Here is a 230,686-nt window from a genome sequence, read left to right on the forward strand (position 1 = left end):
CCTGCACGACCCACCAATGTAAAAAAGCGCCCTAAAGGCGCTTTTTTGCTATCTGCGCATGCTAAAGATTCGACAAAATTGTCGGGAACAATTTTGAACAACGCGAAGCGTCGGCCCGGAGGGAGAGTCTCAGGATGAGACGAATGTACCTGCAGCAGGTTCGGATCGAAAGGCGAGTGAAGCGAACCATCGTGTTACCTTTTTGCATAAAAAATGACGCTGGCGGTGCTTTTTGCTCTCAGCTCTGCCTTCAGAACGACAGGCGCAACGGCAAACGAGTCTTCCTCCCCGTACAACGCGCTGACCACTACCCACACCTACAAAAATTTCCCACGACAATTTTTATGCAATCGGCTATCTTGTTTAGTATATGAAACGTTGTCGGCGTAATACTGCCATTCTTAACCGTTGTTATGGTTATTAAGTTAAGCAAGCAAAACGAGTAAGCATGATGAGCGTAATGTTCGATCCCGAAACCGCAATATATCCCTTTCCGCCAAAACCCGCGCCGCTACGTCAGGATGAGAAGCAGTTCTACCGCGAGAAAATCAAAAGCTTACTGAAAGCGCGTAATGCCGTGATGGTGGCCCATTACTATACCGATCCGGAAATTCAGCAACTGGCAGAAGAGACCGGTGGATGTATTTCCGATTCACTGGAGATGGCGCGCTTCGGTGCGAGACATGCCGCTTCAACGCTGCTGGTCGCCGGTGTGCGTTTTATGGGGGAAACTGCCAAAATCCTCAGCCCGGAAAAAACCATCCTGATGCCCACGCTGAATGCCGAGTGCTCACTGGATCTGGGTTGTCCGATCGATGAGTTTAACGCCTTCTGCGATGCGCACCCCGATCGTACTGTTGTGGTTTATGCCAATACCTCCGCAGCCGTGAAGGCACGTGCCGACTGGGTGGTGACTTCCAGCATTGCCGTTGAGTTAATTGAGCACCTCGACAGCCAGGGCGAAAAAATTATCTGGGCGCCGGACCGCCATCTCGGCAGCTACGTGCAAAAACAAACCGGTGCCGATGTTTTATGCTGGCAAGGTGCATGTATCGTACATGACGAGTTTAAAACTCAGGCGTTGATGCGGTTGAAAGCGTTGTACCCCGACGCGGCAATACTCGTACATCCCGAGTCTCCACAGTCGGTGGTTAATCTGGCCGATGCGGTAGGCTCGACCAGCCAATTGATCAACGCGGCGAAAAGCCTGCCGCATAAGCAACTTATTGTCGCTACCGATCGCGGTATCTTCTATAAAATGCAGCAGGCGGTGCCGGAAAAAGAGTTACTCGAAGCGCCAACCGCCGGCGAAGGGGCCACGTGCCGCAGCTGCGCGCACTGCCCGTGGATGGCAATGAATGGCCTGCAAGCCATTGCCGAAGCGCTGGAAAACGGCGGAGCGGCCCACGAAATCCACGTCGATGCTGCACTGCGCGAGGGTGCATTACTTCCGCTTAACCGCATGCTCGATTTTGCAGCTACACTACGTGCTTAATTTATTACTGCGTAGTATTACGCTCTGGGGGAAGAATGGATTTTTTTAGTACACAGAACATTCTGGTGCACATTCCGATTGGTGCCGGCGGGTACGATCTTTCATGGATTGAAGCCACGGGCACACTGGCGGGTTTGCTTTGTATCTGGCTGGCGAGTCTGGAAAAGATCAGCAACTATGCTTTTGGATTGGTGAACGTCACCCTGTTCGCTATCATCTTCTTTCAGATTCAGCTCTACGCCAGTCTGCTGCTGCAACTGTTTTTCTTTGCCGCCAATGTGTACGGCTGGTATGCCTGGTCGCGGCAAACTTCACAAAATGAAGCGGTCCTACAAATTCGCTGGCTATCGTTGCCAAAAGCATTAACCCTGCTGGCAACTTGCGTGGTCGCGATTGGTTTGATGACCTTCTTTATCGATCCGGTATTTGCATTCCTGACACGGGTGGCCGTCGCGGTGATGCAAACGCTGGGTATGCATGTGGCGATGCCGGATCTGCAACCCGATGCGTTCCCGTTCTGGGACGCCTGCATGATGGTGTTGTCGATTGTGGCGATGATCCTGATGACCCGCAAATATGTCGAAAACTGGCTGTTGTGGGTGGTTATTAATATCATCAGCGTGGTGATTTTTGCCTTGCAGGGCGTCTGGGCAATGTCGCTTGAATACATGCTGCTGACTTTCATCGCACTTAACGGCAGCCGCATGTGGATGAATAGCGCGCGTGAGCGAGGTTCTCACGCGCTTTCAGCTCAATGATGGTGTGAAGGATGAGGGTCAGGCTGCGCCTCGCTGAGATGGCAGTCTGGCCCGCTACAGGGCTGATACTCCATCTGTATCGTCGCATGTTCAATATCGTAATGATGAACAAGAAAATGCTGGATGTCGCCGAGCAGCTTGTCATGATCGCGCGGCGGTACCACCTGCACATGCAGCGTCATCAACGGTTTCTCACCGACCAGCCAGACATGTACATGATGTACGTCGCGGACTTCCGGAATAGCCCGTCGCAAGTGGCGTTGTAGCGCGCCAATATCCAGCGAGCCAGGCGCGCCTTCCAACAACTCATTCACGCTCTCTTTCAGAAGTCGCCACGCGCTGCGCAGCACCAGCACAGAAACCAGCACCGACAAGATAGGGTCAACTGGCGTCCAGTTGGTATAAATAATAATTAGCGCGGCGACAATCGCTCCCACCGATCCCAGCAGGTCGCCCAGTACATGCAGGGCAGCCGCGCGCACGTTGAGGTTCTTTTCCTCGCTCCCCCGGTGCAACAACCAGAACGCCAGCACATTAGCCAGCAGCCCGGCGATGGCGATGACCATCATGGTTGCTCCGGCCACGGGGTGCGGATGGTAAAAACGCTGGAAAGCTTCCCAGACAATCAAGAGAGTAATAAGCACTAACGCGAGCGCATTCACAAAGGCTGCCAGCGTGGTCAGCCGCAGCCAGCCAAACGTCCGCCGGGCGCTGGGCGGTTGACGGGCGAAATGAACCGCCAACAAGGCAAACAGCAGGGCGGCGGCATCGGTAAGCATATGGCCCGCATCTGCCAGCAGCGCCAGCGAACCAGAGAGGAGGCCGCCCACCACCTCAATCAACATAAAGACAGCGGTAACACTAAATGCCAGCAATAGTCGGCGAGCGTTAGCGTCAGCAGGGGCGTGTGAATGTGAATGCGCCATTGTCGGGATCGTGCCTCTTCATAATTATGAGCGACTTACATCATTGCAGATTTTTAGCGGATGGTGAGAAAAAAGTAAGGAGAGCCGTAGCTCTCCCTCTTGTTAAGGCTTTATACCTTACTGGGTGGTACCGTCGGTTTTGGTGTTCACATGTGTGTTATTACCATTACCTGTTTCCACTTTTTTGTTCTCGTCAGGGCAGCGACCATCTTTACACATTGAATTTTTGTGGACTTCATCTTTGGTCATATGTTGCGACGACTTATGGCTATTCGTGGCCGGATCGCCAGTGTTGATTTTGCTGTTATCAACGTTATTCGGCTCCAGATTCTGTTTCGCATCCGGGGCAACCTGGCCGGCAGACGCCGCAGCGTTTGCATCGCCGTTGCTGCTATCGGACGTGGAGGACGTTGCGGCGAAAGCACCGCCGGCGAAAGTCAGGGAAGTGGTCAGTAAAAGCGTCGCTAATTTATTCATTTTCATCATGATGCTCCTGTTCTGGTCGTTTTTACCGTGCAGAAAGCCGATAAAAGCAGCGCGAACGAATTATCACGCTCAGTGGTTAAACATGCCATTATCAACCGCTTCGGCAGCATGGAATATTAACAAAGTGCAAAATAAAAGTTATTACAGTTAAAAAGTGTAGTCGTGTTCTCTCTGTTCGCTACTTTCTGGCGGCGTTCCGCCTCATTCCAGGAATTATCCGTGCGAAGTGTAAAATCACGTTTACACTTCCTGGCTGACGAGATAGATTGGAAGGATTGCATTCATTACAAAAAGTACAGCGACACTGGAAAGATCATGAATTATCAGAATGACGATTTACGTATTAAAGAGATCAATGAGTTATTACCCCCTGTAGCGCTCCTTGAAAAATTTCCTGCCACTGAAACGGCTGCCAACACGGTTTCTCATGCCCGCAAAGCGATTCACAACATCCTGCGCGGTAATGACGATCGTCTGCTGGTGGTGATTGGCCCGTGCTCTATTCATGATCCTGCTGCGGCGAAGGAATACGCCTCGCGCCTGCTGTCGCTACGAGAAGAGTTAAAAGGCGAGCTGGAAGTGGTGATGCGCGTCTATTTTGAAAAGCCGCGTACCACTGTTGGCTGGAAAGGGCTGATTAACGATCCACACATGGATAATAGCTTCCAGATCAACGACGGCCTGCGTATTGCGCGTAAGCTGCTGCTGGAGATCAATGATTCGGGCCTGCCGGCAGCAGGTGAGTTTCTGGATATGATCACCCCACAATATCTGGCGGATTTGATGAGTTGGGGAGCCATTGGTGCTCGCACCACCGAGTCGCAGGTACACCGTGAACTGGCTTCCGGTCTCTCATGCCCGGTGGGGTTTAAAAATGGTACCGATGGCACTATCAAAGTGGCGATTGACGCCATTAACGCTGCCAGTGCACCTCACTGCTTCCTGTCGGTGACGAAATGGGGCCACTCGGCAATCGTAAATACTGCCGGTAATACGGACTGCCACATCATTCTGCGCGGCGGCAAAGAGCCGAACTACAGCGCGCGGCATGTCGCTGACGTTAAAACGGGGCTCAACAAAGCAGGCCTGCAAGCGCAGGTAATGATTGATTTCAGCCACGCAAATTCCAGCAAGCAGTTCAAAAAGCAAATGGAAGTCGGGTCTGACGTTTGCCAGCAAATTGCCAGCGGCGAAAACGCCATCATCGGCGTGATGATTGAAAGTCATCTGGTGGAGGGCAATCAGAGTCTGGAAAGCGGTGAACCGCTGGTTTACGGTAAGAGTATTACTGATGCCTGCATCGGCTGGGAAGATACCGATGCCATTCTGCGTCAGCTAGCCAATGCGGTGAAAGCGCGTCGCGGTTAAATTCTGGCAGGGAGTGCAGTTGTCTGTGACGAAAGCCCACATGCGCTGCGCTAACGGGCCAGAAACAAAAAGCCGGGCATTTTATGCCCGGCTTTTTTATTACTTCGCTTTACCCTGGTTAGCGACAGCAGCCGCTTTTGCGGCGATCTCATCCGCGTTGCCCAGATAATAATGTTTCAGCGGTTTGAAGTTTTCGTCGAACTCATACACCAGCGGTACGCCGGTCGGGATGTTCAGTTCAAGGATTTCTTCTTCGCTCATGTTGTCGAGGTACTTCACCAGCGCACGCAGGGAGTTACCGTGAGCGGCAATGATCACGCGCTCACCACTTTTCAAACGCGGCAGAATAGTGTCGTTCCAGTAAGGGATTACGCGATCGATGGTCAGCGCCAGGCTTTCGGTCTGCGGCAACTCGGCTTCGGTCAGTTTCGCATAACGCGGATCGTGACCCGGAAAACGCTCATCATCTTTGGTCAGTGCCGGCGGCGTAACAGCAAAGCCGCGACGCCACTGCTTAACCTGCTCATCACCGTATTTTTCTGCGGTTTCGGCTTTGTTCAGCCCCTGCAGCGCACCGTAATGACGTTCGTTCAGTTTCCAGCTTTTTTCAACCGGTAACCATGCCTGATCCAGCTCATCCAGAACGTTCCACAGCGTGTGGATGGCACGCTTCAGCACAGAGGTGTAAGCAAAATCGAAGGAGTAGCCTTCCTCTTTCAGCAGTTTGCCTGCTGCTTTTGCTTCGCCTACGCCTTTTTCGGACAGATCAACATCGTACCAACCGGTAAAACGGTTTTCGTTGTTCCACTGGCTTTCGCCGTGACGAACCAGAACCAGCTTAGTAACAGCCATACTCTTACTCCTGTAAGCCTGATTGAATGATAACAATTCTCATTATATTGCCGGGCAGAGACCTGCGGCAACGATTACCCTTAACCATAGCGAAAATAGTGGCGCAGTGTAAGGTGCTTGTGAACCAGGGGTTATGATTTTGTCTGTAACTGACGGTTATTTCAGCAAGATGATGAAAAAAAGCCCTCCGGAAGGAGGGCGGGGGATCAGTGCGGAATAAAGTGATATTCCGTCAGGCTGACATAGACGTCGCCGGGGAGTAAAACGCAGTCCGGCTGCGGGAAGTCCGGGCGGTTGGGGCTGTCCGGCAGGAATTCACTCTCCAGCGCCAGACCCTGCCAGGCACTGTAGGTCACACCGCCGCGGGCGGGCGTACCATCAAGATAGTTCCCCGAATAAAACTGCAGTGCTGGTGCACTGGTATACACTGCCATTTCCAGTTGCTTATCTGCCGACCAAAGGTGCGCTGCAGGCTGGCTGACGTCACCGCGGGCTTGCAACAGGAAGGCGTGATCATAGCCTTTTACTGCCTGCTGATCGGCATCGGCCAGAAAATCCTGCGCCACTGTTTTTGGCGTGCGGAAATCAAAACTGGTTCGGGCTACTGCTTTCAACCCGTCGGTGGGCAAGCCCATACTGTCCACCGGCAAATAGGCATCAGCCAGCAATTGCAAGGTATGGTTACGCACATCCGACTGTTCGCCATCCAGATTAAAGTAAGCATGGTTGGTCAGGTTAACCGGGCAGGGCTTGTCGGTTGTGGCGCGGTATTCAATGGCCAGGCGGTTATCATCACCGAGGCGGAAATGCGCTCTTGCATGCACATTACCGGGAAACCCCTGGTCGCCGTCCGGTGAGTTCAGCACGAATACCACTTCGTTATCGTTTTGCCGTTCAATCAACCAGCGGCGTTTGTCAAAACCTTCCGGGCCGCCGTGTAACTGGTTTTCGCCCTGGCTTGGCAGCAGGATGTACGTCTGCCCGGCCAGTTCAAAACGGCTGGCGGCGATACGGTTGGCATAACGGCCAATCGAGGCGCCAAGAAACGCGGTTTGACGCAGATAGTGTTCCGGCGTTGCGCAGCCGAGTAAGGCTTCACGCACGGACCCATCCTGTAACGGGATACGCGCCGATAACAGCGTGGCACCCCAGTCCATTAACGTCACCACCATTCCTGCGCGGTTGCGCAGCGTGATGAGACGAAAAGGCAGCCCGTCCGGGGCTATGGCAGACGATTCGTTTAACACTGTCCTGCTCCCTGTGAAGGTTTGCACACATAGAAGGTTTCTTTGATGCCGGTTTTTGCTTCGTACTGACGTGCGACAGCCTCTTTAACTGCAGGCACCATCGCTTCGGGTACGAGGGCAACCACACAACCACCGAAACCGCCGCCGGTCATGCGCACGCCGCCCTGGTCGCCGATAGTGGCTTTAACAATCTCTACCAGCGTATCGATTTGCGGTACGGTGATTTCAAAATCATCCCGCATGGAAGTATGGGACTCGGCCATGAGTACACCCATACGCTGCAGATCGCCTTTCTCCAGCGCGCTTGCCGCTTCGACGGTACGGGCATTTTCGCTCAGCACATGACGAACGCGTTTCGCCACCAGCGGATCCAGCTCATGGGCAACGGCATTAAACTGATCGATGCTGACATCCCGCAGCGCTTTTTGCTGGAAGAAGCGCGCGCCCGTTTCACACTGCTGGCGGCGGGTGTTGTATTCGCTGCCGACCAGCGTGCGTTTGAAGTTACTGTTGATGATCACAATGGCCACGCCTGCCGGCATCGAAACCGCTTTGGTCCCGAGCGAGCGGCAGTCAATGAGCAGCGCGCTCCCTTTTTTGCCGAGCGCAGAGATCAGCTGATCCATAATGCCGCAGTTACAGCCAACAAACTGGTTTTCCGCCTCCTGGCCGTTCAGCGCGATTTGCGCGCCATCCAGCGGCAGATGGTACAACTGCTGGAAAACGGTGCCGACCGCCACTTCCAGCGAGGCGGAAGAGCTTAAGCCCGCGCCCTGCGGCACATTTCCGCTGATGACGAGATCCGCGCCGCCAACGTTAGCGTCACGTTTTTGCAGGTGTTTTACAACGCCGCGCACATAATTTGACCATTGCTGGCTGTCGTGGGTGACGATCGGCGCATCAAGAGAGAATTCATCGATTTGGTTATCGTAATCGGCGGCAATGACCCGCACGAGGCGATCGGTACGCGGCGCACAGCTGATCACGGTCTGGTAGTCAATGGCGCAGGGCAGCACGAAACCGTCGTTATAGTCGGTATGCTCGCCGATCAAGTTGACGCGGCCTGGTGCCTGAATGGTATGGGTGGCAGGGTAGCCAAATTTCTCAGCAAACAGGGCCTGGGTGTTCTCTTTCAGACTCATTATTATTCTCCGGATTCGCGAAAATGGATATCACTCACGGCGCGCAGGCGTTCGGCAGCTTGCTCAGCCGTCAAATCGCGCTGGGTTTCGGCCAACATTTCGTAGCCAACCATAAATTTGCGCACGGTAGCAGAACGCAACAACGGCGGGTAAAAGTGCGCATGCAACTGCCAGTGTTGATTCTCTTCGCCATTAAACGGTGCCCCGTGCCAACCCATTGAGTAAGGGAAAGAGCACTGGAACAGATTGTCATAGCGACTGGTCAGTTTTTTCAGCGCCAGCGCCAGATCGCGACGCTGTTCAGCGTTTAAATCGGTCATACGCAGCAGGTGGGTTTTTGGCAACAGCAAGGTTTCAAACGGCCAGGCGGCCCAGTATGGGACCACTGCCAGCCAGTGCTCTGTCTCAACCACTGTACGGCTGCCGTCTTGCTGTTCACGCTGCGCGTAGTCGACCAGCATGGGAGAGTGGTACTGGTCCAGGTAGGCTTTTTGCAGGCGATCTTCGCGTTCCGCTTCGTTAGGCAGGAAGCTGTTTGCCCAGATCTGGCCGTGTGGATGCGGGTTCGAGCAGCCCATCGCCGCGCCTTTGTTTTCAAAAACCTGCACCCAGGGATAGGTTTGGCCCAGTTCTGCTGTCTGCTGTTGCCAGGTTGATACCACATCTTCCAGCGCGCTGATGCTCAGTTCTGGCAGTGTTTTACTGTGGTCTGGCGAAAAACAGATAACCCGGCTGGTGCCGCGCGCACTCTGGCTGCGCATCAACGGATCGCTGCTTTCCGGCGCGTCTGGCGTGTCGGTCATTAGCGCCGCAAAGTCATTCGTAAATACGTAAGTGCTGGCGTAATCCGGGTTTTTATCACCGGTTACTCGCGTATTCCCCGGGCAGAGAAAACAGTCCGGATCATGGGCGGGTAGCGTTTGCTTCGCCGGTGTTTCCTGCGCCCCCTGCCAGGGGCGCTTAGCGCGATGCGGTGAAACGAGGATCCACTGTCCCGTCAACGGGTTGTAACGGCGATGAGGATGATCCACCGGGTTAAATTGCGTCATTACGGTTCCTTTAATCAGGATAGCCCTGCGGATGGCGGGACTGCCAGCGCCAGGTATCTTCTGCCATTTCGTCGAGCGTGCGGGTGACACGCCAGTTCAGCTCTTTATCTGCTTTGGTGGCATCTGCCCAGTAAGCGGGTAAATCACCGTCGCGGCGTGGCGCAAAATGCCAGGCAATAGGTTTGCCACAGGCTTTGCTGAACGCGTTAACCACATCCAGCACGCTGCTGCCCACGCCCGCGCCAAGGTTATAAATATGCACGCCTTGTTTGCCTGCCAGTTCTTGCATGGCGGCAACGTGACCATCAGCCAGATCCATCACATGGATATAATCGCGCACGCCGGTGCCGTCAGGTGTTGGGTAGTCATTACCAAAAATAGCCAGCGAATCACGGCGACCAACGGCCACCTGCGCAATGTACGGCATCAGGTTGTTAGGAATGCCTTGCGGATCTTCGCCCATATCGCCTGATGGATGTGCGCCAACCGGGTTAAAGTAGCGCAGCAGCGCAATGCTCCAGTCCGGCTGTGCTTTCTGCAGGTCAGTCAGGATCTGCTCAACCATCAGCTTACTTTTGCCATACGGGCTTTGCGGCGTGCCTGTCGGGAAGCTTTCAACATACGGGATCTGGGGTTGATCGCCATAAACTGTGGCGGAGGAACTGAAAATGAAGTTCTTAACATTGGCGGCGCGCATGGCGCTGATCAGACGCAACGTACCGTTAACGTTGTTATCGTAGTATTCCAGCGGTTTGGCCACGGATTCGCCAACGGCCTTCAATCCGGCAAAATGAATCACCGCTTCGATAGCGTGATCGTGCAGGATCTCTGCCAGCAGCGCTTCGTCACGAATATCGCCTTCGACGAACAGCGCAGCTTTACCGCCAAAACGTTCGATTTCATGCAATACGCTGCGTTTACTGTTGCAGAGGTTGTCGAGGATGACGACGTCATGACCATTTTGCAGCAATTGGACGCAGGTATGACTTCCAATGTAACCGCTACCACCTGTAACCAGAACTCGCATGTTTAACTCCATTAGGCATATGGTATGAATAAACCTTAGCATAACAGAGAGGTGAAAACTGTGACATGGGATAAAATAGTGGAATCGTTTACACTGATTTCTCTGCTAGCCGGTTTCTCGCGTAACCGCTGGAAAAAACAAGGATTATCCTGGCATTTCCAGCGAATAGTATTAGTCCGAAAACGTCTTCACTGCTGTACAGTGAAGCAGACATTATCAGCGTAAGCCGGATAACGCCTCGTGCAGGTTATAAGTCATCAGCGACAGCCAGGCAATCAGCCCAAAGTACAAAAGCGAATATTCCAGACGTTTGCCAGGGGTCAGCGTACTGAGATTGGGCGTTTCATTGCGCCGCGCCACCATCTGCGAAACCGCAAGAAAGCAGACGATAAGCAACAGCGGGCTCGGGTGGAGATAAAAAAAGCACAACAACACCGGAACCCCGAGATACCAAATCTTACGCGAGATGGCGACCGTAATGCGTCCGCCATCCAGCGGCGGCACCGGGATTAAATTGAACAGATTAAGCAGGAAACCGGCATAGGCCACGGCCATCAGTAGCGAACTGTTCAGGTATTCCGCCAGATAATAGCAGGCAAGGGCAGCCAGCGCTCCTGACAGCGGGCCAGCAATGCCGACCCACGCTTCTGTTTCCGCATCCGGGAGTGCATCTTTCAGTGCGATCCACGCCCCGACAAACGGGATAAACATCGGTAATCCGGTATTTAATGAACGCTGCCGTGCGGCAAAGTAGTGCCCCAGTTCATGGAAAAACAGCATGGCGACGATACCTGTGGCGTAAGGCCAGCCAAACAGCGGCGCATACGTGGCGACCGACAACAGCATCGTCCCCCCGGAGAGTATAAACTTTCCGAGGGTTGCACCTTTAAACAGCAGAAGCAGCAGGCTCATCGCTATTCAACGTGGTTTTCGGTTTCGGTTGCCGATTTTTTGCGAAACAGTACTTTTTTCACGCCGACACCGGCAGCCGCGATAGCAATCAGCGCAAGCTTCCAGAACTTCAGCAGAGTGACACCGATAATCGCCAGCAGGCCGAGTTTTTTCGCCGCCAGCCCACCGATTAACGCAGCAAGGCCATAGCTGGCAATGTGGTCGGTCGAGGCATTAAAGTCGCTGTATTTTTTACCGTCGTTAAAGGTCGTGGCATTGAGCAGGGTTTTAGCCAGCGGTTTTTCCTGCTCGACAGTGCCGCGATCCGTGACCAGATTCAGCGACAGGTAACCGTGGCGGCCCAGCAGATAAGTGTTGTAGTTAACGCCCTGATCTTTTTCCGGCACATTACTGCCAATGTCGCGGATCGCGGCAGACCAGATAAGACGGTGGTTTGCCGCATCGTAGGTTGGTTTTTCAACCCAGCCGATGACCTCAATCGGCGCGATGCCTTTTTCAGCGCGATCTTTATTGCCTTCTTTGGTTCCTTCCTGCAAATTACTGAGCAGTTCCTTCGCGTCCCAGTCCTTTGCATCATCATCTTTGATATAACCGGCGTCGTCATATTCAATAGAAACAAACCCGGAAATATCATTGCTAAATACCAGCCCGTAAAAAGCATCATCATTAACAGAATTACCCAATTCACGCATGAAGACGGCCGCTTCTTTAGGCGGTATCCAGGCGAAACCCGCCGGTAAATTCAGCGTTGCCTGATCGCCTAATGTAATTTTGTGCGGGCCGTGAACACTGGCGCGTTGCATATTTTGCACCGCCTGACGCATTTGATTATCTTGTTCGCTATTCGCAGAGGAGGCACTCTCCTCAGCAAGTGCGTAGGTACTCAGGCCAAGGAAGAGCGCCGCCACCAGCGACAGGGTGCGGGTCATAGAGAGGAGTGAGGTCATAATAGTCCTGTCATTTTTCTCCCGGCGTCCATCGTCGGGATTGATACTTGCCATAATAAAAAAAGGCCACTGACAATATGGGTTGCCAGCTGGCCAGATAAAAATCGTATTTTGGATGCTAATTAAGCCTGCGTATTACAGCATATTTGCTTAATATCAGGCATCCCCAATTATTGTGGTTCCAGCACGTAGCGATAGCCGTCATCCTGCGGCACAAACGCCAGACGATGCGTAATACACGATGGCGCGTCTGCCGCATGGTGGGAAACAAATAATAGCTGCGTCTTCCCTTCATTAATCAATACATCGACAAAGCGGCGAATTAACTGCCGGTTAAGCGGATCCAGTCCCTGTAATGGCTCATCAAGGATCAGTAAGGTTGGGTGTTTAACCAGAGCCCGAACAATCAGCGCCAGCCGTTGTTGCCCCCAGGAGAGGCTGTGGAAGGGGGCGTCTGCCGTGCGGGCATCAAAGCCCAGAATATCCAGCCATTGCTGCGCCAGTTTGTGCTGCTTATCCGATACCGCCTGATAAATGCCGATTGAATCAAAATAACCGGACAGAATGACGTTACGTACGTTGGTGCTGACGCGATAGTCCAGGTGCAGGCTACTGCTGACATAGCCGATGTGCTTTTTGATATCCCAGATGGTTTCGCCGCTGCCGCGACGGCGGCCAAACAACGTCAAATCGTTACTGTAGCCTTGAGGATGATCGCCGGTGATCAAACTGAGCAACGTGGACTTGCCCGCGCCATTTGGCCCGACGATTTGCCAGTGCTCGCCGGGGGCCACGGTCCACGAAAGCTGGTTAATAATAGGACGATCGTTATAAGACACCACACCGTTATTGAGCACGATCAGCGGCGCACCCGGGGTCAGCGTTTCCCGCGCGGGGGGCGCGTCGGGATCGGGCAGGGCAATACCAGCGAGTTTCTCACTGTGCGCCAGTTGGGCAATCAGCGCCTGTTGCAACAGGGCGGATTTCTCCCCGGTATCGGTCAGGGCACAATCGACCAATACCCCGGCATTGCGTACAAAGGCGGGGATCTCATCGAAGCGGTTCAGCACCAACACCACGGTATAACCGTCGGCATTCAGTTGTGCCAGCAGCGCTGCCAGTTGTTGACGAGAGTTAACATCAAGGCCGTCGAAGGGCTCATCAAGGATCAACAAATCCGGCTCGGCCATCAGCGCCTGGCAAAGCAATGTCTTACGGGTTTCACCTGTTGAAAGGTATTTGAAACGACGATCAAGAAGAGATGTGATGCCAAACTGCGCCGCCAGCCGGGTGCAGCGGTCGGCGTCTTTAATCTCATCCTGGATAATTTCCGCCGTTGTGCGCCCGGTATCTTCCTCGCCGGGGCTGAGCATATCGGTGTTATTTCGTTGCCACTCGTCGCTCACCAGTTTTTGCAGTTGCTCGAAGGAGAGACGGGTCAGGCGGGTAAACGTCGACTCCCGGGTGCCTTTCAGCAGGGTCAGTTCACCGGCCAGTGCGCGAGCCAGCGCGGATTTTCCACTGCCGTTTGCCCCGACAAACGCCCAGCTTTCACCGGCGCGCAGGGTTAAATTTTCAAGATGCAGTGTGCGGGTATCGCTAAGACGGAACGTGCCTTGCGAAATATGCAATGATGACATGATGTATCCCATTTTTTGCAGCATTGAAGTTCAGGGATACGTGCATTACCTCAGTTTGTCAACGCAATTAGCATAACGTAGCGATAATCACGCGATCGGCATTAAAATAGGCCGTCACTTCATGCTGTTCCTGCAACTTCTCCACCTCTGCAGACGGCACGGTAGCGCAGAGCTGCTGGCCGTCCGGTAGCGTCATCAGCACTTCGCTCTGCTGCTCGCCACGCTCAATGTGACTAATACACCCGGTTAGCTGGTTATCAGCTTTTGCCGCCAGCGCGGTATCCTGGGTAATGTTGACCCACGGCGCTTTTAACAACACCAGCACCTCTTTGCCTTCGTCGAGGCCAAGCCTTTCTCCGCTTTGCGCTGTGATCGCGACTTTTAAACGTGTGGTGCCGTCTGCCAGCAGAACGTCCACATGTTGCTGAACCTGTTGGTGATCGCGGGCGGTAATAGTGCCAAACCACTGGTTGCGGGCGCTGGTTTGCAAAGAGAAGCGCGAAATGGCCGCCAGCAGGCTGTTTAAAGGCAGGGCATCGTCGTCGCTCAGCACATCAAAGGCCTTTTGCTGGATTTGTCCAAGCAGATCATAAAGTTGAATAAGGCGCTGACCGTAACGGGTTACCACTGCGCCGCCGCCGCCTTTGCCGCCTGTGGCGCGATCGACGAGCGTGTGGTCGCTCAGTTGATTCATCTCATTGATCGCATCCCAGGCGCTTTTATAGCTGATGTTAGCGTTCTTCGCACCCTGGCTAATAGAGCCTGTCTCTGCAATTTGTTTCAGCAGCGAGATACGGCGCGGATCGGCAAAAAGACGCTGCTGGAGTTTAAGAGTGAGGAGAATTTCAGCCTGCATTACACAATGTCCTGGCAAAAAGTCTATTGTGAAGGAAAACGACCTGTAAACCTAGCCTGAGGCTTGATATTGATGGCAAAGCTGCGGTTCCAATCGCACAAAAGGCGAGTGTTTTCCCGCCGGTTCAGGCTAGAATGCGTCATCCACAATATCTGGAGTCGACCATGTTAGAGTTACTGAAAAGTCTGCTGTTTGCCATCATCATGGTCCCCGTGGTGATGGCCATCATCCTGGGATTAATTTATGGTCTTGGCGAAGTGTTTAACGTTTTCTCCGGCGTTGGGCGCCGCGACCGCACCAGCCAGCACCGCTAAGCCATTTGCTAAAACGCCCACTTTCGTGGGCGTTTTACGCTCAAGATCGTTCCCTCCCTGCCGATAGTTTTCTCATATGCCCCTCATTCTTGATGGGTATTATCTTCTGAGCGGTAAACTCTGGTACTATCGTTATGTTTTTTTATATATAACGACACTCAGAGGAGTTAGCAATGGCACGTACATGGTTGCGCTTTTTTGCCGGAGCGACATTAACGCTTTCCGTTGCCGGGCATGCCCTGGCGGAAGAAAGCAAGATCACCGTTTTTGCAGCGGCATCGCTGACCAATGCGATGCAGGATATCGCGGCGGCCTATAAAAAAGAGAAAAACGTCGAGGTGGTTTCCTCGTTCGCATCCTCTTCTACGCTGGCGCGCCAGATTGAGGCGGGGGCACCGGCCGATCTGTTTATCTCTGCCGATCAGAAATGGATGGATTACGCCGTCGGGAAAAAAACGATCGACACCGCAACACGGGAAACGCTGCTTGGCAATAGCCTGGTGGTGGTCGCGTCGAAAAGCAGCAAACAGAGCGACATTACCGTGAATACAAAAACTGACTGGAACAGCTTGCTGAAAGGCGGCCGCCTGGCCGTTGGCGATCCGGATCACGTCCCGGCCGGTATTTATGCCAAAGAAGCACTGACCAGACTGGGCGCATGGGATACCCTGTCGCCGAAACTGGCGCCAGCAGAAGATGTACGTGGCGCACTGGCGCTGGTGGAACGCAGCGAAGCGCCGCTCGGTATTGTCTATGGTTCCGATGCGGTTGCCAGTAAAGGGGTGAAAGTAGTTGGCACATTCCCTGAAGATTCACACCAGAAAGTGGAGTACCCGCTGGCGATAATTGAGGGGCATAAAAACGCGACAGTGACCGCGTTTTATGATTACCTGAAAGGCCCGCAGGCTGCTGAAATATTCAAACGTTACGGATTTACGACGCACTAATGATATTGACGGATCCCGAATGGCAGGCGGTACTGCTGAGCCTTAAAGTCTCTTCCCTTGCGGTTATCTTCAGTTTGCCTTTTGGGATCTTCTTCGCCTGGTTGCTGGTGCGCTGCTCGTTTCCGGGTAAAGCGCTGCTGGACAGTTTTCTCCATCTTCCTTTAGTGTTGCCGCCTGTCGTGGTCGGTTATTTATTGCTGATTGCCTTGGGGCGACACGGTTTTATCGGCCAGTGGCTCTACGACTGGCTGGGTATCACCTTTGCGTTTAGCTGGCGTGGCGCGGTTCTGGCGGCGGCGGTGATGTCGTTCCCACTGATGGTGCGGGCGATCCGTCTGGCGCTGGAAGGTGTTGATACCAAACTGGAGCAGGCGGCCCGCACGTTGGGTGCCGGACGCTGGCGCGTGTTTCTCACCATCACCTTACCGCTGACCCTGCCGGGTATCATTGTTGGTACGGTGCTGGCATTTGCCCGCTCGCTGGGCGAATTTGGCGCGACCATTACGTTTGTCTCCAACATTCCGGGCGAAACGCGCACTATCCCTTCAGCCATGTACACATTGATTCAGATGCCGGGAGGCGAAACGGCGGCGGCGCGGCTGTGCGTGATTTCGATTGTGCTGGCGCTGGTTTCGTTACTCATTTCGGAGTGGCTGGCGCGTATTAGCCGCGAACGGACAGGGAGATAAGCCATGCTGGAGCTCAATTTCACCCAAACGCTGGGTACCCATACTTTGCGCGTGGCCGAGACGTTGCCCGCCAGCGGTATTACCGCCATCTTCGGTGTCTCTGGTGCGGGCAAAACGTCGCTGATCAATGCGATTGGTGGCCTGACGCACCCCCAACAGGGACGCATTGCGCTAAATAACCGCGTGTTGTTCGACACCAATAGCAAAATTTGCCTCCCCCCGGAAAAACGCCGTGTGGGCTATGTTTTCCAGGACGCACGTCTCTTCCCGCACTACAAAGTGTTGGGGAATTTGCGTTACGGCATGGCGAAGTCAATGAGCGGGCAGTTTGATAAGCTGGTAGCGTTATTGGGCATTGAGTCACTGCTGGATCGTCTGCCCGGCGGCCTTTCCGGTGGTGAAAAGCAGCGAGTGGCGATAGGGCGTGCGTTGTTAACCGCACCGGAATTAATGCTGCTGGACGAACCGCTTGCGTCGCTTGATATTCCCCGCAAGCGCGAGTTATTGCCTTATTTGCAGCGCCTGGCACGGGAGATCAATATTCCGATGTTGTACGTCAGTCATTCACTGGAAGAGATCCTGCACCTTGCGGATAAGGTAATGGTGTTGGAAGCCGGTGAGGTGAAAGCGTTCGGTAACCTGGAGGATATCTGGGGCAGCAGTGTCATGAACCCGTGGTTGCCGCAGGAGCAGCAAAGCAGCATTTTGAAAGTCAGCGTGCTTGAGCATCATCCTCACTACGCAATGACGGCGCTGGCGTTAGGTGATCAACACCTTTGGGTGAGTAAAGTTGATCGTCCGCTGCAAACGCCACTGCGCATTCGCATTCATGCTACAGATGTGTCGCTGGTGCTGCAGCCGCCGGGGAGCACCAGTATTCGTAACCTACTGCGCGCGAAAGTGGCTGAATGTTTTGATATTGACGGGCAGGTCGAAGTGCAACTGGACGTTGCAGGGCGCACCTTGTGGGCGCGGATCAGCCCCTGGGCCAGAGACGAATTAAGCATCAAACCCGGCCAGTGGCTGTATGCACAGATCAAAAGTGTATCGATAACCGCCTGATTACAGTAATGCTTTATAAATAAACCCGGCGATGCTATCGACGGTATTGTCGCCAATAACCACATTTGCATGGGCTTTGACCTCATCGTCGGCATTGCCCATCGCGACACCGATGCCTGCGGCCTGCAGCATACTGATGTCATTATAATTATCGCCAAACGCCACCACATCCTGCATCGACAACCCCTGCGACGTCACCCATTCGGTCAGACGTTTGCCTTTGCTATTGCCGCTGCGGGCGATGTCGACCTGATCGTGCCATGACCACTCACACGCCAGCCCCAGCGTCTGTTCAACATGCCGGCCAAATTTTTTCAGTTTTTGCGTGTCTTCGTCGGTGAGAGCGAATTTCCAGATGGCGTCAACCTCTTGCGCCGTTGCCGCCAGTGAGTCCACCTGCTGGAATACCGGGCGTTGCTCCGGCGGCAATGCCTGCGCCCAGTTGGTAGTACGCAGTACATGCCCGGTCGGTTTCTCGTAGACCATTGCATTGTCGACATACATCAGGCCGTGAATGGCGTGCGCTTCAAGCAGGGAAATAAGCTGTTGTGCCTGCGAAACAGGCATCGGGTCGGCGGCGAGCACTTTTTTAGCATGATAATCATACAAATAGGTGCCATTACAGCAAATTGCAGGTGTATCGAGCGCCAGTGCCTGATAAAAAGGATGGATGGCAACATGATGCCGACCGGTGACGATAATGATCTTATGGCCAGCGGCCTTAGCGCGAGCCAGTGCTTCGAGGGATGAGGGCAGAAGCGTTTTTTTCGGGGTAAGTAATGTACCGTCTAAATCGAGTGCAATAACGCGCGAAGTCATATCGTATTCCGTGGTCGATGTTGAAATTTTCATGTCCGGGGATGGTACACCGGGCGGGCAGATGCGCAAAATTTGCCGCCGAATTTCCGCATTCACGTGCAAACGACTATCCTGGTTATATAACGCAGAAAAAGAGAGGAAAGGAGTATTCATGAAACAAACCGTTTATACCGCAAGTCCGGAAAGTCAGCAGATCCACGTCTGGCGTTTGGCTCCTGAAGGCACCCTGACGCTTGTCCAGGTGGTCGATGTTCCCGGCCAGGTTCAGCCGATGGTCGTCAGCCCGGACAAGCGTTACCTCTATGTGGGCGTACGCCCGGAATTCCGCGTTCTGGCTTACCGTATCGCCCCGGATGACGGCGCGCTGACCTTTACTGCCGAAGCGCCATTACCGGGCAGCCCGACGCATATCTCAACCGATCACAGCGGGCGTTTCCTGTTCAGCGGCTCTTATAATGCTGGCTGCGTCAGCGTAACCCGCCTCGACGATGGCATTCCGACCGACACCGTGCAGGTGGTCGAAGGGCTGGAAGGCTGCCATTCGGCCAATATCTCTCCGGATAATCGCACGTTGTGGGTGCCTGCTTTAAAACAGGATCGCATTTGCCTGTTCACGCTGGCCGATGATGGTCAACTGACCGCGCAGGAACCGGCAGAAGTGGCGACCGTGGAAGGCGCTGGCCCGCGTCATATGGCTTTCCATCCGAACAAACGTTTTGCTTATTGCGTTAATGAGCTGAACAGTTCCGTCGATGTCTGGCAACTGAATGATGCGCACGGCCAGATTGAGTGTGTGCAGACGCTGGATATGATGCCCGCCGATTTTTCCGATATTCGCTGGGCGGCAGATATTCACATCACGCCGGATGGCCGCCATTTGTATGCCTGCGATCGTACCTCCAGCCTGCTGACCATTTTCAGCGTTTCTGAAGATGGTAGCGTGCTGGCGGTGGAAGGGTTCCAGCCAACGGAAACCCAGCCGCGCGGCTTTAATGTGGATCACAGTGGGAAGTTTGTTATCGCCGCCGGGCAGAAGTCGCACCATATTGCGCTGTATGAAATTACGGGCGCACAGGGACTGCTGACGGAAAAGGGTCGCTACGCGGTAGGACAGGGGCCGATGTGGGTGGTGGTAAACGCCCACTAAGTCGACTGACGGGCATTAGCCGCGTCGAAAAGGCCACCCGCAGGGCGGCAAAAAGCGTAAAAAAAAGCCGTAACGGATGTTACGGCTTTTTTAACAGCATCACGGGCTGGCGTTGTGCCCCCGTCGCGTGTTACTGCTTCGGTACCGCAACCACTTTGCTGCCCACGCCGCGGTTGTTAAACTCCCACATGCGGTTAAACTGCGGGTTGTTCAGCTCGCGCTGGACGTTACCTTTATCATCAACTGTGCCTGTGTTACCGGCATAGGCGCGACCAGAAACGCTGGCGTCCGCCCAGGGGTTCGCCACATTAAAGCCTTCGTTGATCACGCTATCGCGGATCACCACCTGACCGTTGGTATTGCCATCGACATCCAGTGAACGGCCAAGCTGCGCTACGCCATTTCCGGCAGCGTTAAAGCGGCTGTTTACGGCGAGGAAACCATAATAAAGGTTAGACAGTGTGGCCGGTGCAAACACATAGCCTGCCTGCTGCGTACGGGAGTTAACCACGCGGAAGTCGGTATTATCAAAGACCACTGCACCGCGACCTGCCACAATGTCCACATCGCCTTCAAGGTAGCTGTTGGTCACCAGCGTGCGGGTCTGACGATCGGTACGCAGGGTGTTGTCCACATTGCTGTTGGTCACGAAGAAGGTGTTCTGACGGCCCAGAATATTGACATTGTTGATCTGCACTTTGTCGCCATCGCTGCGCAGTGCCACGGCCTGGTGGTTACCTGCATCAACGGTATCGCCCAACGTGTTCTGAATGGTCAGGTTCTGCAGCTGCAGACCATTGTTCTGCGACCAGAATACTGCAGAACACATCACGCCCACAGTGGCGCTGCGTTTGCTCTGGCAGTTATCGAACATATACCACGCCGGTTTACCCGGCATATATTTGCCTGATGGGTTAACCAGACGACGCCAGCTGTTCGGATCCATTTCGGAGTCGATCGCCTGGCCGATTTTCACATCCTGCGCCTTCTCACCCGTACCGTAGAGGGTCACGCTACCGGAGGCTGCCGGCACATACACCGTACCGGTATATTCGCCAGGCATCACGGCAATGTACTGACGTTCGCTGGAGTGCTTGTTGATCGCCGCATCGACCGCAGCCTGGATAGTGGTATGAGTCACACCGGCTGTTCCCGCCGGGCCAACCACAAAATCGGCTTTCTCCGGCAGGCGGATGGCGAACGGTTTCCATGCCGCGCTGTCTGGCGTCATGGCGGTAAAGTAACGCTCAGCCACGAAGTTTTTCGCTTCGCCCGCGCTAAGAATAGGACGCGCCGGGGTGCCAGGCGCAGTTTGTTCAGACGGGCGTTCAGCTGGCGGGGTTGAGCTACAGGCGGTCAGTGTCACGCCAAAAGCGAGCGCCAGCGCCAGACGGGAAACCGATGATGTGTTCAAGGGGTGCTCCAGACTATGCAAAGTTGAAAAGGTTACGTCAAAGCCTGCTTTTGTATACTAAGTTGAGCGAAACAGGAAGCCAAAACAGAAAAAAGTCGTCAGTAAAAGGGTGAAAATTGCCACGGTGTTCTTAACACGGATATTCCCGCCGCACAGTGCCGGCGGCGGGGAGGATTTTCAGGGGTGCAGGGTAAGGCCTTTGATGACCTTATCCACGGCTTTTTTCGGCCCGCGCAGGGCAATGCCGACCAGATTTAGCGCGTCTGCATCCTCTTGCAGGAAAACGGCCCGATTAGCATCATCATTGCCTGTGGCGAACATCGCTTCCACATACGGGACGAGGGTCACATCGCGCTCCAGCCCTTTGCGGTGGGTACGCTGTAGATCGTCGAGCGACCCGGCAAAAATCAGCATGGGCTGACCGGCAATGCGCGGGTAATGTCGCCCGGCGGCATCGACATAGGGTTCGCCCAGCACCTCGGGCGCGGCAGACACCACCCCGGTTGCAAGAAACGCCACCACATTTAACCGTTGCCAGCTCTCCAGATCGTCTCTCACCACAAGGGCAACTTTGGTATCAAACATGCGTTTTCTTCTCCATCTGTCATAAAAAAAACCATCATCGGAGAAGTGTGTTCAGCGCGATAGAACGTTTGTGCACTGCCGCTGGAAGGCGGCAGGGGAGAGGCGATAAGCGCGCTGAAACCAGCGGCCAAGGTGGCTTTGATCGGCAAAACCGACCTGTATCGCCACCTGGGCAGGCTCGATACCGTGGCTCAGCAGCGCACGGGCAGTGCGCAGACGCAGGCGCACCAGCCAGGCGTGCGGCGTTTGGCCAAAGGCTTTCTGAAATTGCCTGCTCAGGCGAAAACGGTCAATGCCGCACTGCGCAGAAATGTCGTCCAACCCGATATCGTCGGCCATGCGGTCGTGCAGCATCTCCCTGACCTTCTGCATACGCAGCGCCGTTTCATCCGCAGGCTGAACCGCTTTGCCATCAATATGCCGGGTTAATAGCTTCAACAGATGATCGAGGCTCTGATCGCGCGCGAGTCGACCTTCCTGGTGGTGGATAGCGAAAAAGGCCTGCTGAATAGCGTGGATCAGCAGATCATCGTCGGTGAGCGTATGGCGAAAGGCCGCTTCGATTTGCGACACATCGTGCTGCCCACGTTGCTGCAACATGGTGGTGACCCACTGTTGAGGCAGGTAAAGCATGGCGTAGGTGAAGCCGGATTTATCGGGCGCATGCCCGTCATGTACCGCGCCCGGCTCGATCAAAATAGCGCGGCCGGGGCGGCTGGTGTGCAACTCACGGTGGCAATTAAAACGCTGCACGCCTTGTTGGGTTACACCGACCAGCACCTCATCATGATCGTGCGGATCATAAGCATGGCCGGTAAAATGGGCGCTGACGCTTTCAATGCCGGTTTCCTGCTCGCGACGAAAGTCCACCCAATCACCGGAGTGCATGCGCTGAGCAGCCATTTAGCTAAAGAGCGCGGTCAGGCTGGCGCTGGCCAGTTTATGGAAATGGACATTAAACCCGACCATTGCACCGCTGGCGTCTTCATCCACGTCCAGCTTGTCCACATCGAGAGCATAGACAGTAAAGATGTAGCGGTGAGTTTCGCCTTTCGGTGGCGCGGCACCACCGTAGCCCGCCTTACCAAAATCGGTGCGGGTCTGTACCGCGCCGTCTGGCAGGGGGGAAATGCCCGATCCGGCCCCCTGCGGCAACACCCGTGTATCGGCTGGCAGGTTGGCGACGATCCAGTGCCACCAGCCCGAACCGGTGGGGGCATCCGGATCGTAACAGGTGACAACAAAGCTTTTGGTACCGGCGGGAACATCATCCCATGTTAAATGCGGCGAAAGGTTATCGCCGTCATAGCCCATGCCGTTAAACACATGGCGATGCGGGAGTTTTTCTCCGTCGCGTAAATCATGGCTGAGTAACTTCATTGGTGCTCCTTGATTAGCGATGCAGTCGTTTCAATAATTCTTGTGCCGTCGCAGCGGAAGAGGCCGGGTTCTGCCCGGTGATCAAATGACCATCGGTCACTACATGCACGCCCCAATCTTCAGTGCGCTCAAATTGGCCGCCCGCTTGTTTTAACGCATCTTCCACTAAAAAAGGAACCACTTGCGTTAACCCGACCGCCTCTTCTTCGCTGTTGGTAAATCCGGTGACCCGTTTACCTTCTACCAGCGGCGAGCCGTCTGGCTTATGGGTATGGCGCAATACGCCTGGTGCGTGGCACACCGCGGCCACAGGTTTGCCTTCAGCCCAATATTTCTCAATCAATGCGATAGAGAGCGGGTGCCCGGCCAGATCCCACAGGGGGCCATGTCCGCCAGGATAGAAGACGGCTTCATACTCTTCCGTTGAAATCGCGTCGAGCCTCAGGGTGTTAGCAAGTGCGTGTTGCGCTTTGCTATCGCGACGAAAGCGTTCTGTGTCCTGAGTTTGTGCATCAGGTTCGTCGCTTTTAGGATCGAGCGGTGGTTGCCCGCCAGCGGGTGAAGCCAGCGCGACTTCAATGCCCGCGTCCTGAAATATGTACCAGGGGGCGGCGAATTCTTCCAGCCAGAAGCCGGTTTTTTTACCGGTATCGCCAAGGGTGTCGTGTGAGGTCAGTACCATTAAGATTGCCATCTTTTCCTCCGGATGCATCGCTAAAGTCACCCCGGAAGTGTAGTGCATCCGGGGTATCTGTGAGTGCGATCAGGCAGAGAACAGGTCGTGACGCTGCACGGCAGCATTGACCGCGCGGGTCAGGCATGAGAGTTGTTCGGCGGTAATAACGTAGGGTGGCATGAGGTAGATCAGGCGCCCAAACGGACGGATCCATACGCCTTGTTCGACAAAGAAGCGCTGGAGCGCGGCCATATTTACCGGCGAATGCGTTTCTACCACACCGATGGCGCCCAGCACACGCACATCCGCCACCGTGGCAGCCTCGCGCGCGGGGGCCAGTTCTGCGTTTAACTGTGCTTCAATCGCGGCGACCTGTGCCTGCCATGCACCGCTCTCCAGCAGCGCCAGGCTGGCGGATGCCGCCGCGCAGGCCAGTGGGTTGCCCATAAATGTTGGGCCATGCATAAAGCAGCCCGCCTCGCCATTGCTGATGGTTTCTGCCACCTTGCGGGTGGTCAGTGTTGCCGAAAGCGTCATCGCCCCGCCGGTCAGCGCTTTGCCAAGGCAGAGGATATCCGGCGTGATATCCGCATGCTCGCAGGCAAACAGTTTACCCGTGCGGCCAAAGCCGGTGGCGATTTCATCGGCAATCAACAAAATGCCTTCCCTGTCGCACATCGCCCGGATGCGTTTTAGCCACTGCGGGTGATACATGCGCATGCCGCCAGCCCCCTGAACCACCGGTTCGAGGATCACCGCTGCAATCTCATGGCGATGTGCGGCCATCAGGCGGGCGAATGCCACCATATCGTGCTCGTCCCAGTGGCCGTCAAAGCGGCTTTGTGGTGCGGGGGCAAACAGGTTTTCCGGCAGGTAGCCTTTCCACAGGCTGTGCATGGAGTTGTCCGGATCGCAGACCGACATCGCCCCGAAGGTGTCGCCGTGATAGCCGTTGCGGAAGGTCAGGAAACGTTGCCGTGCTTCGCCTTTCGCCTGCCAGTATTGCAGCGCCATTTTCATTGCCACTTCCACCGCGACGGAGCCGGAGTCCGCCAGAAAGACGCACTCCAGCGCCGCCGGGGTCATGGCTACCAGTTTGCGGCACAACGCGACCGCAGGCTCGTGGGTAATTCCCCCGAACATCACATGGGACATGGCATCAATTTGCGTTTTCATTGCGGCATTAATGGCAGGGTGCCCGTAGCCGTGGATCGCTGCCCACCAGGAGGACATGCCATCCACCAGTCGCTCGCCGCCCGCCAGTTGCAGTTCGCATCCCTGTGCCGATTGCACCGGGTAAACGGGCAGGGGCGCGGTCATGGAAGTGTAAGGGTGCCAGATATGGCGCTGGTCAAAGGCTAAATCGTCCGGGGTCATAATCGACTTGTAAACCAAATTAAAAAGTTTTAGGTTTACAAGTCTACACCGAATAATGAATTAACAACACCTTTTGGAGACGCCCGATGGCTCACCACGCACGCTGGACAATGTCGCAGGTTACCGCTTTGTTCGAAAAACCGTTACTGGAGCTGCTGTTTGAAGCGCAGCAGATCCACCGCCAACATTTCGATCCACGCCAGGTCCAGGTCAGCACACTGCTGTCGATTAAAACCGGTGCCTGCCCGGAAGATTGCAAATACTGCCCGCAGAGCGCGCGCTACAAAACCGGTCTGGAAACGGAACGGCTAATGGAAGTGGAACAGGTGCTGGAATCGGCCCGCCAGGCAAAACAAGCCGGCTCCACCCGTTTCTGCATGGGCGCGGCCTGGAAAAACCCGCAGGACAGGGATATGCCCTACCTCGAAAAGATGGTCGAAGGGGTCAAAGCCATGGGGCTGGAAGCCTGCATGACTCTCGGTACGCTGAATGAAAGTCAGGCGCAGCGTCTGGCGCACGCCGGGCTGGATTATTACAACCATAATCTCGACACCTCCCCGGAATTTTACGGCAACATCATTACCACCCGCACTTACCAGGAACGTCTCGATACGCTGGAGAAAGTGCGTGGCGCCGGGATCAAAGTCTGCTCGGGTGGCATTGTCGGACTGGGCGAAACGGTCACCGATCGTGCGGGCCTGTTGCTGCAACTGGCTAATCTGCCGACGCCGCCGGAAAGTGTGCCGATCAATATGTTGGTGAAGGTGAAGGGCACGCCACTGGCGGAGAATGAGGATGTCGATGCATTCGACTTTATTCGCACCATTGCTGTGGCCCGTATCATGATGCCTTCCTCTTACGTTCGTCTCTCTGCTGGTCGCGAGCAGATGAATGAACAAACCCAGGCGATGTGCTTTATGGCCGGGGCCAACTCGATTTTTTACGGCTGCAAACTGCTCACCACCCCCAACCCGGAAGAAGATAACGATCTGCAGTTGTTCCGCAAGCTGGGGCTGAATCCACAACAGACTGCGGTTCTCAGCGGCGATAATGAGCAACAACAGCAGATAGAAGCCCAACTGTTGCATGCCGATACTGACCAGTATTACAACGCGGCTGCCCTGTGAACTGGCAACAACGCATCGACAACGCGCTGAGCGAACGCCGCGCGGCAGAGGCTCTGCGCACCCGGCATGTCGTGTGCCAGGGGGCCGGACGCTGGCTGACGATAGGCGATCGCCGCTATTGCAATTTTTCCAGTAATGATTACCTGGGGTTAAGCCAGCACCCGTTCGTTGTTCGCGCCTGGCAACAAGGTGCCGAACAATTCGGTGTCGGCAGTGGCGGTTCTGGCCATGTCTCCGGCCACACGGTGGCGCATCAGGCATTAGAAAATGAACTGGCGGACTGGCTGGGGTACCCGCGTGCGCTGCTTTTTATCTCGGGGTTTTCGGCTAACCAGGCGGTGATTGCGGCGTTAACGGCGAAAGAGGATCGTATTGTGGCCGACAAGCTCAGTCACGCCTCGCTGCTGGAAGCGGCCAGCCACAGCCCGGCACAGCTGCGGCGTTTTGCCCATAACGACGTCCGGCAACTGGCCTCGTTGCTGGCAAAACCGCTCTCTGGTCAGCAACTGGTGGTCACTGAAGGCATTTTCAGTATGGATGGCGATAGCGCCCCTCTGTGTGCAATCAGTGAGACTGTGCAGCAAACGCAGGCGTGGTTGATGGTGGATGATGCGCATGGCATTGGTGTGGTGGGAGAGCAGGGACGCGGAAGTTGCCATCAACAGGGCATCAAGCCCGATGTGCTGATTGTTACCTTTGGCAAAGGCGTTGGTGTGAGTGGCGCGGCGGTACTGTGCAGCGACACGGTAGCCAACTATTTGCTGCAATTCGCCCGCCATCTGATTTACAGCACTTCAATGCCGCCTGCACAGGCGCTGGCGTTGCGCGCCGCCTTGCAGGTGATCCGAAGCCCTGAAGGTGACGACCGGCGTCAACGTCTGGCGGCGCGAATCGCGCAATTCCGCCGGGGCGCTGCGCAGTTACCGTTGGCGGTAACGGGTTCGCAGAGTGCCATTCAGCCGTTGATCGTCGGTGAGAATGCGCGTGCGTTGCGCCTTGCCGAACGCCTGCGGCAGCAGAACTGTTGGGTGACGGCGATCCGCCCGCCTACCGTACCGCCCGGCACAGCACGCCTGCGTTTAACCTTGACGGCGGAACATCAGGCTCAGGATATCGATCGTTTACTGGAGGTGCTGCATGGCGGTGAATAAACAGGCCGTGGCCGCCGCCTTCGGCCGGGCTGCACAGAGTTATGCCCGCCACGATGCGTTACAACGCCTGAGCGCCGATCTTCTGCTGTCGAAACTTGGCGACTACACAGCAGATAACGTGCTGGATGCCGGTTGTGGACCGGGGACAATGAGCCGTTACTGGCGCGGGCAGGGCAGTGATGTCACGGCCCTGGATCTCTCTGCCAGCATGCTGGATGAGGCGCGTCGCCAGTACAGCGCGCAGCAGTATGTGACGGGCGATATCGAAGCACTGCCCTTTGCCGATACCGCGTTTTCACTGGTATGGAGCAATCTTGCGGTGCAGTGGTGTAACGATTTGCATCAGGCGATCGCTGAATTACACCGCGTGACGCGCCCCGGCGGTCGGGTGGCGTTTACCACGCTGGTGGACGATTCTCTGCCGGAGCTGAATCAGGCATGGCAGGCTATCGATAGTGCTCCGCACGCGAACCGCTTTTTAAGTCTTGCTGCGATCCAACAGGCGTTACAGGGCTGGCGTTTCGATGCCGGGACGGAGCGAATCACACTCTGGTTTGACGATGCCGCCAGCGCGCTGCGTTCGCTAAAAGGTATTGGCGCAACACATTTACATGCGGGCAGGCAACAGGGACTGACGCGCGGCAAATTGCAGCGTTTACATCTTGCCTGGCCGCAACAGCAGGGTAAATGCCCGCTGAGTTACCATCTTTTTTGGGGAGTATTAACACGTGACTGAGCGTTATTTTGTCACCGGGACGGACACTGAAGTCGGTAAAACCGTGGCAAGTTGTACCTTGCTACAAGCGGCGAATTTACGTGGATTACGCAGCGTCGGTTATAAACCGGTAGCCTCCGGCAGCGAGATGACGGCGCAAGGGCTGCGCAATAGCGATGCGCTGGCGCTGCAGTACTACAGCAGCCTGTCACTGGCCTATGATGCCATTAACCCGTACACCTTTGCGGAGCCGACCTCACCGCATATTGTCAGTGCGGATCTCGGGCAACCCATTGAGGCATCGGTGATGTCTGCCGGGCTGCGGCGGCTGGAAATAGACGCCGAATGGCTACTGGTGGAAGGTGCCGGGGGATGGTTCACGCCGTTGTCTGAAACCCTGACCTTTGCCGACTGGGTCGCGGCGGAACAGTTGCCCGTGATCCTCGTGGTGGGGGTCAAGCTGGGCTGTATCAATCACGCCTTGCTGACGGCGCAGGCGGTGCAGCAGGCGGGATTAACGCTGGCCGGCTGGATAGCCAACGATGTGGTCGAGCCGGGCAGGCGCCATGCGGAGTATATGGCAACGCTTCGGCGGATGATCCCGGCACCGTTGATTGGCGAAATCCCGTGGTTTGCCCATGCAGCGGAAAGGGAAAACACAGGCCACTTTCTTGATCTCAGTGTCCTGCGCCCGGCGTCATCCAGTGCGAAAGCATCTGGTCATCCAACTGTTTGATATCCCCCCCGGCGACACTGCGCCCGCGGTGCAGCAGGCAGAAGCGATCGGCGACACGGCGAATAAACGAAAGCTGCTGCTCCGCCAGTAAGACGGTCATGCCGAAGTCCTGGTTGAGGCGCACAATCAGGTTGCCCAGTTTATGCACAAATGCCTGGCCGAGCCCACGCGTCGGTTCGTCCAGGATCAGCAGGCGCGGGTGGGTCACCAGCGCCCGCGCCAGTGCCAGTTGATGCTGGTTATCTTCTGATAATGCCGCGCCGCGCTCTTTTCGTAGCGCATAGAGCTCCGGGAACAGATCGTAAATATCCTGGCTTACGGCGCTGCGTGGCTCACCGCCCGCCAGCATCGCAATGTGCAGATTCTCTTCGATGGTCAACTGTGAAAATATCCGTTTGTCTTGCGGCACATACCCCATGCCGATGGCGCACCGGTGTTCCGCCTGCAGGCTAAGCAGATTACAGGGCGGCGCGCCAGCTTCCTGCCAGATCATGCTGCCACTCTCCACGGGGAGATAACCGGTGATGCAGTTGATGAGGGTGGTTTTGCCCATACCTGGCAACCCAATCACCGAGGTGCAGACGCCTGGGGTTAAATCGAGGTCGATGTTCCACAATGTATGCTGGTTACCGTAATACTGGTTAATTGCACGTAAGCTCAACATGGCCTGTTCCTTATCTCGGTCGGGTGACACTCAAACTCTGCAAAAGGCTTGCCAGAACGGTATAAAGACTTTTTTTTCGGATATGGCCGATCTCGCTGGCATTTAAAACGTGATGAGGAACAATCCCAGCAAAAAATGCTGCACTTTACCGGTGCTTGTAGTGATGAGTTGTGGTGCAGAAAAACCGCAAATTGTGAGGAGGATCGTCCGGGGATCTGGCGCTTCGTTAGCTGAAAATCAGCAAAAAGAAGTGATAAAAATTTTTTAGCGACCCTGATTTGGGACGACATGGGAATTTGGCGGAAGGCGGGGTATACGGCCTGGCGGCAGTTATCCACTATTCCTGTGGATAACCTTGTGTATTAGAGTTAGAAAACGCGTGGCAAGCGAGAAGGGACGCGGCTTGCGCCTGAATTGGTGCGAAACGCGGCTTTTTGCAATTATACTTATATTTCAATGCGTTAAATAAAATCAATGCCTGTAAGAAAAGTGTCATTGGCTGCCACAAAACTTTCACTGGCTGGCTTGACAATTGTTAAAAGAGAAAATCTTCTGGGGATAACCTGCAAGACCTGGTGTTTTATCTTATCCGCGTTGAAATTTTAGCGAGGAACATACCCCAGGCGCATGCGTAGAGCACATAAAGGATTTTGCTACTGTTTTTACATACAGTATTATTTATTGGCAAATCTGCGGAGGGTGAGTAAAATGTGTTACCTGCCCGCTCATTCCTTCATCAGGTAGCCGTTCATGAGTAAACCGTTCAAACTGAATTCCGCTTTTCGCCCGTCCGGCGATCAGCCAGAAGCTATCCGTCGTCTCAAGGAAGGTCTGGAAGACGGTCTCGCCCACCAGACGCTACTTGGCGTAACCGGTTCAGGGAAGACGTTCACCATTGCGAACGTGATTGCCGATCTGCAGCGTCCCACGATGGTGCTGGCACCGAATAAAACGCTGGCCGCCCAGCTGTACGGCGAAATGAAGGAGTTTTTCCCGGATAACGCCGTCGAGTATTTTGTCTCCTACTACGACTACTATCAGCCAGAAGCCTACGTGCCCAGCTCCGACACGTTTATCGAAAAAGACGCCTCGGTAAATGAACATATCGAGCAGATGCGTCTGTCGGCAACCAAAGCCTTGCTGGAGCGGCGCGATGTAGTGGTGGTGGCATCCGTTTCTGCCATTTACGGCCTTGGCGATCCGGATCTGTACCTGAAGATGATGTTGCATTTAACCATCGGCATGATCATCGACCAGCGTTCGATTCTGCGCCGGCTGGCTGAGCTGCAATATACCCGTAACGACCAGGCTTTTCAGCGCGGCACTTTCCGCGTACGTGGCGAAGTAATCGATATTTTCCCGGCAGAATCGGACGATCTGGCGCTGCGTGTGGAGCTGTTCGACGAAGAGGTGGAACGCCTGTCGCTGTTTGATCCGCTGACCGGCCATGTGGAAGCTACCATACAGCGTTTCACGGTCTACCCCAAAACACACTATGTGACGCCGCGTGAGCGGATAGTACAGGCGATGGAGGAGATCAAAGACGAGCTTGCCGATCGCCGTAAATCGCTGCTGGCGAATAATAAACTGCTTGAAGAACAGCGCCTTAGTCAGCGTACTCAGTTTGACCTGGAAATGATGAACGAGCTGGGTTACTGCTCCGGTATTGAAAACTACTCCCGTTATCTCTCCGGGCGTGGGCCGGGCGAACCGCCGCCGACGCTGTTTGATTATCTGCCTGCGGATGGTTTGCTGGTAATCGATGAATCGCACGTGACCATCCCGCAAATTGGCGGCATGTACCGTGGCGACCGGGCGCGCAAAGAAACGCTGGTGGAGTATGGCTTCCGTCTGCCCTCCGCGCTGGACAACCGCCCGTTGAAATTTGAGGAGTTTGAAGCGCTGGCGCCGCAATCCATCTACGTCTCGGCGACGCCGGGGAATTACGAGTTGGAAAAATCTGGCGATGATGTTGTTGATCAGGTGGTGCGTCCGACCGGACTGCTCGATCCGGTGATTGAAGTACGCCCGGTGGCAACACAGGTCGATGATCTGCTCTCGGAAATCCGTAAGCGTGTGCAAATTAACGAACGCGTACTGGTCACCACGCTGACCAAGCGTATGGCAGAAGATTTAACCGAATACCTTGAAGAGCACGGCGAGCGCGTTCGCTACCTGCACTCCGATATCGACACTGTCGAACGTATGGAAATTATCCGCGATCTGCGTCTGGGCGAGTTTGATGTGCTGGTGGGCATCAACTTACTGCGCGAAGGGCTGGATATGCCGGAAGTTTCGCTGGTGGCGATTCTGGATGCCGACAAAGAAGGGTTCCTGCGTTCTGAACGCTCGCTTATTCAGACCATTGGCCGCGCGGCGCGTAATATCAACGGTAAGGCGATCCTCTACGGCGATAAAATCACGCCATCAATGGCGAAAGCGATAGGTGAAACTGAACGTCGTCGCGAGAAACAACAGCGCTATAACGAAGAGCACGGCATTACACCGCAAGGCCTGAATAAAAAAGTAGTGGATATTCTGGCACTGGGCGAAGGGCTGGCGAAAACGCGTGCGAAAGGGCGTGGTAAATCGCGCACGCCGGCTCAGGTAGAAGCGGCTGAACTGGCGCTGACGCCGAAAGCGCTACAACAGAAAATCCACGAGCTGGAAGGGCAAATGATGCAGCATGCGCAGAATCTTGAGTTCGAAGAGGCCGCAAAAGTTCGCGATCAGTTGCATCAACTGCGCGATCTGTTCATTGCCGCTTCATAACTTGCTCTCTGTCACACTTTACGCTGATTCCGCCGGGCCAGCTTAATGTTGGCTTAATACAACACTGACAAACTGGCCTCCGGTTTACTGGAGGGCAGTGTGATGCAACAAATGCGTGTTCGTGAGTTTTTCGCTGTCGCCTTTGTCCTGGCGTTGGTGATCGGCTTCAGTCATATGTGGGTGTTAAGCTACTAAATGCGCTTAGCGGGTGACAGGGTGGAATTTAACCCATGCCCGCACGCCTGACTGCGTTTTTCGGTTGTGCAAAAAGAATTGCGCGTCGTGTAATTGCGCAATGCGTGAAACAATACTTAATCCCAGCCCAATTCCCCCGTACCCACTATCCATCCGTACAAACGCTTTGCTCAGCTCGCCGCTGCGGCTCTCATCGATCCCCGGCCCTTCGTCTTCCACGGCCAGCACGGGCGAGGCAGCTCCTTCTATACGCACGCTGATGGTGGTCCCCGCCGGGCTGTAGCGATGGGCATTTTCCACCAGGTTTCTTAACAGCACCCGCAGCAGGGTCACATCGCCGGAAACCGGGATTGCTTGTGCATCGAGTGGGATCACCAACTGCTGTTGCCGCCCGGCGAGGATCCGTTCCAGTTCGCCCTGAATCGGCATCACCACATCTTCCAGCAGCATCACCTGCTGGTAACTCCCTGCTGAGAAGGACTGCCCCACACGGGCCAGTTGCAGCAACTGGGCGATGTTTTCCGTCATCTGGTCAAGGCGCTGTACTAGCGGATCAACATTCAGGCCATTGGCTTTGGCCATTAACTCCAGGTGCAGGCGTAAACCGGCCAGCGGTGTACGCAATTCATGCGCCACATCGGCGGTAAACAGCCGCTCCCGATCCAGTGTTTGCGTCAGGCGCGAAACCAGTTCGTTGATCGCCGAAGTGACGGCCTCAACTTCACTGACGCTGTTGTTCAGGGTAATCGGCTGCAGGTTATCCGGGGTGCGCTTATCCAGTTCCTGTTGCAACTCAGAAAGCGGACTGGTGATGTTTTTGACCGCCTGCATACAAATCAGCAACGCCAGACCCACAATAAGCAGACTCGGTACCAGCAGGCTGGCGACCGCTTCACGGACTTCATGCTCGATCTGCTTGTGATTGTTGTGATTGTGCATGGCACTTTGCACCAGCAGCTGGATTTGTTCCTCGCTTTCATGCCATAGCCAGAACACGCTAATTACCTGACAAAACACCAAAATACCGCCAATGGTGAGCAGCAAGCGGCGGCGCATGCTCCAGTGCCTGAAGTCGAAAATAGCCATTACTCCGTCCGGTTCTCGTGATGCACCAGCATGTAGCCAAAACCGCGCACGGTGCGGATCCGGGATTTGCCGATTTTGTCGCGCAGATTATGAATATGCACTTCCAGCGTGTTGGTCGACGGCTCGTTATCCCAGTTGTAGATATCGTTGTAGAGGATTTCCCGGTGCACCGGGCTGTCGGCTTTTAGCATCAGGCGCGACAGCAGTGCGTATTCCTTCGGCGTTAAATCCAGTAACTGGCCGTCCAGCCAGGCCTGGCGGCGGGTAACATTCAGCGTCAGATTGCCGTGGGTGATTTCGTTATCGCCCTGATTGTTATGTCGACGCAGCAGCGCGCGAATGCGGGCGTTAAGTTCATCCAACGCAAAGGGCTTGACCAAATAGTCGTCTGCGCCGGTATCTAACCCGGCAACCCTGTCTTCCAGCGTGTCGCGTGCGGTCAGGATCAGTACCGGTAGGGTAAATTTCTCGCGACGCAGGCGGGTAAGCAGATGCAAGCCGTCTTCGTCCGGCAACCCGAGGTCCAGAACAATCAGGCTGTAATGGCCGTTCGCCAGGCACAGCGTGGCCTCATGCGCGGTGGATACACCATCGCAGGCATAGCCTTCGCTTTGCATTGCCAGAATTAACCCCTGCAACAGCAGAGCGTCGTCTTCAATTACCAGAATTTTCATTTAGCCTGCTCCCGGCATGACGTTAAGAGATCGTCCTGGGCACGGTACTCTTTCGTGCTGACACCCAGTATACCCAACATGGTAGGGAAGAGGTTGTCCTGCGAGACGTCCTGCTCCCGGGCATTTTTCTGCAAACACTGGCTGTTAATGCCGTAACGCTGCTGATAATCCTCCGACAACCACAGCAGCATCGGCACATGTTTTTGTGTTTCCGGCGCAATGGACCAGGGCAGGCCGTGCAAATAGACGCCGTTTTCACCAAGCGATTCCCCATGATCGGAGAGGTAGACCAGGCTGGTGGTAAATTTGTCCTGCTTCGATTGCAGCAGTTTAATTGCTTTATCAACAATATAGTCAACATACAGGATCGTATTATCATACGTGTTGACCAGTTGCTGCTGCGAGCAGGTCTGGATCTCATTGGTATCGCAGGTCGGTGTAAACTTGCGGAACTGCGGTGGATAACGGTTGTAGTACGTTGGCCCATGGCTGCCAATGGTATGCAGAACTATTACCCCATCGCCCTGTAATTTATCAATATAGCTGGCGAGATCGTGGAACAGGATCTCGTCCTGACACTCGCCTTCAATGCAAAGATCCGGCAAATTTAACGCGGTCATATCCTGCGTCGGCACGCGGCTACACGCCCCTTTACAGCCGCCGTCGTTCTCATTCCACAAAACGTTTATTCCCGCGCGCTGAATAATATCCAGCAACCCTTCCTGGTGCGCCGCCAGCTGATCATCGTAATGCGCGCGCGTCATTCCCGAGAACATGCATGGCACAGAAATGGCGGTGGCGGTACCGCAAGAGGCAGTATGCGGGTAATAGAACACATTATCGTGTTTTAACAACGGGTTCGTTTCGCGCGTATAACCGCCCAGCGAGAAGTTTTCTGCACGGGAGGTTTCGCCCAGTACCAGGATCGTCAGGTTTTTACGCGGCCCGTTTTGCATTTCCGGGCGCTGGCGCGCATCTTCGCCGAGTCTCATTAACGGCAAATTCGCCATGCTGTGGTGGGAATACCATGACAGTGAAGCGGCAATTGAATTAGAAGGACTGAGATCTTTCACCAGCTCTTTATTATTACGAAACAGCGAGGCGTAATCTTTATAAAACAGCAGCGCGACCAGCACGATAAGCAGCGCGGAAAGTACCACGCTGATAAGACGATAAATCACGCTGCGCAGTACCGAACGGGCGGGCTTAATCTTGATCCACCAGGCGATAGCCACAGCCAGCACGGCGGTAAACAGTAACGTCAGCACCATTTTTGTCGACAGCAGGGCAAAACTCTCCGCCGGCGTGGTGTCGAGAATATTGGTGATCATTGAACGATCGATAATGATGCCAAACGTCGAAATAAAGTATTGTGCCGCCGCGCTGACCAATACAAACAGGGTAATGAGCAACCGATCGAGGAAAATAAACGACGCCAGGGTGACGACAATATTAATGACCGCGAATGCCACCAGCGGCATGGAAAGAAATACCAGCCAGTTACGCAGTGAATCCACCGGCAGAAGCATAAACGCATGGTGATAGAAGACGCTGTTCAGTGGTAACGCGATATAGACCGCAAACAGAAAAATAAACAGCAGACGGCTTAAGGCGGGCCGACGAAAGTGAAACATAGCGAATCCGTGTCCGGCAATGAGTGTGACGGAAGGATGACAACGTTTTTTTAAGACAACCTTAAGAAATTAAGAAAGCGTCAGCGGGCGTTAAGATTACCCGCCCGTGGCTCAGCCGAGTTGCTGTACCGCTTTCTCCAGCGCTGCACGCAGCAGGTGGCGATCGTGACGATAGGGGATATCGCTGGCTTCCAGCACTTCCTGAATAATCAGCCGATCGCTCACGCCACTCGTGTCTACTTTTGGCCCAACGATGGCGGCATCGACAATTTTTCTCCCGACGTACTGCTCCATAATTGCCAGCTTATCGCCCAGTTTCAGGCTGGCGGCGGCCGGGCTTAGCTCTTTACCAAGATTGGCAATATAAACCACCGGTGCGGGCGTTCTTCGCAGCGCCTGTGCCAGCTCATCAAGCAGGAGGAGGGGCAGCAGGCTAGTGTAAAAACTGCCAGGGCCAATAATAATTAAATCCGCTTCGGCAATGGTTTGCACCGCTTCGCGGGTGGCGTGCACTTTGGGGAACAGCATGAGCTCCTGAATTGGGGCATGCAGTTGATCAATATTCACTTCGCCGTAAACCTGATGGCCTTCACTGTCGGTGGCCATTAAATCGACCGGTTGCTCTGACATCGGAATTAAAAAAGCATCCACCTTTAATAAATTACGAATTAAATTGATGGCTTCCAGCGGCCGCACACTCAGGTGATCCAACGCCTTTAACATTAAATTTCCAAGGTTATGCCCGGAAAGTTCGCCATTTCCGCTAAAACGATACTCAAACATGGCGGAAGCGACGCTGGGTTCGGTAATTAACTGATTGAGGCAGTTACGCATATCTCCCCAGGCGATACCGCCTTCGGAGCGGCGAATACGCCCGGTGGAACCACCGTTATCGGTGGTCGTCACAATCCCTGTTAGCCGTGAACCCAGTGAGGAAAGCGAAGACATTACACGCCCAAGGCCGTGCCCGCCGCCGAGAGCGACCACACGATCCAGGTCTGCAAGTGTGCGATTACGCATAATGATTCCTTATGAAGAATGACTCCGCTACGTTAGCGTAAATACCACCAAAAGACGATGCTGCGCGGAGGGTAAAATGACACATATCAAGGCAAAAACGGCATTTTCACGTACTCTGTGGCGAAAGTGCACGATCATATCGCTATATATTGTTTTATATAACGTTGATCGTGATGGCGGAACCCCCGCGATCGCGCTACTATCGCCCTAAGCAATGTTAGCGTTACATACAATATATACACTCAAGCCTTTGCGCCTACGTCGAAAGATACGGTGTTCTGGCCGTAGCAGAAGCTGCTACCAGGGTGCAGGAAGAAATGACTGCATCTCCCGTACTTGGAAAGGTGTACATGGCCTCACAACTTACCGATGCGTTCGCGCGTAAGTTTTACTACTTGCGTTTGTCGATCACCGATGTGTGCAACTTTCGTTGCACCTACTGTTTGCCGGACGGTTACAAGCCGGGCGGCGTCAACAATAAAGGCTTTCTCAGCGTCGATGAAATTCGCCGCGTAACGCGTGCCTTCAGTGCCATGGGTACGGAAAAGGTGCGCCTGACGGGTGGTGAGCCGTCGCTGCGCCGCGATTTTACCGACATCATCGCCACCGTGCGTGAAAACAGCGCTATCCGCCAGATTGCCGTCACCACCAATGGCTATCGTCTGGCCCGTGATGTTGTGCAATGGCGCGATGCCGGCCTGACCGCCATTAACGTCAGCCTCGACAGTCTGGATGCCCGCCAGTTTCATGCCATTACCGGGCAGGATAAATTCCGCCAGGTAATGGACGGTATCGATGCCGCCTTCGCCGCAGGCTTTGCTAAGGTCAAAGTCAACACGGTGCTGATGCGCGACGTCAACCACCACCAACTCGACACCTTTCTGGCGTGGATCAAATCGCGCCCTGTCCAGCTACGCTTTATCGAATTGATGGAAACGGGCGAGGGCAGTGAACTGTTCCGCAATCATCATATTTCGGGCATGGTGCTGCGCGATCAACTGCTCCAACGCGGTTGGATCCACCAGTTGCGCCAGCGCAGCGACGGCCCGGCACAGGTTTTTTGCCATCCGGATTATGCCGGAGAGATTGGCCTGATCATGCCTTATGAAAAAGATTTCTGCGCCAGCTGTAACCGTCTGCGCGTCTCCTCCGTCGGCAAACTCCACTTGTGTCTGTTTGGCGATGGCGGTGTAGATCTGCGCGACCTGCTACAGCATGATGCACAGCAAGCAATGCTGGAACAGCGTATTGCCGCGGCGTTAACGCATAAAAAGCAGACCCACTTCCTGCACCAGGGCAATACAGGTATTACGCAAAACCTTTCATACATCGGCGGGTGATCGCCGCAAGGAGAGTAAGATGAGTCAGGTCAGCGCTGAGTTTATTCCGGTGAAATTGGCGATTTTGACAGTGTCAAACCGCCGTGGTGAAGAGGACGACACCTCGGGCCATTTGCTGCGTGATGAGGCACATGACGCCGGTCACCAGGTAGTGGATAAGGCGATTGTTAAAGAGAACCGTTATGCCATTCGCGCGCAGGTTTCCGCGTGGATTGCCCGTGATGATGTGCAGGTCGTGCTCATCACCGGCGGTACCGGCTTTACCGAGGGTGATCAGGTACCCGAAGCGTTGCTGCCGCTGTTCGACCGTGAAATCCAGGGATTTGGTGAGCTGTTCCGTATGCTCTCTTTTGAAGAGATTGGTACATCCACTCTGCAATCTCGCGCCGTGGCGGGCATGGCCAATAACACGCTGATTTTCGCCATGCCTGGTTCGACTAAAGCCTGCCGTACCGCATGGGAAAACATTATTGCCCCGCAGCTGGATGCGCGCACGCGCCCGTGTAATTTCCATCCCCATCTTAAGAAATAAGTTATGTCACAACTGACCCATATTAATGCCAATGGCGAAGCCCACATGGTGGATGTTTCCGCCAAAGCAGAAACCGTTCGTGAAGCACGCGCCGAAGCCTTTGTCACCATGTTGCCGCAAACCTTGGCCATGATTGTCGACGGCAGCCACCACAAAGGCGACGTGTTCGCCACTGCACGTATTGCCGGGATCCAGGCAGCAAAACGCACCTGGGAACTGATCCCTCTTTGTCACCCGTTGCTGCTGAGCAAAGTCGAAGTGCTGTTGCAGGCCGAGCCGGAGCGTAACCGGGTGCGCATTGAGGCGCTTTGCCGCCTGACGGGCAAAACCGGCGTGGAAATGGAAGCGTTAACGGCGGCCTCGGTGGCGGCGTTGACCATTTACGACATGTGCAAAGCAGTGCAGAAAGATATGGTAATTGGGCCGGTGCGTTTGCTGGCAAAAAGTGGCGGTAAGTCGGGTGATTTCAGGGTTGAGAGTGATGATTAAAGTCCTGTTTTTCGCGCAGGTGCGTGAACTGGTCGGTTGCGACAGCATCGCCACTGACACCGTATTCCCCTCTGTAGAAGCGCTGCGTCAGCATCTGGCGGCGCAGGGTGACCGTTGGGCACTGGCGCTGGAAGAGGGCAAGTTGCTGGCGGCGGTGAATCAGACGCTGGTCAGTTTTGACCATCCTCTGACCCGTGGCGACGAGGTGGCGTTTTTCCCACCGGTAACCGGGGGCTGAGATGAGCGAAACCCGAATTTGTGTTGATCCCGCCGCGTTCAGTGTCGGTGACGAGTACACCTGGCTAGCCGCGCGGGACGAAGATGGCGCGGTCGTGACTTTTACCGGCAAAGTGCGTAACCATAACCTTGGCGACAGCGTCAGCGCGTTAACGCTGGAACATTATCCGGGAATGACCGAAAAATCGCTGGCAGAAATCGTCGCAGAGGCGCGCAACCGTTGGCCGCTGGGGCGGGTCACGGTCTATCACCGCGTGGGCGAACTGTGGCCTGGGGATGAGATTGTCTTTGTTGGCGTCGCCAGCGCGCACCGCAGCAGCGCCTTCGAAGCCGGTCAGTTTATTATGGATTATCTGAAGACGCGCGCACCGTTCTGGAAGCGCGAGGCCACGCCGGAAGGGGAACGCTGGGTGGAAGCACGCGACAGCGATAAACAGGCCGCGCAGCGTTGGTAATGCGTTGAGTGCGGATGTGTTACGCTTATAGGGCATTAACCTACTATTCAGGAGTGACTATGGACCGTTATCCTCGTTCTGATTCTATCGTCCAGCAGAGCCGCACCGGGCTACAAACTTATATGGCGCAGGTCTACGGCTGGATGACATGTGGCCTGCTGCTCACCGCCTTTGTGGCATGGTACGCTGCCGGAAATGAGAAAGTGATGGCGCTGGTATTCTCCAGCCAAATCACTTTTTTCGGTCTGATTATCGCCCAGCTGGCGCTGGTGTTTGTCCTTTCGGGGCTGATTCATAAGCTGAGCGCCGGTGTCGCAACTTCGCTGTTTATGCTCTATTCAGCGCTCACCGGCCTGACGTTATCCAGCATTTTGTATATCTACACTGCCGAATCCATCGCCGCGACTTTTGTGGTCACCGCCGGTATGTTTGGTGCCATGAGCTTGTACGGTTACACCACCAAACGCGACTTAAGCGGCTTTGGCAATATGCTGTTTATGGGGCTGATTGGCATTGTGCTCGCGTCGCTGGTTAACTTCTGGTTGAAGAGTGAAGCGCTGATGTGGGCCGTGACGTACATCGGCGTCGTGATCTTTGTCGGACTGACGGCTTATGACACGCAAAAGCTGAAAAACATTGGTCAACAAATTGATCTCCGCGATCATTCTCAACTGCGTAAAACCGCCATTCTTGGCGCTTTGACGCTGTACCTCGACTTTATCAACCTGTTCCTGATGCTGCTGCGTATTTTCGGCAACCGTCGTTAACAGACCGCTTTGCGATCCCGGCAAATGCCGGGATTTTTTTGCGTTTTTTTCAGTAGCCTTTCAGGGAGGATCAGGGTGAAACTGTTTGGCTGGCTACGGCCTGCGCAGGTTGCGCCGGCACAACTCATGACCGGTGTCTGCCTGTGGCTGGCGGCGGCGATGCTCTTGAGCGCGGCAGTAGCATGGTGGGTGCTGGACGTGATGGCGATTAACGCGTTTCGCACTCCCGGGCCGGCCATCGCGGTGATGATTATCCTCTGGTTCGCCACTGGCGGCCTGCTCAGTCTGTTGTTCCCCCGGGGTAAAAGCGTGGCGGCGTTGTGCGGGCTCACCGCTGTGAGCCTGATGACCGGGCTGCTCTTTGCCAGTCTGTTTTCACTGCCAGTGCTGCTGCTCCTGTTCGCGGTAACGGGCGGTATGTTTGCCGTCAGTGCTGTGGTGGCCCGTCTGGGCATTCGTGGCGGGGGGTATTTTTTTCTGATGTTGCTCACCGGCATGGGGCTGGCGGGGTTAGCGAATAGCCTGCAAGGCAGTAGCGGCTGGCTGTGGACCGGCTCCGTTATGATGGTGCTAATGTTCAGCCTGGTCAGCGTTAACAGAAGCCGGTCGATTGCCGATTCGGCACGCGGGTTGTATGCACGGGACTACACCAGCGTGCAGTGTTGCGCGCTACGTGGCGCGCTGGCCATTTATCTTGGGGTGATCACCGCGTTTTTTGAGCTGGCGCGTTTGCTGGTCGACCTGCTGGCGCTGGTGGGATCGGGCAGCAACACGTCGCGTTAAGGTTGCCGATTCAGCTCATGGCTCTTTCATTCTTCTCGCGCAGTTTTTTCGCCCGGCTCTCAAGCAACAGATAACAAATTAGCGCCAGCAGCAAGGGCAGAAAATAGTAAAGCACACGATAGGCGAGCAGAGCGGCGATGATGATGCCCTGCGAAACATGCTCCCCTGCCAGCAGAGCAAGAAATACAGCTTCCAGCACGCCAATCCCGGCCGGAATATGCACAATGACACCGGCAATACTGCTGACCAGTAATACACCCAGCACGAAGAAAAAGTCCGCTTTCATGCCCATTAACAACCAGATGATGGCTCCCATTACAATCCAGTTCGCGCTGGAAACGACCAGCTGCACAATAGCAAATCGCCATGACGGGAGTACAAGTTTATGCCCCTTCACCGTTACATGGCGGCGTTTAGCAAAGGCGCAACCCCACATATAGAGGGCAATCAGCAGCAATAAAATGATGCCGACAATGCGTAATGTGCGCTCATCGATATACCAGTGCGCCGGGAGTTGCACCACGCCGAAGGTAAAAATCAGCCCACCGAGTAAAATATACCCGAGCCAGTTAGTAGTAATACTCAGTGAAAAGATACGCGTGATAGTGCTGCCCGGCAGCCCCAACCGGGAATAAAGCCGATAGCGCATGCCGATCCCGCCGACCCATGTGCTGAGCGTTAAATTGAAGGCATAACAGATAAATGACACCAGCATCACCTGGCGTTTCGCCAGTTTATGCCCGCAGTAAGCACGCCCCATCAGGTCGTAGCAGCCATAAATCAGATAGCTGATGATCACCAGCGCCACGGCGCTCAGTAAGGCCGTGCGGTTATAGTCGCTGATCACCGTCCAGACATCACCCCAGTCGACTTTGCGGGCGTACAGCACCAATAGCACGACAACGGCGATAAAGAACAACACTGTCAGGACTTTTTTAGCGAGCCGCCAGCGCGGGTGGGATTTGGACATCAGGACTTCACCTCCGAATTTTCTACCCGATCCTGCGTTTCCAGCTCCGGCTGCACAGGCGGCTCGACTAACGCCAGCTGCGGCGTATGCGCAGGCAGCCAGCCAACCATCGCCGGGAAATGACGTAAAAAGTGGAACACAACCACGCTTTTGCCGAGGTTCCACCAGGTGCGTTTGGGTGCCATTGACTCATCTACGCGCTTGCAGTCACGGTCGATAATGCCCTGTAAGTTCTCGCGCAGCGTATGGTTGAACTGGCGATCGTGAATGATCAGATTCGCTTCCAGGTTGAGCGACAGGCTTAGCGGGTCGAGATTGCTGGAGCCGACGGTTGCCCAGTGATCGTCCATTAACGCCACTTTGCCATGCAACGGACGCCGCCGATATTCATACACCTGCACCCCGCCTTTCAGCAGGTAGTTATAGAGCAGTTCCGCACCGACTTTGACAATCGGCATATCCGGCTCGCCCTGGACAATCAGTTTAACCGTCACGCCACGGCGGGCGGCGCTGCGCATAGCATGGAGCAGCCGGTAGCCAGGGAAGAAATAGGCATTGGCGATAATCACTTCGCGGCGTGCATTGGCCAGCATTTTCAGGTAATGACGCTCAATATCATCCCGGTGCTCGTCATTATCACGCCAGATAAACAACGCCTGCGCTTCGCCCGGTTTGCGGTTCTCTTCCGGGCGATGGCGACGCCGCCGCCACCAGCGTTTTGCCGGGGCGTTGTCGGGCAGGTTTTCCAGTTCAAATTGCAGAATATCTTCCACAACCGGGCCCTCAACCCGCACGGCATAATCCTGTTTTGCTTCCGGGCCGTAATCGGTCATATGCTCTGCTGAGTAATTGATCCCGCCGACAAAGGCCACGGTGTTGTCGATTACCACGATTTTGCGGTGCATGCGACGAAAGAGATTGGTGCGCATACCTAACAAGCGCGGGCGCGGATCGTAGTAACGAAACAGCACGCCTGCGGAGGTCAGTTCACTGACAAAGGATTCACTCAGATCGGGCGAACCATAGCCGTCAAGCAACACTTCAATGTTGATGCCGCGTTTCGCCGCTTTTAGCAGCTCGCGCTGTAATTCACAGCCGACTTTATCTTCAAACCAGATAAAGGTTTCCAGAATGACGCGTTGCTGCGCCTGGCTGATCGCCTTGTACAGCGCCGGGTAGTAGTTATCGCCATTTTCCAGTAACTGAATGCGGTTCCCTTCTCGCCAGCTACTTTTCATAGGTGGATCTCCGCACTTAATGGCGCATGATCGGACAGATGGCGCCAGTTACGCAGCGGCAACGCGGTAGGCGCGCTGGCGCTGGCATTTTTCACATAGATTCGGTCAAGACGCAGCAACGGGAAACTGACCGGGAACGTCCGGGCAGGGCGGCCATGTGCGCGGGTGAAGATCTCCTCCAGCCCGGCCTGGATTTTTAACGGATGATTGGCCCGCTGCCACCAGTCATTGAAGTCGCCCGCCACCACTACCGGTTCATGCTCTGGCAGTGTGTTGACCCAGTCCGCCAGCATGGTTAATTGTGCCTGACGGTGAGCTTCCCGCAGTCCAAGGTGCACACATACCACATGCACAGGGCTACCGAGATCCGGCGGCACAATCCGGCAATAAAGCAGGCCGCGCTTTTCGCTGCCGTCGACGGAAACATCGCGATTTTCATAATATTCAATCGGAAAGCGAGACAGCACCGCGTTACCGTGATGCCCTTCGGGGTAGACAGCATTACGCCCGTAGGCGTAATCGCTCCACATGGTGTCGGCAAGAAATTCGTAGTGGGTCGTGTCCGGCCAGTTTTCGACATGTAACGGGTGCACTTCATGGGCACCCATCACTTCCTGCAGGCAGACGATATCCGCGCTGACGGTGCGTACCGCGTCACGCAGCTCAGGCAAAATAAAGCGTCGGTTAAACGCGGTAAAGCCTTTATGGGTGTTAATGGTGAGCACTTTCAATGAAAATTGTCGCGATTGTTGGGTCATAATTCTCCTGCCAGCGTCACTCTCCTGATGAAAATAAATTGTAGTCCCTGTCACAAAAAACGGCGGGGTTACGGAATTTTCCGTAAATGCGAGTACTCTTCAATCAGACTAAAATCCTCCAGGAGAGTGGCCATGAAGTGGCAACAACGCGTTCGCGTCGCGACAGGTCTGAGTTGTTGGCAGATAATGTTGCATATGCTGATTGTGGCGGTGCTGGTGATGGGCTGGACCAGCGGCATGCTGGTGCACGTCGGCTTAGGGCTGTGCGTGGTCTATGGCGTGAGCGTGCTGTTAATGCTGTTTTTACAGCGTCACCATGATGAGCGCTGGCGTGAGGTTGGCGACGTGCTGGAAGAGTTAACTACCACCTGGTATTTTGGCGCATCGTTAATTGTTATCTGGCTGCTGTCACGCGTGTTGCAAAGCAACCTTCTGTTGGCGTTGGCCGGGCTTGCCATTCTTGCCGGCCCGGCGGTGATCTCACTGTTGACCAAAGAGCGCAAACTCCCTGCAAAACCGTTTGGTTTGCATCAAGGCCGTAACCCGGCAAATCCCCACGAACATCGGTAACGGCTCAGGCGATATTACGGCGAAATAAGGCATATGCCGCTGACCCGGTGGTCGCGGCAATCACCAGTAGCGGCCAGACACTTTGCCAGACAATCGGGAAACTGGCGTCTTTCAAATAAATTTGCTTGGTAATATCAGTAAAGTGGCGAATCGGGTTTACCCACGTAATATCCTGCAACCAGATCGGCATATTCTCCACCGGCGAAACATAACCGGAGAGCAATATCGCTGGCATCATAAAGACAAATACGCCAATAAACGCCTGCTGCTGGTTAGAACAGAGTGACGAAATCAGCAGACCAAAGCCCACCAGCGACAAACCATAAATTAGCATGGTGAAGTAGAACAGCAGCAGCGAGCCTGCAAAGGGGATTTTGTAGGCCAGAATCCCCACCACCAGCACAATGGTGGCCTGAAAGGTGGCGACAATCAGTGCCGGGACCGCTTTACCAACAAATATTTGCCAGGTCGCCAGCGGCGACACCAACAACTGATCGAGCGTGCCCTGTTCGCGTTCACGGGCGACCGAGAGCGAAGTGACAATCATCACGCCGATGGTGGTGATCATGGCAATCAGCGAAGGCACCACGAACCATTTGTAATCCAGATTGGGGTTATACCAGTTACGAATTACCAGCTCGCTGTTATTGGGTTTGACCTGCCCGCTCATCAATTCCTGCTGATAATCTTTGACCATTTGTTGCAGGTAATTAGCCGCGATTTGCGCACTGTTGGAATTTCGCCCGTCGAGGATCAACTGCATAGGCGCCGGGGTGCCTGTATCCAGATTGCGGGAAAAATCCGCCGGAAAACGCACCAGCAGCAGGGCGCGTTGCGTATCAATTGTCGGGCGGATCTCTTGCGGGCTTTTCAGCAGCAAAACGTGAGGAAAAGCTTTGGCACGGGCAAAGCGTTGCGTTAATTCCACGGCATGTTTGCCGTTATCTTCGTTGTAGATGGCGATAGTGGCGTTGGTGACTTCAAGGGTGGCGGCGAAGGGAAACAGCAATACCTGCAGCAGCACCGGTAACACCAGAATGGCACGGGTTTGCGGCTCGCGCAGCAACGACTGCAACTCTTTGCGGATAAGCGTCAATAAACGATGAAACATGACTTTTCCTTACTCCAGCCTGCGTTTTGTTTTTAGCCACGTCAGCCCAATGAACATCACCGCCGAGGCAACCAGAAACAGCACATTGACCAGCAGTACCACTGGAATATTGCCCGCCAGAAACAGGCTTTGCAGGGTACTTACAAAGTAACGCGCCGGAATGATATAGGTTACCGCGCGGATCACCGCTGGCATGCTATCGATTTGAAAAATAAAGCCAGACAACATAATGGAAGGCAGAAATGCGGCATTCAGCGCCACCTGGGCGGCATTAAACTGATTACGGGTGACGGTAGAGATCAGCAGCCCCATGCCCAGCGTACTGAGCAGAAACAGACTGGTGATCAAAAACAGCAGCAGTAACGAGCCCCGGTAAGGCACGCCGAGAATAAATACCGACACCAGCATGCACAGCAACATCGCCAGCATGCCAAGAAAGTAATAGGGGATAAGTTTACACAGCAGCAGTTCCACCCGCGTTACTTCGGTGGACAGCAGAGCTTCCATCGTACCGCGCTCCCATTCGCGGGCGACCACCAGCGAGGTGAGGATGGCACCAATCACCGTCATGATGATGGTCACTGCACCAGGAATAATAAAATGCTGGCTAATGGCGGCTGGGTTAAACCAGTAGCGGGTCTGAATATCAATCAAGGTATCAAACGACTGGCCGCGATCTTCCGCCCGTTGCTGCTGCCAGAGTTGCCAGATGCCCTGAATATAACCCTGTACAAAGTTCGCAGTATTCGGTTCGCTGCCGTCAGTGATCACCTGAATCGGCGCGTTATCGCCCGCCCGCGCCATCTGCGCGGCAAAATTGACCGGAACCACCACCAACCCGCGAATGCGTCCGGCCTGCATCATCTGGATCAACTGCTGGCGGTTGTCGCTGATGGTCGCATCAATAAACGGTGAACCCGTCAGCGTGTGGGTGAAATCCAGCGCCTCTTCACTGTGCTGCTCCAGCAACACCCCGACACGCAGTTTGCTGGAGTCGAGGTTAATGCCGTAGCCGAAAATAAACAGCAACAGCAGCGGGATCACCACCGCAATGAGCCAGCTACTGGGGTCGCGCACAATTTGCCGCGTCTCTTTTACACACAGCGCGCGCACGCGCCGCCAGCACAGCGCTTTACGCATCATGGTGCTCCTTATCCCAGTTTTGAATCAGCGTAATAAACGCATGCTCCATGGTGGGATCGGCGTGATCCGCATCGGCCGTCTGCGCTTTCAGCGCGTCAGGCGTTCCGCTGGCGATCAGTTTGCCACGGTACACCAGGCCGATGCGGTCGCAATACTCCGCCTCATCCATAAAGTGCGTGGTGACCATCACCGTGACCCCTTTTTCCACCATGCTGTTGATATGCAACCAGAACTCACGGCGCGTGAGCGGATCGACGCCCGAGGTCGGCTCATCCAGAAACAGAATATCGGGTTCATGCATCAGCGAGCAGGCGAGCGCCAGTCGCTGTTTAAAACCGAGCGGTAGCGCGTCGGTGGCGTGGCTGGCTATCTCCTGTAAACCGAATGCGTCACACATGCGGGCAATTTTCTCGCGCTGTGCCTGGCCGCGCAGGCCATAGACGCCGGAAAAAAAGCGCAGATTCTGTTCAACGGTCAGGTTGCCATACAGGGAAAACTTCTGCGCCATATAGCCAAGGTGCTGGCGGGCTTTGCCGGAGCTGACTTTAAGATCCATGTTGAGCACCAGCGCCTGGCCTTCCGTGGGCACCAGCAAACCACACATCATTTTAAAGGTGGTGGACTTCCCGGCACCGTTGGGGCCGAGCAGACCAAAAATTTCCCCGCGTTTAACGGCAAAATTCACGTGATCGGTGGCAGCAAAATCACCAAATTTTTTGGTCAGCGATTTGGCTTCAATCACCGTTTCCTGCGCGTTGCCCTCTACGGTGTGCAGAATTGCGCCGAGCGGTGATTCGGCGGTTGCCGCACCGCCCAGCAAATCAATAAATGCATCCTCAAAACGCGGTGCCGTTTCCGTCATCTGCAACGGGGGCATATTATCTGCCGCCTGTACCTGTGCAGCCTGCGCCTCTTTGCGCAGGATCATACGCACCGAACGTCCCTGGATCATCGCATCACTGACTTGTGGGTGTTTCAGCAGTCTGCGCAGAAGTCGGCGGTTGTTCTCCTGCGGGCTGGAGACTAAAAAGCTGCGCCCGGCCATGGTTTGCGTCAACGCTTTAGGCGCGCCCTGATAAAGCAATTCTCCCTCATTCATAAGCAGCACATCACGGCACTGTTCAGCCTCGTCCAGATAGGAGGTGCTCCAGAGGATCAACATGCCTTCACCCGCCAGTTCATGCACCATTTGCCACAGTTCGCGGCGGGAAATGGGATCGACGCCGACGCCCGGCTCATCCAGTAACAGCACTTTAGGTTCGCCGACCAGCGTACAGGCCAGCCCAAGCTTTTGTTTCATACCGCCGGAGAGTTTCCCGGCCAGGCGGCTGGTGAACGGGGCAAGCGAGGTAAATTCCAGCAGCCGGGCAAACGTCTGCTGTCGTTTTTCCCCGGTAACGCTGCGCAGATCGGCATACAGCCTGAGGTTTTCCATCACCGTCAGATCTTCATACAAGCCGAATTTTTGCGGCATGTATCCCAGCATGGCATGCAGTTCAGCGTCCTGGCGAATGGGATCCAGCCCCATCACGCGCACCTCGCCCTGATCGGCTTTCATTAACCCGGCCAGCATGCGCATCAGCGTGGTTTTCCCCGCACCATCCGGCCCCACCAGCCCGGTGACATACCCTGCGTTAATCGTACAGTCCAGGTGTGCGACGGCGGGTTTATCCATGCCGGGAAAGCGTTTTACCAGACTGCGTAAATTAATCGTCGCTTCATTCATGGCCTGCCTCATCGCTAAAACGCAGCGTGACCGGCATACCCTGGCGCAGCGTGTCGTCAGCATCGGTGACAATAATGCGCAGACGGTAGACGAGATCGGTGCGTAAATCCGGGGTTTCGACTGTTTTCGGCGTAAATTCAGCGGTGGGGGAGACAAAACCGATTTTCCCGTGAAACGGTTGATTCGGGCGGCCGTCGGTATAAAGCAACACCGCCTGACCGGCTTTTGCGCGATGCAGGTTTGGCTCGTCAATATAAGCACGTACCCACACCGGGCGGGTTAATGACAATGTCAGCACGGTGCTGCCTGCGCTGAGCATGCTACCTGGCTCAACGGCACGCGTTAGCAGTGTGCCATCCGACGGAGCGACCAGCGTGGTGTCATGCAGGTCGAGTTGCGCCTGTGCCAGCGCCGCCTCGGCTTGTTCCAGGCTGGCTTTGGCCTGGGCGATTTCCTGCGGGCGGTTACCGGCCCGGTACTGACTCAGTTTGTCCTGGGCCGATTTCAGCGTAGCCTGCGCCTGGTCGCGTGCCGAGCGGGCATTTTCCAGATCGTTTGCCGAAATGGCCCGGCTTTTCAGCAGCCCTTGCTGGCGCTGATAGTAATTCTGTGCGTAATCGTAGGCGGCGCGTGCCTGATTGACCGCGGCGGCGGCCTGAGCAATTTCCTCATCCCGGTAGCCTGCGGTGGCCAGCGAATATTTCGCTTGCGCGGTAGCAACATTGGCCTGGGCCTGCAACAGCGCATTTTCATACGGGGCTTTGTCGATTTCACCCAGCGGCTGGCCGCGTTTGATTGCATCGCCTTCGTCCACTGCCAGCGAGGCGAGACGCCCGCCGACGCGGAAACTGAGGTTAACAGTACGGATATCGACGTTACCGTACAGGGTGAATGTGCTCTGCTGTTTACTCTGATACCACATCCAGCCACCGCCCAGCGCGGCGAGAACAACAACGACCAGCAACACGACGACGACAGGTTTTTTCATTACTCCAGGCTCCTGAGGGTTAATCCTTGCAAAATCAGATCGATATGACAGGTGATTACCTGAAAAATCAGTGCTGATTTTTGCTCATCAAACTCGGTCCAGCCTGCACGCAGCAGGAATGTTTCACGCCCCAGACGAAACGCGAGAATTTCGCCCAGTAGCGCATGGGTATGAATAATGGTTTGCGTATCTTCAGCGTCTCGCCCGGTATAGGCGGCAAGCAGGCGCGTAAGATGGCAATGCAGGGGGGCGATAACCTGATCATGTACCAGCTGGTAAGCACGGGTAGGGGAGAGCTGCTCGCGTGAAATAAACTTACTGAGGTTCAGCGTTTCGTCGTGCGTCAGCAGGGTGATCATATTTTTACAGGCGCGATGAATAAGCCCCCGGATTTCCTCTTTTTCAACGTTGGGTTGGGCCAGTAACGTTTCGGCAGCCTGAGCGTGCGGGCGGAAATTCTCATTAATAAAGTCGGCAATCCATTGCGCACAGGCGAGGTACAAATCTTCTTTGGACCCAAAGTAGTAAGTAATGGCGGCGATGTTTTGCCCGGCCTGCGCGGCAATATCTCGCGTTGTGGCATGCAGCCCGTATTCGCCAAATTGTGCAAGTGCGGCGGCAATTAACTGGCTTTTGGCATGTTCGCCTTTGCTGGTGGTTGGGATTGTATTCATGGTGGTGATGAAAATTAATCAATCGATTGATTAAATTTAGGCTGGGAGGACAAGGTTGTCCAGTATGAAAGGGGCAAATTATGCTCAGGCCGTACTTTGGGGGATAATTTATGCGTGTGATCACAAAAGCTGATACACTCCGCCCCTTCATGACATTGTGGTTTTTGTCATCAGTCAAATTATTATCTCCCTGAAAACTACACCTGTAACAGGTCGGGGCGGTGCGGAGTTGTTATGTCATTTGATGCCCTTGGCCTGAATTCGGATATCCTGCGTGCTGTTGCTGAGCAGGGCTATGTTCAGCCGACCCCTATTCAACAGCAAGCTATCCCGGCGGTGTTGCAAGGCCGCGACCTGATGGCCAGCGCCCAGACCGGTACAGGTAAAACGGCAGGCTTTACGCTGCCCTTGTTGCAGCGCCTGATTCAGAACGAACCGCATGCGAAGGGCCGCCGCCCGGTACGTGCGCTGATCTTAACCCCAACCCGTGAACTGGCGGCGCAGATTGGCGAAAACGTTGCAGCCTATAGCAAATACCTGAACATTCGCTCGCTGGTTGTTTTCGGCGGTGTCAGCATTAACCCACAAATGATGAAATTGCGCGGTGGCGTCGATGTGCTGGTGGCAACACCGGGGCGTTTGCTGGATCTGGAACATCAAAATGCACTGAAACTGGATAGCGTTGAGATCCTGGTGCTGGATGAAGCCGACCGCATGCTGGATATGGGCTTTATTCATGATATTCGCCGTGTGCTGGCGAAGCTGCCGGCGAAACGTCAGAACTTGCTGTTTTCCGCCACGTTCTCTGATGAGATCAAACAGCTGGCGGAAAAACTGCTGCGTAACCCGCTGGAAATCGAAGTCGCCCGTCGCAACACTGCTTCCGAGCAGGTGACACAGCATGTGCACTTTGTCGATAAAAAGCGTAAACGGGAACTGCTGTCGCAGATGATTGGCGAAGGAAACTGGCAGCAGGTGCTGGTATTTACCCGTACCAAGCACGGCGCGAACCATCTGGCGGAGCAACTGAATAAAGACGGGATCACTAGCGCGGCTATTCACGGGAATAAAAGCCAGGGCGCACGTACCCGCGCACTGGCGGATTTTAAATCCGGTGATATTCGCGTACTGGTTGCTACCGATATTGCGGCCCGTGGTCTGGACATCGAAGAGTTGCCGCACGTTGTTAACTACGAGCTGCCGAATGTGCCGGAAGATTACGTTCACCGTATCGGCCGTACGGGCCGCGCTGCAGCGACCGGTGAGGCATTGTCGCTGGTGTGTGTAGATGAGCACAAACTGCTGCGCGATATTGAACGGTTGCTGAAAAAAGAGATCCCGCGCATTGCCTTGGCAGGCTACGAGCCGGATCCGTCAATCAAAGCGGAACCGATCCAGAATGGTCGTGGTCAGGGTGGTGGCCGCCAGGGCAGTGGTCGCGGGCAGGGGGCCGGTGGCCGCAGTCAGTCTGCGCCGCGTCGTAACGAAGGCGAGGCGCAAAAAGCGCGCGCGCCGCGCCGCAGCGAAGGTGGCTCCCGTCGCCTTGATGGTAACCCGGCAAATGCCCAGACCCCGCGTGATAACCAGGGCAAACCGGCAGGAAATTCAGCTCGCCGTCGCCGTCCACGTAAGCCTTCTGCAGGTCAGTAATGCAGGATTAACCGGAGGCGCGATGCGCCAGCCGGTGAAGAACGCCGCCGTCGGGCTAATGCCTGCCGGCGGCGTTGTCTTATCAGGGTGTTGTGATGGGTTACCCGGCAAAACGTGCCAGCCAGCTCTGGCGGGCTTCCCGCGCACGCTGCGCCACGCTTGCCTGTGGGTCAGAATTAAAGCCGTGCCAGGCCCCCGGCCAGACATTCAGCTCCACGCTCACACCTGCGCGAATCAACCGTTGCGCATAGGTCACATCTTCATCCAGAAACAGATCCAGCGTGCCAACGCCAATCCAGGTGGGGGGTAATCCCGTCACCTCCGTAGCCCGCGCCGGGGCGGCATACGGCGAAACCCCTTCGCTGCCCGGTTCACAGCCCAGAAGCGCCCCCCAGGCAAAACGGTTATTTTCTCGCGTCCAGATAAACTCCCCGGTGACCGGATTGACATCAGTTGCGGTCGCGGTACGGTCGTCGAGCATCGGGAACATCAGGTTCTGAAACGCCAGTTGTGGCCCCTGGTGATCGCGCGCCCAGAGCGCCAGCCCGGCGGCAATGCCCGCGCCAGCGCTGTCACCCATCAAGCCAATATTACTGGCGTTGATACCCAGCATGTCGGCGTTTTCCACCATCCATACCAGTGCGGCATAGCAATCGTTCAGCGAGCCGGGAAAGCGTGTTTCCGGTGACAGGCGGTAATCGACCGAGACCACCACGCAATCGTGGCGGGCTGCTGTTGGCCGGGTCAGTGACAGCGATTGTTCCGGGCTGCCGAACAGATGGCCACCACCGTGAATATGTAAAACCCCCATTCGCCCGGCACGCGGTTGTTGCGGGGCGATGACGCGCACTCTTACCGGGGGGGTACCTATCATGTGCTCCGACATCGTCAGCGCCAGTCCATCGTGCTGGTGCATATTCTCCAGCGCGGCTAGCTGGCGTTGTTGGCGGATGGCGGGAAAGTCGGCGGCGTCAAGGGAGGAAGGTGTCCAGGATTGAATAGCGGGGCGAAGCTCAGGATCAACCAAATGCCATGTGCTCATGCGAAAACCTTTATCGTCTGCGGGTCAACGTAAAGGAAGCGCCGTAGCGCTTCCTGAATGCAACCTTACAGCACTTCGCCGTTGCTGGCGATAACCTGCTGATACCAGTCAAAACTTTTCTTCTTGCTGCGTTTCAGTGTGCCCTTGCCTTCGTTGTCTTTGTCGACATAGATAAAGCCATAGCGTTTTTTCATCTCCCCGGTTCCGGCACTGACAATATCAATCGGCCCCCACCACGTATAACCCATGATGTTGCACCCATCTTCAATGGCTTCCGCCATCGCCTGAATATGACGACGCCCATAATCGATACGCGCCTGATCGTTGATTTGCCCGCTGGCATCCGGCTCATCCACTCCGCCATAACCATTCTCGACAATAAACAGTGGCTTACGGTAACGATCCGCCAGTTCGTTGCACACAATGCGGAAGCCCTGCGGATCGATAGGCCAGCCCCATTCGGTTTTTTCAAGGAAGGGGTTATCCAGCCCGGCGGTACCGCCGGTGTCAATGCGGAACTGGCCGCCCGCCTGATGCAGTACGCTGCGGTAATAGCTAAAGCCGAGATAATCCGAAGGGTAATCTGCCAGCAGTTGCAGGTCGCCGTCGGCAATTTCCAGCTCGACGCCAGATTCGCGGAACAGACGCGGCGCGTAGGCCGGATAGTGGCCGAACATCATTACATCGGAAAAGAATAGCGAGCGTCGGCGTAATTGCATCGTAGAGAAAATATCATCCGGATTACAGGTGGCCGGGTAGACGGTACTTAGTGATAACATGCAGCCAATTTGCGCGGTGGGGATAATCGCATGACATAGCTTGTTCGCCAGCGCGTTCGCCACAAACTGGTGATGGTTGGCCTGCCAGATATCTTGCGCGCTGGCGTCGGCATCCACTGCACCGGTGGCGAATGGCATGCGGTTCATGTTATTCAGCTCGTTAAAGGTCATCCAGTATTTGACTTTTCCCTGGTAGCGCCGGAACACCGTCTCGCAGTAGCGTGCGAAAAAATCAATAAGTTGTCTGTTTTTCCAGCCGCCATATTCCTGGTAGAGCGCCAGCGGCGTTTCGTAGTGGGAAAGGGTGATCACCGGCTCAATACCGTATTTGAGCAACTCATCAAACAGCCTGTCGTAAAATGCCAGCCCTGCTTCGTTGGGCGTGGTTTCATCGCCACGCGGGAAAATGCGCGTCCAGGCAATTGACGTGCGGAAACATTTGAACCCCATTTCGGCAAAGAGCGCCACGTCTTCTTTGTAATGATGGTAAAAGTCCACCGCCTGGTGGCTGGCGTAATAGCGGCCTGGGTCGACGACTGCATCATGTTGACCGGAGGCGATGCCGCCCCGTACCACGTCGGCGATAGACGGCCCTTTACCGTCTTCATTCCACGCCCCTTCCGCCTGGTTGGCGGCAATTGCGCCGCCCCATAAGAAATCTTTCGGGAATACAGCCATTTCCGCTCCTTAATCCGTTAAATCTGCGCCGTTAGAGGCGATCAGTTTTTTATACCAGTGGTAGCTTTTCTTCAGCGATCGGGCCTGTGTGCCGTTGCCCATATCGTCCTGGTCCACATAAATAAACCCATAGCGCTTAGAGATTTGCGCCGTACCTGCGCTGACCACGTCAATTGGCCCCCACCAGGTATAACCAAACAGATCGACACCATCGCCAATGGCTTCCTGCATCTGCGCGACGTGCTGGCGCAGGTAATCGATACGGTAATCGTCATCAATCGAACCATCCGGGTTAACGGTATCCACCGCACCCAAGCCATTTTCGGCAATAAACAGTGGTTTCTGGTAACGGTCATACAGTTGATTGAGCGCCAGGCGCAGCCCTTTCGGATCGATCTGCCAGCCCCACTGGCTGGTGGGCAAGTGCGGGTTACGAATGCCGCCAGTGATCATATTGCCTTCAGCCCCTTCCAGTTTTCCCGGGTGCGCGCTGACGGTACTCGACATGTAGTAACTGAAGGAGACAAAATCCACCGGGTGCTGGCGCAGGATCTCATCATCACCGACCACTTTTTGCAGCGTAACGCCTTTCTCCGCCAGCATGCGGTCGGTGTACGCCGGGTAGTAGCCGTGCGCCTGCACGTCGCTAAAGAACAGCGACACTCGCTGCATCTCTTCGCAGGCCTGCAAATCATCCGGATGGCAGGTATGCGGATAGAGCATCTGGTAGCTGATCATGCAGCCGACCTGCGAGCCAGGAATGATCGCGTGGCAGGCTTTGGTCGCCAGGGCGCTTGCCACAAACTGGTGGTGCGCGCCCTGGTATTTGTCCTGCTCAAGATGTGGGTTGTCTTCTTCGATCACCCCCACGCTGACATAAGGATGATGTTTGACGCAGTTGATCTCGTTAAAGGTCATCCAGTACTTCACTTTTTTGCGATAGCGGGTGAACACCGTCGTCGCAAAGCGCACGTAAAACTCCACCAACTGGCGATTTGGCCAGCCGCCGTAATCGGTGACCAGCGCCAGTGGCATCTCATAGTGCGACAGCGACACAATGGGTTCGATGCCGTGCGCCAGTAACGTGTCGAAGACCTCATCGTAAAATTTCAGCCCGGCTTCGTTCGGGGTCGTCTCATCGCCGCGTGGAAAGATGCGTGTCCAGGCTATCGACATGCGAAAGCATCTAAAGCCCATTCCGGCAAACAGCGCGATATCCTCTTTAAAGTGGTGGTAGAAGTCGTTGCCTTTGCGTTTGGGGTAATATTTTTTACTGTTGGGATCCTGCGCTTCACGGACCTGCGCGTGGGTCATGCCCAGCCACTGATCGAGCCAGCGTTCACGGGGCAGTTCGCTATCAAAGGTGTAGACATCCGAGACGGACAACCCTTTGCCGTCCACGTTCCATGCGCCTTCCAGCTGGTTTGCGGCAGTGGCGCCCCCCCATAAAAACCCTTCCGGAAATGCTTTCGAAAATGCCATCTTTCTGCTCCTTATGCCGCTGTTGCGGTCAGTGTGAGAAATTCATCCCGGCTGGCGACATCGCCATTGGCTTTAACCGGGCTGATGTCGCCGTACTGTTCGCTGTTCGTCACCACCACGATCACGCTGGGATCGATGCCTTCGGCTTTCAGCGCCGCAAGGTCAAAGCTCACCAGTAAATCGCCCACTTCCACCACCTGCCCGACGGTGATATGGCGGGTAAAGTGCCGCCCGCCAAGCTTCACCGTATCGATACCAATATGAATCAGGATCTCTGCACCGGTATCGCTTTGCAGTGCCAGTGCGTGGTGAGTGTCGAACAGCGATTCCACTTTGCCGTTGACCGGCGAACGCAGCTCGCCACTGGTAGGGTAAATCGCCAGGCCTTTACCAAAAATTTCATCGGCAAAGACCGGATCGCTGAGCGTGTTCAGGGCTTTCAGTTCGCCGCTGACCGGAGCAAACAGTTTTTCTGCGCTGCGCGCCATCGGCATCGGACTCATGCCAGCGACCACCGTTTCTTCAAAGCCGAGCACCACTGTAACCACCGCAGCACACACGAAGGAGATGGCAATACTGACCAACGCCCATAAAAATGTCGGGCCAACCAGCGCCGGAAGACCGGGCAAGCCGCTAAGCGCAAAAGCATAGGTTTTGACACCCATCGCCATGGCGAAGCCGCCGCCGCAGGCACCGCCAATCAGCGCCGCAGCAAACGGGCGTTTATAACGAATATTGATGCCGTACATCGCCGGTTCGGTAATGCCCAATGCGGCACTGAAGCTGGTCGTGAGCGCCAGGGACTTTAGCTTTTTATCTTTGGCACGCAGGAACACGCCAAAAGCTGCTCCTGCCTGGCCCAGGTTGGCAACGTAGAAGAGGATTTTGAACGGGTCAAAACCCATCTGACTGATGTTGTTGATCATGATAGGCACCAGCACATAATGCATGCCGGTAATGATGATCATCGACAACGTACCGCCGACCACCACCCCCGCCACGATCCCCATGTTTTCCACCAGCCAGATAATGCCGCCAGAAAGCGCGTTGCCAGCGAAAATGCCCAACGGACCAATGGCAATCAGCGTGATGGGGGTGACAATCACCAGGCTCAGCAGCGGCACAAACATGGTTTTCAACGCGCCAGGCATGAGGCGGTCAATGCCTTTTTCTACCCGGCTGAGCAACCACACCGCCAACAAAATGGGGATCACTGTCGAGGCATAATTCACTGTGGGCACCGGCAGACTCATAAAGCTCACTGGTGCGCCGGACTTGAACAGTGTCTGGATGGCGGGGTGGAACAGGGCGGCGGCAAGCGCAACCGCAACGTAGGGGTTTGCGCCAAATTTATTGGCCGCGCTGAAGGCCAGCGCCAGCGGCATAAAGTAGAAAACGCCGTCGCTGATTGCCAACAAGATTTGATAGGTCTGGTTGCTGGTTTCCAGCCAGTGCATGGCGACCAGCAGCGCCAGTACACCTTTGAGGATACCGGCCCCGGCAATCGCCGGAATGATCGGTGAAAAAATACTGGATAAGCCTTCCAGTACAACTGACACCGGATTGCGGCGTTTGCCATGCTGCACCGCCCCACCTGCCGAAACGCCCGGCAGTAACGCCTGCAGCGCCTCGCACAGCGGTGCGACGTCGTTGCCAATAATCAACTGATATTGATCGCCGGAGATATTCACGCCAATGACGCCATCCAGTGCTTCCAGCGCCGCACGGTCGGCCTTGTCGTTCTCTTTGAGTAAAAATCGCAGACGGGTAATACAGTGAAAGAGCGAGAGAATATTGTCCTTGCCGCCGATCCGGGTAATGATCTGCTGCGCGGTATTCTGATAGTTCATGGTCATTCCTCCAGACTGCCACCTGCATTGCAGGTGTCATAACAATTACCGGTAATTGACCGGCGCGTTGTTCTTCTGGGGTTTGCCTGATTTAACAGTAACAAGCCTGGAAAGAATAGGTTTACGACTCTGCCCGTTGCACCACGTTTTCTATATGCACGGTCAGATAGAGCTTTTCCGAGTTGCTCATGGTGTGGTGATAGTTTTTGCCGACAAACTCATTAATTGCATCAACACATTTCAGGGTTGTCTGATAACGACGTTGCACCATGGCAAATAACTCTTCGTCGTCATTATTTAACACCACACCATCAATCACCCGTTGGGCAAAGAACTTCAAATGGGTAATAAATCGCTGATAGTTCAGACTGTGCTCATCGAGCGGCAGGCTAAAAAAATATTTAACAATATTCTGCAGCTGGTAAATAAGGCGCGTAATTTGCGCGGTTTTACCCATGGTGTCATTCAGCCCGGCGTTAACAATGTGCAGGGCGATGCTACAGGCCTCGCTGTCGGGTAATAACGTGCCTGTGCGTGCCACTATCATCCCCAGAGCCTGGCGGCCAATGCCATATTCTGCGGTATAAAAATGACGAACTTCCCACTCCAGCGGATTGGGCAGCACATCGTTATTTTGGCTACGTTGCAGGGCAAAATGCAGGTGATCGGCCAGCGTGACGTACAGCCCTTCGCTTAATTTGTGTGGCAGTGCATTCCGCGCCAGCGCGACAATATCGTCGGTCAGTTGCAGTATTTCTACCGGCACTTCGCTGACCAGATCTTTAAAGCGAGCGGAGATTTGCGAATCCTGCAGACGAAATATTTTTTCGATGGCTTGCTCGTCGACGACGGCGCCGCAGTGGGTATTAAAACCCAGCCCGCACCCGGTGAGAATAACCTCAAGGCCACGATCATCAATAGCGCTGACAACGTTATTATTTAATATTTGTTTGACCAGCATCGCCAACTCCTGCAAACAAAAACGGGCAAAACATAAATACAGCCGCGGACGGATTTGTCCTCTAAGTCTGCATTTAGGTTTTGCCCGATATTCGGTAACAAGCGTAATGCAGGTAAAAAACTAGCATTGCGTTGATGAATGATCAACGCGTCGGCAGGCGCATTAATGACCCGATATGCCAATTTGTGATCGGCTCTGCGAAAAATATTCTGTATCTGCGACTGGACGGTCGCTTTTAGGTACCCGCTTCCGCCTTGCAAAAACCGTTACCCCCGGCGCGCTAAAAATGCCACAATAATGGCTGTTTATACAGTATTTCAGGTTTCATCATGGCCCTTACCGCCGCGCTAAAAGCGCAGATTGCCGCCTGGTATAAGGCGTTGCAACAACAGATCCCGGACTTTATTCCCCGAGCGCCGCAGCGGCAGATGATTGCTGATGTCGCGAAAACGCTGGCGGGGGATGAGGGGCGGCATCTGGCGATTGAAGCGCCGACCGGTGTGGGGAAAACCCTCTCTTACCTGATTCCTGGTATTGCTATCGCCCGTGAAGAGCAAAAAACGCTGGTGGTCAGCACCGCCAACGTTGCGCTGCAGGACCAAATCTTCAGCAAAGATTTGCCGTTGCTGCGTAAAATTATCCCTGACTTACGTTTTACCGCCGCTTTTGGGCGCGGTCGCTACGTTTGCCCGCGCAATCTGGCCGCGCTGGCCAGTACCGAACCCGATCAACAAGATCTGCTCGCCTTTCTGGATGATGAATTAACGCCGGGCAATAAAGAGGAGCAGAAGCTCTGCGCAGCGCTGAAAGCCGATCTGGATAGCTACAAATGGGACGGTCTGCGTGATCATACGGACAAAGCCGTTACTGACGATATGTGGCGACGCCTCAGCACCGATAAAGCCAGCTGCCTGAACCGTAACTGTCATTACTACCGGGAGTGCCCGTTTTTCGTTGCCCGGCGTGAAATTCAGGAAGCGGAAGTGGTGGTGGCGAACCATGCGCTGGTAATGGCGGCAATGGAGAGCGAAGCGGTGCTGCCGGAGCCAAAAAACCTGCTACTGGTACTGGATGAAGGCCACCATTTACCGGATGTCGCACGTGATGCGCTGGAAATGAGCGCGGAAATCACCGCCGCATGGTATCGGCTGCAGCTCGATCTGTTCAGCAAGCTCATTGCTACCTGTCTGGAACAATTCCGCCCGAAGACCACGCCGCCACTGGCGACACCAGAGCGGCTGAATGCCCACTGTGAAGAGTTATATGAGCTGATTGCTTCGCTGAATAACATACTTAATCTCCTGCTGCCTGCCGGGCAGGAAGCTGAACACCGCTTTGCGATGGGGGAACTGCCGGACGAGGTGATGGCTATTTGCCAGCGTCTGGCGAAACTGACGGAGATGTTGCGGGGCCTGGCAGAGCTGTTCCTGAATGATTTAAGTGAGAAAACGGGCAGTCACGATATCGTGCGCCTGCACCGCGTGATCCTGCAAATGAACCGCGCGCTGGGAATGTTTGAAAGCCAGAGCAAGTTGTGGCGGCTGGCATCGATGGTACAGGCGTCGGGTGCGCCTGTCTCCAAATGGGCGACGCGAGACATGCGTGATGGCCAGTTGCATCTGCAGTTTCACTGTGTGGGGATCCGCGTCAGCGATCAGCTGGAAAAACTGCTTTGGCGCAGCGTACCGCATATTGTCGTCACCTCCGCCACGCTGCGCTCGCTGAACAGTTTTAGCCGTTTACAGGAGATGAGCGGCCTGCGAGAGAAGGCCGGCGATCGCTTTGTGACGCTGGACTCGCCGTTCAATCATGTTGAGCAGGGCCAAATTGTTATTCCGCAAATGCGTTACGAGCCGCTGATAGAAAACGAGGAACAGCATATTGCCGAAATGGCAACCTGGTTTCGCGAGCAAGTGGAGAGCAAAGCCCATCCGGGCATGCTGGTGCTGTTTGCCAGTCAGCGGGCAATGCAACTGTTTTTGACCTATGTTACCGAGCTGCGCTTGTTACTGTTGGTGCAGGGCGATCAACCGCGTTATCGGCTCGTGGAGCTGCATCGCAAACGGATCGATGCTGGCGAACGCAGCGTACTGGTGGGGCTGCAATCCTTCGCTGAAGGGCTGGATTTAAAAGGCGATTACCTGACACAAGTACATATCCATAAAATTGCTTTCCCGCCTATCGACAGCCCGGTGGTGATCACCGAAGGGGAGTGGTTAAAGAGCCTCAACCGCTATCCGTTTGAAGTGCAGAGCCTGCCGAGCGCCTCGTTTAACCTGATCCAGCAGGTCGGGCGGCTGATCCGTAGTCATGGTTGTCGTGGAGAAGTAGTGATTTACGACAAGCGGCTGCTGACAAAGCGCTACGGTAAACGCCTGCTTGATGCGCTACCGGTGTTTCCTATTTCACAACCGGCGATGCCCGACGTTATAGTGAAGAAACCAGAACAAAAGCGCCGCAGGCGCCGTTAACGATGTGAGCACGTAAGGAGTTTCCATGGACTACCGCACCATCATTAAAGAGATTGGCCGGGGGAAGAATCACGCCCGGGATCTGGATGTTGATACCGCGCGCGGGCTGTACACGCAAATGCTTAATGGCGAGGTGCCAGAACTGGAGATGGGCGGCATTCTGATTGCCCTGCGCATTAAAGGTGAAGGCGAAGCGGAAATGCGGGGTTTTTACGAGGCTATGCAGCAGCACACCGTCACGCTGACCCCGCCCGTGGCGAAACCGATGCCGATTGTTATTCCCAGTTATAACGGTGCACGCAAGCAGGCTAACCTGACACCGCTGCTGGCCATATTGCTGACAAAGCTTGGTTTTCCGGTATTGGTGCACGGCGTCAGTGAAGATCCTTCCCGTGTGATAACGGAGAGTATTTTTAAATTACTCGGTATCGACGCGACCCTGCACGCCGGCCAGGCGCAGGCACGGCTCGAAGGGCATCAGCCGGTTTACATGCCGGTGAGCGCGCTTTGCCCGCCGCTGGAAAAACAGCTGGCGATGCGCTGGCGTATGGGGGTGCGTAACAGTGCGCACACGCTGGCGAAACTGGCCACGCCCTTTGAACCCGCAGCGGCGCTGCGCTTATCCAGTGTTTCACACCCGGAATATCTGACTCGTGTGGGCAAATTCTTTGCAGATATCGGCGGGCGTGGCCTGTTGATGCAAGGCACTGAAGGTGAGGTATACGCCAACCCGCAGCGTTGCCCGCAGATCAACCTTATTGATACGCAGGGCGAGCGTACTTTATTTGCACGCAATGATTCGCCTTCGCAGGCCGCCCCCGTCGGGGTAGCAAAAGACGCGGAAAGTACCGCACGCTGGATAGAACACTGCATTGCGGGTCGCGAAGCGGTGCCGGAGTCGTTGAAGATTCAGTTAGCCTGCTGCCTGGTGGCGAGCGGAGAAGTGGCTTCGCTGGACGCCGGGCTGGCGCGGGTTGCGGAAAGTTTTTGACGAAAAAAAGCCCGTCACATCACTGGACGGGCAAAAACAGGGTAACAACAGGGTCAATGAGGGTGGAGCACCCCGGCAGAGGGTTATGTGCCGGGGGTAAAACTTCGGTCAGGTTATTTGTAGATAACCGCGGTGCCGCTCATTTTGTTATTGCCGTTAGCGGAAGTGATGCTGTAGCCAGATGCGCCAGCTGCTTGTGCTTTTTGCGCCAGTTTTGCTTCCAGACCGTCCAGCGTGTCTGCATTGTCTGCAGAAACAACACCGATTTTATTCAGATTTTCGGCCTGAGCCGGGCTGACGGATTGTGCAGCAAACGCGCCAAAGGAGAGGGTGGACAGGGCGATAGCAGCAACAGCATATTTAATGGTTTTCATGGTTAAATTCTCGCAGGTTATTCTGTATGGAAGACGATGTTCCGTCGATGTGATAAGTATCACGGTTTTTCGCGAGAGATAAAATCGAAGAGAATTGACGGCGTTGTTCTAAAAAATTGAACGATAGACAACTTTTTGTATTTTAAGGTTTTTATTAGGATTTGAGCGCGTATCAGCGGCCGCGTTGAAGCGTCGAAAGATTTGCGGCACATTTTGCTACGTGGCGGGAATCATTCTGTGGATGTAAAGGCAACCGCTTGCGCTGGTTACAGAGGTCAGGAAACGTCAACGTAGCTGGCTATCTTTCGAACCTCTGCGATTATATCCTGAAAATGTAGAGTTATGTAAATCTTTCTTCTGTTGGCAGGATACGCATAAACGCACCCCCGGGATCGCTTTACGACGCGCTTCCGGAATGGGTTCGCCACACTCCTCACACTCTTTTAGACTGTCGCCCGCCGGGATGTCGCGGCGAGCACGCGCGACAGCATCTTCGATCGTACTGTCGATCTGTTGTTGTACCGCATCATCGTTTGCCCAACCTGAAGCCATAATGTTGCCCTCCGTATTAACAGTATAGTCGCGCAGGCCGGATCGGCGTCGACAGCTGTTCCGGCCTGCCACACTGGCTAACGGTTATCCGGGCGAGTTAAATCAAAGCGCAGTGCTTCACTGATGCCGTAATAGGCCGATGGGCCGCCGGCACGCAGCACCGGTTGCGCTTTCGCTGTCTGGTAAATGCCCTCTTCTAAAAGCGACTCGTCGATATGTACCGCCACCACTTCACCCAGCACCAGCCAGGTATCAATGGCGCTGCCGGCTGCGCTCGTCAATTGAATGCACTGCGAAAGGCGACACTCAAAGTTGACCGGGCTTTCCGCAACGCGTGGCGCGCTAACAAGGCGTCCTGGCACTGGAGTCAGGCCCGCGCGGGTAAACTCGTCTTCACCATGCGGTAGTGAGGCGGAGGATTCATTCATCTGCACGGCTAAATCGCGGGTCGTCAGGTTCCAGACAAATTCTTTGGTTTCGCTGATATTGCGCACGCTGTCTTTCCAGCCGCTGCTGGCAAAGCCAATGATCGGCGGGCGATAATTGAAACAGTTAAAAAAGCTGTACGGCGCAAGATTGCGGCGACCCGCGCCATCCAGTGAGGCTATCCAGCCAATCGGGCGAGGGCCAATAATGGCGTTGAGTGGGTCGTGGGGCAGGCCGTGGCCCTTCGACGGTTCATAAAAATACATAGCATGTCCACGTGATAAGAAAGTTTCTTCAGCCTCACTTATTTACCCGGCCAGCGTCAACGGGTATCTTACGCCGCTGCGAACAGGAGAATGCCATGAATGCCCAGAAGCCGGGTTTACACCCGCGTAACCGCCACCATAGCCGCTATGACCTCGGGGCGCTGTGCGCCGTCAATCCGTCACTGCATGATTTTATTATTGCTAATCCCAATGGCGAGCCGACGATTGATTTTGCGCAACCGCTGGCGGTAAAAGCCTTAAACAAGGCGCTGCTGGCGCAGTTTTATGGTGTGCGCGAGTGGGACATTCCGGACGGTTTTCTCTGCCCGCCAGTACCGGGGCGTGCTGATTATCTTCACCATCTGGCGGATGTGCTGGCTGAAAGCAATCAGGGCCAGGTTCCAACACAAGCCAGCGTGCTGGATGTGGGAACGGGCGCGAACTGTATTTATCCGCTGATTGGCGCTCACGAATATGGTTGGCGCTTTACCGGTAGCGAAGTGAATGATGCGGCCTTTGCCAGCGCGCAGGCAATTATCAACGCTAACCCTGGCTTAACCCGCGCAGTGCGCCTGCGTCGACAGAAAGATCCGGCGGCGATCCTGAACGGCATTATCCATAAGAATGAGCAGTACGATGCGGTCATCTGCAATCCGCCGTTCCACGACTCAGCGCAAAGTGCGCAGGCGGGCAGCGAGCGCAAGCGCCGAAATCTTGGGCAGTCGGCCGACGGCGCGCTGAATTTTGGCGGCCAGCAGCAGGAACTGTGGTGCGAAGGGGGGGAAGTGGCCTTTATCAGTAAGATGATTGCCGAAAGCCCGTCGTTTGCCCGCCAGGTGTTATGGTTTACCTCGCTGGTTTCTCGCGGCGATAACCTGCCAGAACTCTACCGCGCTCTGACCCGGGCTGGCGCTGTGAAAGTGCTGAAAAAAGAGATGGCCCAGGGGCAAAAGCAGAGCCGCTTTATTGCCTGGACCTTCCTTGATGATAATCAGCGCACCCGCTGGGGACAGACGCGTTTCAAAGCGTAGGTTCAGCCGGTGGCTGCGGCCCTGTGCCTGACACGGGTTGCTGTAGTGCAGGGCTGCCCGGCGGGGGCAGTACCTGATAGGTTTGCACTGGCGGGCGCACGTTCGCCAGATCGAAATGTTTCTTCACCATCGTGTCGAGGGCGAAACGTACCGTCCACTGTTTAAGCGGCAGCGTGGTGAAGGTCACGCGCAGCGTAAAGGCGGTGTTGGTTAACCCGACCAGGCCGGCGAACGAAGGCTCGCCGATGATCAGCCCGCGAATATCCTCCTTTTCCAGCAGTTCAGCAACGGCATCTTTCAGCGCCTGGTTCGCTCTGTCGGCGTCTTCGTGGCGATCGACATCATAATTCGCTACCACAGAGCCAATACCGCGAACAAAGTTGGCGAAGGTCGTGATCGATGACCAGGGAATAATGTGATACGCCCCGGTATCCTGACGTACGCCGACGGAGCGAATAGTCATGCGTTCTACTGTGCCGGTTAGCGGGCCAATGGTCACCAAATCGCCGGTATTCATGCCATTCTCAAACTGAATAAATATCCCGGTGATAATATCTTTCACCAGCGTTTGTGACCCGAATGAAATCGCCAGGCCCAATGCACCTGCACCCGCAAGCAGTGGCGCGATGTTGACGCCAATTTCCGACAGCACAATCATCACTGTAATGGTACTGATCACGACCGCCAGCGCATTGCGAAACAGCGTTAATAATGTGCGGGTGCGTGCGCTGGGCAGCGGCCGGCCATGAATATCAGAGGCGAGGCGGTTTTCAATCAGGCTTGCCAGCAATGTCCAGCCCACCGCGGAAAAAAACAGGATCAGCGCAATACGGATCAAAATATCGACCGTTTTTTCACCTGCGCCATAGGTCAGCCACTGCCAGATATCAAACAGTCCCCACGCATTAAGCAGCAGCATAACCGTCACGCATACCACCAGGAAACGTGCCGTCTTCAGCGTGGCAGAGAGCCAGCCATTGAGCCGTTTTTGCAGCTCCGGATAGTTACGCTGTACCGGTGGTGAGAGCGTAATGGTTTTGTTCAGCCAGCGTGACAGCACGCCGGAAAGAAACGCCGCAATGCTCAGGATTGCCAGACTGCGAACGGTTGCGCCCATCATAAATTTCAGGCTGTTACCAGGATCGAACAACGAGAAGAAGAACAGCACAATAAAATAGGCACTTGCCAGCCAGTGCCAGACCAGGGCAAAGGCGCGGATAAACAGGCTGAAAAATGCCAGTGAGCGATCGGCCAGCGCGATCAAATGGTGCTGGATCTCTTTCTTGTTATGGAAGATCAGGTACAGCGCCCAGACCGTGATAAACAGCATAATCACCACATTTGCCAGCGCGCCAAATTGCACGTTGACCTGGTTTGAGATGATTGGCACGGCGACCAGCAGGCCATAACCAATCAGGCTGCTGAGCGCACTCAAGCGCAGGTGCCAGTAACGGGCGGTATGATCTTCAATGCGGAACGGGCGCAAGTCTGGTATGCGTGGGCAAAACACCAGCCGCAAAATGGCTTTAAAAAATTCAATCAAGGCAAACGCATTGAGGAACAGGCTCTGCTGGAAAGCAATAGTGCGGTTGCCATTATTCAGTGCGGCGCTGAGCAACTGCCCAACGAACAGTGTCAGCGCCAGCAGCAGCAGATCGATAATGAACGCGCCAATGATCATGGCGGGAAGCTGAAGCCAGTTGCTGCGATCGCGGTTTTTCCGCCGTCCCCACGCGCCCATTTTGCGGTACAGCGGCAGTACGCAGAGCCGAACCAGCATCCAGAAGGCAAACACCAGCGCGGCCAGCAGTAAAAAATATCCCGCTGCATTCACAAAGGTCTGCGGGTTAAAAGTCTTATGCGGCGATCCCATCAGGTTGCGGTACAGCTGGGCAAAGCGCTGCGCCAGCGCTTTGCCATAATAATGGCTGACTTCAGTAATGTTCTCCAGCACGGTTTTTTGTTCTTTCACCTCTGGCGGGGTGATCGCTGGCACCGACTCCTGCGTGGGCGCCGTTGCCACTTTGCGTAGCTGGTCGATCAGTTCCTGCCGCGATGCATCGTTTTCCAGCACATCGGCCAGCGCGGCATAAGCCGCTTTTTTTTGTTCCACATCCGGCTCGGTGGTTTGTGAGGCTGGGGCATTGTTGGCTGCAGGGGTGATGCCGGGCAGAGTCGCCGCATGTAGCGGCGCGCACAGCAGGCTAATCAGTAGCACTATCCACGGCATAGGCTCCTCCGGTGAGAAAATCCCGCAAAAAGATAAGTATAGATGCCGTAACGAGGCGCTGAAGAATTGGGATAAATCCAGGCGAGGGCGAAAAAAAAGCCCCTCTTGCGGGGGGCTTTGATGCGTCAGGCGACGTGTTGCAAAAATTCCTGCAAACGCGGGCTGGGCGGATTTTCAATTAACTGTTGCGGGTTGCCGTCTTCGGCAATACGACCTTTGTCGATGAAAATCAGACGCGATGCCACTTTTTCGGCAAAGCCGATTTCGTGGGTCACGATCACCATCGTCATGCCTTCTTCGGCCAGATCCTGCATTACTTTCAGTACCTCGTGACGCAGTTCCGGGTCGAGTGCCGAGGTAGGCTCGTCAAACAGCATCAGTTTTGGTTTCACTGCCAGCGCACGGGCGATAGCCACACGCTGCTGTTGACCGCCGGAGAGCTCGGAAGGGTAGTGATGCGAACGCTCGGCAAGGCCAACTTTCGCCAGCAACTCTTTCGCCAGCTTTTCGGCATCCGCTTTATTGGTACCGCGCACGCGCAGCGGGCCAAACATCACGTTTTCCAGTGCCGTCAGATGCGGGAACAGGTAGAACTGCTGGAATACCATCCCGGCTTCCTGGCGGATCAGACGCTCGTCCACTTTCGGATCGTTCACTTTCAGGCCATCCACAATCAGATCGCCGCTGGTGATCTCTTCCAGCTTGTTGATGCAGCGCAGCAACGTGGATTTGCCCGAGCCAGACGGCCCGATAATGACCACTACTTCGCCCTGTGAAATGTTGAGATCGATATTGTGTAGCACCTGGGTTTGACCAAAGTGCTTGGAGACGTTTTTAAATTCAATCACAGGATTTTCATCCTTCCTTCAAGACGACGGAGCACGATGTTCAGCGCCTGGGTAATGATCAGGTAGATCACCCCAACGGCGGTCCAGATTTCCAGTGCGCGGAAGTTGCCGGCAATGATTTCCTGGCCCTGGCGGGTCAATTCAGCCGCGCCAATAACGATAAACAACGAGGTATCTTTAATACTGATAATCAACTGGTTACCCAGCGGCGGCAGCATACGGCGCAACGCCAGCGGCATAATCACGTGGCGAATGGTTTCAACGCGTGATAAGCCCAAAGCGAGGCCTGCTTCGCTGAAGCCTTTATGAATAGACAGCACGGAGCCACGGGTAATTTCAGCGATATACGCGCCCGAGTTGATCATAATGGTGATCACGGCGGCGCTAAACGTATCGATACGGATATCGGGGAAGGCCATTGGCAGTGCGAAGTAGATATACATCACCTGAACAACGATAGGCGTACCGCGAATAACTTCGATAAACACCAGTGCGATGTGGTTAGCGATCCAGCCGCCGTAGGTACGGGCTAAACCGGCCAGCAAACCAATAATAATACCGCCTGCCAGACCGAGGATCGAAATCCACAAGGTCATCTTTGCCCCGTCGAGCAGAAGCGGAATGGCGGGCCAGATGGCGCTCCAGTCAAACTGCATAATATGTATTCCTGTATACCGTGGTGATAAAACACCGCATCTTGCACGCTGCCGTTAAGTCACCTTAACCCTTTCTGCCTGTTACTGCATACCTGGCAGGACGCCGCAGCCTTGCCGTTGCGACGCAACGTAAAAGACACTGTGTTGATATCAGGGGCGAAAACCGCCCCTGAGGTGTAACGCTTTGAATTTTATAATAATTATTTAGGCTCAGTACCGAACCATTTTTTGTAGATTTCGTTATAAGTGCCGTTATCACGCAGGGTTTTCAGCGCGCCGTTCACTTTCTCACGCAGTTCGTCGCTGCCTTTCGGGAAGGCAATACCGTACTGCTGAGCTTCCAGAGACTCACCCACCGATTTGAACTTGCCGTTGCCAGCCGTTTTGATGAAGTAAAGGATATTCGGCGTATCGTGCAGTACAGCATCTGCACGGCCGGTGCCCAGTTCCATATAGGCATTATCGATGTTCGGGAACTGACGCAGATCTTTGGTTTTGATGTTTGCTTTCGCGTAGTCAACAGAACCGGTGCCACTCTTCACTGCCAGCACTTTTCCATCGAGATCCTTCACGCTTTTAACGTCGTCGTTGTTGGCTTTCACCATTACCAGCAGACCGCTTTTGTAGTAGCCGTCAGAAAACTCAATGGCTTTTTTACGCTCTTCGGTAATGGTGATACCGGCCAGTGCCAGGTCGATGTTTTTGGTTTGCAGCGCAGGGATGATGCCGCTGAAGTCCATCGGCTTCAGTTCGTAATCCAGTTTCAGCTCTTTTGCGATAGCAGCCCACAGATCGACGTCAAAACCAACATATTTACCGTCTTGTTTGAACTCGAAGGGTACGAATGCGGTATCGGTTGCGACGACCAGCTTTTTGTCAGCAGCCTGAGAAGAAACAGCAAAGGCGAGGGCGAGTGCAGCCAGGGAAAATTTCAATACAGACTTCATAGTTTTTCCTTTTGTATCCGGGGAGCGAACCCCTGCGAGAATGAACGCAGTATGAAAAAATCATGCCAGGTTTACAACCTATTGTTTTGTAAAGACGAAGCTTTACACGATTGCACAATAAGTGTAGCAATAATGTCGTGGTGCACCATTTTGAGTCACTGTTTTGGTGCGTTTGGCGACGCGAACCTGTTTTGCTCTTATTTAGCGCAGATTCCGAGCGTAAAACAATCGGCTAATAACAATTTTGTGATGGGATAGTAACGAAGTGGTAACTTTATGAGGGGGGAAGGGCAAAGTGGTGCACTATAAAAGTGCAAACCCTCTCGTCGGGCAACGAGAGGGTCATCAGTGATGCTTATGGATTATTCAATATTGGATTCGATGAACCATAAGAATTTATCCAGATCGCGGGAAGCGGCAGTAAAGATATCGGCCGTATCTTCGTCTTTCGCTTCGCCGATGGCTTTACGCACATCATTCGCAACGATGGCATAGCGGTCAGCCAGCTCTTTCAGGTGATCCTGCACGCTGTGAATATCCAGCGGATAGCTTTTCAATGCAGTTTTGCTGTTGATCACCTGTGTGGTGCCGAGTGCCACGCCGCCCAGCTGTACCGCACGTTCGGCCATGGTGTCGAGATGATCGACGAGCGCGGTCCGGAAGCCATCCAGCATTTCATGTACGGCAATGAAGTTTGCACCGCGCATATTCCAGTGGGCCTGTTTGGTAATCAGCGACAGGTCAATGAACTGGATCACCTGGCGATTCAGCAACTCAACTGTCGCTTTTTTATCGCTATCCGATACATCGTTACGGGTATAAAGCAGATTAGACGCTTTCGTTTTTACCAGTTTAGCGGTACTCATAATCTCATATCCTCTTGATGTTTGTGTCCCAGGTAATTACTGAAACTAAGTATAGCACCTGATTAACCTTATCAGTTTTGGCTGTGCCTATCAGTTCGATAGCATAATCAAAATATAGGCGTGATTTTTGAGAAGTACCAACTAATCAAATGAATTATAAGAATATTCAAATAAGCTGGATCAGTGAAAAAGAGAATAATTCTATTTGCGAATAAATGAAGGTAAACGTAAAAAATAATTTCTGTACTATTGCGTGGATATCCGGCACAAGCGCCAACTTATGCCGGATAATAAGTATTAACCTATATCAACTTCTTTAATTCTTGTTTCCCGCCGTAGGGTCAGCGTTGATCCCATCGAGGCAATAACAATAGCCATCAGCGCCAGCACCTGCTGCATGGCCAGCGTTTCACCCAGAAAGACCATACCGGAGATGGCCGCCAGCGCGGGCTCCATACTCATTAGGGTGCCGAAGGTTCGTGTTGGCAAACGGGTCAGGGCAATCATTTCCAGAGAGTAGGGTAAAGCGGTGGACAGAATCGCGACGGCAATTCCCAGCGGTAATATCGACCAGTGCCACAATAATTCCCCGGATTGCAGTGCGCCAAGAGGAACGAAAATCACTGCGGCAATTAACGAGCCTAACGCGACCGTTGCCGGGCCATGTTCTTCACCGGCACGTTGGCCCGCGAGAATATAGATTGCCCAACATGCCCCCGCGCCCAGCGCTAATGCCGCGCCGGTTAAATCCACTTGCGAGACACTGCCACCCAGCGGCAATAGATACCACAGGCCAAGCACGGCAAGGATCACCCAAATAAAATCCACCGGGCGACGGGAAGAAAAAAGCGCTACGGCCAGCGGGCCGGTAAATTCGAGCGCGACAGCTATGCCTAATGGCACCGTCTGAATAGAGAGATAGAACATGTAGTTCATGCCGCCCAACGACAGGCCGTAAAACAGTAGCGGCAAACGTTGCTCGCGTGTGAAGCGCAAACGCCAGGGCTTGAAGATCACCACCAGAATAAGCGTCCCGAGAGCCAGACGCAGGGCTGTTACACCCGGCGCACCGACCAACGGAAACAGCGATTTAGCCAGTGAGGCGCCCCCCTGAATCGAGGTCATTGCAATTAAAAGCACCACCACCGGTACCCATACCGGCATTTTACGAGACAGCCCAGGCATCCTTTCTCCCGTCAATTTTTGTCAACTGAAAGTAAAACAACCAGTCTACTTGAATTACCTGGCGGCTGGTTGAGAGTTTGTTGAAAAAAAACCGCCAAAATTGCGTAGAATAGGTAACATCTGATGGTTAATTAACCTGTCCAATTAGGAATTATCTGGATGAACGTGCCGCTTTGAAAGCATCATAATGGCACGTTGTGCGGGAAAATGACTGTTTTTTGAAAGAGTTGGTCAGCGGTGGAAATGTTCTGTTACATGAAATGCAGTCTTAGACATCGTTTCCTGCAAAGAGTTTCTTAACTATTTTTGATATATTTAAAAACGTAGGACGTAGGATTTACTTGAAGCACATTTGAGGTGGTTTATGAAAAAAATTGCATGTCTTTCAGCACTGGCCGCACTTCTGGCGGTATCCGCAGGTTCTGCAGTAGCAGCAACTTCTACCGTAACCGGTGGTTATGCTCAGAGCGACGCTCAGGGCGTGGCTAACAAAACCAATGGTTTCAACCTGAAATACCGCTACGAGCAGGATCAGAACCCGCTGGGTGTTATCGGTTCCTTTACTTACACTGAAAAAGATCGTACCGAAGACGGCGCTTATAACAAAGCTCAGTACTACGGCATCACTGCAGGTCCGGCTTACCGCATCAACGACTGGGCAAGCATCTACGGTGTAGTGGGTGTGGGCTACGGCAAATTCCAGCAGACTGAAGCTGTTGCTAAAACCGCTGACACCAGCGACTATGGCTTCTCCTACGGTGCTGGTCTGCAGTTCAACCCGATGGAAAACGTTGCTCTGGACTTCTCCTACGAGCAGAGCCGTATCCGTAACGTAGACGTCGGCACCTGGATTGCCGGTGTTGGTTACCGCTTCTAATCGCTTCGGCGATATAAAAAATCCGCCCATGTGGCGGATTTTTTTTGCCTGCAGTTTAGAAAAATCTAGCGGCTATTGCGGGTATCGAACAGGTCCGTGCCCAGATGGTTGTAGTCAACTTTCTGTAACTTAAAGTTTGTAATGTAAACTGGCCCGGCTTTTTGCTCGGAGATGAAGCGGTAAGAATTTTTAATCTGCTCCGCTGCAATACCGGTCCACTGCGAAAAAAAGCTTAAAAAGTCATTCGCGGAACGGCGCGCTTTGATAACCCGATGGTTTTTGTCATCACTGGAGAGCACCAAAAACGGGACCTGGAAATTTTGCTGGAAGTGATCATCATGCGCCAGGTACTGCACCTCTTTGCCGCGCTCTTTAATGCTCAGCCCGTGATCGGAAAAATAGACCATCGAAAAGCTTTCGCCGGTATTGACCAGTTGTGAATAGAGCTTGCCAAGCAGATCGTCGGTTTGTGTCATGGAATAGAGGTAGCATGAGGTTTCTTTCGACTGCACGAACTCGTTGTATTTTCCACCGGTACGATCGCAAGCTTGCGGGTGTGACCCCATCAAATGCAGCACAATCAGTTGCGGTTGGGTACGTTGGGTCGAAAAGACCTGCGCTGTCATTTTCAGCAGATCTTCATCATGGGCGTTTTTGTTAGCTTCGAAATCCCCGTTTTTCAGGAACTGCACCTCATCGGCACGCTTCGCAATGCTGGCAATGGCGGTGTCATATTCACCAATCTGCCCCTGATTAGAAAACCACCAGGTCTGAAAACCTGCCCGGTTCGCCAGCGTCACAAAGTTATCCTGATATTGCGGCTTGCCGTCGACCACGCGGTTTAAGGTCAGCCCGAGGGATTTTTGCGTTGAGCCGCTTGCTGCAACATAATCCATAAACAACGTGCCGTTTACCTGGCTGGCAAACGGCGTGTTATTCCAGTGACCGCCAAATGCGCCAAGGGCATCGCGACGGGCGCTCTCGCCAATCACCACCACATAAGTATGATATTTCGGTTTGACTGCCAGCACATTCCAGGTGTCTTTCATGCGCGAAAGTTGCGTCATGTTCTCTTGTTCTTTCACCACTTCGAAATGGTTAACCGCTACGTCGCGCACGAAGCGCAGTACCGGCACACCCGTATCGATCAAGCGGAATTCATAACCGTGGAAGTGGTTTTGCACCGGGCCAATAAAGTAAGAGGCCACGCAAAAAACGGTGCCTATGGTGTCCCATTTTAGCCACGGAGTTGTCGGCACCGTGACCCGGCGGCGCAGCGAAACGATACCAAGCGCAAAGATAAAGACGCCAATCGCATAGTGATACCACGGGAAAATGGTCAGCATTTCCGTCGACTCTTCCATATTGGTCGAGTGCAGGGCCAGCAGCGTATTAAAGTTTGGCGCGCCATAAGCCTGGCCGAAGGGAAAATAGCAAGCCGCGACAAGCGAAGTGATGCCAATGACTGCTTTTTGCGCGCGTGGCGCATGACGCCACAGCACCAGCAATGCGCAGGTAAAGACGATGGCGTAAAGCACGCTAAATTCGTAACCCAGCGCAAAGTTAATCAACATTGACTGAAGGAAATAGAAACCCGTCCACGGGTTTATCGTCTGGCTGCGGAAGGCAACGGATTCTTTAAGGATTAGGCTCATTGATGCTATCGCGAAAACGCCATGTGCTCACCCTGGCGTAAGGGTCAAAACCTGCCGGACAGTGCGTGTGAAGAGGGGAGGGGGTCCGCATCTGCGAGCCGCAATTTGTGCAGGGCTGCGCAAAGATAAAGCGAGGCACAAAGAAGGTCAACACCCGGTAACCGGTTGTTTTGAGAGAATGATTGCAAATCCAGCAAAAACACGCAGTTTTTTAGATGAACGAGCCAGTATGGCGGGGAAATGTGACAGAAAAATGAAGCGGCGTACCGCGACGCCGCATTAGTGGGAAGTTTTATCGTGACTCTGCTGCGGCTTACCGTTAATCATGTCGCACAACATAGTAAGCAGCATTAAACGTACTTTAAAGGGAGAGTGACTGAACACGTGTATACACCTCTTAAACTCATTCATTTTATCCTCCTTACGTTTATCCCCTTCGATCCATGAAGAGTGAACGTATTACATACAGATATAGCACAGGCTATATTACATAGCTACGGCTAATACGTTAATTTTTTGTACTGTTTCACGGATGGTTTACAATGGCGCTTCTCTTTTATGATGCTGCACAGGCGTCACTCTGTCAGAGGAAGCACAATGAACCGTCGCGCAGGTAAGCAAACAATAAAAAAAGTGACGCTGGTAAATGTTGAAGAGCATGTAGAAGGCTTTCGTCAGGTGCGTGAAGCGCATCGCCGCGAGCTGATCGACGATTATGTCGAACTGATTTCCGATCTGATCCGTGAAGTGGGTGAAGCGCGTCAGGTTGATATGGCTGCACGCCTTGGCGTCTCACAGCCGACAGTGGCAAAAATGTTAAAACGGCTGGCAACCGTGGGGTTGATCGAGCAAATCCCGTGGCGTGGCGTGTTTCTGACCCCGGAAGGGGAACGGCTGGCGCAGGAGAGCCGTGAACGCCATCAGATAGTGGAAAGCTTTTTATTGGTGCTGGGCGTCAGTGCAGATACCGCTCGCCGGGACGCCGAAGGGATGGAGCACCACGTCAGCCAGGAAACCCTCGAGTGTTTCCGCCGCTTTACTCTGCAACATGAGCACCCGCCTGAATGACACTGCCCTTTTTCCGCGCGCTGGCGCGTGACCGTTTTTTACACCTTTTATTGCTGATCGGCATCGCACTGAGCTTTTTCGTTCCCTTCCGGCCAAAAGCCTGGCCAGGGGCGATTGACTGGCACACGATCATCACGCTTAGCGGGTTAATGTTGCTCACCAAAGGGGTTGAGCTGAGCGGCTATTTTGATGTGCTGGGGCGGCGCATGGTACGGCGTTTTCATAGCGAACGACGTCTGGCAATGTTTATGGTGCTGGCAGCGGCGCTGCTCTCCACCTTTCTTACCAACGATGTGGCGCTATTTATTGTTGTTCCGCTGACCATTACCCTGAAAAAGCTGTGTGAAATTCCGGTCAACCGATTGATTATTTTTGAAGCGCTGGCGGTCAATGCAGGATCGTTATTGACGCCGATTGGAAACCCGCAAAATATCCTGATGTGGGGGCGATCCGGGATGTCATTCCTGGCGTTTATTGGGCAGATGGCGCCGCTGGCGCTGGCCATGATGGCTACACTGCTGGTGCTGTGCTGGTTCTGTTTTCCCAACAAAGCTCTCAGTTACCATAATGGCACTAAATCGGCGAACTGGCAGCCGCGCCTGGTGTGGAGTTGCCTGGGCTTTTATCTGGCTTTTATTACCGCGCTGGAACTCAAACAAGAGCTGGCAGGGCTTGCCATTGTGGCGGTCGGTTTCCTGCTGCTGGCGCGGCGGGTGGTGCTGAGCGTTGACTGGACATTGTTACTGGTGTTTATCGCCATGTTTATCGACGTGCATTTGTTGATCCAACTCCCTGCGCTGCACCAGATCCTGAACAGCACCAGTCAGCTTTCACCCGCAGGTTTGTGGCTGACAGCAATTGGTCTGTCGCAATTTATCAGTAATGTTCCTGCCACTATTCTGCTGCTGAACTATGTGCCGCCAGACACCCTGCTGGCGTGGGCGGTTAACGTCGGCGGGTTTGGCTTATTGCCTGGGTCGCTGGCTAACCTGATCGCACTGCGCATGGCCAATGAGCGGCGTATCTGGTGGCGTTTTCATCTCTACTCTCTGCCACTGTTACTGTGGGCAGCGCTGGTCGGCTACGGACTATTCTTATTCAGATAGTGCTGATTTGTCAGTTTATCCTGGCAAATGTATAGCAACCGCCTAACTTTAGGTAGCGGTGCATCTCTGGCACCGTTATCTGACAGGACTGTTGCGATCTATGGCCGAAAATACCACGCATCCTGACGATGTTCAGGAAAATAACAACGAAAGCCCCCGTAAACGCCCCGGAAAAAAACCGCTGATTATCCTCGCCATTGTCGTTGGCGTGATGGTAATTGTTGCGCTGGTGTGGTGGTTGTTAACCCGTAACCAGGAAACCACCGACGACGCCTTCACCGATGGCGATGCAGTGACCATAGCCCCCAGGGTGGCCGGTTATGTCACCGAACTGCGGGTGAAAGATAACCAGCGGGTGAAAAAGGGCGATCTGCTGGTGAAAATCGATCCGCGCGATGCCCAAGCCCAGCACGCTCAGGCGCAGGCTCAGTTAGGCCTGGCTACTGCGCAATTGCACCAGGCGCAGGCCCAACTGGCACTGTCGAAAGTGCAATATCCGGCGCAACGTGATGAAGCCCGCGCACAGGTATTGAAAGCGAAAGCCGACCTTGCCAATGCCGAAGCCGCCTACCGCCGTCAGCGCGGCGTCGATCCTCGCGCCACAACTCAACAGAATATCGACAGCGCCAATGCACAGTTGCGTAGCGCTCAGGCCCAGCTTGCCAGCGCTCAGGCGCAGCTTGAGGTGGCGGAGCAGGTGCAGTTGCAGATCCGCCAGCAGGAAACCAACGTCGAAGCGCGCCAGCAACAGGTGGCGCAGGCGAAAGCCCAGCTGGAAACCGCGTCATTGAATTTGTCGTGGACGGAGGTGCGCGCGCCATTCGATGGCTTTATCACTAAACGTAATGTGCAAAATGGCACGTTGGTGCAGGCGGGCAGCGCCCTGTTCTCACTGGTGTCACCTGACGTGTGGGTTGTCGCGAACTTCAAAGAATCTCAACTGGAGCGCATGCGACCGGGTAATAAGGTGAGTCTGAAAGTCGATGCCTGGCCAGACAGGGAGCTGGAAGGGCATATCGACAGTATTCAGCAGGGCAGCGGTTCAAAATTTGCTGCCTTCCCGTCGGAAAACGCCACCGGAAACTTTGTCAAAATCGTGCAACGCGTGCCGGTAAAAATCGTCATTGATAAGGGTCTGGATCCGAATAAACCCTTACCGTTGGGCCTCTCCGTTGAACCGAAGGTAACGCTGGAATGACCGATCACAGCCACGATAACTGGCGTCCGGCCAGTAACCCGTGGGCGGTGGCGTGGGTCGTCACCCTCGCGGTGTTTATGGAGATCCTCGATACGACCATAGTCAACGTGGCTCTGCCGCATGTCGCCGGGTCACTCTCCGCCAGTTATGACGAATCCACCTGGGTGTTGACCAGCTATCTGGTGGCGAACGGTATCGTGTTGCCAATTTCCGCGTTTCTCAGCCGGGTATTTGGCCGTAAACAGTTTTTCCTGATCTGTATTGTGATGTTCACGGTCTGCTCGTTTTTGTGCGGTATTGCCACAGAGCTATGGCAAATCATCCTGTTTCGTATCCTGCAGGGCTTCTTTGGCGGGGGGCTGCAGCCCACGCAGCAGTCGGTACTGCTGGATTACTTTAAACCGGAAGATCGCGGCAAGGCGTTTGGCCTGTCGTCGATCGCGGTGATTGTGGCACCGGTGATGGGGCCAACCCTTGGCGGCTGGATCACCGACAACTACTCATGGCGCTGGGTCTTTTTTATTAATATTCCAGTCGGGATTGTCACGGTCCTGGCGATTTATCAGTTGCTGGAGGATCCGCCCTGGGAGCGTAAATCGAAGAAAAAACTCACCATTGACTGGCCTGGCATTGGCCTGATTGGGCTGGGCCTCGGCTGCTTGCAGGTGATGCTCGATCGCGGTGAGGATGAAGACTGGTTCAACTCCGACTTCACCCGCATTTTTGCTGTGCTGACAGCGGTGGGTATTGTCGGGGCTATCTACTGGCTGGTGTATGCGAAAAAACCGGTGGTGGATCTGCGCGCAATGGCAGACAGAAACTTTGCTGTCTCCAGCTTGCTGATGGCCGGGATGGCAATGGTACTTTACGGCAGTTCGGTAGTGATCCCGCAACTGGCGCAGCAGGACCTGGGGTATACCGCCACCTGGTCCGGGCTGGTGCTATCGCCGGGCGCCGTCCTGATTGTGTTGACCATTCCACTGGTACTGAAGTTGATGCCAGTGGTACAGACGCGCTGGATCATCGCGTTCGGCTTCTTCTGCCTGGCGGCCTCGTTCTGGTGGTCGCGCACGCTCACGCCGGATATCGACTTCACCACGCTGATGCTGTTCCGCAGCGCGCAATCCATCGGTCTTGGGTTCTTGTTTGTTCCGCTGACCACCATCGCGTTTGTCACTATACCCCGGCAGCTCAACGCCGATGCTTCAGCGCTGTTTACCATGTTCCGCAATGTCGCCGGATCGATTGGTATCTCGCTGTCAACGGCGGCGATAACCGAACGCTCGCAGGCCCACAGCGCCCATTTGTCAGAACAGACGTCGCCGTTCAACGAGTCGTTCCAGCAGGCGTTACGGTCATCGGCCGAGGCGATTCGCCATTTCACCACGCTGGCAGGCGACCCGCTCGCCACCGCCACCGGGCAGATGTATAAAACGATGATCGCACAGTCTCGGTTTCTTGCTTATATCGATGTCTTTACGCTGCTGAGTGTGGTGGCGTTAATACTGATCCCCTTTTGTTTATTGCTGTCGCCAGTGAAAAGCGAAGGCAGCGCAGGAGCACATTAATATGCCAGGGCGTCTTTCTGTCATCTTTCTCTCTCTGTGGCTTGCAGGCTGTGCCGTCGGGCCGGATTACCAGCCCGCGAAGCCGCAAACGCCCGCCCGCTTCAACGATCCGGGCGACAGGTCAGCCGCGTCCCGCACCTCTACCCAGGCGGTGAATAGCCGCTGGTGGACGACTTTTCGATCCGCGCAATTGAACAGCCTGATCGAAAGAGCCATTACCGGGAATTTATCCTTGCAGCAGACCGTGCTGCGTATTGCCGGTGCGAGGGAGCAAACTGCGCAGGCAAGCGGCGCTTTGCTGCCTGCGGTCAACGGTTCGCTAAAAGCCACCCGCCAGCAGTTGGGGCTTGAGGGTGAACTGAAGTCCAACGATGTTTATGGTCAGTTAGGAAATGCCGATCCGGCGATTACCAGTGCGCTGGGGGCGTTAACGCAGCCTGTGAACCTTTATCAAGGCAGCTTTGATGCCCAATGGGAACTGGATCTGTGGGGCAAGGTACGTCGTCAGGTTGAAGCGGCGCAGGCCCAACAGCAACAGGCGATTGAACAACGTAACGATGCCTTAGTTTCGCTGGAAGCGGAAGTGGCGCGCAGCTGGCTACAATTGCGCGGTGCGCAAAGCATTATTGCCACGTTGCAAACCCAAATCGACAGCGCGCAGCAAACTTTCGAACTGACCGATAACCGGCAAAAAGGCGGTTTAGCGCCGCAACTGGATGTCGAAAATGCCCGTGCGCAGCTGGGTAATCTTGAAGCGCAACTACCGCAGTATCAGGCGCAGGAGCGCCAGGCCATGAATGCCCTGGCGATCTTGCTGGGCAAAGCTCCCGGCGCGCTGGATAGTGAACTGCGTCAACCGCAGCCGTTGCCCGCGTTGCCAGAAATTGTGCCGACCGGTATTCCTTCCACCCTGGCGCGTCGCCGCCCGGATGTGCGTGAGGCAGAAGCGAGCTTGCATGCCGCCACGGCACAGATTGGCGTCTCGGTGGCGCAGCTGTTCCCCAGCTTTAGCCTCAGTGGTCAGTTTGGTCTGCGCAACTCGGATGCCGACTGGCTGACCGACTGGAGCAGCCATTTCTACAGTTTCGGCCCGCAAGTGTCGATCCCGATTTTCCAGGGTGGACGGCTGGTTTCCAGCGTCAAGCTGGCGCGGGCGCAGCAGGGTGCAGCTGTGCTCAACTACCGGCAGACGGTGTTAACGGCGCTGGGGGATGTGGAAAACGCGCTGGTCAGCTATCGCACCGATCAGCGACGGGAAGCCGGGCTGGAGAAAACAGTCACCGCGTTGCAGAACGCCTTTTCTCTGGCCAGCGACAGCTACCGCAAGGGCATCGCCAGCTTTATCGATGTGCTGGATGCTCAACGCCAGTTGGCGCAGGCGAGCCAACAGCGTGAGCAGGCGCGCGTGCAGAGCAGCCTTGACCTGGTGGCGCTGTATAAAGCGCTCGGCGGCGGTTGGGAACCCTATCAAAATGTGCAACTCCCTGATTATTCAGTGTTTGGTGAGGCACCTCGCGGATAATCAGAGAATTGGGCAAGAAACAGGCAGGATCCTCACATTCGCGCCTCGGGAGGATTGCGTATAACTGTCTGCGTCAACGAAACCGATTAAGGAGACGCCAACATGCGCTACAAAAAACTGGGCAATACCGGACTGTTTGTTTCTGAATTATGCCTCGGCACCATGACGTTTGGCGGTGAAGAGGGCATGTGGGGCCAGATTGGCCAGCTACAGCAGACAGAGGTCGACACCCTGCTGGGGCGAGCGCTGGATGCAGGCATCAACTTTATTGATACTGCCAACGTTTACGCCAACGGGCGCTCGGAAGAGATGACCGGCCAGGCGCTGAAAAACCTGAAAATCCCGCGTGAAAACGTGGTGATTGCCACCAAAGCGTTTGGCGAAACCGGCACTGCCGGGGTCAATTCGCGCGGGAGTTCCCGCTACCACATTATTCATAGCGTGAAAGAGAGCCTGCGGCGGATGCAGCTGGATCATATCGATCTCTTTCAGTTACACGGTTTTGATCCCGCGACGCCAATGGAAGAGACGCTTGCCGCGTTGGATAACCTGGTTCAGCACGGTCATGTGCGCTACATCGGCGTATCGAACTGGGCGGCGTGGCAAATCACCAAAGCATTGGGCATTTCGGAGCGCCTTGGACTGGCGCGGTTTGCCTCGCTACAGGCTTATTACACTATCGCCGGGCGCGATCTGGAACGCGAACTGGTGCCAATGTTGCAAAGTGAAGGCGTAGGGTTAATGGTCTGGAGCCCGCTGGCAGGTGGCTTGCTGAGCGGTAAATACAGCCGCGACGGGCAGGGCGAAGCGGGGGCGCGTCGGCTGACGTTTGATTTCCCGCCGGTGAATAAAGAACGGGCATTCGACTGTGTGGATGTAATGCGCGTGATTGCAGACAGCAAAGGCGTTTCGGTGGCACAAATTGCGCTGGCCTGGCTGCTGCACCAGCCGGTGGTCAGCAGTGTGATTATTGGCGCGAAACGCGAGTCTCAGCTTGATGACAACATAGCTTCGACCGCTATTCATCTGACGGACGACGAGTTGCAGCAACTGGATGCGGTGAGTGCTCTGCCGCGTGAATACCCAGGGTGGATGCTGGAGCGTCAGGGCGAGTACCGTCGTCATCAGTTGCAACAGCAGTCACGCTAATTCTTCTGTCGCTCGGTGTGCCGGGTAATACGGCACACCATCTTTTCTCTTCTCAGGCCGGTTCAGGCGAAGCTGCTCACCCATTAATCTTCGAAAACCGTCACAAAAACGCACTGACTTTTTTGCCCACTTTTTCGCCTTTGTCTATATGACTAGTCATATGTATGAAATGACTAGTCATGGAGAAAAGTGATGAACAAAACGTTACCGACCGGCTTTTTATGGGGAAATTCCGTTTCCAGCATGCAAACGGAGGGCGCATGGAACGAGGGTGGTAAAGGGATGTCGGTCTACGATATTCGCGAAGCCAGTGAGTTTGCCTCCGACTGGAAAGTTGCCACGGATTCGTATCACCGTTACCAGGAAGATTTCGACCTTATGCAGGATCTGGGCATGAATTGTTACCGCTTCCAGATTTCGTGGAGTCGGGTTTGTCCACAGGGGGACGGCGAGTTCAATGAGGAAGGGATCGCGTTTTACGACCGCTTTGTCGACGAATTGTTGGCGCGCGGCATTGAGCCCATGATCTGCCTTTATCATTTCGATATGCCGCTGGCACTGGCACAGCAATATAACGGTTTTGTCGACCGTCATGTGCAGGATGCCTTCGTACGCTATGGCAAAAAGATGATCGACTGCTTCGGCAGCCGGGTGAAGTACTGGCTCACCTTTAACGAGCAGAATATCTACCATATGCCGGGGGCGTTTCAGGTCGGCGGCTATTTACAGGGCGAGAAAACGCTACGCGAGCTGTACCAAATTCAGCACCATGTGATGATGTCACACGTGCTACTCACCCATTATTTGCATGATACGCAACCGGGGAAATTGATGGGCGGTATGCTGGCCCATCAACTGGTCTACCCGGCGACCTGCAAACCGCGCGATGTGTTCTGCGCCACGCAATATGACGAATTCCTCAATCAGAACCTGCTGCGGGTGTTTGCCGGGCAGGGCTACAGCCCGGAAGTGCTGGCCGTGGTCGACAGAGAAGGTTTCCGCGATATCTATTGCGATGAAGATTTGCGGCAAATAGCGCGCATGAAGAATGATTTTATGGCCTTCAGCTATTACGCCAGCAAAACGCTGGATAGCGACGCTATTGCGCCGGGCACGCCGGTTAATTACTACCTGGAACAGGGCGATAAAGCTAACCCCTGGCTGCAAGCCACTGAATGGGGATGGCAAATCGATCCGCTGGGTTTTCGCGCCATCATCACCCGTTATTACAACGACTGGCGCTTGCCGGTGTTCCCGATTGAGAACGGCATTGGTGTGATTGAAGAGTGGGATGGCGTTAACCCGATCAATGACGACTACCGGATTGCATACCACCGCGATCACCTGCAAGCGATGCAGGAAGCCATTTTCGAGGATGGTGCACAGGTTCTGGGCTATCTCGGCTGGGGCTTGATTGACATTCTTAGCTCGCAGGGGGACATGCGTAAACGCTACGGCGTGGTGTATGTCAACCGCGACAATCATGACCTGAAAGATATGCAACGTGTACCGAAAAAGAGCTACCGCTGGCTGCAACAGGTGATCCGCAGCAACGGCCGCGACATGTAAACGTGACGGATTGAGGGAGGCATCACGATGTCTGGTACGAAAATCACGCCCAATATGCAGTCGTTTGTCGATAAGTTTGTTGATTTCTCCGCCCGTCTGGCGAATCAGGTGCATTTGCGTTCTCTGCGCGACGCGTTCGCCGCCGTGATGCCGATTTTTATTCTTGCCGGGCTGGCAGTGCTGATCAATAACGTGATTTTCCCCTGGGTTTTGGAAGGGGAAACGCTGGCGCGCTTTAAGGTATGGGGTGAAGTGGTGATCAACGGCACGTTGAATATTGCCGCGTTGTTGATTGCCCCCATGACCGCATGGTCGCTGGCGCGCAATAAGAATTTCGATAATCCGGTTTCAGCGGTGGTCATTGCGCTGAGCAGCTTTATTATGATGATGCCCATGCAACTGGAGGTTGTGCCGGCAGGCGGCAAAACCACCGTGACGGTCAGCCAGATGCTCTCCTTTATTAACATTGGCACGACCGGGATTTTCGCCGGGGTTATCATCGGCCTGCTCTCCACGGAGTTGTTTATCCGTGTCGCCAGCGTGAAGCGATTCGAAATATCACTGGGAGATAATGTCCCGTCAGCGGTGGGAAAATCGTTCTCGGCGTTGATCCCAACTATCATTACCTTGTCTGTGTTCGCGATTATTGCGGCGCTCCTGTCTAACTTTCTGCACACTGATTTGATCCACCTGATCACCACGCTGATCCAACAACCGTTGCGGCAAATTAATACCAGTTTGCCGGGTACGTTGTTTATTTACAGCTTTGGTAACTTCTTGTTTACGCTGGGTATCCACCAGACGGTGGTCAACGGGGTGATCCTTGAACCCTTCTTATTGATTAACACCAACGAGAACATGCTGGCGTTTGCCAACGGTCAGCCGATCCCGCACATCATTAACAGCATTTTTGTGCCCACGTTCGGCATGATTGGCGGCACTGGCAGTACTCTGTCGTTACTGTTGGCGATCTTTATTTTTGCCCGGCAGAAATCGTCGAAGCAGGTCGCTCGCCTCGCCATCTCACCGGGTTTGTTCAACATTAATGAGCCGGTGATTTTTGGTTTACCGATAGTCTTTAACCTGCCGTTGATGATCCCCTTTGTGCTGCTTCCGGCGCTGGGGATCTGGTTTGCGTGGCTCTGTACTACGCTGGGCTGGATGTCTCGTTGTGTGGTGATGATCCCCTGGACCACGCCGCCAATCCTCAGTGCCTGGCTGGCAACGGCAGGGGACTGGCGGGCAGTGGTGGTACAGTTGCTGATCATCCTCTTTGGTGTATTCTTCTACCTGCCTTTCCTCAAAATTTCTGAGAGGGTGGCCTTAAGAAACAATGGGATAGACGAATAAACCAGAGGAAGGGCGATGGCGGCGAAATATATCACAATAGCGCGGGAAATTAAGCGGCGGATCCTGAGCCAGCAGTACGCAGCCAATGCACCGTTGCCCGATCAGTTTGCGCTGGCCGCCGAGTTTGCCTCCAGCCGGATGACCATCCAGCAGGCGATGCGCCAGCTCATTGTCGAAGGGCTGGTCTATACCCGCCAGGGGCAGGGCACGTTTATTCGCAAAAATTTTCTCCAACACTCGCGCTGGGATCTACCGGGCAGCGATTACTTTGGCGCGACCAAAACCTGGGAAAATGTTGGCGAAGTGACCAGTAAAATCATTCGCTTTGAGTTGCGTTTCCCGACGGAAAAAGAGCAGGCTTCGCTGCTGGTGGGGCCAGACGAACCCGTCTATGACTTCAATCGCTTGCGTTTACTGGAAGGTGAACCGGTGTCGCTGGAGTTTACCCTGATGCCGGTCAGCCTGGTGCCTGGGCTGAATCGTGGGCATCTTGAAAGCTCCGTCTTTCGTTATGTGCAGGAAGAGCTGGCGCTGAAGATCATGGGATCGTATCGCATCGTGCGTGCGCTAAAGCCGGGTACGGAAGACAAACGCTATCTCAACTGCGATGACACCGATCCGGTATTGGAAGTGGAACAAGTGATCTATCTGGAAGACGGCACGCCGCTTGAGTACGCGCATTGCCACTACCGCTACGATCATGGCGGAGTTATCGTGGTTAATAACGGGGGATAGTTGGCGAATGGCGAGGCGTTAACCGGCCTGCGAGGTGTGCAGACCGGTTAACACTGCCCTGTGAGCGTCATGCTACCGGGCAGGAAAATGTTACTTAGTTCAAACGTACCGGCATACCGGAACGGTTCTGTACCGCCTGATCGACGATATTGGCATCGACATCTGGCTGGTTAGTCACCGTCTGCACCGCTTTGGTCAGCGCAATCGGCACAATCTCACCACCTGTGAACTGGGCTTCGGTAGTCGACAGGGGATTATGCACTTCGATATAGCGGCTGCCATCCGGTTCGGTGGTCGCTTTTACCGGCTCGTCAATAAACTGCACGCGCGTGCCGACCGGTACGTTTTCGAACAGGAACTTGATGTCATCATTACGCAGACGCACGCAGCCGTGGCTTACGCGCAGGCCGATACCGAAGTTCGCATTGGTACCGTGGATTGCGTACAGACGGCCGATATAGAGCGCGTACAGACCCATCGGGTTATCCGGGCCGGCCGGCACGACAGGCGGCAGCGGTTGACCCATTGCAACATATTCCGCATGCATTTTGGCGGTTGGGGTCCAGGTCGGGCCAGCTTTTTTACGTTCGACTTTGGTGGTCCAGGCAATCGGCGTATCTTTACCCAACTGACCAATACCGATCGGCAGTACGATTACCGTGTTGGTGCCTTTCGGGTAATAGTAGAGGCGCATCTCCGCACTGTTGATCACGATCCCTTCGTGAACCGTATCCGGCAGGATCAGCTGCTGTGGAACATTCATCACAGTGCCGCCTTTCGGCAGGTAGGCATCAATGCCCGGGTTTGCTTCCAGCATGTTGGACAGACCCATCTGGTATTCCGCCGCAAAATATTCCAGAGGCTGTGTATTGCCTTCCGGGATAGTCACGACCTGGTTCTGGCCAATCACACGGCTGCCATCAGTCGGCAGCGGATAAGTAACAGCAGACGCGCTTTTGCAAAATCCCACGACAGCAAAGGCTGCCGCAAAAAGGGTAGTTAATTTCATGTTCATCTTATGCAAGATTATTGGCAAACGGGCCGTTGGGTTGAGAATGCAGGAAGCGCATTATATGTGCATTCCACCGTCCAGGGAATTCAGATGTGTACGAAATCACACTTTTTTCCCTTTGCTTGCAGTTTAGCGGGCTGACAGTGGGCAGGAATCTAATTCGGATTTGTGGCATAATATGGTGTTTGTCACATATTTCAGGATACTTCCGTGTTAGTTACCAGCAACGTCACCATGCAGTTCGGCAGCAAGCCGCTGTTCGAAAACATTTCCGTCAAATTTGGCGGCGGCAACCGTTACGGCCTGATTGGCGCCAACGGCAGCGGCAAATCCACCTTTATGAAAATCCTCGGCGGCGATTTAGAACCGTCGCTCGGTAACGTCTCGATCGATCCGAATGAGCGCATTGGTAAATTGCGTCAGGATCAGTTCGCCTTTGAAGAGTTCAGCGTGCTCGACACGGTGATCATGGGCCACGCAGAACTGTGGGAAGTGAAGCAGGAGCGCGACCGCATTTACGGGCTGGCGGAAATGAGCGAGGAAGATGGCTACAAAGTTGCCGACCTCGAAGTGCAGTATGGCGAAATGGATGGCTACTCAGCTGAAGCCCGCGCCGGTGAACTGTTGCTCGGCGTCGGTATTCCGGTTGAACAACACTATGGCCTGATGAGCGAAGTGGCTCCCGGCTGGAAATTGCGTGTGTTGTTGGCGCAGGCGCTGTTTGCTGATCCGGACATTCTGCTGCTCGATGAACCGACCAACAACCTGGACATCGATACCATCCGCTGGCTGGAGCAGGTGCTGAACGATCGCGACAGCACCATGATCATTATTTCGCACGACCGTCACTTCCTGAACATGGTCTGCACCCACATGGCGGATCTCGACTACGGCGAACTGCGTGTCTACCCCGGCAACTACGATGAGTACATGACGGCCGCCACCCAGGCGCGTGAACGCCTGCTGGCGGATAATGCCAAGAAAAAAGCGCAGATTGCCGACTTGCAGTCTTTTGTCAGCCGCTTTAGCGCCAACGCGTCCAAATCGCGCCAGGCCACTTCTCGCGCCCGTCAAATTGATAAGATCAAGCTGGAAGAAGTGAAAGCATCCAGCCGTCAGAACCCGTTTATCCGTTTTGAGCAGGACAAGAAACTGTTCCGTAACGCGCTGGAAGTGGAAGCCCTGACCAAAGGGTTTGATGACGGTCCGTTGTTTAAAAACTTCAACCTGTTACTGGAAGTGGGCGAGAAAATTGCCATTCTGGGGGCGAACGGCGTGGGTAAAACCACAATGCTGAAAACGCTAGTGGGGGAACTGCCTGCCGACAGCGGTACAGTGAAGTGGTCCGAAAACGCGCAGATTGGTTATTACGCGCAGGATCATGCAGAGGATTTCGACAACGATTTGACCGTCTTTGACTGGATGAGCCAGTGGAAACAAGAAGGCGATGACGAGCAAGCGGTGCGCAGCATCCTTGGGCGTTTGCTGTTCAGCCAGGACGATATCAAAAAGCCGGCGAAGGTGCTCTCCGGGGGCGAAAAGGGCCGGATGCTGTTCGGTAAGCTGATGATGCAAAAACCGAATATCCTGGTCATGGATGAACCCACCAACCACCTGGATATGGAATCCATTGAGTCGCTGAACATGGCGCTGGAGATGTATCAAGGCACCCTGATCTTTGTTTCTCACGACCGTGAGTTTGTCAGCTCGCTGGCAACCCGTGTGATTGAAATTACGCCGCAGCGCGTGGTGGATTTCAGCGGGAATTATGAAGATTATTTGCGCAGTCAGGGCATCGAATAAATTTACCGTCGTCTTTCACGCCGCAGGTGTGTTGGCTGCGCGCTCGTACCCCGGTCACTTACGTGAGTAAGCTCCCGGGGATACTCGCGCTTGCCGCCTTCCTGCGGCGCGAAATACTTAGGTAAATTGGTGGGCATGCCTGATGAGCCGGAGAAGGCTTGGCTGTGGTTCTGTCGGGCAAAACATTTTTTCACGCCGCAGGTGTGTTGGCTGCGCGCTCGTACCCCGGTCACTTACGTGAGTAAGCTCCCGGGGATACTCGCGCTTGCCGCCTTCCTGTAGCGCGAAATACTTAGGTAAATTGGTGGGCATGTTTGATGAGCCGGATAAGCCTTAACGCTATCCGGCTTTTTGTTTTACGCGAACACCCATTCGGTGGCCGCCACGCCGTTAATCAATAACTGGCGCTTATCCCCTGCCGGCAACGTCACTTTCAGCGCATTCCACGCCGGACGATAGTCGCCGCGGGTTTCGACGCGTAAATCCACCGTGCTGCCTGTGCAGCCCATTTCCCAGGTCAGCCACAGTGCATTACCCTCTTTATAGCCCCAGGACTCTCCATCATCTTCAAACAACATACCGCTGGAACGCCCCGAACCTTTCACCGGGAAGAGCTGCAATTCGCGGGTGTTATCTGCTTTTGCGTCCACATGCGTGATCCGCTCGCTCAGGGGCAGACCTGCACCGGCGCGCACCAGCAGCGGCAGGGTTTCCAGCGGCGCCGCCAGCGTCACCCACTGACCGGGCGCATACCAGTTACCGCTGTAAAAATCGTACCAGCCCGTATCGTTGGCAGGCAGCCAGACACGGCGCTCGCGCTGGCCCGGCTCAACAACGCTGGCGACTAATATGTCGCGACCCAGCAGGAAGTCATCACACTCTTCAAAGGTCTGCGCATCGTGCTCATGATCAAGGAAGGTCGGGCGCAACATCGGTTCGTCGTCCGCGTGTGCCTGCCACAACAAGGTGTACAGATAGGGCAGAAGACGGTAGCGCAACTCAATGGCGCTGCGGATCGATGGCGTGACAGCCGGGTACATCCAGGGTTCGTTCACCGTCTGGTCATCGTTCCATGAGTGAATGGTGAAACGCGGGTGCATCACACCATTTTGTACCCAGCGCACGAACAGTTCTGCATCTGGTTTATCGCCCGAAAAACCGCCCACATCGTGACCCACATTATAAAGACCCGACAGGCTCATCCCGACACCCATTCGGGTGTTATAGCGCAGGGTATCCCAGTTGGTACGGTTGTCGCCGCTCCAGGTCTGCACATAACGCTGCATTCCGGCGCAGCCGGAACGGGAAATCAGATACGGGCGCTTGTGCGGAGCAAAACGCTGCTGCGCTTCCATTGAGGCGCGCATCATCAGTAACGGCATTACCGGGCGGATATGTTTGATGGCGATGTCACGGCCAAACCCCTGGCAACGCGCTTCGCCGTCCCACACTTCAAACTCGTTATTGTCGTTCCAGGTAGAGTCAATGCCCATTTCCAGTAGCTGCGTGGTAACGCCTTCCTGCCACCACGCAATAGTCTGCGGGTTGGTGAAATCGAGGTGAGAGCCTTCATCATCCCAGAAGCTTGAGCGTTCCGGCGCATCCGCCTCGGAGTCGCGAATAAACAGCCCTTTTTCTGCCACTTCACTGTAGCGTGGGTGATCCTGCAACAGACAAGGCTTGATATTCGCCGCCAGTTTCAGTCCGGCCTCGTGGAACGCCTGGGTCATTACTTTCGGCTGCGGGACTTTGTCATAGTTCCAGTTAAAGACGTAGCGCTTACCGTTGATCGAGGTGTAGCCGGAAGAGAGCTGGAACGAGTCGCACGGAATAGCATGCTCTTCGCACAAGCGAATAAAGTTCATTAACTGGTTTTGCGCATCCGGGGCATCGGTGTAATGCATCGTTGAGCCGCTATAACCCAGGCTCCATTTCGGGCCGAACAGGGTCTTACCGGTCAAACGCACAAACGCTTTGGTGACATCCAGCGCGCGCGCGCCGGTAAACAGGTAGTAATCAATATCGCCGGCTTCTGCCTGCCAGCGACGATACGCGGTGTGATAATTATCGATCTCGTTGCCGAGATCCAGCCAGCAACTGCTGAGGTTATCGTAGAACAGACCGTAGCTGATATCATCGCGACGGGTAAGGGTAAACGGAATATGTTTATACAGCGGATCCGTGCTGGCAGCGTTATAACCCATGGCATCCAGGTTGCGCATTTCATAACGCTGGCCGTTACGTTGCAGGTTGCCCGCCTTTTCACCGAGCCCGTAAAACCGTTCCTCTTTTTTACGGCTGAGATAGTGCGCCACGCCGTCGCCGTGGGCATTAACCAGATAAGCGCTGGTTGGGCGATCGCCTGCCAGCCACTGCCACTCTCCGGCGTCATTACGGTAGTGCCACTCCAGCCATAACGGCTGATGAACCGTAACCCGCAACTGCTCGCTTTGTAGCGTTAATGTTTCTTGCTGCTGGCTCAGTGACCAGGCGGGCAGGCTAAAGCCCGACAACTCTTCACGTGCACGGCCTTCCCACGGCACGTCATCTTTCGGGGCAATGCTCCAGGTTCTGTCCAGCGCCAGCTCGCCTTTACGCTTTAGCAGCACGCGGAACAGATTTTCCTCCAGCACATACAGGCACAGGGTGTGTTGCCCGTCCACCAACAGTTCAACATGGTGATCGGCCTGCTTTTGTAACGTCCAGTTCTTCAGGGTTTTCATATCAGACATCCACAATCATGCGCGTTTCGCGCGACGTTCAGCAATAAATGCCACCAGGAAAATAGCGCCAATCAGGTCAAAGAAACCCATGGCAATAAACAACGGATTAAAACCAATTTTGTCGGCGGTGACGCCAATCAACAGTGAGAAGAGGAAGCTGGCGATCCAGGCCGCCGAGCCACGCATACCGTTGACGGTCGCCATCTGACCTTTATCGAACGATTCCACCACCAGCGCGCTCAGCATGCAGGAGATGATCTGATGACCGAAACCGCCAATCGAAATCAGCACAATGGTGATGTACGGATCGCGGGTGAGGGCGACAATAGCTAAAGAAATCATCAGGAACGCGCCAGTAACCGAACTGGCCACCACGGAGTTGACGCGGGAGCAGCCAAACCAGCGGGTATAGAGTTTGGTGAGGTAACCACTGGCTACGCTGCCGAGATCGGCAGCAAGGAAGGGAAGCCAGGCGAACATGGCGATCTGTTTCAGGTCCATACCGTGTTCTTTTGCCAGGTACAGCGGCACCCAGAAGCTGAGCACGGCCCACGCCGGTTCCGCCATAAACGCCGGAAGGGCAATACCGTAAAATCGTTTGTTTTTCGACACGGTTTTCAGTGCCGTTAAAAAGGGCAGCTTGACGGCAGGGGGCTCATTATCCTGTTGAATAAACGCCAGTTCATCTTTGCTCAGATTCGGGTGTTTCTCCGGATTGTGATAAAACGCCCACCACAGCACCACCCACACCAGCGCCAGCACGCCGGTGAACATAAAGGCGCCCTGCCAGCCAAACGAGGCGTGAGCAAAGTAGATGATCGGCGGTGCCAGCATCGCACCAATGGAGAAGCCAACACCGGCCCAGCCTGCGGCAACCGGACGTTCAGATTTCGGGAACCATTCGCCAATGGTTTTAGCATTCGCCGGGGTGGCTGCCGCTTCCGACGCGCCCATGGTGAAACGCAAAATCGCCAGGTGCAGCCAGTTACCCGCACCCGCGTGGAAGATACAGGCCAGCGCCCAAATTATGGCGCACACCATAAAGCCGACCTTCAGGCCAATCACGTCAATCAGCCAGCCACACAGCGGCTGGAAAAGGGTATAGGCCAGCTGGAAGGCGCCGACAATCCAGGAATATTGTTCTGTTGTGATCCCAAGGCTTGTTTTCAGTTCCGGTGCCAGAATACCCAGCGAGTTACGGGTGATGTAGTTCACCGTTACGCCGAATAAAAACAGCACCAGCATCCACCAGCGTAATTTTTTGACTATCCGACGGCTTTTTGTTGCCGCCATTTCATTATTAATCCCCTGGCTCATTCTTATCTCCGCACATCTTCTTGTAGGGAAGTCGAAGCGCGCCATCGGTAACGTGTTATACCGGATTGGTTCGCGTGATGATTTATGTTTAATTTTGCTGCCATCATGCATACAACTAGTATGGAAGTTGTACGACACATTTACGGTAGGGGAGAATAATCGCGCGCCATAGCGGATTTTGTGCAAGGATTCTCATAAATAGCGCAACACATCCGGCAAAATCATTATCACTCCATGAATAACAGGCTTTCTGTCTCATGAAAATTTTCCCATTATGGAAATGGAGCGAGATCACAGAATGGATAAAAAGCTCAAAATCAGCGAAATTGCGCGCCGCACGAACCTGTCGACCAGCACCGTTTCGCGCGTGCTTGCCGGGAAGGCCAACACCAGTGAAAAAGCCAGAACTGCGGTACTGGAGTGCGCCCGTGAACTGGGCGTAATGGACGGGATAGCCGCCGGGCGGTTGCTGCTCAATAATCTGATTGTTTTTGCCCCGCAACGCGCTTTTGATGAACGCTCGGACATTTTCTATTACCGGGTGATCCAGAACATCAATAAAGCGCTGGATCCGCACGAGGTTCGTCTGCGTTATTGCGCGCTGGAGGAACTCGACAGCGATGCCAATGAATTCCTCGCCAAAATGAATGCGCCGGAAACCCAGGCGGCGATCCTGCTGGGGATTGATGATCCGCATATTCATGAACTGGCGGCTGACATTGGCAAACCTTGTGTACTGATTAACTGCCGCGACGGACGCATGCGATTGCCGTCTATTGCGCCGGATCACCGCACCATTGGTGAATTTGCGGCGCGTTACCTCTTTGATATGGGGCACCGGGACGTGGTGAACGTGATGTGTCTGCGCCGTTACACCATGGATTTACGCCTGGCGGGCATTAAAGAAGCCTGGCAACAGTTCAATCTGCGCTTTAACAGTAAACGGGATCTGATCACCGTTCCCAGTTTTAGCGCCAAAGAGGCTGAGCAGCGCGTGGGGGAATGGCTTGACGATCCAGCACACAAAACACCGCCTACCGCCTTTCTGGTGGGCGGCGACTTCATGGCGGAAGGGACAATGCGCGCATTACAGCAGCGTGGGCTTCGCGTCCCGCAGGATGTGTCGGTCATGAGTATTGATGCGTTTAACCTGGCGGCAATCCAGGATGTGCCGCTCACCGCAGTTCACGTACCGCGAGACGAGCTGGGCGTAGAAGCCGTGCATCTGTTACAGCAGCGGTTGATTCGCCCGCAGTCGCCATGTGGCTCTTTACTGCTTAACGGCCTGCTTACTGTACGCGAATCGGTACGGCGGATACGTCCCGGCAGGCAACGTACCGCCGTCGAACATGAAGGGCTGTACGACGTTTAAACCTCTATCCCCAGCGCGCGCTTACCGTGAATGTTCAGGTCGTTCAGCGTAAAGCGGCCTGACCAGTCGCTTTCGTAGTTCTCGCGCGGGAAATCCCCGGGCGATGCCCCTTGCTCCAGCGCCACTTTTACTTTGCGCGCATAGGCGAGGTTTTTCTCGCAAAGCGGCGCGGCAGGAATGTACATCACGTTGCCCCAGCCTTGCTGATTATTTACAGCGGCAACGGAGTGAACCACATCGCAATGCCACCACACAGAATCACCGGCTTCCAGCGGCGGAATGCTACTCAGTGCTTCCATCAACAGCGGGTGCCAGCGTTCCGAAACCGGTAATACTCGCCCTGGCGCAACGCCACAGAGTTCATCTTCCGGTACATCATCCAGCAATGGGCGCAACAGGATCCAGGCCATCGCCTCCGGGATCGGCACCACATGAAGTAGCCCCTGGCCGGGGATCATATCCGACAGCGCCGTCCAGCCCTGGAAAGTACGGAATACCGAACACTTGGTCGTGTTGTCGACGGTGTATTCTTCGACTTCGGTGCGGTGGGCAGCATCCCACGGATCGTACTCTTCGGGTTTACCGTTAAAGACCTGCGCAAAGACGCGTTGATAGGCTGGCAGCAGCCAGCGCTCCAGCGCTCCGGAATCCGTATGTGCGCCAAGGCCTTTAGAGGTGGTGCCAGGCGGACGGCGGCGAATGCGATCCGGGTAGATCACGCTGACATCCGGATCGAAACACTGTTGCCCCTTACTGTCGAAATGCCACAAGCGGTTCAGGAAGGATTGTGCCGCCGCCATTTCACTGCTCTGGCGTGCCTGCATTTGCGCCTGTGACCAGTAAATTGGGTAGATTTCCGGGCGGGAGGCCTCCAGCGTGCCGAAGAAACTGTCGCCCGGCCCTTTGTAAACCTCATCAAAACGATTCTGGTCGAGATAATCCAGCATGGCGCGATCCCAGCCCAGCGCCTGTTCTCGCGGAAAATGTTGTTTGATGACCACACAGCCGCGCCGTTTGATCTGCGCGCGCTGTGCGTCGGTGACCTGGCCAGCAGCAATGTCCGCAAACGGAATTTGCGGCCAGACTGACTCGCCTTGTGCCTTCAAGGCGTTGATTTCCGCGACGCGAGCGGCAATCTTCGCGCTCAGGCCGTCAAAGACAGCCTGCACATCGCCTATCTGCGCGCGCAGAACCTGCTTCATCTGACGGATGGCCGCCGCAGGATCGGCGGGCAGCGTCTCATGGGTAAAAGCCATGTGTACCTCTCTTTCTTTCATTCGAAAGTAATATGTATTGCATACGATAATCTAAGTTAAAAATAAGTTAATGCAAGTTTAAAAACTTGATGAAGAGCACAAAGCGGAAAACGAAGAGAGAAGAAGGGAGAAAGCAGGAAGGGAGAAAGCAAGAAGAGAGAAGGCAAGAAGAGAAAGGCCGGAGCAGGCGCTCCGGCAGAAGATCAGCGGTTGAAGGGGGCCGTGTTATCAAGCACGGCCTGGATCACATTCAGCGCCCCCTGATGATTGTTGTCATCGGTCTGGTGATGGGCAATCGCTTTGATCGCATCACCGGCATTGCCCATGGCAAAGGAGAAGTCGGTCATGCGCAGCATTTCTGCATCATTACCGCTGTCGCCAATGGTGACGCACTGCTGCGGCGAAACCTGCCAGCGTTTAAGCAGCCGGCTGATACCATTTGCTTTATGCAGGCCAGGGATAATTAAATCCACAAAGCCAAAGCCGCTGGTCACCGGCTTCATAATGCCGTCGAGCGAAACGTGCAGCGCATCAATAAGTTGTGGGATGTCGCTGTCTGGCAAATTCAGCGAAAACTTAAACAGCGTGTCGTCAATCTGCTGAAAATCACGCACCGGTTTTAAACGGTAGTAGTGCTTCGCCATCAAATCGACAAATTCTGCCGGGGCGTTTTCACTGACGTAGGCGCTTTCCAGACCACAGGCGACAAAGTTGAGGCTGCTGTCTTTCAGCAACTCGCCCATTACCACCTGCGCTTCGTGACGCGTCAGTTCGCCGTGGAACAATTGTTGACCATGCTCGTAGACCAGCGCGCCGTTTTCGGCGACGAAGGAAATAGTCTCTTTCAGCTCCGGGAAGAAGGAGATCAACTGGTAATACTGGTTGCCGCTGGCGACCACAAACTCTATGCCACGCTGCTGAAGTTGTTTGAATTGCGCCATAAAGCGTGAGCGATCGTACTGCTTGGCGTCATCAAGGAAAGTTCCGTCCATATCCGTGACGATAACTTTGACGGTCATACCTGGCTCCTGGTTATTACTGCGACGAGTAACATTCTAGAGATAATGTGAGCCGATGCACAAATTTATTTCGAATGAAAGTAAGTGGCGAAAAAATGGGCGGGGCAGGGGGCAACGTGGCTGTTGTGTTTACCCAGGCCCCATCCTGTAAAGGCGAGGGAAAATGGCTCCCTCACCCCGGCAACGCGCAACGCCGGGGGAGGGGGAAAGTCACAATGTGTGTTCGGTGCGGGCAATAATGTCGTCCTGGGCATCCGGCGACAGAGCCGTAAAGAAGGCGGAATATCCGGCGACACGCACCACCAGGTCACGATACTGATCCGGGTGTTGTTTCGCCGCTATCAACGTCTCGCGGGAAACAATGTTGTACTGAATATGCCAGCCTTTATGCACCTCAAAAAAGGTGCGCAGTAAGGCCATCAGTTTCTGTCTGTCGCTGTCATTGCACAGCGTGGCGGGGTTGAGTTTTTGATTGAGCAGCACGCCTCCGAGGATCGCCGCTACCGGCAGTTTACCGACCGAACTCATCACCGCTGTGGGCCCGAGATGATCGGTGCCGGACGCCGGGCTTGCCCCTTCCGCCAGCGGCGTTTTGGCTTTGCGCCCGTCCGGTGTCGCCATCGTGGCGGCGCCAAACGGCACGTTAGCAGAGATGGACGACGTCCCGGCGTAATACTTGCCGCCAATCGGGCCGCGACCATAACGGGGATTGTGGTACTGCTGCAGTTCGTCGATATAGGTTTGATACGCGCGCACCAACAGAGTATCGACACTGTCGTCGTCATTGCCATATTTTGGCGCGCTGTTCACCAGCCGCTGGCGTAGTTGTTCGTGCGCAAGACCATCGAAGTCCTCTTTCAGCGCCTGTGCCAGCTGTTGTTGCCCGATTATGCCCTGCTCGAAGACCAGTTTTTTTACCGCGGCCAGGCTGTTGCCGAGGTTAGCAATACCGACCTGTAAACCCGACACCCAGTCATATTTTGCCCCGCCTTGCTTAATGCTTTTGGCCCGCTCAATACAGTCATCCACCAGTGTGGAGCAAAGAATATCCGGCACGTTCTCTTCCAGCATGGTGTCGACGACATACTCAATCTCAATCGATTTGCGCGTGAAATAGCGGATCTGTCGATCCCAGTCCTCCATTACCTCGTCGAACGCCTGGAAATTACCCGCCGACAACGCATGATCTTGCGGCAGAAACACCTTGCCGCTGGTGGCGTCGCGGCCCCCTTCCAGCGCTGCCAGCATCACGCGTGCGAAGTTGATAAAGCTCATACCGGTGCAGCGGTAGCCCCACTTACCGCCGACCGCGGTTTCAATACAGCCAATCGCTGCGTAGTCATACGCGTCCGCCGGTTCAATACCGAGTTTGATAAATTCAGGGATCACGATTTCATCGTTATTGAATGCGGGCATGCCGAAACCGCAGCGGATCACTTGCACGCAGGCGTCGAGGAAGTCATTGCTCATTCCCGCGTGGTAGCGCACGCTGAGGTTCGGTTGCGTGGAGCGCAGGCGACCGCAAGACTCGAGAATGGCGTAAGAGAGCGGGTTGACTGCATCCTGCGCGTCACCGTTATGCCACAACTGGCCGCCGATGGTCACATTCTGATAGAGCGGGCTGCCCGCGGAGGCTTTGGAGTGCGAACCGGAACGGATTTTGTTCACCTCCAGCAGTTTCAGCCAGCAGCTGTGCAACAGCTCAATGGCCTCTTCCCGTTGCAACGTCTGCTGCAACTCCACATCGCGGCGATAATAAGGATAAAGATATTGATCCATGCGGCCAAACGAGACGGAATGGCCGTTGGATTCTATTTGCAGTATCAACTGGATGAAGTAACACAACTGCAATGCCTGCCAGAATGTTTTCGGCGGCTCATGCGCAATGATCTGGCAGTTTTCCGCCATCGCCAGCAACTCGTTACGCCGCTGCTGGCGCGTCTCTTCATTCGCCATGGTACGCGCCAGTTCTGCAAAGCGCGCAATATGCAGAGTGACCGCTTCCAGCACGATGTCTGTCGCTTTCAGGAACTGCTCGCCGTGCAGATCCGCCAGTACCGTCAGGTTAATGCGTGCGCGCCGCGCCGCGACTTTCCGACGCAGACCATCAAGCCCCTGTTCCAGCAACAGCGGGAAGTTGACCGCAAGATGCGCATCGCCAGAGGTCATGTTGCCTTCTGCTTTAATGATGCCGGTTTCCAGCAGCGCTTTTTGCTCATCGGTAAACATGCCATAGCAGCGATCCTGCACCGTCTGGCCGCGCCACCACGGACAAATGTCATGCAGAACGCGTTTATTTTCGTCGCTGACGGCAAAGCCGGCACCAGGACGATCCGCCAGGTCGTCGATCTCTTTTTCAATCCACGAAACGGTATATTCCGGAAAGATCGGCGCGGCGCGGACTTCACTGGCCTGATTACCGATAATCAGTTCATCATGTTTAATCCAAATGGTGCGCTGCGCAAGGTGATGGGCCAACGCCAGCGCCCGGCGTACCGGGATCGGTTTATCCATGTTTTGCTGGTAAATCTGCGTGTAATGGCTCGCGCGTTCGGTACACACCGGCGGCTTAACAATGTGCACCAGCGCCGTTTTGTGCGCCTTAATGCGGTCAGTGAGTGTGTTCAGTTGCAGCGTCGTCATACTCTTATCCTCGTAATGTCACGCTCAGCCCGTGGCTGCAGGCATATTCTTTGGCAAAGGCCAGCAGGGCGGGCGCATCGAGCGGCTTGTCAGGGGCGGTGTAGGGTTCGCCAAGCAAGTGATACTTATTGATGCCCAGCGTGTGATACGGCAAAAAGTGGATCTCGCGGACTTTTAGCGTCTGCGCGGCAAAGTCGGTAATGGCCTGGATCGCAGTTTTATCGGCATTGAAACCGGGGATCAGCGGCACGCGGATAACGATCTGCTTCCCCGTTTGCGCCAGGCGTTGCAGATTATCGAGTACTCGCCTGGCGCTACCGTCAGTCCACTGGCGGAAAACCGCCTCATCCACATGTTTTAAATCCGCGAGGAACAGGTCAATAAAGGGCAATGAAGGTTCAATATAGCGCCAGGGCACATGCAGACAGGTTTCCACTGCCGTATGGATGCCCTGCTGGTGGCTGGCTTGCAACAGGGCTTGCGCCAGTTCAGGCTGCATAAACGGTTCGCCGCCGGAGAGGGTAAGTCCGCCGCCGCTGCGATCGTAAAAGGCTTTGTCGCGCAGCACCGTTGCGGTGATCTCTTCTACGGACCTCTGTTCGCCACAGACGCTCAACGCATGCGTTGGGCAGCAGTGGGTCAGAATATCCAGCGTGCGCTCAGTCAGTTTTTCCCGGTGAATCAGGAGATCATTCAGCGCCCGGCTGATCACGTCTGGCGCCGCCGTCTGGCACAATTCGCACCCGGCCAGGCAGAGCCGCGGATCGAACAGCAGATCCCGCGCCCGTGCGCGGCTTTCCGGGTTTTGGCACCAGCGGCAGCCCAGTGAGCAGCCTTTCATAAACACGACGGTGCGAATGCCGGGGCCATCGTGAGTGGAATAACGCTGAATATTGAAAATCATCATCATCTCCATCTTGCGTATGAAGATTAAATTACTTTCGAATGAAAGTTTGCTTGATGAAAATCAACTCACCGCGATATAGCGCAGCAGGGTTCCTAAAGTATGGAGAAGGTCACATTGTGGGCCGGTTACCGGATGGGGCCCGATAAAAGAGCTCGCCATCCGGCACGGAAACCTTAACCGCCGCACACCTCACAGGCGGGATTGCGCAGCAGCTTCATGTCGCGAAACTGGCAGGCCATCGCATCGTACATCACGATTTTCCCCGCCGCAGGGGTACCGTAGTGGGTTAATACCTTAATGGCTTCCATCGCTTGTAATGAACCAATCACGCCGACCAGCGGCGCCATTACGCCGGCTTCCACACAGGTGAGGGCGTTTTCACCAAACAGGCGGCTCAGGCAGCGGTAGCAGGGTTCGTTTTCACCCCAGGTAAAGACGCTGATCTGCCCCTCCATACGAATTGCCGCGCCGGAAACCAGCGGCGTTTTATGTCGGAAACAGCCCGCGTTAAGCTGGTTACGAATAGCGACGTTATCGGTACAGTCCAGTACCAGGTCGTGGGCGGCAATCTGCGCAAACAGTGCCGTTTCATCCAGTAGCGCATTAAGGGAGGTAAACTGCACATGTGGGTTAATGCGCTGGAGCGACGTGCGGGCGGAATCCACTTTGGCCATGCCGATCCCTGCATCGCTGTGCAGGGTCTGGCGCTGCAGATTGGAGAGGGCGACGGTGTCGAAGTCCAGCAGCGTCATCTGGCCTGTGCCCGCAGCCGCCAGATATTGCGCGGCGGCGCAGCCGAGTCCTCCCAGGCCGACCACCATTACGCGAGCGGCTTTTAACCGCTCCTGACCGTCAAAATCAAAACCGCGCAGAATAATCTGCCGGTTGTAACGCATCATCTCGGCGTCGCTGAGTTCTTCGACCATCGTTAGCCTCCGAAGAGATGATTAAACATCTCGACGTCTACCCACTCGCCATCTTCAACATTCCCGCGTTCGCGCTCCAGCACGACAAAGCAGTTGCCCTGACCAAACGAGCTGAAAATATGCGAGCCCTGGTGACCCGTAGTGCGTACTTCCAGCGTACCGTCTTCGCCCCGGCTGAGTACGCCGCGCTGAAAGTCGAGACGACCCGGGGTCTTTTTCAGGCGGCCAGCCACTCGGGCGCGAAAACGCAAGGGCTGCGCGGGCGCGATATTGCCGCTCAGTTTGGCCAGCAACGGCTGCACCAACTGGTAGAAGGTGAGCGCGGCGGAAACCGGGTTACCCGGCAGGCCGCAGAACCAACTGTGCGCCAGTTTGCCAAATGCAAAGGGTTTTCCGGGTTTAATGGCCAGCTTCCAGAAGGCGATTTCACCGAGCTCATCAAGGATTGTTTTGGTGTAGTCCGCTTCACCAACCGATACACCGCCGGAACTGATCACCACATCGGCCTGGCTGTCGGCTGCAATAAAGGTGTCGCGCAGTTTTTGCGGGTCATCCGGGATAATACCAAGGTTAATTACCTCGTAGCCCAGTTGCGCCAGCATCAGGTGCACAGTTAAACGGTTGGTATCGTAAATTTGCCCCTCTTCCAGCGGGTTCCCTGGCAGTTGCAACTCGTCACCGGTGGAGAACAGCGCTACGCGCACTTTACGCAGCACCGGGATGTCGGCAATGCCGAGCGACGCCAGCACTGGCAGTTCGGCGGCAGTCAGACGGGTACCGGCAGGGAAGACGCTGGCGCCTTGCTGAATATCTTCACCCGCCCGGCGAATGTTCTGGTTTTCACGTACTTCAGCGGTAAAACGGACGCCGGCATCTGTCTCTTCGGTCTGCTCCTGCATAACCACGGCATTGCAGCCAGCGGGAATTGGCGCGCCCGTCATAATGCGCACGCAGGTGCCCGCCGGCCAGACGCCATCGAACGGCTGCCCGGCAAAGGCTTTCCCGGCAACGGGCAACACCGCGCCATTTTGCAGATCCGCCAGTCGTACGGCGTAACCGTCCATGGCCGAGTTATCAAAACCCGGTACATTCAGGGGAGAGGTAATATCCTGCGCCACCACGCGGCCAAAACAGGCCGACAGCGGCAGTGTTTCGCTGTCGGTCAGCGGAGAAATGCGTGACAACATTTGTGACAGTGCCGTCTCGAGGGAGATCAGGCCATTTGATGATTCCATATTGATATCCTGCACAACGCGTTGAAGCCGCCATTATGGCAGAAAAGCGCCCATGCCTGAATGCCTTACGTTTACCCCATTGTAGTCACGTCTCTTTACATCGTTGTAACGACTTCCTATATTCAGAAATCTTCGCAAACAAAGTAACCCGGGCGAAAAACATGGTTAAAGCGGTGATCGCAATACACGGTGGGGCGGGTGCAATCAGCCGCGCGCAGATGAGCCCGGAAAAAGAGCAGCGCTATGCACAGGTGCTCTCTTCCATTGTTGAAACCGGGCAACGGATGCTGGAAGCGGGCGAAAGCGCGGTGGATGTGGTGACAGAAGCGGTACGGCTGCTGGAAGAGTGCCCACTGTTTAACGCCGGTATTGGTGCCGTTTTCACCCGTGATGAAACCCACGAGCTGGACGCCTGTGTGATGGACGGCGTGACGTTAAACGCGGGCGCGGTGGCGGGGGTGAGCCGCTTACGTAACCCGGTGCTGGCGGCGCGACTGGTGATGGAACACAGCCCTCATGTGTTGATGATAGGCGAAGGCGCCGAGCAGTTTGCTTTCGCGCACGGCATGGAACCGGTCGCGCCGGGGCTGTTTTCCACCCAGGCGCGTTTTCAGCAACTTCTTGAAGCGCGCGATGCCGGGCACACCGTACTCGACCACGGTTCTGCGCCGCTGGATGAGAGCAAAAAATTCGGTACGGTGGGTGCCGTTGCGCTGGATAAGCAGGGAAACCTTGCAGCCGCGACCTCCACCGGCGGTATGACCAACAAACTGCCGGGGCGTGTGGGCGATAGCCCGTTACCCGGTGCCGGGTGTTATGCCAATAACGCCAGCGTGGCGGTGTCATGCACAGGGACGGGCGAGGTCTTCATTCGTGCGCTGGCAGCGTATGACATCGCGGCACTGATGGATTACGGCGGGCTGAGTCTGCATGAGGCCGCTGAGGCAGTGGTGATGGAAAAGTTACCGGCGCTGGGCGGTAGCGGCGGGGTGATTGCCATTGATCGTGAAGGCAATGTGGCATTGCCGTTCAACAGTGAAGGGATGTATCGTGCCTGGGGTTACGCCGGGGATGCGCCAAGCGTCGGCATTTATCGTGAATAAGGAGTGTGGGGTGTCGCAAGGGTCAGAATCAGAAGCGGATGTTGTGCTTGAGGTCAGCAATTTAGCGATCGGCTTTCGCGATGAGAAACAGGTCACCCCGGCGGTACGTCATCTCTCTTTTTCACTGAAACGGGGCGAAACGCTGGCGATCGTGGGGGAGTCCGGTTCCGGCAAATCCGTCACGGCGCTGTCCCTGCTGCGCCTGATTGAGCAATCCGGTGGGGAAGTCAGTTGCGATCATATGTATCTGACGCGCCGCAACCGGCAGAAAGTGGATTTAACCACGCTCTCGTCCTCGCAAATGCGCGGCGTGCGTGGTGCCGACATTGCCATGATCTTTCAGGAGCCGATGACCTCGCTTAACCCGGTCTTTACCGTCGGCGAACAAATTGCGGAATCCATCCGCCTGCATCAGAAACTGGGACGTGAAGATGCGCTCATTGAGGCGCGGCGGATGCTGGATCTGGTGCGTATTCCTGAATCTGAATCGATCTTATCGCGTTTTCCGCACCAGCTTTCCGGCGGCATGCGCCAGCGCGTCATGATTGCAATGGCGCTATCGTGCAGGCCGGCAGTATTGATTGCGGATGAACCGACCACCGCGCTGGATGTCACCATTCAGGCGCAGATCCTGCAACTGATTGCCGTTTTGCAAAAAGAGATGGCAATGGGCGTCATTTTTATTACCCATGATATGGGCGTGGTGGCGGACATTGCCGATCGTGTGCTGGTGATGAACCAGGGGGAAGCCGTGGAAACCGGCAGCGTGGCGCAGGTTTTCCGCGACCCGCAACACCCCTATACCAAAGCGCTGCTGGCCGCCGTGCCCAAACTGGGAGCGATGAATGGCAGTTCGCTGCCGCGCCGTTTTCCGCTGATTTCCCCCAAAGATCCGCTGCGCCAGGAGGCGGAAACCGAGCAGGATACGGTGGTGCCGGGCGAACCCATTTTGCAGGTGCGTGATTTGGTCGCCCGCTTTCCGTTACGCACGGGGATCCTCAACCGTATCACCCGCGAAGTGCATGCTGTGGAAGGGGTCAGTTTTGATTTGTGGCCAGGCGAAACGCTGTCGCTGGTGGGGGAGTCCGGCAGTGGCAAATCCACCATTGGTCGCGCGCTGCTGCGGCTGGTGGAGAACCAGAGCGGTGCGATTACTTTTAATGGCGAACGCATAGATACCCTACCGGCCAACAAGTTGCAGCTGATACGGCGGGATATCCAGTTTATTTTTCAGGATCCTTACGCCTCGCTTGATCCACGCCAGACGGTGGGCGATTCGATTATCGAACCGCTGCGCGTACATAACCTGCTGGGCGAAGCAGAGGGGCGGCAGCGGGTTGAGTGGTTGCTGGAAAGGGTCGGGCTGAAGCCAGAACATGCGTGGCGTTATCCGCATGAGTTTTCCGGCGGGCAGCGTCAGCGCATCTGCATTGCGCGCGCGTTAGCGCTGAACCCGCGCGTAGTGGTAGCGGATGAGTCCGTGTCGGCGCTGGATGTGTCGATCCGTGCGCAAATCATTAATTTATTACTCGATTTACAGCGAGAGCTGGGGATCGCGTTTCTGTTTATTTCTCATGATATGGCGGTGGTGGAGCGGATAAGCCACCGGGTTGCGGTGATGTATCTCGGGCAAATTGTCGAAATTGGTCCGCGGCGTGCGGTTTTTGAAAACCCACAGCATCCTTATACGCGCAAGTTGATGTCGGCGGTTCCCGTCGCCGATCCTGCGCATCGTCACGCGCAGCGTGTGTTGTTATCTGATGATATGCCCAGCAATATCCGCAAACGCGGCGAGTCGATGCAGCGCGTGCAGTTGCAGAACGTGGGGCCGGGGCACTTTGTTGCCCGCTCGACGCCTGGCAGCACGCAATCCCGTTTTTAACTGAGCACTGGCAGGGATTTTCAGGAGAACAACATGACACAATTCGTTTCACGTAACGGGCGGCTTGCTTTCAGCGTGGTGCTTGCGCTGGCCGCGACGCCTGCCTTTGCCGCGAAAAACGTGGTTGTCGCGGTGGGGTCGAATTTCACCACACTCGATCCTTACGACGCCAACGATACCCTGTCACAGGCGGTTGCGAAGTCTTTCTATCAGGGGCTGTTCGGCCTGGATAAAGAGATGAAACTGGTCAATGTGCTGGCGGAAAGTTACTCGGTATCCGAGGACGGGCTGGTTTATACCCTTACGTTGCGCAAGGGGATAAAGTTTCAGGACGGTACCGACTTTGATGCTGCCGCCGTCAAAGCCAACCTCGATCGTGCCAGCAACCCGGCGAACAGCCTTAAGCGTTATAACCTGTATAAAAATATCGACAAAACCGAGGTGGTCGACCCGGCTACGGTGAAAATCACCCTTAAGCAGCCCTTCTCGGCGTTTATTAATATTCTGGCGCACCCGGCGACGGCGATGATCTCTCCGGCGGCGCTGAAAAAATATGGCAACGAAATTGGTTTCCACCCGGTGGGTACCGGGCCGTATGTGCTGGAGGCCTGGAACCAGACGGATTATGTAAAGGTGAAGAAATTCGCCGATTACTGGCAAAAAGGGTTACCGAAGCTGGACTCCATTACCTGGCGACCGGTGGTAGATAACAATACCCGCGCCGCAATGCTGCAAACTGGCGAGGCGCAGTTTGCTTTCCCGATCCCTTATGAACAGGCGGAAGTGTTAAAGCGTAACAGTAAGCTGGAGCTGATTGCCAGCCCCTCCATCATGCAGCGCTATATCAGTATGAATGTGACGCAAAAGCCGTTCGACAACCCGAAAGTGCGCCAGGCAATCAACTATGCCATTAACCGCCAGGCGCTGGTGAAAGTGGCTTTTGCCGGGTTTGCCACGCCCGCAACGGGGGTGGTGCCGCCGACCATCAGTTATTCTCAGGCTTATGAGCCCTGGCCCTATGATCCCGCGAAAGCGCGTGAACTCCTAAAAGAGGCCGGTTATCCGCAGGGCTTTACCACTACGCTGTGGTCGTCACATAACCACAGTACGGCGCAGAAGGTGCTGCAGTTTACCCAGCAGCAACTGGCGCAGGTGGGCATAAAAGTGCAGGTGACGGCAATGGATGCCGGACAACGTGCGGCCGAGGTCGAAGGGAAAGGGCAGAGCACAAGCGGCGTACGGATGTTCTATACCGGCTGGACGGCCTCGACCGGTGAAGCCGACTGGGCGCTGTCGCCGCTGTTTGCGTCATGGAACTGGCCGCCCACCCAGTTTAATACAGCGTTTTACCGTAATCCGCAGGTGGATAAAGATTTCACTGAGGCCCTGAAAACCACCAGCCCAGAGGCAAAAGCACGTCTGTATAAACAGGCGCAGGACATTATCTGGCAGGATTCGCCGTGGGTACCGTTGGTGGTAGAGAAACTGGTTTCGGCGCACAACAAAAAGCTGACCGGGTTTTATATCATGCCCGATACCGGATTCAGCTTTGACAACGCTGATTTGCAATAAATAACGCATTCCTCCTTGTATGCTGTCAGGGGGCATGGAACTCGCGATGCTGAATTATATTATTAAACGTCTGCTCGGCCTGATCCCGACACTGTTGATCGTGGCGGTGCTGGTGTTTTTATTTGTGCATTTACTTCCCGGCGATCCGGCGCGGTTGATTGCCGGGCCGGAAGCAGATGCGCAGGTCATTGCTATGGTGCGCAGCCAGTTGGGACTGGATCAGCCGCTGTGGTTGCAGTTCTGGCAATACATTACCCGTGTCGTACAGGGCGATTTTGGTTTGTCGATGGCTTCTCGCCGCCCGGTCGTTGAAGAGATTGCCAGCCGCTTTTTGCCCACTTTTTTGCTCACGCTCACCAGTATGTTCTGGGCGATGCTGTTTGGCCTTGGCGCAGGCATTGCTGCTGCCGTGTGGCGTAACCGCTGGCCGGATCATCTGGGAATGGCGCTGGCAGTCACCGGCATTTCGTTTCCGGCTTTTGCGCTCGGTATGCTGTTAATGCAGGTCTTCTCTGTTGAACTGGGCTGGTTGCCCACCGTCGGGGCAGACAGTTGGCAGCACTACATTTTGCCATCGCTGACGCTTGGCGCGGCGGTGGCAGCCGTTATGGCGCGTTTTACCCGGGCCTCGTTCGTCGATGTGCTTAACGAAGATTATATGCGTACCGCACGCGCCAAAGGGGTGAGTGAGCGCTGGGTTATTCTCAAACATGGCCTGCGTAACGCGATGATCCCGGTAGTGACGATGATGGGGCTGCAATTTGGTTTTTTGCTCGGCGGCTCGATCGTGGTTGAAAAAGTCTTTAACTGGCCGGGACTGGGGCGACTGCTGGTGGACTCGGTAGAAATGCGCGACTACCCGGTGATCCAGGCCGAAGTGTTGCTCTTCTCTCTCGAATTTATTCTTATCAATTTAGTGGTGGATGTGCTCTACGCCGCCATTAATCCAGCCATCAGGTATAAGTAAGGATGCGACTTTTTAACTGGCGTCGACAGGCGGTATTGAATGCGATGCCCGTGGTAAAACCGGGCCATGTACGCACGCCGTGGGATGTATTCTGGCGACGTTTTCGCCGTCAGCCGGTGGCGATGACCGCCGGGCTATTTGTGTTGCTGTTGATCCTGCTGGCGATTTTCGCCCCGTGGATTGTGCCGTTTGATGCTGAAAACTACTTTGATTATGACCGCCTGAATGAAGGGCCGTCGCTGGTGCACTTGTTCGGCGTGGATTCTCTGGGGCGCGATATTTTTAGCCGGGTGCTGGTAGGCGCGCGCATCTCACTTGCCGCCGGGGTGTTTGCGGTGCTGATTGGCGCGCTGACGGGTACGGTACTGGGGCTGCTGGCAGGCTATTACGAAGGCTGGTGGGATCGGATTATTATGCGCATCTGCGATGTGCTGTTTGCTTTTCCCGGCATTCTGCTCGCGATTGCTGTGGTGGCGGTGATGGGCAGTGGTATGGCGAATGTGATTATCGCTGTGGCGGTGTTTTCGGTGCCGGCCTTTGCACGCCTGGTGCGTGGCAATACGCTGGTGCTGAAACAACAAACCTTTATCGAATCCGCACGCAGCATTGGCGCCAGCGATGCGGTGATCCTGTTCCACCATATTCTGCCCGGAACGGTGTCGTCGATTGTGGTCTATTTCACCATGCGTATTGGCACATCGATTATCTCTGCAGCCAGCCTTTCTTTTCTCGGGCTTGGGGCTCAGCCGCCCACGCCGGAGTGGGGCGCAATGCTCAATGAAGCGCGGGCAGATATGGTAATTGCGCCGCACGTGGCGCTGTTTCCGTCACTGGCCATTTTCCTGACCGTGCTGGCTTTTAATCTGTTGGGCGATGGCCTGCGAGACGCGCTGGATCCGAAGATCAAAGGTTAAGTGTGGTGGCAGAAAGAAAAAACCCGGCGATGGCCGGGTTTTAAAGAGGTTAAACGCGCGTGCCCCACAGGTCATACTCGTCGGCGTTCTCTACTTTCACGCGGATCACATCGCCAGGTTTGACGCGGGTTTCGCCGTTCAGGTAGACCGCACCGTCGATTTCCGGCGCATCTGCCATGCTGCGGCCAATCGCACCTTCTTCGTCGACTTCATCGACAATCACCAGGATTTCGCGACCGACTTTCTCTTGCAGTCGTTCTGCTGAGATTTTCTGTTGCAGCTGCATAAAGCGGTTCCAGCGCTCTTCTTTCACCTCTTCCGGCACCTGATCCGCCAGTTCGTTGGCGGTTGCGCCTTCTACCGGGCTGTATTTGAAACAGCCTACGCGATCCAGACGCGCTTCTTTCAGGAAGTCGAGCAGCATCTGGAAGTCTTCTTCGGTTTCGCCAGGGAAGCCGACAATAAACGTAGAGCGCAGAGTCAGCTCCGGGCAGATCTCACGCCATTGTTTAATGCGTGCCAGCTGGCGGTCAACGGCTCCCGGCCGCTTCATCAGTTTAAGGATGCGCGGGCTGGCGTGCTGCAAGGGAATGTCGAGGTACGGCAGAATCTTACCTTCCGCCATCAGCGGAATGACATCGTCCACGTGCGGATAAGGGTAAACATAGTGCAGACGTGTCCAGACACCGAGTTTGGCCAGTTGTTCGCACAGGCCGACCATACTGGTTTTCACCGGTTCGCCATTGTGGAAGCCCATACGATGCTTCACATCTACACCGTAGGCGGAGGTGTCCTGCGAAATGACCAGCAGTTCTTTCACTCCGGCATCGACCAGACGTTTGGCTTCTGCGAGCACATCGCCAATCGGGCGACTCACCAAATCGCCACGCATGGACGGGATAATGCAGAAGGTGCAGCGATGGTTGCAGCCTTCAGAAATCTTAAGGTAAGCGTAGTGACGGGGCGTTAGCTTAACGCCCTGTTCCGGCACGAGGCTGAGGAACGGATTGTGCTTCGGTTTCGGCACATAGTGGTGAACATGTTCGAGCACCTGCTCATAGCTGTGCGGCCCGGTGATTTCCAGTACTTTCGGGTGTACTTCGCGGATCTGGTCTTCTTTTGCGCCCAGGCAGCCGGTAACGATAACTTTTCCGTTTTCGTTCAGCGCTTCGCCAATGGCTTCCAGCGACTCTTGCACGGCACTGTCGATAAAGCCGCAGGTGTTAACGATGACCATGTCGGCATCGTCATAGCTCGGGACAACATCGTAGCCTTCGGTGCGCAGTTCCGTGAGGATGCGTTCAGAATCCACCAGGTTTTTCGGGCAGCCAAGAGAGACAAAGCCGATTTTCGGCTGCAGGTTCACATTGCTCATATGTTCAAAAAATAATCAGTTATAGGATCTCAGGGCAGGGATTGTACAGGTCTATTGCCTGGATTTATAGGGGGGGCCTGTTACGTCGTTGATTAGCGCACGTCGGGGAGAGGGATTGCCAGCTGCTTATTTCATCGTCTCCTTACCGTCATGGCTTCACGGGTTGCTCATCGTGCCGGCAATCATTACTGATCGGAGAACGAGGAAATCTCTATTAACGACGGCATGATTCAATGAAAAATAGTACTCAGTACGTATACCCACCAAACATCCCCCGCAGGAATCTCTCAAAATAGATGGAGCTAAAACGCGGTGTTGGTTCCTTAAAGTGCCGCAATGGACATGTAAATGTTGGAACTGTTTTGCGCTATTAACGTTGCCTCTGAATTGAGGAGTATTCATTACTCATCGGTTGGTTGCAGCGTGAAGATCACTGCCCGCGCTGAGGCCTGTACCGTGACGATTGACACGCCTGTTGAGAGATGGTTGTATTACACAACTATCTACTATAAACGGGTAAAGGCATGGCAACACCTCAACTTATCAATGACATTCGTGCTGCTTCGCGGCAGATGGTGCGTGAACTGGGATTTATGAACAGCACGCTGGCGGCGACGGATTATTCGCCTTCCGCGGTCCACACCCTGCTGGAAGTGGGCATGCGCGGTTCCATTACCGCTGCAGAACTGGTGGTGTTGCTCGGCCTCGAGAAATCCAGCGTCAGCAGGATGCTGGCCAGGCTTATCCAGGCCGGTGAGTTAAAGGAGGTGCCGCTGGCCCACGATGGGCGGTTTAAACAACTGGAACTGACCGCCCAGGGAAAAGCGAGCGTGGCGCGCATTAACCACTACGGAGAGGTACAGGTCCAGAAGGCGATGGACTACCTGCCACCAGACCGACAGAAAATGGTGGCGGGGGGACTGGCGGCATATGCTTCAGCACTGGAAGCGTGCCGTAAAGATGCGCCGCTCCCTGCGGGGACGAAACCGGAAATCATCACCGGTTACCTGCCGGGGATGATTGGCCGCATCAGCGAAATGCATGCGAACTATTACTCGCGACATTATGGGTTTGGCTATTTCTTTGAAAGCAAAGTGGCGGCGGGTCTGGCTGAATTTGCGGGTCGGCTCGAGAGTGAACGTAACCACATCTGGCTCGCGGTTCAGAATGACCGTGTAGTGGGTTCGGTGGCGATTGATGGTGAGGATTTGGGCAATAACGAGGCACATCTGCGCTGGTTTATCCTGGATGATGCATGCCGCGGCTCCGGCATCGGGCGTCAGTTGCTGGCCAGTGCCATGCAATTTTGCGATCGGCAGCAGTTTTCCGCCGTGCAACTCTGGACGTTCAGCGGCCTGAATGCCGCCCGACGCCTGTATGAATCTTTTGGCTTCAGGCTGGCGAAAGAGTGGCAGGGAGACCAGTGGGGTAGCAGCATGCTGGAGCAGCAGTTCACCCGCCACCGAGTCAGTGAACAGCGCTAACGTTTCACCGGCTCGTATCCGTTCCGCATGCCTGGTAAACCATGCGGAACGGTGTTCGTCTTTAATGCGTATTGCAAGCGGGTATCACTGTCATGCTTAAAACTCGTAGCGTGCACCGAGGTTATAACGGCGTCCTTCGAGCATCGCCAGTTCTCTGTTCGAGGTGGTGTATATCGGGTTGACGTCAAACAAGTTATACACGCCCGCCATCAGGGTGATCTGTTTATTCAGATGGTAACGCGCCCCCAGATCGACCAGCGCATAGGCATCCGTTGAACTGGATTTACCGAGGTCTGGCGATTTGCTACGCCAGCTCGACCTTGCCCACAGATCCAGATCGTTTGTCGCACTCCAGGTCAGTGAAAGGTTAGCCATACTGCTCGGAAAATCATTCAGCGCATAGCCTTTATACTCACCGCTTTTTTGTTCGCTGTGCGTGTAGGTATAGTTCGCATTGGCCTTCAGGGAAGGCGTTACCTGCCAGTCACCGTTTAGCTCCAGTCCGTAAATCTCGGCATCACTGACGTTGAAATACTGGAAGACGCTTTCCGCCACATACCCGTTGTACTGGCACTGTTGGGTATCCGTCGCTTCGCAAATGGTGTAATCGCTGATTTTATTTTTAAACCGGGTATGGAAAATTGTCGCATCCAGCGCCAGCGTCTCTTTTTGCCAGTACACACCCAATTCGGTGTTGATACTCTGCTCCGGCTTCAGATCGTCGTTACCAATACCAATTTCGGAATAGGGATAGGAACCATAAACACTGGTGAAACCCGCGTTATTCTCACGCAGATCCGGTTTTTTATACCCGGCAGAAACCCCGCCTTTCAGCGCCCAGTGCTCATCCAGTGTCCAGTTTCCGTAGAGTTTTGGCGTTACGTGGTAGCCAAAATAGCTGTCATGATCCAAACGGGCAGAGGTGGTCAGTGTGAAGTCCGGCACCATCATCCAGGCGTCTTCGGCAAATAGCGCCCACCCATCGCGGGTGATTTTACTTACGGGCGTAACACCCGGAGCCATTTTATCTTCGATGCTGAAAGTGTCATTGAGCTCATTGCGCGTGAAGTTAACGCCCAGCGTTAGCTTGTGATCGCCCAGGGAGAAGGTATTCGCGCTGTTGGCTTCGAAGTTACGCTGTTCAATGAATTGTGAATCCATGCCCGGTACCCGATATTCCGTACGGGCTTTTTCATAGCTGATGAAGTTTTTTGCTTCCAGCAGATCATCGCCATACCAGGCATGTTGTGACAGTGACACGGCCTCGCGGTCGAAGCCCCAGTACCACTCTTTCTGGTTATGGCTTTTTTCCTGATGTCCACGCGTGGCATTGAGATCCCAAAGTTGGGTGTCGGTTGGCGACATCGAGATCGTGGCATCGAGATTGCCGGACTGGTGCTTTACAAAACGCTGTTTAGTTGCGCTATCGTCATCGCGGCGATCGAGATAATCTGCGCCGACGCTGATCCCAAGCTTACCGGGGATCACCGGCCCCATCACGAAAGCGTTGGTCTGATTCGTGTTGCCGTATTCGCTTTTCTCCTGCAGGAAGTAATTATCCTCCAGTACCCCGGTCCATTTATCCAGGTTCCAGGCTTTTTTGGTGATGACGTTGACCACCCCTCCAATGGAGTCGGAGCCATAGAGCGAGGACATAGGCCCACGGATCACCTCGATCCGTTCAATGGCCGCAAGTGGCGGCATAAACGCGGCTTCGGTGCCTATGCTGTGGCCATACGGGCGTGATTCTCGCGTCGCCTGTTTGATGCCGTTCACCATGTAGGCGGTGTACGTGGAGTCCATCCCGCGCATCTGAATATCGCCCGTGGCCAGCGTGCCGTGGCCATTGCCGACCAGTACACCCGGCATTTCTCGTAACGCTTCGGTGATGTTCTGGTTGGAACGCGTATTGAGCCCTTTCTCGTCGACGACGGAGATCGTTGCCGGCGCGTCGCGACGTTCCTGGCTGAAACCGGTCGCCGTGACGACCAGCTCATCTTCTTTTGCGGTGTCGCTATCTGCAGCATTCACAACGGTCGTGAGAGGCGTGAGGGCAAGCGCAATCGCCACGGACAAACGTGTCTTAGTTTTCACAAAAAATCCCTTAGAATTTGCTTAAATCGATTTTGAGAACGTAGTCCGCTTTCGTCTCTTTCTCGTCCTGTTTCACGCTGGCATAGAGCGTACTGGTGTCGGCAGAAAGGGCGAGACTGTTTGGCATCGCGGTCGTTTTAATGGTGTGTTTCAGACGGTAGCTGCTGGCGTCAATGATGCTGATTTGTCGGGCGTTACGGTGCGTGACATACACTTCATCGCGCGCGGCGTTATAGAGCACGGCAATCGAGTTGGGCGTCGGAATACGCTGAACAAGTTCGCCAGAATCGAGTTTGACGACCAGCACATCCGGGGTGTTGGTGTCGGCAATGTAGCCAACTCCCGCTGCGGTATTAAGAGCAATGTTCAGGAAGTAGTGTTTCGGCTCTGCCGGATCGACTTTCACGCGCGACAGGAGCTGCAATGTTGCGCCGTCCAGAGTAATGAGCTCGCCTTTACCGTTCACCACATAAACGTTGTTGCCGGCTTCATCCACAGCAAAGCCGACGGGTTCCAGTTTCTCCAGTGTTTTCTCCAGCGCCTGCTTTTGCGTATCCACGACCCACAGTAACCCTTTGTCTTTGGCGCCAATGCCGGAGACATACAAACGCTGATGCAGCTTATCGAGCACCACTTCACGCACGTGGGCTTTCTTATTCGGGTCGCTGTCGTCACTCAGTTGCAGTGTTTTGATGACGTTATTCGTACGGGTATCCAGCAGAGTGAGGGAGCCTTCCAGGGAGTTACCCAAATACAGGAGATGGTTTGCTTCATCCAGGGCGACGGCAAAAGTGCGTCGTTGCGTCGTGATGCGCTGATCAATTTTCAGGGAATCGGCTGCCAGGCGGAATACCAGACCGTCTGTTTTGTCCTTTGCAAAAGAAGGCGCGGAGGCAGCAAAAAGGGTTTTTTGCCCGTGGTCATAAGCCAGCTCGTACACCCCGTGGCCAAGAGGCTGAGACGGGAAATCCCTCTCGGTAAATTCCTGGGCGTATAAAGCCGCGGAAAAGAGCGCAAAGGAAAGTGCGAACACGCGAAGGGCAGTTTTGTGTGGATTCATGGTAGGCATGTAATCTTTCTTTACAGTTATTCACAAAAAGATAATGCTAATGAAAACAAATATCATTTTCAATTGCGTCGAATGAAAAGTGACCTACCATTTTTAGTACTAAACAGAAAGATGCCCCGTTGCGGGTTGAGATTGCCGGGTCGTACTGGCACTGTTATCCCGCGAGAACGGGCGAAGACGCGTGGCTGGCAAAAAAACGCACCATGATCAACAGCCAGACAAGCGAGACGAAAGGAACAAGGGTGAAGCCATTAACTGACTTAATCGATATGCAGGATCCGGGCTGGGCGGTCGTTGAAACGTGGTTAAGTGAGGCCACTAACCCTTATGAGATCCTGCCAAAAGATCCGCAGCTTGCCGAACGGGCGCTCTGTCAGTTGCAAGTGACCACCCGTTCATCCATGGGGGCGGTCGTGTATGAAACGGGCGGGTTGCTGATTGATGGGGGCTGGCTGCGTATCCTGGGCTCGGGCCACTCAAGACTGCCGCGCGACCCGGCTGCGTGGACGCAATCGGTAGCCGGTATGCAAGCTTTTGGCGGACTGCTGATTGCCGACGATGCCAGCGGTGGCTTTTTTGCCATTAACGGTGGGGGACTGGGTGAAGAAGTCGGTAATGTTTACTACTTTGCACCCGACAGCCTGGCCTGGGAAAGCCTGGAAGTCGGTTATTCGGCATTTGTGCAGTGGACGTTGTGCGGCGATCTGGCTTTGTTCTACCAAACCGTGCGCTGGCCCGGCTGGCAGGATGATGTTGCGGCGCTGGCGGGCGACAAAGTATTTTCTTTTTACCCTTTTCTGTGGACTGAGCCGCAAATGACAGCCGGGCAACGCTCGAGAACCGCCGTGCCTGTTGATGAACACTGGGCACTCTGCCAGGAATTACAACAGCAACTGGCGCAATAATCGCATGAACCGTTACAAAAACCGGGGGAGTAGGGGCTGGGCCTCTGGCGATGTATCCCTTCTTCAAGCCCAATAACCCCTTGAACACATAGGCAGAAAGTCCATTTATCCTGTTGCAATTAATAATGATTCGCATTACGTTATTGCGCGTCATTTCACTTCCCGGACAGGACTGATGCTGATAACCCCAAAAAAATATTTCCCTTTGCAGCGAGAGGTACGTTTTTGATGCAAGTAAAAAAGACGACGTCTCGATTCAACGGTTTGCGCCTGCTGGCGCTGTCGGGGTTGTTGCTGAGTTCCACAACCGCTTATGCCAGACCGGATATGACGCCGCTGGGGCCAAACATTGCCGATCGTGGGTCCGCGTTTTATCACTTTTCTGTTCGCACGTTTGATTCCGCAGATGGGCAACGGCATTACAAGGTATGGACCGGCGTACCCGGCAACACACCACCCGCAGCGGGGTACCCGGTGGTGTATATGCTTGACGGTAATGCGGTGATGGATAAGTTATCGGATAACGTCCTGCAAAAACTGTCGCAGGGTAATGCACCCGTGCTGGTAGCGGTCGGGTATCAGACACCGCTGCCGTTTGATCTCAATGCCAGGGCCTGGGACTACACCCCGGCGGCGGGCGGGAAAGCGCAGAATTTGCGCGGCAGAACCGGCGGCGGTAGCGTTGTGTTCCGCCAGTTGCTGGAGCAGACCATTGCCCCGGCCGTGGAAAAAGATCTCCCTGTCGATTCACAAAAACGCGCGCTATGGGGGCACTCTTACGGCGGCTTATTTGTGTTGGATAGCTACCTTTCCTCGGCATTTTTTACGGCATATTATTCTGCCGTTCCGTCATTAGGGCGCAATAACTTTGCATTACTCCATGCAGTCGAGCACGTTACCCGGCAAAACACCCGCACGAAATCTCTGTGGTTTATGGAAGGCGATGGCGAGCAGAGAAGCCGGGAAGAGGATAAGGTGCCAGACGTACTGAAAGCCGTGCGTGAAACAGCTTCCGCGCTGCGTGCTGGTGGCGCGCCAGTCACTTACTGGCTTTTTCCCGGTCTGACGCACGGCGCCATGTTTGCCCGTTCATTTGAGGCCGCGTTATTAGACGTGGCGGGCAATGGCCAGGACGAAAAACCTGCCCGCATTCGCTGAACCGCGCGTCTTTCAACGTGGTGTTTGCGGGAGCGGATGACGATATTTCACGCCACTCCAGTATCTGTGTCCCTTATTGTCTGCTCTTTTCCAGCCACGCTTTTCCAGTTCACGGGCAAGCAGCCTGTTCATAAAACCATGACCCATGCTGAAAACAGAGCCGTGTACTTCAGCGTGCTTAATCAAATATTCAGCGGCTTCACCGGCTCTTATTCTGGCGGCGGATCGTGACTCTGAACCAGTGATAAAGCCGAGCATCCAGCAGAGGCGAAAAACAATCAGCCATGTTTGCGGGCGCAGCCTGAGAAAGGGAACGTTCACGACAGCAAGAGGGACTTCATGCAGTTTATGAATGATCTCATCTGGTGTGTATCCTGTCGCCAGCAGTGAGGCGTGTGCGCGTCGCAGTGGACTACAAACACAATAATCGCTCTGTCCGGCCATCGATATTATTTCCGCCGTCGGCGCGCCCACAATATCTGAGGCATCGTAACCGGCTATCCAGGCTTGCATCGCACTGGCTTTGATTCTTTTCGCACTGTGCAGAACGGTAATTTCTGGCTGCCCATGGCGTATTAATGTGATATTCAATTCGCTTATTTCCCTTGCCTGGTGGGTCGAATGGGCACTATATCACAAGGGGGCCGCGAGCCATTTTTAATAGAACTGGCATGACCAACGCCATTCACCCTGCGGCGAGCGGAAGAAATAACCGATGCCGTTATCTGCCCACATCCAGTTCACTTTTTCCTCCGAGCCTACCTGGAAGACAAAATCATCGAGGCCTACCCCATGCTGAATTTCATAGGGGTAGCCGCCCACTTTAGTCTGCGGGTAGCGGTTAAATTCCCTGAAAAATATTTCTGTGGCGGCGGGATCGGCATTCACGGCGGATAAGTCTACAACGTCCCATGCGTCTTCCCATCCGGGTGCATCCTGGTGCAATGTCCAGCGCAACGGAAAAGGTTTATACGGGTGGGCAACATCGGGTAAGGGGCTCAAATTGTCGGTGCTTTTATATTCGCGAATAAGCCAGCCGTCGCCATGTTTATTATCGAAAGGGTGTTCGCGTAAATTATGAAACAGCACCAACAGGGCAATATCGCTTAGTGCTTCCGGTATCCAGGGTAATTCTGCCACCCGTATCTGCAACAACGGAAACATGGGTTCTCCCTGCCAGAGCGGAAGCCCTTCTGCGGCTAAGCCAACACCGCGGCAGAACCATGATGTAAGGGGATCTTCCGGTGGGCGAAAGCCTCCTACGGTAGCCACGCAAGCGGGGCGTAAATTTTCGCGTAACTGCTCCAGTGCGATTTCCGCGGTGATTTTGGTACTCATCAGATATTACCTGTGCCGTTAAGGTGATCCTTGGCAATTTACCCTCATATCACCGCAGAGGAAATGGCTGGAATAGAGTAGGGGGCGGACAATAAAGAGTCGCGAATGTATTTACCGTTTACCACCAATAATGACATATCCCATCCTGGCTTCTTCGCAGTGCGGATCGCCGCAGCCGCAGAGATCAATGGCCTTATGCACGGCATATTTATATCCGGCAAGGAAAGGTGCCATAGCGACATCACTTTCGTCGTAATTCCAGTAAAAGGCGATACACCAGAAAGAACGCATCGGTTGATGCTGCGCCAGCAAGTGCAATTTGGCGTAATCTTTTTGCAGCACGCGGCGCAGAGTACTTAGCCGTTTCACACATTTCAGTTCGACGTAAATATCCTGGATCGCTTTGGTTGTCTCTCTTTTTAAGACCAAATCGACAGACATGACTCTTCTGATTGCGCTGCCGGGCAGGGTCAGAGAAAACTGTTTTTCACGCTGGCACTGAAACAGCGGATGGTGCTGAAAGTAATACTGCAATTCAATCTGCAACCATTTTTCCCAGTCGTTGATCTCGCCATTGATCATTTGCATCTTTTCAATGACGACATCGTCCGCTAAAAAAACATCCAGTGAGTCTTCAATCTCTATAAAATCCCGATTATCGCCGCGCATGATTATTCCCTGATTCGATCTGTTTGCCTGTTATCGACGCTGGCGGACCTTTCTTTAACCGTCGCGGTAATGCGCTTCCATTTCATCCAGCGCGATCTGGTTTTCCAGTCCCCACTGGTACATTTGCTCAATGGGTTCGGCAAACGTTCTGCCAAGCGGCGTGAGCCGATAGTCGACTTTCGGCGGGATCACGTCATATACATGGCGGGCGATCAGCCCGCGTTGTTCCAGCTCTTTCAGTGTCTGGAACAGCATCTTCTTCGAAATGCCTTGCAGGCTGCGCTGCAACTCCCCTGTGCGGGCGCGTTCATCCGGCCAGTGATAGAGCGCGTGGAGTACCATGGTGCTCCATTTCACCGAGAAGAGATCCATCAGGCGACGCGGTGGTGAATCCGCGTAGAAAAAGAGTTTACCGTCAACCCAGGCGGGCATTGTTCTGTCCTCTGTTTATGGTCACCAAATGGTGACTACTATCAAAATAGAATCATGTTGACTATAGTCTGCCGCCTTCAGTTAGCCACAGCCAGTTCATTTGGAGGCACGATGAAAATCAACGCATTAATCGCACACGACGCGGCACGCCCTTTAACATCCGGTCAGATAGCACTGCGTCCTTTGCAAAAAAAGGATGTCGACATTGAAATCCTCTACTGCGGCGTGTGCCACTCCGATTTGCACATGGTACGTAATGAGTGGGCGGTCAGCCGCTATCCACTGGTGCCAGGGCATGAAATCGTCGGCCGTGTGGTGGCAGCGGGAGAAGAAGTAACCCATTTTAACGTGGGCGATATCGTCGGGGTGGGCGTAATGGTCGATGCCTGCCGCGAGTGCCATTTCTGCAGGCAGCATGAAGAGCAATACTGTGAAGCGGGCTTCACCGCCACCTATAACGGCATTGATAAATACACCGGCGACAGCACCTGGGGCGGCTACGCGCAGCGCGTGAGGGTCGATCAGCATTTTGTGGTGGCGATCCCGTCTAACCTGCCGCTGGCAGGTGTCGCACCGCTGCTGTGTGCGGGGGTGACGGTCTGGTCGCCGCTGCGCCATTTCAATGTCACGGCGGGCGACAGGGTTGGCGTGGTCGGTCTGGGAGGACTCGGCCATATGGCGGTAAAACTGGCCACTGCAATGGGGGCGAAGGTCACGCTATTTACCACCTCGCCGGAAAAGGGCGCCGATGCCCGTCGCCTGGGGGCAACGCAGGTTGTCGTCTCGCGTGATGCTGCGCAAATGGCGGCCTGCCAGACTTCGCTGGATTTGATTATTGACTGCGTCGCTGCCCCGCACGATTTGGATCCTTACCTGGCCACGCTGAAAACCAACGGCCGTCTGGTATTGGTGGGGATCCCTGACCAGCCGCATGCCGCGCCAGATATCACACCAATGGTGTTTCGCCGTTTGAGTATCAGCGGTTCGTCAATTGGCAGCATTCAGGAAACACAGGAGATGCTGGATTTCTGCGGCGAGCACGCTATCACCGCAGACATTGAGATGATCAGCGGAGAGGAGATTGAAACCGCCTTTGCCCGCATGCTGAAGGGCGATGTGAAGTACCGTTTTGTGATCGACATGCAGGCAACCCGCTGGTGAAAAAAAAGGCTGTCGTGCGTTGCGGCAGCCCTCACGCTTTACGAAGCAGGCGGATGCACTCCTGCGGCGTCCAGCCAGCTTTGCCTGACGGCAAGATGACCCACACCCCACCGCGCCATTGCAAATCACCATGGCTGGCGCGTGTGCATTTTCCTTTGCGCAGTATGCGCGGATTGGGTCAGGCCGACATATCATCGCGAATCACCCGGGCAGTCGTCTGCATTACACCATGCCGTTATTGCCGTGGCGCAAAAAAGCCGGGCGCTGGTTAAGGCGCGCGAACCATGCCTCAATGGCCGGTACCGGCGGGTGTTCAAACGGGGTCATCTTCCAGCGATTCACGGACAAACCCAGCACCACATCCGCCAGGGTAAACGTCTCGCCTGCGGCGAAGGCCCCGGTTCGTTGCAGTTGTTGTTCAAGAATACCGATACAGTGATTCCACTCTTTGATGCCAGCAGCGATGGCATGCTGATCGTTATATGCCGGGTTATTGCGCCCCAGCGCCGGAAATACATAGCGCCAGGCATTGTTAAACTCGGTTGCCTGCCAGTCCATCCAGTGTTCAACATTCGCGCAGGCCCGTGGCTCGGTGGGAAGCAGGTCGTTACGCCCGGCTTTACGTACCAGATAGCGGCAAATGGAGTTGGATTCCCACAGGGTAAAATCGTCGTCAATCAGTACCGGCACCATGGCATTCGGGTTTAGCGCGCGAAACGCCTCGGTTTCTGTTGAGGCAAACCCGCTACCATAATCTTCCTGCAGATAATCCAGTCCTGCTTCTTCACAGGTCCAAAGAACTTTGCGCACATTTATTGATGTTGTCTTACCAAGAATTTTCAGCATCGTGTTGATGTCCATTCCGCCTGATTGATCGTTTAAAAACAATACACCAGCAGAATGCTTTCCCGCTACGGGCCGTCTGTGCCGTTTTGCTTATTACGCGAATGCTGAAAGGAAAGACGGGTGCTGGCTGGCGGGATTCATTGGTGAGAGCTATGGTTTAGAAGTACCCTGGAGAGTTCTCTCTACGGCGGCCGGCGGGCATGGCTGGTGCGTAGGGTGTAAAGGATTATCGGTCCTGTTTATTTATTGACCTTCCTCATGCTTTTGTACAAAAAATGACCATATTATGATTTGCCACTTAGGCGAACAAGGGAGGAAACCTGTATGACCCTTGACGACATCACTCGTCGTTTATTGACGAAGTTGGTTGCGTGCAGAACCGATCTTGCCGGCTATAGCCAGTTACTGAAAGTAAAGGGATATATGTCGGTCAGTGAAACCGAACGTCTGCGCGAACGTTTTTTTGCACTTGCGCAGGAGATCCGCGATAAGGGAGAACGGCTCAGCGAGATGCCGGACCGCGATACGCGCGGCGCCCTTTATCGCGCAGAGGAGGCGCTCTCCTCTGCGGCAGTTTGCTTGATGAGTGGACGGCAGGATTGCCCGACTTACATCACGGTAAATGCCGACAAGCTCGAACGCTCCTTGAACGTACTGAATTATTGCATTCAGTATTTGAACGAGCATGCACCGCTAGAAGAAATCTGAGTTTGAAGAGGGGGAGGCGACTCCCCCTTTGTTATTCAAGTTTTTGTAAACCCCGATTCGCCCAACGCGCCACAGGCTAACCTTTATCCAGTTCATGGAATATAAAGGAGCGCCGTATGCGCCATTTCCTCCTGCTGGGTCTTTTTATCAGCGCCTCTGTGTTTGCCGCCCCGTCGGCAGTGAACGTCAATGTGCTGCAAACCAAACTCGACCATCCCTGGGCACTGGCTTTTTTGCCGGATAACCAGGGCATGTTAATCACGCTGCGCGGCGGGCAGTTGCGTCACTGGCAACAGGGCAAAGGGCTTTCCGATCCCATTACCGGTGTGCCAACGGTGTGGGCGCACGGGCAGGGCGGTTTGCTGGATGTGGCGCTGGCACCGGACTTTGCCCAGTCACGACGGGTCTGGCTCAGTTATGCCGAAGCCGGTGAGGATGATAAAGCGGGAACGGCAGTTGGCTATGGGCGCCTTAGCGAGGATATGCAGCATCTTGAACATTTCCGTACTGTGTTCCGCCAGCAGCCAAAGCTCTCGACGGGCAACCATTTTGGCGGCCGGATGGTGTTTGACGGTAAAGGCTATTTGTGGATTGCGCTGGGTGAGAACAACCAACGCGCGACAGCGCAGGATACAGATAAATTACAGGGCAAAGTGGTGCGGTTAACCGATCAGGGCAAGGTACCGGAGGATAATCCGTTTGTTGGCAAAGCGGGCGCGCGTCCGGAGATTTGGTCTTACGGCATTCGAAACCCGCAAGGTATGGCGCTGAACCCCTGGAGCCATACCGTATGGCTGAATGAGCACGGGCCCCGCGGCGGCGATGAAATTAACATTCCGCAGAAAGGCAAGAACTACGGCTGGCCGATTGCTACCTGGGGCATTAATTACAGCGGCCTGAAAATCCCTGAAGCGAAAGGCGGCATTGTCCCCGGCACTGAGCAACCTCTTTTCTACTGGAAGGTGTCGCCCGCGATCAGCGGCATGGCATTTTATGACAGTGAGACCTTCCCACAGTGGAAAGAGAAGCTGTTCATCGGCGCGCTGAAAGAAAAAGAGGTCATTGTCATGAGCGTGAAGGGCGACAGCGTCAGCGAAGATGGCCGTATTCTCGGCGAGCGCAACCACCGTATCCGCGATGTCCGCACCGGCCCGGATGGCTACTTATATGTGCTAACCGATGAATCAGATGGCGAATTATGGAAAGTCAGTCCGAATTAATAGCCCGGGTAAGCAAAGCCGCTGCCCGGCAGTGTGGCCTGAACGCGGCGTTGCTTTGCCTGACCTGTGTCTCACGTTACCGGGATCATCACCGTATTGCGAAACCCTGGCCGCTCGCACAATTGTGCATACCAGCGGGCTAAGTGGGGGCGCGGCGTCCAGCTCAGACCCGGAATGTTATGCAGGTTATAGATGAACGGCCCAACGGCAATATCGCCACAGCCGAAGGCGTCGCCGGAGAGCCATGGCTGGTTCGCCAGCACGCTGTCCAGTAACGTGAACTGCGCGTCCAGCGCCTGCTTCGCGGCCTCAATGGCGGTGTTGTTGCGCTGCCCCGGCGGTGTGCGAACCAGGCCCATCAGCACCGGGCCGTGTTGCGGAGCCAGCGTACTTAGCGCCCAGTCCATCCACTTTTCGCCCACGGCGCGTGAGGCTGGCGCATCCACCCACAGGCGGCCCTGGCCGTACTGCGCCGCCAGGTAACGTAAAATGGTATTGGATTCCCAGAGTACAGCCTGGGTTTCATCGTCGCGTAGCAGCGGCACCAGACCGTTGGGATTCATTGCCAGATAGTCGGCATCGTGGTTCAGCCCAAATTGCCCGCCCGCCAGAATATGCTCATATGGCAACTCAAGCTCTTCCAGCATCCAGCGTACTTTTTTGACGTTGGTCGAATTATTCCTGCCCCATAGCGTTATCATGCTCACCCCTTTGCCAGTGAATGTTTCAGCGTGCTCTATGGTGAGCGAAAGTTAACGTTCTGGCAACGACTTAGAAAAATCGTGCCGTAACGGGGCACGGCGCACGGTTATTGCGTAAACTTTAAAAACTTTACCCAGCGATGGTTTTTTTCGGTTCGTTTGTGCGCTATTACTCACCGTTTCTTACGGCACGGTATTGTGACGTTTTTTGAATGGATACTCGGGTGGCCTATATGAAGCATTTCTCTTTATCCCTTCGCAGCCTGGCTGCAGGCTCTGCGCTGTTGGTTCTTTTCACGCCTTCTCTATACGCAGCTGAACAAACGCCTGGTGCGCCGCCAGTTGATGCCAGAGCGTGGATCCTGATGGATTACGCCAGCGGTAAAGTGCTGGCAGAAGGCAACGCCGATGAGAAGCTCGATCCTGCCAGTCTGACCAAACTGATGACCAGTTACGTTGTGGGACAGGCGCTAAAAGCCGGAAAAATTCACCTCACCGATACGGTTACCGTCGGCAAAGATGCCTGGGCGACCGGTAATCCGGTGTTGCGCGGCTCGTCGTTAATGTTTCTTAAACCTGGCGATCAGGTGTCGGTGGCGGATTTGAACAAAGGGGTGATTATCCAGTCGGGTAACGACGCCAGTATCGCCATTGCGGATTTTGTAGCTGGCAGTCAGGACTCGTTTGTCAGCCTGATGAACAGCTACGCGCAAAAGCTTGGCCTGACCAATACTACCTTTAAAACGGTCCACGGGCTGGATGCGCCGGGGCAGTTCAGCACCGCGCGGGATATGGCGTTGCTGGGCAAGGCACTGATCCATGACGTGCCGGATGAGTACGCCATTCACAAAGAGAAAGAGTTCACCTTTAATAAAATTCGCCAGCCTAACCGCAACCGCCTGCTGTGGAACACCAGCATGAATGTGGACGGGATGAAAACCGGCACCACCGACGGTGCCGGATATAACCTGGTTGCGTCGGCCACCCAGGGGGATATGCGGCTGATTTCGGTCGTATTGGGCGCGAAAACCGACCGTATTCGTTTTAACGAATCGGAAAAATTGCTGACGTGGGGCTTCCGCTTCTTTGAAACCGTTTCACCGATCAAACCGGATGCGGCCTTCGTCAATCAGCGTGTCTGGTTTGGCGATGCCAGCGAAGCGAAGCTTGGCGCGGGTGAATCCGGTGCCATTACCCTCCCAAAAGGGCAACTGAAAGATTTGAAAGCCACGTACACGTTAACTCAGCCGCAGCTGGAAGCCCCGCTGGCGAAAGGTCAGGTCGTGGGCACTATCGATTTTCAGCTTAACGGCAAAACCATTGAGCAGCGGCCGCTGGTGGTGATGGAAGCGGTAGGCGAGGCGGGCTTTATCGGCCGGATGTGGGATTTTGTATTACTGAAGTTCCACCAGTGGTTCGGCGGCTGGTTCTCCTGACCTTAACAGGCCGTGCCCGCCAGGGGCACGGTCAGTAAACCAGCTTAATGTGGTGCGTTTTGGCGGCGTTAACCAGGCTTTCATCCGGCCGACAGTCGCTGACCAGCACGTCGAACTGGCTCATTGGCCCCATGCTGGCCGGGCGCACTTTACCAAATTTACTGTGATCCACGACCAGCACATGGTACTGCGCGCTGGACATCGCCCAGTGCTTTACCGGCAATTCCTCCAGATTAAAGCAGGTCGCGCCTTGCTCTGCATGCACACCTGCCGCCGAATAGAAGGCGATATCCGGGCGAAGATTACTCAGCGTCTCTTTAAAATTCAGCGGCTTGAAGATAGCGTTGCTGGCATGAAACACGCCGCCGCACAGAATAGCGCGACACAGGGGTTTTTCCTGTAACGCCAGAAAGGTATTCAACGAGTAGCATACGCCGGTAAATGGCAGATCCTCAGGGATGGCTTCGATGATCCACGGGGTGGTGGTGCCGCAGTCGAAAAACGCCATCTGATGCGGTTGCAGCAGAGCTGCGGCCAGACCCGCCGCCCGACGTTTCTCTTCCACCAGCCGGGTTTTTTGATCGCTTAACAGATAGTGGCTGGCGCTGCGCGGCTCCAGCACAATGTAGCCGCCTAACAGCACTACCGGGGCGCTGTTGGCGTTCAGATCGCGGCGAATGGTCATTTCAGAAACGCCCAGCAGCGCCGCCGCTTCTTTAAGATGCAGCTTGTCACTGCGCTTCAGCGCCGCCAGTAGCTGGCCTATCCGTTCGTCACGTCTTGTTTCCATAAAACCTCTGTATAAAAGAAAGCCCTGCATTGAGCAGGGCGTTCATCTTACCTTTGCCGTGGGGCTTAGTCACGCACCCAGCCACGGCGGATCAGGGTAGCAAAACAGAGGCGATAGCACTGCTGCACGCTGCGATAAAGGGCCGGGCCAAAACCTTGCCACAGGATCTGCGCCGTCAGGCAGCCGCCCATGCCGACCAGAAGGGCACCGAGCATATCCAGCGGCCAGTGGACGCCCAGATATACGCGGGACCAGGCGATCAGCAGGCCAATACCCATCAGTACCGCACCGGACCATACCCGGTGCCAGGCAAGAAAGGCGACGGCGAAAGTAAAGATAACTGTGCCATGATCGCTCGGGAAGGAGCTATCCGGCGCGTGATGCAGGAAGTTATAACCCACCTGATCGGCAAACGGGCGATCGTGCGGGAAGAAATGACCCAGTAACAGTGAGCAGCAGAGGCTGACAAACATCGCCATTGTCACTTTGATGATCAACTGGCGTTGAGCGGTGACCTGACTGCGCGGCCCCCATAGCCAGAGGCCCACCGCCAGCAGCGGCACGATGCTGATAAGATCGCTGGCCGCGAAGTCGGCAAACGCAATTAGCCAGTGAGGGGAGTCGGGTGTGGCGTTAATCCAGTAGAACAGGGCGTGATTCAGGCTCTCTAGCATACTCGTGTTACTCTTTGATTAAACAATCCAAATTGATGCGAAAGCGCCCACCTTAAAAGCGGCGCGGTGAACGGTAAAGGGGTTTTGTCTTACTCGGCTGAGAGTTAGACGATTCCTGGTTAAACCGTGAATAGCAACACGTTACTCCCCCGCACTTAAGCAAACCTTAAACGAACAAAAATGTGCTTTATTTACTCTGTGACCGCGAATTCCCTATCGCCGCCGGGTGGCTTTGATTACACTCGGCGCGATTTCTCACAGGATGAAGAGACTGCATGCAAAACCACTCCCTCTCAGGCCAACGCCTGGGCAGACGGGCGCTGTTATTTCCCCTCTGCCTGGTGCTTTACGAATTCTCGACCTATATCGCGAACGATATGATCCAACCCGGTATGTTAGCGGTGGTCGCGCAGTACAACGCCGGGATCGAATGGGTGCCGACTTCCATGACCGCCTACCTGGCGGGCGGCATGTTTTTACAATGGCTGCTTGGCCCGCTGTCGGATCGCATCGGGCGCCGCCCGGTGATGCTGACCGGCGTGGTGTGGTTTATCGTCACCTGTCTGGCGACTTTACTGGCGCAGGATATTGAACAATTTACTTTGCTGCGTTTTTTACAGGGCATCAGCCTCTGTTTTATTGGCGCGGTGGGGTATGCGGCAATCCAGGAGTCCTTTGAAGAGGCGGTGTGCATTAAGATCACCGCACTGATGGCCAATGTGGCGTTAATCGCGCCTCTGCTTGGCCCCCTGGTGGGGGCGGCATGGGTGCATGCTGCGCCCTGGGAGGGGATGTTTGTTCTGTTTGCGCTACTGGCGGCGTTTGCCTTTTTTGGTCTGCAAAAGGCCATGCCGGAAACCGCAACCCGGCTGGGTGAGCCGCTCTCCTTCAAAGCGCTGTGGCGGGATTATGCCGAGGTGATGAAAAACCTGCGCTTTGTTGCCGGAGCGCTGGCAACCGGGTTTGTCAGCCTGCCGCTACTGGCGTGGATCGCCCAGTCGCCGATTATCATCATCAGCGGCGAACAGTTGAGCAGCTATCAGTATGGGTTGTTGCAGGTACCGATTTTTGGTGCGTTGATTGCCGGTAATCTGGTGCTGGCACGCCTGACGTCACGTCGTACCGTGCGGGCGTTGATCATCCTGGGTGGCTGGCCGATTGTCGCCGGGCTGGTGCTGGCAGCGGTGGCGACCATGGTGTCATCGCATGCTTACTTGTGGATGACCGCCGGGTTGAGTCTCTACGCCTTCGGTATTGGGCTGGCGAACGCCGGGCTGGTGCGCCTGACACTGTTTGCCAGCGAGATGAGTAAAGGTACGGTATCGGCGGCGATGGGGATGCTACAGATGTTTATTTTCACCGTTGGGATCGAAGTCAGCAAACATGCCTGGCTGGCGGGTGGCAATGGTTTGTTCAGCATTTTCAACCTTGTGAATGGCCTGCTATGGCTCGGGCTGATGGTGGTGTTCCTGCGCGACAAACGGGTAGGAAATTCCCTCGAGGGGTAAAGCGGCATTCGCCTTAGCAAATGCCGCTGATGTCTCAGCAGCTTTCGGCTTCCGCTTCTGTTGCCGGTCTGGCAACCGCACGGGCGACCAGCGCGGCAACCAGCACCAGGCTTAATACCACCAGCATGGCGCTGCGTAAGCCATAGTGCTCGCCAAGGAAACCGAGCAGCGGCGGGCCCACCAGGAAGGCCAGATAGCCGGTGGTTGCTACGACGCTGACGCGGGTAGGCGCGTCCGGGCCGGTATCGCTGGCAGCGGAAATCGTCAGCGGGAAGCCGAGCGAGGCGCCCAGCCCCCACAGGATAACCGACACGCCCGCCACCCAGGCGCTGTCAACAAAGATAATCAGCCCAATGCCCAGCGCTCCTAAAATGGCGCTGGCGCGCACCACCGCCACCCGGCTGTAGCGATCGATAAACCAGCCGCCGGTAAAACGCCCCACGGTCATGCCCAGGGTGAAGCCAGTATAAATCAGCGAGCCAGACGTTGGGCTAAAGCCGTGGCCGTCGACCATTAGCAGCGGCAACCAGTCATTGGCGGAACCTTCGGCAAAGGCCATGGCCAGAACGATCACCCCAATCAGCAACAGTTGTGTATCGCGCCAGAACGGTAGCCCTTTTTTCCCGCTGGCATCATCGCCGGCGGCGTCTTTCCCGGTACCGTCGGGAATGGCGGCAATGGCCAGCATTATCGGTACGATGGCCACCAACGCCGCCAGCAGAATATGCACGTTCGCTGCCAGACCCAGCGCTGTTAATGTCATGCCGATGCCGGCGCCAACCAGCGTGCCCAGGCTGTAAAAACCGTGCATCATGGGCAGCACTGTCTTATTCATCTCCTGCTCAACTACCGCCCCTTCGATGTTCATCGCCACTTCACCAGAACCCATGCTGCCGCCAAAGAAGGCAAGGCCAACGGCAAATAACAACGGTGATGCAAACCACAAGGCCACACTGAGGATCAGCATACCCAGCACGGCAACCGACATGCTGGCGCGGATCACTTTCCGCGCGCCAAAGCGTTTCACCAGCCAGCCAGAGGCAAGAATACCGCTCATCGACCCTACCGACAGACCAAATAACACCGCCCCCATTTCTGCGGTGGAGACGGAGAGGATGTCGCGAATTGCTGGCGTGCGTGTGGCCCAGGAAGCCATTAGCAAGCCGGGCAAAAAGAAGAAGGTGAATAACGCCCATAGGCGATTTCGCAGGGCTTTGCGGGTATCGTTTGCAGTCATAGCGTCACATCGGACAAGAAAAGGTGAGACAACACTAGCAAGGAAGTGTACATTTGTACATAAATGAGTGAGAGGACTTATGGCCCGTCGACCTAACGATCCGCAGCGGAGAGACCGCATCCTGCAAGCCACGCTGGACACCATTGCTGAACATGGCATCCATGCGGTAACGCATCGCAAAATAGCCCGTTGTGCGGATGTACCGCTCGGCTCTATGACCTATTATTTTGCGGGTATTGAGGCCCTGCTCGAAGAAGCCTTTACCTGCTTTACACAGCAAATGTCTGCGCAATATCAGGCGTTTTTCGACGGTGTTGACAGCCCCGGGCGGGCCTGCGATGCGATCGCAGAGCTGATTTATAGCGCGCAGGTCACTACCGTGCGCAATATGGAATTGATGTATCAGTTGTATGCTTTTTCGACTCGCCAGCCAGGGCTAAAAAGCATAATGCAAAACTGGATGCGGACCAGCCAGACCACGCTTGAACAGTGGTTCGAGCCGGTAACGGCCCGCGCGCTGGATGCGTTTATTGAGGGAATGACACTGCATTTTGTTACCGATCGCGAACCGCTGCACCGTGACGAGATCCGTTTCATGGTCGGGCGGATCGCCGGCCTGTCAGACAGGCTGATAACACCCGTCGCTTAACCGGCAGGCATACGGGCTGACATCCGTTGCCAGGCACAGTGCAACATCGTCGGCAAAACCCCGCGCCACCAGTTCGTTAGCGGATGAACAATGGTAAAGATCCTCTTGCCGACAGGCGTTAAATGCCGCCATTGCAGCGCGAGCTTCTGGCGACATACTTTCTCTTCCCAGTGCGGCGATAATCGCTCCAGCGGCAAGGTGATCTTCCAGCGCCGGGCGCAGACTGCCGTCTGGCCAGCGTTCTCCTGCCGGGATAACGACGATGTGTTTAAACGCCGCGCAGGCCCGGGCGGTGGCGGCTCTGTTGCGAAAGCAGCCGCTAAAGACTGCCGCCCCGCAGTCGCGCGCCTGAAAAGAGAGTGTCGATCCGTTCGGTGAGGGCAACACCAGCCGGTGTCCGGCAGGAATAGTCAACAGTGATGCAGGCGAAAGAGTGTAGCGATCGCCCGCGAAGGTGCGGGTGAAGCTGGCGACATCTGCCCCGTTTTCCTGCGCAAAGCGCCGGGCGCTTTCATCCTTCCACGGCCAGGGATAAATGTGCGCCTGGTTATCATTAGCAATGCTGACACAGCTGGAGAAGGACATCACATCGACAATCACCACGCAGTCCACATGCCGGGCAAGTTGTTTCGCGGCGTTCTGCCCCCACTCCAGCCGAACGTCGAAGCGGCTTTGTTGGTACCACGTCTCATTCATCATGCGCCTCTTATTCCACACGGGTGACATCGGGATGCCGCTCACTGGCGGCTTCGTGGAAAATATCGCCCAGCCAGCCGGGGATCCCGGCTTCACTGAGATCGTCAGGAATGATAATCCCATACAAGCGTGAGTATTTATTTTCATTCCTGTCGACGCGAAAGACCTGCCAGCGGCCCTCAACGCGCTTAACACCTATATAGCGGCCAAAAACGTTATAAATCTGCATAGGGAGCCGTCCTTCCGGTTGCGGTTCTGTTAATAAAAGAGGGAACTGTCACGAAAATCAATCATCATGGTGAATAAATTCTCGCCAGTTATAGCGAGGCCGCCTATTCTTTGGGGGCAAAAATGATGAACAGCATGGTGTGTTAAATCTCCGGGAAACCCTCAATAAAGGACAACTGTGATGCTATCGTTCAGCCAACTCTGGGATAATCATCCCTATCCGGACAGCCCCTGTGACAGCTCTTTTGTCAACCAGTGTGCCATCAGAATGGGCGTGGCGCTGGAGAAGTCGGGCGTTAACCTCAACATCTATCATGGGGCGAAGTGTTACCCAGGCTTCGGCCATAACCCCAAACATGTGCTTCGTGCACAGGAACTGGCCAGTTGGCTCTTAAACCGCAAGGATCTGGTCGGCCAGGCCGTCAAGAAAAAATCCGTTACCCAGTCAGATTATGCCGGTAAAAAAGGCATCGTCTTTATTCAGGATGGTTGGGGTTCAACCGATCATATTGATGTCTGGGATGGCAGCAAAATGATGATGAAAGGCGGAAGTCCGGATTATTTTGCTTTAGGGAAAGAGGTGTGGTTTTGGGAGTTATTATGACCAGGATAATCCAGTATACCGCCGGGATTGCTGCGCTGCTGCTGAGCTGCCAGAGTTATGCCGACTCTGCCGTGACGGACAGCTTTGACTGGCAAGGCCACCAACTGGTGTTGCAGCAGGCGCAGGGTAAGTGTGAGTTGGAAATCGCTTCGCCAGGTAAAGAGAAAGCAACGCATGTGCTGAACATGACTCCACCTTGCTACTTTTTACGCCGCGGTGAGGCGCAGCCTTTGCATTACGCTTTTCCAAAACAGAACGTGAGCGCCGCTTTTATTATTCTTGGCACGCCACTCACGCCAGACGAACAAAAAACCTGGAATGTTTCCGCCTCTATGCAGTGTGGAACCCAAGGGCAGGGCGTATTCTTCACGGGCAAAACATTTCGGCTGAGTGAAAAGTCACTCAACAGAATGTTGCTATGCAAAGACAAAGGGACGGATGAGAAAAACTTTCGGTTCCTGCTGCAATAGTGCAAAAATAGCCGTAACCAGGGCCGAAAGGCCCTTTTTTCTTCACCCCTAGGGGAAAATAAGCAGGCAGGGAATGATTGTTAATACAGTGATGTGGATAATTTCGTCGATGATCTTTTTCGCCTGGATCTTCGGCATCACTCTAAAACGTTCTTTTGCCGCCAACGCAAAGCATTTTTGTCTTCTGCTGGTGGTACACGTGGCGCTTAGTATTACCGCCATTGAACTGAAAAAACGTGGCGTGGTGGTGCTGCACAAGAGCGATAGCCTGTGGCTGCGTGAGGGTCTGGCAGTACTGTTAAAAAGTTATATGGTGCTGGTGATGGTCATTATGGTGAGCTTTATGGTTGCGCTGGTCAGCCGGGGCGCGCAGCAGATGACGCATTTTCATAAAACCTATAACGCCGGGAATCTGAACCGTAACCCGGTGAAATTTTACCTGAACCGGCAGTCGGCCATTGTCTGGGGGTATCGATTTTTCTTCCTGCTGGGCGGCGTCTATATGCTGTGGGCTATCTGGTTCCGCCTGCCATTTTAACCGGCAAGTATCCTTGGCAATACGCACTGTGCGCAGGTTGAGATTTTAACGTCAATGTCTGCGTTTGTATCAGTTATATGCCCTCGCTATGCAGGGCGTTTCTCACCCCTTTCGCGAAAGGCCGCCGGGTACGTTTTCTGGTAATAGCCTTTCATTTCCCTCTCATCGAGCGACAGCGCTTTTTTCAGATGTGATGACCAAAGCAGGACGAGCGCCATCAGCATGACCACCACTCCGCAAGCCACAGCGAATAGCGTGACGCCAAGCCAGTGAAGATACCAGCCTGCAATAATCACCCCAAAAGGGTTGGCGAGGCTTGAAAGGAAGGCCGCCATCGCTGCCATACGCGCCCGGTAATGCCCGGGCGTGGCGATTGATCTTAGCGTGCTGAGATTGACATTAATAAAAATAAACGCCAGACCGCTGAAAAAAGCCAGTGCAATCGAAGCGGTCATATTCGCCACCACCACAATACCCATGACACTGCCGCCCAGACACACGAACCCCACAATGACTGTGCCAAAACGGCCCATCCCCGTGCTGAGCACCCGATTGAAATAAAGGCTGCCAGACAGCAATCCGAGGGCAAATGAACACTCAAATGCGCCCAGGTACCAGGGCGACAGGTGTAATTGTGTGATGATCCAGTAGGGCACCGCCACCGAAAAGAAGGGAAACAGCGTGAAATTAATCAAGGCAGAAATAAGGGCAATATAGCGCTCTGATTTAACATGATAAATGGCCCTGAACCCCTCACGTGTTTTGCTTAACCAGCTTGCGCTTTTGTGCGCCGGGTGCGCGGGCATGGCGCTTTTCATCAGCAACGCAAAGGCCAGGCATGAAAACCCCTGCAGAACCACAGCAACATACAGGGCCACACTTGCAGAAAACAACCCGACAAGCGACGCGACAAGCAATGGAGCGGATAACGCAATCACAGAATTGATCGCGGAACGGCTGGCAATCGCCCGGGACACCTCACCTTCTGCGACCAAATCGGGTATTAATCCCATGATCGTGGGTTCCCTCGCCGAGGCGACAGCACTGATCACAACAAGGCCAGCGGTTACGGCGACGAGATGAAAATACCCTGCAGAACAGGCGAGGGAAAGCAGCACGATCACGATGAAAACAATGCACTGGCCACTGAGGATGAATTTGCCGCGATGAAACTGATCGCCGAACGCAGCCAAAAAAGGCTTGAGATAAACCTCAGTGGCAACGGAAAAGGCGATCAGCGAGGAAAATGCCACCGCGGAATGCGTTTCCTGTAAACACCACCAGGCCAGCGCAAAACGGAACACATGCGCTGTCAGCAGGCTGAGCGTTGTGCCTGTCTGTAACAGGAAAAATCTGCGTCCGAGTTGCATGAATCCATCGATTTTCATGGTGATTTCAAAACCAGTCGACTGAGATAAATACCACCATAACGTCCTGCTAACGTGACGTACATCCCGCAAGAAAAGGTAGGGTATATTCCTTTGTTTACGTTAAGTAAAAATTAGTTCTAAGAATTATCTTAATCAGTAAAACGTATTCATTCCCAGCTTGCTTATCTTTCAGTACGGCACAGAATATCACCGGATAAACCTTATGGAGATCAGCAGGAAATGGCGTACATCGCAGCAACGCCCCGAGCTTATATTGGGCAATCTGTTGGGAGTGGTCAATGTGTGGCTTTTACACAAAAAGCAGCCAATATGCCTCGTACAGTAAACTGGAAGCGCGGTGCGCTGGTTAAAGGAAATATGAATATCGCACCAGGAACAGCGATAGCGACATTTGATGACAATGGCCAGTATGGCAACCATTCGGACGGACGCTCTCACGCGGCCATATATATGGGACAAGATTCAACGGGTATACAGGTATTGGATCAGTGGGTAGGGCATGGTTTTGACAGAAGTGGTGCAAAGGTTGCTGTCCCTAAACCTGTAAGCCAAAGAACAATAAGTTTTACTCCCAAAAGCCGTGCTGAAAACGTTGGAGGAAATTATTATGTTGTGGAGTAAGGCAATTCTTTTAGCCTCTGCTATCTCGCTATTTTCTACGGCCGTCTACGCTGAAAAAATAACCTGTCCTGAGGTCTTAAAGGATAGCGGTAAAATATACCGAATGAATATGGTTAGCGTTTTTGAGGGTAAGCCAGAAAAACTGGTCGATTTGATGCCCGATACCGATGACAACATGATCTGGACGCTAAAACAATCTCAGCAAAATGTAAAAGCACAGCATACGGCTATGTACCTGGTATGCCGGTATAAAGGGACAGATAAAACAGCGACACTGAAAATTCCTGCGTCGGCGAAACAATGCACAGCATGGTTTGGGGATAATAAAAACCAATTTTATGCCGCCTGCGAATAACGTTAACAGAGCATGCCTGATGTACTGCTACTGTGGCGGCATGACAACCGGTGTCGGTTGTTCTCAGGCAACAAAAAACCCATCAACCTTGAACCTAAGTGGCGGGGTTGATGGGCTCCACAAAATGGGGACATCAAAGAAAAGCAGTGGCACTAGTTATGACTGACACTCCAGAAAAAAGTTCTGCTCGTAACGGAAATATTTTTCATCTTCAGACTTATCCGAGGCCAGGCCAGATGATGATGATCAATGTACCGGCTAACGTCAGCAACACGTTGGCGATGGCGTAAGTGCCCGCATAGCCCAGCGCCGGGATATTGCTTCGCGCGGTATCGCTGATGATCTCCATGGCCGGTGCGCAGGTACGCGCCCCCATCATGGCACCAAACAGCAGGGCGCGGTTCATCTTCAGCACATACGCGCCGAACAGGAAACAGATTAGCACCGGCACCAGGCTAACAATCAAACCGGCCACCAGCATCTGGCCGCCCACCGCGCCCAGACCATTACCAATCCCACTGCCCGCGCTCAGGCCAACGCCGGCCATAAACACCATCAAACCAAACTCTTTTACCATCATCAGCGCGCCCTGCGGGATATAGCCGAAGGTCGGGTGGTTGGCACGCAGGAAGCCAAGCATGATGCCGGCAAACAGCAGGCCTGCAGCATTCCCGACGCCGAAACTGAAGGAACTAAACTGGAAGGTGATCATGCCGATCATCAGGCCGACAATAAAGAACGCGCAAAAGGCGAGCAGGTCGGTAACCTGACTGTGAATGGAAATAAAGCCAATGCGATCGGCGATGGTTTTCACCCGGCGTGCATCACCGCTGACCTGCAATACGTCGCCTTTGTTGAGCACGATGTTGTCATCGATCGGCATTTCAATCTGGCTGCGGATCACGCGGTTCAGGAAACAACCGTGATCGGTAAGCTTAAGCTGTGCCAGGCGGCGACCCACTACGTTATGGTTTTTGACCACGATCTCTTCGGTAACGATGCGCATATCGAGCAGGTCGCGGTCGAACACTTCTTTGCCGTTGCGGAAACTCGGATCGAGGCGCGCATGCGCATCCGGGTAGCCCACCAGCGAAATCTCATCACCCATTTGCAGAACGGCGTCACCGTCCGGGCTGGCAAGTATGCCATTACGACGAATACGCTCGATATAGCAACCGGTCTGGCGGTAAATCCCCAGCTCTCGCAGGTTTTTTCCATCGGCCCAGGCCACCAGTTCCGGGCCCACGCGATAAGCTCGGATCACCGGCAGATAGACTTTACGGTGAGCATCGGTATCGAGCCCGCGTTCCCGGGCAATTTGTTGGGCGCTGGTCTGCAGGTCTTGGTGTTGCAGCTTCGGCAGATAGCGGGCACCAAAGATCAGACTCACCAGACCAATTAAATAGGTTAACGCATAGCCAAGGCTGAGGTTATCCAGCGCGCTGGAGAGTTGGCCGCTTTCCATGCCTGAGTGGCGCAATGTATCGCCCGCACCGACGAGTACCGGGGTTGATGTCATGGACCCTGCCAGCATCCCGGCGGTCAGGCCGATATCCCAGCCGAAGAGTTTGCCTAACCCTAACGCAATCAACAGGGCGCTGCCGACTAATACCAGCGCCAGCATCAGGTAATTCTTACCATCCCGAAAAAAAATGGAAAAAAAGTTAGGCCCGGCTTCAACGCCGACACAGAAAATAAACAGCATAAAGCCCAGGTTTAGTGCATCGGTGTTAATGCTGAAATGCTGCTGACCCAATAATAATGAAACGACTAAAACGCCAATGGAATTACCGAGTTGTACTGAACCAAGGCGTAATTTACCGAGACAAAGCCCGAGAGCCAGAACGACAAACAATAACAGTATGTAATTCCCGTTTAACAAATCTGCGACGTTTATATTCACGGAGGCTAACTTCTTGTTTACTTGTAAGCTGTTGAAAGAAATGGTTATTTAAGCTAGTGTTTTGTTTGTGCGCTGACGTAAAAAATCAGTGCCATACCAGAACTTCCTCACAAAACAAAAACTGGCCGCTAGTTTAATCGTATTGGATTACAACGGCTAGTGAGAATCGCGTATTCACTCGGGTACTTTTTTAGGCAAGGATCGCCACCATGCTTTATCTGTCCGGACGTTCTTTTTGAATGAATGATAAGTACGCCAGAGAAAGTTTCAGGAGGATTGTTTGAAGAACAGACAAAGTTGGATCGGTTTTATTTGCTGTTTTATCCTTTTTATTGCGGTTTGCCTTTTTCTGATCCTAAAGGTGCGCGCTGAATTACCGGGTTCTGCGCATCCTGAATTGGGGCTACTGCTGTTCATCATTCCTGGTGTGGCGGGCTGCCTGGTTTCGCGCCGTCGCCATATCATATTGCCGCTGATGGGCGCGGTTGTGGCTGCGCCTGTCTGCTATGTACTGGCTCATCTGTTGTTAGCCCCGGCTCGCCCGTTCTGGCAACTGGTGGCATGGATGTTCAGTGCGGTGTTCTGGTGCGGCATTGGCGGGTTAGGCTGCCATTTTTTGCGAAATCTGTGTCACGCTCAGGCCGGTAGCAGAAAATAAAACGCCCTCAGCAGAGGGCGTTTTTCTTGTATCAGGCAAACAGGCCAAGATTCGCTTTGGCATAAGCTTCAAAGTCGGTATATCCGCCAATGTGCTGCTGATCGAGGAAAATCTGTGGCACGGTCTCAACCGGTTTGCCCACGGTTTTTTCCAGATCCGCTTTGGTGATCCCTTCAGCGTGGATGTCCACATAACGATAATTAAAGTCATCGCGCTCGTTGGTCAGTTTTTCTGCCAGTTCTTTTGCGCGTACGCAATATGGGCAGCCAGGGCGGCCAAAAATTACAGCGAACATGCTCTCTCCCAATCTTTAATTGACTACCGGCTATGATGACCATAACCGACGGTGAGGGAAAGCAGGTTATGCCTGTTGCTTTAATTTTTGCAACCTTTCAGCGCAACGCACGGTAATACACGCCGGGCAAGCTGGCCTATACTGGAGGTCTTGTTTATCCGGGGGATTATTCATCATGACACCGACGATTGAATTGCTGTGCGCCCATCGTTCCATTCGCCATTTTACCGATCAGCCCATAACTGAAGCCCAGCGTGAGGCGATCATCGCCAGTGCGCAGGCGACATCCAGTTCCAGCTTCCTTCAGTGCAGCTCGATTATTCGGGTGACCGATCCGGCCCTGCGTCAGCAGCTGGTCACGTTAACCGGCGGGCAACCCCATGTAGCGCAGGCAGCGGAGTTCTGGGTGTTCTGCGCAGATTTCCATCGCAATTTTCAGATCTGCCCGGAGGCTAACCCTGGCCTGGCGGAGCAGTTACTGTTAGGTGTGGTTGATACCGCGCTGATGGCGCAAAATGCTTTTACGGCGGCGGAATCGCTGGGGCTGGGCGGTGTGTATATTGGCGGCATTCGTAACAATATTGAAGCAGTAGGGGAGCGGTTGCAGATCCCGCGGCACGTTCTGCCCCTGTTTGGCCTGTGCCTTGGCTGGCCTGCGGACGATCCGGGACAGAAACCGCGTCTGCCTGCTCAACTGGTGGTGCATGAAAATCACTACCAGCCGCTGGATGAAGCGGTACTGGCAGAGTATGACCGGCAAATCGCGCACTATTATCAGACACGTGGTAGCAACACCCGCACCGATACATGGAGCGATCATATTCGGCGGACCATCATTAAAGAGAGCCGTCCGTTTATTCTTGATTATTTGCATAAACAGGGCTGGGCGACACGCTAATTCCCGTTCATCCTGCACGTCGCTACGTGTATTATACGCGGGCTTTAACCGGTCTTCTTAGCGAGGTGCAGGGTGAAAATAGCCATATTATCCCGGGATGGAACGCTCTATTCATGTAAACGTCTGCGAGAAGCCGCCATGCAGCGCGGCCACGTCGTCGAAATCCTCGATCCGCTTTCGTGCTATATGAATATCAGTCCTGCGGCATCGTCGATTCACTATAAAGGCCGCCAGCTGCCGCATTTTGATGCGGTGATCCCGCGTATTGGTTCAGCCATCACCTTTTACGGTACCGCCGCCCTGCGCCAGTTCGAAATGCTGGGAAGTTATCCGCTGAATGAATCTGTTGCGATTACCCGTGCCAGAGACAAGTTGCGTTCTTTACAACTGCTCGCGCGGCAGGGCATTGATTTGCCCCTGACGGGCATTGCCCACTCTCCTGATGACACCAGCGATCTGATCAATATGGTAGGCGGTGCGCCGCTGGTGGTGAAACTGGTTGAAGGCACGCAGGGTATTGGCGTGGTACTGGCCGAAACCCGGCAGGCTGCCGAAAGTGTGATCGATGCGTTTCGCGGGCTAAATGCACACATTCTGGTTCAGGAATATATCGCAGAGGCCAAAGGCTGCGATGTGCGCTGCCTGGTAGTGGGTAATGAAGTGGTGGCGGCGATTGAGCGCCGGGCGAAAGAGGGCGATTTCCGCTCGAACCTGCATCGCGGCGGCGTGGCGACGGTTGCGACTATCTCGCCGCGTGAGCGCGAAATGGCGTTGCAGGCCGCACAGACACTGGGGCTTGACGTGGCCGGGGTGGATATTCTGCGCGCCAATCGGGGGCCGCTGGTGATGGAAGTGAACGCATCCCCAGGCCTTGAAGGAATAGAAAAAACCACCGGGGTGGATATTGCAGGGCGGATGATCCAGTGGATTGAACGCCATGCCACGCCGGGGTTTTGCCTGAAAACAGGCGGGTAGGTCGATTTTCCTGCGCTATTAATGGTATGGCTGACGCTTTTTGCGTAAGCTATGGGCAATTTTTTTCAGTAAGAGAGCACTGCTTTATGGATTCACTCGTCGTTCCTGGTCTGGACACGCTTCGTCACTGGCTCGACGAACTGGGCATCACCTTTTTTGAGTGTGATAACTGCCAGGCATTGCACCTGCCGCATATGCAGAATTTTGACGGCGTGTTCGATGCCAAAGTCGACCTTGTTAATGACATTCTGCTTTTTACCGCCATGGCTGAAGTCAAGCCTTCTGCGCTGCTCGCGCTGGCCTCCGATCTGTCCGCCATTAATGCCAGCTCACTCACGGTTAAAGCGTTTCTGGATATTCAGGATGATAACCTGCCCAAGCTGGTGGTCTGTCAATCTTTATCGGTCGGCCCTGGCGTCACGTTTGAGCAGTTTGCCTGGTTTGTTCGTCAAAGCGAAGAACAGATCTCGATGGTGATTATGGAAGCCAATGCGCATCAGCTGTTATTCACTTCCGGGGAAGAAGACCTGTCGGCTGCTGAAGAGTCGCACAATTTTCTTCACTGACTCGTCGTCGCATTAGCGCAGTCGCTGCCAGAGCGACTGCATAATAAATATTATTATTCTGCAATTAACCTTTTCTTAAAGCATTATTCACCGCCAATCCTCGCGTAACGGCTTATCACATAGACACTTCTTGCATAAAAAATTGATAAAAGGCGTTTTTTAATCTGACCTATAGCCTCAAACCCTGGCTACAGTTATTCTTGCGGTGCTTAAAATAGCATGCGGCGTCCGCCGGAAGCGTTTTCTGCTCCGGTGCTGTGCAGAGTGACAAAATATGCATGATTCTTGCATATCTTAAATGCGTACACTTAGTTCGTAGATTGACGAACTTTCCAGAAGGAATGAGATATGACCGCCTTGAGTAAAAAATGGGTATCGGGTCTTGTTGCGGGTGCGTTGATGGCTGTCTCTGCCAGCACGCTCGCAGCGGAGCAAAAGACGCTGCATGTTTATAACTGGTCTGATTATATTGCGCCGGACACCGTCGCGAATTTCGAAAAAGAAACCGGCATTAAAGTCGTTTACGACGTGTTTGACTCCAACGAAGTGCTGGAAGGTAAATTGATGGCGGGCAGTACCGGCTTCGACCTGGTGGTGCCATCTGCCAGCTTCCTTGAGCGCCAGCTGGCGGCCGGTGTTTTCCAGCCGCTGGATAAAAGCAAGCTGCCGAACTGGAAAAATCTCGATCCGGAAGTGCTGAAAATGGTCGCTAAACACGATCCGGATAACAAATACGCTTTCCCGTATCTGTGGGCCACGACCGGCATTGGTTATAACGTCGATAAAGTGAAAGCTGCACTCGGCAAAGATGCGCCGGTGAACAGCTGGGATCTGGTGCTGAAACCCGAAAACCTCGAAAAACTGAAAAGTTGCGGTGTCTCCTTCCTGGATGCACCGGAAGAGATTTTCGCCACGGTGCTGAATTACCTCGGCAAAGATCCGAACAGTAGCAAGGCGGATGATTACAGCGTTGCAGCCACCGATCTGCTGCTGAAGCTGCGTCCGAATATCCGTTACTTCCATTCCTCGCAGTACATCAATGATCTGGCAAATGGCGACATCTGTGTCGCTATCGGCTGGGCTGGTGATGTCTGGCAGGCTGCGAACCGCGCTAAAGAAGCGAAGAATGGCGTAAACATCTCCTATACCATTCCGAAAGAGGGCGCGCTGGCGTTCTTCGATGTCTTCGCTATGCCGGCAGATGCGAAAAACAAAGACGAGGCTTATCAGTTTCTTAACTATCTGATGCGCCCGGATGTGATCGCCCACATTAGCGATCATGTGTTCTACGCTAACGGTAACAAAGCCTCGGTACCGCTGATCAGCGCCGAAGTGCGTGATAATCCGGCTATTTTCCCGCCGCCGGATGTTTTCGCCAAACTGTTTACGCTGAAAGTCCAGGATCCGAAAATCGACCGCGTCAGAACCCGCGCGTGGACTAAAGTTAAAAGCGGCAAATAATTCAATCACCTGACGGGTGAACTGCTGCACCGGGGCAGTGCAATTGCCCCACAAATGGACAGAGGCGTTGGCCCTCTGTCCAGTCATTTGTACGACAACCCGTTGATACGGGTCGATGTTTTTGCCGGAGAGCACTTGAGTGAATGACGCTATCCCCCGCCCACAGGCGAAGAGCCGCAAGGATCTGACGCCGCTGCTGGAAATCCGCAATCTGACCAAATCCTTCGACGGCCAGCATGCTGTTGATGATGTCAGCCTGACCATTTATAAAGGCGAAATTTTTGCCCTGCTCGGTGCATCCGGCTGTGGCAAATCGACGCTGCTGCGTATGCTCGCCGGTTTTGAACAGCCCACTCACGGGCAGATCATGCTTGATGGTGTGGATCTGGCGCATGTGCCGCCCTATCTGCGACCGATCAATATGATGTTTCAGTCTTATGCGCTCTTCCCGCATATGACGGTGGAACAGAACATTGCCTTCGGCCTGAAACAAGACAAGCTGCCAAAAGCGGAAATCGCCAGCCGCGTGGCAGAAATGCTGAGCCTGGTGCACATGAGCGAATTTGCCAAACGCAAACCGCATCAGCTTTCGGGCGGGCAGCGTCAGCGCGTTGCGCTGGCTCGTAGCCTGGCCAAGCGGCCAAAACTGCTGCTGCTTGATGAGCCGATGGGCGCGCTGGATAAAAAACTGCGCGACCGCATGCAATTAGAAGTGGTGGATATTCTTGAGCGCGTAGGCGTGACTTGCGTAATGGTAACGCACGATCAGGAAGAAGCCATGACCATGGCCGGGCGTATCGCGATCATGAATCGCGGTAAGTTTGTGCAAATTGGCGAGCCGGAAGAGATATACGAACACCCGACAACCCGTTACAGCGCGGAGTTTATCGGTTCGGTGAATGTTTTCGAGGGGCTGTTAAAAGACCGCCAGGATGACGGGCTGGTGATCGAGTCACCAGGGCTGGTGCATCCGCTGAAAGTCGATCCCGATGCTTCCGTCGTGGATAACGTGCCTGTTTATGTGGCGCTGCGTCCGGAAAAAATCATGCTGTGCGACGAGCCGCCCGCTGATGGTTACAACTTTGCCGTAGGTGAAGTGGTGCATATCGCTTACCTGGGTGACCTCTCTATTTATCACGTGCGTTTGCAAAGTGGGCAAATGATCAGCGCCCAGTTGCAGAACGCGCATCGCTACCGTAAAGGCGCACCGACATGGGGCGATGAAGTTCGTCTTTGTTGGGATGCGGATAGTTGTGTGGTTCTGACGGTTTAAGGAGCGATGATGAGTACACTGGAACCACCGTCCCGCGTCGCCAAACCGGGCGGTCTGACACTGTGGCTGGCGCGTATGCAAATGCGCCACGGGCGCAAGCTGGTGATTGCGCTGCCTTACATCTGGCTGATGCTGTTGTTTCTGCTGCCGTTTTTGATCGTTTTCAAAATCAGCCTGGCAGAGATGGCGCGGCAGATCCCGCCGTACACTGACCTGATTGAATGGGCTGATGGTCAGCTGACCGTGACGCTGAATCTGGGCAACTTCCTGCAACTGACCGATGATCCGCTCTATTTTGAAGCGTATCTCCAGTCGTTGCAGGTGGCGGCGATTTCCACGCTCTGTTGTCTGCTGTTGGGCTACCCGCTGGCGTGGGCGGTGGCACACAGTAAGCCATCAACGCGTAACATTCTGCTGTTGCTGGTGATCCTGCCGTCGTGGACGTCATTTCTGATCCGTGTTTATGCATGGATGGGGATCCTGAAAAATAATGGCGTGCTGAACAACTTCCTGATGTGGCTGGGCGTTATCGATCAGCCGCTGACGATCCTGCACACCAACCTGGCGGTGTATATTGGCATTGTGTATGCCTATCTGCCGTTTATGGTGTTGCCGATTTATACCGCGCTGACGCGTATCGATTATTCGCTGGTGGAAGCGTCGCTGGATCTTGGCGCCCGCCCGCTGAAAACTTTCTTCAGCGTCATTGTGCCGCTGACCAAAGGCGGAATTATTGCCGGGTCGATGCTGGTGTTCATTCCGGCGGTGGGGGAGTTTGTGATCCCGGAACTGCTGGGCGGCCCGGATAGCATTATGATTGGCCGCGTGTTATGGCAAGAGTTCTTTAATAACCGTGACTGGCCGGTGGCATCGGCGGTGGCGGTGATCATGCTGCTCCTGCTGATAGTGCCGATCATGTGGTTCCATAAACACCAGCAGAAACAAGGGGAGGGCCACGCATGAACAACTTACCGGTAGTGCGCTCGCCGTGGCGTATTCTGATCCTCGTGCTCGGCTTTACCTTTCTGTATGCGCCAATGCTGATGCTGGTCATCTACTCGTTTAACAGCTCAAAACTGGTGACCGTGTGGGCGGGCTGGTCTACGCGCTGGTATGGCGAGCTGTTTCACGACGATGCGATGATGAGCGCGGTGGGGCTGAGTCTGACCATTGCTGCCTGTGCGGCCACCATGGCAGCGGTGCTGGGTACCATTGCAGCGGTGGTCATGGTGCGTTTTGGCCGCTTTCGTGGCTCCAACGGCTTTGCCTTTATGATCACGGCACCGCTGGTGATGCCGGATGTGATCACCGGTCTGTCACTGCTGCTGTTGTTTGTCGCTCTTGGTCATGCGATTGGCTGGCCTGCGGATCGCGGCATGCTAACCATCTGGCTGGCGCACGTCACCTTCTGTACGGCTTATGTGGCAGTCGTTATCTCTTCGCGCCTTCGTGAGCTGGACCGCTCAATAGAAGAAGCCGCGATGGATTTGGGCGCAACGCCGTTGAAGGTGTTCTTTGTGATCACCCTGCCGATGATCATGCCCGCGATTGTCTCTGGCTGGCTGCTGGCGTTTACCCTCTCGCTGGACGATCTGGTGATTGCCAGTTTTGTTTCCGGCCCGGGCGCGACCACCTTACCAATGCTGGTCTTCTCCAGCGTGCGAATGGGTGTGAACCCCGAAATTAACGCGCTGGCCACTTTGATCCTCGGCGTGGTCGGTATTGTGGGTTTTATCGCCTGGTATTTAATGGCCCGCGCGGAAAAGCAGCGTGTCCGTGACATCCAGCGTGCAAGGCAAGGCTGAAGTTATTAGAATCGGGAAATTGTGTTGCTGATGCCGCGCCTGCCGCGGCATTTTTTCACAGGGAAAACACCGAATTGGGATCTGTTAACAAGACAGCGCATCATGCGAAGCTGAATGTGCCTGCCCTGGTGCAGGTGGCGGCTATCGCCATTATTATCATTCGCTGTGTAGATATGCTGATGGTCATAAACGTGCTGGGCGTGCGCGGGATGATTGATTTTGTTCAGCGCAGCGCGCAGACCTGGAGTCTGACGCTGATTTTCCTGGGCAGCCTGCTGCTGGTGTTTATTGAGATCCTGTGTGCGTTTTCCGTGGTGAAAGGACGCAACTGGGCGCGCTGGCTCTATCTTGCTGCCCAGGTCGTTGCCAGCGGCTATTTATGGGCTGCATCGCTGGGCTATGGTTATCCGGAATTGTTCAGTATCCCGGGCGAGTCGCGGCGCGAAATTTTTCGCTCGCTGGTGATGCAAAAACTGCCGGATTTGCTGGTGCTGTTCCTGTTGTTTATCCCCTCGCCAAGCCGACGCTTTTTCCGTTTGCAATAACGGTGGTACAATCCCGCCCCCGCAAAACGAAAGGCTTTATTATGCAGTGCGCACTTTACGATGCTGGTCGTTGCCACTCCTGTCAGTGGATTGAACAACCCATCGCCACGCAACTCACCGCGAAAATGGACCATCTCCGCCACCTGCTGGATGGATTACCCGTCGCGCAGTGGTGTGTGCCGGTGAGTGGTCCGGAACAGGGGTTTCGTAATAAAGCCAAAATGGTGGTCAGCGGCAGCGTCGAAAAGCCGCTGTTGGGCATGCTGCATCGTGACGGTACGCCGGAAGATCTTACCGCGTGCCCGCTCTACCCGCCGACATTTGCCCCGGTTTTTGCCGCACTCAAGCCGTTTATTGCGCAGGCTGGATTAACCCCCTATAACGTGGCGCGTAAGCGTGGCGAGTTGAAGTACCTACTATTAACAGAGAGCCAGCAGGGCGGTGACATGATGCTGCGTTTTGTTCTGCGCTCGGAAGCTAAACTCGCGCAATTGCGCGCCGCGCTACCGGCCCTTCAGGCTCAGTTACCGCAGTTGAGAGTGATCTCCGCGAATATTCAGCCAGTGCATATGGCCATTATGGAAGGGGAGCATGAAATCTTCCTGACGGCGCAACAGGCGTTGGCGGAAAATTTTAACGGCGTACCGCTGTGGATCCGCCCACAGAGTTTTTTCCAGACCAACCCAACGGTAGCAAGTTGTCTGTATGCCACGGCGCGCGACTGGGTGCGGGCGTTGCCGGTGGCGCATATGTGGGATTTGTTCTGCGGTGTCGGTGGTTTTGGCCTGCACTGCGCCACGCCGGAAATGCGCCTGACTGGCATTGAAATCGCGCCGGAAGCCATTGCCTGCGCAACGCTATCTGCCCAGGCGCTGGGGCTGAAAAATCTGCAGTTCCAGGCGCTGGATTCCACGCAGTTCGCCACCGCGCAAGGCGACGTGCCGACGCTGGTGCTGGTTAATCCGCCAAGACGTGGTATTGGCGCACCCCTGTGTGACTATTTAAGCCGCATGGCACCGCCTTACATTGTTTATTCCAGCTGCAATGCCAGCACCATGGCCAGTGATATTCGCCGTCTGCCGGGCTACCGTGTTGAACGCGTGCAGCTGTTTGACATGTTCCCGCATACTGCCCATTACGAAGTGCTGACGTTGCTGGTTCGACATCCTTAATTTTCGTCAATGCCCTATCCGGATCCTGGTGGCATAATGCTCCGGCGTAAATAAACAATGGATAAAATGATGAAAATAAAAATGTTATTGCCGGTCATTCTCTTCGGCCTGGTGGGATGTACCTCGGTCCGTGTCACGCCGTTAGCGAAAACAGAAGCCATTAACCGGATTTGTATTCAAAAAAATGATGCGGTAAAAGTCAGCGATCTGTTGCCTGTTGTGCAGCAACGGCTGACGTACAACCATATCCAGTCGGTGGTGTTCAGCGGCAACCGTCCGGATAATTGCCCCTATATCATGAACTATACGGCGCGTCGTACCTGGGATGTGGTGCCGTATCTCTCCTCTGCCGAATTTACCATCAATCGTGATGGCGTGATGATTGCCTCGGCAGAGTTCCATTTACGCGCCGGCGGTGGATTGTCACTGATGAAATGGCGCGGAACAGACTACAAAATCAACCCGGTGATTGACCGCCTGGTTGGCGCCGCCGATTGATTCAACACCTCCCACAGCCACGCTACCCGGGTGTGGCTGCTTTAAATCGCGCATTCTGCCGCTTATTTACGCTTGCGCGAGATTATATTCTCGCTGTCTGCCGCAATTTTTGGTTTTTATACCAGGCTTAAGCATTAGCAGGTCAACTGATAATGTGGGGCAGAATGAAAGAGCAAAAACGATCAACGATTGGTATCGCGCCATACGGCGGTTCAGCAGGTGGCTGGGGCGCGCTCAAAGCGGTGGCGGACGCACTCCGCGGCCAAATGTCAGTCAAACAGGACGTGATTGCACTTTTCAAAGTTAACCAGCCGCAAGGGTTTGATTGCCCAGGCTGCGCATGGCCCGATCCACAGCATACCTCCTCGTTTGAATTTTGTGAGAACGGCGCGAAAGCGGTGTCATGGGAAGCAACCAGCAAACGCACCACGCCTGAATTCTTTGCTGCTCACACCGTCAGTGAGCTGTGGCAGCGGAATGCTTTCGAACTGGAAGGCGAAGGGCGTTTAACGCACCCGATGAAGTACGACCCGGCCAGCGATACCTATCAACCCGTTGACTGGGACACCGCTCTGCAAGAGATCGGCGAACATCTGCAAGGTTATCAGGACCCTAATAGTGTGGAGTTTTATACCTCTGGACGGGCCTCCAATGAGGCGGCATTCCTCTGGCAACTGTTTGCGCGTGAGTATGGAACAAATAACTTCCCGGATTGCTCGAATATGTGCCATGAACCGACCAGCGTGGGGTTACCGGAGTCAATCGGTGTGGGTAAGGGGACGGTGGAACTGGACGATTTTGACCATTGTGACCTGGTGCTGTGCATTGGGCATAATCCCGGCACGAACCACCCGCGTATGCTCGGTACTTTGCGGGAAGTTGCCAAACGCGGTGCCACCATCGTTGCTATCAACCCGTTGCGGGAAAGGGGGCTTGAACGTTTTACCTCGCCGCAAAGCCCCATTGAGATGCTGGCGTTAGGCTCTACCAAACTGGCCTCCACCTATTATAAAGTGCGGGTTGGCGGCGACGCCGCGATGCTCAAAGGAGTGATGAAAATCCTGTTGTCGATGCACGAAGAGGCGCAGGCAAAAGGCGACGCCGGCGTGATTGACGAGGCATTCATTCGCGAACATACACAGGGGTTCGAGGCGCTGAAAGCGGATCTCGACGCCACTGACTGGGATCATATTCTTAAGCTCTCCGGCATGGATCGCAAAGAAATTCAGAATATTGCCCGACTTTATGCCGATGCAGAGCGCACCATTATTTGTTATGGAATGGGCATCACGCAGCACCAGTATGGCACGCAAAACGTGCAGCAAATTGCTAACTTATTGCTGCTGCGCGGCAACATTGGCAAGCAAGGCGCAGGCATTTGCCCGCTGCGCGGTCACTCGAATGTTCAGGGCGATCGCACGGTTGGCATTACTGAAATTCCCGCTCCGGCACTGCTGGATCGCATTGAAAATGTATTCGGTTTTACGCCACCACGTGAGCATGGTCACGGTGCGGTGGCGGCAATCCAGGCGATGCGCGACGGTAAAGTCAACGCTTTGTTGTGTCTGGGGGGTAACCTGGCAGAAGCGATTTCCGATCCGCAAACCACCTTTCCGGCGATGCGTAAGCTTGATCTGGTGGTGCATATGGCCACCAAGCTCAACCGTTCGCATTTACTGCTGGGGAAACACAATTATCTGCTACCGGTATTAGGTCGCACAGAAACCGATATGCAGCAATCGGGGGCGCAGAGCGTGACGGTGGAGGACTCGATGTCGATGGTACATGCCTCGCGCGGTACGCTGACCCCCGCCTCGCCGCACCTGAAATCTGAACCGGCACTGGTTGCAGCTCTGGCTAAAGCAACCCTGCCGGATACCGTGGTCGATTGGGACAAAATGGTGCGCGACTACAATAATATTCGCGATGCGATAGAAGCGGTCTTTCCCGATTTTCACCAGTACAACGAACGGGTAAAAACACCTGGCGGGTTCCGTCTGCCTAACGCTGCATCCGTCCGGGTGTGGAATACGCCTTCGGGCCGGGCTGAATTTAAAGTGATGCAGGGAATAAACGAAGATCCGCGATCGCTGAAATGCCACGATTTGGTGCTGACCACACTGCGCAGCCACGATCAATACAACACTACGTTGTACGGGCTTAACGATCGCTATCGCGGGGTGACCGGGCGTCGTGACGTGCTGTTTATTAATGCCGATGAAGCCGAGAAGCGTGAGCTACGTGTGGGTGATCAGGTGAATGTGGTTGCACTCGATCCGCAGGGCAACCCGACGTCGCGGCGGATGGAAAACCTGACCATTGTGGTGCTGGATATGGCACCGGGGTCGGTGGGCGCATATTACCCGGAAGCAAATGTTCTGGTCCCCCTCGACAGCCACGACACCAAAAGCGGTATTCCGGCGTATAAAAACGTGCCTGTTGCGATGGAGCGTGTTCAGGTTCCGTCAGTGACGTCCGGGGCGCGGCGGTGAAGGAAGGTGAGGAAATAAACCCGATGAGTCGAAGCTCATCGGGTTATGTGCAGATTACTGCGGGAACCACTGGTCGCTGATTTTCTGATACGTGCCGTCGGCTTTAATGGCTTTCAATGCGGCGTTCAGTTTTTCCAGCAGGGCTTTATTGTCCGGACGTACCGCAATGCCAAGGCCGGTACCAAAGTATTGCGCGTCGGTCACTTTTGGCGTAGCAACCCCCAGTTGTGGGTTGGTTTTCAGCCACTCATTTACTACTGCCGTATCGCCGAAGACGCCATCCAGACGGCCATTTTTCAGGTCGATAATCGCATTCTGGTAGCTGTCATAGGCCACTGTTTTGACTTCCGGGTGCTTATCCTGCAGGTATTTCTGGTGTGTGGTGCCGTTTTCCATACCGATACGTTTACCTTTCAGATCCTCAAAGGACTTGAAAGCGTCTTTTTTGGCAATAACCAGCGCAGAGTTGGCATAGTACGGTTCGGTAAAGGCAACCTGTTTACTACGTTCCGGCGTGATATCCATACCCGAAATCACCGCATCATATTTTTTAAATTTCAGTGCCGGGATCAGGCTGTCAAAGGCGTGGTTCGTGAACGTGCACTCTGCCTGCATCTGTTTGCACAGCGCATTGGCCAGATCGATATCAAAACCGACGATTTTGTTGTTCGCATCCATCGATTCGAACGGCGGGTAGGTGGCGGAAACGCCAAAATTAATTTTATCAGCAGCAGAGGCACCTGCGGCGAAAGTGGCGAGAAGGGCGGCCAGTATCAGTTTTTTCATTATGGAACTCCTGTCTGTCAATCTTATTGTTGTTGCCGTGTCTGAGGCATGGGCTAACAATGCCATCTACTGAATTTATATGCAACAAAAATGCTTAACTATTTTATGTGGCCAATAAAAAAGGCGGGTAATAAATGCGTTACCCGCCTCGTGTTTATTATTTATGCAATCAGTTGCGACGTTCGAAAGCCAGCGCTTTGCGTTCAATCAGACGCATCATCAGGGTCAGCAGACCATTCACCACCAGATAAATCAGACCGGCCGCACCAAATACCATCACATCGTAGGTGCGCCCGTAGAGCAACTGTCCATGCCCCATCACTTCCATCAGCGTGATGGTGTAGGCCAGCGAAGTACTCTTAAACACCAGCACCACTTCGTTGGAGTAGGAGGAGAGTGCACGTTTAAACGCATAAGGCAGCAAAATCGCCAGCGTCTCTTTTTTACTCATTCCCAGTGCCTGGCAGGATTGCCATTGACCGTCCGGAATAGCACGAATCGCCCCGTAAAAAAGCTGGGTGGTGTAGGCGGCGCTGTTCAGCGACAGTGCCAATAGTGCGCACAGCCACGGCTCCGACAGCAAATGCCAGATTACCGGGTAGTTCTGCAATGTCGGAAACTGCCCCGGCCCGTAGTAGATCAGGAAGATCTGTACCAGCAGCGGTGTGCCGGTAAACAGGGTAATGTAACCGCGCACAATCAGCGTCAGTACCGGTGTTTTCAGGGTCAGCACAATGGTGAACACCAGTGAAAGCACCAGCGCAACCACCAGTGATGCCACGGTCAGCGTCAAACTGGTATGCAGGCCTTTGAACAGTTCGGGTAAGAATTCCAGCATCAGCCCGGTCTCCGTTCAAAGCGCGTGGCGCGCAGATCAATACGTTTAAGGATCCACTGGCTGAGCAGGGTGATCACCAGGTAAATCGCCGCCGCCACAATGTACCAGGTAAACGGCTCCTGCGTACGGGTAGCGATACTTTTGGTTTGCAGCATCAGGTCGTTAACGCTGATCAGCGACACCAGCGCGGTGTCTTTGAGCAACACCAGCCACTGGTTCCCCAGCCCTGGAAGCGCATGACGCCACATTTGCGGCATCACCAGACGGAAGAAGATCGCCGCTTTCGACAGACCCAGCGCCTGGCCGGATTCGCGTTGCCCATCCGGTACGGCTTTCAGCGCGCCGCGCAGCGTTTGCGAAGCGTAGGCTGCATACAGCAGTGACAGGGCGATCACACCACAAAAGAAGGGGCTGACATCAAAGTTCTCAATCTGTACCTGTACCGGAATGCGCACGACACCCAGGTTGATGGAAAAACCATCGGAAAGCACCAGTAACAGCTGTGAGGAGCCAAAATAGATAAACAGCACCACCAGGATTTCAGGCAAGCCGCGCAGCAGTGTGACCCACGCCGTGCCAATCCATGCAATGGGACGCCATTTAACGGACTCCCAGACGGCAAAGATCATTGCCAGAATCAGGCCGATGATCAGCGCACAAACGGCAAGGCCGACGGTCATCCCGGCGGCGCTCGCTAATGGAAACATTTCGTTCATTAAGTATTACTTCTGGAACCATTTGTTATAGATGGTCTGGTAAGTCCCATCTTTCTTCACTTTTTCCAGCGCAGTGTTGAATTTCTGCTGCAGTTCAGTGTTGCCCTGACGTACGGCGATACCTAAACCGGTGCCGAAGTACTCTTTATCAGTCACTTTGTCGCCTACTGCAGCCAGTTTGGCATCTGCTTTCAGCCACTCGGTCACTACGGCGGTGTCACCAAATACCGCATCAATACGACCGTTTTGTAGGTCGAGACGGGCGTTCTGATAGCTGTCGTAAGGTACGGTGGTAATTTCCGGGTGCTTATCGTTAATGAATTTCTGATGCGTGGTGCCGTTTTGTACGCCAACACGTTTGCCTTTCAGCTGGTCGATGCCGGTGAACTTGCCCTGCTGGCCAACAAACAGCGCAGAGTTGTCATAGTACGGGGTGGTGAACAGTACCTGTTTTTCACGCTCCGGGGTGATATCCATGCCCGCCATCACTGCGTCGAAACGACGGAATTTCAGGCTGGGGATCAGGCTGTCAAATGCCTGGTTGGTAAAAGTACAGGTAGCGTCGATCTCTTTACACAGCGCGTTAGCCAGATCCACGTCAAAACCGACGATTTTGTTGTTGGCGTCTGTGGATTCAAACGGAGGGTAGCTCGCTTCGGTCGCGAAGCGGATGGTCTGGGCTGCGGTAGCGCTAAGGCTGATGCTTGCAAGTAGCGCGGCGATCAGTACTTTTTTCATTGTCATTATTCCCGATTCTTCAGTGAGATAGGTAGTATTTAAACGCGTCGGTCTGCGGCGCGGCAAAGCAGCCCGCATCCCCTTGCTCAACAATGTGACCGTTTTCCATATACACCACGCGGCTGGCTGTCTTGCGCGCCACTTCCACTTCGTGGGTCACAATAACCTGAGTAATCCCGGTTTCTGCCAGTTCACGAATGATGCTGACGATCTGTGCGGTGATTTCCGGATCGAGCGCTGCGGTGGGTTCATCAAACAGCAGAACCTGCGGTTCCATCATCAGCGCACGGGCAATCGCCACACGCTGTTGCTGCCCGCCAGATAAATGCAGCGGATAGCGATCGCTATAGGGCGTAAGGCGTAAACGTTCCAGCAGCTTTTCGGCACGCGCCAGTGCCTGATCTTTGCTTAAACCGAGCACGCGGCACGGTGCTTCAATCAGGTTTTGCTGCACGGTCAGATGCGGCCAGAGATTGTATTGCTGAAACACCATACCCACATTCTGGCGCAATTCACGGATCGCTTTATCTGACGGGGTTTTGGCAAAATCGAACTGATTACCGGCAATGCTTAACTGGCCGGAACGCGGCATTTCCAGCAGGTTGAGTACGCGCAACAGCGAACTTTTACCCGCACCGCTTGGGCCGAGCAGCACCAGGGTCTCGCCCTGAGGGCAATCCAGTGTGATATCGAACAGCGCCTGGTGCGCGCCATAAAAGCAATTGATGCTGTTTAATTTAATACTCATCGAAGCAGTCTGATAGCAATTGAGGCCGCAAATAGTAACGTTGACAGAATAGTTATGCAATATTTGTGCGTTAAAACTTAAAAATAAACCAAGTTCATACATAAAGTTAGCACAAAATACCGGGGCGGGAGGGAACCAGGCATAAATGTCGGCATTCGTCGCGGAATGCCAGACATTTTGCGGGGATTATTTATTCAGCTTGCATACAGTCACCGATGGGCAAGGGACTGGCGCAGCGTGCCTGATGGAGCATTGATCTTACCGCCCAAATAGCGCACATCATCCACTGCCCAGCACTGGCCTTCACGGATCATCAGCACTTCATCTTGCCACTGCTGGCTGCCCTGGCTCAGCGTGACGCGCAGGGGAATATTTCGTGCATCGGTATTCGGCATGCTCGACGCGCTGGCGACATTCGCCCCGGTTGGCGCAACACTGTGGCTGGAGAACGGGTCAGCTTTCAGTAATGCAGCGTTACGCGTGTCGCGGCTGGCATCGGCGAGTGTTTTAGCGAGCGAGTCGCTCAGGTAGGGACGCAGCGCGTCCAGGTTGCTGTTGGGATGGGCAATACGGTAGTCGTAAAATTGTTGCGCGACACTATCGGGGCCGCCTTCAACACACGGGCCGCTACGAGTACCAATATCCTTAAATGCCGGTGTGACAGTGGTACAGGCGCTCAATAACAGCGCGCAGGGCATTACAACAGACAAAACGGAATAGCGCATGATGATTTCCTTATTTCTCTTAAGATGTCACTCCCTTTCAAGAATAGTGTATTGATCTGATAATGTGTGTCGTAACGCACTGATGACTAAAAGGAGAAGACGATGCAATTTTCCACAACGCCAACCCTCGAAGGGCAACCAATCTTTGAATACTGCGGTGTGGTCACCGGGGAAGCCATTCTCGGGGCGAATATTTTTCGCGACTTCTTTGCTGGCATCCGCGACATCGTCGGCGGGCGCGCCGGATCGTATGAAAAAGAGCTGCGCAAAGCGCGGGAAATTGCCTTCCACGAACTCGGTGAGCAGGCCAAAGCGCTGGGAGCAAATGCGGTCGTCGGTATTGATATTGATTATGAAACTGTCGGCAAAGACGGCAGTATGTTAATGGTCAGCGTCAGTGGTACGGCGGTGAAAACGCGCCCATGAAAAGAGGGATAGTCATACTGCTGGCGTGGCTGCTGGTGGGATGCGCGAGCGAAAAAGGCATTATTGATAAAGCCCATTACCAGCTTGATACCCGACGGCAGGCACAGGCGGCTTACCCCCGGGTAAAAGTGCTGGTTATTCACTACACGGCAGACGATTTTGATGTATCACTGGCCACACTCACCGATAAACAGGTCAGTTCGCACTATTTGATCCCGGCCAGCCCGCCGCGCCATGGCGGAAAACCGAGGATCTGGCAACTTGTGCCGGAGCAGGATCTTGCCTGGCATGCTGGCGTCAGCTTCTGGCGAGGGGCAACGCGGATTAACGATACCTCCATCGGTATTGAACTGGAGAATCGCGGCTGGCGTAACACTCCGCAAGGAAAACAATTCGCGCCTTTTGCGCCAGCGCAAATTACTGCGTTGATTCCACTGGTAAAAGATATTGTTGCGCGCTACAACATTGCCCCGCAAAACGTGGTAGCGCATGCGGATATTGCCCCGCAGCGTAAAGACGATCCGGGGCCACTGTTCCCCTGGCAGGCACTTGCTGTTCAGGGCATCGGGGCCTGGCCGGATCGAGAGCGCGTGGCGTTTTATCTGCAAGGGCGTCCGCCGTATCAGGCTGTTGATAACGCTTTGTTGCTCGATTTACTGGCGCGCTATGGCTATGAGGTCAAACCGCAAATGACGCTGGAGCAACAGAAACGGGTGATCATGGCGTTTCAAATGCATTTCCGCCCTGCATTGTGGAATGGGATGGCGGATGCCGAGAGTGTGGCGATTGCCGAAGCATTACTGGAAAAATATGGGCAGGCGGGATAACCGCTGCAGGTTTATTAATGACGAGGTCAACGCACATGATGTGTCGCATCATCACCGGCATGCTCCTGATGGCGGCTTTTTCAACGCAGGCTGCGCTGAAGCCGGTGTACGGTTGTTCTTACTGGAATAAAAAAACCGACACACTGGAAAAGCTCGACAAATGCGCAGCAGTAAAAGAGGGCAAACTGGTGTTCTTGCCGGATCTGTTCGCCAAAAGCCACGATGTGGATGGTATGTCGTGGGTCGGGTTATATGATTACACGCGCGATGCGCAATTGCCGGATGCGGATTATTACGTGCGTTCCGCGGATAATTACCTGTCAGTGGTTCACTTTGATAACGGTCCGGACTGGTTTGTCGAAGGGCTGGTGCGCTCCCGGCAGAATGGCAAAGTTGGCTACTGGGATGACACGTTTCGCAACCGGATTGCACCGCAGTTCGATTATGCCTGGCAGTTTAATGCGGGAAAAGCGCTGGTCTGCAATGGCTGCGCGCCGCAAAAGGATGGCGAGCACGTAGCTCTGATGGGCGGTCAATGGTTCTACATTGATAAAAACGGCCAGCGCGTCTCTGAAATCAAGTCAGGGCCGTTTTAACCCGTCTTAGCGGTGCAACGTGCCGTGGTCTTTTAGCCAGTACGCCGTGCGTTCAATGCCTTCATCCAGCGTGACAATCGGCGTATAACCCAGCTCTTCTTTGGCTCGGGAGATGTCCAGCGTAAAGTCGAAATTGAGTTTCGACACGCCATAGTGAGTAAAGGCCGGCTCTTTCGAACGCTTATCGCCGAAGTGCTCCATACTGCGTGCCACCATATCCAGCATCGCATAGGGAACCGAACGGATACGGCAGTGAATATTCAGCTCATCAATCAACTTCTGCACAATGCTGCGTAGCGAGCGTGGTTCACCGTTGGTGATATTATATGCGCGCCCGGATGGCAGGTTGTCGCAATGTTGCTGGCTCGCCAGCCACATCGCATGTACCGCATTTTCGTAGTAGGTCATATCCACCAGCGCATCGCCGCCACGGGGCAGTAATACGCTGCGGTAGTGGTGCATCATTTGCGCCAGACGGGGAATAAACACTTTGTCGTGCGGGCCAAAGAGACTTTGCGGGCGCAAAACAGTAAAGCGGGTGTTGGGGTTGGCCTGAGCGAGCAGATCGATCACTTCTTCTCCGGCTGCTTTGCTGCGTGCGAATTCGTTAGCAAAGCGAACAGGGCGAAACGTCTCCTGAATATCCCGGTGGTGATGATAATCAAAATAGAGTGAAGGGGAGGAGATATGAATGAAGTTCCGCACTCCCCACGCCACCGCCCATTCACCCAGGCGACGGGTGGCACGCACATTGGCGAGATCAAAGGCTTGCTGAGTGCCCCACGGCGAAGTAAAGCTGGAGCAGTGCCACAGCGTGTCGATTCCGGCGAGCATCACCTTGGCCTGCGATGAGACCAGCTCGGTCAGATCTGCATGCACAAACTCCGCGCCCATTTTGCTCAGCAACTTGCCCATGGCTTCGTTGCGGCCAGTTGCCCGGACGCTGATACCTTTTTGACGGAGATATTCGACCGCGTTTCGGCCTAAACCGCTGGTGGCGCCCGTGACCAGAACCTTCATATCAATCCACTAGTTTGAATGGCATTTATCGCGCGCATTCTTCCGTGAATTACGCCGCTATGCAATGGGATTGATGAAAGAAAAACGGTTAACGTCAGACTTTTTCTGCATTTTGTTCTGCCAGACGGGCAATTTTTTGCGCCATCCCACGAAAAATGAACAGGTGCGCCGGGAACATCGCCAGCCAGTAGCCCAGCCCTGGCATACCGTGTGGATGCCACCAGGCGCGGACATCCAGTAGCCGGTAATCACCTTTGTCGGTAAGGGTAAAACAGAGCCGTCCCAGACCGGGCGCTTTCATGCCAAACAACAACGCCAGTTGTTCCTCGGGTTCGACGATGATCACTTTCCAACTGTCTACCGCGTCGCCAGTCTGTAAATATGCCCGATCCGGGCGGCCACGCGGCAGTTTATGGCCAGCCAGGTGATCCAGCGCGGCACGCGCCTGCCACAGTAAATTGCCAAAAAAGTAACGCTCTTTACCGCCGATCCGGTTTACCACGTCCCATAATGCGCTCAGGCTGGCGCGGGTTTGTACCGTATAACCCGCCTGTTTGGGGTAATAACCATACTGCGGGCGCCAGCGGGAAAATGCCTGCGGGTCATAGCCCCAGTCGCTGGAGTTGACCAGTTTTTCCTCTTCCTGCAGCGTGCGCCGAACCGCGTCATCAAATGGGATCAGCGTTTGAGGGATCAGGCGACGCAGGGCGCGGTCGTCCGCCAGCAGATCGTGCTTAAGCCCCTGGATCAGGGCTTTCGCTATGGAGGGCGGCACCGAGGTGATCAGATGCAAAAACCAAACGGAAATGAGCCGTGTCGGCAGCGGGATGGGGATCAGCGGACGGTGTACACCACTGACGGCCATAAAATGGGCGAACTGATGCTGATAACTCAGCACGTCTGGCCCGGCAGCTTCAAAGACGCGGTGTTCCGGGGCCGGGTGGTTAAGTAACGCCAGCAGATAATAGAGCAGATTTTCCAGCGCAATCGGCGTGGTACGTGAACGTACCCAACGCGGCGGCGTCAGCACCGGCAGGTTAAAAACCATATCACGCATGACTTCGAACGCTGCCGAGCCCGCACCAACAATGATCCCGGCTCGCAGCTCGGTGACCGGCGTACCCGCTGCCCGCAGCAGATCGCCAGTATATTGTCGGGCCAGTAAATGATCGGAATCTGTCGCGCCCGGGGCCTGCAATGAGCTGAGGTAAATCACCTGCTTAACCGGCGTTTCCCGTAGCGCATCACGCACATTGAGGGCAATTTGCCGCTCATGTGCTACCAAGTCGCCACGTTCACCCATGCTGTGCACCAGATAGTAGAGCGTATCGACATCCTGTAACAGTGCGGGCAGCTCTTGTGGCCAGTAGAGATCAACACAGTGAAAACTCACCCCCGGCAATGACTGTTTTTGTAACCGGTTCAGGCGTCTCGCCACCGCTTTCACGTGATGGCCCTGCTGACTCAGCGCAGTGACCAGCCGTTGCCCAATATAACCGCTGGCGCCCAGCACCAGGATCCGCTGCGCCACATGCTGCTCCTTAACGTTGTAAAAAGGCTTGCCAGTGGCGAACGACGTCTGCCAGTTGCTGACGATCCACATCAAGATGGGTTACCAGTCGCACGACGGAAGAGGCGTTAATCAGGACGCCGCGTTCGCGCATAAACGCGCCCAGCGCCTTCGCCGGCTCGCCCACGCGGATAAACAGCATATTCGTGTCATGGCGCATGACATCCGCGCCGATCTCGCGCAGCTGTGCGGCCAGCCAGGCGGCGTTCTGATGATCGTCTTTCAGACGGGCAACGTTGTGTTTCAGAGCATACAGCCCCGCTGCCGCAAGGAAACCTGCCTGACGCATCCCGCCGCCGGTCATTTTACGCCAGCGAAGCGCACGGGCAATAAAGACGTTGTCGCCAAGCAACAGTGAGCCGACCGGTGTACCGAGGCCTTTCGACAGGCAAATCGTGAACGAGTCACAATATTGTGCAATGTCTTTTAGCGCGCAGTCATACTCTACCAGGGCATTGAAGATACGTGCGCCGTCAACGTGCAGCGCCAGCCCGCGTTCACGGGTAAATTCCCATGCCTGTTGCAGGTAGTCGCGCGGCAACACTTTGCCATTATGGGTGTTTTCCAGACTGAGTAATTTGGTGCGGGCGAAATGGATATCATCGGCTTTGATTTTGGCAGCGACTTTATCCAGCGGCAGCGTACCATCAGCGGCGGCATCAATCGGCTGCGGCTGAATACTGCCCAGCACTGCGGCACCGCCCGCCTCATAGAGATAGTTATGCGCGCCCTGGCCGACAATGTACTCTTCTCCGCGTTCGCAATGGCTGAGCAGGGCAACCAGATTGGCCTGGGTACCGGTCGGCAGAAACAGGGCAGCTTCTTTGCCACTGAGTTCTGCGGCATAACGTTGCAGTTCATTCACCGTCGGGTCATCCCCGTACACATCATCCCCGACCGGCGCGGCCATCATCTGTTCGAGCATGGCGCGCCCCGGGCGGGTGACGGTATCACTGCGTAAATCAATCACGGCATTTCCTTATCTTACGATGGGTCATGCCTCTTTTTACCTGAGCCAGTTGGTTTTCGCCAGTTCGATCACTTCATCGCCGCGGCCGCTAATAATGGCGCGCATCATATACAGGCTAAAGCCTTTGGCCTGCTCCAGTTTGATTTGCGGCGGGATCGCCAGCTCTTCTTTCGCGACGGTAACATCCACCAGTACCGGGCCATCCGTAGCAAAGGCCCGTTGCAGCGCATCATCCACGTCGGCGGAGGACTCCACGCGAATGCCTGGAATACCGCAAGCCTCGGCGATGCGGGCAAAGTTGGTGTCGTGCAGTTCCGTGCCATCGGTCAGGTAACCGCCTGCTTTCATCTCCATAGCCACAAACCCCAGCACGCTGTTATTAAAGACGATGATTTTCAGGGGCAATTTCATCTGTACCACTGAGAGAAAATCGCCCATCAGCATACTGAAGCCGCCATCACCGCACAGCGCCACCACTTGTCTTTCGGGATGGGTGGCCTGCGCACCCAGCGCTTGCGGCATCGCATTGGCCATGGAGCCGTGGTTAAACGAGCCCAGCAGGCGGCGTTTGCCATTCATTTTCAGGTAGCGAGCCGCCCATACGGTTGGCGTGCCAACATCACAGGTAAAAATGGCGTCATCATCGGCGAAGCGACTAATCTGCTGGGCCAGATATTGCGGGTGAATCGCTTTATCGCTCGGTTTGGCCAGTTCGTCCAGGCCTTTCCGTGCCTCACGATAGTCAGACAGCGCCTTATCCAGGAAGCGGCGATCGGTTTTTGCTTCCAGCAAGGGTAACAGGGCAGCAAGCGTGGCTTTGATATCACCGACCAGCGCCATATCGACTTTGCTGTGCGCACCGATACTGCCAGGATTAATGTCGATCTGAATAATTTTTGCGTCGGTAGGGTAAAAAGCGCGGTAAGGGAACTGTGTGCCCAGCAGCACTAAGGTGTCGGCGTTCATCATGGTATGGAACCCGGACGAGAAGCCAATCAACCCGGTCATGCCCACATCGTAAGGGTTGTCATACTCCACATGTTCTTTACCGCGCATGGCGTGCACAATCGGCGCATTCAGTTTGCCGGCAAAGGCCAGCAATTCCTCATGCGCGCCCGCACAGCCACTCCCGCACATCAGCGCGATATTGCTCGAATAGCGCAACAGTTGCGCCAGTTTTTTCAGTTCTTCTTCTGTAGGGGTAACGACGGGTTGCGGTGCGCTGTACCAATTGCTGCTGGCAGATTCGGGGGCGGGCTTGAGCGCCACGTCGCCGGGCAGCACAATCACGGACACCCCTTTATTGAGTACCGCGTTGCGCATGGCAATCGCCAGTACCTGCGGGATCTGCTCCGGGGTGGAAACCAGTTCGCAATAATGACTGCATTCGCGAAACAGCTCCTGTGGGTGGGTTTCCTGAAAATAACCGCTACCAATTTCGCTGGAGGGAATATGCGCCGCGATAGCCAGCACCGGAACATGGTTGCGGTGGCAATCAAACAGACCGTTGATCAGATGCAGGTTGCCTGGCCCGCAGGAGCCGGCACACACTGCCAGTTCGCCGGTAAGCTGCGCCTCTGCCCCGGCGGCAAACGCGGCCACTTCCTCATGGCGTGTCGGCATCCAGTTGATGGTGCCCATGCGATTGAGACTGTCGCTCAGGCCATTAAGGGAGTCTCCAGTCACGCCCCAAATTCGTTTTACGCCGGCCTGTTCCAGCGTTTTGGCGATATACGCTGCCACTGTCTGTTTCATTTAACGCGCTCCTTTTTGTGATCTTGCTTACAAGCTTAGACAATGAATGCGTGACAGTGAGAGATTGCGCTGACCCTGAATAAAACAGGGGTTTATTTTTCTTACAGTTCGGAATATTCTGACAATGGTCGATGAAAACAGGAATCATTTCAAATGGTTAAATCATTGTTAAACTCAGTTAATAATATGTTTTCGCATGAGGATTTCGGCAAGTTATTGCTGCGCTTGCTGGTGGGCGGCTTAATGTTATTCCACGGTCTGCACAAGTTAATCGGCGGTATTGATGGCATCGCCGGTATGCTGGCAGCAAAAGGGATCCCGGGCTTTGTGGCTTATGGCGTGCTGGTGGGTGAAGTGCTGTGTCCGATCCTGCTCATTCTTGGCGTGTTTACCCGCCCGTCAGCGCTGGTGCTGGCGTTTACCATGGTGGTGGCCTGGTTACTGGTTGGGATAGGCAAAACCGGGACGCTGGATGCAACCGGCGCGTGGGCTATTGAAAGTATTGTTTATTTCTTTATCGGGGCACTGGTTGTTGCGTTTATTGGCGCAGGCCGTTATTCCGTGGCGCCAGCCTGGAAGTAGTGCGAACCCGCACATCTTTGTTAACGCTGATCACACGTCATAAAAAAACGCCCTTCATTATAAAGGGCGTTTTGCTTTATCAATGCCTTACGCCAGCACCAAATCCCCTTGTGGGTGGCAGGAGCACGCCAGCACATAGCCGTCGGCAATCTCCTGTTCTGTCAGTGTCATCGTGCTGCTCACGGTATACTCGCCGGAGATCACCTGCGTTTTACAGCAACCGCAAACGCCCGCGCGGCAGGCGGCAACCACCGGCATTTTATTGCTTTCCAGCGCCTCCAGCAGGGAGCTACCGACGGGGGCATAAAACGTTTTCAGCGGAGAAAGCTTGCTGAATTTCAGCCCGCTTGTTGCGGCTTCTGCCACCGGCGTAAAGAATTTTTCTTTAAAGAAATATTTCACGCCCAGCGCTTTCACTTCTTGTTCAACCCAGTCCATATAAGGCGCCGGGCCGCAGGTCATGACAGTGCGTTGTGCCAGGTCCGGCACACAGGTAAGCAGTTCACGGCTCAGACGGCCAGCGGCAAAGCCGGTGGTCGCATTGTTTTCTGCCACCAGCGTGACCGGATAATCACGCCATTCGTCGGCAAAAATCACATCTTCCGGCGAACGCACATTGAAAATGACCTGAACATCCGCGTGCGGGCGGTTTTTCGCCAGCCACCGGCGCATGGACATAATTGGTGTCACGCCGCACCCTGCCGCCAGCAGCAACAGCTTATCGTTTGGCTTATCGTCGCAGGTAAAATCCCCCTGCGCGGCAGAAAGCCACAGATAATCGCCGCGTTTCACCTCTCGTGTCAGCCATTGCGAGCCTGCGCCATCATCAATACGACGTACGGTCAGCGTAATGTATTCGCTCACGCCCGGCGTGGATGAAAGGGTATAAGCACGGAGCGTTTCCGCGCTGTTGCGAATGCTCACCAGCGCGTATTGCCCGGCACGGTACGGGTAGTAATCATGGCACAGCAGCGACAACGTCCAGACATCCGGCGTTTCCTGCCGGATGTGGTGAACCTGCATACGCCATGGGCATTGAGGGGTTGGCATGGTCATCGTTAACTCCTTACGCGCTCAGCAACTGCTGCATATCCTGTTCAACGGTCGTTACCTGGCGCAGGCCGAATTTTTCGTTCAGCACCGCCAGCAGATCCGGTGTCAGGAAGCCAGGTGCGGTCGGGCCGGTAACAATGTTGGTGACGCCAAGTGAGAGCAACGTCAGCAAAATGACAATTGCCTTTTGTTCGAACCAGGAGAGCACCAGCGACAGCGGCAGATCGTTGACGCCGCAGCCCAGTTTCTCTGCCAGCGTTACTGCGAGAATAATCGCAGAGTAGGCGTCGTTGCACTGACCGGCATCGATCAGGCGCGGCAGCCCTTCAATGTTGCCGAAGTCGAGCTTGTTAAAGCGATATTTACCGCACGCCAGTGTCAGGATCAGGCAGTCGTCCGGCACCTGGGTGGCAAAGTCTGTGAAGTAGTTACGTTCACCGCGCGCGCCGTCACACCCGCCCACCAGGAAGACGTGACGCAGTTTTTCGCGGCTTACCAGATCGATCAACGAATCCACCGCGCCGAGCAGGGTCTGGCGGCCAAAACCGACGGTGATCAGATGTTCGATTTCGCTGAACGGGAAACCTGCCATTTGCTGTGCCTGATTAATCACCGGCGCGAAATCGTCACCTTCCAGGTGGTTCACGCCCGGCCAGCCGACAATGCTGCGGGTCCAGATACGATCGTCATACGCGCCAACGGTCGGATCGATAATGCAGTTAGAAGTCATCACAATCGGGCCAGGGAAGCGGGCAAATTCTACTTGCTGGTTCTGCCAGCCGCTGCCGTAGTTACCGACCAGATGTTTAAATTTACGCAGTTCCGGGTAACCATGCGCCGGTAACATTTCGCCATGGGTATAGACGTTAACGCCGGTGCCTTCGGTTTGTTGCAACAGATTGTAGAGATCTTTCAGGTCATGGCCGGAAATCAAAATGCACTTACCGGCAACCGCTTTAACATTCACCTGGGTTGGCGTCGGGTGACCATACATGCTGGTTTCACCCGCGTCGAGAATACTCATCACGCTGAAGTTCATCTGGCCAATTTCCATTGAACATTCCAGCAGCGCGTTCATATCGGCAGGCCAGGTTCCCAGCCATGCCATAATTTTGTGGTAACGCGCGTAGATATCATTGTCGTACTGCCCGAGAACATGGGCATGTTCCATATAAGCCGCAGCACCTTTCAGACCATACAGGCATAGCAGACGCAGGCCGAGAATATTTTCGCCAATCGCGGCTTTATCTTTGTTCGGGGTAAATTCGGTGGCCTGACGTTGCAGTTCACCCAGATCGTCGCTTACCAGTTGCAGGTCGGCCATCGGGTTGTTCACGCTGGCCTGGGGATCGATCGCGAGGCAGAGCGCTTTCAGCGCCTCACGTTTGGCAATCGCCTCACGGGCATAACCCACAATACGCGGGGAATCGAAGTTGACATTGGTCAGCGTAGAGAAGAACGCACGCGGAGCGAAGCTATCAACCTCATGGTCGATCAGGTCGTAATCGCGGGCTTTGCTGGCCCAGGCGGAGAGCCCCTGTAACGCGGCAATCAGCAAATCCTGAAGGTCGGAGGTTTCGGCGGTTTTACCGCACATCCCCTGCGCATACGCACAGCCATTTCCTGCCGGGGTTCGGATGGTTTGTTCACATTGCACACAGAACATGGTCACACCTATATTATGTTAAAGTTATATTTGAAATACATGTTTAAGATTATGCTGGCGTGCGGAGGCTTAAAAGGTCTTTTGTGTGCAAATTAAGGGGAGATTGATTTAGCGCAAGTTTAGCGGCAGAGATCTACCGCCAAAGAGGTATCAGGCAGAGAAGAAGGCCATCAATAATGGCACCAGCAGACTGAGCACAAAGCCATGCACAATGGCTGCGGGCACCAGTTCCAGCCCACCCGAACGCTGCAGCACGGGTAAGGTAAAGTCCATAGAGGTGGCGCCGCACAAACCCAGCGCTGTGGAGCGACTGCGGCGAACAAGTCCAGGGATTAACATAATGGCGATCAATTCACGCGCCAGATCGGTAAAGAACGCGGCGCTGCCAATGACCGGGCCAAAGGATTCTGTTAACAAAATACCGGATAGCGAATACCAGCCAAACCCGGAGGCCATTGCCAGACCGGTTTTCATTGGCAGTCCTAACAGCAAGGCGTTGATCACGCCGCCCGCCAGTGAACTGACAACAACGACCACTGAGATAATCATGCCACGGCGATTCAGGACAATCTGTTTCAGCGTCATACCGCTGTTACGCAGCTGAAGGCCCACTAAAAACAGCAGGAAAATCAATGTATATTCACTGGCTTCAGTCGCGTGCTCTAAAAAGGCCAGCCCGCTAAGACCGAGGGCGAAACCGAGCATCACCACGCCGCAAAGGCGCAGGGATTCCAGCGCCATGGCAATGCGTGAGGGCAGCTTTTCCTGCTGATGCTGGTGTTGCCAGGGCAGGGATCGTTCCAGCCACAGCAACGCGGTCGCATTACACAACAGGATCACCGTTACGCTCACGGCACTGTAATGAAAAATAGACAGCAGGTTGCTGCTGAGGTTATCCAGAAACGCGAGGCTAATACCCATAAAAAACAGGATCAAATAAACAATCCAGCTCAATAATTTATTAATCCAATGCAGGGTGGTGCGGTGGCGCAGCGGAATAAGATAGCCGCCAATCAACGGCAGAAGAATAATTAACAATCCTGAAAGCATGAACAGCCCGAATCCTTGCAAAATGTAACACTCGGGTAACACACTACCGAATGGTGTGAAATGAGTAAAGCAGCGAAAAGCGAGCAAGATTATGCACATTAGCTTCGCTTACTTCGCGCCAGTGAGAAAAAGGCGATCGTCGTTTTCCTGCAGCGCGTACGGCCAGTCACTCCGCCGATCGGCAACCTGTTATTCTGATGGCCCATCCGGAACATCCAGGAGAGCGCGTAAAGGGTGACAATTCCTCTTTATGCGCACCTCTGCCAGTAAGTCACCTTTTTACCAATGAAATTTTGTACTTAGCGCGTGATTTGCTGCTTTTTACCCCGCTATACTGCAAGCACTGGATGCTGAAATGCTCGGGAAGATCGGAGGACGCATGATTCTGGAGCGCGTGGATATTGTCGGGTTTCGCGGCATCAATCGTTTATCGCTGATGCTGGAACAGAAGAATGTGCTGATTGGCGAGAATGCCTGGGGTAAGTCGAGTCTGCTGGATGCGCTCACTCTGCTGTTGTCACCCGAAACCGAACTCTACCATTTTGTGCGCGATGATTTCTGGTTCCCGCCTGGCGATGTGCAAGGGCGCGAGCACCACCTGCATATTATCCTGACCTTTCGTGAGTCGGAGCCGGGCCGACATCGCGTTCGGCGTTATCGCCCGCTGGCTGACTGCTGGGTTCCCGGCGCTGACGGTTTTCACCGCCTGTTTTATCGCCACGAAGGCGAGCTCTCTGAAGATGGCAGTGTCATGACGCTGCGTGGTTTTCTTGATGCCGAGGGGCAACACTTGCCGCTGGAGGATATTGACGAGATGGCGCGCCATCTTGTGCGGCTGATGCCAGTGCTGCGCCTGCGCGATGCACGTTTTATGCGGCGCCTGCGCACGGACGGTATCCCCGATGCGCCGGGTATGGAAACCACGGCCCGCCAGCTTGATTTTTTGAGTCGCGAGTTGGTTTCCCGCCCGCAAAACCTGACCGATGGGCAGATCCGTCACGGGTTATCAGCCATGGTGCAACTCCTTGAACACTACTTTTCTGAACAAGGCAGCGGTCCATCGCGTCAGCGCCTGATGCGTCGCCGCTCTCATGATGAGCAGCGTAGCTGGCGTTATCTGGACATTATCAACCGCATGATCGATAAACCCGGCGGGCGGATGTACCGGGTGATCTTGCTGGGCTTTTTCTCTACCCTGTTGCAGGCCAAGGGGTCTGTGCATCTCGATCGTGATGCCCGGCCTTTACTGCTGGTGGAAGATCCGGAAACACGGCTGCATCCGATTATGCTTTCCGTGGCGTGGCAGTTGCTGAACTTGCTGCCATTACAACAGGTGACAACGACCAATTCGGGGGAATTACTGTCGCTGACGCCGGTAGCACAAGTGTGTCGGCTGGTGCGCGAATCCTCCCGCGTAGCGGCCTGGCGTCTCGGTCCGGGCGGCTTAAGCGCTGAAGATGGTCGGCGTATTGCTTTTCACATCCGTGTAAACCGTCCTTCTTCGTTGTTTGCCCGCTGCTGGCTACTGGTAGAAGGCGAAACCGAAAACTGGGTGATCAATGAACTGGCGCGCCAGTGTGGTCACCATTTTGATGCCGAAGGGGTAAAGGTGATTGAATTTGCCCAGTCCGGTTTAAAACCGCTGATTAAATTCGCCAGGCGGATGGGCATCGAATGGCATGTTTTGGTGGATGGCGATGAAGCCGGGAAAAAGTATGCGGCCACGGTGCGCGGGTTGTTGGATAACGATAATGACCAGATCCGCGATCATTTAACGACGCTGCCCGCACTGGATATGGAGCACTTTATGTACCGGGAAGGCTTTGCGGATGTCTATCATCGTGTGGCGCAATTGCCGGAAAACGTGCCGATGAATATGCGTCGGGTGATCACCAAAGCCATCCATCGCTCTTCAAAACCGGATTTGGCTATCGAAGTGGCGATGGAGGCTGGCAGACGGGGCGTTTCCGCCGTACCGCATCTGTTTCGTAAAATGTTTTCTCGCGTGTTGTGGCTGGCACGCGGCCGGGCTGACTAGCGCTGGCAGCGGCTCGTTGCCTGCAAATGTAAGCTATCAAGCAACTCGTAACGGCGACGATATTCCGCGCGTTTTTTACTGGCGATCTCTTCCATTGGCTTGCGCGGCATGGTCAGCGGCAGCACAAAGTCGCCGCGACTGTCGGTTTCAGCCCCCAGCGATGCCCAGAAACTGTTGTAATCGGCGTGCAGTTTGTCCTGTTTTTTCCGGCGGTAGCGCACGCTGCGGTAAATGTGCGTTTCGTTACTGACTGCGCGAATCGCTTGCACGTCCAGACACTGCCCCAGCGCCATCGCGGTTTCTACCAGCAGGCGTTTGGGGAACAAACCATGGCAGGCCTTGGTAGCAGACTGGATCCGATCGTGTGGTACGTGTGCCTTCGCCCCCTGCAAACCACCAATGTAAAGCGTGCGCTTCCCATCAACCAGGCAGAAGGTGAAGGTCAGCTCTGCCAGCGTGGTTTGCCCGGCATCACAGATCATCAGCGTGGCCTCACCCTCTTTATCCTGCATCGGGTTGGCATACAGGTGCAGCGAGTAAGTTTGTTCATCTTTGCCGTTCAGTACTGCCAGCTCGGTGCCGATTTTGCTTAAATAACCGTTTACCACCGCAGCAGGTAAAAGGCGGATCATATTTTCATAGTGCCAACACAGCGCATGACTGGCTTCGTTGCGGGACATATTGATCGACAACCACGGGCGGTGTAACCGGCAGGGCAAACCGGGCTGCACCTGCAGCATCTGCGGCAATTGCGGCAGGCTCGCAAGGCGAGTCAGATAGCTGGCCGTGCTGATCGGTGTGCTTAGCGAGCGCAGTAAAAACTTTCGACGATAGGCGGGGTTTTTCCAGGCCAGGCCTGGCGTCAGTGTTCCGGAAGTTAATGTGCGGAAAAGTTGCCAGGCACTGGTGGGGAAAGGGGGCTCAGAAGTAGAAAAATCAGCAAAAATAGACATGATAAAATCCGGAAGAAACGGGAGGAGGTTATTGCAACAGCGGCTGTCTCAACGCTGGTTAAATGAAATATGGAGAAATTAAGATTATTCTGTTTCGTTGATGTTTCGTTTAGATAACATTGGTCTCTATACAACGCACAGTCCGACAATCTGGAATTTTTATGAATCTGAAGGGAAAACGCAGGACGGGAATGATTGTGCTGGCAGTAGCGGTTTTACTGGCGGCGTTCTGGTTGTGGGGCAAGCTCAATGCACCTGTCGTACAGTATCAAACGCTGATTGTCCGCCCCGGCGAGCTGCAACAAAGTGTGCTGGCCACCGGCAAGCTTGACGCCTTACGCAAAGTGGACGTGGGCGCGCAAGTCAACGGTCAGTTAAAAACTTTGTCGGTCAGCATTGGTGATAAGGTAAAAAAAGATCAATTGCTGGGTGTTATTGACCCTGAGCAGGCGCAAAACCAGATTAAAGAAGTGAATGCCACCCTGATGGAGTTGCGTGCGCAGCGTCGCCAGGCGCAGGCGGAATTGAGGCTGGCGAAAGTGACGCTGGCGCGCCAGCAACAGTTGGTCAAAAGCAATTTGATCTCACGTCAGGATCTGGATACCGCCATTACCGATGTCGCGGTAAAAGAGGCGCAAATTGGCACTATTGACGCACAGATCCAGCGTAACCAGGCTACGTTAGACACGGCCAAAACTAACCTTGATTACACCCGTATTCTCGCGCCCATGGCGGGGGAGGTCACCCAAATCACCACCCTGCAAGGGCAGACCGTCATTGCGGTGCAGCAAGCGCCGAACATTCTGACGCTGGCGGATATGAGCACCATGTTAGTCAAGGCGCAGGTATCCGAAGCGGATGTGATCCACTTGAAACCGGGGCAAAAAGCCTGGTTTACCGTGCTTGGCGATCCCGGAACCCGTTATGAAGGCGTGTTAAAAGATATTCTCCCAACGCCGGAGAAGGTCAATGACGCCATCTTCTATTACGCCCGTTTTGCCGTGCCGAACCCGCAGGGTATCCTGCGTCTGGATATGACCGCACAGGTTCATATTCAGCTAATGGGGCAGAAAAATGTGTTGACGATCCCGCTGGCGGCGCTGGGCGATCCGGTCGGTGACAATCGTTATAAGGTGAAAGTATTACGCAATGGCGAAACCCGCGATCGTGAAGTGACCCTCGGAGCCCGCAACGATACCGAAGTGGTGATTGTTAAAGGGCTGGATGCGGGTGAAGAAGTGGTCATCGGTGAGCTGAAACAGGGGGCGGCGCAATGAGTGCGCTGCTTGAGCTAAACGGCATTCGTCGCAGTTACCCGTCCGGTGACGGGCAGGTGGAAGTGTTAAAGGGTATTAGCCTGTCTATTCAGGCCGGGGAGATGGTGGCGATTGTCGGAGCTTCGGGTTCCGGAAAATCGACGCTGATGAACATTCTCGGTTGCCTGGATAAACCCACCAGCGGAACCTACCGTGTAGCGGGTACGGATGTTTCCACACTGAATAGCGATGCACTGGCGCAGCTGCGTCGTGAGCATTTTGGCTTTATCTTTCAGCGCTACCATCTTCTCTCGCACCTGAGTGCGGCGCAAAACGTTGAAGTTCCGGCGGTGTATGCTGGCACCGAGCGTAAAGCCCGTCTGGCTCGCGCCCGTGAGTTGCTGGCGCGTCTGGGGCTGGAGGAACGCGCCGATTATCAGCCATCGCAGCTTTCTGGTGGCCAACAACAGCGTGTGAGTATTGCCCGCGCGTTGATGAATGGCGGGCAGGTGATCCTTGCCGATGAGCCAACCGGCGCGCTGGATAGCCACTCAGGCGACGAGGTGATGGCGATTTTGCACCAGCTCCGCGATCGCGGCCATACGGTGATAATCGTGACCCACGATCCTCAGGTTGCCGCACAGGCGGAGCGGGTGATTGAAATCCGCGACGGTGAGCTTATCAGTAATCCCCCCGCGAGGGAGAAAGCTGCAACGCCAGCGTATCCGGAGGCTGGTGTGATGCGGGCAGGCGGCTGGCGTCAGTTTGTCAGCCGTTTTAATGAGGCACTGACCATGGCCTGGCGGGCGATGGCGGCCAACAAGATGCGCACGCTTCTCACCATGCTCGGTATTATTATCGGCATCGCGTCGGTGGTATCGATTGTGGTGGTGGGCGATGCCGCCAAACAACTGGTGCTGGCGGATATCCGTTCGATTGGCACCAACACTATTGATGTCTACCCGGGCAAGGATTTTGGCGATGACGATCCACAATATCGGCAGGCGTTAAAATATGACGATCTGGTGGCCATTCAGAAACAGCCCTGGGTGCGTTCAGCGACACCTTCTGTCTCGCAAAATCTGCGGTTACGCTCGAACAACATTGATGTTGCCGCCAGTGCTAATGGGGTGAGCGGGCAATATTTTAACGTCTACGGCATGACCTTCAGTGAAGGGGCTTCCTTCAATGATGAACAGTTGAAAGGACGTGCGCAGGTGGTGGTGCTCGACAGCAATACCCGGCGTCAGTTATTTCCTAATAAAGCATCAGTGGTGGGAGAAGTCATTCTTGTCGGCAATATGCCCGCCACGGTCATTGGCGTGGCGGAAGAGAAACAGTCGATGTTCGGCAGCAGTAAAATCCTGCGCGTCTGGTTACCCTATAGCACCATCGCCGGGCGCATTATGGGGCAGTCCTGGTTGAATTCGATCACCGTGCGGGTGAATGACGGTTACAGCAGCGAACAGGCCGAGCAGCAGCTTACCCGGCTGCTTAATTTACGCCACGGTAAGAAGGATTTCTTCGTCTGGAACATGGACGGCGTCTTGAAAACAGCAGAAAAGACCACACGTACTCTTCAATTGTTCCTGACCCTGGTGGCGGTGATTTCGCTGCTGGTCGGCGGGATTGGCGTAATGAACATCATGCTGGTGTCCGTGACTGAGCGTACGCGTGAAATTGGCATTCGTATGGCGGTGGGCGCCCGTGCGGGCGATGTATTGTCGCAGTTTCTTATCGAAGCGGTGTTTGTGTGCCTGGTTGGCGGTGCGCTGGGCGTCGTTCTGTCGATGCTGATCGCATTTACCTTGCAGCTTTTTTTGCCCGGCTGGGAAATTGGTTTTTCTCCCGTGGCCCTGTTTACCGCATTTTTGTGTTCAACCTTTACCGGCGTATTGTTTGGCTGGTTGCCGGCGCGCAATGCGGCGCGACTGGATCCGGTGGACGCGCTGGCACGCGAGTAATAAAAATGCCAGCCGATTGGGCTGGCATTTTATCCGGGGCATGTACACAATTAATTAAGAAGCGTCAGGCCATAGCCTCTACTTCGACGGGCACGATGAGACTGGCATGATTGCCTTTAGGGCCCTGGTGTACATCAAACCGGACAGTTTGCCCGGCTTTTAGCGTTCTGTAACCATCCATTTGAATGGTGGAGTAATGTGCGAAGATATCTTCGCCGCCGCCTTCAGGGCAGATAAAACCGAACCCTTTGGCATTGTTGAACCACTTAACAGTACCCGTTTCCATGCTTCGACATCCTTCGTAAATCTTATTTAAGTAAGATGGAATGAACCGGTGGCAGAGTGTGGGGGCTGTTCAAAACCTCGCCAACTCTCGAGAGTACAATTTAGAGAAATCGAATAACGCGTCAAGCGTTTGGCTGGGGTTCTGGGAGGCGACGCATCAAAATTTTGAAGCAGTTAACGGTATGAAGGAAGAATGTGACAGCCGTCGCGGATGGCAACGATAGATGATAGTTATCTGACAACTGATGTAGATTGAAAATGCATCTAGACTCATGTAATCGGCCGATTAAACGCCGCCGGAACCTGTAACCTAAGATGAAAAGCTAACGATGGGTAAAAGCAATAGCTGGCTGGATTTCGAACAATTGGCGGAAGAGAAACTGCGCGACGCGCTGAGTCCGCCATCCATGTATAAAGTAATGTTAATGAACGATGATTACACGCCGATGGAATTTGTTATTGACGTGCTACAAAAGTTCTTTTCTTATGATGTAGAACGTGCAACGCAACTGATGCTCACGGTTCACTATCACGGGAAGGCCATTTGCGGTGTCTTTACTGCAGAGGTCGCGGAGACGAAAGTCGCCATGGTGAACAAGTATGCCAGGGAGAACGAACATCCGTTGTTGTGTACGCTGGAAAGAGCCTGATTTCAGGCAATAAAACTTGGGGGAGGTGCCTATGCTCAATCAAGAACTGGAACTCAGTTTAAATATGGCTTTCGCCAGAGCGCGCGAGCACCGACATGAGTTTATGACCGTCGAGCACTTGTTACTGGCTCTGCTCAGTAACCCATCGGCCCGTGAAGCGCTGGAAGCGTGTTCCGTGGATTTGGTGGCGCTGCGGCAGGAACTCGAAGCCTTCATCGAACAAACCACACCCGTTCTGCCCATGAGCGAAGAGGAGCGCGATACGCAACCGACGCTCAGCTTCCAGCGTGTTCTTCAGCGCGCGGTGTTTCACGTTCAGTCTTCCGGCCGCAGCGAAGTGTCTGGTGCTAACGTGCTGGTCGCCATCTTTAGCGAGCAGGAGTCCCAGGCGGCTTACCTGTTGCGCAAACATGAAGTGAGCCGCCTTGATGTGGTGAACTTTATTTCGCACGGCACGCGTAAAGACGAGCCGGGCCCATCATCTGACGCAGGCAGCAGCAGTAGCAGCAGCCAGGCGAGCAGCGAAGAGCAGGCAGGCGGGGAGGAACGTATGGAAAACTTCACCACCAATCTCAATCAGCTTGCTCGCGTGGGCGGTATCGATCCGCTGATTGGCCGTGGCAAAGAGCTGGAGCGCGCTATTCAGGTGCTCTGTCGCCGGCGTAAAAATAACCCCTTGCTGGTGGGCGAGTCCGGTGTGGGTAAAACCGCTATTGCCGAAGGTCTGGCGTGGCGTATCGTGCAGGGTGATGTGCCGGAAGTGATGGCCGACTGCACCATTTACTCACTGGATATCGGGTCACTGCTGGCAGGTACCAAATACCGTGGTGATTTCGAAAAACGTTTTAAAGCGCTGCTGAAACAGCTTGAGCAGGACAATAACAGCATTCTGTTTATCGACGAGATCCACACCATCATCGGTGCGGGCGCTGCGTCCGGTGGGCAGGTGGATGCCGCGAACCTGATCAAGCCGCTGCTCTCCAGCGGTAAAATCCGCGTGATGGGTTCAACTACCTATCAGGAGTTCAGCAACATTTTCGAAAAAGATCGTGCGTTGGCGCGTCGTTTCCAGAAAATTGATATCACTGAGCCATCTGTAGAAGAAACGGTGCAGATTATCAATGGCCTGAAACCCAAATACGAAGCACACCACGATGTACGTTACACCGCTAAAGCGGTACGTGCAGCCGTGGAGCTGGCGGTGAAGTACATTAATGATCGCCATCTGCCGGATAAAGCGATAGATGTGATTGACGAAGCAGGGGCGCGTGCGCGCCTGATGCCGGTCAGCAAACGCAAGAAAACCGTCAATGTGGCGGATATCGAATCGGTTGTGGCCCGTATTGCGCGTATCCCTGAGAAGAGTGTTTCTCAGAGCGATCGTGACACGCTGAAAAATCTCGGCGATCGCCTCAAAATGCTGGTGTTTGGACAGGATAAAGCCATTGAGGCCTTAACCGAAGCCATCAAGATGAGCCGTGCAGGGCTGGGTCAGGACCATAAACCGGTCGGCTCCTTCCTGTTTGCTGGCCCCACAGGGGTGGGTAAAACCGAGGTGACGGTCCAGCTGTCGAAAGCGCTTGGCATTGAGCTGCTGCGTTTTGATATGTCCGAATATATGGAACGTCACACCGTCAGCCGTTTGATCGGTGCGCCTCCTGGCTATGTTGGGTTTGATCAGGGCGGTCTGTTGACCGACGCAGTGATCAAGCATCCGCATGCGGTGTTGCTGCTTGATGAAATCGAAAAAGCGCACCCGGATGTCTTCAACCTGCTGTTACAGGTGATGGACAACGGCACGCTAACGGATAATAACGGGCGTAAAGCGGACTTCCGCAACGTGGTGCTGGTGATGACCACAAACGCCGGGGTACGGGAAACTGAGCGTAAATCCATTGGCCTTATCCACCAGGATAACAGTACCGATGCGATGGAAGAGATCAAAAAGATCTTTACGCCGGAGTTCCGCAACCGTCTGGACAACATTATCTGGTTCGATCATTTGTCGACGACGGTTATCCATCAGGTGGTCGACAAGTTTATTGTCGAACTCCAGGTGCAACTGGATCAGAAAGGTGTGTCGCTGGAAGTCAGTCAGGAAGCACGCGACTGGCTGGCCGATAAAGGCTATGACCGCGCAATGGGTGCACGCCCGATGGCGCGTGTTATTCAGGATAACCTGAAGAAACCGTTGGCTAACGAGCTGCTGTTTGGCTCGTTGGTAGATGGCGGGCAGGTGACCGTGACGCTGAATAAAGAGAAGAATGAACTGGAGTATGACTTCCAGAGTGCGCAGAAGCACAAACCGGAAGCTGCGCATTAATCTCTGACGTTAATGTAAAAACCGGGCTCTGAGAGGCCCGGTTTTTTTACGCCCGTTATTTACGGTTTCAGCATAAATTTGATGCGTCAGGAGGATGCCAGACGCGGATCGAAAACAAAAGGGTGTTCTTTCACTGTTTTCAGCAGGGTACTGAAGCCTGGGTGATGCGGATTTAAAACGGCATTGTTTTCCAGTGGAACCACGCAGGAAGGCACGACCAACGCCACACTGCTGTTGGCTTCCAGCCAGGCGGTGCCCAGATCCATTGTAGAGAGCGGAGCGGGGTATTCCTGCCAGTCCGCCGGCAGCCATTGCGTGTCCAGAAACTCAATGTCCTTGTCCGGGATCTCTATGCTGAACAGCCCATACTGACGCAACATACTGTCGCTATGGATGTGCACCAGCATCTCAAGTGCAGCCAGTGAAATTGAAGAGGCGACATACACCGCCGGATGGCCTTTATGGTTCCATCGACCGCCGTAAAGGTTTGCGCCGCTACCGGTCCAGGCTTCGCTGGCGTAGCGGCGGGTAACCAGACGGTAGAACATCACGCAAACACCCCATGTTCCAGTCGGCCGATCAGATCGGTCACTTCCAGTGCGCCACTTTCGGTTGCTATCAACGAAATTGGGGCGACGTCCCCCAACGCACGCACCGGCGTTTGTAGCCAGCTGTACGCCATTTTTTTATCGCCAAAAAAATGCACTGCTGCATCTACGACTCTGACCAGCCGGGCTATACGCTCACTCTCATCGGGTGTCAGGGTGCGGCCTGCGCTTTTTCGCCGTGCAACATTGCGTTCGTTAATACCCGTGACCCGCAAAATGTCCGATCGCGACATTTCCGTCCATTGATGAATGTTATCGAGAATGCTGACAGGTAAACCTTCATTTAGCATTTGGACTAATTTTATGCCCCTGTTAGCGGGAAAACCCGCAAAACGCCAGAGTGCATTTTCAGCCGGTTTTTGATCCGGGCTCCAGGTTCTCATGATCCCTCCTGAATGCAGACATTTGTCAGTACTTAGTATAGACAATTGGCAGAGGTGTTTAAAGTTTAATCGCAGAGGGGATGAATACGGCGCAAATAAAAAGGCCGGGATAACCCGGCCTTAAAAAGAGGTGCACTCAGCGGTGCCAGCGGAAGATCTTAGCGGCTACGGAAGACAATGCGGCCTTTGCTCAGGTCGTACGGGGTCAGTTCCACAGTCACTTTATCGCCCGTCAGAATACGGATGTAGTTTTTACGCATTTTTCCGGAGATATGCGCAGTGACCACATGGCCGTTTTCCAGTTCTACGCGGAACATCGTATTAGGTAACGTTTCCAGAACGGTACCCTGCATCTCAATATTGTCTTCTTTGGCCATCTAATCCTCGGGGGTATCACTACCATAATTTTTGAATCGGCAAGATAATGCCGAAGTTCGTCTGTTAAGTAAAGATTTGTGCTGATAAAACACAGCAAAACGACTTTTGCATATTACCCTCACGCCACACATCACGACGCGTTAAAAGCGCAGTCGATAAGGGGAGCGGTGAAATATAACGAAGGGCATCCCTGATACGAACAACTCCCGGGTGAGGCGGGGCAACAGGCAAAAGCAACGCTGAGCGTCCATTATAACACCCTGATAAAAAATGTGCCGAAAACATTCTTCAGAGAGATGAAAACAGCGTTCTGGGCACCCAAAAATGGGACGGCAGCGCTTTTTTGCGCATTCCGGCGACATGCAAGAGATAATCCCGGCGGGGAATTTCAACCGCACCCAGCGAGGCGGTGTGGCTGTTCAACACCTGGCAGTCAATGAGCTGACCACCACAATGCAAGAACGCCTGGCTGAACACCAATAGCGCCGTTTTAGAGGCGTTTTCACGGCGACTGAACATGGATTCGCCACAGAATAGCGTCCCCTGCGCTACGCCATACATGCCGCCAACCAGTTGCTCATTTTCCCAGACTTCAATGGAGTGCGCATGCCCCAGTTCATGCAGACGGTGGTAAGCCATCACCACATCCGGCGTGATCCATGTTCCTTCATCGCGATCCTGCGAGCATCCATCAATGACCTGACCAAAAGCATGATTTACCGTGACGCGATAAGGGGAAGTTTTATGAAAACGTTTCATGCTGCGGCTGAGATGGAAGGCGTCCGGCCACAGTACCGCGCGCGGATCCGGCGACCACCACAGGATAGGGTCGCCCGGCGAAAACCAGGGGAAGATACCGCGCTGATAGGCCATCAACAGACGCGCCGGACTCAAATCTCCACCCAGTGCCAGCAAGCCGTTGGGTTCACGCAGTGCTGCCTCAGGCGAAGGGAAGGCGATAGAATGACGAGATAGCTGAACCAGACGCATGACAACTCTGCTCCACAACGCGACCAGGGACCCTTCTTAATATCGTCATTTTGGTCGTTTCACTTTAGCGTTACCGCCACGGGAACGGCAAAATGACGAATATTCACTTACAGACGCTGCTTAAACTGGTAATAACGCCCCTGTTTCGCCATTAACGCTGCGTGATTACCTTGCTCAATTATTTGCCCGTTGTCCATCACAATTATCCGATCGCAACGTGCCAGGCCGCGCAGACGGTGCGTGACCATCAGCAGCGTTTTTCCCTTCATTACTTCTGCAAGTAATTCAAGAATCTGACTTTCAGTAGAGGCATCCAGACCCTCTGTGGGTTCATCCAACAGAACGAGTGGCGCGTCGTGCAGGAGCGCACGGGCAATCGCCAGACGGCGCAGTTCGCCGCCGGATAATTGGCGGCCACCTTCGCCCAGCCAGGCGTTCAGGCCGCTGTCGTCGAGTAGTTTTTCCAGCCCAACGCGGGCCAGCATAGCACTCAATGCCTCATCGCTGGCCTCTGGCGCAGCCAGCAGTAAATTATCACGCAGGGTGGCGCTAAACAGGTGTACACGCTGCGGTACCATACTGATGAGATTGCGTAAGTCTGGCTCCGAAAAATGACCGATTGGCTGGTCATTCAAACGGATCTCGCCCTGCTGCGCATCCCATGCTCGCGTCAGCAGTTGCAACAGTGTGGACTTACCGCAGCCGGTGCGCCCCAAAATGGCAACATGTTCACCTGCGGCGACGGAGAGCGATATGGCCTCCAGTACGCGTTGCGGCTGGCCTGGATAGCTGAACGACAGTGCATCGAAATCGACGGCAACGTGGGTTGGCACAGCGCTATTGCCCGACGGAAAGGTCACTTCCGGCTGGCATTCGGTGAGTTGTGTAATGCGTGTCGCAGAGGCAATGACCTGCCCGAGATGCTGGAATGCGCCCGTGACGGGCGCCAGCGCTTCAAAAGCTGCCAGCGCACAGAAAACAAATAACGCAATCAATGCACCTGGCTGTGTGTTACCGCCCACGTCGCCAGAGGCAAACCACAGCATGGCGATCACGGCACCGCCGCTAATTAACAACATTAATGCCTGCGAGGCGGCCGTCAGATCGGACTGGCGACGCTGAGCGTCATGCCAGCTTAATTCTGTGTTTTCCAACGCCTGTCGGTAACGCTGGCTGGCACCGAAAATCGTCAGTTCAGCCTGGCCTTGCAGCCAGTGCGTGAGTTGCTGGCGGTACTCGCTGCGCAACAACGTCAGGTTTTCGCCCGCAGGTTTACCCGCGCGGTAAAACAGCGGTGGCAGGATAAACAGCGTGGCCAGCATAATCCCGCCCAGCAACAGAGCCAGCGAGACATCCAGCATACTCAGACCCACCATGACCACGATGATCACCATCAGCGCGCCCACGAGCGGTGAAATCACGCGCAAATAAAGGTGGTCGAGGGTATCGACATCCGCCACTACGCGGTTTAACAGATCGCCCTGGCGAAAACGGGCTAAACCGGCAGGGGAGAGCGGCAATAGCTTGCTGAAAGTCGTCACGCGCAAGTGTTCCAGTACGCGGAAGGTTGCATCGTGGCTGACCAGTCGCTCGAAATAGCGTCCGGCAGTGCGGGTAATGGCCGCGCCACGCACGCCAGCGGCAGGCAGCATATAGTTAAAACTGTAGAGCCCGGCGACGCCCGCTACGGCGGAAGCGGAGAGGAACCAGCCGGAGAGTGTCAACAGACCAATGCTGGCCAACAGGGTGATAATGGCGAGGATCACACCCAACATCAGCAGCCATTTGTGGCGCTTATAGAGTGCGAGATAAGGCAATAATGCGCGCATTTAGATCTCCTCCTGGCGATGGGCAAGAAGGTCAGCAAACGCCCCCTGCGAGGTGGCAAGAGCGTCATAATGGCCTTGTTCAATGATTTGCCCGTCCTGCATCACCCAGATAGCATCCCATTCGGTCAGATTTTCCAGTTGATGAGTCACCATCAGTGTCGTCTGCTGGCGGGACGCATCGTTCAGTGCCTGCATGACGCGTTGCTCACTGTGGCTGTCAAGGCTGGCGGACGGCTCATCCAGCAGCAACAATTTGCAGGGTGCCAGCAGAGCACGCGCAACGGCGACGCGCTGAGCCTGACCGACGGAAAGCCGCACGGCCTGATCGCCAGGCTGCGTTTCCAGACCTTCCGGCAAAAGCGGCAGAAATTCACTCACCCAGGCTTTATCCAGCGCCGATTGCAATTCATCCTCGCTGGTATCAGGGCGGGAAAGCAGCACGTTTTCGCGCAACGTGGTCGCTGGCAATTGCGGGTTTTGCCCAACCCAACTAATGGCTTCGCGCCAGGCATCGGGGTCGAGATCCCGCAACTCTATGCCATTGACGCGCAGTGAACCTTCATAAGGCAGGAAACCGGAAAGCACATTGATAAGCGAACTTTTCCCGGAGCCGCTGCGACCGACCAGTACGATCCTCTGCCCGGCAGACAGGGTAAAATTCAGCGGCCCGGCAAGCACGGCGCCTTCGGGCGATTTCAGCACCAGATCGCAAGCGGTGAGCATAATTGGCTCATCGCTTTTCAGCGTGATATCGCCGCGTTGCGGATGGGCCAGTGGTGCTTCCATAAACGTTTTCAGGCTGTCGGCCGCGCCAATAGCTTGTGCTTTCGCATGGTAAAAGGTGCCCAAATCGCGCAGCGGCTGGAAAAATTCCGGTGCCAGAACCAGTGCCAGAAAACCGGCAAATAGCGTAACGCCTGTGCCATAGTGGCCGAAATCGAGTTCCCCAAGATAGGAAAAACCGAAATAGACGGCGACGACGGCAATAGAGAGTGAGGTGAAAAATTCCAGCACACCGGATGATAAAAATGCGAGGCGCAGTACTTCCATCGTGCGGCTACGGAAATCCTGCGAAGCACGACGAATGTTATCGGTTTCTGCCGCGCCGCGGCCAAAAATACGCAGTGTTTCCATACCGCGCAGCCGGTCAAGAAAATGACCACTCAATCGTGCCAGCGCTTTAAAATTGCGGCGATTAGCATCCGCCGCGCCCATCCCGACCATAGCCATGAACAACGGGATCAACGGTGCGGTGGCAAGCAATATCAGCGCGGCTGCCCAGTTGATGGGAAACAGAGTGATCACGATCAGCAGCGGTACGCTGGCAGCCAGCGCCATTTGGGGTAAGTAACGTGCGTAGAAGTCATGCATATCGTCGATTTGTTCGAGGATCAGTGTTGCCCAACTGCCCGCAGGTTTACCCTGAATCCACGCCGGCCCGGCCTGCTGTAAGCGATCAAGCACGCGGCGACGGATCTCAAAGCGGATATGCGCACCCGCATGAAAGCCAACGCGCTCACGCAGCCATACCACCCAACTGCGTAGAATAAAGACCAGAACCAGGAGAATGAAAGGCAGCAGCAGCGCTTCGCGCGGGATGTTTTCCATAATCATATGATTGAGAATACGCGCGAGGATCCATGCCTGCGCCACAATCAACACGCCGCTGACAACGCCAAGCAGGCGAGATGCAGTCAGCCAGCGACGGGAAATAATGCTTTGCTGTTTTAACCAGCGAGTAAGTTCTTGTTGACGGGTTTTATTCATTGCGCGCTTTGCAGGTGAAGTTATCGAATTTTTAGCCTGCGCAATGTTACATCGGGGCAAAAATAAAGGCGACTTATAGTCGCCTTTTTTACCTTTGTTACTGACTTGTAAAGATTATTTACTTTCAGCCAGTCCGTCGAGATAACGCTCCGCATCCAGCGCTGCCATACAGCCTGTACCCGCTGATGTTATCGCCTGACGATAAATATGATCCATCACGTCGCCTGCTGCGAAAACACCCGGAATACTGGTTTGGGTTGCGTTGCCGTGAATACCGGATTGCACTTTAATGTAGCCATTTTCCAGCGCCAGTTGGCCTTCGAAAATGGATGTGTTCGGGCTGTGACCGATGGCGACAAACAAACCCGCTACGTCCAGCGTCTCAATATTGTCCGCATTCTGCGTATCACGCAGGCGTAAGCCACTCACGCCCATCTGGTCGCCAGTGACTTCTTCCAGCGTACGGTGGGTGTGTAGCACGATATTGCCGCTTTCAACTTTATCCATCAGACGCTTGATCAGGATTTTCTCCGCGCGGAAGGTGTCGCGACGGTGAATAAGGTGAACTTCAGAAGCGATATTCGCCAGATAAAGCGCCTCTTCGACGGCGGTATTGCCGCCACCGATCACGGCGACTTTCTGGTTGCGATAAAAGAAACCGTCGCAGGTCGCGCAAGCGGAAACACCGCGGCCTTTGTACGCCTCTTCGGATGCCAGCCCCAGATAACGAGCGGAAGCACCGGTAGCGATAATCAGTGCGTCACAAGTGTATTCGCCGCTGTCGCCGATCAGACGGAATGGACGGTTCTGCAAATCAACGCTGTTGATATGATCGAAGATAATTTCGGTATCAAATTTGGTGGCATGTTCATGCATGCGCTCCATCAGCAGCGGACCGGTCAGATCATGCGGGTCGCCCGGCCAGTTTTCCACTTCAGTTGTGGTGGTGAGCTGGCCGCCTTTTTCCATACCGGTAATCAAAACGGGCTGCAGGTTTGCACGCGCAGCATAGACCGCAGCGGTATAACCGGCAGGGCCTGAACCAAGGATAAGCAGCTTACTGTGTTTGGCCGTACCCATGAAATCCTCATTATTGTTTGGCAGACATTGGGCTGGATTGTAGGGAATTTGACGGCGTAAAAAAAGGGTGCGGCGATTTTGTTAACGATATGTGTAATAGAAATAGCCGATGGCTGGGTTTCATATCGACGTGAGACATAACAAATTCTACTGAAAAATGGTGAGTTATAAGGTGATAAAATGAGGAATAGAGAAGGGCGGTGATGAATATCTGGCACGTTGTACTAAAAAAAGATGTTTTGCTTTGACAATCCCCTGCGCATTTGCGAAAACATCTGAGGAAGAAAAAAAGCAGTGTTTCGCGCGTGACCCTAATTCATGCATGTAAATGCCATTTTTACCGGGCTAGTGAAATCTACGCATGGCGTGGACAGACGCCATTCGTGATATCGATAGCTGCCGTCGGGCAACGGTCTTCTTAATATAGCCCCTGGGATTACGCGCCGTGCCATTTTAAAAACACGCGGACGTACCGCGACGGGCAAAGACTCTGAACAGTGAAGTGCACAGGGTCAAGACAGGAGTAGGGAAGGAATACAGAGAGACAATAATAATGGTAGATAGTAAGAAGCGCCCTGGTAAAGACCTCGACCGCATCGATCGTAATATTCTGAACGAATTGCAAAAAGATGGGCGTATTTCCAACGTCGAGCTTTCTAAACGAGTGGGACTTTCCCCGACGCCGTGCCTCGAGCGTGTGCGCAGGCTGGAAAGACAAGGGTTTATTCAGGGCTATACAGCGCTGCTGAACCCGCATTATCTGGATGCGTCACTTCTGGTTTTTGTTGAGATTACTCTGAATCGTGGCGCGCCAGATGTGTTTGAACAATTTAACGCCGCAGTGCAAAAACTTGAAGAAATTCAAGAGTGTCATCTGGTTTCAGGCGATTTTGACTACCTGTTAAAAACGCGTGTGCCGGATATGTCTGCATACCGTAAACTTTTAGGGGAAACCCTGCTGCGTCTGCCAGGCGTTAACGACACCCGCACATATGTAGTGATGGAAGAAGTTAAACAGAGCAATCGTCTGGTTATTAAGACGCGCTAATACGGAACAGGTGCACAATCGCTGTTTTTTGATTACACTCCTGTTAATCCATACAGCAACAGTGCCGGGGAGACCCGGCGCTGTTGTCCGTTTTAGCATCAAGGACCTGGAGAGCCTGTCTTGAGCCAGGAATACACCGAAGACAAAGAAGTCACACTTACCAAATTAAGCAGCGGGCGTCGACTCCTGGAGGCGTTGCTGATCCTCGTTTCACTTTTTGCCGTTTGGTTGATGGCGGCGCTTCTGAGCTTTAACCCGTCGGATCCCAGTTGGTCGCAAACCGCCTGGCATGAGCCTATCCACAATCTGGGCGGTCAGCCTGGCGCATGGCTCGCCGATACGCTGTTTTTCATTTTTGGCGTTATGGCTTATACCATTCCGGTGATCATCATCGGCGGCTGTTGGTTTGCCTGGCGTCACCGTGCCAGTGAAGATTACATCGATTATTTTGCCGTATCGCTGCGCATGATTGGCGCGCTGGCGCTTATTCTGACCTCATGCGGTCTGGCGGCCATCAATGCAGATGATATCTGGTATTTTGCTTCCGGCGGCGTGATTGGCAGCCTGCTTAGCACGACGCTGCAACCGCTGTTACGCAGTAGCGGAGGCACGCTTGCTCTGCTTTGTATCTGGGCTGCCGGGCTAACGCTCTTCACCGGCTGGTCATGGGTCACCATTGCCGAGAAGATCGGTAGCGTCATTCTGAATATTCTCACCTTTGCCAGTAATCGTACGCGACGCGACGATACCTGGGTTGATGATGAAGAATATGAAGAAGAGGACGACGAAGCACCTTCTGCAGCGCCGCGTGAGTCCCGCCGTGCACGTATATTGCGGGGCGCACTGGCCCGCCGCAAACGGATCGCTGAGAAATTCGCCAACCCGATGGGCCGAAAAACCGACGAAGCACTGTTCTCCGGTAAGCGGATGGACGATGACGAAGAAGAGATCGCGTACAGTGCGCGTGGTGTGCCCGCGGATGCGGATGACGTCCTGTTTTCCGGGCATCGCGCGACTGAAGCCGAACAAGAGTACGATCCGCTGCTGAATGGTCGCAGTGTCACCGCACCGATCGTTGCCGCTGCCGCCGCAACCACGGCCGCACAGGCTTATGCGGCACCATCCGAACCCTATATTCCGCCGCAACAGGATGTTGAGTGGCCCTATGCGCAGGCACCCGTTCCTGTGCAGGAACCCGCGCCGGTTCAACATGCTCAGCATACAGAACCTGCAGCTTACCAGCCTGAACCGTATGCGACGCCAGAGTGGCAGCAACCCATGGCAGAAACGTCCTGGATGCCGGAATCGCCTGGCGCCTCGCTGACACCTCACGAAGAAGAACGCTACGCACCGCTGGCAAGCGATCCCTTACCGTGGCAGGATGCGCCGCAGGCTGCCCCTGTGCATGAACCTTTGCCAGAGCCTTTACCGGAGCCGACTGTCGAAGAAGTGAAACAGACTCGCCCGCCGCTTTACTATTTTGAGGAAGTGGAGGAAAAACGCGCTCGTGAACGTGAGCAGCTTGCCGCTTGGTATCAACCCATCCCGGAACCTGCGAGCGCTGCACCGGTGCCTAAACCGGCAGAGCCAGTCAAACCGTCTGCTCCGGTTATCGACCAGGATATTATCGCACCTGTTGCCGCTGGCGTTCAGCAGGCCACTGGCAATGTGGCTACTGCTGCTGCCACTGCGGGGCCAGTGTTCAGCCTTGCCACGGGCGGCGCCCCGCGCCCGCAGGTGAAAGAGGGGATTGGTCCGCAACTGCCGCGCCCTAATCGCGTGCGCGTACCTACCCGCCGTGAACTGGCTTCGTATGGTATTAAACTGCCGTCTCAGCGGATGGCAGAAGAGCGTGCCCGCGAAGAAGAAGTGCGTCACGGTGAGGATGACGATGCGGATATGCTGCAACAGGATGAGCTGGCACGACAGTTTGCGGCTACCCAGCACGATCGTTATGGCGATGAGTATCAGCATGACATCCCGCAATATCACCGGCAGCCACATTTGAGCGAAGATGAAGCTGAAGAAGCTGAACTGGCACGTCAGTTTGCTGCCTCTCAACAGCAGCGCTATGCGGCAGAGCAGACTACCGCGACGCCGGCATTTATGCCCGAAGACTTTGCGTTTTCGCCGATGAAAGCGTTGGTGGATGAGAGCCCGAGCGAGCCGCTGTTTACACCGGGTGTAATGCCCGAATCTGATGAGTCTGTTGCGCAACCGCAGCAGTATCAACAACAACCGCCGCAGCAGATGCACCCTTATCAACAGCCGGTGCAGCCTCACTATCAGCAACCTGCCGCGCAGCAGCCGTTGCATCCTCATTATCAACAGCCGGCCGCGTCGCAACCGCAACAGCCGGTGCAACCTCATTATCAGCAACCTGCTGCGGCGCAACCTCAGCAGGCCTCACCGCCGCCACAGGAAAGCCTGATTCATCCACTGTTGATGCGTAATGGCGACAGCCGGCCGGTGCAAAAACCGACTACACCGTTGCCCTCGCTGGATCTACTGACCCAGCCGCCAGCGGAAATCGAGCCGGTAGACACCTTTGCCCTCGAGCAAATGGCACGGCTGGTTGAAGCGCGTCTGGCAGATTTCCGTATCAAAGCCGATGTGGTGAACTACTCGCCAGGCCCGGTTATAACCCGGTTTGAACTGAACCTGGCGCCGGGGGTTAAAGCAGCCCGAATTTCTAACCTCTCCCGCGATCTTGCGCGTTCGCTGTCGACAGTGGCCGTACGTGTGGTGGAGGTTATTCCGGGCAAACCGTATGTCGGTCTTGAGCTGCCGAATAAGAAACGTCAGACGGTGTATCTGCGAGAAGTACTGGACTGCGTTAAGTTCCGCGAAAACCCGTCACCATTAACCGTGGTGCTGGGTAAAGATATTGCGGGCGATCCGGTGATTGCCGACCTGGCTAAAATGCCTCACCTGCTGGTGGCCGGTACCACCGGTTCCGGTAAGTCGGTGGGTGTGAATGCCATGATCCTCAGCATGCTGTATAAAGCGACGCCGGAAGAGGTGCGCTTTATTATGATTGACCCGAAAATGCTTGAGCTTTCTGTTTACGAAGGCATTCCGCATCTGCTGACGGAAGTGGTCACCGACATGAAAGACGCGGCCAACGCGCTGCGCTGGAGTGTTAACGAGATGGAACGCCGCTATAAGCTGATGTCCGCGCTCGGTGTACGTAACCTGGCGGGTTATAACGATAAAATTGCGGAAGCTGCGCGAATGGGGCGCCCTATCCCGGATCCGTACTGGAAACCCGGTGATAGCATGGACGTCCAACATCCGGTGCTGGAGAAACTGCCGTACATCGTGGTAATGGTCGACGAATTTGCCGACCTGATGATGACCGTCGGCAAAAAAGTAGAAGAACTGATTGCTCGTCTGGCACAGAAAGCGCGTGCCGCAGGGATCCACCTGGTGCTCGCAACGCAACGCCCGTCGGTAGACGTTATTACGGGTCTGATTAAAGCGAACATTCCGACCCGTATTGCTTTTACTGTATCGAGTAAGATCGATTCGCGCACCATCCTCGACCAGGGCGGGGCGGAATCCCTGCTTGGTATGGGTGATATGCTCTATTCCGGGCCAAACTCCACCTCTGCGCCAGTACGTGTACACGGTGCATTTGTTCGCGATCAGGAAGTGCATGCTGTTGTACAGGACTGGAAAGCGCGTGGTCGCCCACAGTATGTCGATGGTATTACCTCCGACAGTGAAAGCGAAGGTGGCGCAGGTGGCGGCTTTGATGGCGGTGAGGAACTCGATCCGTTATTCGATCAGGCTGTCAATTTTGTGACGGAAAAACGTAAAGCGTCTATTTCTGGCGTACAGCGTCAGTTCCGCATTGGCTATAACCGTGCGGCGCGCATTATCGAGCAGATGGAAGCGCAAGGGATCGTCAGCGAGCAGGGGCACAACGGTAACCGTGAGGTGCTTGCGCCGCCGCCGTTCGAATAAGTCGATAACCACGCTCTTCTGCCTCCCTTTTTATGAGACGCGAAAAGGGAGGCAGTTCTGCTTCTGAACGATTTTCTTTAATGTCTCCAGTAAACCTCCAATAATGCGATCTACCCTGTGTTTGACGCAGGCGCATCTGTGTTGCAGCGAACAGGAACGCGGATCCCCACCGTCACTTCTCCCCGACCCGTTCATATGCGGGCACGTTACTGCCACGCTATTTAATTGGTTAACAAATGTACCGGATGCTGCAAAACGTATTTCCTAAAAACAATAAGTAGGCGCCAGAACGCTTTGTGGCCAGATGATCTTTCAGGTTTTTTACCGCGAAATTGCGTAGCCAAATTGGTATAGTTAAGACCGCTATTTACATTAGTCTGTTGACTGGCAGCATGATAATTCTCAAGGAATCAAGATGAAAAAAATTGCCATCACCTGCGCCCTTGTGGCGAGCTTTGCCGCCAGCAATGTCTGGGCGGATGCTTCCAGCGATCTGAAAAGCCGGCTCGATAAAGTCAGCAGCTTCCACGCTACTTTCACCCAGAAAGTGACGGATGGCAGTGGGGCTGCCGTACAGGAAGGTCAGGGCGATCTGTGGGTAAAACGCCCGAATCTGTTTAACTGGCATATGACCCAGCCGGATGAAAGCATTCTGGTTTCGGACGGGAAAACCCTGTGGTTCTATAACCCGTTTGTGGAACAGGCTACGGCGACTTGGCTGAAAGATGCCACCGGTAACACGCCGTTTATGTTGATTGCCCGCAATCAGACTAGCGACTGGCAGCAGTACAATATTGCGCAAAATGGCGACGATTTTGTGCTGACACCGAAAAGCAGCAACGGCAATCTGAAACAATTTACCATCAACGTTGGCCGTGATGGCACCATCCACCAGTTCAGTGCAATTGAGCAGGATGACCAACGCAGCAGTTATCAATTGAAATCACAGCAAAACGGCGCCGTTGATGCCTCGAAATTCACTTTTACCCCGCCGCAGGGCGTAACGGTTGACGATCAACGTAAGTAAGAGGCGCGCATGAGCAACATGTCGCTCGATTTCTCCGATAATGCGTTTCAACCTCTGGCCGCACGTATGCGGCCAGAAAATTTAGCGCAATATATTGGCCAGCAGCATCTTCTGGCGCCAGGCAAACCGCTGCCGCGTGCGATTGAAGCCGGGCAACTGCACTCGATGATCCTCTGGGGGCCGCCGGGCACCGGAAAAACGACGCTGGCGGAGGTAATAGCCCGCTATGCCAGTGCGGACGTGGAGCGTATCTCGGCGGTCACCTCCGGCGTAAAAGAGATCCGCGAAGCCATTGAGCGCGCGCGCCAGAATCGTAATGCCGGTCGGCGCACCATCCTCTTTGTTGACGAAGTCCACCGTTTTAATAAAAGCCAGCAAGATGCGTTTCTGCCGCATATTGAAGACGGTACCATCACGTTTATCGGCGCGACCACTGAGAATCCCTCCTTTGAACTCAACTCGGCACTGCTCTCTCGTGCGCGTGTTTATTTGCTGAAATCCCTCGCTACTGAGGAGATTGAGCAAGTATTGACGCAGGCAATGGAAGATAAATCCCGCGGTTACGGCGGTCAGGATATTGTACTGCCCGATGAGACCCGGCGAGCGATTGCTGAGCTGGTGAATGGAGATGCGCGGCGTGCGCTCAACACGCTGGAAATGATGGCCGATATGGCCGAGCTGGGCAGCACTGGCAAACGCGTACTGAAAGCGGAACTGTTGACCGAGATCGCTGGCGAACGCAGCGCGCGTTTCGATAACAAAGGCGATCGTTTTTACGACTTGATTTCCGCACTGCATAAATCGGTGCGCGGTAGCGCGCCGGATGCGGCGCTTTACTGGTATGCGCGAATCATTACGGCAGGTGGCGATCCGTTGTATGTTGCGCGGCGTTGCCTGGCGATTGCATCAGAAGATGTCGGTAATGCCGATCCCCGTGCTATGCAGGTCGCTCTTTCCGCCTGGGATTGTTTTACCCGCGTAGGGCCAGCAGAAGGGGAGCGTGCTATCGCGCAGGCGATTGTTTATCTCGCTTGTGCGCCGAAGAGCAACGCGGTCTACACGGCGTTTAAAGCGGCGCTGGCGGATGCGAGGGATAAGCCGGACTATGATGTCCCGGTCCATCTGCGCAATGCGCCAACGAAGCTGATGAAAGAGATGGGCTACGGACAGGAGTATCGCTATGCGCATAATGAAACGAATGCCTATGCCGCTGGCGAAGAGTATTTCCCGCAGGAGTTAGCACAAACGCGCTATTATCACCCTACGAACAGGGGGCTTGAAGGCAAGATTGGCGAAAAGCTCGCCTGGCTCGCCGAGCAGGATCATAAAAGCCCTATAAAACGCTACCGCTAGTGCGGGCGTTGCGGTAAGGTTACTGCTGTATATCGCCGACCGCAGCCTGCGGTCGCACTCTCTTTTATTTCAATTCGATAAGCACAGGAAAAGCATGCTCGATCCCAATCTGCTGCGTACCGAGCCAGACGCAGTCGCTGAAAAACTGGCACGCCGGGGCTTTAAGCTGGATGTAGATAAATTACGTGCGCTTGAAGAGCGTCGTAAAGTCCTGCAGGTCAATACTGAAAATCTGCAGGCAGAACGCAACTCGCGATCGAAATCCATTGGCCAGGCGAAGGCACGCGGGGAAGACATCGAGCCATTACGCCTGGAAGTCAACAAGCTGGGTGAAGAGCTGGATGCAGCAAAAGCCGAGCTGGAAACCCTGCTGAGCGAAATCCGCAATATCGCGCTGGCTATTCCGAATATTCCGGATGACTGCGTACCGGCCGGGCGTGATGAAAACGACAACGTTGAAATCAGTCGCTGGGGCACTCCGCGTCAGTTCGACTTTGAAGTGCGCGATCATGTTACCCTGGGCGAAATGCACAACGGGCTGGATTTTGCCGCAGCGGTAAAACTGACCGGTTCCCGCTTTGTTGTGATGAAAGGTCAGATCGCCCGCATGCATCGCGCGCTGGCGCAGTTCATGCTCGATCTTCACACCGAAGAGCACGGCTATGCAGAAAACTACGTGCCGTATATGGTGAACCAGGACACGCTGTACGGTACCGGTCAGTTGCCGAAATTTGCCGGCGACCTGTTCCATACCCGTCCGCTGGAAGAAGAAGCTGATAGCAGCAACTATGCGCTGATCCCGACAGCGGAAGTACCGTTGACCAACCTGGTACGCGATGAGATCATTGATGAAGACGATCTGCCGATCAAAATGACCGCGCATACGCCATGTTTCCGTTCTGAAGCGGGTTCTTATGGTCGTGATACCCGTGGCCTGATCCGCATGCACCAGTTCGATAAAGTCGAAATGGTGCAAATCGTTCGCCCGGAAGACTCAATGGCGGCGCTGGAAGAGATGACTGGTCACGCTGAAAAAGTATTGCAACTGCTGGGCCTGCCGTACCGCAAAATTCTCTTGTGTACTGGCGATATGGGTTTTGGCGCCTGCAAAACATACGACCTGGAAGTCTGGGTTCCGGCGCAGAATACCTACCGTGAAATCTCCTCCTGCTCCAACGTATGGGATTTCCAGGCTCGCCGCATGCAGGCGCGTTGCCGTAGCAAATCCGACAAGAAAACCCGTCTGGTGCATACGCTGAACGGGTCCGGTCTTGCGGTGGGGCGCACCCTGGTTGCCGTGCTGGAAAACTACCAGCAGGCCGATGGCCGTATCGAAGTACCGGAAGTATTGCGACCTTATATGAAAGGTCTTGAGTACATCGGTTAATCAGCTTTTGCTAAATATCTGAAGGCGCCTGCGGGCGCCTTTTTTACGGCCGGTATTCAGCGACTTCTGCGCAAATTTCATCATGAATTTTTTCGACCGATATTTCCGTTATATGGTAGCTATTTATTTTCATAATCAATGAGATGAGTTGGTTTTTTATTGTTTGCTGTCAGGGCTGGATGAATTTTATCAATCGTCGTGGTGCAAATCGTGTCAGTGCCTAAAAACGGTGGATTGACAATGTTTTTGCCGGTGGCATGATGCGCACGACTTCTGAACTTCCTCACGGTTTTTACCCATGACCACCTATACCCGGCCAGTGCTGTTTCTGCTCTGTGGCCTGATGCTGTTGACGCTGGCGATCGCGACGCTGAATACGCTCGTGCCCCTTTGGCTCGCTCATGAAGATTTGCCCACCTGGCAGGTCGGTATGGTCGGCTCCTCCTATTTTACGGGCAACCTGCTTGGCACATTATTAACCGGTCGTTTGATTCGCCGTCTGGGTTTTAACCGTAGCTACTACATTGCTTCGCTGATTTTTGCCGCAGGTTGCGTCGGGCTGGGGCTCATGGTGGGCTTCTGGAGCTGGATGATTTGGCGTTTTATCGCCGGTGTTGGCTGCGCCATGATATGGGTTGTGGTTGAGAGCGGCCTGATGTGCAGCGGCACTTCCCGTAACCGTGGGCGTCTGCTGGCGGCTTATATGATGGTTTACTATGTCGGTACAGTGCTGGGCCAGTTGATGGTCAGTAAACTGCCGACTGACCTGATGAGCGTACTGCCGTGGGTCACCGGGCTGGTGCTTGCGGCCATCCTGCCGCTGCTCTTCACCCGGATTGTGAATCCGCAGAGTGAAGAGCAGGGCGCGACCTCAATGTGGCCAATGCTGCGTTTGCGCCAGGCTCGTCTGGGTGTCAACGGCTGTATCATTTCCGGGATCATTCTGGGCTCGCTTTACGGCCTGATGCCGCTCTATCTGTCACATCAGGGGATTAGCGATTCGGGCATTGGGTTCTGGATGGCGTTGCTGGTCAGCGCGGGCATCATCGGGCAATGGCCCATTGGCCGCCTGGCCGACCGTTTTGGTCGTTTGCTGGTGCTGCGCGTACAAGTTTTTGTGGTGATCATGGGCTGTTTCGCCATGTTAAGTAATGCGGCAATGGCACCGGCGCTGTTTGTGCTGGGTACGGCGGGGTTTACGCTTTATCCGGTGGCGATGGCGTGGGCATGTGAAAAAGTGGACCACCACCAGCTTGTGGCAATGAATCAGGCGTTGCTGCTGAGCTATACGATTGGCAGTCTGCTGGGGCCGACCCTGACAGCGATGCTAATGCAGAGTTATTCCGACAGCCTGTTGTTTATTATGATTGCTGGCGTTTCATTTATCTATCTGATGATGCTGATGCGCAAAGCAGGACATCATCCGACGCCGGTGGCTCATGCCTGATCGGCAGCAATAAAAAAGCCACAACATACACGCTGTTGTGGCTTTTTTGTCTCCGGTTCTGTCAGTACATCACTTTATGTCCGTACTGCTCCAGGATGCCTTTGACGCGATCCATAGTCTCTTTTTTCGGCGGGTGAATACCGTCCAGCTTGTACTCTTCACCCATCGCCACCCACTTGTGTTTACCCAACTCGTGATAGGGCAGCAGCTCGATTTTTTCAACGTTACCCATATCGCGGGTAAACTCCCCCAGCCGATGGGCAGAATCGTCATCATCTGACCAGCCCGGCACCACGACGTAACGGATCCAAACTTTGATGCCTTTCTTCGAAAGATACTCGGCAAACTCAAGCGTGCGATGGTTAGAAACCCCGACCAGATTCTGGTGGATTTCGTCGTTCATCTGTTTCAGATCGAGCATCACCAGGTCGGTCACTTCCAGCAATTCATCAATCACTGGATCGTAGCGGCGCACAAAGCCGTTCGTGTCGAGGCAGGTATGAATACCTTCTTTCTTACAGGCGCGGAACCAGTCGCGGACAAATTCTGCCTGCAGGATGGCTTCACCACCAGAGGCAGTAACACCGCCCCCGGAAGCGTTCATAAAGTGGCGGTAGGTGACGACATCGCTCATCAACTCTTCAACGGTAATTTCTTTACCGCCGTGCGTGTCCCAGGTATCACGGTTATGGCAATACAGGCAGCGCATCAGGCAGCCCTGGAAGAAGGTAATAAAGCGAATGCCCGGGCCGTCGACCGTGCCGCAGGATTCAAAGGAGTGAATGCGACCAATAACTGACATTGCGGTGTTTTCTCCAGATATGGCCCATCCGGGGCCTGTGTCTGCGCAGTTTGATTCCTTCTGCACTAAGTCTGTTCTGGCAGATATCCAGCAATAATAGATGGCTGACAGAGCCTACTTCAGGTGTTAAAAAGGCCCCACTTGCGTGGAGCCTTTATTGTACGCTTTTTATCTCGCGATTTCAGTCAATACCATTACATGGTCTGAGTGAAAGTACGGGTAATAACGTCCTGCTGTTGTTCTTTAGTCAGGGAGTTAAAGCGTACTGCGTAACCAGATACACGGATGGTCAGCTGCGGATATTTTTCCGGGTTTTCCATCGCATCGAGCAGCATTTCGCGGTTCATAACGTTCACGTTGAGATGCTGACCACCTTCGATGGAGGCTTCATGGTGGAAGTAACCATCCATCAGGCCTGCCAGGTTGGTTTTACGTACTTCGTCGTCTTTACCCAGCGCATTCGGAACGATAGAGAAGGTGTAAGAGATACCATCTTTAGCGTAGGCGAACGGCAGTTTGGCAACGGAGGTCAGAGAGGCAACAGCACCTTTCTGGTCACGGCCGTGCATTGGGTTAGCACCCGGTCCGAACGGTGCGCCAGCGCGACGGCCATCCGGGGTGTTACCGGTTTTCTTACCATACACAACGTTAGAGGTGATGGTCAGAACAGACTGGGTCGGGATCGCGTTGCGGTAAGTCGTCAGTTTCTGAATTTTCTTCATGAAACGTTCAACCAGGTCAACCGCCATGTCATCGACACGTGCGTCGTTGTTACCAAACTGCGGGTATTCGCCTTCGATTTCGAAGTCGATAGCCAGACCGTCTTCGTCACGAATCGGTTTAACTTTCGCATATTTGATAGCAGACAGGGAGTCAGCCGCAACGGACAGACCTGCGATACCGCATGCCATCGTACGGATAACGTCACGGTCGTGCAGCGCCATCAGAGAAGCTTCGTAGCTGTACTTGTCGTGCATGTAGTGGATGACGTTCAGTGCGGTGACATACTGTTTAGCCAGCCAGTCCATGAAGTGATCCATGCGATCCATCACTTCGTCGAATTTCAACACGTCGCCTTTGATTGGCTCAGACTTCGGACCAACCTGCATTTTCAGTTTTTCATCAACGCCGCCGTTGATAGCGTACAGCATGGTTTTCGCCAGGTTAGCACGCGCACCGAAGAACTGCATTTGTTTACCCACAACCATCGGGCTTACGCAGCAAGCAATCGCATAGTCGTCGTTGTTGAAGTCCGGACGCATCAGGTCGTCGTTCTCGTACTGCAGAGAAGAGGTGTCGATGGAGACTTTAGCAGCGAATTTTTTGAAGTTCAGCGGCAGTTTTTCAGACCACAGAACAGTGATGTTCGGCTCCGGAGACGGCCCCATGGTATACAGGGTGTTCAGGAAGCGGAAGCTGTTTTTGGAAACCAGAGTACGGCCGTCAACGCCCATACCGCCGATAGATTCAGTTGCCCAAATCGGGTCGCCAGAGAACAGCTCATCATATTCAGGGGTGCGCAGGAAGCGGACCATACGCAGTTTCATGACCAGGTGGTCAATCATTTCCTGCGCGTCTTGTTCAGTGATTTTGCCTGCTTTCAGGTCACGTTCGATGTACACGTCCAGGAAGGTGGATACGCGACCGAAGGACATTGCAGCGCCGTTCTGGGACTTAACCGCGGCCAGGTAGCCGAAGTAGGTCCACTGGATAGCTTCCTGAGCGTTGGTAGCCGGACCAGAGATATCGCAACCGTATTTAGCGGCCATCTCTTTGATCTGACCCAGAGCACGATGCTGTTCAGCGATTTCTTCACGCAGACGGATTGTCGCTTCCAGGTTAACGCCATTTTCCAGGTCAGACTGCAGAGACTGGAACTGGGCATATTTGTCTTTCATCAGGAAGTCGATACCGTACAGCGCAACGCGACGGTAGTCACCAATGATACGGCCACGGCCATAAGCATCCGGCAGACCTGTCAGAACGCCAGATTTACGGCAGTTCAGGATGTCTTTGGTGTAAACATCGAATACACCCTGGTTATGGGTTTTGCGGTATTCGGTGAAGATTTTTTTCAGGGCCGGGTCCAGTTCGCGGTTGTACGCTTTGCAGGAACCTTCAACCATTTTGATCCCGCCAAACGGGATGATGGCGCGTTTCAGAGGTGCTTCAGTCTGCAGACCAACGATTTTCTCCAGCGCTTTGTTAATGTAGCCCGCGTCATGAGAAGTGATGGTAGAGGCAACGGAAGTGTCAAAATCAACTGGCGCATGGGTGCGGTTTTCCAGTTTAACGCCTTCCATTACTTTGTCCCACAGCTTGGTGGTCGCGTCAGTTGCGCCAGCCAGGAAGGACTCGTCGCCTTCGTACGGGGTGTAGTTTTTCTGGATGAAGTCGCGTACGTTTACTGCATTCTGCCAGTCACCTTTCGCAAAACCTTCCCAGGCTGTGGCTAATTTTTCATTAAGCTCGGACATGTAACACCTACCTTCTTAAGTGGATTTTTTATTTACTGCCTGAAACAACCATTAATGATGATCGTTGCCACGCAGGTAAATGACCCAGTATGTCAACCCGACTAATAATCCTCCACCTATGATATTCCCAATTGTTACAGGAATCAGGTTATCAGTGATGAAGTTCATTATTGTCAGGTGAGAAAAATTTTCCGGGCTTGAACCGACTGCGGTCCAGAACTCCGGGCTCGCAAAGTTGCGAATTACGATACCCATAGGGATCATAAACATATTTGCGATGCTGTGCTCAAAACCACTGGCCACGAACATCGCAACCGGTAGCACCATAATCATCGCTTTATCCATCAGACTACGGCCGGAATAACTCATCCACACGGCCATGCAGACCATCAGGTTTGCCAGGATACCCAGTGCAACAGCTTCGACAAATGTATGGTGCAGCTTATGGTCTGCGGTCTGCAGCACGTTTAAGCCCCACCCGCCATTGGCAACCATATACTCGCCAGATAACCACATCAGCAGTACAAACAGCAGTGCCCCTACGAGGTTGCCGACATAGACATTGATCCAGTTACGGGCCAACTGCCCCCAGGTGATACGGCCACTGGCTTTCGCTACAACAATCAGCACGGTCGAGGTAAACAGATCCGCACCGCAAATGATGCAAAGAATCAAACCCAGTGAGAAACAGATACCACCAATCAGTTTAGCAATACCGAACGGCATCGTCGCTGTACCGGTGGTAGCAGTGATATAGAAAACAAAAGCGATGGAGATAAATACCCCTGCGGTGATCGCCAGGTAGAAAGTCTTAAGCGGATGTTTAGTCGCTTTATAGACACCAGCTTCTTCGGCAACTTTGGCCATCTCTGCTGGAAGTATAAGATCAAAAGGGTTGTCAGCTTTCACACTAACTCTCTCTTTATTAAGTCGGCGACGAGATACTAACAAAGCATTATAGAAGAGAATTTGATATGGATCATATCTCGCCTGGCTTATAGGACCGCAAAGAGCGTGGTTTTTCTACGAATGCGGAGTAACTTGTTGATTATCCAAATAAAAATAAATTTTAAAAATTGCAAAATGAGTTGAATTTTTTTATTCCGCCTCCCGGGAAACAGTTAATTAAAATGGAGTAATTGCCATAGGTATTAACAATATTAGTTTAGGATGATATTAATATTTACCCAACTTTAACTTAAATATTACATACGGCGCTCATTGCCAAAAAATAAATAAAAAGGGGCAATAAAATTGCCCCGTAATATAGCGTAGACCTTTCATTAAGCCTACAGATTGTCATGCTATTTGTCGCTATTTCGACCAGAACGCACGTTTGGCGCGTTGTAATTTTTCGTAAGCGGCTAACAAAGACTGATGCGCCGGGAAGGCTTGCAATGTTCCGTCTGCGGGTTGCAGGTCATAGAACGGTGCTTCACCACTCAGCGCCGCACTGGCGGCTTCAACGGCTTGTGCGCCATACATGCGTACAAACGCATTCAAATATTGCAATGGCTGACGGTCTTCTTCCTGCGCCAGCAGCAATAACGTTTGCAGGCAACGGTAGTAGTTTGCGCGCTCGGCGCTAAAGATCGAGGCGTTAAACTCCATAGTCCACTCGGTCCAGGCCAGTGCCTGATCCAGATCACCGCCTGCCAGGGCTAACATCGCTTTCAGTTCGCCAATGCGCAGCGTGTACCAGCCATTGTCTTTGCCTGTCGCCAGACCCAGCAGCTCACGCACGCGGGTAAAGTCATCATGACCTTCATCATCCAACTGGGCGATAAGATCAAGATAGGCTTCTTTATCCCACTCGCTGCCCGGCAGAGAGAGGATAGTCTCGCGAAGATGCGTTCCCATGGTGTTGTTTGCCAGCCAGAGATCTTCGGCCGGATAGATGTCGGACATACCCGGTACCAGAATGCGGCAGGCATACACGCCAAGATGCTCATAATCGGCGATATACACTTCCTTATCTTCGGCCTGGAAGATCGCCATCAGGGTGGCGAACTCCTCTTCCGTGGTGCCAGCAAAGCTCCAGTCAACGAAGGGGTAGTCGGCATCCTGTTTAAACAGATCCCAGGAGATCAGACCGCTGGAATCGATAAAGTGCGTTTCAAGATTGGCATGCTCCGCCACTTCTTCATCGTCAAAGGTTGGCGGGGTAAAGACGTCCAGGTCTTTCAGACCACGGCCTTGCAGCAATTCGGTTACGGTACGTTCCAGCGCTACGCCAAAGTCGGGGTGCGCACCGAAAGAGGCAAAACAGGTGCCGTTAGCCGGGTTGAACAGCACGACACAAATCACCGGGTATTTGCCGCCGAGCGAGCCGTCATAAGCAAAAATTGGGAAACCTTCCGCTTCCAGTTTAGCGATGGCTTCCACCACGCCCGGATAACGTGCCAGTACCTCCTGCGGAATTTCTGGCAGGCTGATGCTCTCGGCAATAATGCGGTTTTTAATATGACGTTCGAAGACTTCCGACAGCCCCTGAACACGGGCTTCGTTGCGGGTGTTGCCTGCAGACATGCCGTTGGAGACATACAGGTTACCGACAATATTCATTGGAATATAGACCGTTTGCTCATCGGACTGACGGGTGAACGGCAGGGCGCAGATCCCACGCGCGTCATTACCGGACTGCAAATCAACCAGCATACCCGCGGCAAGTTCGTTCTCCGGATCGTAAAAGGCGCGCAGACGAGCATCCAGAATACCTTCCGGCAGGCTGTCGTCTTCCGGCAGTGGGAACCATTTTTCGTTCGGGTAATGAACAAATTCACCCTGTGCGACGGCGTCACCCAGCCAGAAATCAGCAAAGAAATAGTTGGTGGACAGACGTTCGAAATACTCGCCCAACGCGGAAGCCAGAGCGGCTTTTTTGGTGGCGCCTTTGCCGTTGGTAAAGCACAGCGCGCACTCTTTATCGCGGATATGCACAGACCAGACGTTCGGAACCGGATTCAGCCAGGAGGCCTCTTCGATGTTAAAACCAAGATCGGTGAGCTTTTGCTGAAAGCGAGCGATGGAATCTTCCAGCGCGGCATCTTTGCCGGGAATAAATGTTTGAGTCATGGCAGTCACTTTTTTCGTACGTAAAGCGCGCAATGATACGGGTTTTGCGTGACTGACGCTATCTTCGACGCCAGCCCGGCGAAAATAAAACTTCTGGCTATGCTTATGGAAAATAACTCACTGTTCAGGCACAAAAAATGAAAGCATTTGACCTGCATCGCATGGCGCTTGACAAGGTCCCCTTTGATTTTCTGGGGGAGGTCGCGCTGCGTAGTCTCTATACCTTTGTTCTGGTCTTCTTATTTCTCAAAATTACCGGACGCCGCGGTGTGCGGCAGATGTCGCTGTTTGAGGTGCTGATTATCCTGACATTGGGGTCAGCCGCCGGGGATGTCGCCTTCTACGATGATGTACCGATGCTGCCGGTATTAGTGGTGTTTATCACTCTGGCAGTGCTTTATCGGTTGGTAATGTGGCTGATGTCGCACAGTGAAAAGCTGGAAGATTTACTGGAGGGTAAACCCGTAGTGATCGTGAAAGAGGGTGAACTGGCATGGGAAAAGTTACATGAAGAGAACCTGACGGAGTTTGAGTTTTTTATGGAGTTGCGCACCAATGGCGTTGAACAGCTAGGGCAGGTTCGCCTGGCGATTATGGAAACCAATGGGCAACTCAGTGTTTATTATTATGCTGATGAAGAGGTGAAGCCCGGCCTGTGCATTTTGCCGGAAGGCTGCAGCGAGCGTTTTAAAAAGGCGCCTGAAGACGGAGAATATGTCTGTGTGCGCTGCAGTAAGATTGTCTCTTTACGCGCCAATGAAAAGAAAAATTGCCCACGATGTGCAAATCCGGAATGGTCGAAGGCCAGCCGGGCAATTCGCATCACATAACAGGGTTTTTATCGGGACTCTTTGGGCAATACAAAACTTTCTGCTATGTGATTTAGCGCACAACTTCTTCCCCGCGGCTATTACCCGTTGCGGCCTGTGGCGCTGGATGATAAAACCGATGTCACAGGAATAACTTATTGCTTTATAGCGTGGTGAGGGGAAATGACTCAGGTCTTTAATTTTAGTTCTGGCCCGGCAATGTTACCGGCGGATGTGCTCAAACAGGCGCAACAGGAACTGTGCGACTGGCAAGGGCTTGGCACATCGGTGATGGAAATTAGTCACCGCGGCAAAGCGTTTATCCAGGTGGCTGAAGAAGCAGAAAAGGATTTTCGCGATCTGCTGAACATTCCCTCCAACTATAAGGTTCTGTTCTGTCATGGCGGTGGGCGCGGCCAGTTTGCCGGCGTTCCGCTGAACTTGCTGGGCGATAAAACCACCGCAGATTACGTTGATGCTGGCTACTGGGCAGCAAGCGCAGTAAAAGAAGCGAAAAAATACTGCCAACCGAATGTCATTGACGCAAAAATCACTGTTGATGGCCTGCGTGGCGTTAAACCCATGCGCGAGTGGCAACTGAGCAGTAACGCGGCCTATCTCCACTACTGCCCGAACGAAACCATCGACGGCATCGCTATTGACGAAACCCCCAATTTTGGTGATGTGGTGGTGGCGGCAGATTTCTCCTCGACTATTTTGTCCCGCCAGATCGACGTGAGTCGCTTTGGCGTGATTTACGCCGGCGCACAGAAAAACATCGGCCCGGCCGGGTTAACGCTGGTGATCGTTCGCGAAGATCTGCTGGGTAAAGCGCATCAGGCCTGCCCGTCTATCCTCGACTATTCCGTGCTGAACGAAAACGACTCGATGTTCAACACGCCGCCGACGTTTGCCTGGTATTTGTCCGGCCTGGTATTTAAGTGGCTGAAACAGCAGGGCGGCGTTGCCGCAATGGATAAACTTAACCAACAAAAATCCGAGCTACTCTATGGTGTTATCGATAACAGCGATTTCTACCGTAATGATGTGGCGAAAGCTAACCGTTCTCGCATGAACATTCCGTTCCAACTGGCAGACAGCGCGTTGGACAAACTCTTCCTTGAAGAGTCTTTCGCTGCAGGTCTGCATGCATTGAAAGGCCACCGTGTGGTTGGTGGAATGCGCGCTTCCATCTATAACGCCATGCCGCTGGCTGGCGTTCAGGCACTGACGGACTTTATGGTCGACTTCGAACGTCGCCACGGTTAATCGCCGCGTTTAGCGTACCCCCGTAGTTGGACTACGGGGGTTTTATTCTTTTTGTAGAGAGTGAAGTTTCATGGAATCCCTGACGTTACAACCCATCGCGCGGGTAGATGGCACCATCAATCTGCCGGGTTCGAAGAGTGTCTCTAACCGCGCCTTGCTGCTTGCCGCATTTGCCCGTGGCACCACCGTTCTGACCAACCTGCTGGACAGCGACGATGTGCGCCATATGTTGAATGCCCTCAGTGCGCTGGGAGTTCATTACACCTTATCCGCCGATCGCACCCGCTGCGAAGTGACGGGCGTTGGCGGCCCGCTGCAGTCGACTAAATCACTGGAGCTCTTTCTCGGTAATGCCGGTACTGCTATGCGTCCGCTGGCGGCGGCACTGTGCCTGGGCGCCAATGATATTGTGCTGACCGGTGAGCCGCGCATGAAAGAGCGTCCTATTGGGCATCTGGTGGATGCGCTGCGTCAGGGCGGTGCAAAAATTGATTATCTCGAACAGGAAAATTACCCTCCGCTGCGCTTGTATGGCGGCTTTACGGGGGGGGATGTCAGCGTTGATGGCAGTGTCTCCAGCCAGTTTTTAACCGCACTGCTGATGACCGCGCCGCTGGCACCGCAGGACACTGTCATAACGATTAAAGGCGATCTGGTGTCCAAACCGTATATCGACATTACCCTGCATCTGATGAAAACCTTTGGTGTTGAGGTCGAAAACCAGCAGTACCAGCGTTTTGTCGTGCGCGGTAACCAGCAATATCACTCTCCGGGTCAGTATCTGGTGGAAGGGGACGCCTCATCAGCGTCCTATTTTCTGGCAGCCGCCGCGATTAAAGGCGGTACGGTAAAAGTGACCGGTATTGGCCGCAATAGCGTGCAGGGCGATATCCGCTTTGCCGATGTGCTGGAAAAAATGGGCGCGACAGTGGTCTGGGGCGATGATTATATTGCCTGCACCCACGGTGAGCTGAACGCGATTGATATGGATATGAACCATATCCCGGATGCGGCAATGACAATTGCCACGGCGGCGTTGTTCGCCAAAGGCACTACCCGGCTGCGAAACATTTATAACTGGCGCGTAAAAGAGACGGACCGCCTGTTTGCGATGGCAACGGAGCTGCGTAAAGTCGGGGCGATGGTGGAAGAGGGCGAAGACTATATTTGCGTCACGCCGCCGGCAAAACTGCAGCTGGCGGAAATCGGGACCTATAACGATCATCGTATGGCGATGTGCTTCTCGCTGGTGGCGTTGTCGGACACACCGGTGACGATTCTCGACCCAAAATGTACTGCCAAAACGTTCCCGGACTACTTTGAACAGTTGGCCCGCATTAGTACCCTTGCCTGAGACGCATTTCTCTCCCGCCTGACCAGGGCGGGAGGATCTACCCGCTATTGTTGAGAGTGTCGCCCGCCTTTTGCGCCATGTTACTATTCGCCCGGGATTCTTTCCCGCGATTCAACTCGTTAAACATGGACTGTCTATGAAAAAAACAATGATTTTCAGCTGCCTGATGGCGGCAACTCTGGTCTCTGGCTGTAAAAACATGGGTAGCATCAACACTGATGCGCTGGCTAAATCCGGTATGTCTGCCTACAAAGCGGCGACGCTTAGTGATGCAGATGTGAAGGCGCTCTCTGAGCAGTCTTGTGCGGAAATGGACAAGCAGAACAGTGTGGCGCCAGCTTCCAGCACTTATGCGAAACGCCTCGACAAAATCGCCAAAGCGCTGGGCAACAATATCGATGGCACGCCGGTGACCTACAAAGTCTATATGACCAAAGAGGTTAACGCGTGGGCAATGGCGAATGGCTGTATTCGCGTCTACAGCGGTCTCATGGATATGATGACCAACAATGAAGTCGAAGCCGTGCTGGGTCATGAAATGGGGCACGTGGCACTGGGCCACAGCCGCAAAGCGATGCAGACAGCCTATGCGACACTGGCTGCGCGTGACGCCATCTCCGCCAGCAGTGCGGCGGGTGCGCAACTCTCTCAGTCTCAGCTTGGTGATCTTGCAGAGAACATGATTAACTCCGCTTTCTCGCGTAGTCAGGAATCCGCTGCTGATGATTTCTCCTATGATTTGCTGAAAAAACGTAATATCAGCCGTCAGGGATTAGTCACCAGCTTTGAGAAACTGGCGAAGCTGGATGCCGGTTCTGAGAAGTCGATGTTTGATTCTCACCCGCCTTCAGCGGAGCGTGCTCAGCACATCCGTGAGCGCATTGCCGCTGATAAGAAATAAGTCCCTCTTGTCGGGCTGGTGCAAATCAGCCCGCTTCCTGCACAATTCTTCTACACTCAGCTTCATATATTCCGTTATTCGCACACGGGAGTAACTATCGTGTGCATAGCCGCGTATAATGCGCGGCGTTTATGTAACGGTATGCCTTGATTAAGGAGAAAAAGATGACAGCAATTGCCCCGGTAATCACCATTGATGGGCCAAGTGGTGCAGGTAAAGGCACCCTTTGCAAGGCAATGGCGGAAGCGTTGCAATGGCATCTGTTGGACTCAGGCGCAATTTATCGTGTGCTGGCGTTAGCGGCGTTACACCACCATGTTGACGTGACCTCTGAAGAGGTACTGGTTCCGCTGGCCGCGCATCTGGATGTGCGTTTTGTCTCGACCAATGGCAACCTGGAAGTGATTCTGGAAGGCGAAGATGTTAGCGGTGAAATCCGCACTCAGGAAGTGGCGAATGCGGCATCGCAGGTGGCAGCCTTTCCGCGCGTGCGCGAGGCGTTGTTGCGCCGCCAGCGTGCGTTCCGCGAAGCGCCGGGCCTGATCGCCGACGGGCGCGATATGGGCACCGTTGTGTTTCCCGATGCCCCGGTGAAAATTTTCCTTGACGCCTCTTCTGAAGAGCGTGCGCACCGCCGTATGCTGCAGTTGCAGGAGAAAGGCTTTAGTGTTAACTTTGAACGCCTTTTGGCCGAGATCAAAGAACGCGACGATCGCGATCGTAATCGCCCCGTTGCGCCGTTAGTGCCTGCTGCCGATGCTTTAGTACTCGATTCAACCCGTTTAAGCATTGAGCAAGTGATTGAGAAAGCGCTACAATATGCTCGCCAAAAATTGGCCCTCGCATAATTGCGACCGAATTTGCAGTACCCCCGTTGCAATGGAGTGACAGCGGGTATGTTAAACAACCCCATCCGGCATGGAGCCAGGTGGACGTTAAATATGAAACCTGAAGATTAAACATGACTGAATCTTTTGCTCAACTGTTTGAAGAATCCTTAAAAGAAATCGAAACCCGCCCGGGTTCCATCGTTCGTGGTGTTGTTGTTGCTATCGACAAAGACGTAGTACTGGTTGACGCTGGTCTGAAATCTGAGTCCGCCATTCCGGCTGAGCAGTTCAAAAACGCCCAGGGCGAGCTGGAAATCCAGGTTGGTGACGAAGTTGACGTTGCTCTGGATGCAGTAGAAGACGGCTTCGGTGAAACCCTGCTGTCCCGTGAAAAAGCTAAACGTCACGAAGCTTGGATCACGCTGGAAAAAGCTTACGAAGACGCTGAAACTGTTACCGGTGTTATCAACGGCAAAGTTAAAGGTGGCTTCACTGTTGAGCTGAACGGTATTCGTGCGTTCCTGCCAGGTTCTCTGGTAGATGTTCGTCCGGTCCGTGACACTCTGCACCTGGAAGGCAAAGAGCTTGAGTTCAAAGTAATCAAGCTGGATCAGAAGCGTAACAACGTTGTTGTTTCCCGTCGTGCGGTTATCGAATCCGAAAACAGCGCAGAGCGCGATCAGCTGCTGGAAAACCTGCAGGAAGGCATGGAAGTTAAAGGTATCGTTAAGAACCTCACTGACTACGGTGCATTCGTTGATCTGGGCGGCGTTGACGGCCTGCTGCACATTACCGACATGGCATGGAAACGCGTTAAGCATCCGAGCGAAATCGTAAACGTTGGCGATGAAATCACTGTTAAAGTGCTGAAATTCGACCGCGAACGTACCCGTGTATCTCTGGGCCTGAAACAGCTGGGCGAAGATCCGTGGGTTGCTATCGCTAAACGTTACCCGGAAGGCACCAAGCTGACTGGTCGCGTAACTAACCTGACCGACTACGGCTGCTTCGTTGAAATCGAAGAAGGCGTTGAAGGCCTGGTTCACGTTTCCGAAATGGACTGGACCAACAAAAACATCCACCCGTCCAAAGTTGTTAACGTTGGCGACGTAGTGGAAGTTATGGTTCTGGATATCGACGAAGAACGTCGTCGTATCTCCCTGGGCCTGAAACAGTGCAAATCTAACCCTTGGCAGCAGTTCGCTGAAACCCACAACAAGGGCGACCGCGTTGAAGGTAAAATCAAGTCTATTACTGACTTCGGTATCTTCATCGGCCTGGACGGCGGTATCGACGGCCTGGTTCACCTGTCTGACATCTCCTGGAACGTTGCAGGCGAAGAAGCAGTACGTGAATACAAAAAAGGCGACGAAATCGCAGCCGTTGTTCTGCAGGTTGACGCAGAGCGTGAGCGTATCTCTCTGGGCGTTAAACAGCTCGCAGAAGATCCGTTCAACAACTACGTTGCACTGAACAAGAAAGGCGCAATCGTAAACGGTAAAGTGACTGCAGTTGACGCGAAAGGCGCAACCGTAGAACTGGCTGACGGCGTTGAAGGTTACCTGCGCGCTTCTGAAGCTTCCCGTGACCGCGTTGAAGACGCAACTCTGGTTCTGAATGTAGGCGACGACGTTGAAGCTAAATTCACCGGCGTTGACCGTAAGAACCGTGTAGTTAGCCTGTCTGTTCGTGCGAAAGACGAAGCTGACGAGAAAGATGCAATCGCTTCTGTTAACAACAAACAGGAAGAAGGCAACTTCTCTAACGCTATGGCTGAAGCTTTCAAAGCAGCGAAAGGCGAGTAAGTTACTCCCAACCTCGCGGACTGTAGTGACGAAGTTAACGTGCTACAGTCCGAAGGATGACGAGTCACTTGACAGATTGCAGGATTCGTCCTGTAATCAATGACAAAGGGCGGCTACGGCCGCCCTTGTTAAAGCTAGTAAGCGAATTTTTGCCTTGAAGGAAACCGGAGGAATCATGACCAAGTCAGAATTGATAGAAAGACTTGCAAGCCAGCAATCTCATATCCCGGCAAAAGCTGTGGAAGATGCCGTAAAAGAGATGCTGGAGCATATGGCCTCTACTCTTGCCCAGGGTGAGCGCATTGAGATCCGCGGTTTCGGCAGTTTTTCTCTGCACTATCGTGCTCCTCGTACCGGGCGTAACCCGAAAACAGGCGACAAAGTGGATCTGGAAGGAAAATACGTTCCGCACTTTAAGCCGGGTAAAGAATTACGCGACCGCGCCAATATTTATGAGTAAGGTTTAGCGAGTCGCTAAAACTTACACAGCAAAAAAGCACCCGCAGAGTGCTTTTTTGTTTCCTGTCGTTCGGTATTCCCTGCGGCCTTGATCGCAATGATACCTGCGTAAAATGTAACGCAGCAAAAAAGTTTCTGCCTGCGCCGCAAAGCTCTAAAATCACTCCAGACAGCACCACGGTAGCGTCACATACTCTCCGGCAACAAGGAGTCAGATATGACGTTACCAGCGCTTGCCGCCTGTATTTTATCGGGCATTTTGCCCCTGCTCGTGTTACCCGTTTTACCCGACATTGGCGTTGTCTGGTGTGCGCTGGCATTCGGTTGTGTGCTTGCCTGTTACCGCGCGCCCATGTTGCGGTACAGCGGCTATACCCTGATCTTTTTTGCATGGGGGATCCTTGCCGCGCAGCAATCCCTCTGGCCAACACAGCACCTGCCCGGAAGCAATCGTCGCGTTGAGATAACTATCACAGACACCGACAACATGACCCGACACCGGGGGAAAATCATCCGACTGAACGGGGAGCGTCTCTTTCCGGCACCGGGTATTGTGCTCTATGGCGAATATTTGCCGCAGCAAGTTTGCGCCGGTCAACGTTGGGCAATGACCGTCCGGGTGCGGGCTGTCCATGGGCAACTGAATGAGGGGGGATTCGACTCGCAGCGCTATGCACTGTCGTCCCATTTACCCCTCAATGGGCGGATCATTAACGCCGAGGTGCTGGATAGCCGCTGCAGCTGGCGTGCGGCGTATTTACAGTCGCTGAAAGAGCGACTGGCTTCCTACTCCTGGCAACAGGTCATACTGGCGCTGGGTATGGGGGAGCGATCCGCACTGGATGGCGAAGTGAAAGATGTCATGCGGCAAACAGGGACGGCACATCTGATGGCGATCTCGGGTTTGCATATCGCGCTTGCCTCGATGATGGGATGGCTGCTGGTGCGTGTTGCACAGTTCTGCTTTCCCGCCCATGCGATTGGCTGGCATTTGCCTCTGTTGACCGGGGTGGGCTGCGCGATGAGTTACGCCTGGCTTACGGGGTTGCAGCCCCCTGCGTTACGCACCGCAATTTCGCTTGGCGTCTGGGCTGCTTTAAAGTTGTCTGGCCGGTTATGGTCGCCATGGCAAGTCTGGCTGTGTTGTGTTGCAGCAATCATTGCAACCGATCCGCTGGCGATACTTTCCGACAGCCTTTGGCTCTCAGCCTTTGCTGTTGCAGCGTTGCTGTTCTGGTATCAGTGGGTGCCCGCGCCATGGAAGCAGCAGCGTAAATGGGTGCGCGCATGCCTGAATCTTGTGCACCTACAAGTGGGGATGACGCTGCTGCTTTTACCCATCCAGTTGTCGGTTTTCAACGGGATCAGCCTGAGCTCACTCATCGCCAATCTGGTGGCGATACCGCTGATCACATTCATTACGGTGCCATTGATCCTGGCCGGTATGGTGCTGCATTGGGTGGGGCTGTCGCTGGCAGAAACGGCATGCTGGTATGGTGCAGACAGGTCGCTGGAGATCGTGTTTGCGTTTCTGCGCGGGTTACCCGCCGGCTGGCTGAGCATAGACAGGCGTTGGCAGAGGCTGGCCTGGGCACCCTGGTTTATGTTAGCGGCTGCGCGTTTTCGCTTGTGGTGCCATTCTCCCGCGCTCTGCATAGCATGCTTTGTCACTCTGGCATTCCCCTTCTGGCGGTCTGAGCGGGCAGGGGAGTGGTCGGTCCATATGCTGGATGTCGGGCATGGGCTGGCTATGGTGATTGAGCGTAACGGCAAAGCGCTTCTCTTTGATACCGGGAATGCCTGGCCGGGTGGAAACAGCGGCGAACAATTGATCGCGCCATGGCTTCGTTGGCGAGCATTAGAGCCCGAAGGCGTTATCCTGAGCCATGAGCATTTGGATCACCGGGGGGGCCTTGAAAGTTTGCAGAAATCCTGGCCCGCAATGTGGATACGCAGTCCGTTGGGATGGGGCGATCATCAGCCTTGTTTTCGCGGCGAGAACTGGCAATGGCAGGGATTAAACTTTCGTGCGCATTGGCCGCTGCCGGGCGAAAAAAGAACGGGGAATAATGGTTCATGTGTGGTGAGCGTTGATGATGGGCTGTATCGTATTCTGCTGACGGGCGATATCGAAGCGCAGGGCGAAATGACCATGCTGAGTCACTACTGGCAGCATCTTAAAGCTACACTGGTACAGGTTCCCCACCACGGCAGCAATAGCTCCTCGACGCTGGCGTTTATTCAGCGTGTGGGAGGCGAGGCCGCGCTGGTATCGACATCGCGTTATAACGCGTGGCGATTACCTTCGCCCAAAGTGGCTGAACGCTACCGTCAGCAAGGGTATCGCTGGTTGGATACGGCCCATCAGGGGCAGATCACCGTCTCTTTTACCGCGCGCGGCTGGGAAATCCATAGCTTACGAGATCAACTTTTACCTCGTTGGTATCATCAGTGGTTTGGCGTCCCCAGCGATAACAGGTAGAATATGCGGCTATTTCAACAAGTGCTGGTTTTTTGAATGCAGAACGATAAAGATCTCTCCACATGGCAGACCTTCCGCCGCCTCTGGCCAACTATTGCGCCTTTTAAAGCGGGTCTGATCGTGTCGGGGATAGCGTTAATCCTCAACGCAGCCAGCGATACGTTTATGCTATCGCTGCTCAAACCGTTACTGGATGATGGTTTTGGTAAAACGGACCGTTCAGTGCTGCTGTGGATGCCGCTGGTGGTTATCGGGCTGATGATCCTGCGTGGTATCACCAGCTATATCTCCAGTTACTGCATTTCCTGGGTGTCCGGAAAAGTGGTAATGACCATGCGCCGTCGTTTGTTCGGCCATATGATGGGGATGCCAGTTTCCTTCTTTGACAAACAGTCTACTGGCACCTTGCTGTCACGGATCACGTATGATTCCGAACAGGTCGCATCCTCCTCGTCCAGTGCTTTGATCACTGTAGTGCGTGAAGGCGCGTCGATTATCGGCCTGTTTATTATGATGTTCTGGTACAGCTGGCAACTGTCGGTGATCCTGATTGTACTGGCACCGATTGTCTCAATTGCCATCCGGGTGGTGTCCAAACGTTTCCGTAATATCAGTAAAAACATGCAAAACACGATGGGGCAGGTGACCACCAGTGCGGAGCAGATGCTGAAAGGGCATAAAGAAGTACTGATGTTTGGCGGTCAGGAAGTGGAAACCAGCCGTTTCGAAAAAGTCAGCAATAAGATGCGCTTGCAGGGCATGAAAATGGTCTCTGCCTCTTCCATCTCCGATCCGGTGATCCAGCTGATCGCTTCCCTGGCGCTGGCGTTTGTACTCTATGCGGCAAGCTTCCCGGCAGTAATGGATACTCTTACCGCAGGGACCATCACCGTGGTGTTCTCGTCAATGATCGCCCTGATGCGGCCGCTGAAATCGCTAACCAACGTGAATGCCCAGTTCCAGCGCGGTATGGCGGCATGTCAGACGTTGTTTGCGATTCTGGATAGCGAGCAGGAAAAAGACGAAGGTACCCGGGTTATCGAACGTGCTCGTGGCGATATCGAATTTCGTAATGTGACCTTTACCTACCCGGGCCGTGAAACGCCGGCGCTGCGTAATATTAACCTGACCATTCCGGCGGGCAAAACGGTTGCGCTGGTGGGGCGCTCTGGCTCCGGTAAGTCAACCATGGCCAGCCTGATCACGCGTTTTTATGATATTGATGAGGGGGAAATCCTCATTGATGGTCACGATCTGCGTGAATATAAGCTCACCTCTTTGCGCGATCAGGTCGCACTGGTGTCGCAGAATGTACACCTGTTTAACGATACCGTAGCCAATAACATTGCCTATGCGCGTACTGAAAAGTACAGCCGCGAGGAGATTGAACAAGCGGCGAAAATGGCTTATGCCCTCGACTTTATCAACAAGATGGATGAAGGGCTGGATACGGTCATTGGCGAAAACGGTGTTCTGCTCTCTGGCGGCCAGCGTCAGCGTATTGCCATTGCCCGTGCGCTGCTCCGCGATAGCCCTATCTTGATCCTTGATGAAGCCACTTCGGCGCTGGATACGGAATCTGAACGCGCTATCCAGGCTGCGCTCAATGAGTTACAGAAAAACCGTACCTCAATGGTAATCGCTCACCGCCTGTCCACCATTGAACAGGCTGATGAAATTGTCGTGGTGGAAGATGGGCGCATCGTTGAACGTGGCAGCCATGCTGAACTGCTGGCGCATCGCGGTGTTTATGCACAACTTCACAAGATGCAGTTTGGCGAATGATTGCCCGCATCTGGTCCGGTGAATCGCCACTGTGGCTGCTGCTGTTACCGCTCTCCTGGCTCTACGGCCTGGTGAGCGTTGCCATCCGTTATGCTTATCGCCTGGGTCTGAAAAAGGCCTGGCGTGCGCCGGTGCCGGTGGTCGTGGTGGGTAATCTGACCGCCGGCGGCAACGGTAAAACCCCGGTGGTGATCTGGCTGGTGGAGCAGCTGCAGCAGCACGGTGTCCGCGTGGGGGTTGTTTCACGCGGATATGGCGGTAAAGCGGAGCGTTACCCTCTGTTATTGGAGGCCACGACCACAACCGACCAGGCCGGGGATGAGCCCGTTCTGATTTATCAACGCACTGGAGCACCGGTCGCGGTGTCCCCTGTGCGTGCCGATGCGGTGAATGCGGTTCTGGCCCAACATTCGGTGCAAATCATCATTACTGATGATGGTTTACAGCACTATCGGCTGGCGCGAGATATTGAAATTGTTGTGATTGATGGGGTCCGGCGTTTCGGTAATGGCTGGTGGCTGCCTGCCGGGCCGATGCGTGAGCGCGCTTCACGCCTGAAGACGGTCAATGCGATTATTACCAATGGCGGGGTAGCGAAAACCGGTGAGATCCCGATGCGCCTGCGCCCCGGTATGGCCATCAACCTGCGAACGGGTGAGCGCCGCAACGTGAGCGCACTGGCCCATGTCGTCGCCATGGCCGGTATTGGTCATCCTCCGCGTTTTTTTACTACCCTTGCTGAGTGCGGCATCACGCCGGAAAAAACCGTAGCGCTGGCCGATCATCAGGCGTTGTCGCATGCGGATGTTCGCGCGCTGGTGCAGCCCGGTCAGACGCTGATCATGACTGAAAAAGATGCCGTTAAGTGCCGCGCATTTGCGGAAGATAACTGGTGGTATTTGCCTGTCGATGCGCAGCTGGAAGGCAAACAGGCGGAAAAGCTACTGCAGGAATTGCTCACTCTGGCGCGCTGAAGATCGTCACACCGGCTGCGCCCTGTTGACTTAACAGGAACCCCCATGTCTGTGCCGCACCTTTCATTGACCGCTGCCCGTCATTTACACCTCGCCGCCCAGGGCTTGCTGCGTAAACCATCCCGTCGGGCAACGCCCGGCGATATCCTGCAAACTATTAAGCGTATGTCGCTATTGCAGATCGACACGATCAACATTGTTGCCCGTAGCCCTTATCTGGTGCTATTTAGCCGGCTGGGTGCCTATCCGCAGCAGTGGCTTGACCAGGCGCTAAGCGGCGGCGAACTGATGGAATACTGGGCGCATGAAGCCTGCTTTCTGCCGCGCGAAGATTTTCCCCTTGTGCGGCACCGGATGTTGTCGCCGGATAAGATGGGCTGGAAATATCGCCAGGCCTGGATGGAAGAGCATGCGGGTGAAATCGCGCAACTGATTGCCCATATTCAGCAGCATGGCCCGGTACGCTCAGCAGATTTTGAACACCCGCGTAAAGGGACCAGCGGTTGGTGGGAGTGGAAGCCGCATAAGCGCCACCTGGAGGGATTGTTTACGGCCGGAAAGGTAATGGTGATTGAGCGGCGAAATTTTCAGCGGGTGTATGATTTAACGCACCGGGTGATGCCGCACTGGAACGATGACCGAGATCTGCTGCCGCAGGCGGAGGCGGAATACCACATGCTGGCGAACAGCGCCCGCAGCCTGGGGATATTTCGTGCGCAATGGCTGGCGGATTATTACCGTCTGCGTCGGCCCGCTTTGCCTGTTTTACTGGAGCGTATGCAGGCTGAAGAGAAGATTTACCCGGTAATGGTTGAACAACTGGGGCCAGCCTGGCTGCATGCCGGGTTATTGCCGCTGCTTGAGCAGGCGCAGTCTGATAAGCTTCGCGCCACGCACAGCGCTGTGCTGTCGCCGTTTGATCCGGTCGTCTGGGATCGTAAACGCGCGGAGCAGTTATTTGGTTTCAGCTACCGGCTTGAGTGTTATACCCCGGCACCTAAACGGCAGTTCGGTTATTTTGTCCTGCCACTGTTGCATCGGGGGCGTCTGGTCGGGCGTATGGACGCCAAAATGCACCGGAAAGATGGGGTACTGGAGGTTATTGCGCTCTATCTTGAAGACGGTATCAAGCCGGGCGCCTCGCTGGAAAAGGGGCTGCAAGGGGCAATAACAGATTTTGCCCGTTGGCAGGGCGCGCAGCGGGTGATCTTCTCCCGCTTGCCGGAGGGGTTATTTATGGCTGCGCGCGCAGGCCTGGAAACAGGCGCGGTGTAAAAATTGAATATGTTAAGCTTAACCCGTTAATCGTCGGTGCATCAGGAGGAAAAATGGATCACCGTTTACTTGAAATCATCGCCTGCCCGGTTTGTAACGGCAAACTTTACTACACCCAGGATAAGCAGGAACTGATCTGCAAAGTCGATAGCCTTGCTTTCCCGGTGCGTGACGGTATTCCTGTGTTACTGGAAAACGAAGCGCGTTCGTTAACTGCTGAAGAGAGCCGTCCATGAGTTTTGTGGTGATCATTCCCGCGCGTTACGCTTCCACGCGACTGCCAGGAAAACCGCTGGTCGATATCAATGGCAAACCGATGGTCGTGCATGTACTGGAGCGCGCCCGTGAATCGGGAGCCGAACGCATTATCGTGGCGACAGACAATGAAGATGTTAAGCGTGCGGTGGAAGCGGTCGGCGGCGAAGTCTGCATGACCCGTGCCGATCATCAGTCTGGCACCGAGCGCCTGGCGGAAGTGGTAGAAAAATGCGGCTTTAGCGATGATACCGTCATTGTCAACGTGCAAGGCGATGAGCCGATGATCCCACCCGCCATTATCCGCCAGGTTGCAGAGAATCTGGCGGCGCGTAATGTCGGCATGGCGACGCTGGCAGTGCCGATCCACAGTGCAGAAGAAGCGTTCAATCCCAACGCCGTAAAAGTCGTGACAGATGCCGAAGGGTATGCGCTCTATTTTTCCCGCGCGACCATTCCTTGGGACCGCGATCGTTTTGCGCTTTCCCGTGACGCTATCGGCGATACATTTTTGCGCCATATCGGTATTTACGGTTATCGCGCAGGGTTTATCCGCCGTTATGTCAGCTGGCAAACCAGTCCGCTGGAACAGATCGAGATGCTGGAGCAACTGCGGGTGCTCTGGTATGGCGAGAAAATTCATGTGGCGGTGGCCAGCGTGGTGCCCGGCACGGGCGTGGATACGCAAGAAGATCTTGAGCGCGTGCGCGCAGAACTGCATTAATCCTTCCATCCCCTCCTTGCGGAGGGGATTTCTCTCTAAACAGCTAAATTATTAAAATGTTTTGATCTCATCAGGGTGACATCTTTCAACCTGGCGCTCATTATAAAAGCAGTAGTATTGATGAGGGCAATCTTCTATGGAACAACTGCGCGCCGAATTAAGTCATCTGCTGGGGGAAAAACTGAGTCGTATGGAGTGCGTCAGCGAGAAACCTGACTCGGCACTCTGGTCGTTATATGACAGTAAAGGCAACCCGATGCCATTGCTGGCACGGAGTTTTTCTACTCCAGGTCTGGCGCAACAGCTGGCCTGGAAGATTTCGATGCTGGCGCGCAGCGGTACGGTGCGCATGCCGGTGGTATATGGTGTGATGACCCACGAAGAGCATCCGGGGCCAGATGTGTTGCTGATTGAGCGGCTGCGCGGCGTGCCCGTCGAAGCGCCTGCACGGACCCCGGAACGCTGGGAACAGTTGAAAGATCAAATCGTCGAGGGCTTACTCGCATGGCACCGGCAGGATAGCCACGGCTGCGTGGGCACTGTCGACAGTACCCAGGAAAATATCTGGCCATCCTGGTATCGCCAGCGGGTGGAAGTGCTGTGGACGACCCTTAACCAGTATCATAATACTGGCCTGACCATGCAGGATAAGCGTGTGTTATTCCGTACCCGTGAATGCCTGCCCGCACTCTTTGATGGGTTTAACGACAACTGCGTGTTAGTGCACGGTAGTTTTAATTTACGCAGCATGCTGAAAGATGCACGCAGCGATCAACTGCTGGCAATGGTCGGGCCGGGTATAATGCTTTGGGCGCCGCGAGAGTATGAGCTGTTTCGCCTGGTCGATGGCAACCAGGCGGAAGATCTGCTCTGGCACTATTTGCAGCGTGCGCCGGTGGCCGAGTCCTTCCTCTGGCGACGCTGGCTCTATCTGTTATGGGACGAAGTGGCGCAACTTGTGAGCACCGGGCAATTTAGCCGCACCCACTTCGACCTTGCGTCAAAATCACTGCTCCCCTGGCTCGCCTGAACTGCCTTTCAACCATTGCCAGACCCTGCCCAGGCTTTCGTAACCCACCCGGTCGCTGTGCATCAGCCAGACCGGGGAGGGGATCACGCGTTCCCACGGGTTGAGCGGCGAGGTAATCGCCAGTTGGTTCGCCGGAGCGGGTAGCGGATGCAGCCCAACATGCTGGAAGAAAATCATCGCCCGGGGAAGATGTGACGCGGAGGTCACCAACAGGAATGGAGCATCGCCAATCGCAGCTTTCACCGCTGCCGCTTCTTCTTCCGTATCTTTGGGCTTATCCAGGGTGATGATTTCGCTGCGCGGAATACCGAGGCTTTCCGCGACGCGCGCCCCGGCTTCCGCCGTGCTGACAGGATTGGTTTTGGCCGCCGCACCGGTAAAGATAAGCTTCGCCCCCGGGTTTGCCTGCCACAGGCGGATCCCTTCATTCAGCCGTGGCAGACTGTTGCTGATCAGATTGGAACTGGGTGCCCAGTCATCATTCCAGGTGTAGCCTCCCCCCAGGATCACGATGTATTTCACCTGCTGCGTACCGCGCCAGGTGGGGTACTTATCCTCAATGGGTTTTAACAAACCGTCTGCGACAGGTTGCAGGCTTAACAGCAGTAAAACCAGCCAACCGACACTGATAAATGCCTTGCCCGTTTTTTGCCAGCGGCTGAACCATACCAGCACGAGGCCAAGACCTATCAACAAAAGTAAAAACGGGAGCGGCAGCATCATGCCACCGATGTATTTTTTGAGGGTAAAAAGCACCGTATCCGTCTCCTTTTTGACCATACAGCAGGCGATTTCAGCCGATCTTACATCAGATGGGTTCATTATCGGTACGGCTGTGACAAAATAGCGGTTTTGTCAGAAGCGCGGAGCGGCCATGACGGATCGAAACTTCGACGACATCGCGGAGAAATTCTCACGCAATATCTATGGCACGACCAAAGGTCAGTTGCGCCAGGCGATCCTCTGGCAGGATCTGGACGTATTACTGGCCTCAATGGAACCAGACCGTTTGCGGGTGCTGGATGCCGGAGGTGGAGAAGGGCAAACCGCGATCGGTATGGCGCAACGCGGCCACCATGTGACGTTGTGCGATGTGTCGAAAGAGATGATCGCACGTGCGCAGACAGCGGCGGATGAGAAAGGTGTGAGCGGTAACATGCATTTTGTACAATGCGCCGCTCAGGATATATCACAGCATTTAGAATCGCCGGTTGATCTGATATTGTTTCATGCTGTGCTTGAATGGGTCGCAGAACCCGTCAGTGTATTGCAGACCTTATGGTCGATGCTGCGCCCGGGCGGAGCGCTGTCATTGATGTTTTACAATGCCGACGGGCTGTTAATGCACAACATGGTGGCAGGGAATTTCGACTACGTGCAGGCAGGCATGCCGAAACGCAAAAAGCGCACCCTTTCTCCGGACTATCCCCGGGTTCCTGCGGATGTTTACGGCTGGCTTGAACAGATTGGCTGGCAGATAACCAGCAAAACCGGCGTGCGGGTTTTTCATGACTATTTGCGTGAAAAGCACCAGCAGCGCGACTGTTTTGACGCCTTGCTGGAACTTGAAACGCGCTATTGCCGTCAGGAGCCGTATATCAGTCTCGGCCGCTATATTCACGTGACCGCGCTTAAGCCGCAAATCGATGGAAGGATAAACGATGAGTGAATTTTCCCAGACAGTCCCCGAACTGGTTGCCTGGGCCAGAAAGAATGATTTCTCCATCTCGTTGCCGGTCGACAGACTCTCTTTTTTGCTGGCTGTCGCGACGCTTAACGGCGAGCGCCTGGATGGTGAAATGAGCGAAGGTGAACTGGTAGATGCTTTTCGTTACGTCAGTGATGCGTTCGAACAAACCAGTGAAACGATAAGCCAGCGCGCCAACAATGCCATTAACGATATGGTGCGTCAGCGTCTGTTAAATCGCTTCACCAGCGAAATCACGGAAGGGAATGCAATCTACCGTCTGACGCCGCTGGGCATTGGGATCACGGATTATTATATTCGTCAGCGTGAATTTTCCACGTTGCGACTCTCAATGCAGCTTTCCATCGTCGCGGGCGAATTAAAACGCGCGGCCGATGCGGCGGACGAGGGCGGGGATGAATTTCACTGGCACCGTAACGTCTATGCGCCGTTAAAATATTCGGTGGCGGAGATCTTCGACAGCATCGATCTGACCCAGCGACTGATGGACGAACAACAGCAGCAGGTGAAGGATGATATCGCCCAGTTGCTGAACAAAGACTGGCGCGCCGCGATTTCCAGTTGTGAACTGTTGTTGTCAGAAACGTCCGGTACATTACGCGAACTGCAGGATACGCTGGAAGCAGCCGGCGACAAGTTGCAGGCCAACTTGTTGCGCATTCAGGATGCAACCCTGGCGCACACTGACCTGGAGTTCCTCGATCAGCTGGTATTTAACCTGCAAAGTAAGCTCGACCGTATTGTTAGCTGGGGGCAGCAGGCAATCGATCTGTGGATCGGGTACGACCGTCACGTACATAAATTCATTCGTACCGCTATCGATATGGATAAAAACCGCGTCTTCGCCCAGCGCTTGCGTCAGTCCGTGCAGTCCTATTTTGATGCGCCGTGGGCGCTGACCTACGCCAGTGCCGATCGATTGCTCGATATGCGCGATGAAGAGATGGCGCTGCGCGATGAGGAAGTGACCGGCGAATTGCCGCCGGATCTGGAATTTGAAGAGTTTAACGAGATCCGAGAGCAACTTGCAGCAATGATCGAACAGCAACTGGCCATCTATAAAACGAAAGGTGTGCCGCTGGATCTTGGTCTGGTTGCTCGCGAGTATCTGGCGCAGTATCCCCGCGTTCGTCATTTCGACGTGGCGCGCATTGTGGTTGATCAGGCGGTACGTCTTGGCGTAGCGCAAGCAGATTTCACCGGCCTGCCGCCGAAATGGCAGCCGATTAATGATTACGGAGCCAAGGTACAGGCGCATGTCATCGACAAATATTGAACAAGTGATGCCAGTCAAGCTGGCGCAGGCGCTGGCAAACCCTCTTTTTCCGGCGCTGGACAGCGCGCTGCGCGCGGGTAGACATATCGGCCTGGATGAACTGGATAATCACGCCTTTTTGATGGATTTCCAGGAGTATCTGGAAGAGTTTTATGCCCGCTATAACGTCGAGCTGATCCGTGCGCCTGAAGGTTTTTTCTATCTGCGCCCGCGTTCTACCACGCTTATTCCGCGCTCAGTACTGTCGGAACTGGATATGATGGTCGGAAAAATCCTTTGCTACCTCTATCTCAGCCCGGAACGTCTGGCTAATGAAGGCATCTTTACCCAACAAGAGCTGTATGACGAATTGCTGTCGCTGGCGGATGAACCGAAACTGCTGAAGCTGGTCAACAACCGTTCGACCGGTTCAGATCTTGATCGACAAAAATTGCAGGAGAAAGTCCGTTCCTCATTAAATCGCCTGCGCCGGTTGGGCATGATTTGGTTTATGGGCAATGACAGCAGCAAGTTCCGCATTACCGAATCGGTGTTCCGTTTCGGCGCAGATGTGCGCTCTGGCGATGATCCGCGTGAAGCGCAACTGCGCATGATCCGCGACGGTGAGGCAATGCCTGTGGAAAACCACCTGCAGCTCAATGATGAGCCGGAAGACAATCAGCCGGATAGCTCGGAGGAAGAGTAATGATTGAACGCGGAAAATTTCGTTCGCTAACGCTGATTAACTGGAACGGCTTTTTTGCCCGCACCTTTGACCTGGATGAGCTGGTAACAACCCTGTCCGGGGGCAACGGTGCAGGGAAATCCACCACCATGGCGGCCTTCGTCACCGCGCTTATTCCGGATCTGACGTTGCTGCACTTCCGTAACACTACCGAAGCCGGGGCGACCTCCGGCTCGCGTGATAAGGGCCTGCACGGGAAACTGAAAGCAGGGGTCTGTTACTCGGTGCTGGATGTGATTAACTCCCGGCATCAGCGCGTGCTGGTGGGGGTGCGTCTGCAGCAAGTCGCCGGGCGCGATCGCAAAGTGGATATCAAACCCTTTGCCATTCAGGGGTTGCCGACGGCCATGCTGCCGACACAACTGTTAACCGAAACGCTGAACGAGCGCCAGGCGCGCGTGCTTTCGTTGCAGGAAGTGAAAGACAAACTGGATGCGATGGAGGGCGTGCAGTTTAAGCAGTTCAACTCCATTACCGATTACCATGCGCTGATGTTCGATCTCGGCATAGTGGCGCGTCGACTGCGTTCGGCGTCGGATCGTAGCAAATATTATCGCCTGATTGAGGCCTCGCTATACGGCGGGATTTCCAGCGCCATTACCCGTTCGTTGCGCGACTACCTGTTGCCAGAAAACAGCGGCGTGCGTAAAGCCTTCCAGGATATGGAAGCCGCGTTGCGTGAAAACCGCATGACGCTGGAAGCCATCCGTGTTACCCAGTCTGACCGCGATCTGTTTAAGCATTTGATCAGCGAAGCCACTAACTATGTGGCGGCAGATTATATGCGCCATGCCAACGAGCGGCGGATCCATCTGGATAAAGCGCTGGAGTATCGCCGGGAGCTGTTTACCTCGCGCCAGCAACTGGCTGCGGAGCAGTATAAGCATGTCGATATGGCGCGGGAGCTTTCCGAGCATGCCGGATCGGAAGGGGACCTGGAGGCCGATTATCAGGCTGCCAGCGATCACCTGAACCTGGTGCAGACGGCGCTGCGCCAGCAAGAAAAAATTGAGCGTTACGAGGCGGATCTCGACGAGTTGCAGATCCGCCTGGAAGAGCAACATGAAGTGGTGGCGGAAGCCGCCGAACGTCAGGAAGAAAACGAAGCGCGTGCCGAAGCCGCCGAACTGGAAGTGGATGAGCTGAAAAATCAGCTTGCCGATTACCAACAGGCGCTGGATGTGCAACAGACGCGTGCCATCCAGTACAACCAGGCGCTGCAGGCTTTACAACGTGCAAAAGAGCTGTGCCATCTGCCGGATCTGACCCCAGAGACGGCTGACGAGTGGCTGGAAACATTCCAGGCAAAAGAGCAGGAAGCGACGGAAAAATTGCTGTCGCTGGATCAGAAACTGAGCGTAGCGCAAACCGCCCATAGCCAGTTTGAACAGGCGTACCAGCTAGTTGTGGCCATCAACGGCCCGCTGGCACGTAATGAAGCCTGGGAAGTGGCCCGTGAATTACTGCGCGACGGCGTAAACCAGCGCCATCTGGCAGAACAGGTGCAACCGTTGCGTATGCGACTGAACGAGCTGGAACAGCGCCTGCGTGAACAGCAGGATGCCGAACGCATGTTAGCGGACTTCTGTAAGCGCCAGGGTAAACAGTACGACGCAGAAGAGCTTGAGGCGCTGCACCAGTCGCTGGAAGCGCAAATCGCTGCCTTGTCCGATAACGTTGCCGTTGCAGGCGAACAACGTATGGCGATGCGTCAGGAACTGGAACAGCTACAATCGCGCATCCAGTCGCTGACCAAACGCGCGCCCATCTGGCTGGCGGCGCAAAGCAGCCTTACGCAACTGTGCGAGCAGAGCGGCGAAGAATTTGAATCGGGTCAGGATGTCACGGAATACCTCCAGCAACTGCTGGAGCGGGAACGTGAAGCTATCGTTGAACGTGATGAAATCGGCGCGCGCAAACGTGCGGTTGATGACGAAATTGAGCGCTTAAGCCAGCCGGGCGGGGCCGAAGATGCTCGCCTGAATGCACTGGCGGAGCGTTTTGGCGGCGTGCTGCTGTCGGAAATTTATGACGATGTCAGCATTGACGATGCGCCGTATTACTCGGCGCTGTATGGGCCATCACGCCATGCGATTGTGGTGCCGGATCTGTCGCAAATTGCCGAAATGCTGGAAGGGCTGGATGATTGCCCCGAAGATCTCTATTTAATCGAAGGCGATCCGCAATCCTTTGATGACAGCGTGTTCAGCGTAGACGAGCTGGAAAAAGCGGTGGTGGTGAAAATCGCCGACCGTCAGTGGCGTTACTCCCGTTTCCCGGCTCTGCCGCTGTTTGGCCGCGCGGCGCGTGAAAGCCGCATTGAGAGTCTGCACGCTGAGCGTGAAGCGCTGGCGGAACGTTTTGCTACGCTCTCCTTTGATGTGCAAAAAACACAGCGTCTGCATCAGGCCTTCAGCCGCTTTATTGGCAGTCATCTGGCGGTGGCATTTGACGACGATCCGGAAGCGGAAATCCGTACCCTTAACAGCCGCCGCGGCGAGCTGGAACGGGCTATTAATAACCACGAAAACGACAACCAGCAAAGCCGTGTGCAGTTCGAACAGGCGAAGGAGGGCGTGGCGCAGCTTAACCGCTTGCTGCCACGTATCAACCTGCTGGCGGACGACACACTGGCCGATCGTGTGGACGAAATCCAGGAGCGCCTGGACGAAGCGCAGGAAGCCGCGCGCTTTGTTCAACAGTTTGGCAATCAACTGGCGAAGCTGGAGCCGGTGGTGTCAGTGCTGCAAAGCGACCCGGAACAGTTTGAGCAGTTGAAAGCGGATTACGCGACGTCGCAGCAAGTGCAGCGTGATGCGCGTCAGCAAGCCTTTGTGCTGGCGGAAGTGGTGCAGCGCCGTGCGCATTTCGGTTATTCGGATGCGGCGGAGATGTTCAATGGTAATAACGATCTGAACGAGAAGCTGCGCCAGCGTCTGGAGCAGGCTGAAGCGGAGCGTACCAAAGCCCGCGAAGCCATGCGCAGCCACGCCGCGCAGTACGGTCAGTACAACCAGGTACTGGCCTCACTGAAGAGTTCGTTTGATACCAAAAAAGAGCTGCTTAACGATCTGCAAAAAGAGTTGCAGGACATTGGCGTGCGCGCCGATGGCGGTGCTGAGGAACGGGCGCGTATTCGCCGCGATGAGCTGCATGCGCAACTCTCCTCTAACCGTGCACGTCGTAACCAGCTGGAAAAAGCGCTCACCTTCTGCGAAGCGGAGATGGACAATCTGACCCGCCGGTTACGCAAACTGGAGCGCGATTACCACGAAATGCGTGAGCAGGTGGTGACTGCAAAAGCAGGCTGGTGCGCGGTCATGCGCATGGTGAAAGATAATGGCGTGGAACGCCGCCTGCACCGACGTGAACTGGCGTACCTCTCCGGCGACGAGTTGCGTTCAATGTCGGATAAGGCCCTGGGTGCGCTGCGCCTGGCGGTGGCCGACAACGAACATCTGCGCGATGTTCTGCGTATGTCTGAGGATCCAAAACGTCCTGAGCGCAAAATCCAGTTCTTTGTGGCGGTCTACCAGCATCTGCGTGAGCGTATCCGTCAGGATATTATTCGCACTGACGATCCCGTTGAAGCCATTGAGCAGATGGAGATCGAGCTGAGCCGTCTGACAGAAGAGTTGACCTCCCGCGAGCAGAAACTGGCGATCAGCTCTCGCAGTGTGGCGAATATTATTCGTAAAACCATCCAGCGCGAGCAGAACCGCATCCGTATGCTCAACCAGGGGCTGCAAAGCGTCTCTTTCGGCCAGGTTAACAGTGTGCGACTTAACGTTAATGTTCGCGAAAGCCACGCCACCCTGCTGACCGTGCTGTCGGAACAACATGAGCAGCATCAGGATCTGTTTAACAGTAACCGCCTGACATTCTCGGAAGCGCTGGCGAAGTTGTATCAGCGTCTTAATCCGCAGATTGATATGGGGCAACGTACGCCACAGACCATTGGTGAAGAGCTGCTGGACTACCGCAACTATTTGGAGATGGAAGTAGAGGTCAACCGGGGCTCCGATGGCTGGTTGCGTGCGGAATCCGGTGCACTCTCGACCGGGGAAGCGATCGGTACCGGTATGTCGATTCTGGTGATGGTGGTGCAAAGCTGGGAAGATGAAGCACGTCGCCTGCGTGGTAAAGATATCTCCCCGTGCCGTCTGCTGTTCCTTGATGAAGCAGCGCGTCTGGATGCCCGTTCTATCGCCACACTGTTTGAACTCTGCGAACGCCTGGAGATGCAGCTGATCATCGCGGCACCGGAAAATATCAGTCCGGAAAAAGGCACCACCTACAAACTGGTGCGTAAAGTCGTGCAGAATAACGAGCATGTGCATGTTGTCGGCCTGCGGGGTTTTGCCGCGCAGCTGCCGGAAACATTGCCGGGTACGGCAGACGCTTCCTAGCGAATGCATAACCAGAAAGGGCGACAGCGATGTCGCCCTTTTTTATTTTTGTGGCTATGCCTGACCGGGTTTTATCTTTAAACTTCTTTACATTAGGTAAGGCAAATGCTTTTTAGTGTTTATATACTGAAAGAGAATGACAAGTTCGTACGCGCAATGTGAGAAACAGGGGGCAAGGGATGTTGCTTAAGAAGTTGTATGGTCGTCGGATGTCAGCGCTGAGTTTGTGTCTGGCATTTGCATTCGCTCCACTGTTTAATGTGCAGGCTGATGAGCCTGAAATGGTGCCTGTCGACAGTTCTGCAACGCCGGGTGAACAGCCTACGGTGTTGCCACAGCCGCTGGCGCAATCGCCGGCGACTGCCATGATGGCCGGTATCACGCCTTATCCATCGGGTGTCGATGTGGCGGCAGTGCGGGCGCAGTTGCAGTCGCAATTGCCGGCTAACTGGACACCGGTCTATATGAATCAGCTTGCTGCGCTGTATGCTGCGCGCGGGCAAAAACCGATGTGGGACAACCGCGACGCCGTCCAGGCATTTCAGCAACAACTGGCGGAAGTCGCTATCGCTGGTTTCCAGCCGCAATTTACAACCTGGGTAGAGCTGTTAACCGATCCGAATGTTTCCGGGCAGGCGCGCGATATTGTGCTTTCAGATGCCATGCTGGGCTACCTGCAGTTTGTGGCCGGTATTCAGGCGAAAGGCCAGCGCTGGCTTTATAGCGATAAGCCATACACCCTTGCTGTACCGGCGCTTTCCGTGATCAACCAGTGGCAAGTGGCGCTTGATAACGGCACGTTGCCCACCTTTATTAACACTCTTGCGCCTCATCATCCGCAGTATGCCGTAATGCACCAGTCATTGCTGTCACTGGTGGCGGATTCCCGCCCGTGGCCGCAACTGACCGGCAAGGCTTCGCTGCGTCCTGGCCAGTGGAGCAACGATATCCCTGCTTTGCGCGAGATCCTGCAACGCACGGGGATGTTAGATGGCGGGCCGAACATAGCCCTGCCAGGAGATAACGTTGCTGTTAGCCCCTCTGCGCAACCGGTGAGTAAAACGGCCAGTGCGCGTGGGCCCTACGATCGTCAACTGGTTGAAGCGGTAAAACGTTTTCAGTCATGGCAGGGGCTGCATGCGGATGGCGTGATTGGTCAGTCAACTCGTGACTGGCTGAATGTTTCCCCGGCGCAGCGTGCGGGCTTGCTGGCATTAAATATCCAGCGTTTGCGTCTGCTGCCGGGTAATCTCGCCACCGGTATTATGGTTAACATTCCGGAATATTCGCTGGTTTACTATCTCAATGGGAACCCGGTGCTGGCTTCACGGGTGATTGTCGGCAGGCCGGATCGCAAGACGCCAATGATGAGCAGCGCCCTGAACAATGTGGTCGTCAACCCGCCGTGGAACGTGCCGCCGACACTGGCACGGAAAGACATTCTGCCGAAAGTATGGAACGACCCGGGATACCTTGAACGCCATGGCTACACCGTGCTGCGCGGCTGGAACAGTAACGAGGCGATCGATCCCTACATGGTCGACTGGGCGACGATTACGCCGTCGAACCTGCCTTTCCGCTTCCAGCAGGCGCCGGGAGCGCAAAACTCGCTTGGGCGTTATAAGTTCAATATGCCGAGTTCTGACGCCATCTACTTGCATGATACCCCCAACCATAACCTGTTCCAGAGAGAGACGCGCGCGCTGAGTTCTGGCTGTGTACGGGTGAATAAAGCGTCTGAACTGGCGAATATGCTATTGCAGGATGCGGGCTGGAACGATACGCGAATTTCCGACGCGTTAAAGCAGGGTGATACCCGCTACGTTAATATTCGCCACGATATTCCGGTCAATCTCTATTATTTGACGGCATTCGTCGGGAGTGATGGTCGAACGCAATATCGTACAGATATTTACAATTATGATCTGACGGCGCGATCGGGCGCACAAATCCTGGCAAAAGCCGAACAATTAATCAGGTAAATGAAGCAGTTCGTAAAATAACGTTGTCGTAAGAGAAGGTGAAAAACGGGCCTTGCAGGCTACAGAGCCCGTATTTACTGGGATGAGGCAACCTTGACGTGGCGTTTGATGCCCGGTAAGGTGCCTCTCGTGCGCAAAAGTGCATACATTACGTTCAATTTTGTTTTATCTGTAGACCTGATTACCATGGATAAATTTGACGCTAATCGTCGCAAATTGCTTGTGCTAGGTGGGGTTGCTCTTGGTGCATCCCTCTTGCCAGTACAGGCGTTTGCCACCCTTTCTACTCCGCGCCCGCGTATTCTGACGCTTAATAATCTCCATACCGGGGAATCTATTAAAGCCGAGTTCTTCGACGGCAGGGGCTATATTCAGGATGAATTAGCTAAACTTAACCATTTTTTCCGTGATTATCGCGCGAATAAAGTCAAAAGCATCGATCCGGGATTGTTCGACCAGCTTTATCGTCTGCAGGGGCTGCTTGGAACACGCAAACCTGTACAGCTCATTTCGGGTTATCGTTCTGTTGACACCAATAATGAACTGCGCGCGCACAGTCGCGGTGTGGCGAAAAAGAGTTATCACACCAAAGGACAGGCTATGGATTTCCATATTGAAGGGATTTCACTGAGCAATATTCGCAAAGCTGCGTTATCTCTGCGCGCTGGTGGTGTAGGATATTACCCCAGCAGCAACTTTGTGCATATTGATACCGGGCCGCTACGGCACTGGTAAAACTCAGGCCTGAGCTACAGGAGCAGCATGAACTATCGCATTATTCCGGTTACCGCGTTCTCCCAGAACTGTTCGCTTGTCTGGTGTGAACAAACCCAACTTGCCGCCGTGGTCGATCCCGGTGGTGATGCGCAGCGCATCATCGACGAAGTAAAAGCGTCGGGCGTGACGCTGACGCAGATATTGCTGACGCATGGTCATCTTGATCATGTCGGGGCGGCAGCCGAACTGGCGCAGCACTATGGTGTGCCAATTATTGGCCCGGAAAAACAAGATGAGTTCTGGCTACAGGGCTTACCGGCACAGAGCCGTATGTTTGGTTTAGAGGATTGTCAGCCTTTAACGCCGGATCGCTGGTTGAATGAAGGCGATACGGTCAGCGTCGGGAAGGTGAATCTGCAGGTGCTGCATTGTCCTGGTCATACGCCAGGCCATGTGGTGTTCTTTGATGCGCAGTCGCGCTTGCTGGTTTCTGGTGACGTGGTCTTTAAAGGCGGCGTTGGGCGCAGCGATTTCCCGCAGGGCAACCATGCGCAACTGATCGACTCGATCAAGCGCAAATTGCTGCCGCTGGGGGACGATGTGACCTTTATTCCAGGGCACGGGCCGATGTCGACGCTCGGAAATGAACGATTGCATAATCCGTTCCTGCAGGACGAATTACCGGTCTGGTAAACCCGCAACAAAAAAGGTCGCCGCGGCGACCTTTTTACTTTCACGGGCTATTACAGCACCGCGACGATAGCTTCACATAGCGGTGACATGTTATCCGGCGTCATGCCCGCCACATTGATACGCCCGGAGGCGACGGCGTAAATGCCAAACTCTTCGCGCAGACGCAATACCTGCTCTTTGGTCAGTCCGCTGAACGAGAACATACCGTTTTGCCGCGTGATAAAGCTAAAATCACGATCTGCCCCTTTCTCCTGCAATGTATTCACAAACAGCAGACGCATACGCTGAATGCGCTGGCGCATGTCGGTCAGTTCTTGTTCCCAGATGGCGCGCAGGGCATCGTTGCTGAGAATCGTCGCGACCACAGACGCACCGTGCGCCGGTGGGTTAGAGTAGTTGGCGCGGATCACCGATTTCATCTGGCTGAAAGCACGATCGGCGCTCTCTGCATCAGCAGCAACCAGCGTACAGGCGCCCACGCGCTCATTGTACAGGCCAAAGTTTTTCGAGAACGAGCTGGCAACCAGCAGTTCTTTATGCAGCGCGGCAAAGGCGCGTAAACCTTCTGCATCCTCTTCCAGACCGCGAGCAAAGCCCTGGTAAGCGAAGTCGAACAGTGGCAACCAGCCTTTCTCTACCGAGAGCTTAGCCAGCGTTTCCCACTGTTCCAGTGTCGGATCGATCCCCGTTGGGTTATGGCAGCAGCCGTGGAACAACACCACATCACCTGCCTGCGCGTTATTCAGGCTGGACAGCAGCCCTTCGAAATCCAGCGCGTGGTTTTGCGCGTCATAGTAAGCGTATTCGCATACTTCCAGACCCGCAGAATTGAAGACGCCTTTATGGTTCGGCCAGCTTGGGTTGCTTACCCAGACGCGTTTTGCGCTGGTGTTCCTGGCGAGGAAATCCGCCGCAACACGCAGACCGCCAGTACCGCCAGGGGTTTGCGCCGTACGTGCACGTTTGTCATTGATAATCGCGTTGCCTTTGCCGAACAGCAGTTCCTGAGTACAACGACCAAATTCAGGAATACCGTCAATGCCGAGGTAATTCTTGGTGTTTTCATTTTCCAGCAGATAAAGCTCCGCTTTTTTTACGCTGGTCAGCACCGGAGTCTTGCCGGTTTCATCCTTATAGACGCCGATCCCTAAGTTGATTTTATTGGGGCGTTCATCGGCGCGAAACAGATCGGCCAGACCCAGAATGGGGTCGGCGGGGGCGGCGGTTATATTTTCAAACATGACGAGGTTCCATTTTGATGACAGAAGGGAAATCCGCTATCAGGTTAACGGCTGTGACACAAATTGCCAACCGTTTGCGATAAAAAGCGCGACACTTTTCAAAAGTTGCTGGTATTTCTGATTTACATATAAAAAAACAGGGCCGAAGCCCTGTTTGATATGCATATAAACAGTCGAGGGTGACTGATTAGAACTGGTAAACGAGACCTACAGCAACGGTGTCGTCAGAGTTGATGCCCAGTTTGTTGTCTTTGTCGATCTGGTTGATCTGGTAATCAACATAGGTAGACATGTTTTTGTTGAAGTAGTAAGTTGCGCCCACTTCGATGTAGTTGATGAAATCTTCGCTACCAATACCTGCAACATCTTTCGCTTTAGATTTGTAGTAAGCGATGGACGGACGCAGACCGAAGTCGAACTGGTACTGTGCTACAACAGAGAAGTCCTGAGTTTTGTTCAGGTAACCGCTAGTAGAAGCGCTGGCACCCGGAAGTGTGGTGCTCATGCGGGTAGCATTACGGGTTTCACCGTACAGTGCTGCCAGGTAGATATTGTTCGCATCATATTTCAGACCAGTTGCCCACTGCTCAGCTTTTTCACCAGACGTGCCGTAATTGGTGTTAGCCTGCTGGTCATTGGTACGGTCAGCTGCGCCGTAAGCGCCAACGATGCCGAAGCCCTGGAAGTCATAACTTACAGAAGTCGCCCAGCCGTCGCCGTTGGAACGCGTTACGTTATCAGAACGCTCGTTTTTGCCGAGGTACTGAACACCGAAGTTCAGACCATCAACCAGGCCGAAGAAGTTGGTGTTACGGTAAGTCGCCAGACCGCCGTTACGGCCAGAGAAGAAGTTGTCGCTATTGCTGGTATCACCACCGAATTCCGGCAGCATATCGGTCACACCGATAGCGTCATATACCAGACCGTAGTTACGACCGTAGTCGAAAGAACCTGCGTCGCCGAATTTCAGACCAGCAAATGCCAGACGAGTTTTATTATCGGTCTGAGCATCTGAACCTTCAGAGTTGTTACCCTGGAAGTTGTATTCCCAACGACCATAACCAGTCAGTTGATCGTTGATTTTGGTTTCGCCTTTGAAACCCAGACGAGCATAGGTTTTGTCGCCGTCGTTACCATCGTTGTCAGAGAAGTAATGCAGACCTACAGCTTTACCGTAGATATCTACTTTGTTGCCGTCTTTGTTGTAGATCTCAGCAGCGTTAGCTGCACCCGCTACCAGCAGGGCAGGGATAACCACTGCCAGGATATTGCGCTTCATCATTATTTATTACCCTCATTGGTTTTTTTTGAACACCTGCCACTGCCGCCAATAAATTCCGTCAATAAAAATTTACGGAACTATTGATGAGAGTTTGGTGTCTTTCTGTGTCTGAGAGGCATCTTTCCAAACATGTACACGTTACGCTAGCCTGAAAGTGCTACAAATGTCTTAAAGCAGTAACAAAAAGAAATATTGTGTAAGAATTTATTAATTTTGGGGAACTTTGTGAACCACCTCAAAATTCAGAACTGACTGCTGATAAAAACAACACATCCTTTCCTATTTATATGAATTACTTATATTTAATTGAGATAATGTCTTTTCTTATCCAGGAATCGTTCTCATCATGCTTTTTCTTATGACGACGTTTAGCCATCCAGATAGCCGTGTCTTTTTTAACCAAACGTGCGAACTTTTGCCTTTACGCCTTGCAATAATTTGCCATGTGAATTGTCTGTAAGAAGTATTTAGCGGGGAAATTTCAGGAGAAGCGGAAGGCGCAGCGCAGGTAAGTGTGTAAGGGTTTGAAGAGGGTGTTAGTGATTGTTACCAGCACTGGAATAAAAAAGGCCAGCGCGATGGCTGGCCTTTTGGCAAACATTAAAACGTTGCGCTGCGTGGTGTGCGCGGGAATGGGATCACGTCACGAACGTTCTGCACGCCGGTGACATAAGCGATAAGACGCTCAAAACCCAGTCCAAAACCGGCGTGCGGTACAGTGCCGTAGCGACGGAGGTCGCGATACCACCAGTAATCTTCTTTATTCAGACCCATTTCGGCCATACGGGCATCCAGCACATCCAGACGCTCTTCACGCTGCGATCCGCCGATGATTTCACCGATCCCCGGTGCCAGCACGTCCATTGCGGCAACAGTTTTACCGTCGTCGTTAAGGCGCATATAAAACGCTTTGATATCTTTCGGGTAGTTTTTCACCACTACCGGCGCTTTAAAGTGTTTTTCCGCCAGATAACGTTCATGTTCAGAAGCCAGATCGACGCCCCAATACACCGGGTTTTCGAAAGTCTCGCCGCATTTCTCGAGGATGGCTACCGCGTCGGTGTAATCCACCTGTGCAAAATCCGCTGCGATAAAGCGCTGCAGACGGCCAATAGCATCTTTGTCGACGCGCTCTTCAAAGAATTTGAGGTCGTCCATACGTTCGTCGAGGACGGCTTTAAAGGCATACTTCAGCATCGCTTCGGCCAGACGGGCGTTATCGTCCAGGTCGGCAAAAGCCACTTCCGGCTCCAGCATCCAGAACTCCGCCAGGTGGCGGCTGGTGTTGGAGTTCTCTGCACGGAACGTCGGGCCGAAGGTGTAGATTTTTGACAGGGCGCAGGCGTAAGTTTCGCCATTGAGCTGGCCTGATACAGTCAGGAAAGACTCTTTACCGAAAAAATCTTTGTCATAGTCCACTTTGCCTTCAGGCGTACGCGGCAGGTTTTCCATATCCAGCGTCGAAACGCGGAACATTTCACCAGCTCCTTCAGTATCGGAAGCGGTGATCAGCGGCGTGGAAACCCAGAAGAAACCCTGCTCATCGAAGAAACGGTGCAACGCCTGCGCCAGCGTATGACGAACGCGCGCAACGGCACCGATCAGGTTAGTTCGCGGACGCAAATGCGCGACTTCACGCAGATACTCAATGCTGTGGCGTTTCGCCGCCATCGGATAGGTATCCGGATCTTCAACCCAGCCAGTCACTTCAACGTGTGTGGCCTGAATTTCCAGGCTCTGGCCTTCACCCGGCGAAGCCACCACTTTACCGGTGACAATTACGGAACAGCCGGTGGTCAGACGCAGCACTACGTCATTGTAATTGGGCAGAGAATTATTAATAACGGCCTGTACAGGATTAAAGCAGGAGCCGTCATAAACGGCGAGGAAGGAGATACCAGCTTTAGAATCTCGGCGGGTGCGCACCCATCCGCGTACGGTGACTTCGCTGTCAACGGCAACGCGGCTATGGAATACGTCGGCTACAGGCACAACGCTCATAATATTCTCTCTGTTAATAGTCGGAAAAAATAAACACTTGTCCGCCCGATAAGGGGGAATATCTATGTTACCTGGCATACGCCATCAGACAAGCAGAATTCGCAGGAACAATTAATAAATTGTCGGCAAAAAGAAGGGAGCCGTCTGGCTCCCTGATGATTAGCTGGCTTTTTTCACCTGCGGCAGGTCAAACGCTTTGCGCAGGGCGCGAACAAACGCCTTATCATGGCAGATGGTTTTGCCGG

Annotated in this window: 208 protein-coding genes, 1 pseudogene and 1 riboswitch (1 of these 210 cut by a window edge); of the genes and pseudogenes, 104 read left to right on the top strand and 105 right to left on the bottom strand. The window is 54.3% G+C overall.

Annotated features, from left to right (window positions below; all coding sequences use genetic code 11):
• Positions 1 to 451 precede the first annotated feature (451 nt).
• Together nadA and pnuC are read left to right on the top strand one after the other, a co-directional pair.
• Positions 452 to 1,495 (top strand): quinolinate synthase NadA, encoded by a 1,044-nt coding sequence (nadA, locus tag RTX30_RS06800; protein WP_312688735.1) that lies wholly within the window; start codon positions 452 to 454, stop codon positions 1,493 to 1,495.
• Positions 1,496 to 1,530: 35 nt separating this feature from the next.
• Positions 1,531 to 2,253: a nicotinamide riboside transporter PnuC gene (pnuC, locus tag RTX30_RS06805; protein ID WP_312688238.1), complete on the top strand. Its 723-nt coding sequence runs from the start codon at positions 1,531 to 1,533 to the stop codon at positions 2,251 to 2,253.
• Here the strand turns inward: pnuC and zitB are convergent.
• The gene (gene zitB / locus RTX30_RS06810; RefSeq protein ID WP_312688241.1) at positions 2,247 to 3,179 is read right to left on the bottom strand and encodes a CDF family zinc transporter ZitB; all 933 of its coding nucleotides are present in this window, start codon (positions 3,177 to 3,179) and stop codon (positions 2,247 to 2,249) included. The two genes, pnuC and zitB, sit on opposite strands and share 7 nt — an antisense overlap.
• 117 nt (positions 3,180 to 3,296) lie before the next feature.
• Complete coding sequence (locus tag RTX30_RS06815) at positions 3,297 to 3,662, bottom strand: YbgS-like family protein (RefSeq protein WP_312688737.1); 366 nt, start codon at positions 3,660 to 3,662, stop codon at positions 3,297 to 3,299.
• A gap of 318 nt (positions 3,663 to 3,980) precedes the next feature.
• Between RTX30_RS06815 and aroG the strand changes: the two genes are divergently transcribed.
• Positions 3,981 to 5,033, top strand: a complete 1,053-nt coding sequence (aroG, locus tag RTX30_RS06820; protein ID WP_312688244.1) for a 3-deoxy-7-phosphoheptulonate synthase AroG — start codon at positions 3,981 to 3,983, stop codon at positions 5,031 to 5,033.
• Between the two features lie 99 nt (positions 5,034 to 5,132).
• Here the strand turns inward: aroG and gpmA are convergent, their stop codons facing one another.
• The 9 genes from gpmA to modE form a co-directional block, all read right to left on the bottom strand.
• Positions 5,133 to 5,885, bottom strand: coding sequence for a 2,3-diphosphoglycerate-dependent phosphoglycerate mutase (gene gpmA, locus RTX30_RS06825; RefSeq protein WP_312688247.1), 753 nt, complete (start codon positions 5,883 to 5,885; stop codon positions 5,133 to 5,135).
• Between the two features lie 206 nt (positions 5,886 to 6,091).
• Positions 6,092 to 7,132: a galactose-1-epimerase gene (gene galM, locus RTX30_RS06830; protein WP_312688249.1), complete on the bottom strand. Its 1,041-nt coding sequence runs from the start codon at positions 7,130 to 7,132 to the stop codon at positions 6,092 to 6,094.
• Positions 7,126 to 8,274: a galactokinase gene (gene galK, locus RTX30_RS06835; protein ID WP_312688252.1), complete on the bottom strand. Its 1,149-nt coding sequence runs from the start codon at positions 8,272 to 8,274 to the stop codon at positions 7,126 to 7,128. The genes galM and galK overlap by 7 nt, the downstream gene beginning before the upstream one ends.
• A 2-nt stretch (positions 8,275 to 8,276) precedes the next feature.
• A complete protein-coding gene (galT, locus tag RTX30_RS06840) occupies positions 8,277 to 9,323 on the bottom strand; it encodes a galactose-1-phosphate uridylyltransferase (RefSeq protein WP_312688255.1) in 1,047 nt (348 codons plus the stop codon).
• Between the two features lie 10 nt (positions 9,324 to 9,333).
• Positions 9,334 to 10,350: a UDP-glucose 4-epimerase GalE gene (gene galE, locus RTX30_RS06845; RefSeq protein WP_312688258.1), complete on the bottom strand. Its 1,017-nt coding sequence runs from the start codon at positions 10,348 to 10,350 to the stop codon at positions 9,334 to 9,336.
• A gap of 216 nt (positions 10,351 to 10,566) precedes the next feature.
• Complete coding sequence (locus RTX30_RS06850) at positions 10,567 to 11,262, bottom strand: site-2 protease family protein (protein ID WP_312688261.1); 696 nt, start codon at positions 11,260 to 11,262, stop codon at positions 10,567 to 10,569.
• 2 nt (positions 11,263 to 11,264) lie between these two features.
• Positions 11,265 to 12,209 (bottom strand): DUF2167 domain-containing protein, encoded by a 945-nt coding sequence (locus RTX30_RS06855; protein ID WP_312688264.1) that lies wholly within the window; start codon positions 12,207 to 12,209, stop codon positions 11,265 to 11,267.
• Between the two features lie 170 nt (positions 12,210 to 12,379).
• Positions 12,380 to 13,849, bottom strand: coding sequence for a molybdate ABC transporter ATP-binding protein ModF (modF, locus tag RTX30_RS06860; RefSeq protein ID WP_312688267.1), 1,470 nt, complete (start codon positions 13,847 to 13,849; stop codon positions 12,380 to 12,382).
• A gap of 67 nt (positions 13,850 to 13,916) precedes the next feature.
• Positions 13,917 to 14,705: a molybdenum-dependent transcriptional regulator gene (gene modE / locus RTX30_RS06865; protein ID WP_312688270.1), complete on the bottom strand. Its 789-nt coding sequence runs from the start codon at positions 14,703 to 14,705 to the stop codon at positions 13,917 to 13,919.
• A 164-nt stretch (positions 14,706 to 14,869) separates the two neighbouring features.
• On the opposite strand from modE, the gene RTX30_RS06870 reads away from it, so the two are divergent.
• The 4 genes from RTX30_RS06870 to modC all read left to right on the top strand — a co-directional run bounded on the left by RTX30_RS06870 (position 14,870) and on the right by modC (position 17,717).
• Positions 14,870 to 15,019, top strand: a complete 150-nt coding sequence (locus RTX30_RS06870) for an AcrZ family multidrug efflux pump-associated protein (RefSeq protein ID WP_312688272.1) — start codon at positions 14,870 to 14,872, stop codon at positions 15,017 to 15,019.
• A 173-nt stretch (positions 15,020 to 15,192) separates the two neighbouring features.
• A complete protein-coding gene (gene modA / locus RTX30_RS06875; RefSeq protein ID WP_312688274.1) occupies positions 15,193 to 15,966 on the top strand; it encodes a molybdate ABC transporter substrate-binding protein in 774 nt (257 codons plus the stop codon).
• Positions 15,966 to 16,655 carry a molybdate ABC transporter permease subunit gene (gene modB / locus RTX30_RS06880; RefSeq protein WP_312688275.1) on the top strand — a complete coding sequence of 230 codons (690 nt, stop codon included), beginning with the start codon at positions 15,966 to 15,968 and terminating at the stop codon, positions 16,653 to 16,655. The genes modA and modB overlap by 1 nt, the downstream gene beginning before the upstream one ends.
• A 3-nt stretch (positions 16,656 to 16,658) precedes the next feature.
• On the top strand, positions 16,659 to 17,717 hold the full coding sequence (gene modC / locus RTX30_RS06885) for a molybdenum ABC transporter ATP-binding protein ModC (RefSeq protein WP_312688277.1): 1,059 nt from the start codon (positions 16,659 to 16,661) through the stop codon (positions 17,715 to 17,717).
• On the opposite strand, the gene RTX30_RS06890 is transcribed toward modC, so the two are convergent.
• Positions 17,718 to 18,536: a pyridoxal phosphatase gene (locus RTX30_RS06890; RefSeq protein ID WP_312688280.1), complete on the bottom strand. Its 819-nt coding sequence runs from the start codon at positions 18,534 to 18,536 to the stop codon at positions 17,718 to 17,720.
• A gap of 151 nt (positions 18,537 to 18,687) precedes the next feature.
• Here RTX30_RS06890 and pgl point away from each other — a divergent pair, with 151 nt between their 5' ends.
• The gene (pgl, locus tag RTX30_RS06895; RefSeq protein WP_312688282.1) at positions 18,688 to 19,683 is read left to right on the top strand and encodes a 6-phosphogluconolactonase; all 996 of its coding nucleotides are present in this window, start codon (positions 18,688 to 18,690) and stop codon (positions 19,681 to 19,683) included.
• A 130-nt stretch (positions 19,684 to 19,813) separates the two neighbouring features.
• Here pgl and RTX30_RS06900 read toward each other — a convergent pair whose 3' ends face one another.
• The 6 genes from RTX30_RS06900 to bioA all read right to left on the bottom strand — a co-directional run bounded on the left by RTX30_RS06900 (position 19,814) and on the right by bioA (position 25,115).
• The gene (locus RTX30_RS06900) at positions 19,814 to 21,097 is read right to left on the bottom strand and encodes a putative acyl-CoA thioester hydrolase (protein ID WP_312688284.1); all 1,284 of its coding nucleotides are present in this window, start codon (positions 21,095 to 21,097) and stop codon (positions 19,814 to 19,816) included.
• 177 nt (positions 21,098 to 21,274) lie between these two features.
• Complete coding sequence (locus RTX30_RS06905) at positions 21,275 to 21,682, bottom strand: DUF2000 family protein (protein WP_312688285.1); 408 nt, start codon at positions 21,680 to 21,682, stop codon at positions 21,275 to 21,277.
• 51 nt (positions 21,683 to 21,733) lie between these two features.
• Entirely contained in the window at positions 21,734 to 22,585 is an 852-nt protein-coding gene (locus tag RTX30_RS06910; RefSeq protein WP_409429804.1) for an AraC family ligand binding domain-containing protein, read from the bottom strand.
• Positions 22,586 to 23,062, bottom strand: a complete 477-nt coding sequence (locus tag RTX30_RS06915; protein ID WP_312688288.1) for a kinase inhibitor — start codon at positions 23,060 to 23,062, stop codon at positions 22,586 to 22,588.
• Between the two features lie 13 nt (positions 23,063 to 23,075).
• Complete coding sequence (locus RTX30_RS06920) at positions 23,076 to 23,756, bottom strand: type 1 glutamine amidotransferase domain-containing protein (protein WP_312688291.1); 681 nt, start codon at positions 23,754 to 23,756, stop codon at positions 23,076 to 23,078.
• A 69-nt stretch (positions 23,757 to 23,825) separates the two neighbouring features.
• Positions 23,826 to 25,115: an adenosylmethionine--8-amino-7-oxononanoate transaminase gene (gene bioA, locus RTX30_RS06925; RefSeq protein ID WP_409429805.1), complete on the bottom strand. Its 1,290-nt coding sequence runs from the start codon at positions 25,113 to 25,115 to the stop codon at positions 23,826 to 23,828.
• 86 nt (positions 25,116 to 25,201) lie between these two features.
• Between bioA and bioB the strand changes: the two genes are divergently transcribed.
• Genes bioB through bioD form a run of 4 tightly spaced genes read left to right on the top strand, consistent with a single transcriptional unit; the run spans position 25,202 to position 28,844 of the window.
• The gene (gene bioB, locus RTX30_RS06930; RefSeq protein ID WP_312688297.1) at positions 25,202 to 26,242 is read left to right on the top strand and encodes a biotin synthase BioB; all 1,041 of its coding nucleotides are present in this window, start codon (positions 25,202 to 25,204) and stop codon (positions 26,240 to 26,242) included.
• Positions 26,239 to 27,393: an 8-amino-7-oxononanoate synthase gene (gene bioF / locus RTX30_RS06935; protein WP_312688300.1), complete on the top strand. Its 1,155-nt coding sequence runs from the start codon at positions 26,239 to 26,241 to the stop codon at positions 27,391 to 27,393. Before bioB ends, bioF begins: the two co-directional genes overlap by 4 nt.
• Positions 27,380 to 28,129 (top strand): malonyl-ACP O-methyltransferase BioC, encoded by a 750-nt coding sequence (bioC, locus tag RTX30_RS06940; RefSeq protein ID WP_312688303.1) that lies wholly within the window; start codon positions 27,380 to 27,382, stop codon positions 28,127 to 28,129. The genes bioF and bioC overlap by 14 nt, the downstream gene beginning before the upstream one ends.
• Positions 28,122 to 28,844 carry a dethiobiotin synthase gene (bioD, locus tag RTX30_RS06945; RefSeq protein WP_312688305.1) on the top strand — a complete coding sequence of 241 codons (723 nt, stop codon included), beginning with the start codon at positions 28,122 to 28,124 and terminating at the stop codon, positions 28,842 to 28,844. The genes bioC and bioD overlap by 8 nt, the downstream gene beginning before the upstream one ends.
• Here bioD and RTX30_RS06950 read toward each other — a convergent pair.
• Positions 28,786 to 29,508 carry an ATP-binding cassette domain-containing protein gene (locus RTX30_RS06950; RefSeq protein ID WP_312688307.1) on the bottom strand — a complete coding sequence of 241 codons (723 nt, stop codon included), beginning with the start codon at positions 29,506 to 29,508 and terminating at the stop codon, positions 28,786 to 28,788. The two genes, bioD and RTX30_RS06950, sit on opposite strands and share 59 nt — an antisense overlap.
• A 750-nt stretch (positions 29,509 to 30,258) precedes the next feature.
• Between RTX30_RS06950 and uvrB the strand changes: the two genes are divergently transcribed.
• Entirely contained in the window at positions 30,259 to 32,280 is a 2,022-nt protein-coding gene (gene uvrB, locus RTX30_RS06955; RefSeq protein WP_312688310.1) for an excinuclease ABC subunit UvrB, read from the top strand.
• Positions 32,281 to 32,481: 201 nt separating this feature from the next.
• Here uvrB and pmrB read toward each other — a convergent pair whose 3' ends face one another.
• The 4 genes from pmrB to yvcK all read right to left on the bottom strand — a co-directional run bounded on the left by pmrB (position 32,482) and on the right by yvcK (position 36,889).
• On the bottom strand, positions 32,482 to 33,561 hold the full coding sequence (gene pmrB / locus RTX30_RS06960) for a two-component system sensor histidine kinase PmrB (RefSeq protein ID WP_312688313.1): 1,080 nt from the start codon (positions 33,559 to 33,561) through the stop codon (positions 32,482 to 32,484).
• Complete coding sequence (pmrA, locus tag RTX30_RS06965; RefSeq protein WP_312688316.1) at positions 33,561 to 34,235, bottom strand: two-component system response regulator PmrA; 675 nt, start codon at positions 34,233 to 34,235, stop codon at positions 33,561 to 33,563. Before pmrA ends, pmrB begins: the two co-directional genes overlap by 1 nt.
• Positions 34,232 to 35,869 (bottom strand): phosphoethanolamine transferase EptA, encoded by a 1,638-nt coding sequence (eptA, locus tag RTX30_RS06970; protein WP_312688319.1) that lies wholly within the window; start codon positions 35,867 to 35,869, stop codon positions 34,232 to 34,234. Before eptA ends, pmrA begins: the two co-directional genes overlap by 4 nt.
• Before the next feature lie 111 nt (positions 35,870 to 35,980).
• Positions 35,981 to 36,889, bottom strand: coding sequence for a uridine diphosphate-N-acetylglucosamine-binding protein YvcK (gene yvcK, locus RTX30_RS06975; RefSeq protein ID WP_312688322.1), 909 nt, complete (start codon positions 36,887 to 36,889; stop codon positions 35,981 to 35,983).
• A 227-nt stretch (positions 36,890 to 37,116) separates the two neighbouring features.
• Positions 37,117 to 37,252, top strand: a riboswitch (molybdenum cofactor riboswitch).
• Here yvcK and moaA point away from each other — a divergent pair.
• The 7 genes from moaA (at position 37,240) to RTX30_RS07010 (ending at position 41,492) form a co-directional block, all read left to right on the top strand.
• Positions 37,240 to 38,229 (top strand): GTP 3',8-cyclase MoaA, encoded by a 990-nt coding sequence (moaA, locus tag RTX30_RS06980; RefSeq protein WP_312688324.1) that lies wholly within the window; start codon positions 37,240 to 37,242, stop codon positions 38,227 to 38,229. It overlaps the preceding riboswitch by 13 nt.
• Before the next feature lie 19 nt (positions 38,230 to 38,248).
• Entirely contained in the window at positions 38,249 to 38,761 is a 513-nt protein-coding gene (gene moaB, locus RTX30_RS06985) for a molybdenum cofactor biosynthesis protein B (RefSeq protein WP_312688325.1), read from the top strand.
• Between the two features lie 3 nt (positions 38,762 to 38,764).
• Positions 38,765 to 39,250, top strand: coding sequence for a cyclic pyranopterin monophosphate synthase MoaC (gene moaC, locus RTX30_RS06990; RefSeq protein ID WP_312688327.1), 486 nt, complete (start codon positions 38,765 to 38,767; stop codon positions 39,248 to 39,250).
• On the top strand, positions 39,243 to 39,488 hold the full coding sequence (gene moaD, locus RTX30_RS06995) for a molybdopterin synthase sulfur carrier subunit (protein WP_312688739.1): 246 nt from the start codon (positions 39,243 to 39,245) through the stop codon (positions 39,486 to 39,488). The genes moaC and moaD overlap by 8 nt, the downstream gene beginning before the upstream one ends.
• Before the next feature lies 1 nt (position 39,489).
• Positions 39,490 to 39,942, top strand: a complete 453-nt coding sequence (gene moaE, locus RTX30_RS07000) for a molybdopterin synthase catalytic subunit MoaE (protein WP_312688329.1) — start codon at positions 39,490 to 39,492, stop codon at positions 39,940 to 39,942.
• Positions 39,943 to 40,001: 59 nt separating this feature from the next.
• Positions 40,002 to 40,709 (top strand): Bax inhibitor-1/YccA family protein, encoded by a 708-nt coding sequence (locus tag RTX30_RS07005; protein ID WP_312688331.1) that lies wholly within the window; start codon positions 40,002 to 40,004, stop codon positions 40,707 to 40,709.
• A gap of 75 nt (positions 40,710 to 40,784) precedes the next feature.
• Positions 40,785 to 41,492, top strand: a complete 708-nt coding sequence (locus tag RTX30_RS07010) for a Bax inhibitor-1 family protein (RefSeq protein WP_312688334.1) — start codon at positions 40,785 to 40,787, stop codon at positions 41,490 to 41,492.
• A gap of 10 nt (positions 41,493 to 41,502) precedes the next feature.
• Here RTX30_RS07010 and RTX30_RS07015 read toward each other — a convergent pair whose 3' ends face one another.
• From RTX30_RS07015 to RTX30_RS07025, 3 genes are read right to left on the bottom strand one after another with little or no spacing between them, the layout of a single operon-like run.
• Positions 41,503 to 42,462: a YbhN family protein gene (locus RTX30_RS07015; RefSeq protein ID WP_312688337.1), complete on the bottom strand. Its 960-nt coding sequence runs from the start codon at positions 42,460 to 42,462 to the stop codon at positions 41,503 to 41,505.
• Entirely contained in the window at positions 42,462 to 43,700 is a 1,239-nt protein-coding gene (clsB, locus tag RTX30_RS07020; RefSeq protein ID WP_312688340.1) for a cardiolipin synthase ClsB, read from the bottom strand. The genes RTX30_RS07015 and clsB overlap by 1 nt, the downstream gene beginning before the upstream one ends.
• Positions 43,697 to 44,458, bottom strand: coding sequence for an endonuclease/exonuclease/phosphatase family protein (locus RTX30_RS07025; protein ID WP_312688343.1), 762 nt, complete (start codon positions 44,456 to 44,458; stop codon positions 43,697 to 43,699). Before RTX30_RS07025 ends, clsB begins: the two co-directional genes overlap by 4 nt.
• A gap of 132 nt (positions 44,459 to 44,590) precedes the next feature.
• Here RTX30_RS07025 and RTX30_RS07030 point away from each other — a divergent pair, with 132 nt between their 5' ends.
• Positions 44,591 to 45,028 carry a YbhQ family protein gene (locus RTX30_RS07030; protein WP_312688345.1) on the top strand — a complete coding sequence of 146 codons (438 nt, stop codon included), beginning with the start codon at positions 44,591 to 44,593 and terminating at the stop codon, positions 45,026 to 45,028.
• Between the two features lie 4 nt (positions 45,029 to 45,032).
• On the opposite strand, the gene RTX30_RS07035 is transcribed toward RTX30_RS07030, so the two are convergent.
• Genes RTX30_RS07035 through cecR form a run of 5 tightly spaced genes read right to left on the bottom strand, consistent with a single transcriptional unit; the run spans position 45,033 to position 50,670 of the window.
• Complete coding sequence (locus tag RTX30_RS07035) at positions 45,033 to 46,139, bottom strand: ABC transporter permease (RefSeq protein ID WP_312688348.1); 1,107 nt, start codon at positions 46,137 to 46,139, stop codon at positions 45,033 to 45,035.
• A gap of 9 nt (positions 46,140 to 46,148) precedes the next feature.
• Positions 46,149 to 47,279, bottom strand: coding sequence for an ABC transporter permease (locus tag RTX30_RS07040; RefSeq protein WP_312688740.1), 1,131 nt, complete (start codon positions 47,277 to 47,279; stop codon positions 46,149 to 46,151).
• Positions 47,272 to 49,008, bottom strand: a complete 1,737-nt coding sequence (locus tag RTX30_RS07045) for an ATP-binding cassette domain-containing protein (RefSeq protein WP_312688351.1) — start codon at positions 49,006 to 49,008, stop codon at positions 47,272 to 47,274. The genes RTX30_RS07040 and RTX30_RS07045 overlap by 8 nt, the downstream gene beginning before the upstream one ends.
• Entirely contained in the window at positions 49,001 to 49,996 is a 996-nt protein-coding gene (hlyD, locus tag RTX30_RS07050) for a secretion protein HlyD (protein WP_312688353.1), read from the bottom strand. The genes RTX30_RS07045 and hlyD overlap by 8 nt, the downstream gene beginning before the upstream one ends.
• Complete coding sequence (gene cecR / locus RTX30_RS07055; protein ID WP_312688356.1) at positions 49,996 to 50,670, bottom strand: transcriptional regulator CecR; 675 nt, start codon at positions 50,668 to 50,670, stop codon at positions 49,996 to 49,998. The genes hlyD and cecR overlap by 1 nt, the downstream gene beginning before the upstream one ends.
• A 234-nt stretch (positions 50,671 to 50,904) precedes the next feature.
• Between cecR and rhlE the strand changes: the two genes are divergently transcribed.
• On the top strand, positions 50,905 to 52,320 hold the full coding sequence (gene rhlE / locus RTX30_RS07060; protein ID WP_312688359.1) for an ATP-dependent RNA helicase RhlE: 1,416 nt from the start codon (positions 50,905 to 50,907) through the stop codon (positions 52,318 to 52,320).
• A 100-nt stretch (positions 52,321 to 52,420) separates the two neighbouring features.
• Here rhlE and RTX30_RS07065 read toward each other — a convergent pair whose 3' ends face one another.
• From RTX30_RS07065 to licT, 5 genes are all read right to left on the bottom strand, one after another.
• A complete protein-coding gene (locus RTX30_RS07065) occupies positions 52,421 to 53,362 on the bottom strand; it encodes an alpha/beta hydrolase (RefSeq protein ID WP_312688361.1) in 942 nt (313 codons plus the stop codon).
• A 65-nt stretch (positions 53,363 to 53,427) separates the two neighbouring features.
• Positions 53,428 to 54,819, bottom strand: coding sequence for a family 1 glycosylhydrolase (locus tag RTX30_RS07070; protein ID WP_312688366.1), 1,392 nt, complete (start codon positions 54,817 to 54,819; stop codon positions 53,428 to 53,430).
• Positions 54,820 to 54,828: 9 nt separating this feature from the next.
• Complete coding sequence (locus tag RTX30_RS07075) at positions 54,829 to 56,301, bottom strand: family 1 glycosylhydrolase (protein WP_312688369.1); 1,473 nt, start codon at positions 56,299 to 56,301, stop codon at positions 54,829 to 54,831.
• Between the two features lie 11 nt (positions 56,302 to 56,312).
• Positions 56,313 to 58,151, bottom strand: a complete 1,839-nt coding sequence (locus RTX30_RS07080) for a beta-glucoside-specific PTS transporter subunit IIABC (protein WP_312688373.1) — start codon at positions 58,149 to 58,151, stop codon at positions 56,313 to 56,315.
• Between the two features lie 121 nt (positions 58,152 to 58,272).
• Positions 58,273 to 59,112 (bottom strand): BglG family transcription antiterminator LicT, encoded by an 840-nt coding sequence (licT, locus tag RTX30_RS07085; protein WP_312688376.1) that lies wholly within the window; start codon positions 59,110 to 59,112, stop codon positions 58,273 to 58,275.
• Positions 59,113 to 59,441: 329 nt separating this feature from the next.
• Between licT and dinG the strand changes: the two genes are divergently transcribed.
• A complete protein-coding gene (dinG, locus tag RTX30_RS07090) occupies positions 59,442 to 61,583 on the top strand; it encodes an ATP-dependent DNA helicase DinG (protein WP_312688379.1) in 2,142 nt (713 codons plus the stop codon).
• Positions 61,584 to 61,608: 25 nt separating this feature from the next.
• The gene (ybiB, locus tag RTX30_RS07095) at positions 61,609 to 62,574 is read left to right on the top strand and encodes a DNA-binding protein YbiB (RefSeq protein WP_312688382.1); all 966 of its coding nucleotides are present in this window, start codon (positions 61,609 to 61,611) and stop codon (positions 62,572 to 62,574) included.
• 113 nt (positions 62,575 to 62,687) lie between these two features.
• Here the strand turns inward: ybiB and ybiJ are convergent, their stop codons facing one another.
• From ybiJ to RTX30_RS07110, 3 genes are all read right to left on the bottom strand, one after another.
• Positions 62,688 to 62,948, bottom strand: a complete 261-nt coding sequence (gene ybiJ, locus RTX30_RS07100) for a DUF1471 family protein YbiJ (protein ID WP_312688385.1) — start codon at positions 62,946 to 62,948, stop codon at positions 62,688 to 62,690.
• Positions 62,949 to 63,233: 285 nt separating this feature from the next.
• Positions 63,234 to 63,500 (bottom strand): DksA/TraR family C4-type zinc finger protein, encoded by a 267-nt coding sequence (locus RTX30_RS07105; RefSeq protein WP_312688388.1) that lies wholly within the window; start codon positions 63,498 to 63,500, stop codon positions 63,234 to 63,236.
• A gap of 77 nt (positions 63,501 to 63,577) precedes the next feature.
• Positions 63,578 to 64,192 (bottom strand): flavin reductase family protein, encoded by a 615-nt coding sequence (locus RTX30_RS07110; protein WP_312688391.1) that lies wholly within the window; start codon positions 64,190 to 64,192, stop codon positions 63,578 to 63,580.
• Positions 64,193 to 64,287: 95 nt separating this feature from the next.
• Between RTX30_RS07110 and rlmF the strand changes: the two genes are divergently transcribed.
• On the top strand, positions 64,288 to 65,223 hold the full coding sequence (gene rlmF / locus RTX30_RS07115) for a 23S rRNA (adenine(1618)-N(6))-methyltransferase RlmF (RefSeq protein WP_312688396.1): 936 nt from the start codon (positions 64,288 to 64,290) through the stop codon (positions 65,221 to 65,223).
• Here the strand turns inward: rlmF and ybiO are convergent.
• The 6 genes from ybiO to rhtA form a co-directional block, all read right to left on the bottom strand.
• Complete coding sequence (ybiO, locus tag RTX30_RS07120; RefSeq protein WP_312688398.1) at positions 65,213 to 67,453, bottom strand: mechanosensitive channel protein; 2,241 nt, start codon at positions 67,451 to 67,453, stop codon at positions 65,213 to 65,215. The genes rlmF and ybiO overlap by 11 nt on opposite strands.
• Positions 67,454 to 67,578: 125 nt before the next feature.
• Positions 67,579 to 68,301 (bottom strand): glutamine ABC transporter ATP-binding protein GlnQ, encoded by a 723-nt coding sequence (gene glnQ, locus RTX30_RS07125; RefSeq protein ID WP_312688400.1) that lies wholly within the window; start codon positions 68,299 to 68,301, stop codon positions 67,579 to 67,581.
• On the bottom strand, positions 68,298 to 68,957 hold the full coding sequence (gene glnP / locus RTX30_RS07130) for a glutamine ABC transporter permease GlnP (RefSeq protein ID WP_312688402.1): 660 nt from the start codon (positions 68,955 to 68,957) through the stop codon (positions 68,298 to 68,300). The genes glnQ and glnP overlap by 4 nt, the downstream gene beginning before the upstream one ends.
• A gap of 200 nt (positions 68,958 to 69,157) precedes the next feature.
• Complete coding sequence (gene glnH / locus RTX30_RS07135; protein WP_312688404.1) at positions 69,158 to 69,904, bottom strand: glutamine ABC transporter substrate-binding protein GlnH; 747 nt, start codon at positions 69,902 to 69,904, stop codon at positions 69,158 to 69,160.
• 362 nt (positions 69,905 to 70,266) lie between these two features.
• The gene (gene dps / locus RTX30_RS07140; protein ID WP_312688406.1) at positions 70,267 to 70,770 is read right to left on the bottom strand and encodes a DNA starvation/stationary phase protection protein Dps; all 504 of its coding nucleotides are present in this window, start codon (positions 70,768 to 70,770) and stop codon (positions 70,267 to 70,269) included.
• A 297-nt stretch (positions 70,771 to 71,067) separates the two neighbouring features.
• Positions 71,068 to 71,955 carry a threonine/homoserine exporter RhtA gene (rhtA, locus tag RTX30_RS07145; protein WP_312688408.1) on the bottom strand — a complete coding sequence of 296 codons (888 nt, stop codon included), beginning with the start codon at positions 71,953 to 71,955 and terminating at the stop codon, positions 71,068 to 71,070.
• Between the two features lie 364 nt (positions 71,956 to 72,319).
• Between rhtA and ompX the strand changes: the two genes are divergently transcribed.
• A complete protein-coding gene (ompX, locus tag RTX30_RS07150; RefSeq protein ID WP_312688410.1) occupies positions 72,320 to 72,832 on the top strand; it encodes an outer membrane protein OmpX in 513 nt (170 codons plus the stop codon).
• Between the two features lie 65 nt (positions 72,833 to 72,897).
• On the opposite strand, the gene RTX30_RS07155 is transcribed toward ompX, so the two are convergent.
• On the bottom strand, positions 72,898 to 74,487 hold the full coding sequence (locus RTX30_RS07155) for a phosphoethanolamine transferase (RefSeq protein WP_312688412.1): 1,590 nt from the start codon (positions 74,485 to 74,487) through the stop codon (positions 72,898 to 72,900).
• 279 nt (positions 74,488 to 74,766) lie between these two features.
• Positions 74,767 to 74,898: a manganase accumulation protein MntS gene (mntS, locus tag RTX30_RS07160; protein ID WP_312688414.1), complete on the bottom strand. Its 132-nt coding sequence runs from the start codon at positions 74,896 to 74,898 to the stop codon at positions 74,767 to 74,769.
• A gap of 186 nt (positions 74,899 to 75,084) precedes the next feature.
• Between mntS and mntR the strand changes: the two genes are divergently transcribed.
• From mntR to RTX30_RS07205, 9 genes are all read left to right on the top strand, one after another.
• Positions 75,085 to 75,555 (top strand): manganese-binding transcriptional regulator MntR, encoded by a 471-nt coding sequence (mntR, locus tag RTX30_RS07165; protein ID WP_312688416.1) that lies wholly within the window; start codon positions 75,085 to 75,087, stop codon positions 75,553 to 75,555.
• A complete protein-coding gene (locus tag RTX30_RS07170; protein WP_312688418.1) occupies positions 75,552 to 76,661 on the top strand; it encodes an anion transporter in 1,110 nt (369 codons plus the stop codon). Before mntR ends, RTX30_RS07170 begins: the two co-directional genes overlap by 4 nt.
• Positions 76,662 to 76,761: 100 nt before the next feature.
• Entirely contained in the window at positions 76,762 to 77,859 is a 1,098-nt protein-coding gene (locus tag RTX30_RS07175; RefSeq protein WP_312688420.1) for an HlyD family secretion protein, read from the top strand.
• Positions 77,856 to 79,427 carry a DHA2 family efflux MFS transporter permease subunit gene (locus tag RTX30_RS07180; protein ID WP_312688422.1) on the top strand — a complete coding sequence of 524 codons (1,572 nt, stop codon included), beginning with the start codon at positions 77,856 to 77,858 and terminating at the stop codon, positions 79,425 to 79,427. The genes RTX30_RS07175 and RTX30_RS07180 overlap by 4 nt, the downstream gene beginning before the upstream one ends.
• 1 nt (position 79,428) lies before the next feature.
• Positions 79,429 to 80,949 carry an efflux transporter outer membrane subunit gene (locus RTX30_RS07185; protein ID WP_312688424.1) on the top strand — a complete coding sequence of 507 codons (1,521 nt, stop codon included), beginning with the start codon at positions 79,429 to 79,431 and terminating at the stop codon, positions 80,947 to 80,949.
• A 102-nt stretch (positions 80,950 to 81,051) separates the two neighbouring features.
• The gene (locus RTX30_RS07190; protein WP_312688426.1) at positions 81,052 to 82,098 is read left to right on the top strand and encodes an aldo/keto reductase; all 1,047 of its coding nucleotides are present in this window, start codon (positions 81,052 to 81,054) and stop codon (positions 82,096 to 82,098) included.
• 192 nt (positions 82,099 to 82,290) lie between these two features.
• Positions 82,291 to 83,667 (top strand): glycoside hydrolase family 1 protein, encoded by a 1,377-nt coding sequence (locus tag RTX30_RS07195; protein WP_312688428.1) that lies wholly within the window; start codon positions 82,291 to 82,293, stop codon positions 83,665 to 83,667.
• A gap of 27 nt (positions 83,668 to 83,694) precedes the next feature.
• The gene (locus tag RTX30_RS07200) at positions 83,695 to 85,017 is read left to right on the top strand and encodes a PTS transporter subunit EIIC (protein WP_312688430.1); all 1,323 of its coding nucleotides are present in this window, start codon (positions 83,695 to 83,697) and stop codon (positions 85,015 to 85,017) included.
• 15 nt (positions 85,018 to 85,032) lie between these two features.
• Positions 85,033 to 85,752: a GntR family transcriptional regulator gene (locus tag RTX30_RS07205; protein ID WP_312688432.1), complete on the top strand. Its 720-nt coding sequence runs from the start codon at positions 85,033 to 85,035 to the stop codon at positions 85,750 to 85,752.
• Positions 85,753 to 85,846: 94 nt separating this feature from the next.
• On the opposite strand, the gene ldtB is transcribed toward RTX30_RS07205, so the two are convergent.
• Complete coding sequence (gene ldtB / locus RTX30_RS07210; protein ID WP_312688433.1) at positions 85,847 to 86,767, bottom strand: L,D-transpeptidase; 921 nt, start codon at positions 86,765 to 86,767, stop codon at positions 85,847 to 85,849.
• Positions 86,768 to 86,974: 207 nt separating this feature from the next.
• On the opposite strand from ldtB, the gene RTX30_RS07215 reads away from it, so the two are divergent.
• The gene (locus RTX30_RS07215) at positions 86,975 to 88,567 is read left to right on the top strand and encodes an ABC-F family ATPase (RefSeq protein WP_312688435.1); all 1,593 of its coding nucleotides are present in this window, start codon (positions 86,975 to 86,977) and stop codon (positions 88,565 to 88,567) included.
• A gap of 356 nt (positions 88,568 to 88,923) precedes the next feature.
• Here RTX30_RS07215 and RTX30_RS07220 read toward each other — a convergent pair whose 3' ends face one another.
• Positions 88,924 to 91,290, bottom strand: a complete 2,367-nt coding sequence (locus RTX30_RS07220; protein ID WP_312688436.1) for a glycoside hydrolase family 31 protein — start codon at positions 91,288 to 91,290, stop codon at positions 88,924 to 88,926.
• 15 nt (positions 91,291 to 91,305) lie between these two features.
• Positions 91,306 to 92,607 (bottom strand): MFS transporter, encoded by a 1,302-nt coding sequence (locus RTX30_RS07225; protein WP_312688438.1) that lies wholly within the window; start codon positions 92,605 to 92,607, stop codon positions 91,306 to 91,308.
• Positions 92,608 to 92,905: 298 nt separating this feature from the next.
• On the opposite strand from RTX30_RS07225, the gene RTX30_RS07230 reads away from it, so the two are divergent.
• Positions 92,906 to 93,979 carry a LacI family DNA-binding transcriptional regulator gene (locus tag RTX30_RS07230; protein WP_312688440.1) on the top strand — a complete coding sequence of 358 codons (1,074 nt, stop codon included), beginning with the start codon at positions 92,906 to 92,908 and terminating at the stop codon, positions 93,977 to 93,979.
• On the opposite strand, the gene RTX30_RS07235 is transcribed toward RTX30_RS07230, so the two are convergent.
• The 6 genes from RTX30_RS07235 to moeA all read right to left on the bottom strand — a co-directional run bounded on the left by RTX30_RS07235 (position 93,976) and on the right by moeA (position 101,965).
• Positions 93,976 to 95,235: a DUF1479 domain-containing protein gene (locus RTX30_RS07235; RefSeq protein ID WP_409429806.1), complete on the bottom strand. Its 1,260-nt coding sequence runs from the start codon at positions 95,233 to 95,235 to the stop codon at positions 93,976 to 93,978. The two genes, RTX30_RS07230 and RTX30_RS07235, sit on opposite strands and share 4 nt — an antisense overlap.
• 203 nt (positions 95,236 to 95,438) lie before the next feature.
• A complete protein-coding gene (locus RTX30_RS07240; RefSeq protein WP_312688444.1) occupies positions 95,439 to 96,254 on the bottom strand; it encodes a Cof-type HAD-IIB family hydrolase in 816 nt (271 codons plus the stop codon).
• 210 nt (positions 96,255 to 96,464) lie between these two features.
• A complete protein-coding gene (locus RTX30_RS07245; protein WP_312688446.1) occupies positions 96,465 to 98,897 on the bottom strand; it encodes a formate C-acetyltransferase/glycerol dehydratase family glycyl radical enzyme in 2,433 nt (810 codons plus the stop codon).
• Between the two features lie 4 nt (positions 98,898 to 98,901).
• The gene (locus RTX30_RS07250) at positions 98,902 to 99,801 is read right to left on the bottom strand and encodes a glycyl-radical enzyme activating protein (RefSeq protein WP_312688742.1); all 900 of its coding nucleotides are present in this window, start codon (positions 99,799 to 99,801) and stop codon (positions 98,902 to 98,904) included.
• A 176-nt stretch (positions 99,802 to 99,977) separates the two neighbouring features.
• Complete coding sequence (gene moeB, locus RTX30_RS07255; protein ID WP_312688448.1) at positions 99,978 to 100,730, bottom strand: molybdopterin-synthase adenylyltransferase MoeB; 753 nt, start codon at positions 100,728 to 100,730, stop codon at positions 99,978 to 99,980.
• A gap of 2 nt (positions 100,731 to 100,732) precedes the next feature.
• A complete protein-coding gene (moeA, locus tag RTX30_RS07260) occupies positions 100,733 to 101,965 on the bottom strand; it encodes a molybdopterin molybdotransferase MoeA (RefSeq protein ID WP_312688449.1) in 1,233 nt (410 codons plus the stop codon).
• 161 nt (positions 101,966 to 102,126) lie between these two features.
• Between moeA and iaaA the strand changes: the two genes are divergently transcribed.
• The 5 genes from iaaA to gsiD are packed head-to-tail and all read left to right on the top strand — an operon-like array spanning position 102,127 to position 108,403.
• Positions 102,127 to 103,068 (top strand): beta-aspartyl-peptidase, encoded by a 942-nt coding sequence (gene iaaA / locus RTX30_RS07265; RefSeq protein WP_312688450.1) that lies wholly within the window; start codon positions 102,127 to 102,129, stop codon positions 103,066 to 103,068.
• Positions 103,037 to 104,950: a glutathione ABC transporter ATP-binding protein GsiA gene (gsiA, locus tag RTX30_RS07270; protein ID WP_312688451.1), complete on the top strand. Its 1,914-nt coding sequence runs from the start codon at positions 103,037 to 103,039 to the stop codon at positions 104,948 to 104,950. The genes iaaA and gsiA overlap by 32 nt, the downstream gene beginning before the upstream one ends.
• A 33-nt stretch (positions 104,951 to 104,983) precedes the next feature.
• Complete coding sequence (gene gsiB / locus RTX30_RS07275; protein WP_312688453.1) at positions 104,984 to 106,522, top strand: glutathione ABC transporter substrate-binding protein GsiB; 1,539 nt, start codon at positions 104,984 to 104,986, stop codon at positions 106,520 to 106,522.
• Between the two features lie 46 nt (positions 106,523 to 106,568).
• Positions 106,569 to 107,489 (top strand): glutathione ABC transporter permease GsiC, encoded by a 921-nt coding sequence (gene gsiC / locus RTX30_RS07280; RefSeq protein WP_312688454.1) that lies wholly within the window; start codon positions 106,569 to 106,571, stop codon positions 107,487 to 107,489.
• 2 nt (positions 107,490 to 107,491) lie between these two features.
• Complete coding sequence (gene gsiD / locus RTX30_RS07285) at positions 107,492 to 108,403, top strand: glutathione ABC transporter permease GsiD (protein ID WP_312688456.1); 912 nt, start codon at positions 107,492 to 107,494, stop codon at positions 108,401 to 108,403.
• 49 nt (positions 108,404 to 108,452) lie between these two features.
• Here the strand turns inward: gsiD and rimO are convergent, their stop codons facing one another.
• Positions 108,453 to 109,778 (bottom strand): 30S ribosomal protein S12 methylthiotransferase RimO, encoded by a 1,326-nt coding sequence (gene rimO / locus RTX30_RS07290; protein WP_312688457.1) that lies wholly within the window; start codon positions 109,776 to 109,778, stop codon positions 108,453 to 108,455.
• Between the two features lie 524 nt (positions 109,779 to 110,302).
• Here rimO and RTX30_RS07295 point away from each other — a divergent pair.
• Positions 110,303 to 111,262, top strand: coding sequence for a helix-turn-helix domain-containing GNAT family N-acetyltransferase (locus RTX30_RS07295; protein WP_312688458.1), 960 nt, complete (start codon positions 110,303 to 110,305; stop codon positions 111,260 to 111,262).
• A gap of 96 nt (positions 111,263 to 111,358) precedes the next feature.
• Here the strand turns inward: RTX30_RS07295 and RTX30_RS07300 are convergent, their stop codons facing one another.
• Both RTX30_RS07300 and RTX30_RS07305 read right to left on the bottom strand, forming a co-directional pair.
• Complete coding sequence (locus RTX30_RS07300; protein WP_312688459.1) at positions 111,359 to 113,356, bottom strand: TonB-dependent receptor domain-containing protein; 1,998 nt, start codon at positions 113,354 to 113,356, stop codon at positions 111,359 to 111,361.
• A 10-nt stretch (positions 113,357 to 113,366) separates the two neighbouring features.
• The gene (locus RTX30_RS07305) at positions 113,367 to 114,425 is read right to left on the bottom strand and encodes a YncE family protein (protein ID WP_409429807.1); all 1,059 of its coding nucleotides are present in this window, start codon (positions 114,423 to 114,425) and stop codon (positions 113,367 to 113,369) included.
• Between the two features lie 242 nt (positions 114,426 to 114,667).
• On the opposite strand from RTX30_RS07305, the gene RTX30_RS07310 reads away from it, so the two are divergent.
• Both RTX30_RS07310 and RTX30_RS07315 read left to right on the top strand, forming a co-directional pair.
• Positions 114,668 to 115,330, top strand: coding sequence for a DUF2625 domain-containing protein (locus RTX30_RS07310; RefSeq protein ID WP_312688460.1), 663 nt, complete (start codon positions 114,668 to 114,670; stop codon positions 115,328 to 115,330).
• 228 nt (positions 115,331 to 115,558) lie between these two features.
• Positions 115,559 to 116,488: an alpha/beta hydrolase gene (locus RTX30_RS07315; RefSeq protein WP_312688462.1), complete on the top strand. Its 930-nt coding sequence runs from the start codon at positions 115,559 to 115,561 to the stop codon at positions 116,486 to 116,488.
• A 12-nt stretch (positions 116,489 to 116,500) separates the two neighbouring features.
• On the opposite strand, the gene RTX30_RS07320 is transcribed toward RTX30_RS07315, so the two are convergent.
• The 4 genes from RTX30_RS07320 to RTX30_RS07335 form a co-directional block, all read right to left on the bottom strand.
• Positions 116,501 to 117,079 carry a hypothetical protein gene (locus tag RTX30_RS07320; protein ID WP_312688464.1) on the bottom strand — a complete coding sequence of 193 codons (579 nt, stop codon included), beginning with the start codon at positions 117,077 to 117,079 and terminating at the stop codon, positions 116,501 to 116,503.
• A gap of 66 nt (positions 117,080 to 117,145) precedes the next feature.
• The gene (locus tag RTX30_RS07325) at positions 117,146 to 117,826 is read right to left on the bottom strand and encodes a DUF1963 domain-containing protein (RefSeq protein WP_312688465.1); all 681 of its coding nucleotides are present in this window, start codon (positions 117,824 to 117,826) and stop codon (positions 117,146 to 117,148) included.
• 111 nt (positions 117,827 to 117,937) lie between these two features.
• Positions 117,938 to 118,495, bottom strand: coding sequence for a hypothetical protein (locus tag RTX30_RS07330; RefSeq protein WP_312688466.1), 558 nt, complete (start codon positions 118,493 to 118,495; stop codon positions 117,938 to 117,940).
• 54 nt (positions 118,496 to 118,549) lie between these two features.
• Positions 118,550 to 118,927: a helix-turn-helix domain-containing protein gene (locus tag RTX30_RS07335; RefSeq protein WP_312688467.1), complete on the bottom strand. Its 378-nt coding sequence runs from the start codon at positions 118,925 to 118,927 to the stop codon at positions 118,550 to 118,552.
• A gap of 111 nt (positions 118,928 to 119,038) precedes the next feature.
• On the opposite strand from RTX30_RS07335, the gene RTX30_RS07340 reads away from it, so the two are divergent.
• Positions 119,039 to 120,088, top strand: a complete 1,050-nt coding sequence (locus tag RTX30_RS07340; protein ID WP_312688469.1) for an NAD(P)-dependent alcohol dehydrogenase — start codon at positions 119,039 to 119,041, stop codon at positions 120,086 to 120,088.
• Positions 120,089 to 120,310: 222 nt separating this feature from the next.
• On the opposite strand, the gene RTX30_RS07345 is transcribed toward RTX30_RS07340, so the two are convergent.
• Positions 120,311 to 120,934 (bottom strand): glutathione S-transferase, encoded by a 624-nt coding sequence (locus tag RTX30_RS07345; protein WP_312688746.1) that lies wholly within the window; start codon positions 120,932 to 120,934, stop codon positions 120,311 to 120,313.
• A gap of 324 nt (positions 120,935 to 121,258) precedes the next feature.
• Here RTX30_RS07345 and RTX30_RS07350 point away from each other — a divergent pair, with 324 nt between their 5' ends.
• Entirely contained in the window at positions 121,259 to 121,642 is a 384-nt protein-coding gene (locus RTX30_RS07350) for a biofilm formation regulator BssR (RefSeq protein WP_312688471.1), read from the top strand.
• 116 nt (positions 121,643 to 121,758) lie between these two features.
• Positions 121,759 to 122,862, top strand: a complete 1,104-nt coding sequence (locus tag RTX30_RS07355; protein WP_312688473.1) for a PQQ-dependent sugar dehydrogenase — start codon at positions 121,759 to 121,761, stop codon at positions 122,860 to 122,862.
• A gap of 71 nt (positions 122,863 to 122,933) precedes the next feature.
• On the opposite strand, the gene RTX30_RS07360 is transcribed toward RTX30_RS07355, so the two are convergent.
• Entirely contained in the window at positions 122,934 to 123,563 is a 630-nt protein-coding gene (locus RTX30_RS07360; RefSeq protein ID WP_312688475.1) for a glutathione S-transferase family protein, read from the bottom strand.
• Positions 123,564 to 123,796: 233 nt separating this feature from the next.
• Here RTX30_RS07360 and dacC point away from each other — a divergent pair, with 233 nt between their 5' ends.
• Positions 123,797 to 124,999 (top strand): serine-type D-Ala-D-Ala carboxypeptidase, encoded by a 1,203-nt coding sequence (gene dacC / locus RTX30_RS07365; protein WP_312688477.1) that lies wholly within the window; start codon positions 123,797 to 123,799, stop codon positions 124,997 to 124,999.
• A gap of 31 nt (positions 125,000 to 125,030) precedes the next feature.
• Here dacC and deoR read toward each other — a convergent pair whose 3' ends face one another.
• Together deoR and ybjG are read right to left on the bottom strand one after the other, a co-directional pair.
• The gene (deoR, locus tag RTX30_RS07370) at positions 125,031 to 125,789 is read right to left on the bottom strand and encodes a DNA-binding transcriptional repressor DeoR (protein ID WP_312688479.1); all 759 of its coding nucleotides are present in this window, start codon (positions 125,787 to 125,789) and stop codon (positions 125,031 to 125,033) included.
• A 65-nt stretch (positions 125,790 to 125,854) separates the two neighbouring features.
• Positions 125,855 to 126,463, bottom strand: a complete 609-nt coding sequence (gene ybjG, locus RTX30_RS07375) for an undecaprenyl-diphosphate phosphatase (RefSeq protein WP_312688481.1) — start codon at positions 126,461 to 126,463, stop codon at positions 125,855 to 125,857.
• A gap of 275 nt (positions 126,464 to 126,738) precedes the next feature.
• Here ybjG and RTX30_RS07380 point away from each other — a divergent pair, with 275 nt between their 5' ends.
• On the top strand, positions 126,739 to 127,971 hold the full coding sequence (locus RTX30_RS07380; RefSeq protein ID WP_312688483.1) for an MFS transporter: 1,233 nt from the start codon (positions 126,739 to 126,741) through the stop codon (positions 127,969 to 127,971).
• A 34-nt stretch (positions 127,972 to 128,005) separates the two neighbouring features.
• Here the strand turns inward: RTX30_RS07380 and RTX30_RS07385 are convergent, their stop codons facing one another.
• Positions 128,006 to 129,208, bottom strand: a complete 1,203-nt coding sequence (locus RTX30_RS07385) for an MFS transporter (RefSeq protein ID WP_312688485.1) — start codon at positions 129,206 to 129,208, stop codon at positions 128,006 to 128,008.
• A 79-nt stretch (positions 129,209 to 129,287) separates the two neighbouring features.
• Between RTX30_RS07385 and RTX30_RS07390 the strand changes: the two genes are divergently transcribed.
• Positions 129,288 to 129,857 (top strand): TetR family transcriptional regulator, encoded by a 570-nt coding sequence (locus tag RTX30_RS07390; RefSeq protein ID WP_312688487.1) that lies wholly within the window; start codon positions 129,288 to 129,290, stop codon positions 129,855 to 129,857.
• On the opposite strand, the gene RTX30_RS07395 is transcribed toward RTX30_RS07390, so the two are convergent.
• Both RTX30_RS07395 and RTX30_RS07400 read right to left on the bottom strand, forming a co-directional pair.
• Positions 129,828 to 130,553, bottom strand: a complete 726-nt coding sequence (locus RTX30_RS07395; RefSeq protein WP_312688748.1) for a 2-phosphosulfolactate phosphatase — start codon at positions 130,551 to 130,553, stop codon at positions 129,828 to 129,830. The genes RTX30_RS07390 and RTX30_RS07395 overlap by 30 nt on opposite strands.
• A 10-nt stretch (positions 130,554 to 130,563) precedes the next feature.
• A complete protein-coding gene (locus tag RTX30_RS07400; RefSeq protein WP_312688489.1) occupies positions 130,564 to 130,782 on the bottom strand; it encodes a hypothetical protein in 219 nt (72 codons plus the stop codon).
• 180 nt (positions 130,783 to 130,962) lie between these two features.
• Between RTX30_RS07400 and RTX30_RS07405 the strand changes: the two genes are divergently transcribed.
• From RTX30_RS07405 to RTX30_RS07415, 3 genes are all read left to right on the top strand, one after another.
• Entirely contained in the window at positions 130,963 to 131,385 is a 423-nt protein-coding gene (locus tag RTX30_RS07405; protein ID WP_312688750.1) for a type VI secretion system amidase effector protein Tae4, read from the top strand.
• Positions 131,382 to 131,855, top strand: a complete 474-nt coding sequence (locus tag RTX30_RS07410; protein WP_312688491.1) for a hypothetical protein — start codon at positions 131,382 to 131,384, stop codon at positions 131,853 to 131,855. The genes RTX30_RS07405 and RTX30_RS07410 overlap by 4 nt, the downstream gene beginning before the upstream one ends.
• 73 nt (positions 131,856 to 131,928) lie before the next feature.
• A complete protein-coding gene (locus RTX30_RS07415; RefSeq protein ID WP_312688492.1) occupies positions 131,929 to 132,393 on the top strand; it encodes a hypothetical protein in 465 nt (154 codons plus the stop codon).
• Positions 132,394 to 132,479: 86 nt separating this feature from the next.
• On the opposite strand, the gene RTX30_RS07420 is transcribed toward RTX30_RS07415, so the two are convergent.
• Positions 132,480 to 133,781: an MFS transporter gene (locus RTX30_RS07420; protein WP_312688493.1), complete on the bottom strand. Its 1,302-nt coding sequence runs from the start codon at positions 133,779 to 133,781 to the stop codon at positions 132,480 to 132,482.
• Between the two features lie 222 nt (positions 133,782 to 134,003).
• Here RTX30_RS07420 and RTX30_RS07425 point away from each other — a divergent pair, with 222 nt between their 5' ends.
• Both RTX30_RS07425 and RTX30_RS07430 read left to right on the top strand, forming a co-directional pair.
• Positions 134,004 to 134,405, top strand: coding sequence for a BPSL0067 family protein (locus RTX30_RS07425; RefSeq protein ID WP_312688494.1), 402 nt, complete (start codon positions 134,004 to 134,006; stop codon positions 134,403 to 134,405).
• Entirely contained in the window at positions 134,392 to 134,760 is a 369-nt protein-coding gene (locus RTX30_RS07430; RefSeq protein ID WP_312688495.1) for an STY0301 family protein, read from the top strand. The genes RTX30_RS07425 and RTX30_RS07430 overlap by 14 nt, the downstream gene beginning before the upstream one ends.
• A gap of 217 nt (positions 134,761 to 134,977) precedes the next feature.
• Here the strand turns inward: RTX30_RS07430 and RTX30_RS07435 are convergent, their stop codons facing one another.
• Positions 134,978 to 136,663, bottom strand: a complete 1,686-nt coding sequence (locus tag RTX30_RS07435) for an aspartate:alanine antiporter (protein ID WP_312688496.1) — start codon at positions 136,661 to 136,663, stop codon at positions 134,978 to 134,980.
• A 280-nt stretch (positions 136,664 to 136,943) separates the two neighbouring features.
• Here RTX30_RS07435 and ybjM point away from each other — a divergent pair, with 280 nt between their 5' ends.
• Positions 136,944 to 137,321 (top strand): inner membrane protein YbjM, encoded by a 378-nt coding sequence (gene ybjM / locus RTX30_RS07440; RefSeq protein ID WP_312688497.1) that lies wholly within the window; start codon positions 136,944 to 136,946, stop codon positions 137,319 to 137,321.
• Positions 137,322 to 137,352: 31 nt separating this feature from the next.
• On the opposite strand, the gene RTX30_RS07445 is transcribed toward ybjM, so the two are convergent.
• The gene (locus RTX30_RS07445) at positions 137,353 to 137,616 is read right to left on the bottom strand and encodes a GrxA family glutaredoxin (RefSeq protein ID WP_312688499.1); all 264 of its coding nucleotides are present in this window, start codon (positions 137,614 to 137,616) and stop codon (positions 137,353 to 137,355) included.
• A gap of 175 nt (positions 137,617 to 137,791) precedes the next feature.
• Here RTX30_RS07445 and nfsA point away from each other — a divergent pair, with 175 nt between their 5' ends.
• The 11 genes from nfsA (at position 137,792) to RTX30_RS07500 (ending at position 149,301) form a co-directional block, all read left to right on the top strand.
• Positions 137,792 to 138,514 (top strand): oxygen-insensitive NADPH nitroreductase, encoded by a 723-nt coding sequence (nfsA, locus tag RTX30_RS07450; RefSeq protein ID WP_312688501.1) that lies wholly within the window; start codon positions 137,792 to 137,794, stop codon positions 138,512 to 138,514.
• Between the two features lie 72 nt (positions 138,515 to 138,586).
• Positions 138,587 to 139,489, top strand: coding sequence for a 30S ribosomal protein S6--L-glutamate ligase (gene rimK / locus RTX30_RS07455; RefSeq protein ID WP_312688503.1), 903 nt, complete (start codon positions 138,587 to 138,589; stop codon positions 139,487 to 139,489).
• 86 nt (positions 139,490 to 139,575) lie between these two features.
• Entirely contained in the window at positions 139,576 to 140,055 is a 480-nt protein-coding gene (locus tag RTX30_RS07460; protein ID WP_312688505.1) for a YbjN domain-containing protein, read from the top strand.
• Between the two features lie 348 nt (positions 140,056 to 140,403).
• Positions 140,404 to 141,516 carry a spermidine/putrescine ABC transporter substrate-binding protein PotF gene (potF, locus tag RTX30_RS07465; protein WP_312688507.1) on the top strand — a complete coding sequence of 371 codons (1,113 nt, stop codon included), beginning with the start codon at positions 140,404 to 140,406 and terminating at the stop codon, positions 141,514 to 141,516.
• Between the two features lie 139 nt (positions 141,517 to 141,655).
• On the top strand, positions 141,656 to 142,789 hold the full coding sequence (gene potG, locus RTX30_RS07470) for a putrescine ABC transporter ATP-binding subunit PotG (protein ID WP_312688509.1): 1,134 nt from the start codon (positions 141,656 to 141,658) through the stop codon (positions 142,787 to 142,789).
• 9 nt (positions 142,790 to 142,798) lie between these two features.
• The gene (potH, locus tag RTX30_RS07475; RefSeq protein WP_312688511.1) at positions 142,799 to 143,752 is read left to right on the top strand and encodes a putrescine ABC transporter permease PotH; all 954 of its coding nucleotides are present in this window, start codon (positions 142,799 to 142,801) and stop codon (positions 143,750 to 143,752) included.
• On the top strand, positions 143,749 to 144,594 hold the full coding sequence (gene potI / locus RTX30_RS07480) for a putrescine ABC transporter permease PotI (protein ID WP_312688513.1): 846 nt from the start codon (positions 143,749 to 143,751) through the stop codon (positions 144,592 to 144,594). Before potH ends, potI begins: the two co-directional genes overlap by 4 nt.
• A gap of 74 nt (positions 144,595 to 144,668) precedes the next feature.
• Complete coding sequence (locus tag RTX30_RS07485; RefSeq protein WP_312688515.1) at positions 144,669 to 145,139, top strand: YbjO family protein; 471 nt, start codon at positions 144,669 to 144,671, stop codon at positions 145,137 to 145,139.
• 41 nt (positions 145,140 to 145,180) lie between these two features.
• Positions 145,181 to 146,311: a 23S rRNA (uracil(747)-C(5))-methyltransferase RlmC gene (rlmC, locus tag RTX30_RS07490; RefSeq protein ID WP_312688517.1), complete on the top strand. Its 1,131-nt coding sequence runs from the start codon at positions 145,181 to 145,183 to the stop codon at positions 146,309 to 146,311.
• A 66-nt stretch (positions 146,312 to 146,377) separates the two neighbouring features.
• Entirely contained in the window at positions 146,378 to 146,809 is a 432-nt protein-coding gene (locus RTX30_RS07495) for an Sbal_3080 family lipoprotein (protein ID WP_312688519.1), read from the top strand.
• A gap of 164 nt (positions 146,810 to 146,973) precedes the next feature.
• A complete protein-coding gene (locus RTX30_RS07500; protein ID WP_312688521.1) occupies positions 146,974 to 149,301 on the top strand; it encodes an FdhF/YdeP family oxidoreductase in 2,328 nt (775 codons plus the stop codon).
• Positions 149,302 to 149,355: 54 nt separating this feature from the next.
• Here the strand turns inward: RTX30_RS07500 and artJ are convergent, their stop codons facing one another.
• From artJ to RTX30_RS07530, 6 genes are all read right to left on the bottom strand, one after another.
• Positions 149,356 to 150,087 carry an arginine ABC transporter substrate-binding protein ArtJ gene (artJ, locus tag RTX30_RS07505; RefSeq protein ID WP_312688523.1) on the bottom strand — a complete coding sequence of 244 codons (732 nt, stop codon included), beginning with the start codon at positions 150,085 to 150,087 and terminating at the stop codon, positions 149,356 to 149,358.
• Positions 150,088 to 150,256: 169 nt separating this feature from the next.
• Positions 150,257 to 150,925 (bottom strand): arginine ABC transporter permease ArtM, encoded by a 669-nt coding sequence (artM, locus tag RTX30_RS07510; RefSeq protein WP_312688525.1) that lies wholly within the window; start codon positions 150,923 to 150,925, stop codon positions 150,257 to 150,259.
• On the bottom strand, positions 150,925 to 151,641 hold the full coding sequence (artQ, locus tag RTX30_RS07515; RefSeq protein ID WP_312688527.1) for an arginine ABC transporter permease ArtQ: 717 nt from the start codon (positions 151,639 to 151,641) through the stop codon (positions 150,925 to 150,927). The genes artM and artQ overlap by 1 nt, the downstream gene beginning before the upstream one ends.
• Before the next feature lie 6 nt (positions 151,642 to 151,647).
• Positions 151,648 to 152,379, bottom strand: coding sequence for an arginine ABC transporter substrate-binding protein ArtI (gene artI, locus RTX30_RS07520; protein WP_312688529.1), 732 nt, complete (start codon positions 152,377 to 152,379; stop codon positions 151,648 to 151,650).
• 19 nt (positions 152,380 to 152,398) lie between these two features.
• A complete protein-coding gene (artP, locus tag RTX30_RS07525; protein ID WP_312688531.1) occupies positions 152,399 to 153,127 on the bottom strand; it encodes an arginine ABC transporter ATP-binding protein ArtP in 729 nt (242 codons plus the stop codon).
• A 209-nt stretch (positions 153,128 to 153,336) separates the two neighbouring features.
• Entirely contained in the window at positions 153,337 to 153,852 is a 516-nt protein-coding gene (locus RTX30_RS07530) for a lipoprotein (protein ID WP_312688533.1), read from the bottom strand.
• 102 nt (positions 153,853 to 153,954) lie between these two features.
• On the opposite strand from RTX30_RS07530, the gene RTX30_RS07535 reads away from it, so the two are divergent.
• From RTX30_RS07535 to RTX30_RS07545, 3 genes are read left to right on the top strand one after another with little or no spacing between them, the layout of a single operon-like run.
• A complete protein-coding gene (locus RTX30_RS07535; RefSeq protein WP_312688534.1) occupies positions 153,955 to 154,278 on the top strand; it encodes a heavy metal-binding domain-containing protein in 324 nt (107 codons plus the stop codon).
• Positions 154,275 to 155,105 (top strand): N-acetylmuramoyl-L-alanine amidase, encoded by an 831-nt coding sequence (locus RTX30_RS07540; RefSeq protein ID WP_312688536.1) that lies wholly within the window; start codon positions 154,275 to 154,277, stop codon positions 155,103 to 155,105. The genes RTX30_RS07535 and RTX30_RS07540 overlap by 4 nt, the downstream gene beginning before the upstream one ends.
• Positions 155,106 to 155,140: 35 nt before the next feature.
• Positions 155,141 to 155,701, top strand: a complete 561-nt coding sequence (locus tag RTX30_RS07545) for a WG repeat-containing protein (protein WP_312688538.1) — start codon at positions 155,141 to 155,143, stop codon at positions 155,699 to 155,701.
• Positions 155,702 to 155,707: 6 nt separating this feature from the next.
• On the opposite strand, the gene RTX30_RS07550 is transcribed toward RTX30_RS07545, so the two are convergent.
• The 4 genes from RTX30_RS07550 to poxB all read right to left on the bottom strand — a co-directional run bounded on the left by RTX30_RS07550 (position 155,708) and on the right by poxB (position 161,016).
• Complete coding sequence (locus RTX30_RS07550) at positions 155,708 to 156,721, bottom strand: NAD(P)-dependent oxidoreductase (protein WP_312688539.1); 1,014 nt, start codon at positions 156,719 to 156,721, stop codon at positions 155,708 to 155,710.
• Between the two features lie 94 nt (positions 156,722 to 156,815).
• Positions 156,816 to 158,252, bottom strand: coding sequence for a DUF2867 domain-containing protein (locus RTX30_RS07555; protein ID WP_312688752.1), 1,437 nt, complete (start codon positions 158,250 to 158,252; stop codon positions 156,816 to 156,818).
• Between the two features lie 10 nt (positions 158,253 to 158,262).
• On the bottom strand, positions 158,263 to 159,261 hold the full coding sequence (ltaE, locus tag RTX30_RS07560; protein WP_312688540.1) for a low-specificity L-threonine aldolase: 999 nt from the start codon (positions 159,259 to 159,261) through the stop codon (positions 158,263 to 158,265).
• A 36-nt stretch (positions 159,262 to 159,297) separates the two neighbouring features.
• The gene (gene poxB / locus RTX30_RS07565) at positions 159,298 to 161,016 is read right to left on the bottom strand and encodes a ubiquinone-dependent pyruvate dehydrogenase (protein ID WP_312688541.1); all 1,719 of its coding nucleotides are present in this window, start codon (positions 161,014 to 161,016) and stop codon (positions 159,298 to 159,300) included.
• Positions 161,017 to 161,169: 153 nt separating this feature from the next.
• Here poxB and RTX30_RS07570 point away from each other — a divergent pair, with 153 nt between their 5' ends.
• Positions 161,170 to 161,598 carry a DoxX family protein gene (locus tag RTX30_RS07570; RefSeq protein WP_312688542.1) on the top strand — a complete coding sequence of 143 codons (429 nt, stop codon included), beginning with the start codon at positions 161,170 to 161,172 and terminating at the stop codon, positions 161,596 to 161,598.
• Between the two features lie 87 nt (positions 161,599 to 161,685).
• Here RTX30_RS07570 and hcr read toward each other — a convergent pair whose 3' ends face one another.
• The 3 genes from hcr to RTX30_RS07585 all read right to left on the bottom strand — a co-directional run bounded on the left by hcr (position 161,686) and on the right by RTX30_RS07585 (position 165,367).
• The gene (gene hcr / locus RTX30_RS07575; RefSeq protein ID WP_312688543.1) at positions 161,686 to 162,654 is read right to left on the bottom strand and encodes an NADH oxidoreductase; all 969 of its coding nucleotides are present in this window, start codon (positions 162,652 to 162,654) and stop codon (positions 161,686 to 161,688) included.
• A 10-nt stretch (positions 162,655 to 162,664) separates the two neighbouring features.
• A complete protein-coding gene (gene hcp, locus RTX30_RS07580) occupies positions 162,665 to 164,317 on the bottom strand; it encodes a hydroxylamine reductase (RefSeq protein WP_312688544.1) in 1,653 nt (550 codons plus the stop codon).
• 150 nt (positions 164,318 to 164,467) lie between these two features.
• Entirely contained in the window at positions 164,468 to 165,367 is a 900-nt protein-coding gene (locus tag RTX30_RS07585) for a lysine exporter LysO family protein (RefSeq protein WP_312688545.1), read from the bottom strand.
• Between the two features lie 379 nt (positions 165,368 to 165,746).
• Between RTX30_RS07585 and RTX30_RS07590 the strand changes: the two genes are divergently transcribed.
• Positions 165,747 to 167,405, top strand: coding sequence for an ATP-dependent endonuclease (locus RTX30_RS07590; RefSeq protein ID WP_312688754.1), 1,659 nt, complete (start codon positions 165,747 to 165,749; stop codon positions 167,403 to 167,405).
• Here RTX30_RS07590 and RTX30_RS07595 read toward each other — a convergent pair.
• The gene (locus RTX30_RS07595) at positions 167,402 to 168,358 is read right to left on the bottom strand and encodes a VirK/YbjX family protein (RefSeq protein ID WP_312688547.1); all 957 of its coding nucleotides are present in this window, start codon (positions 168,356 to 168,358) and stop codon (positions 167,402 to 167,404) included. The genes RTX30_RS07590 and RTX30_RS07595 overlap by 4 nt on opposite strands.
• A gap of 191 nt (positions 168,359 to 168,549) precedes the next feature.
• On the opposite strand from RTX30_RS07595, the gene macA reads away from it, so the two are divergent.
• Together macA and macB are read left to right on the top strand one after the other, a co-directional pair.
• Positions 168,550 to 169,635: a macrolide transporter subunit MacA gene (macA, locus tag RTX30_RS07600; RefSeq protein WP_312688756.1), complete on the top strand. Its 1,086-nt coding sequence runs from the start codon at positions 168,550 to 168,552 to the stop codon at positions 169,633 to 169,635.
• Complete coding sequence (gene macB, locus RTX30_RS07605) at positions 169,632 to 171,578, top strand: macrolide ABC transporter ATP-binding protein/permease MacB (RefSeq protein WP_312688549.1); 1,947 nt, start codon at positions 169,632 to 169,634, stop codon at positions 171,576 to 171,578. Before macA ends, macB begins: the two co-directional genes overlap by 4 nt.
• Positions 171,579 to 171,642: 64 nt before the next feature.
• On the opposite strand, the gene cspD is transcribed toward macB, so the two are convergent.
• The gene (gene cspD, locus RTX30_RS07610; RefSeq protein WP_312688551.1) at positions 171,643 to 171,864 is read right to left on the bottom strand and encodes a cold shock-like protein CspD; all 222 of its coding nucleotides are present in this window, start codon (positions 171,862 to 171,864) and stop codon (positions 171,643 to 171,645) included.
• A 328-nt stretch (positions 171,865 to 172,192) separates the two neighbouring features.
• Between cspD and clpS the strand changes: the two genes are divergently transcribed.
• Entirely contained in the window at positions 172,193 to 172,513 is a 321-nt protein-coding gene (gene clpS / locus RTX30_RS07615) for an ATP-dependent Clp protease adapter ClpS (RefSeq protein ID WP_312688553.1), read from the top strand.
• A gap of 31 nt (positions 172,514 to 172,544) precedes the next feature.
• Positions 172,545 to 174,836: an ATP-dependent Clp protease ATP-binding subunit ClpA gene (gene clpA, locus RTX30_RS07620; RefSeq protein ID WP_312688555.1), complete on the top strand. Its 2,292-nt coding sequence runs from the start codon at positions 172,545 to 172,547 to the stop codon at positions 174,834 to 174,836.
• Between the two features lie 86 nt (positions 174,837 to 174,922).
• Here the strand turns inward: clpA and RTX30_RS07625 are convergent, their stop codons facing one another.
• The 8 genes and pseudogenes from RTX30_RS07625 to trxB all read right to left on the bottom strand — a co-directional run bounded on the left by RTX30_RS07625 (position 174,923) and on the right by trxB (position 181,871).
• The gene (locus RTX30_RS07625; protein WP_409429808.1) at positions 174,923 to 175,384 is read right to left on the bottom strand and encodes an RES family NAD+ phosphorylase; all 462 of its coding nucleotides are present in this window, start codon (positions 175,382 to 175,384) and stop codon (positions 174,923 to 174,925) included.
• Entirely contained in the window at positions 175,384 to 175,827 is a 444-nt protein-coding gene (locus RTX30_RS07630) for an antitoxin Xre/MbcA/ParS toxin-binding domain-containing protein (RefSeq protein ID WP_312688559.1), read from the bottom strand. Before RTX30_RS07630 ends, RTX30_RS07625 begins: the two co-directional genes overlap by 1 nt.
• 158 nt (positions 175,828 to 175,985) lie before the next feature.
• The gene (gene infA / locus RTX30_RS07635; protein WP_001040187.1) at positions 175,986 to 176,204 is read right to left on the bottom strand and encodes a translation initiation factor IF-1; all 219 of its coding nucleotides are present in this window, start codon (positions 176,202 to 176,204) and stop codon (positions 175,986 to 175,988) included.
• Positions 176,132 to 176,304: pseudogene (locus tag RTX30_RS22365) on the bottom strand (hypothetical protein); the annotation flags it as partial. The gene infA and the pseudogene RTX30_RS22365, both read right to left, overlap by 73 nt.
• Positions 176,305 to 176,493: 189 nt before the next feature.
• Entirely contained in the window at positions 176,494 to 177,195 is a 702-nt protein-coding gene (gene aat, locus RTX30_RS07640; protein ID WP_312688561.1) for a leucyl/phenylalanyl-tRNA--protein transferase, read from the bottom strand.
• Positions 177,196 to 177,302: 107 nt separating this feature from the next.
• The gene (cydC, locus tag RTX30_RS07645; RefSeq protein WP_312688563.1) at positions 177,303 to 179,024 is read right to left on the bottom strand and encodes a heme ABC transporter ATP-binding protein/permease CydC; all 1,722 of its coding nucleotides are present in this window, start codon (positions 179,022 to 179,024) and stop codon (positions 177,303 to 177,305) included.
• A complete protein-coding gene (cydD, locus tag RTX30_RS07650; RefSeq protein WP_312688565.1) occupies positions 179,025 to 180,791 on the bottom strand; it encodes a heme ABC transporter permease/ATP-binding protein CydD in 1,767 nt (588 codons plus the stop codon).
• Between the two features lie 114 nt (positions 180,792 to 180,905).
• Positions 180,906 to 181,871: a thioredoxin-disulfide reductase gene (gene trxB / locus RTX30_RS07655; protein ID WP_312688567.1), complete on the bottom strand. Its 966-nt coding sequence runs from the start codon at positions 181,869 to 181,871 to the stop codon at positions 180,906 to 180,908.
• A 553-nt stretch (positions 181,872 to 182,424) separates the two neighbouring features.
• Here trxB and lrp point away from each other — a divergent pair.
• The 6 genes from lrp to RTX30_RS07685 all read left to right on the top strand — a co-directional run bounded on the left by lrp (position 182,425) and on the right by RTX30_RS07685 (position 192,102).
• Entirely contained in the window at positions 182,425 to 182,919 is a 495-nt protein-coding gene (lrp, locus tag RTX30_RS07660) for a leucine-responsive transcriptional regulator Lrp (protein ID WP_000228469.1), read from the top strand.
• A 120-nt stretch (positions 182,920 to 183,039) separates the two neighbouring features.
• Positions 183,040 to 186,888: a DNA translocase FtsK gene (ftsK, locus tag RTX30_RS07665; protein WP_312688569.1), complete on the top strand. Its 3,849-nt coding sequence runs from the start codon at positions 183,040 to 183,042 to the stop codon at positions 186,886 to 186,888.
• 415 nt (positions 186,889 to 187,303) lie between these two features.
• Positions 187,304 to 187,915, top strand: a complete 612-nt coding sequence (gene lolA, locus RTX30_RS07670; protein WP_312688570.1) for an outer membrane lipoprotein chaperone LolA — start codon at positions 187,304 to 187,306, stop codon at positions 187,913 to 187,915.
• A 9-nt stretch (positions 187,916 to 187,924) separates the two neighbouring features.
• Positions 187,925 to 189,268, top strand: a complete 1,344-nt coding sequence (gene rarA / locus RTX30_RS07675) for a replication-associated recombination protein RarA (protein ID WP_312688571.1) — start codon at positions 187,925 to 187,927, stop codon at positions 189,266 to 189,268.
• 94 nt (positions 189,269 to 189,362) lie between these two features.
• The gene (gene serS / locus RTX30_RS07680) at positions 189,363 to 190,655 is read left to right on the top strand and encodes a serine--tRNA ligase (RefSeq protein WP_312688573.1); all 1,293 of its coding nucleotides are present in this window, start codon (positions 189,363 to 189,365) and stop codon (positions 190,653 to 190,655) included.
• 298 nt (positions 190,656 to 190,953) lie between these two features.
• Positions 190,954 to 192,102 carry an MFS transporter gene (locus RTX30_RS07685; protein ID WP_312688575.1) on the top strand — a complete coding sequence of 383 codons (1,149 nt, stop codon included), beginning with the start codon at positions 190,954 to 190,956 and terminating at the stop codon, positions 192,100 to 192,102.
• A 61-nt stretch (positions 192,103 to 192,163) separates the two neighbouring features.
• Here the strand turns inward: RTX30_RS07685 and pflA are convergent, their stop codons facing one another.
• The 4 genes from pflA to ycaO all read right to left on the bottom strand — a co-directional run bounded on the left by pflA (position 192,164) and on the right by ycaO (position 198,456).
• The gene (pflA, locus tag RTX30_RS07690; RefSeq protein ID WP_312688577.1) at positions 192,164 to 192,904 is read right to left on the bottom strand and encodes a pyruvate formate lyase 1-activating protein; all 741 of its coding nucleotides are present in this window, start codon (positions 192,902 to 192,904) and stop codon (positions 192,164 to 192,166) included.
• Positions 192,905 to 193,098: 194 nt separating this feature from the next.
• Entirely contained in the window at positions 193,099 to 195,381 is a 2,283-nt protein-coding gene (gene pflB, locus RTX30_RS07695) for a formate C-acetyltransferase (RefSeq protein ID WP_312688579.1), read from the bottom strand.
• 51 nt (positions 195,382 to 195,432) lie between these two features.
• The gene (gene focA / locus RTX30_RS07700; RefSeq protein ID WP_312688581.1) at positions 195,433 to 196,290 is read right to left on the bottom strand and encodes a formate transporter FocA; all 858 of its coding nucleotides are present in this window, start codon (positions 196,288 to 196,290) and stop codon (positions 195,433 to 195,435) included.
• Between the two features lie 405 nt (positions 196,291 to 196,695).
• On the bottom strand, positions 196,696 to 198,456 hold the full coding sequence (gene ycaO / locus RTX30_RS07705; RefSeq protein WP_312688583.1) for a 30S ribosomal protein S12 methylthiotransferase accessory factor YcaO: 1,761 nt from the start codon (positions 198,454 to 198,456) through the stop codon (positions 196,696 to 196,698).
• Positions 198,457 to 198,593: 137 nt separating this feature from the next.
• Between ycaO and RTX30_RS07710 the strand changes: the two genes are divergently transcribed.
• The 14 genes from RTX30_RS07710 to RTX30_RS07775 all read left to right on the top strand — a co-directional run bounded on the left by RTX30_RS07710 (position 198,594) and on the right by RTX30_RS07775 (position 214,408).
• Positions 198,594 to 199,286, top strand: a complete 693-nt coding sequence (locus RTX30_RS07710; protein ID WP_312688585.1) for a DUF421 domain-containing protein — start codon at positions 198,594 to 198,596, stop codon at positions 199,284 to 199,286.
• A gap of 162 nt (positions 199,287 to 199,448) precedes the next feature.
• On the top strand, positions 199,449 to 200,534 hold the full coding sequence (gene serC / locus RTX30_RS07715) for a 3-phosphoserine/phosphohydroxythreonine transaminase (RefSeq protein WP_312688587.1): 1,086 nt from the start codon (positions 199,449 to 199,451) through the stop codon (positions 200,532 to 200,534).
• A gap of 70 nt (positions 200,535 to 200,604) precedes the next feature.
• Complete coding sequence (aroA, locus tag RTX30_RS07720) at positions 200,605 to 201,888, top strand: 3-phosphoshikimate 1-carboxyvinyltransferase (RefSeq protein WP_312688589.1); 1,284 nt, start codon at positions 200,605 to 200,607, stop codon at positions 201,886 to 201,888.
• A 136-nt stretch (positions 201,889 to 202,024) separates the two neighbouring features.
• The gene (locus RTX30_RS07725; RefSeq protein ID WP_312688591.1) at positions 202,025 to 202,789 is read left to right on the top strand and encodes a M48 family metallopeptidase; all 765 of its coding nucleotides are present in this window, start codon (positions 202,025 to 202,027) and stop codon (positions 202,787 to 202,789) included.
• 164 nt (positions 202,790 to 202,953) lie between these two features.
• Positions 202,954 to 203,637 carry a (d)CMP kinase gene (gene cmk / locus RTX30_RS07730; protein ID WP_312688593.1) on the top strand — a complete coding sequence of 228 codons (684 nt, stop codon included), beginning with the start codon at positions 202,954 to 202,956 and terminating at the stop codon, positions 203,635 to 203,637.
• A gap of 113 nt (positions 203,638 to 203,750) precedes the next feature.
• Complete coding sequence (gene rpsA / locus RTX30_RS07735) at positions 203,751 to 205,424, top strand: 30S ribosomal protein S1 (RefSeq protein WP_017456188.1); 1,674 nt, start codon at positions 203,751 to 203,753, stop codon at positions 205,422 to 205,424.
• A gap of 175 nt (positions 205,425 to 205,599) precedes the next feature.
• Positions 205,600 to 205,884 (top strand): integration host factor subunit beta, encoded by a 285-nt coding sequence (gene ihfB / locus RTX30_RS07740; protein ID WP_007374142.1) that lies wholly within the window; start codon positions 205,600 to 205,602, stop codon positions 205,882 to 205,884.
• 216 nt (positions 205,885 to 206,100) lie between these two features.
• Entirely contained in the window at positions 206,101 to 208,365 is a 2,265-nt protein-coding gene (locus RTX30_RS07745) for a ComEC family protein (protein ID WP_312688597.1), read from the top strand.
• A 36-nt stretch (positions 208,366 to 208,401) separates the two neighbouring features.
• Entirely contained in the window at positions 208,402 to 210,150 is a 1,749-nt protein-coding gene (gene msbA / locus RTX30_RS07750) for a lipid A ABC transporter ATP-binding protein/permease MsbA (RefSeq protein WP_312688599.1), read from the top strand.
• On the top strand, positions 210,147 to 211,124 hold the full coding sequence (gene lpxK, locus RTX30_RS07755; protein WP_312688601.1) for a tetraacyldisaccharide 4'-kinase: 978 nt from the start codon (positions 210,147 to 210,149) through the stop codon (positions 211,122 to 211,124). Before msbA ends, lpxK begins: the two co-directional genes overlap by 4 nt.
• Before the next feature lie 45 nt (positions 211,125 to 211,169).
• Entirely contained in the window at positions 211,170 to 212,399 is a 1,230-nt protein-coding gene (locus tag RTX30_RS07760) for a winged helix-turn-helix domain-containing protein (protein WP_312688602.1), read from the top strand.
• Positions 212,400 to 212,452: 53 nt separating this feature from the next.
• Positions 212,453 to 212,635, top strand: coding sequence for a protein YcaR (gene ycaR, locus RTX30_RS07765; RefSeq protein ID WP_312688603.1), 183 nt, complete (start codon positions 212,453 to 212,455; stop codon positions 212,633 to 212,635).
• Positions 212,632 to 213,378 (top strand): 3-deoxy-manno-octulosonate cytidylyltransferase, encoded by a 747-nt coding sequence (gene kdsB, locus RTX30_RS07770; RefSeq protein ID WP_312688605.1) that lies wholly within the window; start codon positions 212,632 to 212,634, stop codon positions 213,376 to 213,378. The genes ycaR and kdsB overlap by 4 nt, the downstream gene beginning before the upstream one ends.
• Before the next feature lie 136 nt (positions 213,379 to 213,514).
• On the top strand, positions 213,515 to 214,408 hold the full coding sequence (locus RTX30_RS07775; protein ID WP_312688607.1) for a YcbJ family phosphotransferase: 894 nt from the start codon (positions 213,515 to 213,517) through the stop codon (positions 214,406 to 214,408).
• Here the strand turns inward: RTX30_RS07775 and elyC are convergent.
• Positions 214,385 to 215,164 (bottom strand): envelope biogenesis factor ElyC, encoded by a 780-nt coding sequence (elyC, locus tag RTX30_RS07780; RefSeq protein ID WP_312688609.1) that lies wholly within the window; start codon positions 215,162 to 215,164, stop codon positions 214,385 to 214,387. The two genes, RTX30_RS07775 and elyC, sit on opposite strands and share 24 nt — an antisense overlap.
• A gap of 118 nt (positions 215,165 to 215,282) precedes the next feature.
• Between elyC and cmoM the strand changes: the two genes are divergently transcribed.
• The 7 genes from cmoM to RTX30_RS07815 all read left to right on the top strand — a co-directional run bounded on the left by cmoM (position 215,283) and on the right by RTX30_RS07815 (position 225,917).
• On the top strand, positions 215,283 to 216,077 hold the full coding sequence (gene cmoM, locus RTX30_RS07785; protein ID WP_312688611.1) for a tRNA uridine 5-oxyacetic acid(34) methyltransferase CmoM: 795 nt from the start codon (positions 215,283 to 215,285) through the stop codon (positions 216,075 to 216,077).
• Positions 216,070 to 217,392 carry a chromosome partition protein MukF gene (gene mukF / locus RTX30_RS07790; RefSeq protein ID WP_312688613.1) on the top strand — a complete coding sequence of 441 codons (1,323 nt, stop codon included), beginning with the start codon at positions 216,070 to 216,072 and terminating at the stop codon, positions 217,390 to 217,392. Before cmoM ends, mukF begins: the two co-directional genes overlap by 8 nt.
• The gene (gene mukE / locus RTX30_RS07795; RefSeq protein ID WP_312688615.1) at positions 217,373 to 218,077 is read left to right on the top strand and encodes a chromosome partition protein MukE; all 705 of its coding nucleotides are present in this window, start codon (positions 217,373 to 217,375) and stop codon (positions 218,075 to 218,077) included. The genes mukF and mukE overlap by 20 nt, the downstream gene beginning before the upstream one ends.
• On the top strand, positions 218,077 to 222,525 hold the full coding sequence (mukB, locus tag RTX30_RS07800) for a chromosome partition protein MukB (protein ID WP_312688617.1): 4,449 nt from the start codon (positions 218,077 to 218,079) through the stop codon (positions 222,523 to 222,525). The genes mukE and mukB overlap by 1 nt, the downstream gene beginning before the upstream one ends.
• 179 nt (positions 222,526 to 222,704) lie before the next feature.
• Positions 222,705 to 224,507 carry a L,D-transpeptidase gene (gene ldtD, locus RTX30_RS07805; RefSeq protein ID WP_312688619.1) on the top strand — a complete coding sequence of 601 codons (1,803 nt, stop codon included), beginning with the start codon at positions 222,705 to 222,707 and terminating at the stop codon, positions 224,505 to 224,507.
• A gap of 186 nt (positions 224,508 to 224,693) precedes the next feature.
• Positions 224,694 to 225,242, top strand: a complete 549-nt coding sequence (locus tag RTX30_RS07810; RefSeq protein ID WP_312688621.1) for a YcbK family protein — start codon at positions 224,694 to 224,696, stop codon at positions 225,240 to 225,242.
• A 27-nt stretch (positions 225,243 to 225,269) separates the two neighbouring features.
• Positions 225,270 to 225,917: an MBL fold metallo-hydrolase gene (locus tag RTX30_RS07815; RefSeq protein ID WP_312688623.1), complete on the top strand. Its 648-nt coding sequence runs from the start codon at positions 225,270 to 225,272 to the stop codon at positions 225,915 to 225,917.
• 50 nt (positions 225,918 to 225,967) lie between these two features.
• On the opposite strand, the gene RTX30_RS07820 is transcribed toward RTX30_RS07815, so the two are convergent.
• From RTX30_RS07820 to pncB, 4 genes are all read right to left on the bottom strand, one after another.
• Complete coding sequence (locus RTX30_RS07820; RefSeq protein ID WP_312688625.1) at positions 225,968 to 227,158, bottom strand: amino acid aminotransferase; 1,191 nt, start codon at positions 227,156 to 227,158, stop codon at positions 225,968 to 225,970.
• Between the two features lie 187 nt (positions 227,159 to 227,345).
• Positions 227,346 to 228,440, bottom strand: coding sequence for a porin OmpF (gene ompF / locus RTX30_RS07825; protein ID WP_312688627.1), 1,095 nt, complete (start codon positions 228,438 to 228,440; stop codon positions 227,346 to 227,348).
• A 600-nt stretch (positions 228,441 to 229,040) separates the two neighbouring features.
• Positions 229,041 to 230,441 carry an asparagine--tRNA ligase gene (asnS, locus tag RTX30_RS07830; protein ID WP_312688629.1) on the bottom strand — a complete coding sequence of 467 codons (1,401 nt, stop codon included), beginning with the start codon at positions 230,439 to 230,441 and terminating at the stop codon, positions 229,041 to 229,043.
• 159 nt (positions 230,442 to 230,600) lie between these two features.
• Positions 230,601 to 230,686: the final stretch of a nicotinate phosphoribosyltransferase gene (gene pncB, locus RTX30_RS07835; RefSeq protein ID WP_312688630.1), read on the bottom strand. 1,117 nt of this gene lie beyond the right edge of the window; 86 of the gene's 1,203 nt are visible here — the last part of the coding sequence; its start codon lies off the right edge, out of view; it ends in the stop codon at positions 230,601 to 230,603.

This window comes from Kosakonia sp. (assembly GCF_032052965.1).
Classification (GTDB): domain Bacteria; phylum Pseudomonadota; class Gammaproteobacteria; order Enterobacterales; family Enterobacteriaceae; genus Kosakonia.

What these genes read in the sequence shown, in the direction of transcription:
- aroA (WP_312688589.1), top strand. Translation starts at nt 200,605, where the DNA reads ATGGAATCCCTGACGTTACAACCCATCGCGCGGGTAGATGGCACCATC.
- RTX30_RS07025 (WP_312688343.1), bottom strand. Translation starts at nt 44,458, where the DNA reads ATGACCCAACAATCGCGACAATTTTCATTGAAAGTGCTCACCATTAAC.
- RTX30_RS07400 (WP_312688489.1), bottom strand. Translation starts at nt 130,782, where the DNA reads ATGCAGATTTATAACGTTTTTGGCCGCTATATAGGTGTTAAGCGCGTT.
- potH (WP_312688511.1), top strand. Translation starts at nt 142,799, where the DNA reads ATGAGTACACTGGAACCACCGTCCCGCGTCGCCAAACCGGGCGGTCTG.
- RTX30_RS07155 (WP_312688412.1), bottom strand. Translation starts at nt 74,487, where the DNA reads ATGAGCCTAATCCTTAAAGAATCCGTTGCCTTCCGCAGCCAGACGATA.
- galK (WP_312688252.1), bottom strand. Translation starts at nt 8,274, where the DNA reads ATGAGTCTGAAAGAGAACACCCAGGCCCTGTTTGCTGAGAAATTTGGC.
- RTX30_RS07005 (WP_312688331.1), top strand. Translation starts at nt 40,002, where the DNA reads ATGGACCGTTATCCTCGTTCTGATTCTATCGTCCAGCAGAGCCGCACC.
- macA (WP_312688756.1), top strand. Translation starts at nt 168,550, where the DNA reads ATGATTGTGCTGGCAGTAGCGGTTTTACTGGCGGCGTTCTGGTTGTGG.
- ycaO (WP_312688583.1), bottom strand. Translation starts at nt 198,456, where the DNA reads ATGACTCAAACATTTATTCCCGGCAAAGATGCCGCGCTGGAAGATTCC.
- rhlE (WP_312688359.1), top strand. Translation starts at nt 50,905, where the DNA reads ATGTCATTTGATGCCCTTGGCCTGAATTCGGATATCCTGCGTGCTGTT.
- iaaA (WP_312688450.1), top strand. Translation starts at nt 102,127, where the DNA reads ATGGTTAAAGCGGTGATCGCAATACACGGTGGGGCGGGTGCAATCAGC.
- cecR (WP_312688356.1), bottom strand. Translation starts at nt 50,670, where the DNA reads ATGAATACAATCCCAACCACCAGCAAAGGCGAACATGCCAAAAGCCAG.
- ompF (WP_312688627.1), bottom strand. Translation starts at nt 228,440, where the DNA reads ATGATGAAGCGCAATATCCTGGCAGTGGTTATCCCTGCCCTGCTGGTA.
- RTX30_RS07110 (WP_312688391.1), bottom strand. Translation starts at nt 64,192, where the DNA reads ATGTATTTTTATGAACCGTCGAAGGGCCACGGCCTGCCCCACGACCCA.
- RTX30_RS07530 (WP_312688533.1), bottom strand. Translation starts at nt 153,852, where the DNA reads ATGCGCTATTCCGTTTTGTCTGTTGTAATGCCCTGCGCGCTGTTATTG.
- ihfB (WP_007374142.1), top strand. Translation starts at nt 205,600, where the DNA reads ATGACCAAGTCAGAATTGATAGAAAGACTTGCAAGCCAGCAATCTCAT.
- RTX30_RS07550 (WP_312688539.1), bottom strand. Translation starts at nt 156,721, where the DNA reads ATGAAGGTTCTGGTCACGGGCGCCACCAGCGGTTTAGGCCGAAACGCG.
- RTX30_RS06850 (WP_312688261.1), bottom strand. Translation starts at nt 11,262, where the DNA reads ATGAGCCTGCTGCTTCTGCTGTTTAAAGGTGCAACCCTCGGAAAGTTT.
- RTX30_RS06905 (WP_312688285.1), bottom strand. Translation starts at nt 21,682, where the DNA reads ATGTTTGATACCAAAGTTGCCCTTGTGGTGAGAGACGATCTGGAGAGC.
- cydC (WP_312688563.1), bottom strand. Translation starts at nt 179,024, where the DNA reads ATGCGCGCATTATTGCCTTATCTCGCACTCTATAAGCGCCACAAATGG.
- RTX30_RS06855 (WP_312688264.1), bottom strand. Translation starts at nt 12,209, where the DNA reads ATGACCTCACTCCTCTCTATGACCCGCACCCTGTCGCTGGTGGCGGCG.
- RTX30_RS07495 (WP_312688519.1), top strand. Translation starts at nt 146,378, where the DNA reads ATGATGAAAATAAAAATGTTATTGCCGGTCATTCTCTTCGGCCTGGTG.
- RTX30_RS06920 (WP_312688291.1), bottom strand. Translation starts at nt 23,756, where the DNA reads ATGGCAATCTTAATGGTACTGACCTCACACGACACCCTTGGCGATACC.
- gsiD (WP_312688456.1), top strand. Translation starts at nt 107,492, where the DNA reads ATGCGACTTTTTAACTGGCGTCGACAGGCGGTATTGAATGCGATGCCC.
- uvrB (WP_312688310.1), top strand. Translation starts at nt 30,259, where the DNA reads ATGAGTAAACCGTTCAAACTGAATTCCGCTTTTCGCCCGTCCGGCGAT.
- cmk (WP_312688593.1), top strand. Translation starts at nt 202,954, where the DNA reads ATGACAGCAATTGCCCCGGTAATCACCATTGATGGGCCAAGTGGTGCA.
- rpsA (WP_017456188.1), top strand. Translation starts at nt 203,751, where the DNA reads ATGACTGAATCTTTTGCTCAACTGTTTGAAGAATCCTTAAAAGAAATC.
- RTX30_RS07075 (WP_312688369.1), bottom strand. Translation starts at nt 56,301, where the DNA reads ATGGCATTTTCGAAAGCATTTCCGGAAGGGTTTTTATGGGGGGGCGCC.
- ldtB (WP_312688433.1), bottom strand. Translation starts at nt 86,767, where the DNA reads ATGAACATGAAATTAACTACCCTTTTTGCGGCAGCCTTTGCTGTCGTG.
- RTX30_RS07250 (WP_312688742.1), bottom strand. Translation starts at nt 99,801, where the DNA reads ATGATTTTCAATATTCAGCGTTATTCCACTCACGATGGCCCCGGCATT.
- artP (WP_312688531.1), bottom strand. Translation starts at nt 153,127, where the DNA reads ATGAGTATTAAATTAAACAGCATCAATTGCTTTTATGGCGCGCACCAG.
- gsiC (WP_312688454.1), top strand. Translation starts at nt 106,569, where the DNA reads ATGCTGAATTATATTATTAAACGTCTGCTCGGCCTGATCCCGACACTG.
- hcr (WP_312688543.1), bottom strand. Translation starts at nt 162,654, where the DNA reads ATGACCATGCCAACCCCTCAATGCCCATGGCGTATGCAGGTTCACCAC.
- RTX30_RS07035 (WP_312688348.1), bottom strand. Translation starts at nt 46,139, where the DNA reads ATGTTTCATCGTTTATTGACGCTTATCCGCAAAGAGTTGCAGTCGTTG.
- RTX30_RS07080 (WP_312688373.1), bottom strand. Translation starts at nt 58,151, where the DNA reads ATGAACTATCAGAATACCGCGCAGCAGATCATTACCCGGATCGGCGGC.
- pmrA (WP_312688316.1), bottom strand. Translation starts at nt 34,235, where the DNA reads ATGAAAATTCTGGTAATTGAAGACGACGCTCTGCTGTTGCAGGGGTTA.
- eptA (WP_312688319.1), bottom strand. Translation starts at nt 35,869, where the DNA reads ATGTTTCACTTTCGTCGGCCCGCCTTAAGCCGTCTGCTGTTTATTTTT.
- ybiO (WP_312688398.1), bottom strand. Translation starts at nt 67,453, where the DNA reads ATGCCGTGGATAGTGCTACTGATTAGCCTGCTGTGCGCGCCGCTACAT.
- RTX30_RS07775 (WP_312688607.1), top strand. Translation starts at nt 213,515, where the DNA reads ATGGAACAACTGCGCGCCGAATTAAGTCATCTGCTGGGGGAAAAACTG.
- cmoM (WP_312688611.1), top strand. Translation starts at nt 215,283, where the DNA reads ATGACGGATCGAAACTTCGACGACATCGCGGAGAAATTCTCACGCAAT.
- RTX30_RS07325 (WP_312688465.1), bottom strand. Translation starts at nt 117,826, where the DNA reads ATGAGTACCAAAATCACCGCGGAAATCGCACTGGAGCAGTTACGCGAA.
- clsB (WP_312688340.1), bottom strand. Translation starts at nt 43,700, where the DNA reads ATGAAAAGTAGCTGGCGAGAAGGGAACCGCATTCAGTTACTGGAAAAT.
- modA (WP_312688274.1), top strand. Translation starts at nt 15,193, where the DNA reads ATGGCACGTACATGGTTGCGCTTTTTTGCCGGAGCGACATTAACGCTT.
- ybiJ (WP_312688385.1), bottom strand. Translation starts at nt 62,948, where the DNA reads ATGAAAACCATTAAATATGCTGTTGCTGCTATCGCCCTGTCCACCCTC.
- RTX30_RS07200 (WP_312688430.1), top strand. Translation starts at nt 83,695, where the DNA reads ATGTCTGGTACGAAAATCACGCCCAATATGCAGTCGTTTGTCGATAAG.
- RTX30_RS07390 (WP_312688487.1), top strand. Translation starts at nt 129,288, where the DNA reads ATGGCCCGTCGACCTAACGATCCGCAGCGGAGAGACCGCATCCTGCAA.
- hlyD (WP_312688353.1), bottom strand. Translation starts at nt 49,996, where the DNA reads ATGAAAAAACCTGTCGTCGTCGTGTTGCTGGTCGTTGTTGTTCTCGCC.
- dps (WP_312688406.1), bottom strand. Translation starts at nt 70,770, where the DNA reads ATGAGTACCGCTAAACTGGTAAAAACGAAAGCGTCTAATCTGCTTTAT.
- serS (WP_312688573.1), top strand. Translation starts at nt 189,363, where the DNA reads ATGCTCGATCCCAATCTGCTGCGTACCGAGCCAGACGCAGTCGCTGAA.
- RTX30_RS07385 (WP_312688485.1), bottom strand. Translation starts at nt 129,208, where the DNA reads ATGACTGCAAACGATACCCGCAAAGCCCTGCGAAATCGCCTATGGGCG.
- moaD (WP_312688739.1), top strand. Translation starts at nt 39,243, where the DNA reads ATGATTAAAGTCCTGTTTTTCGCGCAGGTGCGTGAACTGGTCGGTTGC.
- RTX30_RS07190 (WP_312688426.1), top strand. Translation starts at nt 81,052, where the DNA reads ATGCGCTACAAAAAACTGGGCAATACCGGACTGTTTGTTTCTGAATTA.
- RTX30_RS07410 (WP_312688491.1), top strand. Translation starts at nt 131,382, where the DNA reads ATGACCAGGATAATCCAGTATACCGCCGGGATTGCTGCGCTGCTGCTG.
- modE (WP_312688270.1), bottom strand. Translation starts at nt 14,705, where the DNA reads ATGCAGGCTGAAATTCTCCTCACTCTTAAACTCCAGCAGCGTCTTTTT.
- ycaR (WP_312688603.1), top strand. Translation starts at nt 212,453, where the DNA reads ATGGATCACCGTTTACTTGAAATCATCGCCTGCCCGGTTTGTAACGGC.
- RTX30_RS07625 (WP_409429808.1), bottom strand. Translation starts at nt 175,384, where the DNA reads ATGTTCTACCGTCTGGTTACCCGCCGCTACGCCAGCGAAGCCTGGACC.
- RTX30_RS07630 (WP_312688559.1), bottom strand. Translation starts at nt 175,827, where the DNA reads ATGAGAACCTGGAGCCCGGATCAAAAACCGGCTGAAAATGCACTCTGG.
- rlmC (WP_312688517.1), top strand. Translation starts at nt 145,181, where the DNA reads ATGCAGTGCGCACTTTACGATGCTGGTCGTTGCCACTCCTGTCAGTGG.
- RTX30_RS07545 (WP_312688538.1), top strand. Translation starts at nt 155,141, where the DNA reads ATGATGTGTCGCATCATCACCGGCATGCTCCTGATGGCGGCTTTTTCA.
- serC (WP_312688587.1), top strand. Translation starts at nt 199,449, where the DNA reads ATGACTCAGGTCTTTAATTTTAGTTCTGGCCCGGCAATGTTACCGGCG.
- RTX30_RS06815 (WP_312688737.1), bottom strand. Translation starts at nt 3,662, where the DNA reads ATGAAAATGAATAAATTAGCGACGCTTTTACTGACCACTTCCCTGACT.
- RTX30_RS07820 (WP_312688625.1), bottom strand. Translation starts at nt 227,158, where the DNA reads ATGTTTGAAAATATAACCGCCGCCCCCGCCGACCCCATTCTGGGTCTG.
- RTX30_RS07045 (WP_312688351.1), bottom strand. Translation starts at nt 49,008, where the DNA reads ATGAATGAAGCGACGATTAATTTACGCAGTCTGGTAAAACGCTTTCCC.
- rhtA (WP_312688408.1), bottom strand. Translation starts at nt 71,955, where the DNA reads ATGCCTGGGCTGTCTCGTAAAATGCCGGTATGGGTACCGGTGGTGGTG.
- RTX30_RS07225 (WP_312688438.1), bottom strand. Translation starts at nt 92,607, where the DNA reads ATGAGCCAGGGGATTAATAATGAAATGGCGGCAACAAAAAGCCGTCGG.
- RTX30_RS07235 (WP_409429806.1), bottom strand. Translation starts at nt 95,235, where the DNA reads ATGGCTTTTACCCATGAGACGCTGCCCGCCGATCCTGCGGCGGCCATC.
- ompX (WP_312688410.1), top strand. Translation starts at nt 72,320, where the DNA reads ATGAAAAAAATTGCATGTCTTTCAGCACTGGCCGCACTTCTGGCGGTA.
- RTX30_RS07185 (WP_312688424.1), top strand. Translation starts at nt 79,429, where the DNA reads ATGCCAGGGCGTCTTTCTGTCATCTTTCTCTCTCTGTGGCTTGCAGGC.
- modC (WP_312688277.1), top strand. Translation starts at nt 16,659, where the DNA reads ATGCTGGAGCTCAATTTCACCCAAACGCTGGGTACCCATACTTTGCGC.
- RTX30_RS07570 (WP_312688542.1), top strand. Translation starts at nt 161,170, where the DNA reads ATGGTTAAATCATTGTTAAACTCAGTTAATAATATGTTTTCGCATGAG.
- bioB (WP_312688297.1), top strand. Translation starts at nt 25,202, where the DNA reads ATGGCTCACCACGCACGCTGGACAATGTCGCAGGTTACCGCTTTGTTC.
- RTX30_RS07305 (WP_409429807.1), bottom strand. Translation starts at nt 114,425, where the DNA reads ATGCCTACCATGAATCCACACAAAACTGCCCTTCGCGTGTTCGCACTT.
- artJ (WP_312688523.1), bottom strand. Translation starts at nt 150,087, where the DNA reads ATGAAAAAACTGATACTGGCCGCCCTTCTCGCCACTTTCGCCGCAGGT.
- hcp (WP_312688544.1), bottom strand. Translation starts at nt 164,317, where the DNA reads ATGTTCTGTGTGCAATGTGAACAAACCATCCGAACCCCGGCAGGAAAT.
- yvcK (WP_312688322.1), bottom strand. Translation starts at nt 36,889, where the DNA reads ATGCGTAATCGCACACTTGCAGACCTGGATCGTGTGGTCGCTCTCGGC.
- RTX30_RS07170 (WP_312688418.1), top strand. Translation starts at nt 75,552, where the DNA reads ATGACACTGCCCTTTTTCCGCGCGCTGGCGCGTGACCGTTTTTTACAC.
- moaC (WP_312688327.1), top strand. Translation starts at nt 38,765, where the DNA reads ATGTCACAACTGACCCATATTAATGCCAATGGCGAAGCCCACATGGTG.
- cspD (WP_312688551.1), bottom strand. Translation starts at nt 171,864, where the DNA reads ATGGAAACGGGTACTGTTAAGTGGTTCAACAATGCCAAAGGGTTCGGT.
- moaB (WP_312688325.1), top strand. Translation starts at nt 38,249, where the DNA reads ATGAGTCAGGTCAGCGCTGAGTTTATTCCGGTGAAATTGGCGATTTTG.
- nadA (WP_312688735.1), top strand. Translation starts at nt 452, where the DNA reads ATGAGCGTAATGTTCGATCCCGAAACCGCAATATATCCCTTTCCGCCA.
- RTX30_RS07070 (WP_312688366.1), bottom strand. Translation starts at nt 54,819, where the DNA reads ATGGCTGTATTCCCGAAAGATTTCTTATGGGGCGGCGCAATTGCCGCC.
- RTX30_RS07460 (WP_312688505.1), top strand. Translation starts at nt 139,576, where the DNA reads ATGGATTCACTCGTCGTTCCTGGTCTGGACACGCTTCGTCACTGGCTC.
- RTX30_RS07345 (WP_312688746.1), bottom strand. Translation starts at nt 120,934, where the DNA reads ATGCTGAAAATTCTTGGTAAGACAACATCAATAAATGTGCGCAAAGTT.
- RTX30_RS07595 (WP_312688547.1), bottom strand. Translation starts at nt 168,358, where the DNA reads ATGTCTATTTTTGCTGATTTTTCTACTTCTGAGCCCCCTTTCCCCACC.
- RTX30_RS07725 (WP_312688591.1), top strand. Translation starts at nt 202,025, where the DNA reads ATGAAAAAAACAATGATTTTCAGCTGCCTGATGGCGGCAACTCTGGTC.
- moaA (WP_312688324.1), top strand. Translation starts at nt 37,240, where the DNA reads ATGGCCTCACAACTTACCGATGCGTTCGCGCGTAAGTTTTACTACTTG.
- dinG (WP_312688379.1), top strand. Translation starts at nt 59,442, where the DNA reads ATGGCCCTTACCGCCGCGCTAAAAGCGCAGATTGCCGCCTGGTATAAG.
- zitB (WP_312688241.1), bottom strand. Translation starts at nt 3,179, where the DNA reads ATGGCGCATTCACATTCACACGCCCCTGCTGACGCTAACGCTCGCCGA.
- gsiB (WP_312688453.1), top strand. Translation starts at nt 104,984, where the DNA reads ATGACACAATTCGTTTCACGTAACGGGCGGCTTGCTTTCAGCGTGGTG.
- RTX30_RS07810 (WP_312688621.1), top strand. Translation starts at nt 224,694, where the DNA reads ATGGATAAATTTGACGCTAATCGTCGCAAATTGCTTGTGCTAGGTGGG.
- rarA (WP_312688571.1), top strand. Translation starts at nt 187,925, where the DNA reads ATGAGCAACATGTCGCTCGATTTCTCCGATAATGCGTTTCAACCTCTG.
- RTX30_RS07710 (WP_312688585.1), top strand. Translation starts at nt 198,594, where the DNA reads ATGAAAGCATTTGACCTGCATCGCATGGCGCTTGACAAGGTCCCCTTT.
- RTX30_RS07405 (WP_312688750.1), top strand. Translation starts at nt 130,963, where the DNA reads ATGCTATCGTTCAGCCAACTCTGGGATAATCATCCCTATCCGGACAGC.
- RTX30_RS07245 (WP_312688446.1), bottom strand. Translation starts at nt 98,897, where the DNA reads ATGACGACGCTGCAACTGAACACACTCACTGACCGCATTAAGGCGCAC.
- RTX30_RS07105 (WP_312688388.1), bottom strand. Translation starts at nt 63,500, where the DNA reads ATGGCTTCAGGTTGGGCAAACGATGATGCGGTACAACAACAGATCGAC.
- nfsA (WP_312688501.1), top strand. Translation starts at nt 137,792, where the DNA reads ATGACACCGACGATTGAATTGCTGTGCGCCCATCGTTCCATTCGCCAT.
- RTX30_RS06890 (WP_312688280.1), bottom strand. Translation starts at nt 18,536, where the DNA reads ATGACTTCGCGCGTTATTGCACTCGATTTAGACGGTACATTACTTACC.
- RTX30_RS07065 (WP_312688361.1), bottom strand. Translation starts at nt 53,362, where the DNA reads ATGAGCACATGGCATTTGGTTGATCCTGAGCTTCGCCCCGCTATTCAA.
- deoR (WP_312688479.1), bottom strand. Translation starts at nt 125,789, where the DNA reads ATGGAAACAAGACGTGACGAACGGATAGGCCAGCTACTGGCGGCGCTG.
- RTX30_RS06910 (WP_409429804.1), bottom strand. Translation starts at nt 22,585, where the DNA reads ATGGCTGCTCAGCGCATGCACTCCGGTGATTGGGTGGACTTTCGTCGC.
- RTX30_RS07240 (WP_312688444.1), bottom strand. Translation starts at nt 96,254, where the DNA reads ATGACCGTCAAAGTTATCGTCACGGATATGGACGGAACTTTCCTTGAT.
- potF (WP_312688507.1), top strand. Translation starts at nt 140,404, where the DNA reads ATGACCGCCTTGAGTAAAAAATGGGTATCGGGTCTTGTTGCGGGTGCG.
- pflB (WP_312688579.1), bottom strand. Translation starts at nt 195,381, where the DNA reads ATGTCCGAGCTTAATGAAAAATTAGCCACAGCCTGGGAAGGTTTTGCG.
- RTX30_RS07425 (WP_312688494.1), top strand. Translation starts at nt 134,004, where the DNA reads ATGGCGTACATCGCAGCAACGCCCCGAGCTTATATTGGGCAATCTGTT.
- moeB (WP_312688448.1), bottom strand. Translation starts at nt 100,730, where the DNA reads ATGGTCGAAGAACTCAGCGACGCCGAGATGATGCGTTACAACCGGCAG.
- glnH (WP_312688404.1), bottom strand. Translation starts at nt 69,904, where the DNA reads ATGAAGTCTGTATTGAAATTTTCCCTGGCTGCACTCGCCCTCGCCTTT.
- potI (WP_312688513.1), top strand. Translation starts at nt 143,749, where the DNA reads ATGAACAACTTACCGGTAGTGCGCTCGCCGTGGCGTATTCTGATCCTC.
- RTX30_RS07295 (WP_312688458.1), top strand. Translation starts at nt 110,303, where the DNA reads ATGGCAACACCTCAACTTATCAATGACATTCGTGCTGCTTCGCGGCAG.
- artI (WP_312688529.1), bottom strand. Translation starts at nt 152,379, where the DNA reads ATGAAAAAAGTACTGATCGCCGCGCTACTTGCAAGCATCAGCCTTAGC.
- lrp (WP_000228469.1), top strand. Translation starts at nt 182,425, where the DNA reads ATGGTAGATAGTAAGAAGCGCCCTGGTAAAGACCTCGACCGCATCGAT.
- aroG (WP_312688244.1), top strand. Translation starts at nt 3,981, where the DNA reads ATGAATTATCAGAATGACGATTTACGTATTAAAGAGATCAATGAGTTA.
- RTX30_RS07360 (WP_312688475.1), bottom strand. Translation starts at nt 123,563, where the DNA reads ATGATAACGCTATGGGGCAGGAATAATTCGACCAACGTCAAAAAAGTA.
- moeA (WP_312688449.1), bottom strand. Translation starts at nt 101,965, where the DNA reads ATGGAATCATCAAATGGCCTGATCTCCCTCGAGACGGCACTGTCACAA.
- RTX30_RS07335 (WP_312688467.1), bottom strand. Translation starts at nt 118,927, where the DNA reads ATGCCCGCCTGGGTTGACGGTAAACTCTTTTTCTACGCGGATTCACCA.
- bioA (WP_409429805.1), bottom strand. Translation starts at nt 25,115, where the DNA reads ATGACCCCGGACGATTTAGCCTTTGACCAGCGCCATATCTGGCACCCT.
- modF (WP_312688267.1), bottom strand. Translation starts at nt 13,849, where the DNA reads ATGTCATCATTGCATATTTCGCAAGGCACGTTCCGTCTTAGCGATACC.
- RTX30_RS07745 (WP_312688597.1), top strand. Translation starts at nt 206,101, where the DNA reads ATGACGTTACCAGCGCTTGCCGCCTGTATTTTATCGGGCATTTTGCCC.
- mntR (WP_312688416.1), top strand. Translation starts at nt 75,085, where the DNA reads ATGAACCGTCGCGCAGGTAAGCAAACAATAAAAAAAGTGACGCTGGTA.
- RTX30_RS07220 (WP_312688436.1), bottom strand. Translation starts at nt 91,290, where the DNA reads ATGAAAACCCTGAAGAACTGGACGTTACAAAAGCAGGCCGATCACCAT.
- RTX30_RS07180 (WP_312688422.1), top strand. Translation starts at nt 77,856, where the DNA reads ATGACCGATCACAGCCACGATAACTGGCGTCCGGCCAGTAACCCGTGG.
- mntS (WP_312688414.1), bottom strand. Translation starts at nt 74,898, where the DNA reads ATGAATGAGTTTAAGAGGTGTATACACGTGTTCAGTCACTCTCCCTTT.
- RTX30_RS06870 (WP_312688272.1), top strand. Translation starts at nt 14,870, where the DNA reads ATGTTAGAGTTACTGAAAAGTCTGCTGTTTGCCATCATCATGGTCCCC.
- gsiA (WP_312688451.1), top strand. Translation starts at nt 103,037, where the DNA reads ATGCGCCAAGCGTCGGCATTTATCGTGAATAAGGAGTGTGGGGTGTCG.
- moaE (WP_312688329.1), top strand. Translation starts at nt 39,490, where the DNA reads ATGAGCGAAACCCGAATTTGTGTTGATCCCGCCGCGTTCAGTGTCGGT.
- RTX30_RS07175 (WP_312688420.1), top strand. Translation starts at nt 76,762, where the DNA reads ATGGCCGAAAATACCACGCATCCTGACGATGTTCAGGAAAATAACAAC.
- poxB (WP_312688541.1), bottom strand. Translation starts at nt 161,016, where the DNA reads ATGAAACAGACAGTGGCAGCGTATATCGCCAAAACGCTGGAACAGGCC.
- RTX30_RS07815 (WP_312688623.1), top strand. Translation starts at nt 225,270, where the DNA reads ATGAACTATCGCATTATTCCGGTTACCGCGTTCTCCCAGAACTGTTCG.
- pmrB (WP_312688313.1), bottom strand. Translation starts at nt 33,561, where the DNA reads ATGGCTATTTTCGACTTCAGGCACTGGAGCATGCGCCGCCGCTTGCTG.
- RTX30_RS07760 (WP_312688602.1), top strand. Translation starts at nt 211,170, where the DNA reads ATGTCTGTGCCGCACCTTTCATTGACCGCTGCCCGTCATTTACACCTC.
- infA (WP_001040187.1), bottom strand. Translation starts at nt 176,204, where the DNA reads ATGGCCAAAGAAGACAATATTGAGATGCAGGGTACCGTTCTGGAAACG.
- RTX30_RS07015 (WP_312688337.1), bottom strand. Translation starts at nt 42,462, where the DNA reads ATGTCCAAATCCCACCCGCGCTGGCGGCTCGCTAAAAAAGTCCTGACA.
- RTX30_RS06950 (WP_312688307.1), bottom strand. Translation starts at nt 29,508, where the DNA reads ATGTTGAGCTTACGTGCAATTAACCAGTATTACGGTAACCAGCATACA.
- mukF (WP_312688613.1), top strand. Translation starts at nt 216,070, where the DNA reads ATGAGTGAATTTTCCCAGACAGTCCCCGAACTGGTTGCCTGGGCCAGA.
- cydD (WP_312688565.1), bottom strand. Translation starts at nt 180,791, where the DNA reads ATGAATAAAACCCGTCAACAAGAACTTACTCGCTGGTTAAAACAGCAA.
- rimO (WP_312688457.1), bottom strand. Translation starts at nt 109,778, where the DNA reads ATGAGCAATGTGAACCTGCAGCCGAAAATCGGCTTTGTCTCTCTTGGC.
- ybiB (WP_312688382.1), top strand. Translation starts at nt 61,609, where the DNA reads ATGGACTACCGCACCATCATTAAAGAGATTGGCCGGGGGAAGAATCAC.
- bioC (WP_312688303.1), top strand. Translation starts at nt 27,380, where the DNA reads ATGGCGGTGAATAAACAGGCCGTGGCCGCCGCCTTCGGCCGGGCTGCA.
- kdsB (WP_312688605.1), top strand. Translation starts at nt 212,632, where the DNA reads ATGAGTTTTGTGGTGATCATTCCCGCGCGTTACGCTTCCACGCGACTG.
- RTX30_RS07540 (WP_312688536.1), top strand. Translation starts at nt 154,275, where the DNA reads ATGAAAAGAGGGATAGTCATACTGCTGGCGTGGCTGCTGGTGGGATGC.
- mukB (WP_312688617.1), top strand. Translation starts at nt 218,077, where the DNA reads ATGATTGAACGCGGAAAATTTCGTTCGCTAACGCTGATTAACTGGAAC.
- lolA (WP_312688570.1), top strand. Translation starts at nt 187,304, where the DNA reads ATGAAAAAAATTGCCATCACCTGCGCCCTTGTGGCGAGCTTTGCCGCC.
- ybjG (WP_312688481.1), bottom strand. Translation starts at nt 126,463, where the DNA reads ATGCTAGAGAGCCTGAATCACGCCCTGTTCTACTGGATTAACGCCACA.
- gpmA (WP_312688247.1), bottom strand. Translation starts at nt 5,885, where the DNA reads ATGGCTGTTACTAAGCTGGTTCTGGTTCGTCACGGCGAAAGCCAGTGG.
- RTX30_RS07030 (WP_312688345.1), top strand. Translation starts at nt 44,591, where the DNA reads ATGAAGTGGCAACAACGCGTTCGCGTCGCGACAGGTCTGAGTTGTTGG.
- RTX30_RS07500 (WP_312688521.1), top strand. Translation starts at nt 146,974, where the DNA reads ATGAAAGAGCAAAAACGATCAACGATTGGTATCGCGCCATACGGCGGT.
- RTX30_RS07040 (WP_312688740.1), bottom strand. Translation starts at nt 47,279, where the DNA reads ATGCGTAAAGCGCTGTGCTGGCGGCGCGTGCGCGCGCTGTGTGTAAAA.
- mukE (WP_312688615.1), top strand. Translation starts at nt 217,373, where the DNA reads ATGTCATCGACAAATATTGAACAAGTGATGCCAGTCAAGCTGGCGCAG.
- galE (WP_312688258.1), bottom strand. Translation starts at nt 10,350, where the DNA reads ATGCGAGTTCTGGTTACAGGTGGTAGCGGTTACATTGGAAGTCATACC.
- RTX30_RS07330 (WP_312688466.1), bottom strand. Translation starts at nt 118,495, where the DNA reads ATGCGCGGCGATAATCGGGATTTTATAGAGATTGAAGACTCACTGGAT.
- pflA (WP_312688577.1), bottom strand. Translation starts at nt 192,904, where the DNA reads ATGTCAGTTATTGGTCGCATTCACTCCTTTGAATCCTGCGGCACGGTC.
- RTX30_RS07315 (WP_312688462.1), top strand. Translation starts at nt 115,559, where the DNA reads ATGCAAGTAAAAAAGACGACGTCTCGATTCAACGGTTTGCGCCTGCTG.
- RTX30_RS07350 (WP_312688471.1), top strand. Translation starts at nt 121,259, where the DNA reads ATGACCCTTGACGACATCACTCGTCGTTTATTGACGAAGTTGGTTGCG.
- RTX30_RS07395 (WP_312688748.1), bottom strand. Translation starts at nt 130,553, where the DNA reads ATGAATGAGACGTGGTACCAACAAAGCCGCTTCGACGTTCGGCTGGAG.
- RTX30_RS07340 (WP_312688469.1), top strand. Translation starts at nt 119,039, where the DNA reads ATGAAAATCAACGCATTAATCGCACACGACGCGGCACGCCCTTTAACA.
- RTX30_RS07685 (WP_312688575.1), top strand. Translation starts at nt 190,954, where the DNA reads ATGACCACCTATACCCGGCCAGTGCTGTTTCTGCTCTGTGGCCTGATG.
- artQ (WP_312688527.1), bottom strand. Translation starts at nt 151,641, where the DNA reads ATGAACGAAATGTTTCCATTAGCGAGCGCCGCCGGGATGACCGTCGGC.
- msbA (WP_312688599.1), top strand. Translation starts at nt 208,402, where the DNA reads ATGCAGAACGATAAAGATCTCTCCACATGGCAGACCTTCCGCCGCCTC.
- licT (WP_312688376.1), bottom strand. Translation starts at nt 59,112, where the DNA reads ATGCTGGTCAAACAAATATTAAATAATAACGTTGTCAGCGCTATTGAT.
- RTX30_RS07445 (WP_312688499.1), bottom strand. Translation starts at nt 137,616, where the DNA reads ATGTTCGCTGTAATTTTTGGCCGCCCTGGCTGCCCATATTGCGTACGC.
- pgl (WP_312688282.1), top strand. Translation starts at nt 18,688, where the DNA reads ATGAAACAAACCGTTTATACCGCAAGTCCGGAAAGTCAGCAGATCCAC.
- dacC (WP_312688477.1), top strand. Translation starts at nt 123,797, where the DNA reads ATGAAGCATTTCTCTTTATCCCTTCGCAGCCTGGCTGCAGGCTCTGCG.
- clpS (WP_312688553.1), top strand. Translation starts at nt 172,193, where the DNA reads ATGGGTAAAAGCAATAGCTGGCTGGATTTCGAACAATTGGCGGAAGAG.
- modB (WP_312688275.1), top strand. Translation starts at nt 15,966, where the DNA reads ATGATATTGACGGATCCCGAATGGCAGGCGGTACTGCTGAGCCTTAAA.
- macB (WP_312688549.1), top strand. Translation starts at nt 169,632, where the DNA reads ATGAGTGCGCTGCTTGAGCTAAACGGCATTCGTCGCAGTTACCCGTCC.
- galT (WP_312688255.1), bottom strand. Translation starts at nt 9,323, where the DNA reads ATGACGCAATTTAACCCGGTGGATCATCCTCATCGCCGTTACAACCCG.
- rlmF (WP_312688396.1), top strand. Translation starts at nt 64,288, where the DNA reads ATGAATGCCCAGAAGCCGGGTTTACACCCGCGTAACCGCCACCATAGC.
- RTX30_RS07430 (WP_312688495.1), top strand. Translation starts at nt 134,392, where the DNA reads ATGTTGTGGAGTAAGGCAATTCTTTTAGCCTCTGCTATCTCGCTATTT.
- clpA (WP_312688555.1), top strand. Translation starts at nt 172,545, where the DNA reads ATGCTCAATCAAGAACTGGAACTCAGTTTAAATATGGCTTTCGCCAGA.
- RTX30_RS07195 (WP_312688428.1), top strand. Translation starts at nt 82,291, where the DNA reads ATGAACAAAACGTTACCGACCGGCTTTTTATGGGGAAATTCCGTTTCC.
- pnuC (WP_312688238.1), top strand. Translation starts at nt 1,531, where the DNA reads ATGGATTTTTTTAGTACACAGAACATTCTGGTGCACATTCCGATTGGT.
- ldtD (WP_312688619.1), top strand. Translation starts at nt 222,705, where the DNA reads ATGTTGCTTAAGAAGTTGTATGGTCGTCGGATGTCAGCGCTGAGTTTG.
- RTX30_RS07590 (WP_312688754.1), top strand. Translation starts at nt 165,747, where the DNA reads ATGATTCTGGAGCGCGTGGATATTGTCGGGTTTCGCGGCATCAATCGT.
- RTX30_RS06915 (WP_312688288.1), bottom strand. Translation starts at nt 23,062, where the DNA reads ATGAAGTTACTCAGCCATGATTTACGCGACGGAGAAAAACTCCCGCAT.
- glnP (WP_312688402.1), bottom strand. Translation starts at nt 68,957, where the DNA reads ATGCAGTTTGACTGGAGCGCCATCTGGCCCGCCATTCCGCTTCTGCTC.
- RTX30_RS07415 (WP_312688492.1), top strand. Translation starts at nt 131,929, where the DNA reads ATGATTGTTAATACAGTGATGTGGATAATTTCGTCGATGATCTTTTTC.
- asnS (WP_312688629.1), bottom strand. Translation starts at nt 230,441, where the DNA reads ATGAGCGTTGTGCCTGTAGCCGACGTATTCCATAGCCGCGTTGCCGTT.
- RTX30_RS07585 (WP_312688545.1), bottom strand. Translation starts at nt 165,367, where the DNA reads ATGCTTTCAGGATTGTTAATTATTCTTCTGCCGTTGATTGGCGGCTAT.
- lpxK (WP_312688601.1), top strand. Translation starts at nt 210,147, where the DNA reads ATGATTGCCCGCATCTGGTCCGGTGAATCGCCACTGTGGCTGCTGCTG.
- RTX30_RS07420 (WP_312688493.1), bottom strand. Translation starts at nt 133,781, where the DNA reads ATGAAAATCGATGGATTCATGCAACTCGGACGCAGATTTTTCCTGTTA.
- RTX30_RS07535 (WP_312688534.1), top strand. Translation starts at nt 153,955, where the DNA reads ATGCAATTTTCCACAACGCCAACCCTCGAAGGGCAACCAATCTTTGAA.
- RTX30_RS07355 (WP_312688473.1), top strand. Translation starts at nt 121,759, where the DNA reads ATGCGCCATTTCCTCCTGCTGGGTCTTTTTATCAGCGCCTCTGTGTTT.
- artM (WP_312688525.1), bottom strand. Translation starts at nt 150,925, where the DNA reads ATGCTGGAATTCTTACCCGAACTGTTCAAAGGCCTGCATACCAGTTTG.
- aat (WP_312688561.1), bottom strand. Translation starts at nt 177,195, where the DNA reads ATGCGTCTGGTTCAGCTATCTCGTCATTCTATCGCCTTCCCTTCGCCT.
- RTX30_RS07380 (WP_312688483.1), top strand. Translation starts at nt 126,739, where the DNA reads ATGCAAAACCACTCCCTCTCAGGCCAACGCCTGGGCAGACGGGCGCTG.
- RTX30_RS07230 (WP_312688440.1), top strand. Translation starts at nt 92,906, where the DNA reads ATGGATAAAAAGCTCAAAATCAGCGAAATTGCGCGCCGCACGAACCTG.
- RTX30_RS07205 (WP_312688432.1), top strand. Translation starts at nt 85,033, where the DNA reads ATGGCGGCGAAATATATCACAATAGCGCGGGAAATTAAGCGGCGGATC.
- trxB (WP_312688567.1), bottom strand. Translation starts at nt 181,871, where the DNA reads ATGGGTACGGCCAAACACAGTAAGCTGCTTATCCTTGGTTCAGGCCCT.